This is a genomic window from Azonexus hydrophilus (assembly GCF_001956855.1).
Taxonomy (GTDB): Bacteria; Pseudomonadota; Gammaproteobacteria; order Burkholderiales; family Rhodocyclaceae; genus Azonexus; species Azonexus hydrophilus_A.
Map to the genome: position 1 here is coordinate 561276 of NZ_MTHD01000001.1, position 223646 is coordinate 784921.

Annotated in this window: 220 protein-coding genes, 1 other RNA gene and 3 pseudogenes (2 of these 224 cut by a window edge); 128 read left to right on the forward strand and 96 right to left on the reverse strand. The window is 62.2% G+C overall.

The features are described from left to right. A protein-coding gene (locus BJN45_RS02745) for a response regulator (protein WP_076091801.1) crosses the window boundary here: on the forward strand, positions 1 to 2298 show its 3' portion. 333 nt of this gene lie to the left of the window's left edge; the window shows 2298 of its 2631 coding nt (coding positions 334-2631); its start codon lies off the left edge, out of view; the stop codon is at positions 2296 to 2298. Here BJN45_RS02745 and BJN45_RS02750 read toward each other — a convergent pair. Further along, positions 2295 to 2900, reverse strand: coding sequence for a methyltransferase domain-containing protein (locus tag BJN45_RS02750; protein WP_076091803.1), 606 nt, complete (start codon positions 2898 to 2900; stop codon positions 2295 to 2297). The two genes, BJN45_RS02745 and BJN45_RS02750, sit on opposite strands and share 4 nt — an antisense overlap. Further along, positions 2897 to 3385 carry a thioredoxin family protein gene (locus BJN45_RS02755; RefSeq protein WP_076091805.1) on the reverse strand — a complete coding sequence of 163 codons (489 nt, stop codon included), beginning with the start codon at positions 3383 to 3385 and terminating at the stop codon, positions 2897 to 2899. Before BJN45_RS02755 ends, BJN45_RS02750 begins: the two co-directional genes overlap by 4 nt. On the opposite strand from BJN45_RS02755, the gene hemC reads away from it, so the two are divergent. From hemC to BJN45_RS02780, 5 genes are read left to right on the forward strand one after another with little or no spacing between them, the layout of a single operon-like run. After that, positions 3384 to 4316 (forward strand): hydroxymethylbilane synthase, encoded by a 933-nt coding sequence (gene hemC / locus BJN45_RS02760; protein WP_076091807.1) that lies wholly within the window; start codon positions 3384 to 3386, stop codon positions 4314 to 4316. The two genes, BJN45_RS02755 and hemC, sit on opposite strands and share 2 nt — an antisense overlap. Positions 4317 to 4325: 9 nt before the next feature. Further along, entirely contained in the window at positions 4326 to 5105 is a 780-nt protein-coding gene (locus BJN45_RS02765; RefSeq protein ID WP_076091809.1) for a uroporphyrinogen-III synthase, read from the forward strand. Next, entirely contained in the window at positions 5102 to 6160 is a 1059-nt protein-coding gene (locus BJN45_RS02770) for a uroporphyrinogen-III C-methyltransferase (protein WP_076091811.1), read from the forward strand. The genes BJN45_RS02765 and BJN45_RS02770 overlap by 4 nt, the downstream gene beginning before the upstream one ends. Positions 6161 to 6165: 5 nt before the next feature. Next, positions 6166 to 7347 carry a heme biosynthesis HemY N-terminal domain-containing protein gene (locus tag BJN45_RS02775; protein WP_170873011.1) on the forward strand — a complete coding sequence of 394 codons (1182 nt, stop codon included), beginning with the start codon at positions 6166 to 6168 and terminating at the stop codon, positions 7345 to 7347. Positions 7348 to 7364: 17 nt separating this feature from the next. Continuing rightward, the gene (locus BJN45_RS02780; protein ID WP_076091815.1) at positions 7365 to 7604 is read left to right on the forward strand and encodes a hypothetical protein; all 240 of its coding nucleotides are present in this window, start codon (positions 7365 to 7367) and stop codon (positions 7602 to 7604) included. A 3-nt stretch (positions 7605 to 7607) separates the two neighbouring features. Here the strand turns inward: BJN45_RS02780 and hemF are convergent, their stop codons facing one another. The 10 genes from hemF to BJN45_RS02830 form a co-directional block, all read right to left on the reverse strand. Next, positions 7608 to 8504 carry an oxygen-dependent coproporphyrinogen oxidase gene (gene hemF, locus BJN45_RS02785; RefSeq protein ID WP_076091817.1) on the reverse strand — a complete coding sequence of 299 codons (897 nt, stop codon included), beginning with the start codon at positions 8502 to 8504 and terminating at the stop codon, positions 7608 to 7610. 237 nt (positions 8505 to 8741) lie between these two features. Continuing rightward, positions 8742 to 10019 carry a phosphoribosylamine--glycine ligase gene (gene purD, locus BJN45_RS02790; RefSeq protein WP_076091819.1) on the reverse strand — a complete coding sequence of 426 codons (1278 nt, stop codon included), beginning with the start codon at positions 10017 to 10019 and terminating at the stop codon, positions 8742 to 8744. Positions 10020 to 10031: 12 nt separating this feature from the next. Beyond that, positions 10032 to 11624 (reverse strand): bifunctional phosphoribosylaminoimidazolecarboxamide formyltransferase/IMP cyclohydrolase, encoded by a 1593-nt coding sequence (gene purH, locus BJN45_RS02795; protein WP_076091821.1) that lies wholly within the window; start codon positions 11622 to 11624, stop codon positions 10032 to 10034. 5 nt (positions 11625 to 11629) lie between these two features. Further along, positions 11630 to 11863, reverse strand: a complete 234-nt coding sequence (locus tag BJN45_RS02800) for a Fis family transcriptional regulator (RefSeq protein WP_076091823.1) — start codon at positions 11861 to 11863, stop codon at positions 11630 to 11632. Then, positions 11860 to 12873 carry a tRNA dihydrouridine synthase DusB gene (dusB, locus tag BJN45_RS02805; RefSeq protein ID WP_076091825.1) on the reverse strand — a complete coding sequence of 338 codons (1014 nt, stop codon included), beginning with the start codon at positions 12871 to 12873 and terminating at the stop codon, positions 11860 to 11862. Before dusB ends, BJN45_RS02800 begins: the two co-directional genes overlap by 4 nt. 80 nt (positions 12874 to 12953) lie before the next feature. After that, positions 12954 to 13817, reverse strand: a complete 864-nt coding sequence (locus BJN45_RS02810; RefSeq protein ID WP_076091827.1) for a 1,4-dihydroxy-2-naphthoate polyprenyltransferase — start codon at positions 13815 to 13817, stop codon at positions 12954 to 12956. A 67-nt stretch (positions 13818 to 13884) separates the two neighbouring features. Next, positions 13885 to 15027, reverse strand: a complete 1143-nt coding sequence (locus tag BJN45_RS02815) for an FAD-dependent monooxygenase (RefSeq protein ID WP_076091829.1) — start codon at positions 15025 to 15027, stop codon at positions 13885 to 13887. Further along, positions 15020 to 16327 (reverse strand): aminopeptidase P N-terminal domain-containing protein, encoded by a 1308-nt coding sequence (locus tag BJN45_RS02820; RefSeq protein WP_076091831.1) that lies wholly within the window; start codon positions 16325 to 16327, stop codon positions 15020 to 15022. Before BJN45_RS02820 ends, BJN45_RS02815 begins: the two co-directional genes overlap by 8 nt. Next, on the reverse strand, positions 16324 to 17010 hold the full coding sequence (murU, locus tag BJN45_RS02825; protein WP_205750540.1) for an N-acetylmuramate alpha-1-phosphate uridylyltransferase MurU: 687 nt from the start codon (positions 17008 to 17010) through the stop codon (positions 16324 to 16326). The genes BJN45_RS02820 and murU overlap by 4 nt, the downstream gene beginning before the upstream one ends. A 15-nt stretch (positions 17011 to 17025) precedes the next feature. Further along, positions 17026 to 18039: an aminoglycoside phosphotransferase family protein gene (locus BJN45_RS02830; RefSeq protein ID WP_076091835.1), complete on the reverse strand. Its 1014-nt coding sequence runs from the start codon at positions 18037 to 18039 to the stop codon at positions 17026 to 17028. Between the two features lie 87 nt (positions 18040 to 18126). On the opposite strand from BJN45_RS02830, the gene BJN45_RS02835 reads away from it, so the two are divergent. Genes BJN45_RS02835 through rsmA form a run of 4 tightly spaced genes read left to right on the forward strand, consistent with a single transcriptional unit; the run spans position 18127 to position 23730 of the window. Beyond that, positions 18127 to 20658 (forward strand): LPS-assembly protein LptD, encoded by a 2532-nt coding sequence (locus tag BJN45_RS02835; protein ID WP_076091837.1) that lies wholly within the window; start codon positions 18127 to 18129, stop codon positions 20656 to 20658. 53 nt (positions 20659 to 20711) lie between these two features. Next, positions 20712 to 21962 (forward strand): peptidylprolyl isomerase, encoded by a 1251-nt coding sequence (locus BJN45_RS02840; RefSeq protein ID WP_240494478.1) that lies wholly within the window; start codon positions 20712 to 20714, stop codon positions 21960 to 21962. Next, a complete protein-coding gene (gene pdxA, locus BJN45_RS02845; RefSeq protein WP_076091841.1) occupies positions 21959 to 22963 on the forward strand; it encodes a 4-hydroxythreonine-4-phosphate dehydrogenase PdxA in 1005 nt (334 codons plus the stop codon). Before BJN45_RS02840 ends, pdxA begins: the two co-directional genes overlap by 4 nt. Further along, positions 22960 to 23730, forward strand: a complete 771-nt coding sequence (rsmA, locus tag BJN45_RS02850; RefSeq protein WP_076091843.1) for a 16S rRNA (adenine(1518)-N(6)/adenine(1519)-N(6))-dimethyltransferase RsmA — start codon at positions 22960 to 22962, stop codon at positions 23728 to 23730. Before pdxA ends, rsmA begins: the two co-directional genes overlap by 4 nt. Positions 23731 to 23755: 25 nt before the next feature. Here rsmA and BJN45_RS02855 read toward each other — a convergent pair whose 3' ends face one another. The 11 genes from BJN45_RS02855 to BJN45_RS02905 all read right to left on the reverse strand — a co-directional run bounded on the left by BJN45_RS02855 (position 23756) and on the right by BJN45_RS02905 (position 32991). Continuing rightward, the gene (locus BJN45_RS02855; protein ID WP_076091845.1) at positions 23756 to 24487 is read right to left on the reverse strand and encodes a GGDEF domain-containing protein; all 732 of its coding nucleotides are present in this window, start codon (positions 24485 to 24487) and stop codon (positions 23756 to 23758) included. 9 nt (positions 24488 to 24496) lie between these two features. Further along, a complete protein-coding gene (locus BJN45_RS02860) occupies positions 24497 to 24886 on the reverse strand; it encodes a DUF1987 domain-containing protein (protein ID WP_076091847.1) in 390 nt (129 codons plus the stop codon). Between the two features lie 30 nt (positions 24887 to 24916). Then, positions 24917 to 25486, reverse strand: a complete 570-nt coding sequence (locus BJN45_RS02865) for a SiaB family protein kinase (RefSeq protein WP_076091849.1) — start codon at positions 25484 to 25486, stop codon at positions 24917 to 24919. Then, positions 25483 to 26736, reverse strand: a complete 1254-nt coding sequence (locus BJN45_RS02870) for a SpoIIE family protein phosphatase (RefSeq protein WP_076091851.1) — start codon at positions 26734 to 26736, stop codon at positions 25483 to 25485. The genes BJN45_RS02865 and BJN45_RS02870 overlap by 4 nt, the downstream gene beginning before the upstream one ends. Before the next feature lie 171 nt (positions 26737 to 26907). Further along, on the reverse strand, positions 26908 to 27099 hold the full coding sequence (locus BJN45_RS02875) for a YgaP family membrane protein (protein WP_076091853.1): 192 nt from the start codon (positions 27097 to 27099) through the stop codon (positions 26908 to 26910). 71 nt (positions 27100 to 27170) lie between these two features. Continuing rightward, positions 27171 to 27842 (reverse strand): Crp/Fnr family transcriptional regulator, encoded by a 672-nt coding sequence (locus BJN45_RS02880; protein WP_076091855.1) that lies wholly within the window; start codon positions 27840 to 27842, stop codon positions 27171 to 27173. 4 nt (positions 27843 to 27846) lie between these two features. Next, entirely contained in the window at positions 27847 to 28611 is a 765-nt protein-coding gene (gene xth, locus BJN45_RS02885) for an exodeoxyribonuclease III (RefSeq protein WP_076091857.1), read from the reverse strand. Further along, positions 28608 to 29072: a glutaredoxin family protein gene (locus tag BJN45_RS02890; protein WP_076091859.1), complete on the reverse strand. Its 465-nt coding sequence runs from the start codon at positions 29070 to 29072 to the stop codon at positions 28608 to 28610. The genes xth and BJN45_RS02890 overlap by 4 nt, the downstream gene beginning before the upstream one ends. A 20-nt stretch (positions 29073 to 29092) precedes the next feature. Further along, positions 29093 to 31147, reverse strand: coding sequence for a M3 family metallopeptidase (locus BJN45_RS02895; RefSeq protein WP_170873012.1), 2055 nt, complete (start codon positions 31145 to 31147; stop codon positions 29093 to 29095). 63 nt (positions 31148 to 31210) lie between these two features. After that, positions 31211 to 31987, reverse strand: coding sequence for a DUF2189 domain-containing protein (locus BJN45_RS02900; protein WP_076091861.1), 777 nt, complete (start codon positions 31985 to 31987; stop codon positions 31211 to 31213). A 71-nt stretch (positions 31988 to 32058) separates the two neighbouring features. Then, a complete protein-coding gene (locus BJN45_RS02905; protein WP_076091863.1) occupies positions 32059 to 32991 on the reverse strand; it encodes a phosphoribosylaminoimidazolesuccinocarboxamide synthase in 933 nt (310 codons plus the stop codon). An 86-nt stretch (positions 32992 to 33077) separates the two neighbouring features. Here BJN45_RS02905 and BJN45_RS02910 point away from each other — a divergent pair, with 86 nt between their 5' ends. Beyond that, positions 33078 to 34334, forward strand: coding sequence for an HD-GYP domain-containing protein (locus BJN45_RS02910; RefSeq protein ID WP_076091865.1), 1257 nt, complete (start codon positions 33078 to 33080; stop codon positions 34332 to 34334). 3 nt (positions 34335 to 34337) lie between these two features. On the opposite strand, the gene BJN45_RS02915 is transcribed toward BJN45_RS02910, so the two are convergent. Beyond that, complete coding sequence (locus BJN45_RS02915; protein WP_076091867.1) at positions 34338 to 35651, reverse strand: DUF3422 family protein; 1314 nt, start codon at positions 35649 to 35651, stop codon at positions 34338 to 34340. A 195-nt stretch (positions 35652 to 35846) separates the two neighbouring features. Between BJN45_RS02915 and BJN45_RS02920 the strand changes: the two genes are divergently transcribed. Then, positions 35847 to 36698 carry an SPOR domain-containing protein gene (locus tag BJN45_RS02920; protein WP_139326275.1) on the forward strand — a complete coding sequence of 284 codons (852 nt, stop codon included), beginning with the start codon at positions 35847 to 35849 and terminating at the stop codon, positions 36696 to 36698. Between the two features lies 1 nt (position 36699). After that, a complete protein-coding gene (locus BJN45_RS02925) occupies positions 36700 to 40071 on the forward strand; it encodes a UvrD-helicase domain-containing protein (RefSeq protein WP_076091871.1) in 3372 nt (1123 codons plus the stop codon). Positions 40072 to 40164: 93 nt separating this feature from the next. On the opposite strand, the gene BJN45_RS02930 is transcribed toward BJN45_RS02925, so the two are convergent. From BJN45_RS02930 to BJN45_RS02940, 3 genes are all read right to left on the reverse strand, one after another. Then, positions 40165 to 40542 carry a diacylglycerol kinase gene (locus tag BJN45_RS02930; protein ID WP_076091873.1) on the reverse strand — a complete coding sequence of 126 codons (378 nt, stop codon included), beginning with the start codon at positions 40540 to 40542 and terminating at the stop codon, positions 40165 to 40167. Beyond that, the gene (gene uvrA, locus BJN45_RS02935) at positions 40539 to 43364 is read right to left on the reverse strand and encodes an excinuclease ABC subunit UvrA (RefSeq protein ID WP_076091875.1); all 2826 of its coding nucleotides are present in this window, start codon (positions 43362 to 43364) and stop codon (positions 40539 to 40541) included. The genes BJN45_RS02930 and uvrA overlap by 4 nt, the downstream gene beginning before the upstream one ends. A gap of 84 nt (positions 43365 to 43448) precedes the next feature. Next, the gene (locus tag BJN45_RS02940; protein ID WP_083650746.1) at positions 43449 to 44036 is read right to left on the reverse strand and encodes a L,D-transpeptidase Cds6 family protein; all 588 of its coding nucleotides are present in this window, start codon (positions 44034 to 44036) and stop codon (positions 43449 to 43451) included. Positions 44037 to 44215: 179 nt separating this feature from the next. Between BJN45_RS02940 and BJN45_RS02945 the strand changes: the two genes are divergently transcribed. The 8 genes from BJN45_RS02945 to BJN45_RS02980 all read left to right on the forward strand — a co-directional run bounded on the left by BJN45_RS02945 (position 44216) and on the right by BJN45_RS02980 (position 54215). Next, positions 44216 to 45406 (forward strand): MFS transporter, encoded by a 1191-nt coding sequence (locus tag BJN45_RS02945; protein ID WP_076091879.1) that lies wholly within the window; start codon positions 44216 to 44218, stop codon positions 45404 to 45406. Between the two features lie 12 nt (positions 45407 to 45418). Next, positions 45419 to 45886 carry a single-stranded DNA-binding protein gene (gene ssb / locus BJN45_RS02950; protein WP_076091881.1) on the forward strand — a complete coding sequence of 156 codons (468 nt, stop codon included), beginning with the start codon at positions 45419 to 45421 and terminating at the stop codon, positions 45884 to 45886. Positions 45887 to 46117: 231 nt separating this feature from the next. Then, positions 46118 to 47365 carry a tyrosine-type recombinase/integrase gene (locus tag BJN45_RS17480; RefSeq protein ID WP_170873013.1) on the forward strand — a complete coding sequence of 416 codons (1248 nt, stop codon included), beginning with the start codon at positions 46118 to 46120 and terminating at the stop codon, positions 47363 to 47365. Continuing rightward, positions 47352 to 48914 carry a site-specific integrase gene (locus tag BJN45_RS02960; protein WP_139326276.1) on the forward strand — a complete coding sequence of 521 codons (1563 nt, stop codon included), beginning with the start codon at positions 47352 to 47354 and terminating at the stop codon, positions 48912 to 48914. Before BJN45_RS17480 ends, BJN45_RS02960 begins: the two co-directional genes overlap by 14 nt. Then, on the forward strand, positions 48907 to 51033 hold the full coding sequence (locus BJN45_RS02965; protein ID WP_076091884.1) for a hypothetical protein: 2127 nt from the start codon (positions 48907 to 48909) through the stop codon (positions 51031 to 51033). Before BJN45_RS02960 ends, BJN45_RS02965 begins: the two co-directional genes overlap by 8 nt. Next, the gene (locus BJN45_RS02970) at positions 51026 to 51451 is read left to right on the forward strand and encodes a hypothetical protein (RefSeq protein WP_076091886.1); all 426 of its coding nucleotides are present in this window, start codon (positions 51026 to 51028) and stop codon (positions 51449 to 51451) included. The genes BJN45_RS02965 and BJN45_RS02970 overlap by 8 nt, the downstream gene beginning before the upstream one ends. Before the next feature lie 2 nt (positions 51452 to 51453). After that, positions 51454 to 51939: a hypothetical protein gene (locus BJN45_RS02975; protein ID WP_076091888.1), complete on the forward strand. Its 486-nt coding sequence runs from the start codon at positions 51454 to 51456 to the stop codon at positions 51937 to 51939. Beyond that, entirely contained in the window at positions 51936 to 54215 is a 2280-nt protein-coding gene (locus BJN45_RS02980; protein WP_083650752.1) for an AAA family ATPase, read from the forward strand. Before BJN45_RS02975 ends, BJN45_RS02980 begins: the two co-directional genes overlap by 4 nt. 45 nt (positions 54216 to 54260) lie before the next feature. Here BJN45_RS02980 and BJN45_RS02985 read toward each other — a convergent pair whose 3' ends face one another. Continuing rightward, a complete protein-coding gene (locus tag BJN45_RS02985) occupies positions 54261 to 56288 on the reverse strand; it encodes an AAA family ATPase (protein ID WP_076091889.1) in 2028 nt (675 codons plus the stop codon). Positions 56289 to 57351: 1063 nt separating this feature from the next. Between BJN45_RS02985 and BJN45_RS02990 the strand changes: the two genes are divergently transcribed. Continuing rightward, positions 57352 to 59286: an AAA family ATPase gene (locus BJN45_RS02990; protein WP_076091891.1), complete on the forward strand. Its 1935-nt coding sequence runs from the start codon at positions 57352 to 57354 to the stop codon at positions 59284 to 59286. Positions 59287 to 59517: 231 nt separating this feature from the next. Here BJN45_RS02990 and BJN45_RS03000 read toward each other — a convergent pair whose 3' ends face one another. Further along, positions 59518 to 60726, reverse strand: coding sequence for a type II restriction endonuclease (locus BJN45_RS03000; RefSeq protein ID WP_076092524.1), 1209 nt, complete (start codon positions 60724 to 60726; stop codon positions 59518 to 59520). Positions 60727 to 60957: 231 nt separating this feature from the next. Here BJN45_RS03000 and BJN45_RS03005 point away from each other — a divergent pair, with 231 nt between their 5' ends. Further along, entirely contained in the window at positions 60958 to 62055 is a 1098-nt protein-coding gene (locus tag BJN45_RS03005; protein WP_076091895.1) for a hypothetical protein, read from the forward strand. Here BJN45_RS03005 and BJN45_RS03010 read toward each other — a convergent pair. The 3 genes from BJN45_RS03010 to BJN45_RS18230 form a co-directional block, all read right to left on the reverse strand. Next, a complete protein-coding gene (locus BJN45_RS03010; protein ID WP_076091897.1) occupies positions 62045 to 62494 on the reverse strand; it encodes a very short patch repair endonuclease in 450 nt (149 codons plus the stop codon). The genes BJN45_RS03005 and BJN45_RS03010 overlap by 11 nt on opposite strands. After that, positions 62494 to 63744, reverse strand: a complete 1251-nt coding sequence (gene dcm, locus BJN45_RS03015) for a DNA (cytosine-5-)-methyltransferase (protein ID WP_076091899.1) — start codon at positions 63742 to 63744, stop codon at positions 62494 to 62496. The genes BJN45_RS03010 and dcm overlap by 1 nt, the downstream gene beginning before the upstream one ends. A gap of 218 nt (positions 63745 to 63962) precedes the next feature. Further along, positions 63963 to 64202, reverse strand: a complete 240-nt coding sequence (locus BJN45_RS18230; protein WP_076091901.1) for a helix-turn-helix domain-containing protein — start codon at positions 64200 to 64202, stop codon at positions 63963 to 63965. Between the two features lie 102 nt (positions 64203 to 64304). Here BJN45_RS18230 and BJN45_RS03025 point away from each other — a divergent pair, with 102 nt between their 5' ends. Next, positions 64305 to 64901, forward strand: coding sequence for a YkgJ family cysteine cluster protein (locus BJN45_RS03025; protein ID WP_076091903.1), 597 nt, complete (start codon positions 64305 to 64307; stop codon positions 64899 to 64901). Positions 64902 to 64927: 26 nt separating this feature from the next. On the opposite strand, the gene BJN45_RS03030 is transcribed toward BJN45_RS03025, so the two are convergent. Beyond that, on the reverse strand, positions 64928 to 65797 hold the full coding sequence (locus BJN45_RS03030) for a tetratricopeptide repeat protein (RefSeq protein WP_170873014.1): 870 nt from the start codon (positions 65795 to 65797) through the stop codon (positions 64928 to 64930). Positions 65798 to 66174: 377 nt separating this feature from the next. Here BJN45_RS03030 and BJN45_RS03035 point away from each other — a divergent pair, with 377 nt between their 5' ends. Together BJN45_RS03035 and BJN45_RS03040 are read left to right on the forward strand one after the other, a co-directional pair. Continuing rightward, positions 66175 to 67023 carry an HDOD domain-containing protein gene (locus BJN45_RS03035; protein WP_076091907.1) on the forward strand — a complete coding sequence of 283 codons (849 nt, stop codon included), beginning with the start codon at positions 66175 to 66177 and terminating at the stop codon, positions 67021 to 67023. 167 nt (positions 67024 to 67190) lie between these two features. Next, entirely contained in the window at positions 67191 to 68315 is a 1125-nt protein-coding gene (locus tag BJN45_RS03040) for an ABC transporter substrate-binding protein (RefSeq protein WP_083650823.1), read from the forward strand. A 6-nt stretch (positions 68316 to 68321) separates the two neighbouring features. On the opposite strand, the gene rfaE2 is transcribed toward BJN45_RS03040, so the two are convergent. From rfaE2 to BJN45_RS03055, 3 genes are all read right to left on the reverse strand, one after another. Further along, the gene (rfaE2, locus tag BJN45_RS03045) at positions 68322 to 68810 is read right to left on the reverse strand and encodes a D-glycero-beta-D-manno-heptose 1-phosphate adenylyltransferase (protein ID WP_076091909.1); all 489 of its coding nucleotides are present in this window, start codon (positions 68808 to 68810) and stop codon (positions 68322 to 68324) included. Between the two features lie 40 nt (positions 68811 to 68850). Then, positions 68851 to 71448 carry a chemotaxis protein CheW gene (locus BJN45_RS03050; RefSeq protein WP_076091911.1) on the reverse strand — a complete coding sequence of 866 codons (2598 nt, stop codon included), beginning with the start codon at positions 71446 to 71448 and terminating at the stop codon, positions 68851 to 68853. Between the two features lie 185 nt (positions 71449 to 71633). Further along, entirely contained in the window at positions 71634 to 72542 is a 909-nt protein-coding gene (locus BJN45_RS03055) for a MerR family transcriptional regulator (protein ID WP_076091913.1), read from the reverse strand. 152 nt (positions 72543 to 72694) lie between these two features. On the opposite strand from BJN45_RS03055, the gene folE2 reads away from it, so the two are divergent. The 9 genes from folE2 to BJN45_RS03100 are packed head-to-tail and all read left to right on the forward strand — an operon-like array spanning position 72695 to position 80214. Then, the gene (gene folE2, locus BJN45_RS03060) at positions 72695 to 73495 is read left to right on the forward strand and encodes a GTP cyclohydrolase FolE2 (protein WP_076091915.1); all 801 of its coding nucleotides are present in this window, start codon (positions 72695 to 72697) and stop codon (positions 73493 to 73495) included. Between the two features lie 9 nt (positions 73496 to 73504). Next, a complete protein-coding gene (locus BJN45_RS03065; protein WP_076091917.1) occupies positions 73505 to 74818 on the forward strand; it encodes an NAD(P)/FAD-dependent oxidoreductase in 1314 nt (437 codons plus the stop codon). Positions 74819 to 74822: 4 nt separating this feature from the next. Continuing rightward, a complete protein-coding gene (locus BJN45_RS03070; protein ID WP_076091919.1) occupies positions 74823 to 75584 on the forward strand; it encodes a DUF1365 domain-containing protein in 762 nt (253 codons plus the stop codon). Next, positions 75581 to 76771 (forward strand): SAM-dependent methyltransferase, encoded by a 1191-nt coding sequence (locus BJN45_RS03075; protein ID WP_076091921.1) that lies wholly within the window; start codon positions 75581 to 75583, stop codon positions 76769 to 76771. Before BJN45_RS03070 ends, BJN45_RS03075 begins: the two co-directional genes overlap by 4 nt. After that, entirely contained in the window at positions 76758 to 77261 is a 504-nt protein-coding gene (locus tag BJN45_RS03080) for a chalcone isomerase family protein (RefSeq protein ID WP_076091923.1), read from the forward strand. The genes BJN45_RS03075 and BJN45_RS03080 overlap by 14 nt, the downstream gene beginning before the upstream one ends. A gap of 18 nt (positions 77262 to 77279) precedes the next feature. Continuing rightward, the gene (locus tag BJN45_RS03085; protein WP_076091925.1) at positions 77280 to 78503 is read left to right on the forward strand and encodes an MFS transporter; all 1224 of its coding nucleotides are present in this window, start codon (positions 77280 to 77282) and stop codon (positions 78501 to 78503) included. Beyond that, positions 78500 to 79021 carry a DUF3833 domain-containing protein gene (locus BJN45_RS03090; RefSeq protein WP_076091927.1) on the forward strand — a complete coding sequence of 174 codons (522 nt, stop codon included), beginning with the start codon at positions 78500 to 78502 and terminating at the stop codon, positions 79019 to 79021. The genes BJN45_RS03085 and BJN45_RS03090 overlap by 4 nt, the downstream gene beginning before the upstream one ends. Before the next feature lie 7 nt (positions 79022 to 79028). Continuing rightward, on the forward strand, positions 79029 to 79790 hold the full coding sequence (locus BJN45_RS03095; RefSeq protein WP_076091929.1) for an SDR family NAD(P)-dependent oxidoreductase: 762 nt from the start codon (positions 79029 to 79031) through the stop codon (positions 79788 to 79790). Position 79791: 1 nt separating this feature from the next. Further along, positions 79792 to 80214 (forward strand): nuclear transport factor 2 family protein, encoded by a 423-nt coding sequence (locus BJN45_RS03100; RefSeq protein ID WP_076091931.1) that lies wholly within the window; start codon positions 79792 to 79794, stop codon positions 80212 to 80214. Here BJN45_RS03100 and BJN45_RS03105 read toward each other — a convergent pair whose 3' ends face one another. Then, complete coding sequence (locus BJN45_RS03105; protein ID WP_076091933.1) at positions 80215 to 81075, reverse strand: mechanosensitive ion channel family protein; 861 nt, start codon at positions 81073 to 81075, stop codon at positions 80215 to 80217. Between the two features lie 257 nt (positions 81076 to 81332). On the opposite strand from BJN45_RS03105, the gene ggpS reads away from it, so the two are divergent. Then, positions 81333 to 83570 (forward strand): glucosylglycerol-phosphate synthase, encoded by a 2238-nt coding sequence (ggpS, locus tag BJN45_RS03110; RefSeq protein ID WP_076091935.1) that lies wholly within the window; start codon positions 81333 to 81335, stop codon positions 83568 to 83570. 69 nt (positions 83571 to 83639) lie between these two features. Next, entirely contained in the window at positions 83640 to 84773 is a 1134-nt protein-coding gene (locus tag BJN45_RS03115; RefSeq protein ID WP_076091937.1) for a mechanosensitive ion channel family protein, read from the forward strand. Here BJN45_RS03115 and BJN45_RS03120 read toward each other — a convergent pair. Continuing rightward, positions 84730 to 85962 (reverse strand): MFS transporter, encoded by a 1233-nt coding sequence (locus BJN45_RS03120; protein WP_088179028.1) that lies wholly within the window; start codon positions 85960 to 85962, stop codon positions 84730 to 84732. The genes BJN45_RS03115 and BJN45_RS03120 overlap by 44 nt on opposite strands. 118 nt (positions 85963 to 86080) lie before the next feature. Between BJN45_RS03120 and BJN45_RS03125 the strand changes: the two genes are divergently transcribed. The 3 genes and pseudogenes from BJN45_RS03125 to BJN45_RS03135 form a co-directional block, all read left to right on the forward strand. Beyond that, entirely contained in the window at positions 86081 to 86974 is an 894-nt protein-coding gene (locus BJN45_RS03125) for a TRAP transporter TatT component family protein (protein WP_076091939.1), read from the forward strand. Positions 86975 to 86986: 12 nt separating this feature from the next. Then, the gene (gene dctP / locus BJN45_RS03130) at positions 86987 to 87994 is read left to right on the forward strand and encodes a TRAP transporter substrate-binding protein DctP (RefSeq protein WP_076091941.1); all 1008 of its coding nucleotides are present in this window, start codon (positions 86987 to 86989) and stop codon (positions 87992 to 87994) included. Positions 87995 to 88063: 69 nt separating this feature from the next. Further along, positions 88064 to 89746, forward strand: a pseudogene (locus tag BJN45_RS03135) (TRAP transporter large permease subunit); the annotation flags it as partial. Here the strand turns inward: BJN45_RS03135 and BJN45_RS03140 are convergent. From BJN45_RS03140 to BJN45_RS03165, 6 genes are read right to left on the reverse strand one after another with little or no spacing between them, the layout of a single operon-like run. Continuing rightward, positions 89677 to 91515, reverse strand: coding sequence for a potassium channel family protein (locus tag BJN45_RS03140; RefSeq protein ID WP_240494480.1), 1839 nt, complete (start codon positions 91513 to 91515; stop codon positions 89677 to 89679). The pseudogene BJN45_RS03135 and the gene BJN45_RS03140 sit on opposite strands and share 70 nt — an antisense overlap. Before the next feature lie 13 nt (positions 91516 to 91528). Continuing rightward, positions 91529 to 91912: a DUF6394 family protein gene (locus BJN45_RS03145; RefSeq protein WP_076091945.1), complete on the reverse strand. Its 384-nt coding sequence runs from the start codon at positions 91910 to 91912 to the stop codon at positions 91529 to 91531. A gap of 32 nt (positions 91913 to 91944) precedes the next feature. Continuing rightward, positions 91945 to 92601 carry a BON domain-containing protein gene (locus BJN45_RS03150; protein WP_076091947.1) on the reverse strand — a complete coding sequence of 219 codons (657 nt, stop codon included), beginning with the start codon at positions 92599 to 92601 and terminating at the stop codon, positions 91945 to 91947. 1 nt (position 92602) lies between these two features. Continuing rightward, positions 92603 to 93193 carry a phosphoheptose isomerase gene (locus BJN45_RS03155; protein WP_076091949.1) on the reverse strand — a complete coding sequence of 197 codons (591 nt, stop codon included), beginning with the start codon at positions 93191 to 93193 and terminating at the stop codon, positions 92603 to 92605. Positions 93194 to 93232: 39 nt separating this feature from the next. Then, entirely contained in the window at positions 93233 to 93598 is a 366-nt protein-coding gene (locus BJN45_RS03160; protein WP_076091951.1) for an HIRAN domain-containing protein, read from the reverse strand. Next, positions 93576 to 93938 carry a YraN family protein gene (locus BJN45_RS03165; RefSeq protein WP_076091953.1) on the reverse strand — a complete coding sequence of 121 codons (363 nt, stop codon included), beginning with the start codon at positions 93936 to 93938 and terminating at the stop codon, positions 93576 to 93578. The genes BJN45_RS03160 and BJN45_RS03165 overlap by 23 nt, the downstream gene beginning before the upstream one ends. Before the next feature lie 9 nt (positions 93939 to 93947). Between BJN45_RS03165 and rsmI the strand changes: the two genes are divergently transcribed. Genes rsmI through BJN45_RS03180 form a run of 3 tightly spaced genes read left to right on the forward strand, consistent with a single transcriptional unit; the run spans position 93948 to position 96299 of the window. Continuing rightward, positions 93948 to 94787 (forward strand): 16S rRNA (cytidine(1402)-2'-O)-methyltransferase, encoded by an 840-nt coding sequence (gene rsmI / locus BJN45_RS03170; protein ID WP_076091955.1) that lies wholly within the window; start codon positions 93948 to 93950, stop codon positions 94785 to 94787. Between the two features lie 28 nt (positions 94788 to 94815). Continuing rightward, positions 94816 to 95847: a dihydroorotase gene (pyrC, locus tag BJN45_RS03175; RefSeq protein ID WP_076091957.1), complete on the forward strand. Its 1032-nt coding sequence runs from the start codon at positions 94816 to 94818 to the stop codon at positions 95845 to 95847. An 11-nt stretch (positions 95848 to 95858) separates the two neighbouring features. Then, a complete protein-coding gene (locus tag BJN45_RS03180) occupies positions 95859 to 96299 on the forward strand; it encodes a hypothetical protein (protein ID WP_076091959.1) in 441 nt (146 codons plus the stop codon). 9 nt (positions 96300 to 96308) lie between these two features. On the opposite strand, the gene infA is transcribed toward BJN45_RS03180, so the two are convergent. From infA to leuA, 3 genes are all read right to left on the reverse strand, one after another. Beyond that, positions 96309 to 96572, reverse strand: a complete 264-nt coding sequence (gene infA, locus BJN45_RS03185) for a translation initiation factor IF-1 (protein ID WP_076091961.1) — start codon at positions 96570 to 96572, stop codon at positions 96309 to 96311. A 13-nt stretch (positions 96573 to 96585) separates the two neighbouring features. Then, entirely contained in the window at positions 96586 to 97485 is a 900-nt protein-coding gene (locus BJN45_RS03190) for a transglutaminase-like domain-containing protein (protein ID WP_076091963.1), read from the reverse strand. Between the two features lie 273 nt (positions 97486 to 97758). Continuing rightward, positions 97759 to 99441 (reverse strand): 2-isopropylmalate synthase, encoded by a 1683-nt coding sequence (gene leuA, locus BJN45_RS03195; protein ID WP_076091965.1) that lies wholly within the window; start codon positions 99439 to 99441, stop codon positions 97759 to 97761. A gap of 132 nt (positions 99442 to 99573) precedes the next feature. Between leuA and BJN45_RS03200 the strand changes: the two genes are divergently transcribed. The 4 genes from BJN45_RS03200 to BJN45_RS03215 all read left to right on the forward strand — a co-directional run bounded on the left by BJN45_RS03200 (position 99574) and on the right by BJN45_RS03215 (position 102325). Beyond that, the gene (locus BJN45_RS03200; RefSeq protein ID WP_076092530.1) at positions 99574 to 100044 is read left to right on the forward strand and encodes an Lrp/AsnC family transcriptional regulator; all 471 of its coding nucleotides are present in this window, start codon (positions 99574 to 99576) and stop codon (positions 100042 to 100044) included. 59 nt (positions 100045 to 100103) lie between these two features. Next, entirely contained in the window at positions 100104 to 100769 is a 666-nt protein-coding gene (locus tag BJN45_RS03205) for a thiopurine S-methyltransferase (protein ID WP_076091967.1), read from the forward strand. A 30-nt stretch (positions 100770 to 100799) separates the two neighbouring features. Next, positions 100800 to 101180, forward strand: an RNA gene (gene rnpB, locus BJN45_RS03210) — RNase P RNA component class A. Positions 101181 to 101197: 17 nt separating this feature from the next. After that, the gene (locus BJN45_RS03215) at positions 101198 to 102325 is read left to right on the forward strand and encodes a methyltransferase (RefSeq protein ID WP_170873015.1); all 1128 of its coding nucleotides are present in this window, start codon (positions 101198 to 101200) and stop codon (positions 102323 to 102325) included. A 50-nt stretch (positions 102326 to 102375) separates the two neighbouring features. On the opposite strand, the gene ahpF is transcribed toward BJN45_RS03215, so the two are convergent. Next, positions 102376 to 103929, reverse strand: a complete 1554-nt coding sequence (ahpF, locus tag BJN45_RS03220; RefSeq protein ID WP_076091971.1) for an alkyl hydroperoxide reductase subunit F — start codon at positions 103927 to 103929, stop codon at positions 102376 to 102378. Positions 103930 to 104038: 109 nt separating this feature from the next. Next, positions 104039 to 104602: an alkyl hydroperoxide reductase subunit C gene (gene ahpC / locus BJN45_RS03225; RefSeq protein ID WP_076091973.1), complete on the reverse strand. Its 564-nt coding sequence runs from the start codon at positions 104600 to 104602 to the stop codon at positions 104039 to 104041. A 301-nt stretch (positions 104603 to 104903) separates the two neighbouring features. Between ahpC and BJN45_RS03230 the strand changes: the two genes are divergently transcribed. The 21 genes from BJN45_RS03230 (at position 104904) to BJN45_RS03330 (ending at position 125569) form a co-directional block, all read left to right on the forward strand. Beyond that, a complete protein-coding gene (locus BJN45_RS03230; RefSeq protein ID WP_076091975.1) occupies positions 104904 to 105203 on the forward strand; it encodes an HU family DNA-binding protein in 300 nt (99 codons plus the stop codon). A 30-nt stretch (positions 105204 to 105233) separates the two neighbouring features. Further along, on the forward strand, positions 105234 to 105725 hold the full coding sequence (locus tag BJN45_RS03235) for a hypothetical protein (RefSeq protein WP_139326278.1): 492 nt from the start codon (positions 105234 to 105236) through the stop codon (positions 105723 to 105725). Positions 105726 to 105755: 30 nt separating this feature from the next. Continuing rightward, positions 105756 to 106919, forward strand: a complete 1164-nt coding sequence (locus BJN45_RS03240; protein ID WP_076091979.1) for a UbiH/UbiF family hydroxylase — start codon at positions 105756 to 105758, stop codon at positions 106917 to 106919. Between the two features lie 9 nt (positions 106920 to 106928). Beyond that, positions 106929 to 107660, forward strand: a complete 732-nt coding sequence (locus BJN45_RS03245) for a DsbC family protein (RefSeq protein WP_076091981.1) — start codon at positions 106929 to 106931, stop codon at positions 107658 to 107660. Between the two features lie 325 nt (positions 107661 to 107985). After that, positions 107986 to 108432: a division/cell wall cluster transcriptional repressor MraZ gene (mraZ, locus tag BJN45_RS03250; RefSeq protein WP_076091983.1), complete on the forward strand. Its 447-nt coding sequence runs from the start codon at positions 107986 to 107988 to the stop codon at positions 108430 to 108432. Beyond that, positions 108429 to 109355: a 16S rRNA (cytosine(1402)-N(4))-methyltransferase RsmH gene (gene rsmH / locus BJN45_RS03255; protein WP_076091985.1), complete on the forward strand. Its 927-nt coding sequence runs from the start codon at positions 108429 to 108431 to the stop codon at positions 109353 to 109355. Before mraZ ends, rsmH begins: the two co-directional genes overlap by 4 nt. After that, on the forward strand, positions 109355 to 109627 hold the full coding sequence (gene ftsL, locus BJN45_RS03260) for a cell division protein FtsL (RefSeq protein WP_076091987.1): 273 nt from the start codon (positions 109355 to 109357) through the stop codon (positions 109625 to 109627). The genes rsmH and ftsL overlap by 1 nt, the downstream gene beginning before the upstream one ends. Further along, a complete protein-coding gene (locus tag BJN45_RS03265; protein WP_076091989.1) occupies positions 109627 to 111375 on the forward strand; it encodes a peptidoglycan D,D-transpeptidase FtsI family protein in 1749 nt (582 codons plus the stop codon). Before ftsL ends, BJN45_RS03265 begins: the two co-directional genes overlap by 1 nt. Continuing rightward, positions 111375 to 112847, forward strand: a complete 1473-nt coding sequence (locus BJN45_RS03270) for a UDP-N-acetylmuramoyl-L-alanyl-D-glutamate--2,6-diaminopimelate ligase (RefSeq protein ID WP_076091991.1) — start codon at positions 111375 to 111377, stop codon at positions 112845 to 112847. Before BJN45_RS03265 ends, BJN45_RS03270 begins: the two co-directional genes overlap by 1 nt. Then, positions 112847 to 114205 carry a UDP-N-acetylmuramoyl-tripeptide--D-alanyl-D-alanine ligase gene (locus tag BJN45_RS03275; RefSeq protein ID WP_088179040.1) on the forward strand — a complete coding sequence of 453 codons (1359 nt, stop codon included), beginning with the start codon at positions 112847 to 112849 and terminating at the stop codon, positions 114203 to 114205. The genes BJN45_RS03270 and BJN45_RS03275 overlap by 1 nt, the downstream gene beginning before the upstream one ends. Continuing rightward, positions 114205 to 115308 (forward strand): phospho-N-acetylmuramoyl-pentapeptide-transferase, encoded by a 1104-nt coding sequence (gene mraY / locus BJN45_RS03280; RefSeq protein WP_076091995.1) that lies wholly within the window; start codon positions 114205 to 114207, stop codon positions 115306 to 115308. The genes BJN45_RS03275 and mraY overlap by 1 nt, the downstream gene beginning before the upstream one ends. After that, entirely contained in the window at positions 115309 to 116661 is a 1353-nt protein-coding gene (murD, locus tag BJN45_RS03285; protein WP_076091997.1) for a UDP-N-acetylmuramoyl-L-alanine--D-glutamate ligase, read from the forward strand. Continuing rightward, the gene (gene ftsW, locus BJN45_RS03290) at positions 116658 to 117821 is read left to right on the forward strand and encodes a putative lipid II flippase FtsW (RefSeq protein WP_083650757.1); all 1164 of its coding nucleotides are present in this window, start codon (positions 116658 to 116660) and stop codon (positions 117819 to 117821) included. Before murD ends, ftsW begins: the two co-directional genes overlap by 4 nt. Next, a complete protein-coding gene (gene murG, locus BJN45_RS03295) occupies positions 117818 to 118876 on the forward strand; it encodes an undecaprenyldiphospho-muramoylpentapeptide beta-N-acetylglucosaminyltransferase (protein ID WP_076092001.1) in 1059 nt (352 codons plus the stop codon). Before ftsW ends, murG begins: the two co-directional genes overlap by 4 nt. Further along, positions 118873 to 120264: a UDP-N-acetylmuramate--L-alanine ligase gene (gene murC, locus BJN45_RS03300; protein WP_076092003.1), complete on the forward strand. Its 1392-nt coding sequence runs from the start codon at positions 118873 to 118875 to the stop codon at positions 120262 to 120264. The genes murG and murC overlap by 4 nt, the downstream gene beginning before the upstream one ends. After that, positions 120261 to 121166, forward strand: a complete 906-nt coding sequence (locus BJN45_RS03305) for a D-alanine--D-alanine ligase (RefSeq protein ID WP_076092005.1) — start codon at positions 120261 to 120263, stop codon at positions 121164 to 121166. Before murC ends, BJN45_RS03305 begins: the two co-directional genes overlap by 4 nt. Positions 121167 to 121174: 8 nt before the next feature. Then, positions 121175 to 121915 (forward strand): cell division protein FtsQ/DivIB, encoded by a 741-nt coding sequence (locus tag BJN45_RS03310; protein WP_076092007.1) that lies wholly within the window; start codon positions 121175 to 121177, stop codon positions 121913 to 121915. Positions 121916 to 121919: 4 nt separating this feature from the next. Continuing rightward, positions 121920 to 123149, forward strand: coding sequence for a cell division protein FtsA (gene ftsA, locus BJN45_RS03315; protein ID WP_076092009.1), 1230 nt, complete (start codon positions 121920 to 121922; stop codon positions 123147 to 123149). A 36-nt stretch (positions 123150 to 123185) separates the two neighbouring features. Further along, on the forward strand, positions 123186 to 124367 hold the full coding sequence (gene ftsZ / locus BJN45_RS03320) for a cell division protein FtsZ (protein WP_076092012.1): 1182 nt from the start codon (positions 123186 to 123188) through the stop codon (positions 124365 to 124367). A 91-nt stretch (positions 124368 to 124458) separates the two neighbouring features. Beyond that, a complete protein-coding gene (gene lpxC / locus BJN45_RS03325) occupies positions 124459 to 125373 on the forward strand; it encodes a UDP-3-O-acyl-N-acetylglucosamine deacetylase (protein ID WP_076092014.1) in 915 nt (304 codons plus the stop codon). A gap of 7 nt (positions 125374 to 125380) precedes the next feature. Continuing rightward, on the forward strand, positions 125381 to 125569 hold the full coding sequence (locus BJN45_RS03330) for a hypothetical protein (protein ID WP_076092016.1): 189 nt from the start codon (positions 125381 to 125383) through the stop codon (positions 125567 to 125569). Here BJN45_RS03330 and BJN45_RS03335 read toward each other — a convergent pair. After that, positions 125556 to 125990: a DciA family protein gene (locus tag BJN45_RS03335; protein ID WP_076092018.1), complete on the reverse strand. Its 435-nt coding sequence runs from the start codon at positions 125988 to 125990 to the stop codon at positions 125556 to 125558. The two genes, BJN45_RS03330 and BJN45_RS03335, sit on opposite strands and share 14 nt — an antisense overlap. Before the next feature lie 64 nt (positions 125991 to 126054). On the opposite strand from BJN45_RS03335, the gene BJN45_RS03340 reads away from it, so the two are divergent. The 4 genes and pseudogenes from BJN45_RS03340 to ydiK form a co-directional block, all read left to right on the forward strand. Then, a complete protein-coding gene (locus tag BJN45_RS03340; protein WP_083650758.1) occupies positions 126055 to 126921 on the forward strand; it encodes a M23 family metallopeptidase in 867 nt (288 codons plus the stop codon). Between the two features lie 106 nt (positions 126922 to 127027). After that, on the forward strand, positions 127028 to 129733 hold the full coding sequence (gene secA, locus BJN45_RS03345) for a preprotein translocase subunit SecA (RefSeq protein WP_076092022.1): 2706 nt from the start codon (positions 127028 to 127030) through the stop codon (positions 129731 to 129733). 65 nt (positions 129734 to 129798) lie between these two features. Further along, positions 129799 to 131025 carry a bifunctional glutamate N-acetyltransferase/amino-acid acetyltransferase ArgJ gene (argJ, locus tag BJN45_RS03350; protein ID WP_076092023.1) on the forward strand — a complete coding sequence of 409 codons (1227 nt, stop codon included), beginning with the start codon at positions 129799 to 129801 and terminating at the stop codon, positions 131023 to 131025. Between the two features lie 3 nt (positions 131026 to 131028). After that, positions 131029 to 132060, forward strand: a pseudogene (gene ydiK / locus BJN45_RS03355) (AI-2E family transporter YdiK); the annotation flags it as partial. Between the two features lie 30 nt (positions 132061 to 132090). Here ydiK and BJN45_RS03360 read toward each other — a convergent pair. Both BJN45_RS03360 and apaG read right to left on the reverse strand, forming a co-directional pair. Then, positions 132091 to 132684 carry a class I SAM-dependent methyltransferase gene (locus BJN45_RS03360; protein WP_076092025.1) on the reverse strand — a complete coding sequence of 198 codons (594 nt, stop codon included), beginning with the start codon at positions 132682 to 132684 and terminating at the stop codon, positions 132091 to 132093. Then, positions 132684 to 133067, reverse strand: a complete 384-nt coding sequence (gene apaG / locus BJN45_RS03365) for a Co2+/Mg2+ efflux protein ApaG (RefSeq protein ID WP_076092027.1) — start codon at positions 133065 to 133067, stop codon at positions 132684 to 132686. Before apaG ends, BJN45_RS03360 begins: the two co-directional genes overlap by 1 nt. A gap of 34 nt (positions 133068 to 133101) precedes the next feature. Between apaG and rpe the strand changes: the two genes are divergently transcribed. The 6 genes from rpe (at position 133102) to BJN45_RS03395 (ending at position 139190) form a co-directional block, all read left to right on the forward strand. Further along, positions 133102 to 133803: a ribulose-phosphate 3-epimerase gene (gene rpe / locus BJN45_RS03370; RefSeq protein ID WP_076092029.1), complete on the forward strand. Its 702-nt coding sequence runs from the start codon at positions 133102 to 133104 to the stop codon at positions 133801 to 133803. 240 nt (positions 133804 to 134043) lie between these two features. Further along, entirely contained in the window at positions 134044 to 135519 is a 1476-nt protein-coding gene (trpE, locus tag BJN45_RS03375) for an anthranilate synthase component I (protein WP_076092031.1), read from the forward strand. Positions 135520 to 135529: 10 nt separating this feature from the next. Continuing rightward, complete coding sequence (locus tag BJN45_RS03380; protein ID WP_076092033.1) at positions 135530 to 136102, forward strand: aminodeoxychorismate/anthranilate synthase component II; 573 nt, start codon at positions 135530 to 135532, stop codon at positions 136100 to 136102. After that, positions 136099 to 137127, forward strand: a complete 1029-nt coding sequence (gene trpD / locus BJN45_RS03385; RefSeq protein WP_076092035.1) for an anthranilate phosphoribosyltransferase — start codon at positions 136099 to 136101, stop codon at positions 137125 to 137127. Before BJN45_RS03380 ends, trpD begins: the two co-directional genes overlap by 4 nt. Next, complete coding sequence (gene trpC, locus BJN45_RS03390; RefSeq protein ID WP_076092037.1) at positions 137124 to 137912, forward strand: indole-3-glycerol phosphate synthase TrpC; 789 nt, start codon at positions 137124 to 137126, stop codon at positions 137910 to 137912. Before trpD ends, trpC begins: the two co-directional genes overlap by 4 nt. Positions 137913 to 138083: 171 nt before the next feature. Further along, positions 138084 to 139190, forward strand: a complete 1107-nt coding sequence (locus BJN45_RS03395; protein WP_076092039.1) for a porin — start codon at positions 138084 to 138086, stop codon at positions 139188 to 139190. 140 nt (positions 139191 to 139330) lie between these two features. Here the strand turns inward: BJN45_RS03395 and proB are convergent, their stop codons facing one another. From proB to rplU, 4 genes are all read right to left on the reverse strand, one after another. Beyond that, the gene (proB, locus tag BJN45_RS03400; RefSeq protein ID WP_076092041.1) at positions 139331 to 140449 is read right to left on the reverse strand and encodes a glutamate 5-kinase; all 1119 of its coding nucleotides are present in this window, start codon (positions 140447 to 140449) and stop codon (positions 139331 to 139333) included. After that, on the reverse strand, positions 140449 to 141531 hold the full coding sequence (cgtA, locus tag BJN45_RS03405; RefSeq protein WP_076092043.1) for an Obg family GTPase CgtA: 1083 nt from the start codon (positions 141529 to 141531) through the stop codon (positions 140449 to 140451). The genes proB and cgtA overlap by 1 nt, the downstream gene beginning before the upstream one ends. Before the next feature lie 68 nt (positions 141532 to 141599). Then, positions 141600 to 141863 (reverse strand): 50S ribosomal protein L27, encoded by a 264-nt coding sequence (rpmA, locus tag BJN45_RS03410; RefSeq protein WP_076092045.1) that lies wholly within the window; start codon positions 141861 to 141863, stop codon positions 141600 to 141602. 21 nt (positions 141864 to 141884) lie between these two features. Next, positions 141885 to 142196, reverse strand: coding sequence for a 50S ribosomal protein L21 (gene rplU / locus BJN45_RS03415; RefSeq protein ID WP_076092047.1), 312 nt, complete (start codon positions 142194 to 142196; stop codon positions 141885 to 141887). Between the two features lie 129 nt (positions 142197 to 142325). On the opposite strand from rplU, the gene BJN45_RS03420 reads away from it, so the two are divergent. Further along, positions 142326 to 142670: an FKBP-type peptidyl-prolyl cis-trans isomerase gene (locus BJN45_RS03420; protein ID WP_076092049.1), complete on the forward strand. Its 345-nt coding sequence runs from the start codon at positions 142326 to 142328 to the stop codon at positions 142668 to 142670. Continuing rightward, positions 142667 to 143731 (forward strand): pseudouridine synthase, encoded by a 1065-nt coding sequence (locus BJN45_RS03425; protein WP_083650760.1) that lies wholly within the window; start codon positions 142667 to 142669, stop codon positions 143729 to 143731. The genes BJN45_RS03420 and BJN45_RS03425 overlap by 4 nt, the downstream gene beginning before the upstream one ends. A gap of 92 nt (positions 143732 to 143823) precedes the next feature. Here BJN45_RS03425 and BJN45_RS03430 read toward each other — a convergent pair whose 3' ends face one another. The 6 genes from BJN45_RS03430 to BJN45_RS03455 are packed head-to-tail and all read right to left on the reverse strand — an operon-like array spanning position 143824 to position 149122. After that, positions 143824 to 144246, reverse strand: a complete 423-nt coding sequence (locus tag BJN45_RS03430) for a MaoC family dehydratase (protein ID WP_076092051.1) — start codon at positions 144244 to 144246, stop codon at positions 143824 to 143826. A gap of 53 nt (positions 144247 to 144299) precedes the next feature. After that, the gene (locus BJN45_RS03435) at positions 144300 to 145499 is read right to left on the reverse strand and encodes an ABC transporter permease (protein ID WP_076092053.1); all 1200 of its coding nucleotides are present in this window, start codon (positions 145497 to 145499) and stop codon (positions 144300 to 144302) included. 2 nt (positions 145500 to 145501) lie between these two features. Then, positions 145502 to 146710 carry an ABC transporter permease gene (locus BJN45_RS03440; protein ID WP_076092055.1) on the reverse strand — a complete coding sequence of 403 codons (1209 nt, stop codon included), beginning with the start codon at positions 146708 to 146710 and terminating at the stop codon, positions 145502 to 145504. Continuing rightward, entirely contained in the window at positions 146697 to 147389 is a 693-nt protein-coding gene (locus BJN45_RS03445) for an ABC transporter ATP-binding protein (RefSeq protein WP_076092057.1), read from the reverse strand. The genes BJN45_RS03440 and BJN45_RS03445 overlap by 14 nt, the downstream gene beginning before the upstream one ends. Continuing rightward, on the reverse strand, positions 147390 to 148526 hold the full coding sequence (locus BJN45_RS03450; protein ID WP_076092059.1) for an efflux RND transporter periplasmic adaptor subunit: 1137 nt from the start codon (positions 148524 to 148526) through the stop codon (positions 147390 to 147392). An 8-nt stretch (positions 148527 to 148534) separates the two neighbouring features. Further along, positions 148535 to 149122, reverse strand: coding sequence for a hypothetical protein (locus BJN45_RS03455; protein WP_076092061.1), 588 nt, complete (start codon positions 149120 to 149122; stop codon positions 148535 to 148537). 342 nt (positions 149123 to 149464) lie between these two features. On the opposite strand from BJN45_RS03455, the gene BJN45_RS03460 reads away from it, so the two are divergent. Beyond that, positions 149465 to 149818 (forward strand): RidA family protein, encoded by a 354-nt coding sequence (locus tag BJN45_RS03460; protein ID WP_076092063.1) that lies wholly within the window; start codon positions 149465 to 149467, stop codon positions 149816 to 149818. On the opposite strand, the gene BJN45_RS03465 is transcribed toward BJN45_RS03460, so the two are convergent. Then, positions 149809 to 150099 carry a hypothetical protein gene (locus BJN45_RS03465; RefSeq protein ID WP_076092065.1) on the reverse strand — a complete coding sequence of 97 codons (291 nt, stop codon included), beginning with the start codon at positions 150097 to 150099 and terminating at the stop codon, positions 149809 to 149811. The two genes, BJN45_RS03460 and BJN45_RS03465, sit on opposite strands and share 10 nt — an antisense overlap. A 128-nt stretch (positions 150100 to 150227) precedes the next feature. Between BJN45_RS03465 and BJN45_RS03470 the strand changes: the two genes are divergently transcribed. Next, positions 150228 to 150914, forward strand: coding sequence for a DUF3334 family protein (locus BJN45_RS03470; RefSeq protein ID WP_076092067.1), 687 nt, complete (start codon positions 150228 to 150230; stop codon positions 150912 to 150914). A 9-nt stretch (positions 150915 to 150923) separates the two neighbouring features. Here BJN45_RS03470 and BJN45_RS03475 read toward each other — a convergent pair whose 3' ends face one another. The 8 genes from BJN45_RS03475 to BJN45_RS03510 all read right to left on the reverse strand — a co-directional run bounded on the left by BJN45_RS03475 (position 150924) and on the right by BJN45_RS03510 (position 158766). Then, complete coding sequence (locus BJN45_RS03475) at positions 150924 to 151736, reverse strand: M23 family metallopeptidase (protein WP_076092534.1); 813 nt, start codon at positions 151734 to 151736, stop codon at positions 150924 to 150926. Continuing rightward, on the reverse strand, positions 151733 to 152263 hold the full coding sequence (locus BJN45_RS03480) for a protein disulfide oxidoreductase (protein ID WP_076092069.1): 531 nt from the start codon (positions 152261 to 152263) through the stop codon (positions 151733 to 151735). Before BJN45_RS03480 ends, BJN45_RS03475 begins: the two co-directional genes overlap by 4 nt. Before the next feature lie 4 nt (positions 152264 to 152267). Beyond that, the gene (gene ypfJ, locus BJN45_RS03485) at positions 152268 to 153140 is read right to left on the reverse strand and encodes a KPN_02809 family neutral zinc metallopeptidase (protein WP_076092071.1); all 873 of its coding nucleotides are present in this window, start codon (positions 153138 to 153140) and stop codon (positions 152268 to 152270) included. A 10-nt stretch (positions 153141 to 153150) separates the two neighbouring features. Then, on the reverse strand, positions 153151 to 153963 hold the full coding sequence (gene pyrF / locus BJN45_RS03490; RefSeq protein ID WP_076092073.1) for an orotidine-5'-phosphate decarboxylase: 813 nt from the start codon (positions 153961 to 153963) through the stop codon (positions 153151 to 153153). Further along, positions 153960 to 155129 carry an Eco57I restriction-modification methylase domain-containing protein gene (locus BJN45_RS03495; RefSeq protein WP_076092075.1) on the reverse strand — a complete coding sequence of 390 codons (1170 nt, stop codon included), beginning with the start codon at positions 155127 to 155129 and terminating at the stop codon, positions 153960 to 153962. Before BJN45_RS03495 ends, pyrF begins: the two co-directional genes overlap by 4 nt. A gap of 1 nt (position 155130) precedes the next feature. Then, entirely contained in the window at positions 155131 to 155325 is a 195-nt protein-coding gene (locus tag BJN45_RS03500; RefSeq protein ID WP_076092077.1) for a hypothetical protein, read from the reverse strand. Between the two features lies 1 nt (position 155326). Continuing rightward, positions 155327 to 157126 (reverse strand): glutamine--tRNA ligase/YqeY domain fusion protein, encoded by a 1800-nt coding sequence (locus BJN45_RS03505; protein ID WP_076092079.1) that lies wholly within the window; start codon positions 157124 to 157126, stop codon positions 155327 to 155329. Positions 157127 to 157194: 68 nt separating this feature from the next. Then, positions 157195 to 158766 carry an inorganic phosphate transporter gene (locus tag BJN45_RS03510; RefSeq protein ID WP_076092081.1) on the reverse strand — a complete coding sequence of 524 codons (1572 nt, stop codon included), beginning with the start codon at positions 158764 to 158766 and terminating at the stop codon, positions 157195 to 157197. 180 nt (positions 158767 to 158946) lie between these two features. Here BJN45_RS03510 and crcB point away from each other — a divergent pair, with 180 nt between their 5' ends. Further along, complete coding sequence (crcB, locus tag BJN45_RS03515) at positions 158947 to 159336, forward strand: fluoride efflux transporter CrcB (RefSeq protein ID WP_076092083.1); 390 nt, start codon at positions 158947 to 158949, stop codon at positions 159334 to 159336. Here the strand turns inward: crcB and BJN45_RS03520 are convergent. Together BJN45_RS03520 and BJN45_RS03525 are read right to left on the reverse strand one after the other, a co-directional pair. Beyond that, positions 159333 to 159773, reverse strand: coding sequence for an ankyrin repeat domain-containing protein (locus tag BJN45_RS03520; protein WP_076092085.1), 441 nt, complete (start codon positions 159771 to 159773; stop codon positions 159333 to 159335). The two genes, crcB and BJN45_RS03520, sit on opposite strands and share 4 nt — an antisense overlap. Further along, the gene (locus BJN45_RS03525; protein WP_076092087.1) at positions 159770 to 161398 is read right to left on the reverse strand and encodes a SagB/ThcOx family dehydrogenase; all 1629 of its coding nucleotides are present in this window, start codon (positions 161396 to 161398) and stop codon (positions 159770 to 159772) included. Before BJN45_RS03525 ends, BJN45_RS03520 begins: the two co-directional genes overlap by 4 nt. Positions 161399 to 161526: 128 nt before the next feature. On the opposite strand from BJN45_RS03525, the gene BJN45_RS03530 reads away from it, so the two are divergent. Then, entirely contained in the window at positions 161527 to 162264 is a 738-nt protein-coding gene (locus BJN45_RS03530) for a dinitrogenase iron-molybdenum cofactor biosynthesis protein (protein WP_240494481.1), read from the forward strand. A gap of 18 nt (positions 162265 to 162282) precedes the next feature. Here BJN45_RS03530 and BJN45_RS03535 read toward each other — a convergent pair whose 3' ends face one another. Beyond that, the gene (locus BJN45_RS03535; RefSeq protein WP_076092089.1) at positions 162283 to 162543 is read right to left on the reverse strand and encodes a hypothetical protein; all 261 of its coding nucleotides are present in this window, start codon (positions 162541 to 162543) and stop codon (positions 162283 to 162285) included. Positions 162544 to 162650: 107 nt separating this feature from the next. Here BJN45_RS03535 and BJN45_RS03540 point away from each other — a divergent pair, with 107 nt between their 5' ends. Then, complete coding sequence (locus tag BJN45_RS03540; protein ID WP_076092091.1) at positions 162651 to 163205, forward strand: flavodoxin; 555 nt, start codon at positions 162651 to 162653, stop codon at positions 163203 to 163205. Between the two features lie 7 nt (positions 163206 to 163212). Here the strand turns inward: BJN45_RS03540 and trhA are convergent, their stop codons facing one another. Continuing rightward, entirely contained in the window at positions 163213 to 163830 is a 618-nt protein-coding gene (trhA, locus tag BJN45_RS03545; RefSeq protein WP_076092538.1) for a PAQR family membrane homeostasis protein TrhA, read from the reverse strand. A 147-nt stretch (positions 163831 to 163977) separates the two neighbouring features. After that, on the reverse strand, positions 163978 to 165606 hold the full coding sequence (locus tag BJN45_RS03550) for a methyl-accepting chemotaxis protein (RefSeq protein ID WP_076092093.1): 1629 nt from the start codon (positions 165604 to 165606) through the stop codon (positions 163978 to 163980). A 200-nt stretch (positions 165607 to 165806) separates the two neighbouring features. On the opposite strand from BJN45_RS03550, the gene BJN45_RS03555 reads away from it, so the two are divergent. Together BJN45_RS03555 and hrpA are read left to right on the forward strand one after the other, a co-directional pair. Then, positions 165807 to 166055, forward strand: a complete 249-nt coding sequence (locus tag BJN45_RS03555) for a hypothetical protein (protein WP_076092096.1) — start codon at positions 165807 to 165809, stop codon at positions 166053 to 166055. A 73-nt stretch (positions 166056 to 166128) separates the two neighbouring features. Further along, positions 166129 to 170073, forward strand: coding sequence for an ATP-dependent RNA helicase HrpA (gene hrpA, locus BJN45_RS03560; protein ID WP_088179030.1), 3945 nt, complete (start codon positions 166129 to 166131; stop codon positions 170071 to 170073). A 3-nt stretch (positions 170074 to 170076) separates the two neighbouring features. Here hrpA and BJN45_RS03565 read toward each other — a convergent pair whose 3' ends face one another. Then, a complete protein-coding gene (locus tag BJN45_RS03565) occupies positions 170077 to 170871 on the reverse strand; it encodes a hypothetical protein (RefSeq protein ID WP_076092098.1) in 795 nt (264 codons plus the stop codon). 103 nt (positions 170872 to 170974) lie between these two features. Here BJN45_RS03565 and BJN45_RS03570 point away from each other — a divergent pair, with 103 nt between their 5' ends. Both BJN45_RS03570 and BJN45_RS03575 read left to right on the forward strand, forming a co-directional pair. Beyond that, positions 170975 to 171709 carry an EI24 domain-containing protein gene (locus tag BJN45_RS03570; protein WP_076092100.1) on the forward strand — a complete coding sequence of 245 codons (735 nt, stop codon included), beginning with the start codon at positions 170975 to 170977 and terminating at the stop codon, positions 171707 to 171709. Beyond that, a complete protein-coding gene (locus BJN45_RS03575; RefSeq protein WP_076092102.1) occupies positions 171706 to 172470 on the forward strand; it encodes a competence/damage-inducible protein A in 765 nt (254 codons plus the stop codon). Before BJN45_RS03570 ends, BJN45_RS03575 begins: the two co-directional genes overlap by 4 nt. A gap of 75 nt (positions 172471 to 172545) precedes the next feature. Here the strand turns inward: BJN45_RS03575 and BJN45_RS03580 are convergent, their stop codons facing one another. The 5 genes from BJN45_RS03580 to BJN45_RS03600 all read right to left on the reverse strand — a co-directional run bounded on the left by BJN45_RS03580 (position 172546) and on the right by BJN45_RS03600 (position 176133). After that, positions 172546 to 173112 (reverse strand): phasin family protein, encoded by a 567-nt coding sequence (locus BJN45_RS03580; RefSeq protein ID WP_083650764.1) that lies wholly within the window; start codon positions 173110 to 173112, stop codon positions 172546 to 172548. A 75-nt stretch (positions 173113 to 173187) separates the two neighbouring features. After that, a complete protein-coding gene (locus BJN45_RS03585; protein ID WP_076092106.1) occupies positions 173188 to 173742 on the reverse strand; it encodes a phasin family protein in 555 nt (184 codons plus the stop codon). Between the two features lie 186 nt (positions 173743 to 173928). Continuing rightward, the gene (lptA, locus tag BJN45_RS03590; RefSeq protein WP_076092108.1) at positions 173929 to 174522 is read right to left on the reverse strand and encodes a lipopolysaccharide transport periplasmic protein LptA; all 594 of its coding nucleotides are present in this window, start codon (positions 174520 to 174522) and stop codon (positions 173929 to 173931) included. After that, a complete protein-coding gene (lptC, locus tag BJN45_RS03595; protein ID WP_076092110.1) occupies positions 174519 to 175100 on the reverse strand; it encodes an LPS export ABC transporter periplasmic protein LptC in 582 nt (193 codons plus the stop codon). Before lptC ends, lptA begins: the two co-directional genes overlap by 4 nt. A gap of 34 nt (positions 175101 to 175134) precedes the next feature. Then, on the reverse strand, positions 175135 to 176133 hold the full coding sequence (locus tag BJN45_RS03600) for a KpsF/GutQ family sugar-phosphate isomerase (protein WP_076092112.1): 999 nt from the start codon (positions 176131 to 176133) through the stop codon (positions 175135 to 175137). 53 nt (positions 176134 to 176186) lie between these two features. Between BJN45_RS03600 and BJN45_RS03605 the strand changes: the two genes are divergently transcribed. Further along, the gene (locus tag BJN45_RS03605) at positions 176187 to 178139 is read left to right on the forward strand and encodes a monovalent cation:proton antiporter family protein (protein WP_076092114.1); all 1953 of its coding nucleotides are present in this window, start codon (positions 176187 to 176189) and stop codon (positions 178137 to 178139) included. Here the strand turns inward: BJN45_RS03605 and BJN45_RS03610 are convergent, their stop codons facing one another. From BJN45_RS03610 to BJN45_RS03655, 10 genes are all read right to left on the reverse strand, one after another. Beyond that, the gene (locus BJN45_RS03610) at positions 178140 to 178772 is read right to left on the reverse strand and encodes a prepilin-type N-terminal cleavage/methylation domain-containing protein (protein ID WP_076092116.1); all 633 of its coding nucleotides are present in this window, start codon (positions 178770 to 178772) and stop codon (positions 178140 to 178142) included. Positions 178773 to 178799: 27 nt separating this feature from the next. Next, positions 178800 to 179489, reverse strand: a complete 690-nt coding sequence (locus tag BJN45_RS03615; protein ID WP_076092118.1) for a type II secretion system protein — start codon at positions 179487 to 179489, stop codon at positions 178800 to 178802. Beyond that, a complete protein-coding gene (locus BJN45_RS03620) occupies positions 179470 to 181431 on the reverse strand; it encodes a hypothetical protein (RefSeq protein ID WP_076092120.1) in 1962 nt (653 codons plus the stop codon). Before BJN45_RS03620 ends, BJN45_RS03615 begins: the two co-directional genes overlap by 20 nt. Further along, entirely contained in the window at positions 181428 to 181739 is a 312-nt protein-coding gene (locus tag BJN45_RS03625; protein ID WP_076092122.1) for a hypothetical protein, read from the reverse strand. Before BJN45_RS03625 ends, BJN45_RS03620 begins: the two co-directional genes overlap by 4 nt. Then, entirely contained in the window at positions 181736 to 182197 is a 462-nt protein-coding gene (locus tag BJN45_RS03630) for a hypothetical protein (protein WP_139326279.1), read from the reverse strand. The genes BJN45_RS03625 and BJN45_RS03630 overlap by 4 nt, the downstream gene beginning before the upstream one ends. A 62-nt stretch (positions 182198 to 182259) precedes the next feature. Then, positions 182260 to 183618, reverse strand: a complete 1359-nt coding sequence (locus BJN45_RS03635) for a hypothetical protein (protein ID WP_076092126.1) — start codon at positions 183616 to 183618, stop codon at positions 182260 to 182262. After that, positions 183615 to 184811, reverse strand: coding sequence for a type II secretion system F family protein (locus BJN45_RS03640; protein ID WP_076092128.1), 1197 nt, complete (start codon positions 184809 to 184811; stop codon positions 183615 to 183617). The genes BJN45_RS03635 and BJN45_RS03640 overlap by 4 nt, the downstream gene beginning before the upstream one ends. After that, positions 184808 to 186463 carry a GspE/PulE family protein gene (locus BJN45_RS03645; RefSeq protein ID WP_076092130.1) on the reverse strand — a complete coding sequence of 552 codons (1656 nt, stop codon included), beginning with the start codon at positions 186461 to 186463 and terminating at the stop codon, positions 184808 to 184810. The genes BJN45_RS03640 and BJN45_RS03645 overlap by 4 nt, the downstream gene beginning before the upstream one ends. After that, positions 186460 to 186894: a tetratricopeptide repeat protein gene (locus BJN45_RS03650; RefSeq protein WP_076092132.1), complete on the reverse strand. Its 435-nt coding sequence runs from the start codon at positions 186892 to 186894 to the stop codon at positions 186460 to 186462. Before BJN45_RS03650 ends, BJN45_RS03645 begins: the two co-directional genes overlap by 4 nt. Before the next feature lie 6 nt (positions 186895 to 186900). Next, complete coding sequence (locus BJN45_RS03655) at positions 186901 to 188529, reverse strand: pilus (MSHA type) biogenesis protein MshL (RefSeq protein WP_076092134.1); 1629 nt, start codon at positions 188527 to 188529, stop codon at positions 186901 to 186903. Positions 188530 to 188678: 149 nt separating this feature from the next. On the opposite strand from BJN45_RS03655, the gene BJN45_RS03660 reads away from it, so the two are divergent. The 15 genes and pseudogenes from BJN45_RS03660 to BJN45_RS03730 all read left to right on the forward strand — a co-directional run bounded on the left by BJN45_RS03660 (position 188679) and on the right by BJN45_RS03730 (position 198938). Beyond that, entirely contained in the window at positions 188679 to 189500 is an 822-nt protein-coding gene (locus BJN45_RS03660) for an ABC transporter ATP-binding protein (RefSeq protein WP_076092136.1), read from the forward strand. Continuing rightward, a complete protein-coding gene (mlaE, locus tag BJN45_RS03665; RefSeq protein ID WP_076092138.1) occupies positions 189484 to 190278 on the forward strand; it encodes a lipid asymmetry maintenance ABC transporter permease subunit MlaE in 795 nt (264 codons plus the stop codon). The genes BJN45_RS03660 and mlaE overlap by 17 nt, the downstream gene beginning before the upstream one ends. Then, a complete protein-coding gene (gene mlaD, locus BJN45_RS03670) occupies positions 190275 to 190745 on the forward strand; it encodes an outer membrane lipid asymmetry maintenance protein MlaD (protein ID WP_076092140.1) in 471 nt (156 codons plus the stop codon). The genes mlaE and mlaD overlap by 4 nt, the downstream gene beginning before the upstream one ends. Beyond that, positions 190742 to 191467 (forward strand): MlaA family lipoprotein, encoded by a 726-nt coding sequence (locus tag BJN45_RS03675; RefSeq protein ID WP_076092142.1) that lies wholly within the window; start codon positions 190742 to 190744, stop codon positions 191465 to 191467. Before mlaD ends, BJN45_RS03675 begins: the two co-directional genes overlap by 4 nt. An 18-nt stretch (positions 191468 to 191485) precedes the next feature. Further along, positions 191486 to 192109, forward strand: coding sequence for an MlaC/ttg2D family ABC transporter substrate-binding protein (locus BJN45_RS03680; protein WP_076092542.1), 624 nt, complete (start codon positions 191486 to 191488; stop codon positions 192107 to 192109). Continuing rightward, entirely contained in the window at positions 192106 to 192387 is a 282-nt protein-coding gene (locus BJN45_RS03685; RefSeq protein ID WP_076092144.1) for an STAS domain-containing protein, read from the forward strand. The genes BJN45_RS03680 and BJN45_RS03685 overlap by 4 nt, the downstream gene beginning before the upstream one ends. Positions 192388 to 192396: 9 nt before the next feature. Further along, positions 192397 to 193083 (forward strand): annotated as a pseudogene (locus BJN45_RS03690) (ABC transporter ATP-binding protein); the annotation flags it as partial. 29 nt (positions 193084 to 193112) lie between these two features. Then, positions 193113 to 193865 carry an ABC transporter permease gene (locus BJN45_RS03695; RefSeq protein WP_076092146.1) on the forward strand — a complete coding sequence of 251 codons (753 nt, stop codon included), beginning with the start codon at positions 193113 to 193115 and terminating at the stop codon, positions 193863 to 193865. A gap of 5 nt (positions 193866 to 193870) precedes the next feature. After that, complete coding sequence (locus BJN45_RS03700; RefSeq protein ID WP_076092148.1) at positions 193871 to 194113, forward strand: BolA family protein; 243 nt, start codon at positions 193871 to 193873, stop codon at positions 194111 to 194113. Next, the gene (gene murA / locus BJN45_RS03705; RefSeq protein WP_076092150.1) at positions 194106 to 195359 is read left to right on the forward strand and encodes a UDP-N-acetylglucosamine 1-carboxyvinyltransferase; all 1254 of its coding nucleotides are present in this window, start codon (positions 194106 to 194108) and stop codon (positions 195357 to 195359) included. The genes BJN45_RS03700 and murA overlap by 8 nt, the downstream gene beginning before the upstream one ends. A gap of 205 nt (positions 195360 to 195564) precedes the next feature. After that, positions 195565 to 195771, forward strand: a complete 207-nt coding sequence (locus BJN45_RS03710; RefSeq protein WP_028994432.1) for a cold-shock protein — start codon at positions 195565 to 195567, stop codon at positions 195769 to 195771. A 122-nt stretch (positions 195772 to 195893) separates the two neighbouring features. Then, positions 195894 to 196538: an ATP phosphoribosyltransferase gene (gene hisG / locus BJN45_RS03715; RefSeq protein WP_076092152.1), complete on the forward strand. Its 645-nt coding sequence runs from the start codon at positions 195894 to 195896 to the stop codon at positions 196536 to 196538. Beyond that, on the forward strand, positions 196539 to 197843 hold the full coding sequence (hisD, locus tag BJN45_RS03720) for a histidinol dehydrogenase (protein ID WP_076092154.1): 1305 nt from the start codon (positions 196539 to 196541) through the stop codon (positions 197841 to 197843). Between the two features lie 67 nt (positions 197844 to 197910). Then, on the forward strand, positions 197911 to 198420 hold the full coding sequence (locus BJN45_RS03725) for a chromate transporter (protein WP_240494482.1): 510 nt from the start codon (positions 197911 to 197913) through the stop codon (positions 198418 to 198420). After that, positions 198417 to 198938: a chromate transporter gene (locus BJN45_RS03730; protein ID WP_076092158.1), complete on the forward strand. Its 522-nt coding sequence runs from the start codon at positions 198417 to 198419 to the stop codon at positions 198936 to 198938. The genes BJN45_RS03725 and BJN45_RS03730 overlap by 4 nt, the downstream gene beginning before the upstream one ends. A gap of 9 nt (positions 198939 to 198947) precedes the next feature. Here BJN45_RS03730 and hisC read toward each other — a convergent pair whose 3' ends face one another. Next, positions 198948 to 200033 (reverse strand): histidinol-phosphate transaminase, encoded by a 1086-nt coding sequence (gene hisC / locus BJN45_RS03735; protein WP_076092160.1) that lies wholly within the window; start codon positions 200031 to 200033, stop codon positions 198948 to 198950. A gap of 90 nt (positions 200034 to 200123) precedes the next feature. On the opposite strand from hisC, the gene hisB reads away from it, so the two are divergent. From hisB to tatC, 10 genes are read left to right on the forward strand one after another with little or no spacing between them, the layout of a single operon-like run. Beyond that, positions 200124 to 200711, forward strand: a complete 588-nt coding sequence (hisB, locus tag BJN45_RS03740; RefSeq protein WP_076092162.1) for an imidazoleglycerol-phosphate dehydratase HisB — start codon at positions 200124 to 200126, stop codon at positions 200709 to 200711. Next, positions 200708 to 201340: an imidazole glycerol phosphate synthase subunit HisH gene (hisH, locus tag BJN45_RS03745; RefSeq protein ID WP_276205197.1), complete on the forward strand. Its 633-nt coding sequence runs from the start codon at positions 200708 to 200710 to the stop codon at positions 201338 to 201340. The genes hisB and hisH overlap by 4 nt, the downstream gene beginning before the upstream one ends. A 38-nt stretch (positions 201341 to 201378) precedes the next feature. Beyond that, entirely contained in the window at positions 201379 to 202119 is a 741-nt protein-coding gene (gene hisA, locus BJN45_RS03750) for a 1-(5-phosphoribosyl)-5-[(5-phosphoribosylamino)methylideneamino]imidazole-4-carboxamide isomerase (RefSeq protein ID WP_076092164.1), read from the forward strand. After that, positions 202119 to 202877 carry an imidazole glycerol phosphate synthase subunit HisF gene (gene hisF, locus BJN45_RS03755; RefSeq protein ID WP_076092166.1) on the forward strand — a complete coding sequence of 253 codons (759 nt, stop codon included), beginning with the start codon at positions 202119 to 202121 and terminating at the stop codon, positions 202875 to 202877. The genes hisA and hisF overlap by 1 nt, the downstream gene beginning before the upstream one ends. Next, positions 202877 to 203275, forward strand: a complete 399-nt coding sequence (gene hisI / locus BJN45_RS03760) for a phosphoribosyl-AMP cyclohydrolase (protein ID WP_076092168.1) — start codon at positions 202877 to 202879, stop codon at positions 203273 to 203275. Before hisF ends, hisI begins: the two co-directional genes overlap by 1 nt. Then, positions 203272 to 203601 carry a phosphoribosyl-ATP diphosphatase gene (locus tag BJN45_RS03765; protein ID WP_076092171.1) on the forward strand — a complete coding sequence of 110 codons (330 nt, stop codon included), beginning with the start codon at positions 203272 to 203274 and terminating at the stop codon, positions 203599 to 203601. Before hisI ends, BJN45_RS03765 begins: the two co-directional genes overlap by 4 nt. After that, positions 203598 to 203948, forward strand: coding sequence for a histidine triad nucleotide-binding protein (locus BJN45_RS03770; RefSeq protein ID WP_076092173.1), 351 nt, complete (start codon positions 203598 to 203600; stop codon positions 203946 to 203948). The genes BJN45_RS03765 and BJN45_RS03770 overlap by 4 nt, the downstream gene beginning before the upstream one ends. Positions 203949 to 203960: 12 nt before the next feature. After that, on the forward strand, positions 203961 to 204191 hold the full coding sequence (tatA, locus tag BJN45_RS03775) for a Sec-independent protein translocase subunit TatA (RefSeq protein ID WP_076092175.1): 231 nt from the start codon (positions 203961 to 203963) through the stop codon (positions 204189 to 204191). 44 nt (positions 204192 to 204235) lie between these two features. Next, entirely contained in the window at positions 204236 to 204688 is a 453-nt protein-coding gene (gene tatB / locus BJN45_RS03780) for a Sec-independent protein translocase protein TatB (RefSeq protein WP_076092177.1), read from the forward strand. Then, positions 204685 to 205533, forward strand: coding sequence for a twin-arginine translocase subunit TatC (gene tatC / locus BJN45_RS03785; protein ID WP_076092179.1), 849 nt, complete (start codon positions 204685 to 204687; stop codon positions 205531 to 205533). The genes tatB and tatC overlap by 4 nt, the downstream gene beginning before the upstream one ends. A 7-nt stretch (positions 205534 to 205540) precedes the next feature. Here the strand turns inward: tatC and BJN45_RS03790 are convergent, their stop codons facing one another. Beyond that, positions 205541 to 206341: a class II glutamine amidotransferase gene (locus BJN45_RS03790; RefSeq protein ID WP_076092181.1), complete on the reverse strand. Its 801-nt coding sequence runs from the start codon at positions 206339 to 206341 to the stop codon at positions 205541 to 205543. 5 nt (positions 206342 to 206346) lie between these two features. Continuing rightward, the gene (locus BJN45_RS03795; RefSeq protein WP_076092183.1) at positions 206347 to 207495 is read right to left on the reverse strand and encodes a Do family serine endopeptidase; all 1149 of its coding nucleotides are present in this window, start codon (positions 207493 to 207495) and stop codon (positions 206347 to 206349) included. A gap of 14 nt (positions 207496 to 207509) precedes the next feature. On the opposite strand from BJN45_RS03795, the gene BJN45_RS03800 reads away from it, so the two are divergent. After that, complete coding sequence (locus tag BJN45_RS03800; protein ID WP_076092546.1) at positions 207510 to 208256, forward strand: Nif3-like dinuclear metal center hexameric protein; 747 nt, start codon at positions 207510 to 207512, stop codon at positions 208254 to 208256. Here the strand turns inward: BJN45_RS03800 and BJN45_RS03805 are convergent. Continuing rightward, positions 208231 to 209214 carry a type IV pilus assembly protein FimV gene (locus BJN45_RS03805; RefSeq protein ID WP_139326280.1) on the reverse strand — a complete coding sequence of 328 codons (984 nt, stop codon included), beginning with the start codon at positions 209212 to 209214 and terminating at the stop codon, positions 208231 to 208233. The two genes, BJN45_RS03800 and BJN45_RS03805, sit on opposite strands and share 26 nt — an antisense overlap. On the opposite strand from BJN45_RS03805, the gene BJN45_RS03810 reads away from it, so the two are divergent. The 12 genes from BJN45_RS03810 to BJN45_RS03865 form a co-directional block, all read left to right on the forward strand. Next, a complete protein-coding gene (locus BJN45_RS03810; RefSeq protein ID WP_076092187.1) occupies positions 209213 to 209914 on the forward strand; it encodes a fumarylacetoacetate hydrolase family protein in 702 nt (233 codons plus the stop codon). The genes BJN45_RS03805 and BJN45_RS03810 overlap by 2 nt on opposite strands. A 19-nt stretch (positions 209915 to 209933) precedes the next feature. Next, positions 209934 to 211271 (forward strand): MATE family efflux transporter, encoded by a 1338-nt coding sequence (locus BJN45_RS03815; protein ID WP_076092189.1) that lies wholly within the window; start codon positions 209934 to 209936, stop codon positions 211269 to 211271. 134 nt (positions 211272 to 211405) lie between these two features. Next, complete coding sequence (gene sucC / locus BJN45_RS03820; RefSeq protein ID WP_076092191.1) at positions 211406 to 212566, forward strand: ADP-forming succinate--CoA ligase subunit beta; 1161 nt, start codon at positions 211406 to 211408, stop codon at positions 212564 to 212566. A gap of 10 nt (positions 212567 to 212576) precedes the next feature. Beyond that, positions 212577 to 213470, forward strand: a complete 894-nt coding sequence (gene sucD / locus BJN45_RS03825) for a succinate--CoA ligase subunit alpha (protein WP_076092193.1) — start codon at positions 212577 to 212579, stop codon at positions 213468 to 213470. Between the two features lie 75 nt (positions 213471 to 213545). Then, the gene (locus BJN45_RS03830) at positions 213546 to 214502 is read left to right on the forward strand and encodes an ornithine cyclodeaminase family protein (protein ID WP_076092195.1); all 957 of its coding nucleotides are present in this window, start codon (positions 213546 to 213548) and stop codon (positions 214500 to 214502) included. Between the two features lie 95 nt (positions 214503 to 214597). Then, on the forward strand, positions 214598 to 217117 hold the full coding sequence (locus BJN45_RS03835) for a CHASE2 domain-containing serine/threonine-protein kinase (protein WP_076092197.1): 2520 nt from the start codon (positions 214598 to 214600) through the stop codon (positions 217115 to 217117). Positions 217118 to 217151: 34 nt separating this feature from the next. Then, on the forward strand, positions 217152 to 217964 hold the full coding sequence (locus BJN45_RS03840; RefSeq protein ID WP_076092199.1) for a Stp1/IreP family PP2C-type Ser/Thr phosphatase: 813 nt from the start codon (positions 217152 to 217154) through the stop codon (positions 217962 to 217964). A gap of 15 nt (positions 217965 to 217979) precedes the next feature. Further along, positions 217980 to 218675 (forward strand): FHA domain-containing protein, encoded by a 696-nt coding sequence (locus BJN45_RS03845; RefSeq protein ID WP_076092201.1) that lies wholly within the window; start codon positions 217980 to 217982, stop codon positions 218673 to 218675. Positions 218676 to 218697: 22 nt separating this feature from the next. Further along, complete coding sequence (locus tag BJN45_RS03850) at positions 218698 to 220908, forward strand: CHASE2 domain-containing protein (protein WP_076092203.1); 2211 nt, start codon at positions 218698 to 218700, stop codon at positions 220906 to 220908. A 2-nt stretch (positions 220909 to 220910) separates the two neighbouring features. Then, positions 220911 to 221678, forward strand: a complete 768-nt coding sequence (locus tag BJN45_RS03855) for a 3',5'-cyclic-nucleotide phosphodiesterase (RefSeq protein ID WP_076092205.1) — start codon at positions 220911 to 220913, stop codon at positions 221676 to 221678. A gap of 2 nt (positions 221679 to 221680) precedes the next feature. Next, positions 221681 to 222730: a cyclic nucleotide-binding domain-containing protein gene (locus BJN45_RS03860; protein ID WP_076092207.1), complete on the forward strand. Its 1050-nt coding sequence runs from the start codon at positions 221681 to 221683 to the stop codon at positions 222728 to 222730. Then, positions 222727 to 223646 carry the beginning of a GspE/PulE family protein gene (locus BJN45_RS03865; RefSeq protein WP_076092209.1) on the forward strand. 1408 nt of this gene lie beyond the right edge of the window, so 920 of the gene's 2328 nt are visible here — the first part of the coding sequence; its start codon is at positions 222727 to 222729; the stop codon falls past the right edge of the window. Before BJN45_RS03860 ends, BJN45_RS03865 begins: the two co-directional genes overlap by 4 nt.

Below are 223646 nucleotides of genomic sequence, written 5' to 3' on the forward strand. Positions count from 1 at the left end.
TCAGTGCTGTTCGTGCTGACGCCGGAAGGCGATCACTATATTTCCCATCCGTTCAGCGTTCAGCGTGCGTTGCGCAAGTACAACCTGGCTGATCGTGCCTATTTCCAGCAAGCCGCCAGCACCGGGTTGCCGGTGGTTTCAGATGGCTTTACCGGGGCCGACGGGGTTCCCGCGGTGGCCATCGATATCCCGGTGCTGGATGCATCGGGCAAGGTCATTTTGCACCTTGGCGGGGTTCTCCACCTGACCCGCCTGGCCGATCTGCTGCGTGCCGGGAAAATCGAGCCTTTCGAGCGTGCGGCGCTGTTCGACGGGGCAGGCCAGCGGGTTGCCGATTCGCGACTGGGCGTCATTGCCGGAGATGAAATGGCGGAAGCCTGGTCCCCGGGGGCGACGGCAATGACGCGTGTGGACGCCGATGGCGAACCCTGGCTGCGTTTCGTTGCCCCGCTGCGCCACGGCTGGCATCTCAGCCTGATGCGCAGTGAGGCGGCGTTGAATGCTGCCATCACCCCGCAGGTGCATCGGGTCATGCAACTGGTTTCGCTGATGGTGCTGGTGCCTTGCCTGATCGGGCTGTTGCTGGCTTTCCATTTCAGCCGTCGCTGGCGTCGCGCCGATCAGGCGCTGCTGGCAGCCAAAAATGAACTCGAATTGCGGGTCCAGGAGCGAACCCAGGCGTTGCAACTGTCCGAAGTGCGTTACCGGACGCTGTTCGAATCGACGGCCGAAGCCGTCCTGATTCTCGACGGGCTGACCATCGTCGATTGCAATCCGACGGCAATGCAGATGTTTGGTGCCGAGTCGCAGGAACTACTGCTCGGCAACACGCCGGTGGACTTCTCGCCGACCGTGCAGCCGGATGGCGAGGCTTCGCTGCCGGCCGCCGAACGGCTGATCGCGGCCGCACTGCGCGGCGAACTGCCGCGTTTCGAATGGACGCACCGGCGGATCGACAACCGCCAGCTGTTCATCGCCGAACTGATCATCAGCCGGATCAGGCTGGGCGAGCGGACATTGATCCAGTGCAGCCTGCGCGACGTCACCCAGCACCGGCAGGCCGAGCGCGAACTGGCTGCGTACCGGGAGCACCTTGAGGAGCTGGTCGAGCTGCGCACCGGCGAACTGGCACAAGCCAAGCAGTTTGCCGAAACTGCCAGCGTGGCGAAAAGCGCTTTCCTGGCCAACATGAGCCACGAAATCCGGACGCCGATGAATGCCATTCTCGGCATGGCCCGGCTGGTCCGCAAAGGGGGCTTGAGCGACGAGCAGATCGCGCAGATGGGCAAGCTGGAGACGGCCAGCGCGCATTTGCTGGAAATCATCAATGCGGTGCTCGACCTGTCCAAGATCGAAGCCGGCCGTTTCTCGCTGGAGTCGGTGCCGGTGCAGATCGAAGCGCTGGTGGCCAATGTCCTGTCGATGGTGCATGAACGGGTGCAGGCGAAAGGCCTGGCGCTGCTCAGCGAGGTGCCGCATCTGGCGGGTGCTTTGCTGGGTGATCCGACGCGACTGCAGCAGGCCTTGCTCAACTACGTGACCAACGCGGTGAAGTTCACCGAGCGCGGCGGCATTGTCATCCGTCTCGTCGTCGAGGCGGAGGATGCGCAATCGATGACGCTGCGTTTTGAAGTCGAGGATAGCGGTATCGGCATTCCCGAAGAGGCGTTGCCACGGCTGTTCTCGGCATTCGAGCAGGCGGATGCATCGACGACCCGGCATTACGGCGGCACCGGCCTTGGTCTGGCAATTACCCGCAAACTGGCGCGCCTGATGGGTGGCGATGCCGGCGTGCGCAGTCAGCCGGGCGTTGGCAGCACCTTCTGGTTCACGGTCTGCCTGGACAAGGATGATCAGGCCCCTGTCACCTTGCCGGCTGCCGGTGACAATCCCGGGGAGCGCCTGCGCAGTGATTTTGCCGGGCGCCGGGTGCTGCTGGTCGAAGACGAGCCGATCAACCGGGAGATCGCGGTGATCCTGCTGGAGGATCTCGGGCTGCAGGTCGATCAGGCGGAGGACGGTGAGCAGGCGGTGGCCATGGCGGCGGCGAGCAATTACGACCTGGTCCTGATGGACATGCAGATGCCGCGCATGGACGGTCTGCAGGCGACGCAGCACATCCGCCGCCTGCCGGCGCATGCGCGGACGCCGATCCTGGCGATGACGGCGAACGCCTTCGCCGAGGACAAGGCGCGTTGTCTGGAAGCCGGCATGGACGATTTCATGGCCAAGCCGGTGGTGCCGGAACGCCTCAGCGCAATGTTGCTGCGCCACCTGTCCGGCATTGCCAAAGCTTAGCGCCGGCGCCAGACCTGCCAGCGTTCGCGGCCGGAAAATACCGGAATCGAGTCGTTGACCGCAGTATCCTCAATGCACTCGAACGCCGGTTGCAGCAGCGCCGCGAGTTGTTCGGGCAGGATGCCGAACGGTGGTCCCTTGACCTGGTCGCAGACGAAGAAATAGCCGGCAAGCAGGCCGCCGCCTGGCAGCAGTTCGGCGACGCGGCGGCCCCAGTCGTCCCACAGCTTGCGCGGCAGCGCGCAGAGGAAGGCGCGTTCGTAGATCAGCGCCGGTGGCTGGGCTGGCTCAAAGGTGAAAAAGTCGGCGCAGACGAGGTCGACCGCAGCAGTGCCGAGTACGGCGCGTGCCTTGTCCACAGCGACCGGCGAGAAATCGAGCGCCGTCACCGGCCAGGCGTTTTCAGCCAGGCAGGCCGCCTCCCAGCCGCTGCCGCAGCCCGGGATCAGCGTGGTCAAGGGCGCCGGCTGGCGGGCGACGAAGGCGGCGAAATCGGCCGGCACCCGGCCGGCATCCCAAGGGGTGATGCCCTCGCCGAAGCGCTGGCACCAGAAATCGGGGTGTTCCGGGCGCTGGCTCGGTGGCTTCTGCGTGTCGGTCATGGTTTTTTCAGCGCCTTCGCCGATTGCTCGATGGCATCCTCAAGGTAGCTCTGGTAGAAGTCGGGCAACCTGGCGCCAACGATCGATTCGTGCAGTTTCCGGCCGCCCGGCCCGTAAAAGGCCACGACGGGCACCAGGCGGATTTTTTCGGTGGCGGCAAAACGGGCGTGCGTGGTCGGTCGACCGGAGAAATCAGTCAGCGGCGCCTCGGTGTCCTGACCAATCTCGCGGATCACGACGCGACCGGCGTAGCGCGGATCGGCGGCCAGCGGCTGCAGGTAGTCGCGCTTGATCGTCTGGCAAAAGCTGCAATCGGCCCGACTGAAGATGACGATCAGCGGCGCGCCAGCGCGCGCGGCCTGGCGCGCTTCGGCGTCGAGCTGGCTGGCCCGTGGCAATTCGGCCGCCGCCAGGGAGGCCAGGGGCAGGCATGCTAGAATCAGCCCCCCGAACAGCCCACGCCATGTCTTCCAGGATTGCCTCATGTCCGCTCCATCGAAAATTGTCATTGCCTCCCGCGAATCCCGTCTGGCCATGTGGCAGGCGGTGCATGTCAGAGAACGCTTATCGAGTTTAAATCCCGGGACGGAAGTTGTCATTCTCGGGATGACCACCAAGGGTGACCAGATTCTCGACCGGCCGCTCGCCGAGATTGGCGGCAAGGGCCTGTTCATCAAGGAACTCGAAGTGGCGATGCAGGAAGGCAAGGCGCATCTGGCCGTGCATTCGATGAAGGATGTGCCGATGGTGATGCCGGACGGCTTCGTGCTGGCCGCCATCTCTGCCCGCGAGAATCCGCGCGATGCCTTCGTTTCGAACAACTACGCCAGCCTTGACGAACTGCCGGCAGGCGCCGTCGTCGGCACCTCCAGCCTGCGCCGTGAAGCGATCCTGCGCGCAAAATATCCGCAACTGGTGATCAAGAGCCTGCGCGGCAACCTCGACACGCGGCTGAAGAAGCTCGATGCCGGCGACTACGACGCAATCATCCTCGCCGCCGCCGGCCTGATCCGCCTCGGCATGGAAAACCGCATCAAGGCGGTGTTGACCGCAGAACAGTCACTGCCGGCACCGGGACAGGGCGCGCTCGGCATCGAACTGATCGATGGCGCCGCCGCCATGGCTGATGTTGTTGCCCCGCTCAACGATCCGGAAACCGCCCATTGCGTCAAGGCTGAACGCGCCTTCTCGCGCGCCCTCGGCGGCAGTTGCCAGGTGCCGCTCGGCGGCTATGCGATCATCGACAACGGTCAGTTGTGGTTGCGCGGTTTCGTTGCCAGTGTCGATGGCAGCGAGATGGTGTCCGCCGAATTGCGCGGCAACCCGGCCGATGACGAAGCACTCGGCCGTCAGCTGGCCGACATGCTGCGGGCTCAGGGGGCGGAAGCCATCCTGGCCAGGCTGGCCTGCAAGTAAGGTAGTGTGATGACGACCGGCCCGCTTGCCGGCCGTACCATCGTGGTAACCCGGCCGCGCGCTCAGGCGGCGCCGCTGGCCAAGATGATTGCTGCCGGCGGCGGCAATGCACTGTTGTTCCCCCTGCTCGAAATTGCGCCCGCTGGCGATACGGCAGCGCTGACCAGCGCTGCCGGGCGGCTGGCTGATTATTCGCTGGCGGTATTCGTCAGTCCGAACGCGGTTGCCCATGCCTTGCCGCTGCTGCTTGCCGATCGTCCGTGGCCGGCGCATCTGCAGCCACTGGCGGTCGGTCCGGGAACCGTCAGGGCGCTTGCCGAAGAAGGGGTGCCAAACTGCCTGGCACCTGCCGAGCGCTTTGATTCCGAAGGCCTGCTGGCGCTGCCCGAACTCGTTGCCGAACGGCTTACCGGTCGGCGGGTCGCGATCTTCCGCGGCGATGGCGGGCGCGAACTGCTGGCCGACACCTTGCGGGAACGCGGGGCTATCGTCGACTGCATCACCTGTTACCGGCGCAGCGGCCCGGCTGCCGGTTTCGATCAACTGCTCGATGCCTGGCGTGACGCTCGCCTTGATGCAATCGTCGTTTCCAGCAGCGAAGGCCTGCGTTACCTGGTCGATGGCTTGTCGGCCGAAGGTCGCGACTTTCTCCGGCAAACCCCGCTGTTCGTACCGCACGAACGCATTGCCGGCATCGCCCGGGAACTCGGCCTGAATCGGGTCGAGTTGACGGAAGCCGCCGACAGCGGCCTGATTCAGGGATTACTTGCTTATAATTGGTCAGCATGAACGTCGAACAATCCTCCACCCCTCCCGCTGAACCGGTCACGGCACCTGTTGCCAAGGCCCGGCGCAACAACAAGGGCGGCGCCCTGTGGCTGCTGCCGGTTGCGATCCTGGGCGGCCTCCTGGCCTGGCAGTGGTACGACACACGCCAGCAAATGACCGAATTGCGCCAGGACGTCGCACGACGTCTGGCCGACGCGGCTGTCGTCGCCCGCAATGAGGCCCAGGCCGGCCAGCAGTTGCTGGAGCGCAGCACGGCCTTGGCCGGACGCCTTGACGCCATTGAAGCCACGCTGGCCGAGGGGCGGGATCAGGAAGAAGCCTTGCAGGCGCTCTACCAGGATGTCGCCAAGGGGCGGGAAGAAGCACAGCTGCTCGAAATCGAGCAGGCGATAACGCTTGCCGCGCAGCAGATCCAGCTTGCCGGCAATGTTCCGGTCGCGCTGCTCGCGCTGCGCTCGGCCGACGCCCAGCTGGCACGTCTGGACAAGGCCCGGCATCTGCCGCTGCGCAAGGCGCTGGCGGCCGATATCAGCCACCTCAACGAACTGCCGCTGGCCGACATTCCGGGCATCAGCCTGCGTCTGGAGCAGATCGTCAGCGGCGTCGAAAAGTTTCCGTTCATCGTTCATGGCCGGCCGGTCGAGGAGGCCAGTGCCGCCGTCGAACCGGATGATGCACCGGCGCCCTGGTGGCGACTGGTGTTGTCTGATCTCTGGCAGGAAACGCGGACGCTGATCCGCATCCAGCGCTTCGACCGCGAGGAGCCGGCGCTGCTGGCGCCGGGGCAGGGATTTTTCCTGCGCGAGAACCTTAAATTGCGGCTGCTGAGTGCCCGGTTGGCGCTGTTCGCCCGCGATCAATGGACTTTCCGCAACGAGCTGAGCGTCGCACGCTCCTGGCTCGAACGCTATTTCTCCACCGAGGACCGGGCCGTACAAGCTGCCATCGAACAGCTCAAGGAGTTGTCGGCGGCGGAAATCATCATCGAGCTTCCCGACCTGCGGGCCAGCCAGCAGGCGCTGGTCGGTCTGCGTGAAGGCAGGGAAACGCGGTGAGAGGCTTGTTCTGGATCCTTGCGCTGTTCGCGCTGGCGGCTGCTGTCGCGCTCGGTGCCAGTTTGAACGATGGCTATGCGCTGATCGTGCTGCATCCGTGGCGGCTGGAAATTTCGCTGAATTTCCTGGTGCTTGCTCTGGTGCTGTTGTTCATTGCCTTCCATGTCATCCTGCGTGCCTGGTCGCTGACCATGGGCATGCCGCGGCGTGTCCAGGAATATCGCCGGCGGCGGCAGCGCGAGAAATCGGGCGTGGTGTTCCAGGAGGCTGTGCGTTTCCTGTTCGAAGGCCGTTACGGCCAGGCGCTGAAGCGTGCCGGTGAAGCCTATGCTGCCGGGCGTGCGCCCGGCCTGGCCGCATTGATCGCCGCCCGGGCGGCGCAGCGCCTGGGTGAGCCGTCGCGCCAGCAGGAATGGCTGGAAAAGGCCAAGCAGCAGGATGCCCGCAACGAGCCGGCAACGCTGATGCTGGAAGCGGAGATGCTCAACGAGGAGCGGCGTTTCGCCGAGGCGCTGGCAGCGCTGGCGCGCCTGCAAGGCAAGCTGGGGCGTCATATCGCTGCGCTGCGCATCGAGTTGCGCGCACGCCAGGGTCTGGGTGACTGGGATGGCGTTCTCAAACTGTTGCGCCAACTGGCCAAGCGCGATGCCTTGCCGGCGGAGACGGTGCATACCCTGGCCGTCAAGGCGCATCTGGCCAACATCGTTCGTTGTGCGGATGACAGCACCGCGCTGACCGCCTACCTGCGGACAGTCCCTGCAGCGGAACGCAGTGCCGATGTCGTGCTGGCCGCCAGCCGTGGTCTGGCGCTTGCCGGGGCCGATGGGGAAGCGCAGAAACTGATCGAGGGGATGCTCGATCACGGTGATGATGAGGTGTGGCAGAGCGATCTGGCCGCGATCTACGGGCGCCTGAGCGGTGGCGACCAGATGTCGCGCATCGCCCGCGCCGAGGAATGGTTGCGCCAACGGCCGGATCACGCCGGCTTGCTGCTGGCGCTGGGCCGCATGTGCGCCCGGCAGCGCCTGTGGGGTAAGGCGCAAAGTTATCTGGAGGCTTCGCTATCCGTTGAGGAGACGCAGGCGGGGCACCTTGAACTGGCACGTCTGGGCGATCAGCTCGAACGGGTCGACGACGCCAACCGGCATTACCGCGCTGCGGTCATGCCGGCCAATGACGAAAAATAACCGCAGAGGAGCGGGCTGTGCTGAACATCGACATGCGCAAGATCTACAATTTCTACCCCATCGATCCGGCACCCGCAGCGGGCGCCTTGCCGACCGGGGGCGACATCTACTACGAATGCCTCGACTGTTCGGTCATCGTCAACTCCGTCCCGCATATCAAGGCCGCCTGCGCTTGCGGCAACCTTCAGGGGGGCGGCGGGAAGATGGAAATGAAGGACCCGGAACGCGTCCGGGCCGTCAGGGGCAAGCTGAAGTAAGGCTTACACCCAGTCCTGTGGCTGCAGGAAGACTTCGTAGAGTTCCGCTTCCGGCGTGCCGGCTTCCGGCTGCCAGTCGTAGCGCCATTTGACGATCGGCGGCAGCGACATCAGGATCGATTCGGTGCGCCCGCCGGACTGCAGCCCGAACAGCGTACCGCGGTCCCAGACCAGGTTGAACTCGACGTAGCGGCCCCGGCGATACGCCTGGAAGTCGCGCTCGCGATCGCCGTAAGGCATGTCGCGGCGTTTCGCCAGTACCGGCAGATAGGCTTTGGTAAAGGCGTTGCCGACAGCCTGGGTCAGGCTGAAGCAGCGTTCGAAACCACCCTCGTTGAGGTCGTCGAAGAAGACGCCGCCGACACCGCGCGGTTCGTTGCGGTGCTTGAGGAAGAAATACTCGTCGCACCACTGCTTGTACTTCGGGTAGACATCGTCGCCGAAGGGCGCCAGCGCATCCCGGCAGGTCCGGTGAAAATGCGCCACATCCTCGCGTTGACCGTAATAAGGCGTCATGTCCATGCCGCCGCCAAACCACCAGACGTCCTCTTCACCCTCCTTGGTCGCAACGAAGCAGCGGACGTTCATGTGCGCCGTCGGGCAGTAGGGATTGCGCGGATGCAGCACCAGCGACACCCCCATCGCCTCCCAGGCCCGCCCGGCCAGTTGCGGGCGCACGGCTGTGGCCGAGGCCGGCAGCGATTTGCCAGTGACGTGCGAGAAATTGACCCCGCCACGCTCGAAGAAATCGCCTTCCTCGATCAGCCGCGAAATGCCGCCGCCACCTTCGGGACGTGTCCAGGAATCGGTGCGGAAGGCTTGGCCGTCGAAGGCTTCGAGCTCGGCGACGATACCTGCTTGGAGGGTGGTGAAGAAGGTTTTGAGTTGCTTGGTGTCCATGGGGGCGCTGTCTTTTTTGTGAGTTGGTTGGGCTGTGGTTTTGCTGTTGGGTTCCCCGCGTTACTCGGCACCTCCCAAGGGGCCCGGAAGAACGATCCGGTTTTTGAGGGTTTTCTCGGGTCGACCACAATAGTCGGTTCCATGGCGGGTTTTGGCGCTGCAAGCGCGAAACCCCTGCTCAAGAAAACCAAAGCCGGCGTAACAGAATCCCGTCACGCCGGCTGGCAGAAAACCGGTTCAGCGGCTGATCGCCCGATAACCGATGTCTTTGCGGAACTGCATGCCATCCCAGCCGATCTGTACGGCCGCCTCGTAGGCTGCCTTCTGCGCCAGCTTGACGTTTTCGCCCAGCGCCGTGACGCAGAGCACGCGACCGCCGGCGGTGACGACCTGGCCGTCCTTGTCTGCCGTGCCGGCATGGAAGACATGGGCGTCTTCGCTGAAGCTGTTGCCGGCGGGCAGGCCGTGGATGGCGTCGCCCTTCTTCGGGGTGTCCGGATAGTTGGCGGCGGCCAGCACGACGCCGAGGGCGACGCGGCGGTCCCATTCGGCTTCGACCTGGTCGAGTGTGCCATTGATGCCGTGTTCGAGCAGCTTGACGAAGTCGGACTTCATCCGCATCAGGATCGGCTGGGTTTCCGGGTCGCCCATGCGGCAGTTGAATTCCAGCGTCTTGACGCTGCCGTCCTTGGCGATCATCAGGCCGGCGTAGAGGAAGCCGGTGAAGGGAATGCCGTCAGCGGCCATGCCGCGCACGGTCGGCAGGATGATTTCGCGCATCGCCTTGGCGTGGATTTCCGGCGTGACGCAGGGGGCCGGGGAGTAGGCGCCCATACCGCCGGTGTTCGGGCCGGTATCGCCGTCGCCGATGCGCTTGTGGTCCTGGCTGGAGGCCAGCGCGAGGACGTTCTTGCCGTCGACCATGACGATGAAGCTGGCTTCCTCGCCGTCGAGGAAATCCTCGATGACGACGCGGGCGCCGGCATCGCCCAGCTTGTTGCCGGACAGCATGTCGTCGATGGCGGCGTGCGCTTCATCGAGGCTCATGGCAACGACGACGCCCTTGCCGGCGGCGAGGCCGTCAGCCTTGATGACGATCGGCGCGCCCTGCCTGTCGATGTAGGCGTGCGCCGCGGCAGCGTCGGAGAAAGTCTCGAAGCCGGCGGTCGGGATGTTGTGGCGGGCCATGAAGCGCTTGGCGAAATCCTTGGAGGATTCAAGCTGGGCAGCTTCCCTGGTCGGACCGAAGATCTTCAGGCCACGGTTACGGAAAACATTGACCACGCCAGCCGCCAGCGGCGCCTCGGGGCCGACGACGGTGAGATGAACATTGTTCTGCTCGGCAAAATCCGCCAGCGCTTCCGGGGCGGTGATATTGACGTTTTCCAGTTCATGCTCGCGCGCCGTGCCGGCGTTGCCGGGGGCGACAAAAACCTTCTGCAGGCCCGGCGTTTTTGCCAGGCGCCAGGCCATGGCGTGCTCGCGGCCGCCGGAACCGATGACGAGTAGTTTCATGGTTTTTCCTTGTTAGTGCCTGAAGTGGCGCGCACCCGTAAACACCATCGCGATGCCGTGTTCGTCGGCAGCGGCGATGACTTCCTCGTCGCGCATCGAGCCACCCGGCTGGATGACGGCGGTGGCGCCGGCTTCGGCGAGGACGTCGAGGCCGTCGCGGAACGGGAAGAAGGCATCCGATGCGACGACCGAGCCCTTCAGCGGCAGGCCGGCGTTCTGCGCCTTGATGCTGGCGATCTTGGTCGAATCGACGCGGCTCATCTGGCCGGCGCCGACGCCGAGCGTCATGCCGCCGCCGCAGAAGACGATGGCGTTGGATTTGACGAACTTGGCGACGCGCTCGGCGAAGAGCAGGTCTTCGATCTGTTGGGCGGTCGGCTGCACTTTGGTGACCACCTTCAGGCCGCTGGCTTGGGCGGTGAAGTCGTCAGCCGTCTGCACCAGCAGGCCGCCGCCGACGCGCTTGAGCTCCAGCTTGTTCAGGTCTTTACCGAGCGGCACGACCAGCACGCGCAGATTGGCTTTGGCCGCCAGCGCGGCCTTGGCTTCGGCGGTGAAGGACGGGGCGATCAGCACTTCGACGAAGTGCTTGCGCTGGTTCATGGCTTCAACGACGTCGATGCCGACTTCGCCGTTGAAGGCGATGATGCCGCCGAAGGCCGAGGTCGAATCGGTCTTGAAGGCCTTTTCGTAGGCGCCGAGCAGGCTGCCGTCGATGGCGACACCGCATGGATTGGCGTGCTTGATGATGACGCAGGCCGGGACATCGAAGGCCTTGACGCATTCCCAGGCGGCGTCGGAGTCGGCGATGTTGTTGTACGACAGTTCCTTGCCCTGCAACTGCGTGTAATTGGCGATGCTGCCCGGCAGCGCGGTGGTGTCGCGGTAGAAAGCGGCTTGCTGGTGCGAGTTTTCACCGTAGCGCAGGATTTCGCTGCGGTCGAAGGCCAGTTGCAGCCTGGCCGGGAAGATTGCCGGAACCGGTGCAGCTTCAGCCGGCTTGGCTTCAGCACCTTCGTCGAGGCCGGTCAGCCAGTTGGCGATCATGCTGTCGTAGCGGGCGGTGTGCGTGAACGCCTTCTTCGCCAGGTTGAAGCGGGTGGCGAGTTGCAAGGCGCCAGCGTTGGCTTTCATTTCCGCCAGCAGCGGTGCGTAGTCTTCCGGATCGGTGACGATGGCGACGCCGTTGTAGTTCTTGGCCGACGAGCGGACCATGGCCGGACCGCCGATGTCAATGTTCTCGATGGCGTCCTCCAGGGTCACGCCGGCCTTGGCGATGGTCGCGGCGAACGGGTAGAGGTTCACGCAGACCAGATCGATGGTCGGAATGCCGTGGGCTTCGATGGTGGCCAGGTGTTCCGGCAGGTCGCGACGGGCCAGGATGCCGCCATGAACTTTCGGGTGCAGCGTCTTGACGCGGCCGTCGAGCATTTCCGGGAAACCGGTGTAATCGCCGATCTCGGTGACGGTCAACCCGGCGTCACGCAGCATTTTGGCGGTGCCGCCGGTGGACAGCAGCTTGACGCCCTGGGCCGCCAGGCCCTGGGCGAATTCGAGTACACCCGTCTTGTCGGAGACGGAAATCAGTGCTTGCTTGATGGTCATGGCGATTACAGTAGTTGATGTTCGGTAAGTTTCTTGCGCAGCGTATTGCGGTTGATGCCCAGCATCTCCGCCGCCAGCGTCTGGTTGGTGCCGGCCTTGGCCAGAACCACCTCCAGCATCGGTTTTTCGACGCTCTTCAGGACCATGTCATAAATCGCGGCCGGCTTTTCGCCATCCAGGTCCCGGAAATACTGCTCCAGTGCGTTGATCACGCACCGCCCCAAATCATGTTGGCTCATGCTGCCAACGCCTCCTCTGCGTATTTTAGGTGTCGATGCTCTTCCGCCAGGCGGAGGAAGAAGTCGTTCACTGCCTGCATCTGTTGTTCGATGCTGGGCAGGACGTTCATTTCCTTGCGGAAGGCTGCCGAGCCAACCAATCCCTTGGTGTACCAGGAGATGTGCTTGCGGGCGACCTTGAACCCCGTTTCCGGGCCGTAGAAATCGTAGAGGTCAGCCAGATGCGCCTTGAGTATCTCGTGGATCTCGCTGACTTCGGCCGGCGGCAGGTGCTCGCCGGTCTTCAGATAATGTTCTATTTCGCGGAACAGCCAGGGCCGGCCCTGGGCGGCCCGGCCGATCATGATGCCATCGGCGCCGGTGACGTCGAGCACGTGCTTGGCTTTTTCCGGCGTCGTGATATCGCCGTTGGCGATCACCGGGATCCTGATCAGTGTTTTCACCAGCGCAATGGTGTCGTACTCGGCCTCGCCGGTGTATTGCTGGCAGCGCGTCCGGCCATGGATGGCGACGGCGCGCACGCCGGCGGATTCGGCGATGCGGGCGATGGTCGGTGCGTTCTTGTTGGCGATGTTCCAGCCGGTGCGGAACTTCAGCGTCACCGGGGTGTTCGGGATGGCGCCGACGACGGCGTCGAGAATCTTGCCGACCAGTTCCTCGTCCTGCATCAGCGCCGAACCGGCCATGACGTTGCACACCTTCTTGGCTGGGCAACCCATGTTGATGTCGATGATCTGCGCGCCATTATCCACGTTGTGGCGGGCGGCTTCGGCCATCATCTTCGGGTCGGCACCGGCGATCTGCACCGAGATCGGCGCCACTTCGCCGACGTGGTTGGCGCGGCGCAGCGTCTTGGCGCTGCCGTAGAGCAGCGAGTTCGACGTGACCATTTCGGACACGGCCAGGCCGGCGCCCATCTTCTTGCACAACTGGCGAAACGGACGATCCGTGACGCCGGCCATGGGGGCAACGAACAGGTTGTTGCGGAGCTGAAAACCAACGAATTCCATGGGCGGCCGAGGGGTAAAAGCGGGTGCGGGATAAAGCGGGGAAGCCGCGCATTTTACCCGAGTCGGCGCCTAAAAAATAGTCAAATCGTCAGGCTCAGGGTTAACAGCAGGGCAAACAGCAGTTGTAGGCCGGCTGTGGCGGCGAGCAGCCGGTTGAACGCTGGTCCCGGCGTTTCGCGGTGGAAACGCCGGATCAGCCACAGCGCCAGCGGCAGCGACAGCAGCGGTAGCCAGGTGGTGCCGTCGAGCAGCGGCAGCAGCGCGTAGGGGGTGAGGATTTCGCCGGTGTACAGCCAGCGCGTCGCTGGCCGGCCGAGCCGTACGGCCAGCGTGCGCTTGCCGCTGGCGGCGTCGCCGTCGAGATCGCGGTAGTTGTTGACGGTGATCACCGCCGCCGCGTGCAGGCCGAGCAGCGTGCCGGCGAGCAGCGCCGCCGGTGACAGGCTGAGGGTCTGCAGGTAATGGCTGCCGGCGACGGCAACCAGGCCGAAAAAGACGAGTACGAAAACCTCGCCCAGCGGCCCGTAGGCGATCGGCTTCGGGCCGCTGGTATAGCTCCAGCCGGCGGCCAGCGAGGCCAGGCCGATGGCGATGATCGGCCAGCCGCCATGGGCGACCAGATAGATGCCGCAGACGAAGGCCAGTGCGAAGCTGGTCCACGCACCGGCCTTGACCGTGGCCGGCGTCAGCCAGCCTTCGGCGGTGGCGCGGCGCGGGCCGATGCGCCCGGGCTGGTCGGTGCCGCGCAGGAAATCGCCGACGTCGTTGAACAGGTTGGTGCCGATCTGGATGAAGGCCGCACCGAAGGCCGCCGCCAGCAGCGGCAGCCAGAGCAACTGGCTGCTTTGCTGCCAGGCGATGGCGGTGCCGACGAGCACCGGCGACAGCGAGACGGTCAGTGTTTTCGGGCGACAGGCGAGGAACCAGGCGGTGCTTTTCTTCATGCGGCGGAAACCATGGGCGAATGGCGCGACTTTAGCGTGGGCATCGCGGATTCGCCCTTGGTATGGATCAAGGCCAGGCGCGGGCGCCCCAGATCATCCGTTTGGCGACGAAATGGCGGGCCGGCGGGAAGACGTCGAGGGCGAGCAGGCCGAGGCCGCGGACCAGTTTGAGCGGGCCGCAGTCGTTGGAGAAGGCCTTGACCACCTTGTCGGTGAAGAAGGCGCCGCCGTCGCGGTCGAGTCGGCGGCTGGCGGCGTAGGCGGCCAGATTGCTGCGGTCGACGCCGTCTTTCAGCAGAATTTCCGCCAGTTGCCAGGCGTCGCGCAGGCCGAGGTTGAAGCCTTGGCCGGAGACCGGGTGCAGCGTCTGCGCGGTGTTGCCGATCCACACTTCACGGCCGCGGTGCAGGCTGGTGCGCAGGCGCAAGGCGAGCGGAAAACGGCTGCGTTTGCCGGGCTTCGAGAAACGCATGCTGCGGCCGAACTGGCTGGCCAGTGCGGCGACGAAGGCATCGTCGTCGAGCGCCATCACGGCGTCGGCCTTGGCCGGCGGCAGCGTGAACACGATCGAGTATTCGTCGCCGAGCGGCAGCAAGGCCAGCGGGCCGTCCGGCGTGAACCGTTCCCAGGCGCGCCGGCCGTGTCCCGGTGTTGGCGTGACTTCGCAGATCACTGCGTGCTGGGCGTAGTCGCTGACCGTGACTTCAGGGTCGTCGGCTGGCGTGCCTTCGGCATGCACCAGCAGCTTGCAGCGGATGCGGCGTAGCGTGCCGGCGTGGCGCAGGGCGACGGTGACGCCGTTGTCATCCGGCGTGGTGTCAAGGATTTCGGTTTCGGCGAGCAGCGCGCCGTCGGTGAGCCGGGCGGCCAGTGCGGCGGCGAGGTCGCGGTAGCGGACGACGTAGCCGAGCGCCGGCAAGCGGTAGTCGGCGCGGTCGATCAGCGTCCGGCCGAAGCCTGTCTTTTGCGATACGTGGATGGTTTCGATCGGCGTTGCTGCCCGAGTCGGCCAGCCGTCAATCTGTTCGAGCAGTTCGCGGGCGCCGTGCGACAGCGCCAGCGCGCGCGGGTCGGCTTGCAGCGCCTGTTGCGGTCGACGGTCGATCAGCAGCGATTTCTGGCCACCGGCAGCGAGCGCCAGGTGCAGCGTCATGCCGACCGGGCCGGCGCCGACGATCAGGATGTCGGTCTGTTCAACAGCTTCAGTCATGGCGCATCACTTCCTCGATCTCGGCGACCGTTTTTGGTGCCGTCGTGTAGACATTACAGCCGTCGGTGGTGACGCGCACGTCATCCTCAATGCGGATGCCTATACCGGCCAGTTCGGCCGGTATGTCGGCGCCCGGACGGATGTACAGGCCGGGTTCGACGGTCACGGTCATGCCCGCTTGCAGCGTCGTCCAATCGTTGCCGATCTTGTATTCGCCGGCGTCATGCACGTCCAGCCCGAGCCAGTGGCCGGTGCGGTGCATGTAGAAACGGCGGAAATCGCCTTTTTCGATCAGGGTGTCCACATCGCCCGTCAGCAGCTTGAGGTCGACCAGTCCCTGCGTCAGCACGCGCACGGCGGCGTCGTGTGCTTCCATGAAGTGGCGGCCGGGAGCGGTGGCATTGATGGCGGCAGTCTGCGCGGCCAGGACGATTTCGTAGACATCCTTCTGCGCCGGCGTGAAGCGGCCGCTGACCGGGAAGGTCCGGGTGATGTCGGCGGCGTAGCCTTCGACCTCGCAGCCGGCGTCGATCAGCACCAGCGTGTGGTCGTTCAAGAGCTTGTTGTTGTCGACGTAATGCAGCACGCAGGCGTTGGCGCCACCGGCGACGATCGGCGAGTAGGCGTGACCGTCGGCGCCGCGCTTGCGGAATTCGTAGGACAGTTCGGCTTCCAGCTCGTACTCGGCCATGCCCGGGCGGCAGGCGTGCATGGCACGGGCGTGGCCGGCGCTGGCGATGTCGGCGGCGCGCTGCATGATCGCCAGTTCGGCTTCGTCCTTGCGCAGGCGCATGGCGTCGAGTTCGGCGCGCAGGTCGTGCACCGCGCGTGGCGCCCGCTTGCCGGCGCGGGCCTGGGCGCGGACTTCGTTCAGGGCTTTGGCGATTCGCGTATCCCAGTCGGCGTCATGGCCGATGGCGTGCCACAGCGTGTCGCGGTCGACCAGCAATTCCGGCAATTTCCTGTCGAGCTGTTCGATCGAATACGCCGCATCGAAGCCAAAGGCACTTTTCGCCGCCTTCGGGCCGTAGCGGTAGCCATCCCATATCTCGCGTTCTTCGTGTTTATCGCGGCAGAACAGGATCGATTTCGCTTTCGTGCGACCGTTGCCGCCGACCAGCACGATCACCGCTTCCGGCTCAGGGAAGCCGGACAGGTACCAGAAATAGCTGTCGAAACGGTAGGGATAGTGCGCGTCACGGTTGCGCACGACTTCCGGTGCCGTCGGGATGATGGCGACGCCACTGCCGATGGTCTGCAGCAGGCGCTTGCGGCGGGCGAGAAAGGGGGCGTGGCTCATGCGGTTTTCAGTTCCTGGTCAAGTTCGGCGAGCCTTTGTGGCGTACCCACGTCGACCCAGCGGCCGGTGTAATGTTCCCCGGCCAGTGTGCCGGCGGCAATCGCTGCGTCGAGCAGTGGGCGTAGTTTCATCGGCTGGCCGACCGGAACATGAGCGAACATGGCCGGCGAAAAAACGCCGATACCAGCATAGGTGAATGTTTGCCCACCACTCGCCGGGATGACCCGGTCGCCGGCCAGCGCGAAGTCGCCGGCCGTGTGGTGCGCCGGATTGCTGACCAGCAGCAGGCGGGCGCCAGTGTCAGGGCATTTTTGTTCGTTTTCTGCGGTCGACCGCGAGAATTGGCCAAAATCCACGTCGCAGAAGACATCGCCATTGACGACGAGAAAGGGCGCATCGCCGAGCAGTGGCAAGGCCCGGGCGATGCCGCCGGCGGTTTCCAGCGCACCCGGTGGTTCCGGCGAGTAATTGATTGTGAGTCCCCACTTCGCGCCATCGCCTAGCGCAGCTTCGATGTGCGCGCCGAGGTGGGCGTGGTTGATGACGATCTCGCGGAAGCCGGCGGCCGCCAGCTTTTCCAGGTGCCAGACGATCAGCGGCTTGCCGCCGGCCTGGAGCAAGGGCTTCGGCGTGTGGTCGGTCAGCGGCCGCATGCGTTCGCCGCGGCCGGCGGCGAGGATCATCGCTTTCATCGGCGTTTAGCGGCGGTAGCCGATCTGCTCGGTATTGCCTTCGAGCTTGTCGAGCAGGTTGAGCAGCGGCTTGAGCGGGATGTAGCGACTGGCGGTCTTGCGCGCGTAGTTCATGAAGCGCGGCAGGTCTTCGCTGTATTTGTCCTTGCCGTCGCGGTACTTCAGGCGGCAGAAGATGCCGAGCACCTTGAGGTGGCGCTGCAGGCCCATCAGCTCGTAGTCGCGCCAGAAGTCGCCGAAGTCGGTGCGTACCGGCAGGCCGGCGGCACGGGCCTTTTCCCAGTAGCGGACGACCCAGTCGATTTCCTGTTCCTCTTCCCAGGAGATGAAGGCGTCGCGGAACAGCGAGACGACGTCGTAGGTGATCGGCCCGTAGACCGCGTCCTGGAAGTCGATGATGCCCGGCGTCAACGTTTCGGCGCTTTCGACGACCATCAGGTTGCGCGGCATGAAGTCGCGGTGGACGAAGACCTTGGGCTGGTTCAGCGCCGAGTTGATGAGGAACTTGAAGGTCCGGTCGAGCATCAGCAACTCGTTGGCGTCGAGCTGGACGCCGAGGTGGCGGCCGACGAACCATTCCGGGAAGAGGTCGAGCTCGCGGCGCAGCAGCGTTGCATCGTAGGGCGGCAGCGTGGCGGCGGTCGACGACAGCTGCCATTTGACCAGCACATCGAGCACCGGGCGGATCAGCGTATCGGCCAGCGACAGGTCGGCGTTGAGCGCGTCGAGGTAACCGATGCGGCCGAGGTCGGTGAGTACCAGGAAACCGTTGTCGAGGTCCTGGTCGAGAATGCGCGGTGCGGCCAGGTCAGCCTTGGCCAGTAGCCCGGCGACCTTGATGAAGGGCTTGCAGTCTTCCTTGTCCGGTGGTGCGTCCATCAGGATGCGCGTGCTGCCGTCCGGCCAGGTCAGACGGAAATAGCGGCGGAAGCTGGCGTCGGCGGAAGCTGGCGCCAGGGTGACGGATTGGTTCGGGAAGCGACTGGCAACCCAGTCGGTAACAAGTTGATCGCGCGACATCGAGTAGGGGAAGGTTCGTTGTAAAATGGCACGATTTTAACACCCGGGCACCGGCCTTTCCGGTCCCGTCCCGCCCAGAATGCTCCGATGACAGGTTTCTCCCGACGTCCGATTGCCGCGCTGGTCTGCTGCCTTTTTGCCAGCGCGCAGGTCTCGCACGCAGCGCTGGGTGGTTTGCCAGCGGCCTCGCCGGCCCCTGTTGCCGGCACCGGCGGCGTGCAGTCTGCCGTGGAAAATTTGCCGGGGTTGCGCCTCGAGCGGCGCTTCAATGTACTGGAACGGCAGAAGGCAGCGCGCAAACTGGCATCTGCCGGCACCGTGCTGCCCGTGGTCAGCAGGCCTGATGATGCCTATCCGCTGTTCCTGACTGCCGACAATCTCGAAGGGCAGACCGACGAGCTGGCAGTGGCCGAAGGGAATGTCGAATTGCGCAAATCCGGCATGCTGCTGCAGTCGGATCGCCTGACTTACCGTCCGCTTGACGACGAAGTCGATGCCTTGGGCAATGTCCGTCTTTTCGAGGATGGCGCCGAGATCAAGGCCGAGCATCTGCGCATGAAACTGTCCGAGCAGATTGGTTTCGCCGATCAGGCCAGCTATTCGATCGCCAAGGAAGTCGACAGCAAGCTTTACGTGAAGAACCAGACGGTGGTCACCGTGGCTAGCGTCAATGGCGCAAACAGTGGCGCGCCAATGATGCTCAACGTGGCCAATGTTTATGGTCTGCCGACCGAGCTGCCGGAAAAACGCCAGACGACGGCCAGTGGTGAAGCGGCGCGTATCGATTTCGAGGGCGAGAATCACATGCGCCTGACGGCCAGCACCTTCTCCACGTGCAAGCCGGCGAATCCCGACTGGTACATGCAGGCAGCCCAGATCAATCTGGACTATGACGAGAACTACGGCACCGCTGACAATGCATCGCTGTGGTTCCAGGGCGTGCCACTCTTCTATACGCCCAAGGCCTGGTTTCCGCTCAACAACCAGCGCCGTTCGGGGCTCCTGACGCCTTCGTTCAAACAGTCCTCGAAGACCGGTTTCGATGTGACGATGCCTTACTACTGGAATATCGCGCCCAACTACGACGCGACCTTCCATCCCCGCTACATGAGCAAGCGGGGAGTTCAGCTTGGCCTCGAGACCCGTTACCTGGGAACGTCATATAGCGGTGACTGGCGGACCGAATACATGCCCGATGACAAGGAGGAACGTCGTCGTCGCTATGCTTACGCGATCAAGCATCAGCAGAGTTTCGAGCACGGTTTTTCGGCGGCACTGAACTGGAATGGTGTATCGGACGATCTTTACTGGGAAGACATGTCTTCCCAGTTGTTGCAGACCTCCCAGGTCCAGTTGCCGCGGCAGGCCTCGATCAGCTACGCGCCGAGTCCGTGGTTGCAAACCTCGATGCAGGTATTGCGTTACCAGACGCTGCAGCCGGATCCGGAAAACCCGATCGAGCGCCCCTATTTCCTCGAGCCACAACTGAGTCTTGTCGGTTACCGGCCAAACGTGATGGGGCTTGATCTGAGCGTGATCGGCCAGTATTCCCGCTTCGTCCACGAGGACCGGCAGACGAAGGACCAGGGTGAGCGGCTGGTGTTGTACCCACAGGTCAGCTTGCCGATCATTTCGCCTGCCTTCCAGATCATACCCAAGCTCGGTTTGCACATGAGCAGTTATGCCATCGATCGCTCCCGGCTCTCAGGCGCAGATACGGAGCGTATTTCCCGTGTCTTGCCGACGTTCACGTTCGATTCGACGATGATCTTCGAGCGCGAGAGCGAACTGTTGGGCAACGCCTTTGTGCAGACGCTGGAGCCGCGCCTGTACTACGTCAATATTCCTTACAAGGATCAGAGCCGGATTCCCGTTTTCGATAGCGGCCTGACCGATTTCAATTTTGCCCAGGTGTTTTCCGAGAACCGCTACAGCGGTTATGACCGGATCAATGATGCCCACCAGCTGACGGCTGCCCTGACAACGCGGATTCTCGACGGCACGACGGGGGCCGAGCGCTTCAAGGCAATGCTCGGCCAGCGCTATTATTTTTCCAAACAGCGCGTGGCATTGCCGGGGGAGACTTCGCGCGAGGATAATTTCTCCAACATCATTGCCTCGATCAATGGCCTGGTGGCGCCGAAAACCTATGCCGAGGCGACCTGGGAATACAACAACGAAGAGCGCATCAACGAGCGCTTTTCCACCGGTATCCGTTTCCAGCCGGATTACGGCAAGGTTCTGTCGGCCAGCTATCGCTACACGCGCGATCCGCTGACCAACAAGTCGGTGGTCGACCAGGTCGATTTTGCCGGCCAGTGGCCGATTGCGCCGCAGTGGTACGCTGTCGGCCGCTACAACTATTCGTTGCGCGACAGCAAGATGCTGGAAACCATCGGTGGTCTTGAATACAACGCTGGCTGCTGGGCCGTGCGCGGTGTCGTCCAGCGGCTTGCAGCGACCTCCGGCTCGCCGAATACCAGCTTCTTCCTGCAACTGGAATTGCAGGATTTCACCAGTATCGGTTCCAATCCGCTTGGCCTGCTGCGCCGCAGTATTCCCGGATATGGTAAAACCAACGAATTGCCGACTGACCGCAGCCTGATATCCAACCAATGACCCTCATGCAAAAGACCATTCGTACTCTGCTGTTATCCTTGTGTTGTCTGCTGATGCCAACTGTTTACGCGGCACCGGCGGATGTGGTCGAAGCCGACTACATCGTCGCTGTAGTAGGCGATGGGGTGATCACCCGCAACGAATTGCGGGCACGTCTGGCGGTGGCACTCAAGCAACTGGAAAAACAGGGAACGCCGTTGCCCCCGCAGGATGTCCTGGAGCGCCAGATGCTCGAACGCCTGATCATGGATCAGGCTCAGTTTGCCTACGCCAAGGAAAATGGCCTGCGTATCGATGATCCCCAGCTTGACCAGGCAATCGGTCGCATTGCCGCCAACAACAAGCTGAACGTCGCGCAGTTCCGGGCAACGCTGGAAAAGGATGGTGTGGACTACGCCGAATTCCGCGAGGAAATCCGTGGCGAGATGATCATGGCCCGCCTGCGCGAGCGCGAAGTCGAGAGCCGGCTGGTGGTTTCCGACAGCGAAATCGACAATTACCTGGCCAACCAGGCCGCCAGCGGCGGTGGCGATGAATATCATCTGGCCCACATCCTGTTGCGGGCGCCCGAGTCGGTGACGCCGGAACAACTGCAGAAGCTGCGCCAGCGCGCCGAGCAGGCACTGGCCAAGGCGCGTGCCGGCGATAACTTTGCCGAACTGACGGCAACCTTTTCCGATGCGCCGGATGCCTTGCAGGGCGGTGACCTCGGCTGGCGCCCGCTGGACCGCCTGCCGACGCTCTATGCCGAAGCTGCAGCCAAGCTGCCGGATGGCGGCATCAGCGAGTTGTTGCGCTCGTCGGCCGGTTTTCACATCGTCAAACTGGTCGGCAAGCGCGGTGGCAATGCGCCGGCGTCGGTCATGCAGACCAATGCCCGGCACATCCTGATCCGCGTCAATGAAGTGGTTTCCGAAGCCGAAGCCCGGCATCGTCTGCAAACAGTCCGCGAGCGCATCGTCAACGGCATGGATTTCGCCGAACAGGCGCGGGTGTTCTCGCAGGATGGCTCGGCCGCCAAGGGCGGCGATCTCGGCTGGCTGAATCCCGGCGATACCGTGCCCGATTTCGAGCGCGCGATGGACGCGCTGAAGCCGGGCGAACTCAGCCCGGTCATCCAGTCGCCGTTTGGCATGCACCTGATCCAGGTCATCGAACGCCGCGAGCGCGATGTTTCGGCCGAGCGCCAGCGTTCGGTCGCGCGTCAGGCCATCCGCGAACGCAAGCTCGACGACGCCTACCAGGACTGGCTGCGCCAGCTGCGCGACCGCACCTACGTCGAGAATCGCCTGGAGCAGGAATGAACCGTCCGCTGATCGCCGTCACCAGCGGCGAGCCGGCCGGCATCGGTCCCGAACTCTGCCTGAAGCTGGCCGGCTGGCCGGGTGAAGGGCGGCCGGTCGTGCTCGGCGACCGGCAACTGCTGCAACAACGTGCCGACCAGCTTGGTCTGGACGTCGAACTGCGCGATTTCGTTCCCGGATTTTTGCCAAATCCTGCGGTCGACCGCAATATTCTGGATGTTTTGCCCATTCCGCTGGCCGTGCCCGCGCAAGCCGGCGTACTCGACGCCGCCAACGGTGCCTACGTGCTGGCGCTGCTCGACCGCGCACTGGCCGGTTGCCAGTCCGGCGAATTCGCCGCGATGGCGACGGCGCCGGTGCACAAGGGCGTCATCAACGATGCCGGCGTTGCCTTCACCGGCCACACCGAATATCTCGCCGAAAAAACCGGCACGCCGCTGGTGGTCATGATGCTCGCCGGCGACACCCCGGCCGGCCCGCTGCGCGTAGCGCTGGCGACCACGCACCTGCCGCTGAAGGACGTACCGGCGGCGATCACCGCCGACCTGCTCGAACGCACCTTGCGCATCCTGCACGCCGATCTGCGCAGCAAGTACGGCATCGCCGAACCGCGCATCCTGGTCGCCGGCCTCAACCCGCACGCCGGCGAAGGCGGTTATCTCGGCCGCGAGGAAATCGACATCATCGAACCGGTACTGGCCAGACTGCGCGGTGAAGGCATGCAGCTTTCCGGCCCACATCCGGCCGACACGATGTTCACCCCGCCGGTGCTCGCCGGTGGCGACGCGGTGCTGGCGATGTACCACGATCAGGGCCTGACCGCGCTCAAGTACGCCACCTTCGGCAACGGCATCAATGTCACGCTCGGCCTGCCGGTCATCCGCACTTCGGTCGACCACGGCACCGCGCTGGCGCTCGTCGGCAGCGGCAAGGCCGACGCCGGCAGCCTGTTTGCGGCAGTCACGGAAGCGGCCCGGATGGCTGCAAGGAAAAAAACATGAAGGGACACGTTGCCCGCAAACGCTTCGGCCAGAACTTTCTCGTCGATGGCGGCATCATCGGCGCCATCGTCTCGGCGATCAATCCGGCACGCACCGACACCGTCGTCGAAATCGGCCCCGGCCTCGGCGCGATTACCGTGCCGCTGCTCGAACGCGTTGATCACCTGCACGTCGTCGAAATCGACCGCGACCTGATCGCCCGGCTGAAGAAACAGCATCCGCCGGCACGCATGACCATCCACGAAGGCGACGCACTGGCCTTCGACTTCGCCAGCATCGGCCGCGACCTGCGCCTGGTCGGCAACCTGCCGTACAACATCTCGACGCCGCTGCTGTTCCACCTGGCTGATTACGGCCCGCTGGTGCGCGACATGCATTTCATGCTGCAGAAGGAAGTCGTCGAGCGCATGGTCGCCGAACCCGGCTGCGCCGACTACGGCCGGCTGTCGGTGATGCTGCAGTACCGCTTCTGGCTGGAATGGCTGATCGACGTGCCGCCGGAAAGCTTCGACCCGCCGCCCAAGGTCGAGTCCGCCGTCGTCCGGCTGATTCCCAAGGATCCGGCACTGTTGACCGCAAAAGACCCGGGCAAACTCTCGACCGTCGTCCAGTCAGCCTTCGCCCAGCGGCGCAAGATGCTGCGCAACAATCTCAAGGGCATCCTCGGCGACGCCGGCTTCGCCGCCCTCGACATCGCCCCGACGCTGCGTCCGGAAGACCTGCCGCTGGACGATTACGTGCGGATTGCCAACTATCTGACGAAGTAGTCCGGGCCGGGCGACGTTGGCTCGGCTAAGCCCGAAGCAGTTGGTCGGCGCGGATCACGCGGTTGCGGCCGGATCGCTTGGCCTCGTACATGGCCTCGTCGGCCTCGCTGTAGGCTGTTCCGAAGTCGGCACCGGCCGGCATCCAGCTGACGCCGAAGCTGGCTGTGATGCGACTCGCATCGGGTAGGGCAAAGTCGCGCTCAGCGATGGCTGCGCGCATGTGCTCCGCGATCTGCTGCGCCTGCAAGTAGTTTTGTTGCGGCAGTATCACCGTGAACTCTTCGCCGCCCACCCTGCCAATCTCGCCGGGTGTCTGCAGTGTTCGCTGCAGGCAATCGACTACCCCGCAGATGATGGTGTCCCCGACCGGGTGGCCGAAGCTGTCGTTGACCTGCTTGAAGTGATCGATGTCCAGCACGATCATGGCCATGTCGCTCCGAGCCAGGAAATGCTGGGCACGCTCGATCACCGCTGCGCGGTTCAGCGCACCGGAGAGCGAATCGTGGGTGGCTCTGTATTCCAGTTCATTGGCCAGATCGGCGAGGCGATGGTTGAGCTGGTTCATTTCGAACTCCTGGCGGTCGCTGCGGCGGACCAGCCGGCGGGTTTGCCGCAGCAACTGATCGTAGCAACTGATGAGCTCGCCAAGGGCCGTACGGTACGTGTCGGCCGCGCCGGCTTCGATGTTGTAAACAGCTTGGGCGGCCAGTAGTGCGCAGTTCTCCTGGTCGAACAGATCCGGATTGGGCTGGGACATGAGGGGGGCCTAGGCGGTTTTTACCGGACGGTCGAAAAAGCTGATCTCCGGGAAGTCGACATGCAGTTCCTGGCCGAATTCAAGGATGGTGTCGTCCTCTTCGTAGTGATACCAGTTGAGTATGACCTCGTTGCCGGCATCTACCGCGCTATTGAGTGCCTCGAAAATATTGAACAGCATTTTGGTGCTGGAGCTGTTGAAATAGGCCAGCGAGATGTCCACGTTGATGCGGGTTTTGGTGCAGTTGGCCAGATACTCACGCAGGCGTTTGATGATGTCGCCGTAAAAGGCCGCGGCATTCTCGGGGTAGGACTCGCCACGTATGCTCAGCTGGTGCTGGCCAAAATCGAAATTCACTTCCGGTGAACTCGGTGTGGCGGCGATATACAAGGTTTCCATACATATTTCTCGCTATTGTCGTATCGGTGTTCAGATAGTGGCCTTGAGGTTAAACACCACCGTCTCCGGGTGATCCTGCAAAGGCTGGAAGTCGAATTCCAATGGTTCGCTCGAGTCGCGTGCCATCGTCAGGAAGCCCAGGCCGGCACCCTTGCTGCCCTCGGGCGTCTCGGCGCGCAGTGATTCCCGGCAGGCCTGCTTGATTTCCTCCAGCGTCATGCTGCGCAGTGATTGCAGTCGCTCACGCAGGTCTTCCGCGACTGTGGCATCAATGGGATTCGCACATTGCAGCAGGTATTGCCCTTCCTTCTCGCTGATGCAGACCGAACCGTGCCGCATCTCGTGATTGTCCTGGTCGCCGGGGGTCAGCGAGTCTGCCGAGTAGTGAATGATGTTCTGTGCCATCTCGATGAAGGAAGAGAACAGCTTGCGGCGGGTCGGGCCGTTGACTCCGCTCATTTCCAGCTGCAGCCTGACCGCGTCGGCCATGGCCGCCACGACGTTCTGCGAGAAGTAGCCAACGTAGTAGAAAATCACCCGTTGCTGGCATGCGATTTCGAAGGAAGTGCTGAAGTCTTTCATGATGCGTGGTGTGTTCATTGGGGTTCCTGTACCCGGAAGCAGAAGAAGGTAACGTCGTCGCGGCGGTGGTTCGGACCCTGCCAGTCGCTCATCGCCGCCTGCATGGCGCGGTTGATCTCATGGGCCGGACGGTCGCGGTTGGCCAGGATCAGATCACGGATACGGCGCTTGCCGAAGGCGATGGACTTGGGACCGCCGACCTGGTCAATCAGCCCGTCGGTGGTGACAAACACCAGACTGCCGGTCTGCATCTGCACCACCCGCTGCTGCCAGGTGAAATCCAGGCCGCTGTCGACGTAGCCCACACACTTGCGGTCGCCGTCCACCATCTCCACGCCATCGGCGCCAGGATGCAGCACGAACAGGCTCGATTTGGCGCCGGCGAACAGCAAGCGGCGCGTGCTGGCGTCGTACCAGAAGCAGGCGGCATCCATGCCGTCATCCGACTCGGGCGTTTCGTCCTGTCCGTTCACCTGACCAAGCATCTGCTTGATTCCCCGGTTGACACTGCCCAGCAATAGCGACGGGTCGGTGGGTCCGTGCTGGTCAATCGCCTGGCCCAGACAGCTGGAAGCAATCAGTGTCATGAACGCGCCGGGCACGCCGTGGCCGGTGCAATCGGCGACCGTGCCGAACCAGCCGTCGCTGCGCGCGACGAAATAGTAGAAGTCGCCACCCACCACGTCACGTGGTTCCCACACCAGATCGGCATCCTTCAGCGTGTGCAGCATGGTGTCACGCGAAGTGCGCAGCATGGAACGCTGAATCACGCTCGCGTATTCGATGCTGTGCATGATCTGGCGGTTGCGGGCTGCCTGCATGTCGGCCACCACGCGCATCAATTGCAGGCCGTGACCGATGCCTGCGAAACGCCCACCCTGGGTGATGATGAAGCCATCGCCCAGTGCCTTTTCACCGTATTCAACAGCCTTGAAGGTCAGCGCCTCGATGTCCATGCTGGCTTCAACCACCAGCGGCTCCTTGTCCATGAAGGCGATGGAACTCTTGCGGCTGTAAACCTCCTTGTGGAAGGGCTTGTTCATCTGCGACAGGAAAATGCCGCGGTTGATCAGGCCGATCGGCTTGCCGCTGTCAATCACCGGCAGGCTGGTGAGGTCGCGGTATTTGGCGAATATCTCCATGACCAGTTCATTGCTGTCCTCGGCGGTGACCGAGGGGGCATGAACGCAAAGATCCTCTGCCGTCGGTTGTTGAAAGCGTGGGCGGCAATCGGGCGGGAGGGGGGATGATGTTTCCAAGATGGGCATTCCGGGCGGGGTGATTTGCGTTACCTGACCGGAGTCTACGCAGTTCACATGTCCAATCAGTGACAAGCCGGTGGTTTGCTCACAATCGGATCCCGGTCATTCTGCCCGCAGCCTTACCTCGAAAAAAAAACCCGCCGTAGCGGGTTTCATTATTGAGCGATGGCGCCTGCCTCAGTCCTTCTTCAGCGGACAGGTGCTCAGGCCGATCAGCGGATACAGCGGGCACCAGCCCATCAGGCCGGTGGCCAGGGGAACGATGCCGATCCACGCCCAGACCGGGCCGCCGGTGAGTGCCCAGGCGATCAGGGCGATGCCGGCCACGATGCGAAGGATTTTGTCGATGCCGCCAACATTGCTTTTCATGATGTGTTCTCCGAGAGGTTTGTAGACAGCGCCAATTTAACTGTCTTGTGTGACCGGGTATGTAACTTGGGTCACACAGAAACCAGCTTTTGCAGTCCGTCGCGGTCGATCACCGTTAATTGTTCACGCCCGAGTGCCACCAGACCCTGCGCGGCGAAGCCCTTGAGCAGGCGGCTGACGATTTCGCGGACGCTGCCCAGTTCGTCGGCCAGTTGCTGGTGGGTGACGGCCAGCGTGTCGCTCTGGCGGGCCAGGATCAGCTTGGCCAGGCGCTGGTCGAGGCGGGCGAAGGCGACTTCCTCGACCAGTTGCATCAGTTCGCCGATACGCTCGGCGAACAGGTGAAAGACAAAGTCGCGGAACGGTGCGTGGTCGACCAGCAGTCGCCCGAATTCAGCGACTGGCAGCGCGAGCAGCGTCAGCGGCGCTTCGGCGATGCCGCGCGCGTTGTAGTCGCTGCGGCCGAGCAGGCAGGACGACGAGATGATGCACGAACCGCCCGGGGTGACCCGGTAGAGCATCAGTTCGCGGCCGCTGGCAGCCTGCTTGACGACCTTGATGCTGCCGTCGAGGAGTAGCGGGAAGCCCGAGCAGGGCTGGTTTTCGGAGAAGACGCAGGTGCCTGCCGGCAACCGCATCAGCGATTGTGGCTGCAGCAATCGGTCGAGGCGTTCGTCGGCCACTCCGGCCAGGGCCGGATAGAGAAAAAGCAGTTTGTTGCGGTCGACCGCAGAATTTTGCACTTTTTCAGCTCAGCGTCGCCCACACCGGGGCGTGGTCGGAAGGGCGCTCGCGCTTGCGCGGCGCGCGGTCGACGCCGGCGGCGGTGCATTTTTCGGTGAGCGGCGGCGACAGCAGGATATGGTCGATGCGCAGGCCGAGATTCTTCTGGAAGCCGAGCATGCGGTAATCCCACCACGAGAAGGTTTTTTCCGGCTGCTCGAACAGCCGGAAGCTGTCGCTCAGCCCGAGGTCGAGCAGGCGCTGGAAGGCGGCGCGCTCGGGGGGGGAAACCAGGATGCAGTCCCGCCAGCGCTTGGGGTCGTGCACGTCGCGGTCGTCGGGGGCGATGTTGTAGTCGCCGCACAGCGCCAGTTGCGGGTATTGCTTGAGTTCGCCGTCCAGCCATTCGGCCAGCGCGGCGAGCCAGCGCAGCTTGTAGTCGTACTTGTCGCAGCCGACTTCCTGGCCGTTCGGCATGTAGGCGCAGACGACGCGGACGCCGTCGACGGTGCCGGAGATCAGCCGCTTCTGCTCGTCGGGAAACAGCGGGTTGCCGCAGACGACATCGGCAATCGGCGACTTCGCCAGCAGTGCGACACCGTTGTAGGTCTTCTGCCCGGAGAAGGCGACCTGGTAGCCGGCGGACTCGATCTCGGCGCGCGGGAAGTTGTGGTCCTCGAGCTTCAGTTCCTGCAGGCAGACGACGTCGGGCGCCGCTTCTGCCAGCCAGTCAAGCAGGTGTGGCAGGCGGACCTTCAGCGAGTTGACGTTCCAGGCGGCAATCTTCAAGGCTTGCCTCCCGCCGATTTCGGGTAGCCGGCCAGGTCGAGCAGGTTGTTGTAGGCAGCGGACTGAAAGCCGCGGAAGCGCTGGTTGCCGACCTTGATGGCAGGCACGAAGACTTCGCCGATCAGTTTCTTCAGCTCTTCATGCTCCTCCGCCGTCTGCACCATTTTCTCGGTAAAGGGGATGCCACGGCCGGACAGCAGTTCGCGCGCCTGCTTGCAGGTATCCACGCAATCGGCCGAGGTGTAGAGGATGACCGGGAAGGCCTCGGCAGCCTTTCTCGTCGCAAACGGCAGGCCGTCGTCGGCCTGTGCCTTGCCGCCGGCCTTGGCGACATTGCGTGCCTGACCGGGGGGCGGCGTGTCGGAAACCACGGTGCGGCCGTTGGCGTCGGTCCACCGGTAAGTCTGGGCCTGGACCCCGGCGCAGCACAGCGCCAGGCAAAGGACGAGCAGTCGTTGCATGGTTTTCTCCCTGAGCGAACTTAGGCCGCAATCATACCGCTGTGGCGCAACAATGCATCCGGGCTGGGCTCGCGGCCGCGGAAAGCCTTGAAGTTCTCCAGCGCCGGGCGCTCGCCGCCGCGCGACAGGATTTCCTCGAGGAAACGCTTGCCGACGACCGGGTCGAACGGGTCGCCCGCTTCCTCGAAAGCCGCGTAGCAATCGGCCGACAGTACTTCCGCCCACTTGTAGCTGTAGTAGCCGGCCGCGTAGCCGCCGCCGAAGATGTGCGAGAAGCTGTTCGGGAAACGGTGCCATTCCGGCGGGATCAGTACGGCGACTTCGCGGCGGACTTCGTCGATGACGTCCATCACGGTCGACGTTCCCTTGGGGTCGAATTCATAGTGCAGGCGCATGTCGAAGATCGAGAATTCGATCTGGCGCACGGTCATCATGCCGCTCTGGAAATTCCTCGCCGCCAGCATCTTGTCGTAGAGCACGCGCGGCAGCGTTTCGCCAGTGTCGGCGTGGGCGGTCATTCCCTGCAGGACGTCCCATTCCCAGCAGTAGTTTTCCATGAACTGCGACGGCAGTTCGACCGCATCCCACTCGACGCCGTGGATGCCGGAAACGCCCATTTCCTCGCCGCGCGCCAGCAGGTGATGCAGGCCGTGGCCGGTTTCGTGGAACAGCGTGATCACTTCATCGTGGGTGAAGGTTGCCGGCTTGCCGGCGACCGGGCGGGCGAAATTGCAGTTCAGGTAGGCGATCGGCTTCTGGATGCCGGTAGCGGTGCGTTTGCGCGAACGTGCTTCGTCCATCCAGGCGCCACCGCGCTTGGTCTCGCGCGCGTAGAGGTCCATGTAGAACTGGCCGACCAGTTCGCCGGCCGGCGTTTCGATGCGGTAGAAGCGCACGTCCTCGTGCCACACCGGCGCCTTGTCCTCTTTCACCTTGACGGTGAACAGGCTCTCGATGACCTGGAACAGGCCGGCGATGACCTTCGGCTCGGTGAAGTACTGCTTCACTTCCTGCTCGGAGAAGGCGTAGCGCGCCTGCATCAGCTTTTCGGAGGCGTAGGCGGCGTCCCAGGGCTGGAAGTCGGTGATGCCGAGTTCGTCTTTCGCAAACGCTTTCAGTTCGGCGATGTCTTTTTCGGCGAAGGGCTTGGCTTTCTTTGCCATGTCGCGCAGGAAGTCGAGCACCTGTGCCGGCGTGTCGGCCATCTTGGTGTATAGCGAGACTTCGGCGAAATTGTTGAACCCGAGCATCTGCGCGTCTTCCGCCTTGAGTTCGAGGATGCGCTTGATCAGCGGGCCGTTGTCCCATTCCGGTTTCGAGTAGCCGTTGTCGATTTCGGCGGCGCGCGTTGCGTAGGCGCGGTACATGCGCGCGCGCAGGTCGCGGTTTTCGGCGTATTGCATCAGTGGACCGTAAGACGGTGCGTGCAGCGTGAATTTCCAGCCCTCCACACCGGCTTTTTCAGCGGCTTCACGGGCGGCGTCCTTGGCGTAGTCGGGCAGGCCGGCGAGCAGGCTTTCGTCGCTGACGATCTCGGCGAAGGCGTTGGTCGCGTCGAGGATGTTTTCCGAGAACTTGGCGGAAAGCTGCGACAATTCTTCCATGATCGCCTGGAAGCGCGGTTTCTGGTCTTCCGGCAGTTCGGCACCGCCAAGACGGAAATCGCGGACTTCGTTGTCGACGATCTTCTGCTGTTCTGCGGTCAACGTCGAATATTCGGCACTTTTGCGCAGCGCGCGGTACTTGTCGAACAGCTTCAGGTTCTGGCCGAGTTCGGTGTAGAAGCGCGAGACTTCCGGCAGCATCTCGTTGTACGCCTCGCGCCAGGCCGGCACGTCGTTGACCGAATGCAGATGGCCGACGACACCCCAGGCGCGGCCGAAGCCTTCGAGGCCGGCGGAGAGTGCGCCGGCAAAGTCGGCCCAGGTGGCCGGCGTGCTGTCATCGGTGAGTTTTTCGACCAGCGCGCGGCCGTCGGCCAGCAGTTGCGTGATGGCGGGTTTGACGTGTTCCGGCTGGATCAGGTCGAAGCGGGGCAGGTCGGAGAAATCGAGCAGCGGGTTGTTGGCGGTCATGGTCTTTTCGGGGGCAAGAAAAAGGGGCGGTCGTAGCCGCCCCGGGTTTTGGCGTCAATCCCGCTATTCTACTAGCTCGCGGTAGGCATGCCACGATGCGTGGCCGAGCATGGGCATCAATACCACCAGGCCGAACAGCAGCGTGGCGAAACCGGTCAGCGTCAGCACCACGATCAGCACCGCCCACAAGGCCAGCGGGCCGGGGTTGGCGGCAACGGCACGCAGGCTGCAGGCCATCGCGGTAACCGGGTCGCAATCGCGGTCGAGCATCATCGGTACCGAGACGACGGCGAGGGTGAAGACGAAGGCCGCCAGCACGCTGCCCAGCAGCAGCCAGGTGGTGACGAAGGCCAGATGTTCGCCGCCGAGCAGGATTCCCGTCAGCAGGGCGTTGCTGGCAAAGGCGCCGCCGCCGCTGAGCATGGCAAAGGCAATCGCGGTGAAGCGTTCCCAGAGCAGGGCAGTCAGCGCCAGCAGCAGGCCGAACAGCGCCAGCGACTGGCCGTTGCGGCGAAAGGCGCGCAGCGAATCGATGAACATCAGCTTCTCGCCGTTTTCCCGGGCGCGGCTTAGTTCGTACAGGCCGGCGGCGAGCAGGGGGGCAACGAGGAAGAAGCCGGAAATGGCGAAGGTCAGCAGATGCGGGTGGCTGACCAGGGAAAGCAGGATCAGGTCGCCGCCCAGCGCAAACAGCAGGCCGTAGGCGAGCGATGGCAGGGGGTTGGCCTTGATGTCCTGCCAGCCCGCTTCCAGCCAGCGGCTGGGGGCGCGGGCATCAATCCGGCGGATGGCGACGCTGGCGCCATCCTGTCCGGCGCGAAGCGAGGAAACGGTGTGCATGGCTCGACTCCTTGGTCATAACAGACACACCGCTCAGACCATCTCGCCGGGCTGGGGTTCCCGGCGCTTTGTTACAGTGTCTTGCCGGTCAGCTTCTCGTAGGCCTCGATGTACTTGGCACTGGTCCGGGCAATGACTTCGTCCGGCAGTTTCGGCCCGGGGGCGACCTTGCCCCAGTCGAGTGTTTCCAGGTAATCGCGGACGTACTGCTTGTCGTAGGACGGCGGGTTGCTGCCTTCGGCGTACTGGTCGGCTGGCCAGAAGCGCGAGGAATCAGGCGTCAGCGCCTCGTCGATCAGGTGCAGCGTGCCGGCGGCGTCGATGCCGAACTCGAACTTGGTATCGGCGATGATGATGCCCCGCGTTGCCGCATAGACCGCGGCTTCTTCATAGAGGCGGATGGCCGCGTCGCGGGCTTCGGCACACAGTTGCGCGCCGGTCTTGCCGGTGCCCTTGAGCGCGTCGGCCAACGTAGCGTTGCAGTTGGCAGCGGCCTGCTCGTAGGACACGTTCTCGTCGTGGTCGCCGACTTCGGCCTTGGTCGCCGGCGTGAAGATCGGTTGCGGCAGCTTCTGCGCCATCTTCAGACCGGCCGGCAGGGCGATGCCGCAGATGGCGCCGGTCTGCTGGTAATCCTTCCAGCCGGAACCGATGACGTAGCCACGGACGACGGCCTCGATCGGCAGCGGCTTCAGACGCTTGACGACGACGGCACGACCACGCACCTGCTCGCGCTCGTTGGCGGCGACGACCGACTCCGGGTCAATGCCGGTCAGCTGGTTGGGGACGATGTGGCCGAGCTTGTCGAACCAGAAGTTGGCCACGGCCTGCAGCACTTCGCCCTTGCGCGGAATCGGGTCCGGCAGGATGACGTCGAAGGCGGAGAGGCGGTCGGTGGTGACGATCAGCAGCTTGTCGGCGTCGACGGCGTAGATGTCGCGGACCTTGCCCTTGGACAGGAGCGGCAGGCTGGTGATGGAAGATTCGAAAAGCGGAGCGGTCACGGTCGTGTTCCCGAGAGATCAAAGGCGGGATTATAAGGGAGCGCGCCCGCCAAGGCACCGTGCCGCGTTTGGTGCATAATCGCTGCATGACCACAGGCCCAGCAAACAGCGCCCTGAGCGCGGATCTTCGTTACGTCATCTACGCCCTGTCGGATGCTTTGGACCTCGTCGGCATCGACGATCTGGCCCATGGCAAGCGGGTCGGCATCATGGCGGCCGAATGTGCCCGCTGGCAGGGGCTGGATCCGGAAGAAGTACTCTTCCTGTTCGATTTCGGTTTGCTGCACGATATCGGCGTCTCCTCCACGGTCACCCACGGCCACCTGGTTTCCGAGTTCGATTGGGAAAGCTCGCAACTGCATTGCGAAACCGGCTACCTCTTGCTGCGCGATTTCGCACCGCTGGCCGACATGGCGCTGCCGGTCCGCTTCCATCATACGCATTGGGACGCGCTGCTGGCGCAGGGTGTCGATGCACAGGTGGCGCGCCGGGCCAACCAGATCTACCTGGTCGATCGCGTCGACGCGCTGGCGGCGCCGCATTACGCCGACGGCAGTTTGCTCATGCAGACCGAGCGCATCCGCACTGAAATCGCTGCCCGTGCCGGAACGTATTTCTCGCCGGAACTGGTGACGCTGTTCCTGGAAACCTCGCGCTCCGAATCGTTCTGGTTGAACCTGGAGCCGCGCAGCATCCAGTCCTATCTCAACGACATGCGGGCGCGCGGCCGGACGCAGCGCGTGACGCTGGCCGAGCTGAAGCAACTGGCGACGATCTTTTCCCGTATCGTCGATGCCAAGAGTCCGTTTACTGCCGAACATTCGCTCGGTGTCGCCAGGCTGGCGCGTTTCTTCGGCGAGCGCCTGGGTGTGCCACCGGCGCGTTGTGATCAGCTGGAAATTGCCGGCCTGCTGCACGATATCGGCAAGCTGCGCGTACCCGACGAAATCCTGGACAAGCCGGCGAAGCTCGACGAACGCGAGCGCAAGATGATGAACGCGCACAGTTTCGAGACCTACCAGATCCTGCGGCTGATTCCGGGTTTCGAGGAAATCGCGCTATGGGCGGCCTATCACCATGAACAGCCCGGCGGCGACGGCTATCCCTTCCGTATCGATGGCGGGCGTCTTTGCCTGGAAGCACGCATCCTGCGGGTGGCCGACATTTTCCAGGCGATGGCCCAGGACCGGCCCTATCGTGCCGGTTTGCCGGCCGATGCCGTACGGAGTTTCATGGAAGAGATGCGCAGTCAGGGTCGGGTCGATGGCGAAGTCCTCGCCGTTGCCCTGGCGGATATGCCGGCCGCGATGGCGGCCGCGCGCCCAGGAGTGGCCGCGCACTGAATCTCAGTGGGGCGCGGCTTCTTCGGCGGCCAGTTTCTTGCGCATGCGGCGGGTGCCCCAGGCGACGACGCCGGCGATCACCGGGATCGAAATCGCCGTGATGATGTCAGGATTCAGGTGGTGCAGGTCCTTCGTGCCCTTGGCCAGGTACTGCACCAGTTGCGAGCCGTAATAGGTCAGCACGACGACGGACAGGCCTTCCACCGTTTCCTGCAGGCGCAGTTGCAGCTTGGCGCGGCTGTTCATCTGCGTCAGCAGTTCCTGGTTCTGGCGTTCCAGTTCGATGTCGACACGTGTCCGCAGCAACTGGCTGTTGCGGGCGACGCGGGCTGACAGTTCTTCCTGGCGCCGACTGATCGCTTCGCAGGTATTCATCGCCGGCAGCAGTCGCCGTTGCATGAATTCATGCAGGGTCGGCAGTCCGGAAATGCGGACTTCGCGCAGTTCTTCGATGCGTTGCGTAACCAGCCCGTGGTAGGCGCGGGAAGCGCCGAAACGGAAGGTCGTGCGGGCGACCGAGTTCTCGACATCGGCAGCTAGTGCCGACAGCGAGGCAAGCACGCTGCGTTCGTCTTCCGGATTCCTGGCCTGGCCGATGCGCTCCATCAGTTCGGCCAGCTGTTTTTCGCCGGTGTACAGCTTGCGGCTGACTTCCTTGGCAATCGGCAGGCCGAGCAGGGCCATCATCCGGTAGGTTTCGATCTCGACCAGGCGCTGTACCGTGCGCCCGGCCTGGCGCTGGGTCATGCTGTCGTTGAGCACCAGGAAGCGCGAGAAACCGTTGTCGATCATGAAGTCGGTGAACACCCAGGCGGCGTCGTCGGCGACACGCGCGCCGCCGAGCGTGCGCCCGTTCGGCGCGAGGCCGGCGAGAACCGATTCCGGGCTGATTTCGCTGGTCGGCCGCAGCTCGACGTGGGTGGCGACCATCAGCTTGCCCGGGATGCCACGCAACCATTCCGGATGGACCGCATCGAAGGCGGTGGCGTCCGGGTTCAGCTTCTCGCCGCTGACCAGCGAACGGTAGAAGGTATAGGTCGAGAACTCGGTGTGCAGTTCCCAGCGCATGCGGAAAGCGCCGGTCTCGATCATCAGGTGCGAATCGGAACTGTCGATGGCACTGCAGACGTGTCCCTGGCAAAGCTTGGACAGATTTTCCCGCTCTACTTCGCCGGTGCTCGCGCTGTGCTTGAAGACCAGGTGCGAGACCAGTACCGCTCCGGTCAACGCAGTCGACGGGCGGGCGTGGAATTCGTTGTTCAGGCGCTGGCGGAGCGGATGCTCTTCCAGTTCGGCAAGGGTCAGGCGAGGGTGCATGGTCGTTCTGGATCCATGGATGTTGCGCTGCAGCAGATTGTAGCACCGGCATCAAAGGGCTGTTCGGCCGTATCGTGAAAACCGGAATTCATGCGGAATGAATGCTTTTGTTCGATCTGTTCGCACTGCGGTGCGGGCAAGTCATAGAATACCGGGCGTGCTGCCTGACTCCGGTTGGCCCAACAGGAAACCTTCATGAAAAAATTCTGCGCCGGCCTGGCGCTGCTTGTTTTGCTGCCTTGCTGGGCGCTGGCCCAGGGGCTCGCCATGCCCGACGACGGCGGGGCGCCGCGCCTGGGCGTGGTGCAGGACCCGGGCGGCGATTTCGAGATGGCGCTGCGCTACTTTGCCGGCGAGGGCGTGCCACGCGACAATGCCCGCGGCTTGACGTATTTGCGCCAGGCGGCGGAGGGCGGGCACGCGGAGGCGCAGTTCAATCTCGGCAACTATCACAACATGTTCGCGGCAGACTACGCCGAGGCGGCGCGCTGGTGGCGCATGGCCGGCCAGCAGGATCATCCGGAGGCATTGTTCAACCTGGCCGAAATGCTCGCCGCCGGCCTGGTGCCGGCGCAGGCCGGGGAATCGGCGGCGGATTATTACCGGCAGGCGGCGGCGCTGGGTTTTGCCGCGCCGGCAGAAGCCTCTGCCGCGCCCGTTCCAACCGAGACGGTCACGCCCGCGGCGCCAAAGCCGCCGCCTGTCGCCGACAATGTTTCAACCGCAGTGAAGCCGAAGTCTGCGTGGCTCGATTCCCCGGACGATTCGGCAACGATCCAGATTTTCGCGTCAAGCAGCCTGGCCGAGGCCCGGGCGGTGGCTGGCCGCCATCCCTACAAGCGTCCGCTTGCCCTGCTCGAGTTCGAGCGGGATGGCCGCACCTGGCATGTGCTGCTCTACGGGCAATTCGCGGATGTGGCGGCGGCGCGGCGGGCGATGGTCGAACTGCCGGCTGTCCTGCGCGCCGGCAAGCCCTGGTCGCGACGGATGGGTGATGTCCGGGCGCAGACCCGGATGACGATCCAGCCGCTACCGGAGAAGCGTTGAAATGGCGGAGGTTTTTGCGGTCGACCGCCTGCAGGAAGACAAAACCAGCCGCCAGCGGGCGCTTGATCTTGCTTCCTTCATCGTCGAAGCGCCGGCCGGCGCCGGCAAGACGGAACTGCTGACGCAGCGCACGCTGCGCCTGCTGGCCACCGTCGATCACCCGGAAGAAGTGCTGGCGCTGACGTTCACCAACAAGGCGGCGACCGAGATGCGCGACCGCATCCTCGGCAGCCTCGAAGCGGCGACCGGTCCAGCCGGCGAGCTGCCGGAACACAAGCTGGAAACCCGCAAATGGGCGCTCGCCGTGCTGGCGCGCGATGCCGACAAGGGCTGGGGTCTGCTGGCGCATCCGGGCCGCCTGCGCATCACCACGCTGGATGCGCTGTGCGCCGGCCTGGCCCGGCAGATGCCCTTCCTGTCGCGCTTCGGCGCGCAGCCCGGGGTCACCGACGATGCCGAGGCGCACTACGCGACGGCCGCCCGGCACACGTTGGAAATGGTCGAGTCGGAGACGGCGGACGGCGAGGTCGTCGCCGCGGCGCTGGCCTTCATGGACAACGACGCCGGCCGGCTGGAACGCCTGCTGATCGCCATGCTCGGCCGGCGCGACCAGTGGCTGCAGCATGCCGCGCGGGTCGATGGCGGGGTCTTGCGCGACGAGGTCGAGGCCGGTTTCGCGGCGCTGGTCGAACGCGATCTGGCGCGTGTCGCCGGGCTGCTCGACGCCGGCTGGCAGGCGCGGCTGATGCCGCTGGTCCGCTTTGCTGCGGTCAACGTGCCCGGCAGCTTCGATTTGCTGCTCGATTGGTGCGAACCGCTGCACGGCGACATCGCGGACATGGCGGCGTGGCGGCAACTGGCCCGGCTGCTGCTGACCGGCGAAGGGACTTTCCGCAAGGCGCTGAACAAGAACGTCGGCTTCCCGGCCGGCAAGGAGTTCGCCGAGCAGAAGAAGGCGATGACCGAACTGATCGCCGACCTGGCCAGCATTTCCGGGCTGGAAAGCGCGCTGGGCGAGCTGGCCGGCCTGCCGCCGCCAGCATTGAGCGATGCCGAGTGGTCGACCGTGGAAGACTTCTCGCGCCTGCTGCGGCTGGCCGCCGGGCAATTGTGGCTGGCCTTCCAGGAAGCCGGCGAGGTCGATTTCATCGAAATCGCCGCCCGCGCCGGGCTGGCGCTGGGCGACGATGAAGCGCCGACCGACCTGGCGCAGGCGCTCGATTACCGTATCCGTCACCTGCTGGTCGACGAATTCCAGGACACCAGCCCGAGCCAGGTGGCGCTGCTGCAGAAGCTGATGCGCGGGTGGATGCCGGACGACGGGCGGACGCTGTTCGTCGTCGGCGATCCGATGCAGTCGATCTACCGTTTTCGCAAGGCCGACGTCGGTCTGTTCCTGAATGTGCGCGAGCGCGGCATCGGCGACCTGCGCCTCGAACACCTGCGCCTGTATCGCAACAACCGTTCGCATCCGGGCATCGTCGACTGGGTGAATACGGCCTTCCCGGCGATCTTCCCGGCGCGCGACGAACCGGCTGCCGGCGCCGTGCGCTACGCCGAATCGGCGGCAACCAAGCCGCCGGTCGCCGACAGCGGCGTCAGCGTGCATCCGGTCATCGTCCGTGACGGCAGCGACGGCGCCGCCGACGAAGCGCGCATCGCGCTCGACCTGATCCGCAACGCCCGGCGCACCGACCCGGAAGGCCGCATCGCCGTGCTGGTGCGCGCGCGCAAGCATCTTGACGCGCTGGTCGGCGAGATCCGCCGGCATGCGCCCGACCTGCGTTTCCAGGCGGTCGAAATCGAAGGCCTGGCCGAGCGCCAGCATGTGCAGGACCTGCTGACGCTGTTTCGGGCCTTGCACCACCGCGCCGACCGCGTCTACTGGCTGGCGCTGCTGCGCGCGCCGTGGTGCGGCCTGTGCCTGGCCGATCTGCACGCGCTGGCAGCCGGCGACAAACAGCGCACCATCTGGCAACTGATGCACGACGAAAGCCGGCTGGCCGCGTTGAGCGCCGACGGCCGTCAGCGCCTGCTGCATGTGCGCGGCATTCTCGAACTCGCCTTCGCCGAGCGCGACCGCCAGCCGCCGCGGCGCTGGCTCGAAGGCATCTGGCTGATGCTCGGCGGCCCGCGCTGTCTCGAAGCGCCGAGCGCACTGGCCGATGTCGACGCCTTTTTTGCCCTGGTTGATGCGTTGACCGCAAGTCGCCGCCTTGATCCCGACACGCTCGCCGCCCAGGCCGCCGAACTCTACGCCCCGGCCGACCCGCTCGGCGACGCGGTGCAGATGATGACCATCCACAAGGCCAAGGGGCTGGAATTCGAGACGGTCATCGTGCCCGGCCTGCAACGCGACACCGGCGGCAACGACAGCGCGCTGCTGCTGTGGGACGAAGTGATCGGCGACGACGGCCGCGAGCGTCTGCTGGTTGCGCCGATGCGCGCCAAGGGCGACCAGGCCGACGAACCGAGCGTCTACGACTACCTGCGTCGCCTGGAAAACGCCCGCGCCGGCCACGAAACCGAGCGCCTGCTCTACGTCGCCGCCACCCGGGCGATCCGCCGGCTGCACCTGGTCGGCCTCGCCGAAGCCAGCGACAAAAGCGACGACTGCCTGAAACAGCCGCCATCCGGCAGCTTTCTGAAACTGCTGTGGCCCGCCGTCGCCCAGCCGGTATTCGCTGCGGCGCTGGCCAACGACGTCGCCGCGCCGGCCGATCTTCCGGCCATCGACCCCGCCACCTTCATCCCGCCGCTGGTCCGCCTCGCCGAACTGCGCGTGCCGGCGCCGCTGGATGCGCCGCCGCCCGGCCTGCGCACGGCCGGCAACCGGCCGGAGGATCTGGACGAAAACGAGGCAGCAAGCGCCGCCTCGCTGGAAGCCTCGATCGGCACACTGGTCCATCGCTGCCTGGAACTGATCGTCCGCCAGGGCTTGCCTGCCTGGCCGGCGCACCGGCTGGACAGCCTGACGCCCGGCTGGCGGCGCTGGCTGCAGGCGCAGGGCCACGACGAAACCCAGGCCGCGCAAGGCGCCAGCGAAGCCCTGGCTGCGCTGCGCACGACGCTCGACTCCACCACCGGCCGCTGGCTGCTCGCCGACCACGAATCCGGCGCCGCCGAGCAAGCCTGGAGCAGCCGCGACGGCGATGTTGCGGTCAACCACGTGATCGACCGGATTTTCATCGCCGAAGGTGTCCGCTGGATCATCGACTACAAGACCGTGCGCGTACCGCCGGAAGAACTACCCGCCCGCGCCGAAGGCTTCCGCCTGCAGCTTGAACGCTATGCCGGGTTGTTTGCCGGCGATCCGTTGCCGCTCAGGCTGGCGGTGTGGTTTCCGTTGCAGGGAAGGCTGGTCGAACTTTGATTAAGGGTAGAAAGCACCCCGAAGCTGACGGCTAGCGATTCTCAGCGGCCGCGTAAAAGATAAGGCCGGCTAGCACCACGAGCCTGACTGGTGTTACCCCGCAGGCCACAACACACAAGCCCAGACCGCTGCTGCGTTGACCAGCGACAGCAGCACTGCCGCGCTGCCCATGTCCTTGGCGCGCTTGGCGAGTTCGTGCTTCTCCGGCGAGGCCTTGTCGACGACGGCCTCGACGGCAGAGTTGAGGATTTCGACGATCAGCACGAGCAGGATGCTGCCGACCATCAGTGCGCGGTCGACACCGGTTTCGCCGAGAAATAGCGCCAGCGGGATGGCGACGACGGCGAGCATGACTTCCTCGCGGAAGGCGGCTTCGTTCGTCCATGCGGCACCGAGGCCGTCGCGGGAGTAGCCGAGGGCGTTCCACAGGCGGCGTAGCCCTTTCTTGCCCTTGAATTCTGCGGCGCTCATGCCTTTTTCTCCAGCAGTGGTTTCAGGAAACGTCCGGTATGGCTGGTCTTGCATTTGGCGACCTGTTCCGGCGTGCCGGCGACGAGGATGCGGCCGCCGCCGTCGCCGCCTTCGGGGCCAAGGTCGACCAGCCAGTCTGCCGTCTTGATGACGTCGAGGTTGTGTTCGATGACGACGATGGTGTTGCCGTGGTCGGCCAGGCGGTGCAGGACTTTCAGCAATAGTTCGATGTCGGCGAAGTGCAGGCCGGTGGTCGGTTCGTCGAGGATGTACAGCGTCCGGCCGGTGTCGCGCTTGGACAGTTCGAGGGCCAGCTTGACCCGCTGCGCCTCGCCGCCGGATAGCGTGGTTGCCGCCTGGCCGAGGGTGATGTAGCTGAGGCCGACGTCGACCAGTGTCTGCAATTTGCGCGCGACGACCGGGACCGGATCGAAGAATTCGCGTGCCTGCTCGACGGTCATGCCGAGCACGTCGTGGATGGTCTTGCCCTTGTATTGCACTTCCAGCGTTTCTCGGTTGTAGCGCTTGCCGTGGCAGACGTCGCACGGGACGTAGATGTCGGGCAGGAAGTGCATTTCGACCTTGATCATGCCGTCGCCCTGGCAGGCTTCGCAGCGTCCGCCCTTGACGTTGAAGCTGAAGCGGCCGGGGCCGTAGCCGCGCACCCGCGATTCCGGCACCTGCGAGAACAGTTCGCGGATCGGTGTCAGCAGGCCGGTGTAGGTGGCCGGGTTGGAGCGCGGCGTGCGGCCGATTGGCGACTGGTCGACGTTGATCACCTTGTCGAACAGGTCGAGGCCGATGATTTCCTTGTGCGGCGCGGGTTCGGTGGTTGAGCCGTAGAGGTGTCGGGCAGCGGCGGCGTACAGCGTGTCGTTGATCAGCGTCGATTTGCCCGAGCCGGAGACGCCGGTGATGCAGGTGAATAGCCCGCCGGGGATTTCCAGCGTGACGTCGCGCAGGTTGTGGCCGTAGGCGTCGACGACTTTCAGCTGCTTGTCCGGATTCTGCGGTCGACGCGTTTTTGGCACCGAAATCTCGCGCAGGCCAGACAGGTAGGCGCCAGTCAGTGAGGCCGGGTTGGCGGCGACCGCGGCCGGCGTGCCTTCGGCGACGACGTAGCCGCCATGGACGCCGGCGCCGGGGCCGATGTCGACGACGTAGTCGGCGCTGCGGATGGCGTCCTCGTCGTGCTCGACGACGAGCACGGTGTTGCCCATGTCGCGCAGGTTGCGCAGGGTCTGCAGCAGGCGGTCGTTGTCGCGCTGGTGCAGGCCGATCGACGGTTCATCGAGCACGTACATGACGCCGGTCAGGCCGGAGCCGATCTGCGAGGCCAGGCGGATGCGCTGCGCCTCGCCGCCGGACAGCGTTTCGGCCGAGCGTTCAAGGCACAGGTAGTCGAGGCCGACGTCGATCAGGAAGCTCAGCCGGGCGGTGATTTCCTTGAGGATCTTGTCGGCGATCTGCGCCTTGTGGCCGGGCAGTTGCAGGCAGTTGAAGTAGTTGCGCGCCTCGCCCAGCGGCAGGCGGCTGATCTCGTGCAGCGTCTTGCTGCCGACGCGCACGTGTCGGGCCTCGACGCGCAGGCGGGTGCCGTTGCAGGTCGGGCAGGTCGAGTTGCTGATGTACTTCGACAATTCCTCGCGCACGGCGTTGGAATCGCTGGCCCGGTAACGCCGTTCGAGGTTGGGGATGATGCCCTCGAAGCTGTGGCTGCGGTCGAAGCGCGTGCCCTTCTCGTTGGCGTAGCGGAAGTTGATGGCGGTATTGCCGGAGCCGTAGAGGATGATCTGGCGGACGTCGTCGGAAAGTTGCTCGAACGGCGTGTCGACCGTGAAATTGTAGTGTTCGGCCAGCGATTCGATGATCTGGAAATAGAACTGGTTCTTCTTGTCCCAGCCGCGGATGGCGCCGGCGGCCAGCGACAGCTGCGGCGCGGTGACGACGCGCTTCGGGTCGAAGAACTGGATGACGCCGAGGCCGTCGCACTTCGGGCAGGCGCCCATCGGGTTGTTGAACGAGAACAGGCGCGGTTCCAGTTCCTGCAGCGCGTAGGAGCAGACCGGGCAGGCGAACTTGGCGGAGAACATGTGCTCGACGTTGCCGTCCATCTCGAGCGCGATGGCTCGGCCTTCGGCGTGGCGCAGCGCCGTTTCGAAGGATTCGGCGAGGCGCTGGCGCATGTCGTCGCGCACCTTCAGGCGGTCGACGACGACATCGACGTTGTGCTTCTGCGATTTGGCCAGCTTGGGCACGGCGTCGATTTCATAGACCGTGCCGTCGACGCGCACGCGGGCGAAGCCCTGGGCGCGCAGTTCGGCGAACAGGTCCAGCTGCTCGCCTTTACGGTTGGCAACGACCGGCGCCAGGATCATCAGCTTGGTCTCGGCCGGCAGCGCCAGCACGTGATCGACCATCTGCGACACCGTCTGTGCTTCCAGCGGCTTGTCGTGGTCCGGGCAGTAGGGCGTGCCGGCGCGGGCGTAGAGCAGGCGTAAATAATCGTGGATTTCGGTGACGGTGCCGACGGTCGAGCGCGGGTTGTGGCTGGTCGCCTTCTGCTCGATGGAAATGGCCGGGCTCAAACCCTCGATCAGATCGACGTCGGGCTTCTCCATCAACTGCAGGAACTGCCGGGCGTAGGCCGACAGCGACTCGACATAGCGCCGCTGGCCTTCGGCGTAGAGCGTGTCGAAAGCTAGCGAGGATTTGCCGGAGCCGGACAGGCCGGTGATCACGATCAGTTGATCGCGCGGCAGGTCGAGGTTGATGTTCTTGAGATTATGGGTGCGGGCGCCGCGGATGCGGAGTGTTTCCATCGCCGTTCTGCCTGGGGTTGGGAGAAAGCGGAGACTATACGCAAAAGCGGCGCAGCTTGCACGATAAGCTGTATGAATGTACAGCTATTTGCGTCGATTTGGCGTGAAGGTTTCCTGTTCGATCAGCCAGCGGCCATCCGTCCTGCGCAACTGCAGTTGCTTGATGCCTTCGTCGTTGAGGGCCTTCGAGCGGTAGCGCTGTGCGAACGTGAGCCAGGCGCGGTCGCTACCTTCCAGGCGTATTTCCGGCTGGCCGAGTTGCAATTCGATCTCGCCGGCGCGGCTGATGATGCGCTGGCGGGCGGCCCGCCATTGTTCGGGGCTGGCGGCCTGGCCCTTGAAATCCGGGTGGTAGTGCTGCAGGTAGGCGGCAATGTCGCGTTCGGCCCAGGCATTACGCCAGCCATCGAGGAATTCCCGCAAGCTGCGCTCGGCTTGCGGGGCCAGTGCTGCCTGTGCAGCGCTGGGTGCCGGCATCGGCATCGGCGCGCTCGGGGCGGGCGGTGGCGCGATTGCGACGGGCGGGGCGGGGGGCGCTTCCTGCTCCATCGGTGGCGGCTCAGGTGCATCGAATACCTCGGACATCGTGTGACTGCAACCCGTGCCACCCATCGCCAGGGCAACGAGACCGGCGGTAAGGCCTTGCCTCACCTTGTTTGCATGCTGGACCATGTACGCTCCTTGTCGGATTTTTTCTGAACCGGAAATGACGCAAAGATATCGGCAACTATAACCGAAGGTGGCGGCGCCGGGTTCGCGCTGCGGACGCGGCAGCCAGGCAAACCTGCTAATATCGTCCCCCTCGCTGCAACGCAACAACTCCTATAAAAATGTCTGTCCCCTCCGACCGCATGAGCCCCGAAGAACGCCGTGTCGGCGTTTCCCTGGCGTCCATCTTCGCCTTGCGCATGCTCGGCCTGTTCCTGATCCTGCCGGTGTTCTCCGTGCACGCGGCAACCATTCCCGGCGGCGACAACCTGCTGCTGGTCGGGCTGGCGCTTGGCGCCTACGGCCTGACCCAGGCGCTGTTCCAGATTCCCTACGGCATCGCTTCCGATATCGTCGGGCGCAAGCCGGTGATCGTCGCTGGCCTGCTGATTTTTGCCGTTGGCAGCTTTGTTGCTGCGTGGGCGCCGGACATGCAATGGATGATCGTCGGCCGTGTGCTGCAGGGCATGGGCGCGATTTCGGCGGCGGTGACGGCGCTGGCCGCCGACCTGACGCGCGAGGAACACCGGACCAAGGTGATGGCGATGATCGGTTCGTCGATCGGTCTCGTTTTTGCGCTGTCGCTGGTCGGCGCGCCCTTGCTTTACGGCTGGGTCGGCATGGCCGGCCTGTTCTCGCTGACCGGAGTCCTGGCGCTGGCGGCGATCGCCTTGCTGCTGAAGGCTGTGCCGGCCGTGCCCAAGCCGCAGGGGCACGACAAGCTGCCGTTGCGGGCGGTGCTGGCCAATCGCGACCTGCTCAAGCTCAACCTCGGCATCGGCACGCTGCACATGATCCAGATGGCGATGTTCGTCGTTCTGCCGCATGCGCTGCTCAACCGGGGCGGACTGGCGGCGGCCGAACACTGGAAGGTTTACCTGCCGGCGGTGCTGGTCTCGTTTGCCATCATGGTGCCGGCGATCATCGCGGCCGAGAAGAAGGACAAGATGCGGCCGATTTTTCTTGCGGCGATCGGGTTGACCGCAATCGTCCAGGTCGGTCTGTTCCTGTTCAGCGACGGCTTGTGGACGCTGGGACTGTGGTTGCTGTTGTTCTTCGTTGCCTTCAATATCCTCGAAGCGACGCTGCCTTCGCTGGTTTCGCGCACCGCGCCGCCGGCCGCCAAGGGCGCGGCGCTGGGTGTGTACAACACGACGCAGGCGATCGGCCTGTTCATCGGGGGCGCAGTCGGCGGCTACATTGCGCAACATTTCGGCGATAATGCGGTGTTTTCCGCCTGCACCGTCCTCGCCCTGATCTGGCTGGTCGTTGCCGGCTCGATGAATTTCCCGCAGCGGCGCCCGGCGCCGGTGCCTGCGGATCAAGATATCTAGGAGATAAGTACGATGGCATCGGTCAACAAGGCAATCATCGTCGGTAATCTGGGCAAGGACCCGGAAGTCCGCTACACCGCCAGCGGCGAGGCAATGTGCAACATCACCGTGGCCACCAGCGAAAGCTGGAAGGACAAGGCAACCGGCGAAAAGAAGGAACTGACCGAATGGCACCGCATTTCGTTCTTCGGCAAGCTGGCTGAAATCTGCGGTCAGTACCTGAAGAAGGGTTCGCAGGTTTATGTCGAGGGCAGCATCCGCACCCGCAAATGGACTGACAAGGACGGTCAGGAGCGCTACACCACCGAGATTCGTGGTGACGAAATGAAGATGCTCGGCTCGCGCCAGGGCATGGGCTCGCCGGCTTCTTCCGGTGGTGGCGGTGGCGGCTATGACGAGCCGACCGATTACGCGCCGGCGCCGCCGAAGAATCGTCCGAAACCCTCCTTCGACGATCTGGGCGACGACATCCCGTTCTAGGTCCGAGTTAAATTTAAAGGTAAAAAATAGAGTCAGACTTTTGTCTGCAAAGCCCCGTGAAAGCGGGGCTTTTCTTTTTTGAAGCTAAAATTTTTGGTAAAAAATAAATTCCTTGTGTTACGGTGTGGTGGTATATAAAAAAAGTAACATTAAGGTATGCATTCATCTCCTCGAATTTCACAATTTTCTGACGGTGAGCGCTTCCCATACCTAGAGGATCAGGATGGGCTTATGAGTCTATGGCCGACGCTGTTTACGATTGCTGAGTCAAGGAAAACCAAAGAAGCGAACACGATTCGCAATGAGTTGGCTGCAATTTCTCATCTTCGTATTTGGGAATGCTTACACAAGCGAAACCTGCTTGATGAGATTGCTAATCAACAGTTTCCCACTGAAGGTGACATCTTAAGTCTGAGGGATCACTGCTATTCCGATGCTCGTGACCTAAAAAGCTACATGGACAGGGTCAAGTCGATGCCTAGCAACGCGATTGCGCTTATTGCGCCGATCCAAATGATTTCGTTGCAGACAGTTGAACAAAGCCATGCGTATAACCGCATCACGACCGTTGGGAAGTTTTTGTACTTCTGTGCATTGGCAATTTTTCGCGGGCGCCCAAATGTTGGAGAACTTAACGCGCGTGCCAAAGCAATGCGTGAAGCCGTGCTAGCGCAACGGCCAAAAGGAAAAACTAACAGATCTGGATTGGCAGTACATCCATTCCCACAACACTTCGATGAGTTCATGGCAGTCGTTGCTGAAGGTTCGCCTGATAACCCGTTCAAATCGGAAAAAATACGTCACCGAAATTTTACGATGCTCAGAATACTCTTTGAGACGGGAATGAGGTCTGGGGAGTTGCTGTCTCTGTATGTTGGTGACGTGACCTATGATGACCACGGTGATCCGATCGTTCGGATCGTCGATAGACGTGATGATCCAAATGATCCACGCATAAATCCGCCTCAGGTAAAAACCTTGGAGCGAGAATTGCCAATTAGCCATGAGCTATACGAAAAACTTCAGCACTACATCTCTGCTGTGCGGTTTTACACGCCCAATGCAAGGACTCACCCATTGCTGTTCGTCAATCATAGGGGTGGGGAGTATCAGGGTTCTCCAATGACTGACAAGAATTTTCAGCTTGAGGTGAAACGAGTTGTTGCTGTTCGTCCCGATCGATTCAAAGACATACGCCGACATGGATTTCGTCACAATTTCAATGTTCACCTCACTGATAAGTTGGATATTTATTCAGCACAGGGAAAACCCCTCTCCGATAAGGAAAGGCTTGATATCCGGAAGACTCTGAACGGCCACAAAGGTGATGGCTCCGGGGATGTCTACGAAAGAAATGCGACTCGTGCCAAGGCAATGAAGGCGATGTCGGGGTTCCAGGGTAAGCAGGCTGCTGTGCTGAAAGAGGCCCTGACACAAGCGAAACAAGGAAAGGGGATAGTGGACGATGACGACATTTAAACTGGAGGGAGATTTAAATGCCAAATCGGTGCTGCGAAAATCAACAGCGGGTTACGAGTTTGATGAAACTAGTGATGAATGGAGGCTTGATGGGTCTATTCAGTTAAAGCTCAGTATCTTGTCGGAATTAGGGCTTGGGCAAAAGGCGTCCGCTGGGTTCCGAAAAACACTGTCTCGTTATGCGCAGGAACTATCCTCCTGCCATTGCCAAAATATCTATTATCGAATTCTGCACTTCTTCAGGACTACAGGCGTCAAAGAATTTTCTGCGGAAGCCTTATCCAGCTATCGCGCAAGTTTGGATGACGAGCACATTTGGTACTTGGGCGTTATAAGAGGTTTTCTGGACAGTTGGAGCGAGTATGGATTTCCAGGTGTTTCAAGGAAAACAATCAATTATCTCGACGGGCTGACAATAAAAGGAAACGTTAAGGGTGTTGCCGTACTGACTAGTTGCCCATACTCCGGCCCCTACACTTCGCAAGAGCACCTCTCGCTATTGTGTGGCTTGGCGAATGCCTATGAATCAAGAGAGTTGTCCCAGGAGGGTTACAGTTTCCTGTTGGCTGTGAGCATGACCGGAAGACGGCCTGTGCAGATCCGTCATCTGAAATTGTGCGATCTTGGCTTTACGGACAATGACGGTTCGCGCTCCTGTTACTTGGATATTCCAAGGGCCAAGCAGCGGGGGCAGAGTGTTTTCCGAAAAGAGTTTAAGCGCATCACGATTTGCAAGGATCTCTATGATGCGCTGAACGACCAACGAAACGATGTCATTTCTTGGGTGAGGCGCACTTTCGAAAGCCAAAATGCTGACGTGGAGTCATTGCTTCCTCTTTTTCCTGAACATAGTCGACTAGGGGAATGCGCCCTCACCGAGATATCGTCCTATCTAAACACAGATTACCTGCACAAAACTTCGGCTTCTGTGCGTAGCCTGAGGATAAAACTCAATTCCGTAGTAAATGCACATAGCGAGCGTACGGGAGGGCCTTTGATCATCGGGTTCACTCGCTTGCGCAGAACCTTTGCGTCGAACTTGGCGGCTGAAGGATTTGGGCCGTTGGTTTTAGCTGAAGCGCTTGATCATAGCGATACGCAACAGGTTCCTGTGTATGCACGACCGGAAAATGAAACGGCGAAGGTGGTGGACGAGGTAATGGCTCGGGTCTTGGCACCTCTGGCCATGGCCTTTGCCGGCAAATTGCTGGACTCTGAAAGAGACGCGGTGAGAGGGGGTGATCCTCACAGCAGAGTAAAGCTGAAAACTGAGATTGGCATTGGAAATTGTGGAAGTTTTCGGTTTTGTGCGGACGGTTGGAAAGGTTGTTACCTGTGCAAGAGCTTTCAGCCATGGCTCGACGGGCCTCATCAGAGTGCGTTGGATGAGTTGCTCAAGGAGAGGCAGATACAGAAAGACGCCAAGGTATCCCAAGTGATTATCGGTGCGTCGGACAGAGTTCTGTTGGCGATAACCCAGGTTATTCAAATGTGCGCAGCCAGGAAGGCTGAGTTGCAAGTGATTGAGGGGGTGAACTGTTATGAGTAATGTCGTCACCTTTATTCCAGCCACTGCTGATGATCCTGAGCGGAACCTCGCCGATTTCGTGGCTTACTGTCGAGATACGCTTGCGCTTTATGAAGATCAAGGGGGATTCGCTGTCGATCAATGGATATACACCGATAGCAATGGTAAAAAACATGCGATGCGGTTCGCGCAATATTCCGCGAAAACTGACACATACAATTACGTTCCCTTTTCCGAGCCTTATCTAAGCTTTGCCAAAGGTTACGTTAGGTTTCACCAAGAGCAGCAGCAGAAGACCTCAATCGGAAATAAGACATCTGTACTTGCGACAATCTACGATGCATTGCGAGAACTTAGTCGCCCACTCGATATTCTCGACCTTGATGGGGTTGTGGTTGAAAGAAGCGCTGAGCTGATCCGTGAGCGTAACTCGGAGGCGAGGTGTTATCACATCGGGAATGAGCTGGAAATACTCTGTAATTTCTTGCGCGACAAATGCATTTGTCCTTCTTTGCCGGTTTGGAAAAATCCGTACTCTCGTCAGCCCTACAGGGCGCAAGGTACCAGCAAAGACGATAGGGAATGGCAGGAGGAGCGCTGCCCAAGCATTCATCAAATGCTCGCATTGGCGGACATTTTCCGCTTGGCAGCGGAAGAAAAAGATCTTTATTGGTCTTCGGTCATCGTGCTGCTAATGTTTGCGCCGGGTCGTGGTAGCGAACCCAGTTCTCTTATGATTGATAGCTTGATCGAAGAGGATGGGCGACTTAAGGTACTTTGGTACGCCAAAAAGAAGGCGGAATGGACAAAAAAAATTGTTCCGATTCAGATGGAACCTGTGGTGCGTGAAGCGTTTGCACGGCTTACCAAAATAGGAGAACCTGCAAGGGAAGCAGCTAAGTTCGCGTTCGAGAATTCGGGTAAGTTTTTACGCCATCCAGATTGTATTACGCCACCCGATTTCGATGAGGATGGCCCTCTAGATGTGCTGGAATTTACCTGCGCAATGAATTTTAATGAAGTTACTATTAATAAACTTAAGCTCCGTGAAGACGAGGGAAAAAGTCTTTCCGACAATGGCGCTTGGTCCAAGATTAATGCGGATGCGACCAAGTGGATTACACATTTGCGTGCCTCGGGGCCGGTGACTTACCGGAAACTGGCTGAGCACACCTTGGCTAAGTACCGCACTATCAGTTGGCCGAACATACCTAAAACAAATCGACCTGTTAGCGATTCATTATTGCTTGTGCTCGATAGGCAGTTTTATACCGACCGTTTGCCGGTTAGATTTAGTTGGGTGATTCCTAACATCAACGCATTGAATGACGAACTTGGCGGCAGAGATTTCAAGGAATCCAAAGATGGAAGCTGGGTTCGGAAGACGTCAATTTTTGAGCGGTTTGGCAAGCTGGACGAGGATGGCAAGACCCCAATTGAGCTTACCAGCCATCAGCTGAGGGTCTGGCTGTCAACTTGGGCTGAGCGTGGCGGCATGAGCGAGTGGCAAATCGCACAATGGGCCGGTAGGGCTCGAATCGATGACAATAAAGCCTATGACCTCAGAACGAGGGAGGAAAAGCACGAAGCTGCAAAGGCTGTTCTTCGGTTTAATAAGGCACCAACTGCCATCGAAGCCGTTCGGCTAAATTTACCTGTGACCTATGAGTCCTTAGGCGTTGATCGTCCTGGTGTCGCCCACGCCACACTATATGGATACTGTGTCAAGGATTGGGCAATGGCCCCCTGCATGAAAGGGGGGGGCGAAGCCTGCCCCGGCTGCGATGATCACAAATGTATTAAGGGGCTCGATGATAAGCTCGAAAATCTTGAGTCTCTAGAAGCTGGAATGACTAGAGAGCTATCTCGCGCAGCGCAGGAATTGGATGTTAAGACTTTCGGTGCAAATAATTGGTACCGCTTTCTAGGATTCCGTTTAGCAAAAATCAGAACCATAATCTCGCGATTAAAGGACTCGGATACACCGGTTGGAGCAATTATAGGGGTTCCTCCAGAGCTAGACCCCAGCCCACTTCAGCGCGCAAGGTCAACGGTGATTCAGGGGGCTTCAGTGGCAGATCAACAATCCGTTCTAACCGCGTCGACAAAAAAATTCTTGGGATGGAGTCGCAATGCCTAAGAAGATAGTCACGAAAGAAAGCATAGACCAGTTGCTGGCCATTTTGAACAACTGGCAAGGCGATCTTACTTGGGAGCTCTACTGCGAATGCGTCACCAGCAAGCTCGGCCTCGAAAGGGTAGTCACCAAGCAAACCTTTCTTCGTTACGAGATCATAAAGAAGGCGTTCGCCGATCGTAAAGCGTTTCTGCGTGAGGCAAAGTCTTCGACAGAATCAAGCGATCATACTATTGCTTCGTATCAAACACAGGTCAAAAATCTCGCTGAGCAGGTTAGGCGCTTATCGGAAGAAAACCGCGCTTACAAAGAAAAATTTGTACGCTGGCTAAGTGTTATTTATCAGAATGCCCCCTCGTTCGATCTGTCCAAATTGGATATTCCACTAACGGCGAAGCATAAGCACAGCCGGGAAATGTAGTGATGGCCGGCAAGAAAAAAAAGCAGTTGCGGAATGAAAACTACGATGGCTTAAGTGGCGCACAGATCGGCCAGAAAAAGCTCGAAGAATTTGAAGCCTGGGTGGCTGAGATTGAACACGCAGAATCGATGGCTCACTGGAAAGGCAAATTCGCAGGTACGGCAAGCAGGGAAAAGATTGCTATCGAAGGACTCGGTTGGAAAAACAAAAACCCTTTTCATCAAAATGATCGGCTCAAAAAGGCCATGAGTCTGGTTGAGAAAAAGTGGTTTGGTGGGCCAAATTCGCGCAGAGTCGAAAGCGTCAATGCGGCGCTTGATCGTTCTCAGAAGGATGTCCAAGGCACATCAGCCGATGCCAATCGCTTGGCAAGCAAGGTCAGCGAATTAGAGGCCGAAGTTAGGATGTTGAGAAAGATTGTGCGTTCTTTTGAAGAACAGAGTCACCTTGTTGCCATGGGTTTGCCGGGATTCATGCTGCCAAAATGAACGGCAATGCAACGTTGATGGCAAGGATCTACCACGTCGGTACTCAGGTGCAGGTAGGCAAGCGAATTCGTAAAGGCGGCCGTTACGCATTGGTTTCGACCATCAATCGAGATGGTTCTATACGTCCTTCCCCTTCTCCTTTGCCACTGGTCGTAAGATTTCCCGAGTCTGACATGGGGCTTGTTGCACCAGGGACGGTTTGGCTGGTGGATGGGCCGGAAGTCATTAGCAGCTATGTGCATGCCGGTGACCGGCGTTATGAACGAACTATCGAGGCCACGACGGCGACATTCGTTAAACCGACAGGCCAGACCTTGGCTCGCTGGTTACAACAAAACGTTACGGGTATCGGCGATGTCCTCTCGAATAGGCTGGTCAGGAATAAACATCTTGCGAAGTGGGTTGAGGCAGAGGATCGAGAATCGCTGCTGGGCATTCAGGGTATGTCTGATACGACAGTGGATGCGCTCTTGCAGAGCTGGCCGTCAACTGAGTTGTTTAAGGTGATTACGTTTCTTGACGAGCACTCGATCCCTCTTGGTATCGCTAAGTCGATCATAAACGCGTTGAATGAGGAAGCGCTCCCTCTACTCCAGGAGAATCCATTCATGCTGCTTGGACAAGGAGTGCCTTTTAAGAAGGTGGCCGAATTCGCCACGAAAATGGGCTTCAACATCAACGATCCGCAGTACGTAGGTGGCATTGCGGCACATGTGGCCTTTGTGCATTCGGAGGAAACTGGCTCTACGGTGATTGACTCAGCAACATTGCACCGGAATGCAGAGCTTCTGATGCAACGCTCGGTGCCTGATGGCCTCGGTGATACAGCGGTAAATCAGGGCCTTATGGTCAAGTGTGGTGAAGCTGCCTATCAAGTTTACGGATGTGCCTTGATGGAGCATGAAGTGGCGGATTTTATGCTCAAAGCATTGTTACGGGCGCCGGGGGAAGGTGCTGCTCAGGCAGCGTGGTGGGAAACCCAAATTGACCGCAGGAGCGTTGAGAGAGCACTGCAACGATACGAAGCTCACTTCCTCAACTTTCAACTTCTACCAGAGCAACGGGAAGCCGTTATTGGTTCGGTGCTGGCCCCGGTATGTGGCATTAGTGGTGGCGCCGGTACCGGGAAAACCACCATTCTTCGGGCCGTCTTGGGATGTTATCAGCAGCTAGCGTCGGAACTCCCTTCGTATCAAGTGGCGGTAGCTGGTCGGGCTGCACAGAGAATGGCCGAAAGTACCGGCAAACCTGCGCAGACGATCGCTAAGTTCATTGCAGAACACATGGGCGACGGAAAGCCTGAGCTGCCAGATCATTTGTTGCTGATCATTGATGAAGCGTCAATGTTGGATCTGCTGAGCATGTACAGGCTTGTTCGCTTCTTGCCACATGCAGCAAGAATTATCTTTGTCGGTGATTCTATGCAGATTCTTCCGGTAGGAAAGGGCTTAATCTTCCATGCGATCCAAGATTCAGGGGTGCCGTTCTTTGAACTGAAACAGGTCATGCGGCAAGATGAGCAAAGCGGTATTCACCGCTTAGCAACCGACCTGAGAAATGGGATTGTTACGCTTCCTCCGGCAGCGGCAACTCGCTTGTTGGACTGCGCTGATTGCTCATTGGATGAATCAACCGATCCGAATCGCTTGGCCGAGTTGTGGCGGGAGGCGGGAGGGATCGGTGCCGTGATGATTTTGTGTCCAGTTAAGTCGGGTCCGCTCGGGGTCGATAACATTAATGTCATATTGCAACGTACTGTTGGACTTGAGCGGCCGCAGTTGTATTACCAAGATTCCGAACGGAGGCGTCAGCCGTGGGTCACAAATGACGGCTTGCGGTTGTTATTGGGTGACCCGGTGCTGGTTACCCAGAATAATTATGACGTTGACGCAGACGTTCGAAACGGAGACTTGGGCATTCTGGAGAACATCACAGACCCCCTGACGGATTCTGAATTCTTCGGAGTGCTAAGGATGGGCGACGGCAGAGCAATTGAAGTAAACCTCGACTTGCTTGGCAAGTTGAGTCTCGGCTACGCCGTAACTGTGCATAAGAGTCAAGGTAGCCAGTGGCCAACGTGTTTCATAACCCTTCCGAGAAACGCATCAAGAATGATTGACCAGTCCCTACTGTATACCGCCGTTACACGGGCGCAGAAGCGCGCTCTGCTATTTGGTGATCCTCGGCTAATTGAAATTGGGATAGCTAGAGGGCCTGCGAGCCTTGAGCGGCTGACAACTTTAGCAAAGCGGATTCAGTACATGGCAAGCCTTTGAGGCCATAACGTGACAACTCACGGCATGAGCGGCGACTAATGCTGTTTAGCCTGCGAATGGCCGTGTATCCCTTGTGACTTGCGTAAACAGGCGACCATTGATCACCCCAAACAATGCCTCGAACTGCGCTAGGCTCTGTTCTGACAAGATATTCTCTGGCTCCGATGCCATCTTCTTGAGGAGCAAGCGAGTGGGCCGGGTCTTGTGGAATGGAATGCCAATTTCGCCCAAAGCAATATCAATGCGCTTTGCAATTCGTGGAATATTTGCGTTAAGTGTCAGGGTTTTGCCCTTCAGTTCTGCCTTGTAGCTTTCGCGCACCAAAGCCTCATAAGCAGCAGGATCAAACAGGTCTTCGATGTCCGCCTCGTTCGGTTGAGACGAGAACGCCTCTGCCACGAAGACGACGTTCTGGTCCCGAATTAGTTTCGCCTTCAAAAGCTCATCTTTGGTGGCCTTTGAATCGCGCTCTGAGTCGAGAAGCACCAGTACGTTAAGTGACTCTGATGTCAGCAATGCAACCATATATGAAACTTTTTGAGCTCCACCTGCGGGCGTCATCGTTAGGTCGGCCCTGAGTGCAGTCCTTCCTTTTTCTGAAAGGTAAGCACTCACAGCGCTCAATATCCAGAAATCTGTAACGCCCTCGATTACGAGATTGTTTGGCCCAATAAAAAGGCTCTGTGCGAGATCGTAGCCAAGTGCTGCTTGAAGTGGGAACAGCGTTCTCGCGTCGCCAGTCGGATCGTTGGTAACGGTTGTGCCAGTTTCTTCAGCGATGTTGACGGTACGTACCGAGTCTAGCGCGTGGGTCGGCACCATGAATGGCGAGTGTGTCGAGTAGAGAATCTGGTTGGTGTAATCGTTCTCAAAGTGATGAAGTAGATCCGTTTGGGACTTCGCGTGTAGATATAAGCCGGGTTCATCTAACAGGATGACTGCGTTCTCTGCATGCCCACCATCGGTATCGGCAGAGAAAGTGATGTAGAAAGCAAAGAACCACTGGAATCCGCGACTTCTATCGTTGAGATTGACCTCGACGTCGTAAGTGCTGGTTGGATCAGAGATGATCGTGTCCAAATGGTGAGCATCAAGATTGAAGCGAATCTTAAGTGCTCTATCCTTCCACAACCGTTTTATTTCTGATGTAACTACTGCGCTGGCTCGGTTCGCTAGTTGATTGCGGGTCTCGTGTTCGTTCTGACCGAGCAACGTCTGGAGTTCGTCTGGTTTAAGCCCGGCTACCTTGCAGAGTTTTTCAAAGTTTTTGTCCCACTCGTTCCGCTGGTTCTGAGATTTCCGCTGAATGTAAGCAGCAATATCTTGATGACCACTGAGTTCTGGATATTCATCTACATAAATAAACTTGGGGATGGCACCTAAAGCCCAGATCCGTGCATTTTTCTGGGCTTCCTTGTCGCCTGAAATGCTTTCAGCTAACTCCTCAAGTTCCGAGAAAATCTCTTCCTGTTTCTCTGTTAACTCAGCATCTGCTCCGGCAAGGGCTGTCCGCAGGGCCTTAGCGGCCGGAGTGAACTGAGTTGCCCATGTGTCGCGTACCTTTGAGGCAGATGCGGCCGCTTCGAAAGCATCGGCTGCGGCATCTAGTACAGCAGGAGTCTCGTGCTTCTGGGCTAAGGCGCGAACCGATGCCGCGACCTTCTTAACGGAGGTCTTGATTTCTCCATCCTCGAACGAAATCGGCTTCAGCTCAGGGAAGCCAACGGTTCTGGTTTCTCCCTGATAGCTCCGACTAACGGTTACTTTCGATACATCGGTTGCACGCGGAAGAATTTCGAGTAGATTTTCTTTGTCGTCGTCGTCCAGCACCCATGTCGTCGAAACAACAGGAGTGCCATCCGTACACTCTTCGAGACGCCTGTGCCGAGGGAAATCCTTGATTGGTTTCAGCGGCTCAAAGCCATCAATCGGGTTCAGGCTATGGAGAGCTCGCAATAGGTTTGACTTGCCGCTTTCGTTTCTGCCCAAGAGCGCAGTAATTCGAGATACGGAAATTTCTCCACTGTCATTGATGGAGCGATAGTTTTGTACTTGAAATGACTCTAGCCTCATGGCTTCCCCATGTCCCAAAATTTAGCGATTAGTAATGCTATATGATTTGTAGGTGAACGAGTGCCGCAGTTGGTGCATCGAAGGCGCTTCAATAGATTTAACAACCGATTTTTGCTGTGAACTCAACCTAGCCCGGCTCGGCGAAGCCGAACGAGCCAGGAGGCAAGCGAGAGTAGCGGAGCGCGGCAGGTGCGATTGGTTTAAAGTACGTGTTTTCCGGTGCTTGGCACTAAACCAATATGAAACCAGCCCATGGCAATCAAGAAATCCGAACTTTATTCATCCCTCTGTGTCTAGTAAAGCCGGGCCGATTCAGTGCAAGAGTTCTCTGATTGGAGAGGCACCATTTCTTTGGCCTGAGTTGCTTAAAGTATCTTGCCTCCTCCCACCTGTTTTGGTCGGCATCCTTGTGTTGCTAAAGTCCGCCTGATCAGAGGTGGCGGCGTCGTAATAATGCCCAAAGCGCTATTCCGAACCTGGATGTGTGTGCAAGAAGTCTTGACGTGTGATCTTTTGGCTTCCAAAATTCATTCAAGCGGACTGACAGCCGATTGTCCTTGAGGCATCGTGCCGGCAGTTACGGCGAGAGGGTGAGCCTTTTCGTGAGAAGAAGCAGCACCGCAAGGATGCCCAAAGCAGCTGCTCACCGCCATTCGTGGTCCCACCCGGAGTGGGAGAAGAGTACCTTGTGACGTAACGCCAAGAGGCCCCTTGTTTGGGGCCTCTTCTTTTGCTGCGAGCAAAATACTCCTGAGCCTCACAAATCGATAGGCCAGAGACGTTCCGTCAGACTCCTCTGTAGTTGCGAATACTAATTTGTACGTTGATCGGCGTGACGAGATTCCGAATGGTTTAGGAGCTGCTACCGACAAAATGTATGCGGTTCATGTCCAACTGGTCGCCAAGTTAAACCAGCAGTTTGGCTCGCCAATGTGGCGCCTCAATCGGGGCCTGCCCGTAACCTGAGCTTCGAGGCAGAACTCATGCGGCGACTTGTCGAGGAAGGCATTGTTCATGATGTATGATTACGTGTTTAATTCGGCAAGGCTTAGGGTTCCCGAACATGATCGCCGGAATATTCCTCAGATACATCAAGACCTATCGCGGCTACAACTACATCCCACTCGTCAGCGATGACAGGTTCTGCGGACTTGTCGGGAACAACGGGATAGGCAAGAGTTCCATTCTCGAAGCCCTAGATGCCCTGTTCAACGACAAGCAACTGAACCTGAACATCGTCACCAAGCGGAGCGGATTCTCCGAGACCAATCCGCATGTGGTTCCGGTGTTCCTCGTGCGTCGGGAAGACTTTTCCGGAAACCTTGCCGCACTGGCGGATACCCTGAATACGTTGGCGATGGGCATCGCCGAATCCGATGTTCCTATAGGGAGTCCCAAAAACCAAATCCGCAAGTTCATCCAGCACCGGACCATGCTGGCAGCGGCTTTCTCGATGGATGAGTATTATCTCCTCCCTCTCGGAATCGACCGGAACCATGTGGTCGCACTGAGCCTGTTCAATTGCAGGAAATTGGTGGAGCTTCGACTCGGAGCGGAAACGGAAGCGTCGGTAACAGCCCTCGATGAGTCTCAACTGAGGGAATTCACGCCGCTGCTCGATAAGATCAAGTCATCGACCGACTACATCTATATCCCCAAAGAAATCGACTCGGATGCCTTCACCAAGCTTGAAACGAAGGAAATTCAGTCGCTGATGGGGGAGAGCCTGAACCAGATCATCGAGAATCTGGTTTCCGGAGATGTGGTGCGAAACATCAACACCAGCCTGAACAGCTTCCTTGACAATCTTTCGACCGAACTTGTCGACTACTCCTACCGGACACGGACCGACCGGCAGCAGAACCTGAAAAAGCAGGATGTTTACAACCTCATCGTCCAAGCGTTCTTTAACATCCGCATGCTGCACAAGCAGCAATCCGGTGGCGCATGGCTTGAAATCAACTCCCTGAGTTCGGGAGAAAAGCAGAAGGCGATCATTGATGTCGCCCACAGCCTGATCAAGAACCATCGCACGAGCGGCGAAAACCTCATCCTCGCCGTTGATGAGCCCGAATCTTCTTTGCATATGTCGGCTTGCTTCGACCAGTTCGCGGCTCTGTACGAAATCAGTCGGTCCTGCCGCCAGTTGCTGTTCGCTACGCACTGGTACGGGTTCTTTCCGACCATCGAATCCGGCAGCGCAGCGGTCATCACCAATACAGGCGATGAACATGTCGTCGACCTAATCAATCTCGCCAACCACAGGGAGCAGGTCAGGCAATTGGCCAGGGGAACCAAGGGGACGCTGCCCTACGACGTCAGGCTCAAGAGCATCAACGACTTCGTCCAGTCCATCATAACGAGCGCCATCGCCAGTGAACCCTACAACTGGCTCATCTGCGAGGGCAGTTCCGAAAAGGTGTACCTGTCCGCCTATCTGAAGGACCTGATTGACGAAAAGCGTCTCCGTATCATTCCGGTGGGCGGAGCGAAGGAAGTGAAGCGTCTCTACCAGCATCTCTCGGTTTCCTACGAGGAATTCAAGGAGGAGGTGAAGGGGAAAATCTATCTCCTCTCCGACACCGATGCCGAGCTGGTCCAGTACGAAGTCAGGAGTTTCGACAACCTGCTTTGTCGCCGGATGGTGACCGATAAGGCGACAAGGTCCGTTTCGCTGGTCAATATCACTTCGAATCCGGTTTCGCCGAAGACCGAAATCGAGGATGTCCTCAACGGAAAGCTCTTCTACGACACCCTGAGGACGTTCCTTCCCGACAATCCGGGTCTCGAATTCCTGAACGATTATGAAGATGCGACCGAGGAGCCTACCTTCTTCGCACTCGACCTGAGGGATAGCGAGCGGACGGCGATCGAGCAGTTCTTCGATACGGGGAACAACAAGTTCATCTTCTCCGAAATATACATTTCAGGACTCACGCCTGAACATGTGGTTCCGGGCTGGATTACAACGATAAGGGGGTGGCTTGTCGAGCCGTAGCCCGGATCAGGGGCTATCGCGTAAAACCCAGCAACTCGAAGTAATCATTACGGAATGACGGAACGTCTTCATTCCGTGACTCCATCTCAGTCGCTTCCAGGGGTAGGGAAGGCGAGAAATCCAATACGTTCCCAAGTCCCTTGGCCCTGGTCAAGGCAGCATCCTTGTCCGATGCTTCGACGCATGCGATGGGCTTTCCCCCTTGGGAGACGAGAAACGACCTGATTCCGTTCATTGCCTTCCTTTTACGAGACCGATGAACTCGGTCAGATTCATTAGCCAGCCACGCTGCGCCGGAGTGTATGAAGAGTGTAGCGCCGTGGGAAGGACGAGCGACAGCTTCTTGTCCCTCATCTCGTCGGTCTGAGCCGTGGAGATGCTGGGTTCCATGGTCAGGAGGTGCTTCTCTTCTACCCTGTCTGCCTCCACCAGAACCTGACGCCAACGATCCTTGCACGTCGATTTGACGCCGAGCATGGTCAGCCGCTCAGGAGGGAAAGCCGGATTCCGGTATTCATCGATGCTCGGGAAGATGAAGTCGGGCTTGGATTTGTTCTCCGTAACCTTGGTGCGGTCGTACCTGACGCCGAGCTTGAGGAAGACTTCTTCGAGATGGTTCTCGAACGCGCTCCCGACGCGGCTCTTTCTGCGATTCTGGACGGAAAGCGAGAAAGCGAGGAATCCATCCACGTCATGAGCGAAGCCCTCGACCAGACGGTCTCCGACGATGTGGCGTTCGAGGGTGCGGAAAAGAACTTCCTCCCTGTCCATCCATGCAAGAAGCACGGCATCCGGATCGTCGCGCGGGTCCAGGTCATCGATGGTGCTGCGGGCGAAGTCCGAGAAGATTCTCGTCGAAGGGAATCGCTTGCCGAACCTGTCGAGCATGATGTCGAGGAAGTTTGGCGCTTCCTCTTCCTGTGCGACCCCGATTTCATCAAGGATGAGCCGTGAGGCGAATTCGAGTTTGACCTGGTCGGATTCGGTTTCCGCCTTCACCGAGAAGCCCGGATGCACGAGGTCAGAGAATCCGAAAAGCCACCTGACCTGATTGGCGACCGTCGATTCCGCCTCGGCAACGACGACGAGAACGGAACCGTCCTGACGCCTGCCGATGAGCAGCAAATCACCTTCGGCGGCGCAATTGGAGACTTCTGTCGTCGGGAAGTATAGGCGATGCTCGGAGCGCGTCGGATGGGCTTCCCTAGCGTCGTACCACGTCAGGAAGCCCTCCGAAATAACGGGTTCGTCGTCATGGTCCGTCAGGTAGATGAACTTCGCATCAAACTTCTGCTTTCCCACCGCCTGTCCGAAGAGCTTCTTCAAGCCATCGACACCGTTGAATTCGTGCTGATGCGATCTGACGAGGTCGGCTTCGACCGCGCTCAGCGTCTTCAACGCTACGCCGGAGAAGAACTCGGAGAGATAGCCGCTTTTCATGTTCTTTTGCAGTCCGTACTGATCTGTTACCCTCATGAAATAGTACAACAAGGGCTGTGACATGCCCACAGGACAAGACAAAGCAGATATGCCAAGACCGACGATAGCCGATAGGGCAATCACCAACACCAACATCAACGGCAAGCCCCTGCTGAGGGATTTGGTCTCGTTCCCCGGGGGTATCGCTGCGGCGCTGGTTTCCGCCCGGGGCGACTGCGGGAAAATCTGAGCATGGAAACACCGTGGGGGGAACTGGAAGGTCTCGACCTTTCCGATAAGAAGCTTGCTGAAAGGATACTGACAGCGGACAAGCATCAGTTGGTCGAAGGCATGATTGTCGAATGCCTTTACGACCAGATACTCGATAGCCTGCCTGAGCATGTCCCCGATGTGATTGCTCTTGATGTCGAGACCGTAATTGCCCAAGCCACGAAGTGGAGCGACAGGAAGATCGCGGTCGTTTGGGCAAGAGATAAGAAGGATGGACTGGGGCGCTATCTCGCCGCTCTCGAAAAGCGTTTCCGTGTTTTTCTCGTGGAGTACGAGAAAGGCAAGGGATTCTTCGGAACGGCAATCAGGGACGGGAAACGCTCGGGGAGCGTGATGTCCATCGAAGACCTCCTCAAACCTGTTGCGGCTGTCGCCTACAAGCCTTTTGCGGTATCGGAAGCGGTCAGGGATGAAGAGAGGCAGCGCGAAGCCATCTACGGCTTCCTCTTTTCACATCATGGGGGAAAACTGGCTTCGAATGTGCTCCTGCCACGGATACTCATCAATTGTGGTGTGCAGCCTTGGTTCAGGTTCGTCTGGAACCTCGACAAGATATTCATCATCGACGGGAAACCCTGGCTTTTCGAGGTCAAGCACAAGTTCCCATATCGCGATCAGCAGTCCCCCGTCCTGAAGTTCGGACTCAACGACGGTGAGGTCGCGATATTCCGTCTTCTGTCTGAGTGCGGAATCGGATGTATCTTCTCAATCATGGTCAAGCCGAAATGGTCCAAGGATGTAGGCTCGCTTTATATGCTGACGGACCTCAAAGCCCGGAAGAACACCGCAGTCATCGGGAAGGTGCTGGATTCCGTCACCATCGAGAAGCTCGATGGACAGGCATCGGGCGTCAGCGGTTCGGATACTACGATCACAGGGGCTGCGGGTGGGCAATTGAAGTTCAAGCGGATTCCCGTTGCCGATTTCGGGATGTTCGGGCGGTTTTCCGATGAACCATCCTCAATTGCGGAGAGGATGGTCTCGGAGATACGTGGCACGAAGGCGGCAAGGGCTACCGATGATGGTCTTGCATCCCTGCGTATGCTTGCTAACCCCTGATATCAAGGGTCTTTCCGACTCCCTTGAGCCAGGATTGCAACTCATCGGCGACAGACAAAAGTCCGGATTCCTTCTTTCCCCTCGTCGAGCATTCCCAGATGACGGCAACTCGCCATCCTGAAGAGAGCAGGGCTTCGATGGACTTCGCGTCGTTCTGTCTATTGCGGTCTATTTTCGTTTTCCAGAACTCAGGGCGAGTCGAAGGCAACCTGAAAAGGTGGCAGTCGTGCCCATGCCAGAAACAGCCATGGACAAAGACAACCGCACGGAATCGGGGAAACACAATGTCGGGCTTCCCCGGCAGCTCCTTCGCGTGCAGACGGTAGCGGAAGCCCCGTCTGAACATTTCCTTCCTGACGGCAATCTCGGGGCGCGTGTTCTTGCCCTTGATCCCCGTCATCATTCTGCTCCTGATGTCGGGGGAGACAATATCTGCCATCAGGCTGCGAAGAGTCGAGCCTGCGGGGTTTCCTCTTCCTGTTGGACGAGAGCCATGATGTGGGGTTTCATGATTCGCGCGACTTCCGTAATGATGGGGACTGCGACCGCATTGCCAAATTGGCGATAAGCCTGGGTGTCGGAGACGGGAATCTTCCAGTCTTCCGGAAAGCCCATCAGGCGAGCACACTCCCGTGGAGTCAGACGACGCGGATTCTTGCCTGCGCCCCGGTCGATGAGGATTTCCGAACCATCCTTGTAATACCGAGCCGACAGGGTGCGGGAAATCATGTTCTTGTTGACCAGACCGAACCCGAAACCGTTGCCTGCCGCCTTGTGCTTGGCAGCGTAGTTCTGCAGGTACGCCCAGAGCTTGTCCGTCAGGACGTACTTCGGGGGAACCTTTGCCTTTTCCCCGATCGTGAACACGCCATCGGCAACCTCGGTTCCGTTCTCGGGGTGCAGAATGCTTTCCAGTTTCGGGCCTTCCTCCGGAATCCGCAGTGCATCGAAGGAAAATCCCGTGTCTTCACGGAACCCTACGATGATGATCCGTTCGCGATGCTGGGGAACGAAGTGCTTGGCATCGATGACCCGGGCTTCGACCTTGTATCCAAGCTCGTTGCGGAGTGTCTCCATGATCACGCGGAAGGTGTTGCCCTTGTCATGGGACACAAGATTCTTCACGTTTTCGAGCAGGAAAGCCTTCGGACGCTTTGCTGCGATGATTCGAGCCACATCAAAGAACAGGGTGCCTTGAGTGGTGCATTCGAAGCCATGAGGACGACCGAGGGCATTCTTCTTGGAGACGCCAGCGATCGAGAACGGCTGGCAAGGAAATCCTGCGAGCAGCACGTCATGGTCGGGGACTTCGTGCTCGTCTATCTTCGTGATGTCGCCATTGATTTCATGGTCGTCACCGAAGTTCGCGGCATAGGTCTTTTGGGACCAAGTATTCCATTCGGAGGTGAATACGCATTTTCCGCCGTGCTGCTGGAAGCCCATTCTGATGCCGCCGATGCCTGCGAATAGGTCGATAAAGGTAAAGTCATGGCATCCGGACGCGTTCTTCGGTTCCTTCGTGACGATTTCACGAAGGGCAAGGGCAACGACGGAGGAAGGCTGTATCTTGCCCGATTTCCAGCGCGAGACGGTCTTGGCGTCCACGTCCAGCAGGGCGGCAACTTCTTTCTGCGTCTTGTGTTTTAGAGCCTCTTCCAGCAGCGCAACTGCTTCCATCGGGTCACCCATCTTATCCTCCGTTATCGTCGCTGGGAAAAACAGCGGACATTTTGCCCGTTACAACTCCCGCTGGCAACAATTTCAGGGAGAAAGTTCTTCGACGGATGGGAGTTTCGTCTCGGGGTTCTGGACCATATATCCGGTATCAGGAACCTCACGAAACCCAAGCCTATCTTCCAGCCACAGCGGGGCTTCTAAAGGGAATCGAAACGTTTTGCATGCATTGGCTAGCACCCTGTAAGGTCAAGTGCAGAGATTATTTGACACGGATCTTCCCCAATTAGGCGAGATAAGACCAGAAATTCCACGACATCCAGTCGTCGTTCACAAGTTTCAATTTTTGCTACGAAAGATTGCGGTTTCCCAAGTTTCCCAGCTAGTGCGGCTTGGGTGATGCCCCTTTTTTTCCGAGCGCAAATGAGTTGTCCAATCAAGGTTCGGTATGTTTCGGAATAGATGCTCTTCATTGCAACCGGCGCCTGAATAGTGGTGACGGCTTGAAGAAATAATCCGGTAACGGGATAATCCCAAAATAGGATATTTTCCGTTGCTTACTTTGAAAGCACTTGATGGCTCATGATGTTGATGGCAGGGCGGCACTGGAGGCGAAAGTAGCTGCTTTGATAGATGAAAAACCTTGGATGCGTGCCGACTTACTGGAGCGTCAAATTGCTCTCATTGCCAATGAGAACAGTAGTTATAAAGCGAAAAGTGCAAAACTCATCGGTGTTGCCGACCAATTTGTTGAGGCCGTGGCACCATATGCTGCATGTCGTCGTGGATGTGATCAGTGTTGCCATATGTCTACGCCAATTTTTCAGCACGAAGCTCAGAGATTGGCCGCTGCCTCAGGGAGAAAAATCTCGGTAGTGCCGTATCGACCGCATAAGGAGGTGCTTGATAAAGGGCTCAAATTTTACGGAAGTCCATGCCCATTTTTGGACCAAGGTCAGTGCTCTGTATATGAGGTCCGACCGATGATCTGTAGGGTTCATCATTCACTTAACTCCAATTCCTCAGAGTGCGATACATCGGTGCCGCTTCAACAAAAAACTGGGGTTGGTATGTATAACCCAGACTTCCTTGAGCTCCCCTATATGGAGCTCACAGTGAGGCGGAATCCAGCAGAGCCGTGGGGGTATCTCCAAGAGTTTTTTCCTCTGTAATACGAGTGCTTATCGTTTTGGCTGCGTCAGCGCGAGGACTTGAACAACTTATACAGGCCATAAACAATAGCTCCGCCAATCAGCAATGGGATGGTCACGGCGTTGATAGCCATTACTACGCCAAGCAAGGCAGTTCCGATGGCACCCCATAGCCACAATGCAATAGGCGCAACAATGACTTCAGTAGCTGTGATGGAATTGTCTCTCGGCGGCACGTACTCAGGTTCATCCCACTTTCGCAAAATCTCAGTACACTCTTGGCACTGGAAAGACCCCATCCCGGTTTTCCGCCCCACTGCATACCATTGCTTTGCTTTTAGTAGTTCTTCGGGCGTGCAATCGGGGGAGTGCTTGTCTGAGCAATAGATATTGCCAAGCGTGAAGTATTCGCCTGCTTTGATGTAATACTTTTCGATGTCTTCCAGTTCTTTCTGGGTGCAATCTCGTGCTCGCCGTCCATCAAGAAGCAAATCTGCCAATTTCTTGGCTGACAAACTGTAATCAAGTTCAGCGGATCGTCGATACCACTTCTTTGCTTCTTCGATGTCGTGTTCCACCAGCTTCACCCCGTCTCTTCGGGATTCCCCGCAGTGCTCATAAGCCTCACCCAGCAAGAACATTCCGGGGGCAGAGCCGCTTTCCGCCCATGCGACCAAATGAGAGAGCGCTTTTGCATGGTCGACTGGTAAAGAGTCGCCGTTCAAATACCGCTCAAAAAGCTCACGATTTACATCCTGATAGCCACCTTCAAGTAGCCGGAACAAAATTTTATTGGATAGGTCTGGGTCCTTGGCTTTGAGAGATATTGCTGCTGCGTAGCAGCCTTCAAGCCGCCCCTTTTCGCCTGTGGCAATGGCATTTTCCACATGACCAAAAAAATCGTATCGCTCTGCCATAACCTGCTCCCCTGCTTTCGCTTTCAATTTTCTATATGGTATCCCAGTGTCAAATATGAAGCTCTCTGGCCCGGCTGCTTTTGGCATTTAGTCTTAGGCATCGATCCTGTTGCGGTCGCCCCTTTGAGCGATAAGGCTCTGCTGAGGTATGCAAAGAGCTGGAAAAAGGTAAAAATAGAAGCCTGAAAAGCATGTGTTAGGTTGCTATTTTTACTTTTAAGATGGCATTGGTAAGAAAACGAAGTCTAAGTGAGTGGTGTGTATTGTGTATTGCGTTGAAAATAAACAAGTATTTGTGTTTCCTGTCTTCCACTCACTCATGCGTACGCAGATTAACTTCTTATTACCGTTCTGATCAGTCCGCGAGGTAAGCAAGCATGAGCAATGCCGTCACCTTCAAGGTTCTCGAGGATATCGCCAAGGATTTGTCCGGCGACGAGATCACCTTTCCGACCTTTCTCGACATCACCTTCCAGGTGCGGACGGCACTGAAGGATCCGAATCTCAACGTCGACCAGCTGGCCAAGCTGGTCGGCGCCGAGCCGCTGATGAGTACCAAGATCATCCGCATGGCCAATTCGGTGGCGCTCAATCCGTCCGGTCGCGAGATCGCCGATGTCAAGAATGGCATCATCCGCGTCGGCATGGAGGCGGTGCGGACGGTGTCCTTTGCCGTGGCCATGGAGCAGTTGCTCAAGTCGAAGCAGATGCAGCCGTTCGAGGGTATTTCCAGACGCCTGTGGGAGCACACGGCGCACGTTGCCGCGCTGGCCCGCGTCCTGGCCCGCAAGATCGCCCGGATCAACGGTGACGAGGCGATGTTCACAGGGCTGGTGCACGATATCGGCGTGTTCTACCTGATGTCGCGCGCCGCGGGGTTCCCCGAGCTGGTTGCCGACAAGGCTGAACTGCATGCGCTGCTGGTCGGCTGGCACGACAATATCGGCCATGCGCTGCTGTCGGCACTGGGTTCGCCGGAATCGGTGCTGCTTGCCGTGCAGGAGCATGAGACCGACCGCGAGATCAAGGAAATCAAGACGCTGTCGGACGTCCTCTACGTGGCCAACAAGATTGCCAACCGGACGGCCAGCTGGCGTGATCCGGAATTCGATGGCGCTGTCGATACCTCGATGCTCGACAGCCTGTTCGATGCTGAAACCCTGGCCGGGATCGTCGACGAATCGGAAGAGGAAGTGGCTTCGCTGAAGACGGCGCTCGGCGGCTGACGGGGGGCGCTGGCGGCTTCGCGCCGCGCAACGGCGGATTCCATAGGTGATTTCCGTAATTGGCTGATGACGGCTGGCATGGATAATTGACCTGTCATTTATCCATCCGGCCGTTTTTTGCGGTCGACCGCCTGAAAAGCGGGAAAACCACAATTCACGAAAATCCCATGGCTGCTTTTTCCCGCACCGTGCGCAGCATTGCCGCGCTGTTTTTCCTGTTCTCCGGTCAGCAGGTTCTTGCCGCCCGGGATCTGCTGGTCGTCCAGGTCGCGCCGCTGAGCGGGCCGCAAGGCGTCACCGGCCGCGCCATCGGCGCCGGTGCCCGGCTCTACTTCGATCACATCAACGCCAGCGGCGGCGTCAACGGCACACCGATCCGTTTCGTCAGCCGCGACGACGGCCAGAATCCGGAAACCACCGTCCGTCTCGTCCGCGAAAGCCTGGAGCGCGAGGCGCCGGTGGCCTTTGTCGGCAGCGTCGGTACCAACAACGTCGAAGCACTGGTTCGCGACGGCAGCCTGGCGCGCAGCGGCACCCCGCTGGTCGGCGCCGTCTCCGGCGCCAGTTCGGTGACCGGCAAGCCGTCGATCTTCATCGTCAAGGCCGGCTACCGTGCCGAGATCGGGCGTCTCTTCCAGCAACTCGGCCAGATCGGACAGAAGCGCGTCGGCCTGGTTTTCCAGAAGGATGCGCTGGGCGACGACGTGCTCGCCGGTGCCGATGCCGAGGCCGGCAAGTGGGGCATCGAGCTGGTTGCCCGTGCTGGTTACGAGCGTAATTCGACCAAGGTCGAGGCTGCCGTCGAGGCAATGCTGAAGGCCAACCCGGCGTCGATCTTCCTCGGCGCGACGACGCTGGCGGCGGTTGAGTTCGTTCGCCAGTACCGGGAGCGCGGCGGTTTTGCAACGATCTACGGTCTCTCGATCATCGATTCACAGGTCTTGCTCGACAAGCTGGGGCCAGACGTTGCCCGTGGTTTTGCCTTCTCGGTGGTCGTTCCGCCGGAGAGCAAGGCGGTGTTGCCGCTGGTTCGCGAGTACGCAAAGCTGAAGGCGCAGGGCAGGCATCCCGACCTCGGCGCCCGTTCGATGGAGGGCTTCATAGCCGCCAAGGCGCTGGTCACCGCGTTGCGCAAGGGTGCTGCCAGTGGTCCCGAAGCCGGCAAGGCGGTGGCTGCCATCCGCAAGCTCGACCTGGGCGGCTACAGCCTCGATTTCTCGGCGGCCGATCGCACCGGTTCGACCTACGTCGATTTCGCGATGCTTGGTCGCGGCGGCCAGATCGTCCAGTAGGCCGGACTACAGCCGGCGGATCTTTTCCAGCAGTGCCGTCGTTGATTTGTGGTGGATGAACGGGATCGAGTGCACCGTCCCGCCCCAGCCGCGCACTTCGGCGCAGCCGACGATCTTGTCCACCGGCCAGTCGCCGCCCTTGACCAGCACTTCCGGGCGGCAGTCGAGGATGCGCTGCAAGGGTGTGTCCTCGTCGAACCAGGTCACCAGTGCCACGCACTCCAGTGCCGCCATGACTGCCAGGCGGTCGGCCAGCGCATTGACCGGGCGATCGTCGCCTTTGCCCAGACGCTTCACCGAGGCGTCGCTGTTCAGCGCCACCACCAGGCTCGTGCCGAGTGCGGCTGCCTGCGCCAGATAGGTCACGTGGCCGCGGTGCAGGATGTCGAAACAGCCGTTGGTGAAGACCAGCGGCCGCGCCAGTGCGGCGGTTCTTGCGGTCAACTGGTCGGGCGGGCAGATTTTGGCTTCGAATGCGGGGGCGAGGTAGTTCATGGTCGGTCGGTCGTGGTGTACGGCCGGCATTGTAGCGCGCTCAATGCATCGGCAAGACCAGTCGCGGCGTGCTCTCCTCGGCCGGGCAGCGGCAGCCGATGCGCTTGCACAGCCGGTCGACACCCAGGATGGAGAGCATGCTGTGCCGGTCGCCGGCCCGGCGCATGCCTTCGACGACGCCGATGGTCAGGGCGTCGCCAGCCGCCGCCATGTGGCTGACCGGCTGGATTTCCTCGCGGGCCACTTCGGGAATTTCGCCCAGTTCATCGACCAGCAGTCCCAGGCAGGTCTTGCCATGCGTACGGACGACGACGATCTGCCGTGCCCGTTCCGGCATCGCGGCGCCCGGCGTCAGGATGCGTTCAAGGTGAAGCACAGAAATCAGGTTGCCGCGGTACATCTTGACGCCGGCGATCAGGTCGCTCTTGCCGCCGAAGACCGGTGTCAGGTCGTCGGTATCGATGGCTTCGATGACATCGCCTGCGGGAATGCCCAGCCATTGCCGGCCGATGTAGAAGGTCGCGATTTCCAGCACGTCGTTGCCGGTGCCGACCCGACGGGCTCGCCCCTGGACGGAGGCTTTGGCCTTCTTCTGTCCGTCTTCCCCGACGCCGGCGATGCTGCCCAGCGGGAAGGCCGATAGCGACAGAATGTCGTCGACCTGGCCATCGCTGGTCTTGTACTCCCGGTAGCCGGCGGATTGGGCGGTACCCAGTGCGTAGTAGCTGCCGTCCAGCGCAACGATGTCGGAATTGCGGCCGCCCCGGCCGAGCTTGCGCTGCATTTCACCGAGGGGAAAGGTGCTGTTTGCCGGATAGCGCACATCGGTGCTGGCCAGGACCTTGCCGTCGCGGTGCACGAACAGTGCAAAGGCGCCGTCAGCCGGGTCGCCGGCAGCATCGCGCGGCAGCGCGTCGTGCAGCATGGCCGAAAATTGCGGTTGGCCGTCAAAGACGATGCCGATGCCACCGACGACCTTGCTGCCGTCCGGAGCACGTACGGCGGCACTGTAGATATAGGTCGGCTGGTTGTCATACAGCGGGCTCGGCACGAATTGCGAAAATACATAGCCCTGCGATGAGCCGATGGCCAGGCAGCGGCCGACCCACTCTTCGCTCAGGCGGGTGCCGCGCAAGCCGTCGCTGTCCGGATTGGAGACGGCGATCACCTGGCCCTGGGCGTTGAACAGGATCAGGTTGCTGTAAACGGTGTACAGGCCGTTGATGTAACGCAGTATCTCGCCACAGCGTACGGCATCTTCCGGGGATACCGGGGCGTGCGCCAGGACGCGCCGAAAGGTGGCATTGAGCGCCCACCAGCGGCAGTCGTTGGCACGTTCATACAGGTTGCGGTCCATGACGTCGATGGCAAAGGCTGCCCGCGAGATGCCATTTTCCAGCAAGGCGGCAACGACGGTTTCGTGCAGATTGCCGATCGACTGCTCGAAAATCGCCTGGGTTTTGCGCCCGGTATTGGAAATCTCCCACAGTAGGGTCTTGGCAAACGCCGCATTGCCCTGGCTGCTGGCTTCGACCTGGCGAACCGAGCCGTTCCATACCGAGCGATTGAGGTCTTCCTGGATGCCTTCGGCTTGCTCCGGAATCATCCGCAGTTCGTCCGAAAACAGCGTCGGGTGATGGGTTACGGCATCCAGTGCCTGGCGGTTGATATGCTGCAACAGGCGGGTTTCGTTGCGTTCGAAGGCGAATTCCAGCGGCGCCAGTGCCAGCCCGAGCCAGCCCGGACCGGGGTAGCCCTGGTAGGCATGGGCGGCGCAGGTAAAGGCCAGGTATTCGCGGCCGGCGAGCCGGATGACCTCGCCGCCGGCCGTCAGCAGTTGCCGGTCCAGCCGGGTGCCGACCGGTAACTGGATGACGGAAGCGCTGGCGACGACCAGCCCGCTCGCATCCAGTGTTGCCAGCAGCGTGAAGTCACCGTCATTGAGCAGGTTGGCGAAGATGCCCTGCATTTCGTCTTCCAGGCGGAAGACCAATGCCAGCACACCAAGACAGCGACCTTCGGCATTTTCAACACGGTAGGCGTAGAGCAGGTGTTTGCCGGGGGGCAGGAAATCCGCCGGGCCAAAGTACTCGACGTAGCAGGCCGAGGTCGAACAGGCTTCGTCGATCAGCGGGTGCCTGCTGGCGCTCGCCGGATGTTCGGTGAGGCGGGCGCGGATGCTGCCGTCGGCGGCAAACAGGACGATGTCCGAATAGACCGTGTATTTGTCGACATATTCGCGAAAACGCGCCTGCAGGGCGTCTGCCGGGGCGTCGCTGGCGAGCAGGAATTCGCGGATGTCGTCGTCGGCGGAGAGGAAACCGATGTCGGCGGTGCGCTCGAACAGGTTGCGCACGAGTATGTCGATACTGGTCTGGGCCTTGGCCCGCAGGTCGGCGACGGCCTTGTGCCGGGTTTCCCGGCCGAGGTGGTTGAGCAGGTCGCCGGTCAGTTGCTGGAAGGCTTCGCGGGTACCGGCCATTTCGGTCGCGGCACCGGTCAACTGGCCGAGCAGGCCGAGGGTGTCCCAGGTGACCTGCAGTTTGCCAAGCACTTCACGGTAATCCTCGACGCCTTGCATGTGGCGGATGATGCCGTTCAGCGTTTCATCGATTTCGATGCCCTTGTAGATCGTCATTGTTTGCCTCCGGTTTCTCGATTTTCGAGCGGTCTGCGCCGTTTTTGTTGAACGGGCTATGGAAGCAATAAATGCGCCGAAATGACGAAACCATGCTGGCAGCGGGTTTTCGCGAAATGCCTGCGTGGCTTGTCGGTTTCTTGACGTATCAAAACCGACAAGCCGGCGACGCGTGCAGCGGCAGCTTACGGGTGCTGGCGATGCCAGTCGGCCAGCGTGCTCACGGCGTCGTCCAGCGTGTGCAGCAGTTCGACACCGGCCATCGCCGGGGTGCGCTGGACGCCGGCGCCGCCGGCCCATAGCGCCATGCTGGCCGGCAACAGCCCGCGCAACTGTTGCAGCAGACCAGGAATCGGACGGGCCGGGAAGGCGACGGAAAACGACAGCGCGACGATGTCGGCCTGGTGAGCAGCGGCGGCACGGGCGATTTCGAGCAGCGGCATCTGCGTGCCGAGTGGGATGCATTCGGCACCTTCGAGGGCAAACAGGGCTTCGACCATCAGCAGGCCGAGCACATGCTGCTCTTCGGGAACGCTGGTCAGGATGATGCGCGGCCGGCGCTTGCCGCCGGGGAGTGCGGCGATGCTCTGGCGCAGCACGCGTTTGGTCAGTTCGGTGAACAGGTGTTCCTCGAAGACTTCAATGTTGCCGCTTTCCCAGGCCTGGCCGACGCGCCAGGTGATCGGTGCGACCGTGTCCTGGACAAAACGCTGCAGGCCCTGGCGGGCGATACGTTGCTGCATGGCCTGGGTGTAGCCGCCGGCGTCGTGCTGGCGAATCAGGTCGAGCAGTTCCTCCAGTTCGCTGGCGTCGTTCGCCGGCGGCAGAACTTCCGCGAGCCGGTTCCGTCTCGGCGCCAGCGCATTGAGTTCCTCGAGCGGTGCCGCAATCAGCTTGCCGGGGCGATGTCCCTGATCCATCAGGCGTTTGATCAGGCGCAGGCGATCGACCTGGTCGGCGCTGTAGACCCGTTCGCCGCAGGCATCGCGTTCCGGCAGGGGGAAGCCGTAGCGGCGTTCCCAGACCCGCAGTACGTCCTTGGACAGGCCGGTATCGCGTTCGACGGCAGCAATGTTGAAATTGGCAGTATTCATTATTTGTCCTGAACAAAAGCTAGACAAAGCGTTGACAAGTGGATCGTTGGTCGCTATCTTACGAACAAGTGCTTTGTTTGTCCAGGACAAATAAGCTAGTTGTCTAGCCTTGGTTATGCATCACCCCTCACCCTGACCTGACGGAGAAAAACATGAACGCCCCTGAAAAGATTTTCCTGCCCGATGTCCAGTCGACCGCAGATCATCGCCTGCTGGCGATCCACAACGTCGGCGTCAAGGGGTTGCGCTACCCGATGCAGTTGCAGGCGGCCGATGGCGAAACGATCTCCACCGTGGCCACGCTGGCAATGAGCGTCGGCTTGCCGGCCGACGTCAAGGGCACGCACATGTCGCGCTTTGTTGAACTGCTCGAAGCCCGGCGCGGTGTGCTGAGCCAGGACGGCCTGTTCCGCATGCTTGAGGAAATGCTGCTGCGTCTCGACGCTTTCAGCGGCCGCATCGAAATGGCATTTCCCTACTTCATCCGCAAGGCCGCGCCGGTGTCCGGTGTCGAAAGCCTGCTTGACTACGATGCAGTGCTGATCATCGACAAGCAGGAAGGGCGCTATCCGACGCTGACCATGCGCGTGACCGCACCGGTGACCAGCCTGTGTCCGTGCTCGAAGAAGATTTCCGATTACGGTGCGCACAACCAGCGTTCGCACATCACGCTCGAAGCCACGCTGCGCTCGTTGATGAGCATCGAAGAACTGGTGCGCATCGCCGAGGAAGAGGCTTCCTGTGAGGTCTTCGGCCTGCTCAAGCGGCCGGACGAAAAGTGGGTGACCGAGCGCGCTTACGACAATCCGAAATTCGTCGAGGATCTGGTGCGCGATATCGCCCTGCGCCTGATGAAGGAAACGCGGATCAAGCACTGGAAGGTGGCTTCGGAAAATTTCGAGTCGATCCACAACCATTCCGCCTACGCCGAACTCTACGGCAGCAACGCCTGAGGCCGGATCATGGACAGGATGGAGCGCAAGCGCATCGCCGTCGTCGGTGCCGGTATTTCCGGGTTGGCCAGTGCCTGGCTGCTGAGCCGTCGCCATGACGTGACGCTGTTCGAGGCCGGGGCTTACCTCGGTGGCCACACGAATACGGTCGACGTCACGCTGGAGGGAAAAACGCATCCGGTCGATACCGGTTTCCTGGTCTTCAACGAAAAGACCTATCCCAACCTGATCGCGATGTTTGCGCTGCTCGGCGTCGAATCGGTCGAAACCGAAATGTCCTTCGCCGTCAGCCTGCAGGATCCGGACCTCGAATGGGCTGGCAGCAATCTGGCCACCGTCTTCGGCCAGAAGCGCAACCTGTTGCGGCCGACGTTCTGGAAGATGCTGTCCGACATCCTGCGCTTCAACCGCGAGAGCAGCGAATGGTTGCTGACGAATCCGGAGCAGGACCGTTCGCTGCGCGATTTTCTTGAAGCGGGCGCTTACTCCACGGCTTTTGCCGACTGGTACCTGCTGCCGATGGCGGCCGCCATCTGGTCGTGTCCGACCGGCCAGATGCGCGACATGCCGCTCGCCACCTTCATCCGCTTCTGCCAGAACCACGGCCTGCTGCAGGTCTTCGACCGGCCGGCATGGCGCACCGTCAAGGGCGGCGGGCGCGAGTACGTGCGCAAGCTGGCCGGGCAACTCGACGACATCCGTCTGGCCTGTCCGGTGACTGCCGTCACCCATGAAGGCAGTGGCCTGCGCGTCACGCATGCGCAGGGCAGCGAATATTTCGACCAGGTCGTGATGGCCTGTCACAGCGATCAGTCGCTGGCCATCCTCGGCCATGCCGCCAGCGATGCGCAGCGCGAAGTGCTGGCGGCGATCCGCTACCAGCCCAACCGCGCCGTGCTGCACACCGATCCGGCGCTGCTGCCGCGCCAGCAGAAGCTGTGGTCGGCGTGGAACTACTTTGCCGGCGAAGGCGACCCCGGCGAGCAGCCGGTCGGCGTCTCCTACCTGATCAACAAGTTGCAGCCGCTGCCTTTTACGACGCCGGTCGTCGTCACGCTGAATCCGGCCCGCGAACCTGATCCGGCCACCGTGCTCGCCGAATTCGATTACGCCCACCCGGTGTTCGACGCCGCAGCGATTGCCGCCCAGCAGCGTCTGGCCGATGTCCAGGGCGAGAACGGCATCTGGCTGGCCGGCGCCTGGGGCAGCTACGGTTTCCACGAGGACGGCCTGAAATCGGCGCTGCGGGTCGCCAACGGACTCGGTGTCCAGGCGCCGTGGCAGGGCGTGGCCGAACTGCTGCGCGAAACGGAAACGGCGTGAGCAAATGAGCGCCCGCCCGCAACTCTTCCTCGGCCATGTCATGCACCGGCGCCTGCGGCCGGCGGTGAATGCCTTCGTCTATCCGGTGTTCTACGTGCAATTGCCGGTGCGCGACCTAGCGGCCGGAAATTGCGGCATTTTTGCGGTCGACCGCAAAAATCTGCTGAGTTTTCGCACGGCCGACCACGGTCCGCGCGACGGCAGCCCGCTGTTGCCGTGGATCACCGGCATCCTGCGCGAGCATGGCCTGCCCGACGACGGCGAGATCATGCTGCAGACCTTCCCGCGCGTGCTTGGCTACGTCTTCAATCCGGTCAGCTTCTGGTTCTGCCATGACCGGGCGGGCGCGCTGATCGCCGTGCTGGCCGAGGTCAACAACACCTTTGGTGGCCATCACAGCTACCTGCTGCACGATGGCGGCCGGGCCCTGCCGGAAGGGGGCGAGATCCACGCCGGCAAGGCTTTTCACGTGTCACCGTTCTGCACCGTCGACGGCGCGTATCGCTTCCGTTTCCGCCAGGCTCACGCCGTGCACTTGGCGCGCATCGACTACGACGATGCACAGGGTGAGTTGTTGCTCACTTCCATTTCCGGAAAGGCGCAGGCGTGGACCGCAGGAAACCTGCTGCGCGCCTTCCTGCGCATGCCTTTACTCACGCTGGGCGTGATCGCCCGCATTCACTGGCAGGCCCTGCGGCTCTGGATGAAGGGCGTGCCCTTCATCGGCGCCCGCCCGCCGCAGGTTCTACAGGAGACGACAAAATGACCCAGGCAATGACCCTGCGCGGTGGCACGACGCTGGCCCGCGACACCCGAACCGTCTTCGGCATGCTCGAAGGCTTGCACGATGGCCTGCTGGAAATCCGTCTGCCCGATGGCGACTGCGCCCTGTTCGGCAACGGCGAGCACGGCGTCACGCTGCAGGTGCACGACGAGGCGATGTTCGGCCGGGTGCTGGCGCGTGGCGACATCGGGCTGGCTGAAGCCTACCTCGACGGCCAGTGGGATGCGCCGGACGTGACGGCGCTGCTGCTCCTGCTGGCGCGCAATCGTCCGGCGCTGAAGCAGGCGGTGTATGGCTCCTGGGCCAACCTGGTCGCTGCCCGCATCCGCCACTGGCTGAACCGCAACAGTCGTGCCGGCAGCAAGCGCAACATCATGGCCCACTACGATCTGGGCAACGATTTCTATCGCCTGTGGCTGGATCGCTCGATGAGCTATTCGTCGGCGCTGTACCGGAGCGGTGAAGATGACAGCCTGGAGACAGCGCAGCAGGCCAAGTACCGGCGCATCCTCGACCGCCTGCAGGCGGCGCCCGGCCAGCAGGTGCTGGAAATCGGCTGCGGCTGGGGTGGCTTCGCCCGGATGGCTGCTGCCGACGGCCTGGCGCTGACCGGCCTGACGTTGTCGCCGGCACAGCTGGCGTGGGCGCAAAACAGTGCGCCGGCGGCCGATTTGCGCCTGCAGGACTACCGCGACCTGAACGAAAGCTTCGACCATGTGGTGTCGATCGAGATGTTCGAGGCCGTCGGCGAGCGCTGGTGGCCGACCTATTTCGCCAGCGTGGCGAAAGCCCTGCGCCCGGGCGGCAAAGCGGTGATCCAGAGCATCACCATCGCCGACGACCTGTTCGCCGATTACCGCAAGGGTACCGATTTCATCCAGCAGTACATTTTCCCGGGCGGCATGCTGCCGTCGCGCCAGGCTTTCCGGGTGGCGGCGCAAAAAGCCGGGCTGGCCGTCACCGACGAATTCGCCTTCGGTCACGATTACGCGCGCACGCTGGCCGAATGGCGCGCCGCCTTCGAGCGCAACTGGCCGCAGATCGCCGGGCAGGGCTTCGACGATAGCTTCCGTCGCTTGTGGCGTCTCTATCTCTGTTATTGCGAGGCCGGTTTCCTGGCCGGCAATATCGATGTCGTCCAGTTCGAGCTGGCGCATGCACCGGCGTAGCCTGCTGCTGGCGCTGCTCGGCTGGCCGTTGCTGGCCCGTGCCGGCAGCGCGCCGCCGTTATACGGACTGCGCCGCCGCGGTTCCGGCAGTTTCCGCCGCTTTGGCTTCCTGGTTTACGAAGCCACGTTGTGGTCCGGCGATGAATCGACAAAGCAGCCGGGGCCGCCGCTGGCGCTGCGCCTCGATTACCGGCGCAGCATCAGCGGACGCGACATCGCCGAGGCCAGCGTCCGGGAAATGACCCGCTTCGTTGCCGATGCCGCCCGGCTCGACGCCTGGGGCGATCAGATGGCGCGGATCTTCCCGGATGTGCGCGATGGCGATCACCTGCTCGGCGTGTGGCGTCCGGACGGTGCGTATTTCTATCAGGGCGACCGGCTGATCGGCAGCATCCGCGATGCCGAATTCGCCCGGGCCTTCTTCGCCATCTGGCTCGATCCGCGCAGCAGCGCGCCCGGCCTGCGCGCAGCCTTGCTCGAGGCGGTCTGAGGCGCCGGGCGCCCCGCCATGAAACCGACGCCAACCTTCGCTTACGGCCTGCTTGGCCTGCCGCTGGCATTTGCCGCGCTGCCGATCTACGTGCATGTGCCGAACTACTATGCGCTGGTCACCGGCATGGATCTGGCGCTGCTCGGGTTCATCCTGCTCGGCGCCCGGCTGGCCGATGCCGGCATCGATCCGTGGCTGGGCTGGCTGGCCGACCGCGTGCCGCGCCGGCCGATGCTGGCAGTGGCGCTGCTGCCCTTCGTGCTGGGTTTCGTCATGCTGCTCAATCCGCCGGCCGGCCCGGCGGCACCGTGGTTGCTCGCGTCCTTGCTGCTGACCTACCTCGGCTTCTCCGCAGCGACCGTGGCGTATCAGGCCTGGGGCGCCGATGTCGGCGGCGATTCTGCCTTGCGTACCCGGCTGACTGCGTCCCGCGAAGGCTTCGGCCTGCTCGGCGTGGTCCTCGCCGCCGCGTTGCCGACGGTGCTTGCCGGCAACCTGCAGGACGGCATTGCCCGTCTTTCCTGGCTGCTGCCGCCAATCGTGCTGCTTGCCGCCGTTGTCGCATTTTCGCGGGTTGGGGCCGGTCGACCGCAAGTGGTCGAGGTGCTGGCCTTGCGCCCGGCCATGCGCGGGGTGCTGGGTGATCCGGCGTTTCGCCGCCTGCTACTGGTGTTCATGTGCAACGGCATCGCTTCGGCCTTGCCGGCGACGCTGTTCCTGTTCTTTGTTGCCGATGTGCTGCAGCGCGAAGCGGCCAGCGGCGCCTTGCTGGCGATCTATTTCCTCGCCGGGGCGGCGTCCCTGCCGCTGTGGCTGAAGCTGGCGACACGCCTGGGGCGGCCGCTGGCCTGGCTGGCGGCGATGGGGTTGGCGATGCTGGCCTTCGCCGGCGCCGGTCTGCTCGGGCCGGATCAACTGGTGGCGTTCGCGCTGATCTGCGTCGCCTCCGGGCTGGCGCTCGGCGCCGACCTGGCGCTGCCGGCGGCAATCGCCGCCGATCTGGGCGAGCGACGCGGACAGGTCGGTGCCTGTTTCGGCGTCTGGAATCTTGTCGCCAAACTGAATCTGGCGCTGGCGGCCGGGCTGGCCTTGCCGCTGATCGGCCTGTTCGGCTACGTGCCGGGCAGCGGTGCCGGCCTGCCGGCGCTGGTCTTCGCCTACGCCCTGTTACCGCTGGCCTTCAAGGCCATCGCCGCCGCGCTGCTGTGGCGCTGGCGGCATTCACTGGAGATCGAATCATGAAACTGCTGGCTGTCGCTGCGTTGTCGCTGGGTCTGGGGGCGTGTGCCGCGCCGGGTGTCGAACAATACCGGGCGGAACAGCCGGTGTTGAAACTGGAACAGTATCTTTCCGGTCAACTCGACGCCTGGGGCATTTTTCAGGGGCGCTCGGGCGAGGTGAAGAAGCGCTTTCACGTCCGCATCGACGCCCGTTGGCAGGACGGCACCGGCGTTCTCGACGAGCATTTCACCTGGTCCGACGGAACGACTTCGCGGCGCGTGTGGACGCTGGTGCGTCAGCCCGACGGGCGTTATCTCGGCACTGCCGACGATGTGATCGGCGAGGCGATCGGCGAAGTTGCCGGCAACGCCTTGCGCTGGCGCTATGTGCTGGCGTTGCCGGTGGATGGCAAGGTATACAACGTCGATTTCGACGACTGGATGTTCCTGATGGACGACAAGGTCATGCTCAACCGCTCCTACATGTCGAAATGGGGTGTCAATCTCGGCGAGGTCACGCTGACCTTCGTCAAGCGCTGAGACGGCGATGGCGCTGAATCCGAAAATCACCGACTGGCAGGGCCGGCGCGTCTGGCTGGTCGGAGCCTCGGCGGGCATCGGGGCGGCGCTGGCGCAGGCGCTGGCCGCTCGCGGCGCCCGTCTTGTCCTTTCGGCGCGCAGTGCCGACAAGCTGGCGGAACTGGGCTTGCCCGGGGCGCTGCTGCTGCCGTGCGATGCCACCGACAGCACCAGCCTGGGCGAGGCACTGGCCGCCCAGGTCGGTCACTGGGGCGGGCCCGACCTGGTCATCTACCTGGCCGGCGACTATGTGCCGATGAGCGCTGACGATTTTTCCATCGCGGTGGCCGAGCGGCTTTTTGCGGTCAACTTCCTTGGCGCGGCAAAAATGACCGGTGTCGTGCTGCCCGCCTTGCGTGCCGGCGGCGGCATCGCCTTCGTTGCCAGCGTCGCCGGTTATCGCGGTCTGCCGAAGGCGCTGGCCTACGGGCCGGGCAAGGCGGCGCTGATCCATTTTGCCGAATGCCTGCACCTCGATCTGGCGCCGCGCGGCATCGGCGTCTGGGTGATCAATCCCGGCTTCGTCGCCACCCGGCTGACCGCCCGCAACGATTTTGCCATGCCGGCGCTGATGACCGCAGAAGCGGCGGCGTCGGCCACGCTTGATGGCCTGGCCAGCGGCCGCTTCGAGATTCATTACCCGAAACGCTTCACCCGCGTGCTGAAGTTCCTTTCCCTGCTGCCCGACAGCTGGTATTTCCCGCTCGTCCGGCGCTTTACCGGAGGCTGACATGAAACATGCTGCCCTGATCGATTTTTACCAGACGCTGACGCCAGAATCGGTCGCCCGCTTCGCCGAGTTCTATAGTGCCGACGCCTGGTTCAAGGACCCGTTCAACGATGTGCGCGGCCTGCCGGCCATCGAGCGCATCTTTCGCCACATGTTCACGCAGGTTGGCGAGCCGCGTTTCGTCGTCACCGAAACGGTTGCCGACGATGGCGGCGCGGTGCTGGTCTGGGAGTTCTGCTATCGGGTCAGTCTGTGGGGGCGGGGCGAAACCCAGGTCATGCGCGGCGTCTCGCACCTGAGGTTCGATGCCGCCGGCAAGGTCTGTCAGCACCGCGATTACTGGGACACCGGCGAGGAGCTGTACATGAAGCTGCCGGTGCTGGGCGGCTTGTGGCGCGGCTTGCGGCGGCTGCTGGCGGCCTGATCAGGGCGCCGTCAGCGCGGCTTCGGCGGTGACGATCTTGACGTGCGGGAACGGAATCTCGATGCCCCGACGCTCGAACGCGGTTTTGGCCCGGCGCAGGTATTCGCGGCGCACGCCCCACTGTTCGCCGGGGGCGACGCGGAAGCGGCCGCGGATGACCACCGACGATGCCGCCCACTGGTCGACGCCGGCAATTTCCAGCGCGTCGAGGATTTTCGGGCCGAAGTTTTCGTCACGGCGCAGTTCGTCGCCAACCTCTTGCATCACCGCCACCACTTCATCGACATCCGCGCCATAGGCCACGCCCAGGTCGATGACGGCGCAGGCGTGGCCCAGGCTCATGTTGGTGACCACGGTGATCTGGCCGTTGGGCACGTAATGGACATTGCCGGCGTAGTCGCGCAGGCGCAGGTAACGCAAGGTCAGTTCCTCGACGGCACCGGTCTTGCCGCCGGCCTCGATGACGTCGCCGAGGCGGATCTGGTTTTCCAGCAGCAGGAAGAAGCCGGTGAAGTAATCCTTGACCAGGCTCTGCGCGCCAAAGCCGACGGCGATGCCGGCAACACCGGCGGCTCCGAGCAGCGGCGCCACTGAAATGCCGACTTCACCGAGGATCAGCAGCACGGTGACCACCGACAGCACGACGGTCAGCGCGTAACGCAGCACGCGCGACAGCGTGCGCACCCGCTGGGCGCCTTCCAGGCTTTCCTGGCGGCTGGCGATCAATTCGCGGAAGCGCGGGGTGATGCGCTGGATCAGGTGCTGCAGGAAAAGTGCGAGGCTGATGATGACGACGATGCGCAGCGGTGTGGCGAACTGGCTGGCCAGCATCTGCAGGGATTCCGGGTCGGCTGGGAACATGATTTTCTCTCGGGTGCCATCGGCTTCAGATGCGGCCGATTTATTTGGTTTTAAATCGAATTTGCTTGTTAAAAACTCGTGTTTTTATAAATCATATTTGAAATCAACATATTGGATTGTTACAATGCTTGACGCGGCGAAAATTTAACATTGTTTTTCAATGTAATTTGTTCGTGTTGTGCTGATCCGGCACGGCGGTTTTGGTTATTTGATGTCCTGTGGTTTCGCCGCTCCGGGGGGCGTCCGGGAGTGACACGATGTTATTGGCAACAGATCTCGACGGGACTTTTCTCGGTGGTTCGGCAGAGCAGCGCCAGGCCCTCTATCAACTGATTTCCGGCAGCCAGGACATCCAGCTGGTGTTCGTCACCGGGCGCGGGCTGGAGGCGGTGATGCCGCTGCTGTCCGACCCGATGGTGCCGACGCCCGACTACATCATTTGCGATGTTGGCGGGACGGTTGTCGAGGGCGGCTCGTTGCAGCCGGTGCAGCCCCTGCAGGCCGGAATCGATTTGCGCTGGCCGGGCGAGCGCACGGTTGCCGATGCGATGGCGCAATTTCCCGAGCTGGAGCGCCAGGAAGTTCCGCAGCAGCGACGCTGTTCCTACTTCTGCCACCAGGATGCAGTGACGCCCGAGTTGATCGAGGTGGCTCGCGCGCTCGATTGCGAGGTCATGTACTCGGCCAGCCGTTATCTCGATCTGCTGCCGGCCGGGGTGAACAAGGGCAGCACGCTGAAGGCGCTGGTCGAACATCTGGGCGTGCCGCACGCGCAGGTGCTGGTGGCAGGCGACACGTTGAACGACCTGGCGATGTACGAAGCCGGTTTTCAGGGCGTCTGTGTCGGCGAATCCGAGCCGGCGCTGCTGGCGGCGACACAGGCGCTGCCCAATGCATTCCACGCGAGCGATCCCGGTTGCGGTGGCATCCTGCAGGCGATCGTCCATTATTCCCTGTTGCGGCCGGGCTATCTCGACGCGGCAACGGTCAGCGCCGAGCGCGGCCGGGCCGAACTGGTGATGGTCTATCATCGCCTGCCCTACGAGGAACACCGGATCAACGGGCGCATCGTGCAACGGCGGCCGAAATCGCCGAACGGCATCATCCCGACGCTGCTTTCGTTTTTTGCCGCCGGTCAGCGCGGTTCCTGGGTTGCCTGGAGCATCCACGACGAGGCGCTCGACCCGCCTTTCGAAGTGCACACCACGGTCGATGCCAAGGCCTATCCCGGCCTGCTCGCCGCCCGCGTCGCCTTGTCCAAGGAGGAGGTCGACGTCTTCTACAAGCGTTTTTCCAAGGAAGCCTTCTGGCCGACGCTGCATACCTTCTGGGAGCGGGCGGTGTTCCGCGAGGAAGACTGGGCGGTATTTGTTGCGGTCAACCGCAAGTTTGCCGAAAGAACCGCCGCCGAGGCTGCCGAAGGGGCGACCGTCTGGCTGCACGACTACAACCTGTGGATGGTACCGGCGGCGCTGCGCGAGTTGCGCCCGGACCTGAAGATCGCCTTCTTCCACCACACCTATTTCCCGTCGGCCGACGCCTTCAACGTCCTGCCCTGGCGCCGCGAAATTGTCGGCAGTCTGCTGCAATGCGACTACATCGGTTTCCATATTCCCCGTCAGGCGGAGAATTTCGTCGATGTCGCCGCCGGCGTCGCCTCGCTGCAGATACTCGAACGCCGGGCCTGCGCGCCGCGCTACCTGACTTACGGTTGTGCTGTCGGCCTGGAGACGATGACCACGCGGATCGAGGTGCATGGCCGGCAGATCGGTCTCGGCGCGCATCCGGTCGGGCTCGATCTCGGCCGCATCCGGCAGTCGCTGCAGCATGCAAAAACGCCGGGGCGGCGGGCGGCGATCCGTAACGAGTTCGCCGGCAAGCGTCTGGTGCTGTCGGTCGAACGGCTCGACTACACCAAGGGCACGCTGGAAAAGATCCGTGCTTTCGGTGATCTGCTCGAACGCTATCCGCAGATGCGCGGCAAGGTATCGCTGGTCGTCGTCTGCGTCCCGGCGGCCAAGGAAATGACCATCTACGACGAACTACAGGTGCAGATCGAACAGGCTGTCGGCCGGGTCAACGGCCAGTACGCTGAAGTCGGCTGGTCGCCGATCCGTTTCTTTTTCCGGCCGCTGCCCTTCGAGGAAGTGGTCGCCTGGTACGCGGAAGCCGACGTGATGTGGATCACGCCGCTGCGCGACGGGCTCAATCTGGTGTGCAAGGAATACGTGGCGACGCAGGGCCAGACCGACGGGCGCGGCGTGCTGGTGCTGTCGGAATTTGCCGGCGCGGCTGCCGAACTGCACGGCGCGCTGCTGACCAATCCGCACGATCCGGCCGACCTGCGCGAGCGCCTGCGCCAGGCCATCGAGATGGACCCGGTCGAACGCGATTCGCGCCTGCGCGGCCTGAACGAAATCGTCTGTCACAACGATATCGAGTGCTGGGGGCGGGAGTTTCTCGATGCTGTAGCCGCAGTGGGGGCTTCATCCTGAGGTTCGGTCCGCGGGCTGTCATCTGCTGCGACTAGAATGCAGCATTGTTCGTAATGAGGTTTGCCATCCATGCAGCAACTTGAGTCCTGGCTGAGCCGCCTGACCGGCGGTGATGCCACGCTGACGCTGGTGCTCCAGGTTTTTGTCGTGGTTACGGTGGTTGTCGTCGGCAACTTCCTGTTGCGCCGCCTGCTCGATCGCCTGGCCGCCCGGACTGCGCAAACGGCCAATCCCTGGGATACGGCGCTGGTACAGGCCGCGCGCCGGCCATTGCCATTGCTGGCCTGGATTGTCGGTCTGGCATTCGCCGCACGCATCGTGCAGAGCGAAGCTGACGCGCCCTTGTTCGAAGCCATCAGCCCGGTCCGGACGATCGGCGTCATTGGCTGCCTGACCTGGTTCCTGGTTCGGGTCATCGGCAATATGCAGGAGGCCTTGTTGCAGCGCCAGATTACCCGTGGCGAGACGGTGGACCGGACGACGGTCGACGCCATCGGCAAGCTGCTGCGGGTGTCGGTACTGATCACTGCCGTACTGGTCGGCCTGCAGAGCCTGGGTTTCTCGATTTCCGGCGTGCTTGCCTTCGGCGGTATCGGCGGCATTGCTGTCGGCTTTGCGGCCAAGGATCTGCTCGCCAACTTCTTTGGTGGGCTGATGGTTTACCTCGATCGCCCGTTTGCCGTGGGTGAATGGATACGCTCGCCGGAGAAGGAGATCGAAGGTACGGTCGAGGAAATCGGCTGGCGTCTGACGCGCATCCGGACCTTCGACAAGCGGCCGTTGTATGTGCCGAACGCAGTATTCACCCAGATCACCGTCGAGAATCCGTCGCGCATGAGCCATCGCCGGATCAAGGAGCATGTTGGCGTGCGCTACGGCGACATGGCTGTGGTAGCCGCCATCGTTACTGATATCAAGGCGATGTTGCGGGGGCACCCGGACATCGAGCAGTCGCAGACGATGATCGTCAATGTCGATGCATTCGGCGCATCGTCGGTCGATATCCTGATCTACACCTTCACCCGGACCACGGTCTGGGTGGAGTACCACGAGATCAAGCAGGATGTGCTGCTGAAGATCGCCGGGATTGTTACCGCCCACGGTGCCGAAATTGCCCTCCCGACGCGGACCGTACACCTGGCAGCGGGGGAGATGGAGCCTAGCGCGCCTCCGGCGCTACTTCCGGCTCCAGCATTTCGATAACCCCCGGTGTGGTCCGTACCATCGGCGTCATCGGCGTCTGATGTTCGATGTCGGCCGGTGCTCTGGCTGACAGCCACCAGGCGGTGCCGGCAAGCAGGCACTGGGTGCCGATGAACCAGGCCGGCAGCGCCGCCGGGCCGAAATGGTGCATCAGCGTGCCGGCCAGTACCGGACCGATGCTGGCGCCGATGCCGTGCAACAGCAGCAGGCTGCCACAGCCGGCGATGATCTCGCGCTTGTCCAGCCGGTCCATCATCCGGGCGACAGCCAGCGGATACATGGCAAAGGCGAAGCCACCGTAGGCGAAAACTGCCAGCAGCACCAGGTTCAGTCCGTGTCCGGCGGCCAGCAGCAGTCCACCGGCAAAGGTTGCGGCGATCAGCGCGATGACGCTGATCACGTGACCGCGATCAAGGCGGTTGGTGACGACGCCGATCGGCCACTGGAAAGCCGCGCCACCAATGATGGCAACGGTCATGAACCAGGCGACACCGGTGTTGCCGAGGCCACTGGTATCGGCCCAGACCGGCGCCAGTCCCCAGAATGCGCCCTGGGCGAAACCGGAGAGCAGGGCCGCGGCGCAGGCTACCGGTGCACGCTGGTAGAGCGTGCGCAGGCCGATGCCATGCACTTCCTCGACTACCGGCTGGGCCAGACGCGTTGCCGCCACCGGCATCACCGCGGCGCAGATCGACAGCGCCGCCAGTGCGAACAGCACGTGTCCGGCCGGGTCGCTCCAGTGCAGCAGTTGCTGGGCCAGCGCCAGCGAACCGAGATTGACCGCCATGTAGGTGGCGAAGATGCGGCTGCGCTGCGCCGGTGCCGCATGGCTGTTGAGCCAGCTTTCGATGGTCGTGTACAGCCCGACCATGCCCATGCCGGTGATCAGGCGCAGCAGGCCCCAGACCCAGGGATTGGCGAGCAGTTCGTGCAGCAGTGCGGCGCAGGCGATGGCGGCGGTGAAGAAGGCGAAGGCGCGCACGTGGCCGACGCGGCGGATCATCATCGGCCCGAGATAGGTGCCGGCGAGGAAGCCGACGAAGTACATGGCGCCGATGGTGCCCAGCGTCTGGCTGTCGAAACCTTCGATGCCGCCGCGCACGGCGAGCAGCGTGCCAAGCAGGCCGCTGCCGAGCAGCAGCAGGGCGACACCGAGGAGCAGGGCGGTGAGGGGGAGAATCTGGGTCATCGCGGCTGGAGGTGAGGCAAGGCCTTCATTGTGCCCCGGATTGGCGACAAACTCGCGGATGGGTACGCATTGTTACAGTGGTAACGGCGCCGTAACATCGCCCGGCTATGCTGCCGCGATGATCCGCCCCGCCCGCCTGATTTCGACCTTGCTATGCCTGCTGACGGCGCTCGCGCTGGCCGGCTGTTCGCCGCGGGCACTGGTCGTCAGCAGTCTGGCCGATGAATTGGCCGGACAGGGGCAGGGCGCGGAAACCGATCCCGAGCTGGCGCGCGATGCCGCGCCCTTCTACCTGAAGCTGTCCGAAGCCGTGCTTGCGCAACAGCCCGGACACGCCGCGCTGGCCGAGAGTGTGGCGGCGCGGATGACCGAATACAGCTACGCCTTCGTCGCCTTCGAGGCCGACCGCATCGAAGCCAGTGACGCCCGCGCTGCCGAACGTCTGCGCCAGCGCGCCGCCGGTCTCTACCAGCGGGCGCGCAAGCATGCGGTCAACGCGCTGGAACGGCGAAATCCCGGTTTCATGCAGGCGCTGGCCGATCCGGCGGCGACGCCGGTGTTGCCCAAGGCCGACGCCGGGCTCGCCTACTGGGCCGCAGCAGCGTGGGGCAGCTGGATCGCGCTGGCCAAGGACAATCCCGAAACCGTCGCCGACCTGCCGCTGGTCGTCCGGCTTGCTGCCGTTGCCGAGGTCGCCGACCCGGATTGGAGCGACGGCGCCCTGACCAGCCTGCGCGCGACGCTGGAGGCAGCGCGCCCCGGTGGCGACAAGGCGCAGGCCGGGCGCTGGTTCGATGCGGCGATTGCCCGTGCGGGCGGTCAAAGTGCCGGCGCCTACGTCGCCAAGGCGGAAAGCATCGCCTTGCCGGCCGGCGATCGCAGCGCTTTTGAAAACCTGCTGCGCCAGGCCTTGGCCGTAAAAGAGGCGAGCGGCAGCCCGCGCACCCTGCAAAACGAAGTCATGCGCCGCCGTGCGGCCTGGCTGCTCGAACAGGCGCCCGACCTGTTCTGATCCGGAAAATCCATGAAGAAAATGCTCACCGCCCTGTGCCTCGGCAGCCTGCTGGCACTGGCCGCCCCGTTTGTTGCCGCGCAGGAGAAACAGTTGCGCATCGGCACGCTGGCGCCGAAGAACTCGCTCTACCACCGCCAGTTGATGGCGCTGGGTGAAGCCTGGCGCACGGCGCAGGGTGGCGGCAAGTACCTGATCTATCCGGACGGCAGCCAGGGCGGCGAGACCGACATGGTCCGGCGGATGCGCATCGGCCAGTTGCAGGGCGGCTTGCTGTCGGTCGTCGGCCTGCGCGAGATCGAGCCGTCGATTGCTGCCTTGCAGACGATGCCGCTGATGTTCCGCAGCTGGGAGGAGGTCGATTACGTGCGCGAGAAACTGCGGCCGGCGATGGAGCAGAAATTCCTCGACAAGGGGTTCATCGTGCTCGCCTGGGGCGATGCCGGCTGGGTGCGTTTCTTCTCGAAAAAGGCCGCACTGCGTCCGGATGACTACAAGACGATGAAGTTCTTTGCCTGGGGCGGCGAGTCCGAGCAGCAGGAAATCATGAAGCGCCTGGGCTATACGCCGGTGCCGCTGGAAACCGCCGACATCCTGCCGGCGATCCAGACCGGCATGATCGATGCCGTGCCGTCCACGCCGTATTTCGTGCTGGCGACGCAGATCTACAACACGGCACCGAACATGCTCAATCTCAACTGGGCACCGATTGTCGGCGCGCTGATCGTCACCAAAAAGGCCTGGGACGAGATGTCGCCGGCGGCCCGCGAGCAGGTTCGCGTGGCGGGCGCCAGGGCCGGCGGCGAAATCCGCGCGCAGGCCCGGCGGGAAGTCGACGAGGCGGTGGCAGCAATGCAGAAGCGCGGTCTTGCGGTCAACACGCCGAATGGCGAACAAATGAAGGAATGGAACGCGCTGGCCGAGCGCCTTTACCCGCAGATTCGCGGCACGCTGGTGCCGGCGGCGACTTTCGACGAGGTGGTCGGGCATCTGAAGGATTACCGTGCCGGCAAGCGCTAGGCGATGATTTCCGTGCTGCGTCGCCTGGCGTCGTTCGACGCCGTGCTCGCCGGGGCCGCGCTGGCGCTGATGCTGGTGTTGCCGCTGATCGAGATCGTGCTGCGGCCGCTGTTCGGCGTCGGCATCGCCAACGCGCCGGTTTTCGTCCAGCACGCCGGGCTGGTGCTGGCCATGTTCGGTGCGCTGGTTGCCGAGCGCGGCGGTCATCTGACTTCGCTTGGTGCCGGCTTTGCCGGTGCGCGCGATGCCCGCGTCCGGCAGGCCGCACGCTGGTACGCCCTGATCGCTTCGGCGCTGCTGTGCGGCATGCTGGCACAGGCCAGCTGGACCTTTGTCACCGCCGAAATGGAAGTGCCGCGCGCCATCGCCTACGCGGTGCCTGGCTGGTGGTTCATGCTGGCGATGCCGTTTGGCTTCCTGCTGCTTGGTGCCAGGCTCGCCAGGCGAGTGGAGTGCGCACCGCTGCTGCGCTGGCTCGCCGCGCTGCTGTTGCCGGTGCTGGGTTGGTGGTTTGCCGGGCATTTCGACGGCCAGACGCTGGCGCTGTGGCCGTTCGCCATCGGCCTGCTGCTCCTGCTGCTGTGCGGCGCACCGGTGTTCGCCGTGCTCGGCGGGCTGGGGCTGGCGCTGTTCTGGAGCGAAGGCCAGCCGCTCGCCGCAGTGCCGCTCAGCCATTACCAGATCACCGTCAATCCGTCGTTGCCGGCGCTGCCGTTGTTCACGCTGGCCGGCCTGGTGTTTGCCCGGACTGGCGCCGCCGCCCGGTTGGGTACCTTGTTCACCGCGCTGTTCGGCGGTGGTGTGGCCGGTACGGCGATTGCCGCGGCCGTGCTCTGCTCCTGCTTCACCGCGCTGACCGGCGGCAGCGGCGTGACCATCCTGGCGCTCGGCGGCCTGCTGCTGCCGCTGTTGATGAAGGCGGGCTTTCCGGAACGCCGGGGTATCGGTCTGGTGACCAGCGCCAGCGCGCTGGGCGTGCTGCTGGCACCGTCGGTGCCCTTGATCATGTACGCGATCATCGCCCGTGTGCCGATCAACACGATGTTCCTCGCCGGCGTGCTACCGGCGCTGGTGATGGTTTTCTTCCTGCTGGTTGTCGGCGGTTTCCTGCGCCGCGGCAATGTTGCGGTCGACCATGCCGAAACGGCAAAAAGCCGCCCCGATTTCGCCGCCGCGCGCCGCGCCGCCTGGGCGGCCAAATGGGAAATCCTGGCGCCGGTGGTCGCCGTCGGTTCGCTGGTCGGCGGTTTCGCGACGCCGACCGAAAGCGCGGCGCTGACTGCTGCCTACGCGCTGCTGACGCAATCGCTGCTGCATCGCGAGATTGACGGGCGCGGGGTGATGCGCGCACTGGTTGAATGCGCGCAGGTGATCGGCGGCATCATGCTGATTCTCGGCATGGCGCTCGGCCTGACCAATTACCTGGTCGACGCCGGCATCCCGGATCAGGGCATCGACTGGGTGCAGTCGGTCTTGCCGAACAAATGGACCTTCCTGATCGCGCTCAACCTCTTCCTGCTGCTGGCCGGCGCGCTAATGGAAATCTACGCTGCCATCGTCGTGCTGGTGCCGTTGTTGCTGCCGATCGCGCTCGCCTACGGCATCGATCCGGTGCATTTCGGCATCATCTTCCTGGCCAACCTCGAACTCGCCTACCTGACGCCGCCGTCGGGCATGAACCTCTACTTTTCCTCGGCGATGTTCGGCAAATCGCTGCGCGAGGTGGCGGTATCGGTGCTGCCGGCAGCGCTGGCGATTTTCCTCGGTGTGCTGACCATCTCGCTGTTGCCTTTCCTGGCCACCTGGCTACCTTCCGTGGCCGGTCTCTGAGGCGCCCGCCAGGCTTCGATTTTCTCCCACAGCCAACTACCCGAATGAGTCTTGCCGTCGAGTACGTAGTCGATCTCGTTGGCGTTCTGCAGCGTCAGCTTGAGCCGGGCGAGGGTAGGCAGCGAGCTGGCGAACAGCAGCTGGTCGCCAGCAGCCAGCTCGAAATCGCCCTGAGGCAGCAGGTGGATGCGGTCGCTGCGTTCGACCAGCAGCGGGATGGCCGGCAACTGGCGGTTGCGGTCGCTGTCGTCACGGAGGATTTCGGCCAGGCTGAAGGCCCGGCCGCGCATCAGTGACAGGCGGGCGGCCGGTGCTTCCAGGACATTCAGGCGGATGCTCCAGACCGTTGGTGTCAGGCCATCGCACAGGGTTTGCAGGCGTTCGACCAGGGCGTGGCACCAGGCTTCGTCGCGCGCCCCCAGTTCGTCAAGGAAGCGGGCGAGCAGCGGTGTGGTCAGGATGGCGATGCATTCGTGGGCGACGATGTGGCTCGGCACCATCGCAAATTCCGGCCCGTAGGCCTTGAACAGTGCGCTGTTGGCAGCATGGTTCTGGCGCGTGACGACGAACAGGTCGGGTTTCAGTTCGGTGGCGGTGACGGCGATCGACAGGTTGTTCACGTCGTTGTCGCTGCCGGCGATGATGCCGGTAGCGTCGGCGATGCCGGCGGCGATCAGCGTTTTTGCTTCGGTGCCGTCGCCAACGATGTGGTCGCCGCCGCTGGGGGCCGTCGGGTCGACGATGCTCAGGTGGATGCCGGCGCGTTGCAGCCGGTCGGCCACGGCCTGGCCGAAGCGGCCGTAGCCGCAGAGTATCCAGTGGCCGCGTGGCGGTCGGTGCGGCGACGGAATCGGCGAATCGGGCAGGCTGGTCAGCAGTTCGATCAGGCGGAAGCGTTCAGGCGCGGCGACGGCCAGCGCCAGGTGATCGGCGAAGCGCTCGAAGGGATTGATGATGTGGTCGGTATTGAACGAAGCCATGTTGGCGGTGACCGACTGGCTGCGGGCACGGGCGATGATCGGCAGTTTCGGCGCGAGCAGATGGACGGCGATGGCGATGGCCAGGTTGGCCTGCTCGTCGTTGGTGACCGCCAGCACGCCGCGGCATTTCGGGTGCTGCAGCCCGGCCAGCAGCAGGTTGTCGGGCAGGCTGGCGTCGGCGGCCAGGGCCGGGGTGTCGGTCTTGAAGTCGAGCAGGTCGAGTTCCTCGACACGCAATTCATCCTTCTCCAGCACGACGAAAGCCTGGCCGAGGCGGTCGAAGTTGCGGCAGATCAGGCTGCCGGTTTCGCCGCAGCCGCAGACGAGATAGAAGGGTTCCTTGAGTCGGCGCACGCGGCGGACGAAGCGGCTGGTGGTCAGCGTATTCTGGAAGCCTTTGTCCTGGAGCAGGCCGATCAGCGTGATCACCGAATACGACCAGCCAACCACCGACAGGTAGATGCAGACGATGACCCACATGCGCTGGGCGTCGGAAAAGGCGTTGGGGATTTCGCCGAAGCCGATGGTCGTTGCTGTGTAGCTGATGAAGTAGAAGGCGTGGAAGAATGATAGCGGCGGCGCCGGATTGCCGTCGCCGTCGATGCCGGGGACCAGCGTCAGGCCGAAGACCGAGATCGCATAGATGACGATCAGCGCGATGATCGGCGCACGCATGCGCCGCAGGACCAGGAAGAAGGTGTTGTTGACCACCGTCGGCTCCGCGTCAGCGGCGCAGCATCACGGTTTCGACGATCAGGATGATGACCGACACGACATTGGCGAACAGCGCGCCGCCGGATAGCGAGACGACGCTGGAGGTGACCGAGGCGGTCATGCCTTCGCCGGTGACATGGACGGCAATGGCCCAGGTCACGGCAGCGGCGATCAGCTGCAGGTCGGCGACCAGGCTGGTGGCCAGATGGATGGCGCCGATCTGGGTGCGGTCGCCGAACTTCAGCGCGGTGGCGATCAGGCTGACGACCAGTGCCGCTGCCAGTTCATAGATGTGATGCAGTTCCGGACGGTCGATGTCGCCGAGGAAAAAGCCGAAGTTGAGGGTCGCCGCCAGGACGATGAAGAAACCGAAAACGACTTTCTCAAGATTCATTTTTTCCCCTGTGCTGCGGTCGACCGCAGAAATCAGCGTTTTTCCACCGGTGCCGTCTGTGGCGGTGTCTTGCGTGCGCCGAGTGCTTGCGAATCAAGGCGGCGGGTGTCTTCCTCGGGCAACACTTCCAGGATGTTGACCACCTTGATCACGCCGGCCGTGGTTCGTGCCACGGCGATTGCGACCTTGGCCTCACGCTCGTTGACGATACCCATCAGGTGCGTGATGCCGCGTTCGGTCACTACCTTGATGTGATTGGCCGAAATCTGGTTGCTGTCCACCAGGCGTGCCTTGACCTTGGAATCGATGAACGAATCGTTGCTGCGGCTGGCCAGTGGCGAAACCGGGCCGATGCCCAGTTCGTTGTAGATTTCGCGGACGCCTTCGATCTTGCGCGCGCCGGCCTCGATGGCTGCCTTGGCGTCTTCGTTCGGCACTTCGCCGGTGAGCAGCAGGCGGCGGTTGTAGGAGGTGAAATTGACCCGCGACTGGGCCTTGTACTGTTCCGGGATGGTGCCCTTGGCCCGCCATTCGGTGGTTTCGTCGTCGGTTTGCGTACCGGTCGAGCGCCGGTCGTGGATGCTCATCGCACCAACGGCGGCGCCGGCAACGACGGCCGGGAAGCAGCCCTGCAGCGCCGGGACGGCCAGCGCCAGGACAAGAAGGGAAAGGCTCAGTCTGGTTTTCATGTCATTCGACTCCAAGTAGCAGTGCATCGATGCCATCGCACAGGCAGTGGATGATCAGCAGGTGGGTTTCCTGGATACGCGCGGTGCGGTCGGCGGGAACGCAGAGATGGATGTCGTCATCGCGCAAAAGTTCGCCGATTTCGCCACCGCCCTTGCCGGTCAGTGCGATGACGTGCATGTCGTGTTCGTGCGCCGCCCGGATCGCCTCGATGACGTTGCCGGAATTGCCCGAGGTGGAAATCGCCAGCAGCACGTCGCCGGCGTGGCCGAGCGCGCGCACCTGGCGGGAGAAAATATGGGCGAAACCGTAGTCGTTGCCGACCGCGGTCAGGATCGAGGAATCGGTGGCCAGTGAAATGGCCGCCAGTTCCTGGCGTTCGGCCTCGAAGCGGCCGACCAGTTCGGCGGCGAAGTGTTGCGCGTCGGCAGCCGAGCCGCCATTGCCGCAGGCGAGTATCTTGCCGCCGTTGAGCAGGCAGCCGGTCATTGTTTCGATGGCGGCGGCGATCGGCGCCGACATCGCATCGACGGCGTTCAGTTTGGTCTGGGCGCTGTCCTCGAAATGCTTGGCGACGCGGGCAATCAAATCCATGAAGCGGTTTCTTTCTGGTGGACGGTTCATGATTCTACATCACAGCTCGAGATAGACCTCGACCACCACCCGACGCCACGGGTCGGGATGCTCGGTCAGTTGCGCGACGCGGGCGCGCAGCCGGTCGCCGCGATCCATCGCCTCGGCCAGCACGCGGTTCTGCGCCCGCGGCAGATAGCCAAGCTGATGTTCCTGCCAGTCGACGCGGATCGCCAGCCGGTCGTGGCGGTTGTCCGGCTCGCGCCGCAGCGTCAGCTCGTCGCCGACGCGGATCTGTGGCCAGAAGGTGCCGAGCGCGTAGTACTGGCTGCCGGCCAGCGGCGATGCCTGGATCAGCAGACGGATCGACTGGGCGTCGGCACCGCCGAGCCACAGCAGCAGGCTAAGCGTCCACAGAAAACGCATGGCGCAGCCATTCGATGCGGCCGTCGTCGATCAGCAGGCAGTCGAAACGGCACTCGCAATCGCCGCGCCGGGCCAGGTAATGGCGGGCGGCGAGGATGATCCGGCGCTGCTTGTGCACGGTGATGCTGGCGCCAGCGCCGCCGTAATCGGTGCGGCTGCGCTGGCGTACCTCGACGAAAACCAGCGTCCGGCCATCGCGCATGATCAGGTCGATTTCGCCGCCGCGGACGCGAAAGTTGCGGTCGACCAGCCGCAAGCCCTGATTTTCCAGATAGGCAGCTGCCCGCGTTTCGGCTTCGCGACCGCGCGCCACGGTGGTATCGTTGGTTTTTGCCTGCATGGCCGAATTATGACAAACGAATTGAAAGCGGCATTGTACGTCGTGCCGACGCCGCTCGGGAACCTCGGCGACCTGACCCGGCGGGCCGAGGAAATCCTCGTTGCCGTGCCCTGGATCGCCGCCGAGGACACCCGTCACAGCGGGCCGCTGCTCAAGCAGCTCGGCGCCCGTGCCCGGACGCTGCCGGCGCACCAGCACAACGAACACGAAGCTGCTGCCCGCATCGTCGACAAACTGCAGGCTGGCGAGGCCGTTGCACTGATTTCCGACGCCGGCACGCCCGGCATCTCCGACCCCGGTGCGCGCATCGTCGCTGCCGTCCGCGCTGCCGGCTGCCCGGTCGTGCCGCTACCCGGTCCATGCGCCGCAACGACGGCGCTGTCGGCCGCCGGCCTGAACGACGAGCATTTCCTGTTTTACGGTTTCCTGCCGTCCAAATCCGGCCAGCGCAAACAGGCGCTCGAAGGCCTCCGCGGTCATCCGTACGCGCTGGTTTTCTACGAAGCGCCGCATCGCGTGCTGGAAACAGTCGAGGACATGGCCGCCGTCTTCGGCGAACGCACGCTGGTCGTCGCCCGCGAACTGACCAAGCTGTTCGAAAATGTCGATTCGCTGCCGTTGACCGCAGCACTCGACTGGTTCAAGGAAGACGCCAACCGCCAGCGCGGCGAATTCGTCCTGATCGTCTCCGGCGCCGCGGCCGACGCCGCCAGCGGCGATGGCGAACGCGTGCTCAAGCTGCTGCTCGACGAAGGCCTCGGCACCAAACAGGCGGCCAAGCTGGCGGCAGCGATCAGCGGCGAGGCGAAAAATGCGCTGTACGAGCGCGCTTTGGCGCTGAAAAGTTAAAATTGCAGAAATTACCCAGAGAGACACCATGCAACTGACCATCACCCGCCCCGACGACTGGCACCTCCACCTGCGCGACGGCGAGGCGCTTGCCGCCGTGCTGCCGCATACCGCCCGCCAGTTCGGCCGGGCCATCGTCATGCCCAACCTCAAGCCGCCGGTGACGACGGTCGAGCAGGCTGCGGCCTACCGTGAGCGCATCCTCGCCGCGTTGCCGTCTGGCATGGCTTTCGAGCCGCTGATGACGCTGTATCTGACCGACAACATGCCGGCTAGCGAGATCGCCAGGGCGGCGGCCTCCGGCTTCGTCAAGGCGGTCAAGCTCTACCCGGCCGGCGCGACGACCAATTCCGATGCCGGCCTGACCGACATCCGCAAGGCCGATGCAACGCTCGCCGAGATGGAGCGCGTCGGTCTGCCGCTGCTGGTGCATGGCGAAGTCACCGATCCTGCGGTCGACCTGTTCGATCGCGAAAAAGTCTTCATCGATACCGTGCTGCTGCCGCTGACGCAGCGCTTTCCGAAGTTGAAGGTGGTGATGGAGCACATCACGACCAAGGATGCGGCCGAGTTCGTCGTGTCGTCCGCCGCCAATGTCGCGGCGACGATCACCGCCCATCATCTGCTGTACAACCGCAACGCGATCTTCCAGGGTGGCGTGCGCCCGCACTGGTACTGTCTGCCGGTGTTGAAGCGCGAGACGCACCGCGAGGCGCTGGTGGCGGCGGCGATTTCCGGCAATCCGAAATTTTTCCTCGGCACCGATTCGGCGCCGCATGCGAAGGGCGCGAAAGAGGCGGCCTGCGGCTGTGCCGGCTGCTACACGGCTTATGCGGCAATCGAGCTGTACGCCGAGGCGTTCGAGAATGCCGGCGCGCTCGACCAGCTGGAGGCTTTTGCCAGCTTCAACGGCCCGGATTGGTACGGCCTGCCGCGCAATACCGACAAAATCACGCTGGCGAAAGAGGCGTGGACGGTGCCGGCAAGCTATCCTTACGTCAGTACCGATGACATCGTGCCGCTGCGTGCGGGCGAGTCGCTGACCTGGAAGATGCTCTGAGGAAACCAACCATGCGCCTGCGTGCCCTGCTGACCGCCCTGTTTGCCGTCCCGCTGCTTGCTGCCTGCGTGGATGATCGTGCGTCGTGGCAGATCGACGATACCCGGGAGCACACGCTGTCGCTGATTCGCGAACAGCCGCTGGTCTGGGACAAGAAGGTGAATCTCTACGTGGTCGTCTCACGCATGCCGGCCTGCACCCGTCGCCATTCGCTGGGGGCGGGCACGGAGAACACGCGGGTGGAGATCTGGCAGGTGCCGTCCGGTGCCTTCATCGTCAAGGCCGGCCGGCGCATGTACGCAACCGAGTCGCAGACCTGCGAGGCCTGGGCTCGGCTGGACGAAGAGCCGGAAGGTGGCTTGGGAGAGTTGCGCGGCGTTTTCCGGACGCGCAACGGCGAGCTCACGTTTGTCGCCGAAAAGCCCGATCAGGCTGGTGGCGACGACGAGTGAGCCGGTCGCTCAGTGACGGCGACGGGGCGGGGGCGGGGTGCCGCCGCCACGCGTTTCCAGGTGGCGGAAGGTGATCCGGCCCTTGGTCAGGTCGTAGGGTGACAGCTCCAGGCTGACCTTGTCGCCGAGCAGGATACGGATGTGGTGCTTCTTCATCTTGCCGGCAGTGTAGGCGATCATCTTGTGACCGTTTTCCAGCAGTACGCGATAACGTCCATCGGGCAGGACGTCTTCGACGACGCCCATCATTTCAAGTAGTTCTTCTTTGGCCAAGTGTTGTGCTCCTTCAGTGATTGGTTTGACTGGTTTGCAGCCGGTCGACCGCAGCATCGGTCGAGATGGCTTCCGGACGGCGGCGCGGCATTTCCCACGGGCGTCCGTTTTCGGTGATGGCGCTGATCGAGATCAGCGGGGGCGGCGAGCTGACGCTGCCGAAAATCGTGGCGTAGGACACGTCGGCGGCGTCGCGGCCGGTGCCGATGCGGACGAAGCCCATCGGAATTGCGGTGCCTGACGGGTCGAAGATGTACCAGCGGTTGTCGAGAAAAACCTCGACGTAGGCGTGGAAATCGGTCGGGCCGAGGGCCGGGTCGGCACCGTAGTCGATGCCGGTGGTGAACCGTGCCGGAATGCTCAGCGCACGGCAGAGGGCGATCATCAGGTGGGCGAAGTCGCGACAGACGCCGACGCGGTCAACAATGGTGTCGACGGCTGATGTCGTCGAGCTGGTAGTAGCCGAGCGGAAGGCAACGTGGCGATTGACCCAGTTGCAGATGGCTTCGACCCGGCGGTAACCCTTGGGCAGCTGGCCGAATTCGGTCATCGCCAGCGTCGCCAGGCGATCCGACTGGCAATAGCGGCTGGGGTAAATGTAGGTCAGGGTCGATAGCGGCAGGCGGTCGATCGGGGTTTCCGGAATTTCGTCGGGATTGCCGATGTACTGGTCAATGTCGAGAACGGCCCGGTAGCCAACGTGCAGCGGGCCGGTGGTGACATTGAGGCGCATGAAGCGCGCGCAGGTCTGCGGCTCGGTCTGGATCGCCGGAACAATCTGCGGATTGATCTGCAGGTTCTCGCTGACGATGCGTTGACTGGCGGTTTGAGCGGCGTGGATGTTGAAGACGAAATCGGCGCCGGGGAAGTTCAGTGCGTAGTTGAGGTCGATCGCAAACTGTATGCGAACCATGCAATTCCATATTGTGCAGCGCGCTGTGCAGCCTTGTCGGGCGCTCAGACGGGCGGTGGGACGGCGCTTTGCTACGGGGAAATGAACGGTTCGGCTTGCCGGAAGATCGCGTGGCGAGAACGGCAGGGGGACAGCATTTGCGCGGCAGAACGGTGACGATGAAGCATCAAGGCTTCAATGGAGGCTGCATCTTACGCCGCCATCCCTCGTCTGGCAAGAAAAAATGCCGGAAATTCAGGCTCTTGCCACGTTTGATGGCAAGAGCCCGGCGGCTCAGGCCACAACCGCCAGGGTGCCGATGCCGAGCCGGTTGATGCCGCTGATCAGGGCCTTGATCGAGGCGGTGACGATGTTGCCGTCGATGCCGGCGCCGTAGCATTCGCCGCGGCCGCTGGCGGCCATTTCGATGAAGGCGCAGGCGCGGGCGTTGCCGTCCTCGCCCATCGGCACCATCGAGCGCTCCTCGTAGCTGCGCACCTGGGCCTGGATGCCGGCGCTGGCCAGGGCGTGCATGGCGGCGTTGATCGGACCGTTGCCTTCGCCACTGAGCACGTGCGTGGTGCCGCCGATGTCGACGGTGAGGCGGATGCCCTGCTGCGTGCCGTGCTCGAACAGATGGTGCTCGCGGTAGCGGATGCTGTCGCCGGCGTCGAGGTAGGTCCGGGCGAAGAGTTGCCAGATGTCGTTGGCGCTCACTTCGCCACCATGCGTGTCGGTGTGCTTCTGGACGACGCCGGAGAACTCGACCTGGAGGCGGCGCGGCATGACCACGCCGTGTTCGGTTTCCATCAGGTAGGCGATGCCGCCCTTGCCCGACTGGCTGTTGACGCGGATCACCGAGTCGTAGGAACGGCCGACGTCGGCCGGGTCGATCGGGAGGTAGGGCACTGACCAAGTCTCATCCGCCTTTTGAGCGGCAAACCCCTTCTTGATGGCGTCCTGGTGGGAGCCGGAGAAGGCCGTGAAAACGAGATCCCCGACGTACGGGTGGCGCGGATGGATCGGGAGCTGGGTGCAGTGTTCGAAAGTGCGGGCGACGGCATTGATGTCTGAGAAGTCGAGCTGCGGGTCGACGCCCTGGGTGTGCATGTTGAGCGCGAGGGTGACGAGATCGACGTTGCCAGTGCGCTCGCCGTTGCCGAAAAGGCAGCCCTCGACGCGGTCGGCACCGGCCATCAAGCCGAGTTCGGCGGCGGCGACGGCGGTGCCGCGGTCATTGTGCGGGTGGAGGCTGATGATGACGCTGTCGCGGCGTTCGAGGTTGCGGTGCATCCACTCGATCTGGTCGGCGTAGATGTTGGGCGTGGCGATCTCGACCGTGGTCGGGAGATTGAGGATGACCTTATTGTCCGGCGTCGCGCCCCAGGCGGCGGTGACCGCGTCGCAGACTTCCTTGGCGAAGTCGAGTTCGGTGGCGGTAAAGAGTTCCGGGCTGTATTCGAGCGTGATCTTCGTTTCCGGCATCTGCGCGGCGAGCGTTTTGATCAATTTGACGGCGTCGACCGCCATATTCACCACTTCGGCCTTGCTCATGCCGAAGACGAAGTCGCGGAAGGTCGGGCAGGTCGCGTTGTAGACGTGCACGATGGCCTGTTTCGCGCCTTTCAATGATTCGAAAGTGCGGCGGATGAGGTGCTCGCGCGCCTGGGTAAGGACTTCGATGGTGACGTCGTCGGGAATGTGCTTTTCCTCGATGACCCGGCGGACGAAGCCGAACTCGGTTTCCGACGCCGACGGGAAGGCGATTTCGATCTGCTTGAAGCCGATCTGGCAGAGCGTCTTGAACATCTGCATCTTCTTGTCGGCGTTCATCGGCTCGAACAAGGCCTGGTTGCCGTCGCGCAGGTCGGTGCTCATCCACATCGGCGCCTGCGTGATGACGCGGCTCGGCCACTGGCGGTCGGTGAGCCCGACCGGCGGGAAGGCGGTGTACTTGGACGATTTCTGCTGCGACATGGGGTTGCTCCGGAAAACTGTTGCGATGGCGAAATATTAAGCAAAAGCGCCCGGCAGGTGCTTGCGTTTTGTGGCATGATTTGCAATCAATTTGGCAGAAAATTGCGTGGATTCGAAATCATGAGCAACTCGTTGACGATAGATCGTTACGACCGGCAAATTCTCGCCGTCCTGCAGCAGGATGGGCGGATCAGCAACCAGGAGCTGGCCGACCGCATCGGCCTGTCGCCGTCGCCCTGTCTGCGCCGGGTGCGTACGCTCGAAGAGGCCGGGCTGATCGCCGGCTACCGCGCCCTGCTCGATGCAAAGAAGCTCGGCCTGACGCTGATGGCGCTGATCGGCATCTCGATGGACCAGCACACGCCGGAGCGCTTCGCCAATCTGGAGGCGACCATCTCGGACATTCCCGAAGTGCTCGAATGCCTGCTGATCACCGGCCAGCAGTCGGATTACCAACTGAAGGTCGTGGTTCGCGACATGGATGCCTACCAGGATCTGCTGCTCAACAAGATCACGCGTATCCAGGGCGTCACCGGCGTGCACACCAGTTTTGTGCTGCGCAAGGTGGTCGACCGCACCGCGCTGCCGCTCGACTTCGCCTGATCCGGTCCGGGCGGCTGGTGAAACGGTGTTAGGCTCGGGGTTTCCCGCCAAGGACCCGCATGAGCAGCCCCGATAACGAACTCTGGCAGCAATCCTGGCGCGACGGCCGGATGGCCTTTCACCAGGCGGAAGTCAATCCGCTGCTCGCGCATTACTGGTCCAGCCTCGGCTTGCCGCCAGGGGGGACGGTCTTCGTGCCACTGTGCGGGCGCAGCCTCGATCTGGTCTGGCTGGCCGAACAAGGGCACCAGGTGGTCGGCTGCGAACTGAGCCCGGTCGCCGTCCGCGATTTCTTTCGCCAGCAGCGTCTGACGCCGACGCAGACAACGCTCGGGCCGCTGACGCTGTGGCAGCACGGCGCGATTCGTATCTACTGTGGCGATTTCTTTGCGCTGATGCCGGAACATCTCGGCACCATCGCCGCCGTCTATGACCGCGCCGCGCTGACCGCGCTACCGGAAAGCGCGCGCGCCGGCTATGTCGAACACCTGCGCCAGCTGACGCCGGAAAATTGCCCGGTTTTCCTGTTGACCGCAGAAGACCCGGAAGAGGGCGAAACCGACGATCGTTTCCCGGAAATTTCCAGCGAAATCACCCAGCTGTACAGTGCCCGCTTCGCCATCGACCTGGCACATTCGGAGCGCCGCCTGGAAACCCGGCGCGAGGCCGACGGCAATCCACCGCAATGCATAGAATTGCGTCTTTATCGCTTGCTGCCGTATTGAACGCTCCGCGGCGCGTATAATCCGCCCCGGAAAGTCGGCCAGGCAATCGCTGGACACGCAAGTGTCGGGAGGAAAGTCCGGGCTCCATTGGGCAGGATGCCAGCTAACGGCTGGGTGCTATAAGTCGCAAGACGAAGGCAACGGAAAGTGCAACAGAGAACAGACCGCCGATGGCGTCGCAAGACGCACAGGTAAGGGTGAAACGGCGAGGTAAGAGCTCACCGCGTCCACGGTAACGGCGGACGGCACGGCAAACCCCATCCGGAGCAAGACCAAATAGGGAAGCTGAGGCGTGGCCCGCGCTGCTTCCGGGTAGGTTGCTTGAGCCTGTCGGTGACGGCAGGCCTAGAGGAATGATTGCCGAACCTCGCAAGAGGGGAACAGAACCCGGCTTATCGGCCGGCTTTCCACCACTTACAATGCTGTCCATGAACCCCCTTATCGAATGGCCGGAGAACGGCCAGACCCGCCGTGCGCGCTGGCGCTCCGAAGCCGGCCTGGCGGCGCCGCAAACCCTGGAAGTCGTCGACGACAGCCTGTCCGCCGACGCCGCCTTCGCGGCGCTGACTGACGGTCACGCGCTGCTCTGGCGCGGCGACTGGATGAACGCCCGGCAACTGATGCAGGCATTGACTCGTCGCGTCGATCGGCATATCACCGCGACATCGGACAACACTTCATCGCCGGTCCTGGCCTTTGCCCGTCATCGCGAGCGTCAGGGGCGGCGTGCCGCCTTGCTCGCCCGCCTGCTGGTGCCGCTCGGTCCTGACTACAAGCTGCCGCTGCGCCGCGCCCAGGATGTCCGCCCGGCCTGTCGCGAAGCCTGGGGCAAGCCTGACGGCAGCAACAGCGTCGTCGCGCTGCGCGAACTGCTGGCGGTGATCAGCGCCCATGAATGGCGCAAGAAAGGCGTGCCGGTGGCGGCGGCCGGTGGGCGCATCCATCCGCATTACGGCGTCTTCTCGCCGGTGCGCGGTGAATACGTCGACCTGGTCGCGCAAGCGCCGCTGCAGGCGGGCTGCGATCTGGCCTTCGACATCGGCACTGGTTCCGGCGTCATCGCCGCGGTGCTGGCCCGCCGCGGTTTGCATGTCGTGGCGACCGACCTGGCGCCGCGGGCGCTGGCCTGCGCCACCGAAAACATCGAAAAACTCGGGTTGACCGCAGAAGTGCAAATCATCGAGGCCGACCTGTTTCCGGACGGCCGCGCACCGCTGGTTGTCTGCAATCCACCCTGGTTGCCGGCACAACCGAGTTCGCCGGTCGAATACGCGGTCTACGACCCCGATTCGCGCATGCTGCGCGGCTTCCTCGACGGCCTGGCGGCACACCTGGCGCCGGGCGGTGAGGGCTGGCTGATCATTTCCGATCTCGCCGAACACCTCGGTCTGCGCAGTCGCGCCGAGTTGCTGCAATGGGTCGAAAATGCCGGCCTGCGCGTCGTTGGTCGCATCGACACCCGGCCGACGCACGCCAAGGCGCAGGATCGCAGCGATCCGCTGCACGCCGCGCGCGCCGCCGAAGTGACGTCGGTGTGGCGGCTCGCTGCCAAATGAAAAAGCGGCCGACTTTTACGGTCGACCGCTGAATTTGAGCAAAAACCGGATCAGCTGCGGATCAGGTGATCGAATGCGCTGAGCGAAGCCGTCGCGCCGGCGCCCATGGCGATGATGATCTGCTTGTACGGCACCGTCGTGCAGTCGCCGGCGGCAAAGACGCCGGGCAGCGAGGTGTGGCCCTTGGCGTCGATGACGATCTCGCCGAACTTCGACAGCTCGACCGTGCCCTTGAGCCAGTCGGTGTTCGGCAGCAGGCCGATCTGGACGAAGATGCCTTCGAGTTCGACGCGCTTTTCTTCGCCGCTGACGCGATCCTTGTACACCAGCCCGTTGACCTTCTGGCCGTCGCCGGTGACTTCGGTCGTCTGCGCCGACTTGATCACGGTGACGTTGGCCAGGCTGTAGAGCTTCTTCTGCAATACCGCGTCAGCGCGCAGGGCATCGCCGAATTCGAGCAGCGTCACATGACCGACGATGCCGGCCAGGTCGATCGCCGCTTCAACGCCGGAGTTGCCGCCGCCGATCACCGCCACGCGCTTGCCCTTGAACAGCGGGCCGTCGCAGTGCGGGCAGAAGCAGACACCCTTGGCCTTGTATTCCTTTTCACCAGGCACATTCATCTCGCGCCAGCGGGCGCCGGTAGCCAGAATCACCGACTTCGACTTCAGCGAAGCGCCGTTTTCCAGCTGGACTTCAAGCAGGCCGCCTTCCTCGGCAGCCGGGATCAGCTTGGCGGCGCGCTGCAGGTTCATCACGTCGACCTCGTAGGCCTTGACGTGCTGTTCCAGTGCGGCGACCAGCTTCGGTCCTTCGGTTTCCTTGACCGAGATGAAGTTCTCGATGCCCAGCGTATCCATCACCTGACCGCCGAAACGCTCGGCCAGCACGCCGGTGCGGATGCCCTTGCGCGCCGCGTAGATGGCAGCCGCGGCACCAGCCGGGCCACCGCCGACGACGAGCACGTCGAAGGCGGCCTTGGCAGCCAGTTCCTCGGCCGCACGGGCGGCGGCGCCGGTGTCGACCTTGGCCAGGATTTCTTCGATCAGCATGCGTCCGGCGCCGAATTCCTCACCGTTCAGGTAGGTCGTCGGTACGGCCATGATCTGCCGTTCATTGACCCGATCCTGGAACATCGCGCCATCGGTCATCGTGCTGGTCACGTTCGGGTTGAGCACGGCCATCAGGTTCAGCGCCTGCACGACATCCGGGCAGTTGTGGCAGGACAGCGAGATGAAGGTCTCGAAATTGAAATTGCCTTCGAGCCCCTTGATCTGGTCGATCACCGCCTGCTCGACCTTGGGCGGATGGCCGCCGGTCTGCAGCAGTGCCAGCACCAGCGAGGTGAATTCGTGGCCCATCGGCAGGCCGGCGAAACGGATGCGCGGCGCTTCGCCGGGGATGCCGATGGCGAAGGACGGGCACAGTTCGCTGCCATTGTCTTCGCGCAGACTAACCTTGGTCGAGCAGTCGAGAATGTCGTTGAGCAGGGAACGCATTTCCTCGCCCTTGGCGCTGTCGTCCAGCGTCGCGACCAGTTCGATCGGGCGTTGCAGGCGTTCGAGATAGGCCTTCAACTGGCCCTTGATGGCGGCGTCGAGCATGATGTTCTCCCTGTATTGTTTTTTGGAATGCACTGGAAAGCTGCGGTCGACCGCAGCTTTGCGGTGAAATCCGTACCGCACCCGAAGGCGCGGCAGGTTTTCGTGGAACTTAGATCTTGCCGACCAGGTCCAGGGACGGAGCCAGGGTCTTCTCGCCTTCCTTCCACTTGGCCGGGCAGACTTCGTTCGGGTGCGAAGCGACGTACTGGGCAGCCTTCAGCTTGCGCAGGGTCTCGGCGATGTCACGGGCGATGGCGTTGTCGTGGACTTCCAGCGTCTTGATCGTGCCGCTCGGGTCGATGATGAAGGTGCCACGCAGGGCCAGGCCGGCTTCCGGAATATGCACGCCAAAAGCGTTGGTCAGCTGGTGCGTCGGGTCGCCAACCAGCGGGAACTTGGCCTTGCCGACTGCCGGCGAGGTTTCGTGCCAGACTTTGTGGGAGAAATGGGTGTCGGTCGTGACGATGTAAACTTCGGCACCGGCCTTCTGGAATTCGGCGTAGTTCTCGGCGGCGTCTTCAACTTCGGTCGGGCAGTTGAAGGTGAAGGCAGCCGGCATGAAGATGATGACGGACCACTTGCCCTGCAGGTTGGCTTCGGTCACTTCGACGAACTTGCCGTTATGGAAAGCCTGGGCCTTGAACGGTTGCACTTGGGTATTGATGAGGGACATTCGAGGTATCTCCTGTACGGGTTGATGAATTTGTTTGGAACGAAGCAATGTTAGGACTGAGTTATTCATTGATCCAATTGATTGCTTAAATAGCATACATAGCCCTCGGCTATTTTTGTCAATTACCGGCATGGTGTTTCCGGTTTTCCGGCTACGTGTCTGGAATGCAAAAAATCACGCCGAATGCCAGCATAAGGGGCTGTCCGGGCAACACTTATTCAAAAAGGTGTGCTACTTTTATCCCGCTGCCGTTCCAACGGCCAGTTTTCTTAACTTGAATGGGTAACTAGGAGGCACTTAGATGAATAAATCCGAGCTGGTCGAAGTTGCTGCACAAGAAGCTGGTATTACCAAGGCCGCCGCAGACAAAGCGCTGTCGGCCATCATCGGCGCGGTCGTCAAGACCGTGGCCAAGGGCGAGTCGGTAACGCTCGTTGGTTTCGGTACTTTCAAGTCCGCACAGCGTGCGGCGCGTACCGGCAAGAATCCGAAGACGGGTGCTACGTTGAAGATTCCGGCCACGACCGTGCCGAAGTTCACGGCGGGTACTGCCTTCAAGGCGGCTGTTGCGCCCAAGAAAAGCGCTGCCAAGAAAAAATAATCGTGGTTTCACCCAATGCGGGGGCCGTCATTGACGGGCTCCGCTTTTTACTTTGCAATGAATAATCCGAACAGCGAAATCCAGATCGAAGACACGCCGGCTGAAACTCAGTCGCCTGAAACCCCGTCGCCTGAAATTCAGGTGGCAGAAGTCCCGCAGCCGGAATTCCAGCCGCTCGACATGCGTCGCCGTCTGCGCGAGCTGCTCTCGGTTCCCGAGCGGGATCGCAGTGATGAAGTATGGGACGAGATCATCGAGCTGGAAATCCAGCTTGCGCCCGGCAACCGTATCGCCGGCAATGAACCCTCGGCAAATCAGCCGCGCCATAACCAGCCGCGCAACAACCAGTCGCGGCATAATCAGCCGCGTCACGGCAAGCCGGGCGGCGGAGCCCCCGTTGCTGACAGTGGTGGTGCGGATGCTGGCGCCCAGCAGAAAAAACATCGTCCGCGGACCAAGAACAACCGCCGCCCACGTCCGGGCGGCAAGCCTGGTGGTGGTTCAGGCGGCGAGCCGGTTTGACCGGCGCGAAACTCTCAGGCCGGTTCCGGCATGCAGCATTTTGATCTGATCATTGTGGGAGGCGGGCTGGCGGGTGCCAGTCTGGCCGTTGCCCTGCGCGACAGTCGCTTGCGTATTGCGCTCGTCGAGGCGCGGCCGCCGCAGCGCGCGGACGGCTGGGATGCCAGGATCTACGCAGTCAGCCCGGCCAATGTTGCCTATCTGGAATCCATCGGAGTCTGGAAACACCTGGATGGCACCCGGGTGGCGCCGATCCGGGCCATGCGCGTGTTTGGCGATGCCGGCGGACAGCTGGAATTTTCCGCTTTCCAGACTGGCGTGCCCGACCTTGGCTGCATTCTCGAATCCTCGCTGATGGCTTGCGAGCTCTGGGAAAATCTCAAGCGTCAGGCCAATCTTCAGCTTTTTGTGCCGCAGCAGCCGGCCGGGCTGGAGTTCCGCAACGAAGTGGCTGTTTTGCGACTGGCGGACGGGCAGGTTTTGTCTGCGCCCTTGCTGGTCGGCGCCGACGGGCGTGATTCCTGGGTGCGCGAGTCGGCCGGTTTGTCGGCGGTCAATCGCCATTATCGAGAAAAAGGTGTCGTCGCCAATTTCGCCGTCGAAAAGCCACATCAGAATGTGGCCTGGCAGTGGTTTCGCGACGACGGCGTGCTGGCCTGGTTGCCTTTGCCGGGGAACCGTATCTCCATCGTCTGGTCTACCCCGGATGAAGCTGCCGATGCGCTGTGCGCGATGTCTCCCGAAGCCCTTGCCGAAACTGTTGCTCAGGCCGGGGGCGGGGTGCTTGGCAAGTTGTCGCTGATCACGCCGCCACTGGCCTTTCCGTTGCGGCTGATGCGTGTTCCCGAAATTGTCGCGCCGCGTCTTGCGCTGGTGGGGGACGCCGGGCACGGTATCCATCCCCTGTCGGGGCACGGGATCAATCTGGGGTTTCAGGATGCGCAGGAACTGGCTGGGCGTCTGCTTGCGGCGAAGCCCTGGGAGGATATCGGCCAGCTGCGTTTCCTGCAGTCCTATCAGCGAGCCCGGCGCGAGGAAATCCATTTGCTGCAGACAACGACCGATACGCTGCGTCGCCTGTTTGCTGATCGTTCCCCGCTGTTGCGCCCGCTGCGCAATGCCGGGCTGGATCTGACCAATCGTTTGCCCGTCGCCAAGAGCTTTTTGGTGCGTTATGCCCTTGGGGCCATCTAGGAGAATTGAATGTTCGTCAAAAACCTGTCCGCCTTGCTGCTGTCCTTGCTGGCCATCGGCTGTTCGGCCAATGAGGCAGAAATCCAGAAGGCGATCGAGGCCAAGCTTGGCGTCAAGGTCGAGAGCGTCACCAAGGCCGGCTATTTCGGGTTGTATGAGGTCTATGCCGACGGGCACATCTTCTATACCGACGACAAGGTCAGTGCGATGCTGATCGGCGGCGACATGATTCGCGCCCAGCAGGCAGTCAACCTGATCGATCTGAAGAACAACCGCAATATTACCGACGAACGCCTGCGCAAGTTGACCGCGATCAAATTCAGCGACCTGCCGCTGGAGCGGGCGATCAAGCAGGTTCGTGGCGACGGCAAGCGCGTGCTGGCAACATTCGAGGATCCGAACTGCGGCTATTGCAAGCGTCTGGCCAAGGATCTGGCGAAGCTCGAAAATGTTACGGTCTACACTTTCCTGTACCCGATTTTGTCCGAAGATTCACTGAAGAAGTCGCGTCAGATCTGGTGCTCCGCAGATCGCCTGAAGGCCTGGAATGACTGGATCATCGATGGCAAGACACCGGGCGGTCGCGACAATTGCGATACGACGGCGATTACGCGCAACCAGGAATTCGGGCGCAAGCTCAATATCACGGGAACGCCAACCATCGTCTTTGCCGATGGTGAGCGCGTCCCTGGTGCCTTGCCGCTCAATGCGCTGGAGCAGAAACTGAACCAGCAGAAGTAATCCCGGTACAAACGGCCCTGGTGGGCCGTTTGAGCAACGGCATGCTTTTCGTCTCGCGGGACGACAAGCATGCCGTTTTCTTTTTCCCACAAATGTCCACGCGGAGCATGTCATCCGGGTCTGGGTGCTGTGCGTAAAAACTCCTGATGTTTCACTTTAACTAGTGTTTTCCTTGTATTGATTTTTAAGGGTTTTTTGTTGCCTTTGATGTCTGCAAAAAGCCCTGTAAGTCATTGTTGTGTAAGAAAAATTCCCAATTTCTCTATTGACGCGCCATGGTTGTTGCTCTAAAGTGGGTAAACGTGTTGAAAAGTGGGTAAACGGGATGTTCGAGGGGGCTGCGGCGCTCAATCTGGATGCGAAAGGACGGCTTGCCATACCGGCAAGGCATCGTGACGTCCTGCTCGCCGCCGGTGAGGGATCGCTGGTGCTGACCGCGCATCCGCATCGTTGCCTGCTGCTGTACCCGGCGCCGGCCTGGCAGCCGATCCGCGACCAGATACTGAAAGCGTCCAGCCTTGATCCGCGGGCGGCTGCGATCAAGCGCGTGATGGTTGGTAATGCCCGCACCGAAGCCCCGGATTCGGCTGGTCGTCTGTTGATTGCGCCCGAGCTGCGTACTTACGCGAAGTTCGAGAAAACGGTTTACCTAGTCGGCATGGGGAGCCATTTCGAAATCTGGAGCGAGGCGGGCTGGCAGCAGCAGAACGACCTGGCAGCCGAGGCGCTTACGGGCGATCTGCCGGCCGGACTCGGGGATCTCGTGCTGTGAGCCCCGGCGGCGCCCATGTCACGGTGCTGCTCGAAGAGGCGGTGGATTCCCTGGCGATCAAGAACGACGGTGTTTACATGGACGCGACCTTCGGTCGCGGTGGGCACAGTCGTCGCATTCTTTCCTCGCTGGGTGAAAACGGTCGTCTGGTTGCGGTCGACCGCGATCCGCAGGCAATTCTTGCTGGCGAGGCTATTGGCGACAGTCGCTTCCGGCTGGTGCATCGGGCTTTTGGTGAGTTGTCGGAGGCTGCTGCCGAGGCGGGTATTTCTGCCGTGGACGGGATTTTGTTTGATGTAGGGGTGTCGTCGCCGCAAATCGACGACGGGGAGCGCGGCTTCAGCTTTCGCCATGACGCGCCGCTCGACATGCGGATGGACACGACGCAGGGCGAGACGGCGGCCGAATGGCTGGCGCGGGCCGAAATAAGGGATATCACGGAGGTCATCAAAAATTATGGCGAAGAACGGTTTGCTTTCCAGATTGCAAAGAAGGTTGTGGCTGCTCGGGTCGAACAACCAATTGTCACAACAGCTCAGTTCGCGGCCCTCGTTCGCGAGACCGTGCGCACCCGTGAGCCAGGGCAGGACCCGGCGACGCGCAGCTTTCAAGCTCTACGGATTCATATCAATCAAGAGCTCCGCCAGCTGGAGGTAGCACTGCCGCAGGCGCTGGACTTGCTCAAGCCCGGTGGCCGGCTGGTGGTCATTTCCTTTCATTCGCTCGAAGACCGCATCGTGAAAAACTTCATGCGCGCGCAGTCGACCGCAGATTCCTTGCCCAAGGGACTGCCGTTGCGCGCCGATCAATTGCCCAAACCGAAGCTGCGTTTGATCGGCAAGGCGCTGCGCCCGTCGACCGACGAGGTCGCGGCGAATCCGCGGGCGCGCAGCGCGGTGATGCGGGTAGCCGAGAAGCTCTGATGTTCCGGCTCAATCTTTTTCTCCTGTTGCTCATCGTGCTTTGTGCCCTGGCGGTGGTCACTTCGCAGCATCGCGGGCGCAAGCTGTTCCAGGCACTCGAAGCCGAGCAGGAGAAGGTGCGCCAGCTTGACGTCGAGTACGGTCAGTTGCAGATCGAGATGTCGACCTGGGCGACCCATCCGCGCGTCGAGAAGATTGCCCGTGAACGTCTGCGCATGGTTGTGCCGGCGCCGCAGGCGGTGGTGCCGGTCAATCTGCAGGAGGCTCGCTGATGGTTGTGCGTCGTCGCCCGCAGCGCGGTCATCGCTACACCGAGAGCCCGATCCTGCAACTGGCCCTGCAGGGCTGGCGTTCGCGCATGGTCGGGCTGCTGCTGATGGCGGCTTTCCTCGCCTTGCTGATGCGCGCTTTCTATCTGCAGGTGATCAACAACGATTTCCTGCAGGAAAAGGGCGATTCACGTTACCTGCGCGATATCGAAATTTCCGCCTCACGCGGCAAGGTGACGGACCGCCATGGCGACATGCTGGCGGTGTCGACGCCAATGCGTTCGATCTGGGCAATTCCGGCCGATGCGCGGACGATGAGCGGCGAACAGAAGCGCCTGCTGGCTGAACTGGTCGAGTTGAAGCCGCGCGAACTGGATGCCCGGCTGGCTTCCGAGAAGACCTTTGTTTTCGTCAAGCGTCAGGTGCCGCCGCAGACCGCCGAGCAGATTGCCGCCTTGAAGCTGCCTGGCATCCATCAGGAAAAGGAATATCGCCGTTACTATCCGGCGGGTGACATGACCGCCCATCTGGTTGGGTTTACCGGCGTCGATGACAAGGGGCTGGAGGGGGTCGAACTGGCCTTCCAGCAATCCCTTCTGGGTCGTCCGGGTGCCCGGACGGTGATTCGCGACCGGCGCGGCAACATCATCGAGGATGTCGGTGCAACCCGGCCGCCGCGTGATGGCAACGATGTCACGCTGGCCATCGACTCTAAGATCCAGTACCTCGCCTACAGCCACTTGAAGGCGACGGTCGGCGAGCACAAGGCCAAGGGTGGCGGTATTGTCGTTCTTGATACGCGTACCGGAGAAATCCTGGCCCTGGCCAACTGGCCGACCTACAACCCGAACAACCGGGCCAAGCTGTCCGGCGAGCAACTGCGCAACCGTGCCGTCACCGATACCTTCGAGCCTGGTTCGACATTGAAGCCATTCACCGTTGCGCTCGGCCTGGAGAAGGGCAAGTACCGTTACGATTCGATTGTTGATTGCGCGCCAGGACGTATCACGATTGGCCGTTCGGTAATTACCGATGCGCATTCCAGCGGCGAGTTGACGGTGGCTCAGGTCATCCAGAAGTCCTCGAATGTAGGCACCACAAAAATTGCCCTGAGCATGCCGGCTGAGTGGATGTGGGAAATGTTCGATGATCTCGGTTTCGGCAAGGCGCCGCAGCTCGGTTTTCCCGGCGAGGTCGGTGGGCGCTTGCGGCCCTGGAAGAACTGGCGCCCGATCGAACAGGCGACGATGTCCTACGGTCATGGCATTTCCGTCAGCCTGATCCAGCTGGCACGTGCGTATACCGTCTTTGCCCGTGATGGCGATCTGGTGCCGGCATCGCTGTTGCGCGTCGATCAGCCGGTGGTGCATGGCACGCCGGTTTTTTCCGCACAGACCGCCCGCGAAATGCGCGCCATGCTGGAAATGGTCGTCGGTCCCGGTGGTACGGCGCCGAAGGCGGCCGTGCCCGGCTATCGCGTTGGCGGCAAGACCGGCACCGCGCACAAGCTGGAGGGCGGTGCCTATGCCAACAAGTACATCGCTTCTTTCGTCGGTATCGCACCGATTTCGAATCCCCGCCTGGTGGTCGCCGTGATGATCGACGAGCCGGGCGGCAACCAGTATTACGGCGGACAGATCGCCGGGCCGGTGTTCGCCGGTGTCATGGGTGGCGCATTGCGGACGCTTGGCATCGCGCCGGACGCGCCGCTACAGGTGGCCGCGGTCAATGATGGAAAGGGGCGGATGTGATGACGCCGCGTGAAATTCTCGATCGTCTGGAAAGCCTTGGCGTCGAAGCCTCGGGGATTGCCGACGACAGTCGCCAGCTGGTTGCCGGCGATATCTTTCTGGCCTATCCCGGCGACCTCGCCGATGGTCGACAGTACATCGGCGACGCGCTGGCGCGTGGAGCGAAGGCGGTGGTCTGGCAGCCGGGCGGTGATTTTGTCTGGAATCCGGCGTGGACCGTGGCAAATTTCCCCGCCGAGCAGTTGCGTTCGCTGGCCGGTCCGCTGGCACACGCGATCTACGGCCATCCGAGCGAAGGCATGTCGCTGATTGCGATTACCGGGACCAACGGCAAGACCACGGTCAGCCAGTGTCTGGGTCGCGTCTACCCGCGTCCGTGCGCGATCATCGGTACGCTTGGCGTCGGCTTTCCCGATGCGCTGACGACAACCGGGTTCACGACGCCGGAAGCGACGACGCTGATGCGCTGTCTGGCCGGGTTCCGCGAGCACAAGGCGGCAGCCTGCGCACTGGAAGCGAGTTCGATCGGCATCGAGGAAGGGCGGATGAACGGTCTGCGCGTCGATGTTGCAGTGTTCACCAACCTGACTCGTGATCACCTAGACTATCACGGCAGCATGGAAGCTTATGCGGCAGCCAAGGAAAAACTCTTCCTGTGGCCCCGCCTGCGGACGGCGGTGATCAACCTCGATGATGAATTCGGTCTGCGCCTGATGCGCGAAACGACGGCGATGCGGGTGATCGGCTATTCGCTGGCAGCGCCGCGTCGCGATTTTCCCGCGCTGGTGCGGGCGGAAAAGCTGACGGACACGCCATTCGGGCAGCGTTTCGAGATCGTCATGCCGAATGGTCGGGCGATGGTCGATACGGCGCTGGTTGGCCGCTACAACGTTTCGAATTTGCTGGCCTGTGCGGCCGTGCTGCACGATGCCGGCGTGATGCCCGCGGAAATCGCTCGCCGCCTGTCGGAACTGACGCCACCGCCGGGGCGGATGGAACGGCTTGGTGGCATCGGCGAACCGCTGGTCGTCGTCGACTATGCCCATACGCCTGATGCATTGCGCAATGCGCTGGCCGCGCTGAAGCCGGTGGCCGATTCGCGTGGCGGCAAGCTGGTTGCGGTTTTCGGTTGCGGCGGCGACCGGGACAAGGGCAAGCGCTCGCAGATGGGCAGCATCGCCGAGGCCGCTGCCGATCGCGTCATGGTGACCAGCGACAACCCGCGCAGCGAGTCGCCGCAGGCAATCATCGAAGCGATCCTGGAAGGCATGCTGCATGCCGAGGTCGAGATTGACCGGGCACAGGCAATCCGCCGCGCGATCCATGAAGCGGCGGATGCCGACGTTGTCCTGCTGGCTGGCAAGGGGCACGAAAACTATCAGGAGGTTGCCGGTGAGCGGCTGCCATTTTCCGATATCGACGCGGCCCGGGATGCCTTGCTCCTGCGTAGCGAAACCAGGGAGCACGCATGATGAACTGGCTGCTTTCCCGCGTTGCTGAAGTAACTGGCGGTCAACTGGTCGGCCAGGACCTGTCGCTGCATGGCGTGACGACCGATACCCGCGCCGTCGCCGCCGGGCAACTGTTCATCGCTCTGCGTGGCGAACGCTTCGATGCCCATGATTTCCTCGATGCGGCTGTGGCTGCCGGTGCCGGGGCGCTGCTGGTCGCCGATGCGGCACGCATTCCGGCCGGCGCGCCCGCTGTTGTCGTCGACGATACGCGCCTGGCGCTCGGTCGTCTGGCAGCAGCGTGGCGGGCTGAGTTCGACCTGCCGGTGATCGCCGTGACCGGTTCCAACGGCAAGACGACGACCAAGGAAATGATCGCCGCGATCCTCAAGGCGGCCTTCGGTGACGCAGTGCTGGCGACGCGCGGCAATCTCAACAACGACATCGGCTTGCCGCTGACGCTGCTGGCGCTGGATGCCAGTCACCGCGCGGCGGTCATCGAGATGGGCATGAACCATCCGGGCGAAATCGACTATCTGACGCATATCGGTGCACCGACAGTGGCGCTGGTGACCAATGCCCAGCGTGCCCACCTTGAAGGGATGGGCGATCTTGACGAGGTGGCGCGGGAAAAGGGATCGATCTTCAATGGCTTGTCCGCCGGCGGCATTGCCGTGATCAATGAAGACGACAGCTACGCCGGGTTCTGGTGCGGCATGGTCGGCAACCGTACGGTACGCAGTTTCGGCATCGACCGGCCGGCCGATGTGCATGGCGTGGTACGTCAGCATGGCCTGGAAATCACGATGGAACTGACGGCCGCAGAAGGCCAGGCAGCGTTCACGCTGGGCATTCCCGGGCGCCACAACGCCCGCAACGCCATGGCCGCCGCCGCTGCATGCCTTGCAGCAGGTATTCCGCTGGCCGCCGTGGGCGAAGGCCTGGGGCGTTTCGCCGGCGTCAAGGGGCGCCTGCAGCGACGTGCCGGCAGGAACGGTGCCGAGATCCTCGACGATACCTACAACGCCAATCCGGATTCGGTCCGTGCCGGCATCGACGTGCTTGCCGCAACCATCGGCCGCAAGGTGCTGGTGCTTGGTGACATGGGCGAGATCGGCGAGGCCAGCGGCCAGTATCACGACGAGATTGGCGGCTATGCCAAGAGTCAGGGTGTCGACCGGCTGTTTGCGCTCGGCGATGCCGTGCAGCAGGCGGTACGCAACTTCGGCGAAGGCGCCCGTCACTTCTGCAACATCGACAAGCTGATTGTTGCGGTCGACAAGGAATTGGGCCCAGAAACCACCGTGCTGGTGAAGGGTTCGCGCTTCATGAAAATGGAAAGAGTGGCCGATGCCCTCGCTTCCGGGGAGAAAAACTGATGCTGCTCGCATTGGCCCAATGGCTTGCCCAGGACATTCGCTTCTTCAATGTCTTCAATTACATCACGCTGCGTACGGTACTCGCGGCAATGACCGCGCTGCTGATTTCCTTTGCCGCCGGACCGGCCGTCATCCGCTGGCTGGCGGCCAAGAAGATCGGTCAGGCGGTGCGTACCGACGGTCCGCAGACACACCTGGTGAAATCCGGGACGCCGACCATGGGCGGCGTGCTGATCCTGATCGCCATCGGCATCACGACGCTGTTGTGGGGTGACCTGAGCAACAAGTACGTGTGGACCGTACTCGTCGTCACGCTCGGCTTCGGCATCATCGGCTGGTATGACGACTGGAAGAAGGTCGTCTATCGCGATCCGAACGGGCTGGCCAGTCGCTGGAAGTTCTTCTGGCAGTCGGTTCTTGGTGCGGGTGCAGCATTGTTTTTGGCCTTTTCGGCGACGTCGACCGCACAAACCGAACTGATCGTGCCTTTCTTCAAGAGCGTCGCCTATCCGCTGGGCATCGTCGGCTTCATCACACTGACCTACTTCGTCATCGTCGGTACCAGCAATGCGGTCAACCTGACCGACGGTCTCGACGGCCTGGCGATCATGCCGACGGTGATGATCGCCTCAGCCTTCGCCATCTTCGCCTACGTCGCCGGTAACGCCGTCTATGCCAAGTACCTGCTGGTGCCGTACGTGCCCGGTGCCGGCGAATTGTGCATCCTGCTCGGCGCCATCGCCGGGGCCGGGCTCGGCTTCCTGTGGTTCAACGCCTATCCGGCCGAGGTCTTCATGGGCGACGTCGGCGCGCTGTCGCTCGGCGCCGCACTCGGTACCGTCGCCGTCATCGTCCGCCAGGAAATCGTGCTGCTGATCATGGGCGGCGTCTTCGTCGTCGAGACGCTGTCGGTGATGCTGCAGGTGTCATGGTTCAAATACACCAAGAAGAAATATGGCGAGGGCCGGCGAATATTGCGCATGGCACCGCTGCACCATCATTTCGAACAGACGGGCTGGAAGGAGACGCAGGTTGTCGTCCGCTTCTGGATCATCACCATCATGCTGGTCCTGATCGGGCTGGCGAGCTTGAAGCTGCGGTAAATGGAACTTCGGGGCAAACGCGTTCTGGTGATCGGGCTCGGTGAGTCCGGACTGGCGATGGCCAAGTGGCTGCATCGCCAGGGCGCGTTCGTCCGTGTCGCCGATTCGCGCGACAATCCGCCGAATGTTGAAGCACTGCAAGCTGTGGCGCCCGGCGCCGAACTGCTGGCCGGGGCGTTTGCCGAAGCGACATTCGCCGGCATGGACATCGTTGCCCTGTCGCCGGGTGTGCCGAAGGCGACGCCGGCGATTGCCAACTGTGGCCTGCCGCTGATCTCGGAAATCGAACTGTTTGCCGCCGGTGTGCGCGAACAGGTGCCGGCTTCGCAGATCATCGCCATCACCGGCAGCAACGGCAAGACGACAACCACCGCGCTGACCGCCCATCTGCTCAACGGCGCCAATGTGCCGGCAATTGCCTGCGGCAACATCTCACCGTCGGCGCTCGATGCATTGATGGATGCGCAGGATGCCGGCACGCTGCCCGCCGTCTGGGTGCTTGAGCTGTCGAGCTTCCAGCTGGAAACCACGCATCATCTGAATGCCGCCGCCGCGACCGTACTCAATGTCTCTGAAGATCACCTGGATCGTTACGATGGCAGTCTGGCCAATTACGCCGCGGCCAAGTCGCGCGTCTTCCAGGGCAAGGGCACGCTGATCCTCAATCGCGACGACGACTGGTCGATGGCCAATGGCCGCTGCGGCCGCAAGATGATCACTTTCGGCCTCGCTGCAGCGCCGCGCGGGACCGATTATGGTTATGCCGATGGTGCAATCTGGCGCGGCAAGGAAATGATTGTCGCGGTAGACGAGCTGCAGCTGGCCGGTTTGCACAATGCCGCCAATGCGATGGCGGCGTTGGCACTGTGCGATGCCATCGGTGTCGCCGCTGCCCGCCTGGTCGCCCCGCTGAAAACCTTCCGCGGCCTGCCGCACCGGGTCGAGCAGGTGGCCGAGATCAATGGTGTCGTTTATGTCGACGACTCCAAGGGTACCAACGTCGGCGCGACGCTGGCAGCGATCGAGGGCATGGGCCGCCAGGTTGCCATCGTCCTTGGCGGCGACGGCAAGGGCCAGGATTTCTCGCCGCTGAAGCCGGCGCTGGCAAAGCACGGCCGCGCAGTGGCGCTGATTGGCCGCGATGCAGCGGCAATTGGCATGGCCATTGAGGGCTGCGGCGTGCCGACCGCCATCGTCGGCGACATGGATGCCGCCGTCCGCTGGCTGGCCGCCCGCGCCGAGCCGGGCGACTGCGTGCTGCTGTCGCCGGCCTGCGCCAGCCTCGACATGTACCGCAACTACGCCCACCGCGCGCAGACCTTCATCGATGCCGTCAAGGAGCTTCAGCCATGATGCTCTCCGCACTCGATTCGCCGCGCCAGCAGTTGGCCGAGATCGACCACGCCTTGCTGTGGTCGGCGCTGTTGCTGCTGCTCGGCGGTCTGGTGATGGTCTATTCGGCATCGATTGCCATTGCCGAGGCCGGTCGGTTCACCAATCACCAGCCGGGTTACTACCTGATCCGTCACAGTATTTTCCTGTGCATCGGGCTGGTTGCCGGTGCCGTCGCCTTCCAGCTGCCGTTGACCGCCTGGCAGAAATACGCGCCCCTTTTGTTCATGGTCGGCGTCGTGCTGCTGGCGATCGTGCTCATCCCCGGCATCGGCCGCGACGTCAATGGCGCCCGCCGCTGGCTGCCCCTGGGGTTTGCCAATCTGCAGCCATCCGAACTGATGAAGTTGTTCGCGGTGCTTTACGCCGCCGACTACACGATCCGCAAGATCAACGTCATGCATGATCTGAAACAGGCTTTCCTGCCGATGTTCGGCGCGATGGCGCTGGTCGGCATCCTGTTGCTCAAGGAGCCGGACTTCGGTGCTTTCGTCGTCATCATCTCGATCGCCATGGGCATTCTTTTTCTCGGCGGCTTGAAGGCGCGGATGTTCGCGCTGCTGATCGTCGGCCTGCTGATCGCCTTTGCCGTGATGATCATCGTATCGCCCTACCGGCGCGACCGCATTTTCGGCTTCATGGACCCGTGGGCGGACGCCTTTGGTCGCGGCTATCAGTTGTCGCACTCGCTGATCGCATTTGGTCGCGGCGAGCTGTTCGGTGTCGGTCTCGGTGCCAGCGTCGAAAAACTGTTTTACCTGCCGGAGGCGCATACCGACTTCCTGCTCGCCGTGATCGGCGAGGAACTGGGCTTCGTCGGTGTGTTGACCGTGATTGCACTGTTTGCCGTCCTGGTCCAGCGCGCCTTCGCCATCGGTCGTCAGTGCGTGCAACTTGATCGTCTGTATCCGGCGCTGGTCGCCATGGGTATCGGCATCTGGATGGGCGTGCAGTCCTTCATCAACATGGGCGTCAATGTCGGCCTGTTGCCGACCAAGGGCCTGACCCTGCCGCTGATGAGCTTCGGCGGCTCGGGCATCCTCGCCAACTGCGTGGCACTGGCGATTCTCCTGCGAGTGGACTGGGAAAATCGCCAATTGATGCGTGGAGGGAAGTTATGAGTAAAACCATCATGATCATGGCCGGCGGCACCGGCGGCCACATCTTCCCGGCGCTGGCCGTCGCCCACAAGATGCGCGATGCCGGCTGGCGGGTCGTCTGGCTGGGTAATCCGGAAGGTATGGAAGCGCGGTTGGTGCCGCAGCACGGGTTCGAAATGGTCTGGGTGAAGTTCTCGGCCCTGCGTGGCAAGGGGCTGTTGCGCAAATTGCTGTTGCCGGTCAATCTGCTGCGCGGTTTCTGGCAGGGCTGGCAGGCCATCCGTCAGGTGCAGCCCGATGTTGTCTTGGGCATGGGCGGCTACATCACTTTCCCGGGGGGCATGATGGCCGCGCTGACCGGTGTGCCATTGGTGCTGCACGAACAGAATTCGGTGGCCGGATTGGCCAACAGGGTGCTGGCCGGTGTCGCCGACCGGATTGCCACCGGCTTTCCGGATGTGCTGAAGAAAGCGGTCTGGCTAGGTAATCCGGTACGTCCGGAAATCACTGCCGCGGCAGCGCCGGCCGAGCGTTTTGCCGAACGCAGCGGTGCGTTGCGGGTGCTTGTCATTGGCGGCAGCCTGGGTGCCCAGGCCCTGAACGAGATGGTGCCCAAGGGCATGGCCCTGTTGTCGGCAGAGAATCAGCCGCAGATTGTCCACCAGGCAGGCGAGAAGCATATTGACGCGCTGAAGGCTGCGTATGCGGCAGTTGGCGTGCAGGCGCACTGTGTTCCGTTCATCGAGGACATGGCCGGCGCCTACGCTTGGGCCGATCTGGTCATCTGTCGCGCCGGCGCGTTGACTGTGGCCGAACTGGCGGCAGTCGGCGTTGCCAGCATCCTGGTGCCGTTCCCGCATGCGGTGGACGACCACCAGACGGCGAATGCGCGTTTCCTGGTCAACGTCGGCGGTGCCTTCCTGCTGCCACAAACCGAACTGACGCCGGACGCTATTGCGCTGATCCGCAATTATTCGCGCGGTCAACTGCTGGAAATGGCCGAAAAGGCCCGCAGTCTGGCCAAGCCGGATGCCACGCTGGACGTGGTCAATCTCTGCACAGAAGTCGCCAAATGAAACACAAGGTCAAACACATCCACTTCGTCGGTGTCGGCGGTTCGGGCATGAGCGGTATCGCTGAAGTGCTCGCTCACCTCGACTACACGGTCAGTGGTTCGGACATCGCGGCCAGCGCGACGACCCGTCGTCTCGAGGGCGAGGGCGTGCGCGTCACCATTGGCCACGCCGACGAAAACATCGCCGGAGCCGACGCAGTGGTGGTTTCGACGGCGGTCAAGGAAGACAATCCGGAAGTGATTGCGGCACGTGCCAAACACATCCCGGTCGTGCCGCGCGCCCAGATGCTGGCCGAACTGATGCGCCTGAAGCGCGGCATCGCCATCGCCGGCACCCACGGCAAGACGACGACGACCAGCCTGGTCACCAGCATCCTGGCCGAAGGCGGCATCGATCCGACCTTCGTCATCGGCGGCCGCCTGAATGCCGCCGGCGCCAACGCGCGGTTGGGCAGCGGCGACTTCCTGGTAGCCGAGGCGGACGAGTCGGACGCATCTTTCCTGTTCCTGTCGCCGGTGATTTCGGTGGTCACCAACATCGACGCCGACCACATGGAAACCTACGGCCACGATTTCGAGCGGCTTAAGGGCGCCTTCGTTGATTTCCTCAACCGCCTGCCGTTCTACGGCGTCGCCGTGCTCTGCGGCGACGACGCCAACGTGCGCGCGATCATGCCGCAAGTGAGCAAGCAGATCGTCACCTACGGTTTCAATCCGGAATGCAATTTCTTCGCCGAGAACGTTGTTGCCGATGGCGGCCAGATGCGCTTCACCTGTGTTCGCGTCAATGGCACGACCTCCCGTCTCGAGATCACGCTGAATACGCCGGGCATGCACAACGTGCTCAATGCGCTGGCAGCGATTGCCGTCGCCACCGAAGTCGGTGTCGCCGATACGGCCATCGTCAAGGCGCTGGCCGAGTTCAAGGGCGTTGGCCGCCGTTTCCAGCGCTACGGCGAAGTCGCGCTGGCGGCCGGTGGCAGCTTCACGCTGGTCGACGACTACGGCCATCACCCGGTGGAAATGGCAGCGACGCTGGCGGCGGCCCGCGGCGCCTTCCCCGGTCGGCGCCTGCTGCTGGCCTTCCAGCCGCACCGTTACACGCGCACCCGCGACTGCTTCGAGGACTTCGTCAAGGTGTTGTCCACGGTCGACGCGCTTTGTCTGGCGGAAATCTACGCCGCCGGCGAGGCGCCGATCGTCGCTGCCGACGGCCGCTCGCTGGCACGGGCGCTGCGTGTTGGCGGCAAGGTCGAGCCGGTCTTTGTTGAAGATATCGCGGCGATGCCGCAAACGATCATGGATGTCGCCCGCGATGGCGACGTGGTGTTGACGATGGGCGCCGGTTCGATCGGTGCGGTGCCCGGCAAACTGGTGGAAGGCAAATGAGCGGTTTCGGCAAGGTCGCAGTCCTCTTCGGCGGAACCTCCGCCGAGCGCGAGGTTTCCCTGAACAGTGGTGCGCGCGTGCTGGCCGCATTGCTCGGCCAGGGTGTTGACGCCCACGCCTTCGATCCGGCCGAGCAGCCGCTCGACGCGCTGAAGGGCTACGACCGTGCTTTCATTGCGCTGCACGGCCGGCACGGTGAAGACGGCACGATCCAGGGGGCGCTTGAGGTCATGCACATTCCCTATACCGGTTCCGGCGTGCTCGCCTCGGCGCTGGCGATGGACAAGTTCCGGACCAAGCTGATGTGGCAGGCGACCGGTCTGCCGATACCGGAATACGCATTGCTCACCGCCGATTCGGATTTCGCCGACGTCGAGGACGAGCTGGGTCTGCCGCTGTTCGTCAAGCCGGCGCGCGAAGGCTCGTCGATCGGCGTGACCAAGGTCAAGACGCCGGGCGCGCTGAAAGCCGCCTATGAAGAAGCCGCCCGCCACGATCCACTGGTGATCGCCGAAAAAGGCGTGATGGGCGGTGAATACACGGTCGGCATTGTTGGCGACCAGGTGCTGCCGATCATCAAGATCGTGCCGGCAACCGAGTGGTACGACTACGAAGCCAAGTACAACCGCGACGATACCCAATACCTGTGCCCCTGCGGATTGCCGGAAGCGAAGGAAATGCAGATCCGGGCGCAGGCCCTGGAAGCATTCCGCATGCTTGGCGGCCGTGGCTGGGGGCGGGTCGATTTTCTGATGGACGAGGACGGCAATCACTATTTCCTGGAAGTGAACACTGCCCCGGGCATGACCGATCACTCGCTGGTGCCGATGGGCGCACGCGTAGCCGGCATGGACTACCCGGCGCTGGTGCGGCGCGTCCTCGAACTGGCGGCCAACGACTGAGACGATGAATGTGGCACAAACCCCAACTGCTCAACGCGCTGGCGGACCTGCTGATGCTGGTTGCCGCCGCTGCCCTGCTGGCCGCTGGTGCGGTCTGGCTGGTGCGCGTGCCGTCGTTGCCGGTGCAGCAGGTGGTGTTCGTCGAGCCGCTGGCGCATACCCGGCGCGGCGAGGTCGAGCAGGTGTTGCCGTCGGCCTTGCGCGGGAATTTCTTCAGCCTGGATCTGGAGGCGGTGCGTCTGGCGCTCGAGCAATTGCCCTGGGTGCGCAAGGTGAAGGTGCGGCGCGTCTGGCCGGCGCGTCTGGAAATCGCGGTCGAGGAACATCGGCCGGTCGCGCGTTGGGGCGAGGGTTACGCGGAGATGGTCAACAGTCATGGCGAGGTTTTTGCCGCCCTGCTGCCGGAAGCCGAAATGGCGCAGTTGCCTTTGCTGGCTGGGCCGAGCGGGACGGCGCGGGAAGTGCTGGAGCGGCATGTCGAATTTACCGAAGCGTTTGCTGCCGTGGGCGAGCGGCCGGTGCAGGTTTCGCTGTCGCCGCGACTGGCCTGGCAACTGAAACTGGACAACGGGATGCGCGTGGAAATCGGGCGCGAGCATCCAAAGTCGCCGGTTGTCGATCGGCTGCAACGTTTCGTGGATGTGTATCCGTCGATGGTGGCGAATTTGCCGGTGCGACCGGCGGTAGTGGATTTGAGATATCCGAATGGTTTCGCGATGAAGGTCGCGGGCGAGGGGAAGGGAAAGTAAGACTATGAGCAGGGACAACAAGGAACTGATCGTTGGCCTGGACATCGGCACATCGAAGATCGTCGCGCTGGTGGCGGATCTCGACAACGAAGGCCGGATGAGCGTCATCGGCATGGGCTCGCAGGATTCGCGCGGCCTGAAGAAGGGCGTCGTGGTCAATATCGAGGAGACGGTGCACACGATCAGCCGCGTCATCCAGGAAGTTGAACTGATGGCCGACTGCAAGGTGAGCAACGTCTATACCGGGATTGCCGGCAGCCATATCAAGAGCTTCAACTCGAACGGCATGGTCGCGATCAAGGACAAGGAAGTGACTTCCGCCGACGTCGACCGCGTCATTGAAACGGCACGGGCAATGCCGATTCCGGCCGAGCAGGAAATCCTGCACATCCTCACCCAGGAGTTCGTCATCGACGGCCAGGACGGTATCCGCGAGCCGATCGGCATGAGCGGCATGCGCCTGGAAGTGAAGACGCACATCGTCACCGGTGCCGTCTCTGCCGCGCAGAACATCGTCAAGTGCGTGCGCCGCTGCGGCCTGGAAGTGAACGACCTGGTGCTGCAGCCGCTGGCCTCGAGCTATGCGGTGCTGTCCGAGGACGAGAAGGATCTCGGTGTCTGCCTGATCGACATCGGTGGCGGTACCACCGACATCGCCGTGTGGACGCAGGGGGCGATCCGTCATACCTCGGTGATTCCGATTGCCGGCGATCAGATCACCAACGACATCGCGATGGCGTTGCGCACGCCGACGCGCGAAGCCGAAGACATCAAGTGCAAGTCGGGCTGCGCCTTGTCACAACTGGCCGACGTTGCCGAAAATCTTGATGTTGCCGGGGTCGACGACCGGCCGAGCCGGAAATTGAGCCGGCGCGCGCTGGCCGACGTGATCCAGCCGCGGGTCGAGGAACTCTATGAGTTGATCCAGCACGAACTGCGCCGCGCCGGCTTCGAGGAAGTCCTGTCGTCAGGCATCGTCCTGACCGGCGGTGCCAGCGTCATGCCGGGCATGGTCGAGCTGGGTGAGGAAATCTTCCACATGCCGGTTCGTCTCGGCAATCCGAAGTACGAAGGCAGCCTGTCCGACGTTGTCCAGAACCCGCGCTTCTCGACCGCCTACGGGCTGTTGCTGGAAGCCCAGGCACAACGCAAGCGGGGGCAGAAAATTCAGGAGAAGCAGGGCATCAAGGATGTCTTCTCCAGCATGAAGCAATGGTTTTCCAAGAATTTTTGATTTGTTTTTAACGGTTTTTTCAGAGGAGAGGTCGTCATGTTTGAAATCATCGAGAAGGAAGAAGAACTCGGTACCATCATCAAGGTATTCGGGGTCGGGGGTGCCGGCGGCAATGCCATCGAGCACATGATTCGCGAAGGTGTGAATGGCGTCGAGTTCATCGCCGCCAATACCGATGCGCAGGCGCTGGCGCGCAATGCCGCGTCGAGCAAGCTGTCGCTCGGCAAGACCGGGCTGGGTGCCGGGGCCAAGCCGGAAGCCGGCAAGATGGCCGCCGATGCTCACCGTGACGAGATCCGTGCCGCGCTGGAAGGTTCGCACATGGCCTTCATCACCGCCGGCATGGGTGGTGGTACGGGTACTGGTGCAGCGCCGGTGGTCGCCGAGATCGCCCGCGAAATGGGCATCCTGACCGTCGGCGTGGTGACCAAGCCGTTCAGCTTCGAAGGCGGCAAGCGCATGAAATCGGCCGAAGCCGGCATTGCCGAGTTCTCCAAGCATGTCGATTCGCTGATCGTCATCCTCAATGACAAGCTGATGGAAGTCATGGGCGACGACGCCGATGTCGACGACTGCTTCAAGGCGGCCGACGACGTGCTGAAGAACGCGGTCGGCGGCATCGCCGAAATCATTACCTACCCGGGCCTGGTCAACGTCGACTTCGAAGACGTGCGCACGGTCATGGGCGAGATGGGGCGCGCGATGATGGGCTCCGCCGCCGCTGCCGGCGTCGACCGGGCGCGCATCGCTGCCGAGCAGGCAGTCGCCTCGCCTCTGCTCGAGGGCGTGAACCTGTCCGGCGCGCGCGGCGTGCTGGTCAACATCACCGCCGCCAAGGGCAACCTGAAGATGAAGGAAGTCAACGAAGTGATGAACACCGTCAAGGCGTTTGCTGCCGACGACGCGCACATCATCTTCGGTGCCGTGTACGACGAACTGATGGGCGATGCGCTGCGCGTCACCGTTGTCGCCACCGGCCTCGGCCAGGCGGCTGCCCGTCGTCAGACCTTCGAAGTGATCAATACCCCGATGGTCGAGGCAGTTGCTACCGGAACCCACGATGCCGTGGCATTCTCCAGCGGCCCGTCGATCGACTACAACCAGATTGCCGATGTGCCGGCCGTCGTGCGCAAGCGCAACGTTACCGTCGAGGCGCTGGCCAACAGCGGGGTCGATCGTTACGACATTCCGGCCTTCCTGAGAAAACAGGCGGACTGATACGTAAGAAAAAATCTCTCTGAAAAAGGGTGGCGGCGCATTGTGTTAAAATGCGCCGCCTTCCCCAATCATTCAACAACTTAAAATAAAAATGCTCAAGCAACGCACGCTGAAGACCGTGATCAATGCCTCAGGCGTCGGTCTGCACGGTGGCGTCAAGGTCAACCTGACCTTGCGGCCGGCCGCACCGGATACCGGTATCGTCTTCCGTCGCGTGGATTTGCCAGAGCCTGTCGACATTCCCGCGCAGGCGGTATTGATCGGCGACACCCGCATGTGCTCCTGTCTGGAGCGTGACGGGGTCAAGGTTGGCACCATCGAACACCTGATGTCCGCCCTCTGTGGCCTGGGCATCGACAACGCCTGGATCGATCTCGACGCACCGGAAGTCCCCATTCTCGACGGTTCCGCTGCGCCTTTCGTCTTCCTGATCCAGTCGGCCGGCATCGAAGAACAGAATGCCGCCAAGAAATTCATCCGCGTTACCCGCCCGATCGAGGTCACGGATGGCGACAAGTGGGCCCGTTTCGAGCCCTACGAAGGCTATCGCCTCAGCTTCTCCATCGTTTTCAATCACCCGGCCATCGACAAGTCGGCGCAGCGCGCGGAAATCGACTTTGCCGAGCAGTCCTACGTTCGCGAAGTATCGCGGGCGCGCACCTTCGGGTTCATGCAGGAAGTCGAATACCTGCGTGAAAACGGGCTGGCGCTGGGTGGTGGCCTGGAGAACGCGATCGTCCTCGACGAATTCCGTGTTCTCAATCAGGATGGATTGCGCTACGGCGACGAGTTCGTCAAGCACAAGATCCTTGATGCTGTTGGCGATCTCTACCTGCTTGGTCATCCGTTGCTTGCCGCCTATTCGTCGCACAAGGGCGGGCATGCGCTGAACAACCAGTTGGCCCGTGCGCTGCTCCTGCAGCAGGATGCGTGGGAGCTGGTCAGTTTTGCCGAGTCGGCCAGCGCCCCGCAGGGCGTGACCCGCTGGCTGGCTCAGGCCGCCTGATCCGGCCATGTGGCTGCTGCGCCTGCTTGCAGCCATTCTCGTCATCGCGATTGGCGTTGGCCTGCTGCTCTACGTTTTTACCGGGCGGCGGGAATATCTGTCCTTCAGCTGGCGTCTTTTCCGTTACGGCATCGTTTTCGCACTGCTGGTCTTTGCGCTGATGTTCATCGAGCGTCTGGCCATCATTCCGATCTAGCGGCGCGCCGCAACAATGTGTCCAGCGCAGCGCGCAGTGGGCCTTTTGGCAGTTTGTCCACGGTCGACCGCAACATTCCCGCTGCTTTGTCCGAAATCGGCTTGATCGTGGAACTCATTGATCGGGAAGGAATTTGTCGAGGTTGTACTTTTACCTCGATCTCGTTACACTCGACCCCCTCACAAGATAACTCGTCACAAAGTCGCCGGTTCATCTGGCGGAGTTTCGCGGCGACCGCGCCATTGTCGGCGTGGATAACGATTTTTCCCGACTTGTAGTTGGCGACATGCGCCGCATGGCGTAATGCACCGGGAGCAACTGCCTCGAAACGGTTGGTCAGCTTCATCAGAAGTCGCGCGTGGGCCATTACCCGGCCGGCAGCGGCATCGGCGTCGAGGTATTGCTCTGGCGCTTTGTACATAGGAGGATCCGTGCAGATTATTGTTGTTTCACGCCATCTCAAATCGGCGCGCACGATTACCATTATGCCTCGCCACGTCCTCGGGGCGGTGGCCGTTTTTTTCGCCCTGGTGTTCCTGACCTCAGCCTTTTTCTCGATGATGTCGCTGCATTTTCGGCTGCCTATCGTGGAAAACATCCTGCTCTCCATCCAGCAGCAGGAAACCCGAAAGACGCGCGACTACATCACCAACAACCTGAATCTGATGGCCTCGCGTCTGGGCGAATTGCAGGGGCGCCTGTTGCAACTGGACTCGCTGGGCGACCGGGTTTCCAATCTGGCGGGTATCAAGCAGAAGCCCGCTGAAGGTGAAGCCAAGCCGGGGCAGGGCGGTCCCTACATTCCCGCGCCGATGTCGGCAACCGAGTTGCAGCAGGAGATCGAGCGCTTGGCCGCCGCCGTTGACCGTCGGGCCGATGATCTCGCCTTCATGGAATTCAAGCTGCTGGAGAAACGCGTCGAGGAGCGTCTGATGCCAACGACGCTGCCGGTCAAGAATGCCGTCTTCGGTTCCGGATTCGGTTATCGCAACGACCCATTTGCCGGTCTGCGCTCCCGCCACGATGGCCTGGATTTCTCGGCACCGACCGGCACGCCGGTGGTTGCGGCGGCCGACGGCGTTGTGCTGACGGCTTCCTGGCATCCGGAGTTCGGCAACATGATTGACATCGATCACGGCGATGGTTTGCAGTCGCGCTATGCGCACCTTTCCCAACTGGATGTCGCCGAGTCGAAAATCGTCCGGCGCGGCGAGAAAATCGGTGCGGTCGGCAGCACCGGCAGGTCCACCGGGCCGCATCTGCACTTCGAGGTGCGCATGTTTGGCGTGCCGCAAAATCCGGCGGCCTTCCTCAAGCGGGGCGAGGACTTCGCCGGTCTGCAACGGCGCTGATATTCGCTGTCGTCCAGTGCGGAGGCTGCGCCTCCGCCACGTGGACCGGGCGTGCTAGAATCCCGGCTCCTTTGCTCTCGTCTGCGCAAAACCTTATTCCATCGCGATGATATCCGGCCTACTCAAAAAGATTTTCGGCAGCCGCAACGATCGGCTGATCAAGCAGTATTCCCTGACCGTCAAGCGCATCAATGCGCTGGAGCCGCAAATCGCGGCACTTTCCGACGAGCAGCTCAAGGCCAGGACCGAGGAATTCAGGCAGCGCCACGCTGATGGCCAAACCCTCGACGATCTTCTGCCCGAGGCTTTCGCCGTCGTTCGCGAGGCGAGCAAGCGGGTGCTCGGCATGCGTCACTTCGACGTCCAGCTGATCGGTGGCATGGTGCTGCACTACGGCAAGATTGCCGAAATGCGTACCGGTGAAGGCAAGACGCTGGTCGCCACGCTGCCCTCCTACCTGAACGCGATTTCCGGCAAGGGCGTGCATGTCATCACGGTCAACGACTACCTGGCCCGCCGCGACGCGGAATGGATGGGGCGTCTGCATCGCTTCCTCGGGCTCACCGTCGGCATCAATCTGTCGCAGATGGATCACGAGGCCAAGCAGGCCGCCTATGCTGCCGATATCACCTACGGCACGAACAACGAATTCGGTTTCGACTATCTGCGCGACAACATGGTCTATGCGGCCAACCAGCGGGTCCAGCGCAACCTGAATTACGCGATTGTCGATGAAGTGGATTCGATCCTGATCGACGAGGCGCGCACACCGCTGATCATTTCCGGTCAGGCCGACGATCACACCGACCTCTACCTGCGCATGAAGGACGTCGTGCCGCAACTGACGCGGGCGATGGAGGAAAAGGGCGAGGGCGACTACTGGGTCGACGAGAAGGGGCATCAGGTTCATCTGGCCGAATCCGGTTATGAACGCGCCGAAACCTTGCTCGCCGAAGCCGGACTGCTGGCCGAAGGCAGCAGCCTCTACGACGCTGCCAACATCACGCTGATGCATCACCTGAACGCCGCGCTGCGGGCGTTGACGCTGTTCAACAAGGATCAGCATTACGTCGTGCAGAACGGCGAGATCATCATCGTTGACGAATTCACCGGTCGCCTGATGGCCGGTCGCCGCTGGTCGGACGGCCTGCACCAGGCTGTCGAGGCCAAGGAAGGCGTGCAGATCCAGGCCGAGAACCAGACGCTGGCTTCGATCACCTTCCAGAATTATTTCCGCATGTACGGCAAGTTGTCCGGCATGACCGGTACGGCCGACACCGAAGCCTACGAGTTCCAGCAGATCTACGGCCTGGAAACCGTGGTCATCCCGACCAACCGGCCAATGACCCGCAAGGACATGAACGACCTGGTCTACAAGACCATGGACGAAAAGAACGCCGCCATCGTCGCCGACATCCGCGATTGCGCCAAGCGCAATCAGCCGGTACTGGTCGGCACGACCTCGATCGAATCGTCGGAGTTGCTGTCGGCGCTGCTCGACAAGGAAAAACTGCCGCACCAGGTGCTCAACGCCAAGCAGCATGCCCGTGAGGCGGAAATCGTCACCCAGGCCGGTCGCCCGGGGATGATCACGATTGCCACCAACATGGCCGGTCGCGGTACCGACATCGTGCTTGGCGGCAACATCGAGAAGCTGCTCGACGCCGTGCGTGACGATGAAACCCTGCCGCAGGCCGAGCGCGACGCCAAGGTCGTCGCGATGAAGGCCGACTGGCAGCAGGTGCACGAGCAGGTGCTGGCCGCTGGCGGTCTGCACATCATCGGTTCCGAGCGCCACGAATCCCGCCGGATCGACAACCAGTTGCGCGGCCGTGCCGGGCGTCAGGGTGATGCCGGCTCCTCGCGCTTCTATCTGTGCCTCGATGATCCGCTGCTGCGCATCTTCGCCGGCGAGCGCCTGCGCGCCATCATGGACAAGCTGAAGATGCCGGAAGGCGAGGCGATCGAGCATCCGCTCGTCACCCGCTCGCTGGAATCGGCGCAGCGCAAGGTCGAAGCCCGCAACTTCGATATCCGCAAGCAGTTGCTCGAGTACGACGACGTCTCGAACGACCAGCGCAAGGTCATCTATCAGCAGCGCAACGAGTTGCTGGAAACTGACGACATCTCCGAAACAATCACGGCCATGCGCCACGGCGTCATTACCGACACCTTCCGCCTCTATGTGCCGCAGGATTCGGTCGAGGAGCAGTGGGACATGGAAGGCCTGGAACGGGCGCTGGCTGCCGATCTGCAGATTGCCGCACCGGTCGCCCAGTGGTTCAAGGATGAGCCGACGCTGGCTGACGAGGAAATTCTGGCGCGCATCATCCAGGGCGCCGACGAGGCCTACCAGGCCAAGGTCGATCTGGTCGGCAACGAGACCTTCCACCAGTTCGAACGCAACGTCATGCTGCAGAGCCTGGATACGCACTGGCGCGAGCACCTGTCGGCGCTCGATCACCTGCGCCAGGGGATTCACCTGCGCGGCTATGCGCAGAAGAACCCGAAGCAGGAATACAAGCGCGAGGCGTTCGAACTTTTCGAAACCCTGCTCGACCAGGTGCGTCGCGACGTTACCCGCGTTGTCTTCACCGTGCAGATCCGTTCGCCGGAAGACGTCGAGGAAACCGTGCCGCATGCCGATGTCAGCAACGTCAAGTACCAGCATGCCGGTTACGACGAGGCGCTCGCGGACGAAAACGACGATCCGCAGCAACCGGCGCACAACGGGCCGAAGGTCGGGCGCAACGATCCCTGCCCCTGCGGCTCCGGCAAGAAATACAAACACTGTCACGGCAAGCTTTCCTGATTTCTCGATAACCCCTCGATCCAAGGCACCCTGCGCGGTGCCTTGATGCTGTTGGAGCCTCATCCATGCCTGTCAATTACGCTACCCCGACTGCCGATCAACTGTTTCCGGTCGCCGGTGTCCGCCTTGGTGTCGCCGAGGCCGAAATCCGCAAGAAGAACCGTCGCGACCTGACGCTGGTCGCGCTCGATGCAGGCTGCACCGTCGCCGGCGTGTTTACCCAGAACCGCTTCTGCGCCGCACCGGTGCAGTTGTGCCGCAAGCATCTCGCGTCCGGCCAGGAAATCCGCGCGCTGGTCATCAACACCGGCATCGCCAACGCCGGTACCGGCGAGCCCGGTCGTCAGGCAGCGCAGCAGACCTGCGTCGCCGTCGGCGAACTGCTTGGTGTTGCACCGGAACAGGTGTTGCCGTTCTCGACCGGCGTGATTCTGGAATTGTTGCCGGTCGACCGCATCAAGGCCGGCCTGCCGGCGGTCTTTGCCGATCTGAAGGCGGACAACTGGCACGCTGCCGCGCACGGCATCATGACCACCGATACCGTCGCCAAGGCTGCATCGCGCGTTGTTGCGGTCAACGGCAAAAAAATCACGATTTCCGGTGTCTCCAAGGGTGCCGGCATGATCAAGCCGAACATGGCGACGATGCTTGGTTTCCTCGCCACCGACGCCGGCATCGCCCAGCCGCTGCTCGACAAACTGGTCAAGGAAGCCGCTGACGCGTCGTTCAACTGCATTACCGTCGATGGCGATACCTCGACCAACGATTCCTTCGTGATGATCGCCTCAGGCCAGTCGGGCGCCAGCTTCGCCGCTGACACCGACGCCGGCTGGGCGGAAGTGAAGGCGGCGATCATCGCCGTTTCGGTCGAGCTGGCGCAGGCCATCGTCCGCGACGGCGAGGGTGCGACCAAGTTCATCACCGTCGCCGTGCAGGGCGGCAAGTCGATCGAGGAGTGCCGCCAGGTCGGCTACGCCATCGGTCATTCGCCGCTGGTCAAAACCGCCTTCTTCGCTTCCGACCCCAACCTCGGCCGCATCCTCGCTGCCGTTGGTTATGCCGGCATCAGCGATCTCGACGTCGATGGCGTCAAGGTGTGGCTGGATGATGTGCTGGTTGCCGAAAACGGCGGCCGTGCCGCGTCGTACAAGGAAGAAGACGGCGCCCGCGTGATGGCGCAGGCCGAGATCACCGTGCGTGTCGACCTCGGTCGCGGCGCTGCCGCAGCGAATGTCTATACCTGCGATTTCTCGTACGATTACGTCAAGATCAACGCCGACTACCGGTCGTAAGCGATGCGCGACATCCACCGCGACCTGACCCGGAACACCCTGGCGATCTTCTTCATCGTCGGTCTGGCGGGGCTGTCGCTGTGGGTGCTGCGGCCCTTCATGGCGGCGGGCGTGTGGGCGGCGATGATCGTCGTCGCCACCTGGCCGCTCTTCCTGTCGCTGGAGGCCCGTCTCGGTGGCCGGCGTCTGCCGGCGATCGCGCTGATGACGCTGGGCATGCTCCTGTTGCTGGTGTTGCCGTTGTGGCTGGCAATCGACACCATTTCCGGCAACGCCGACGCGTTGACCGCAGCAGCCGATTACCTCATTGCCAACGGGTTGCCGCCGCTGCCGGCGTGGATCAGTGGCTTGCCGCTGATCGGCGGCACACTGGCGGGTCTGTGGGCGCAACTGGCGGCTGGCGGTACCGATGGCATCATCGCCCAGGTCACGCCTTATGCGGCCGATACCGGGAAGTGGGTGCTTGCTCAGGTCGGCGGCCTTGGCGGCATGCTGGTGCAGTTCCTGTTGATCGTCACCATCGCCGCCATCATGTATTCCGGTGGCGAGCCGGCGGCGCGTCTGATGCGCCGCTTCGGCCGCCGGTTGGCCGGTATCCGTGGCGAGAATTCAGTCATCCTGGCCGGCCAGGCGATTCGCGGTGTGGCCTTGGGAGTTGGCGTCACCGCGTTGGTGCAGACGGTGCTTGGCGGCCTCGGCCTGGTCGTCGCCGGCGTGCCCTTTGCCGCGCTGCTGTCGGCTGTGATGCTGATGCTGTGCATCGCCCAGATCGGTCCGGTGCTGGTGTTGCTGCCAGCTGCCGGCTGGCTGTTCTGGATGGGCGATACCGGCTGGGCGATTTTCCTCGTCGTCTGGAGTGTCATCGTCGGCAGCCTCGACAACTTCCTGCGGCCGATGCTCATTCGCCGCGGCGCCGATCTGCCGCTGCTGCTGATCTTTGCCGGCGTCATCGGCGGCATGCTCGGCTTCGGTCTGGTCGGCATCTTCGTCGGGCCGGTGGTGCTGGCCATTACCTGGACGCTGCTGCAGGCCTGGATCGCCGATGCACTCGGCGACGACATCGACTCAGCGCCGGCTCAGCCGGATGTGCCGGAACCAGCCGCCGGCGAGAGCCGCCCGGTCGTCGACCAGATGCAAGCCGGGAGTGTCATCGAGCAGGTCCTCGAAAACCACGTCGAGCCGGGTGGCGATACGCCGCACCAGCGGATTGAGCAGACGCCGTAACGGCGCCCGCTGATCGCGGCGCAGGAACTTGTCGAGAATCAGCGCCTGACCGCCGGGCTTCAGTACGCGGGCGATTTCCATCAGGCACAGCGCCGGTTGCGGCACGACGGCCAGGATCAGGTGGGCGACGACGCCGTCGAAACTGGCATCGGCAAAAGGCAGGCGATGCACGTCACCCTGCAGCGGAACGAAATCCAGATGGCCGGCGCGCGGCAGGGCCCGGCGCAGCATGGCACCGGTCAGATCGATGCCGACGTAGTGATGCTGCCCCGGCAGGTGCGGCAGATCCAGTCCGGTGCCGACGCCGGCGAGCATGATGCGCCCCGGTTTGTCGGGAAGCTGCAGCAGGCTGTGCCGGCGAATGCCGCGGGTGGCGCGGTCGACCGCAAGATCGTAGAACGGCGCGATCAGGCGGTAGCTCTGCTTCAGTCCCATCAGTGCAGCGAGCGCGGAATGGCCAGAACGAACTCCGGGATTTCGGCCGAAAAGTGCGTGCCATCCTCGGCGACCATCTGGTAGGCGCCTTTCATTGTTCCGACCGGTGTCGTCAGCGACGAGCCGCTGGTGTATTCGAAACGTTCGCCCGGCTGCAACAGGGGTTGCTGGCCAACGACGCCGAGACCGCGGACTTCCTGCACGGTGTTGTGCGCATCGGTGATGATCCAGTGGCGGGAAACCAGTTGCGCCGCCACGCTGCCGACGTTGCGGATGCTGATCGTGTAGGCGAAGACGTAGCGGTTTTCGTCCGGGTCGGACTGTTCGGGGATGAATTGCGGGGTCGGGATGATTTCGATCTGGTACTTGTCGGGGTCGGTCATGGGATAATTTCGTCTCTTTTTTCAGGGATACATCATGTCAGCCAGGGATTTCGTCATTGCGCCGAGCATTCTGTCCGCCAATTTCGCCAAGCTGGGCGAAGAAGTGGCCAACGTCATCGCCGCCGGCGCCGACTGGATTCACTTCGACGTCATGGACAACCATTATGTTCCCAACCTGACCATCGGGCCACTGGTCTGCGAAGCGATCCGGCCCTGCACCGACGCCCCGATCGACGTGCATCTGATGGTCAAGCCGGTTGACCGCATTGTCCCGGACTTTGCCAAGGCCGGTGCCAACATCATCACCTTTCACCCGGAAGCTTCAGAACATGTCGACCGGACCCTGTCGCTGATTCGCGATGCCGGCTGCCAGGCTGGTCTCGTCTTCAATCCCGGAACCCCGCTCGACTATCTCGATTACGTCATGGACAAGATCGACGTGGTGCTGCTGATGAGCGTCAATCCCGGTTTTGGCGGACAGAAGTTCATTCCTGGCACACTGGCCAAGGCGCGTGCCGCCCGAGCCAGGCTTGACGCCTACGCGCAGGAAACCGGCCGGCGCATCCGCCTGGAGATCGATGGTGGGGTCAACACCGCCAACATCGCCGAAATCGCCCGCGCCGGCGTCGATGCCTTCGTTGCCGGTTCGGCCGTCTACGGTGCCGGCAAGGACAGCGATGCCCATCGCTACGATTCGATCATCGGCGCCCTGCGCGGTGAACTGGCGAAAGTCTGAGGCCGCTCCGGGTGGACAGCGACAAAGCGCATGCGCTAGACTGCGCTTCGTCTGCCGCGTCTGTCACCTTGTTCGGCTGACCCCTTCTTCAGACCTCCTGACCAAATGACTGCATTGCATAACTGGAACATCGAGCCGCGTTGGCGCCCCTGGCGTCCGTAACCACTCGTCCGTCTGGCGCCATCTGCTGGCGCACCCAGTTTGCAGCATCCCTGTCATTCGTCACACCCGAGGCTTCCCATGACTGAAACCGAATTCAACGCGCTCGCGGCGCAAGGCTACAACCGTATTCCCGTCACGCTGGAAACGTTTGCCGATCTCGATACGCCGCTGTCAATCTACCTCAAACTGGCCAACGGGCCGTTCACCTACCTGCTCGAATCGGTGCAGGGCGGCGAACGCTTCGGCCGCTATTCCATCATTGGCCTGGCCGCACCGACGCGCATCGTCGTCAGTGGCCACGAAGTGCTAGTACTGACCGGCAACCGCATCGCCGAACGCGAGCACGACGCCAATCCGCTCGATTTTATCGACAGCTACATGAAGCGCTTCCGGGCGCCCGAGGCGGCCGGCCTGCCGCGTTTCCTCGGTGGTCTGGTCGGTTGCTTCGGCTATGACACGATCCGCTACATCGAGACGAAGCTGACGCGCACCCAGCGCCCGGACGAAATTGGCACGCCTGACATCCAGTTGCTGCTGTCCGAGGAAATCGCCGTCGTCGACAACCTGTCCGGCAAGCTGACGCTGATCGTCTATGCCGAACCCGGTTTTCCCGGCGCCTATCAAAAGGCACGTGCCCGCCTCAAGGAATTGCTGGGCAAGCTGCGCCTGCCGGTGAGCATTCCGACGGAGGCGCCGGCGCGTTCGGAACCGGCGGTTTCGGTGTTCGGCGAAGCGGCATTCAAGCAGGCGGTGAAAAAAGCCAAGGACTACATCACCGAGGGCGATGTCATGCAGGTCGTGCTGTCGCAGCGGATGACCAAGCCCTTCCACGCCAGCCCGCTGTCCCTGTACCGGACGCTGCGCAGCCTGAATCCGTCGCCCTACATGTTCTATTTTGATTTCGAGGACTATCAGGTTGTCGGCGCCTCGCCGGAAATCCTGGTGCGTCTCGAAGGTGACCGCGTCACCGTCCGCCCGATCGCCGGCACGCGCAAGCGTGGCGCCTCGCCGGAAGAGGATGCGGCGCTGGCCGAGGAACTGCTGGCCGACGAAAAGGAAAGGGCCGAGCACACCCAGTTGCTTGATCTCGGTCGCAACGACTGCGGCCGGGTGGCGAAGATCGGCAGCGTCAAGCTCACCGAGAACATGCTGATCGAGCGCTATTCGCACGTGATGCACATTGTTTCCAATGTCGAAGGCCGGCTGGAAAAGGGGCTTGATGCGGTCGACGTGCTGAAAGCAACATTTCCTGCCGGTACCGTCTCCGGTGCGCCCAAGGTGCGGGCGATGGAAATCATCGACGAACTGGAGCCGGTCAAGCGCGGCATCTACGCCGGTTCGGTCGGCTACCTCGGCTTCAACGGCGACATGGACCTGGCCATCGCCATCCGTACCGCCGTGCTCAAGGCTGGCAAGCTGTACGTGCAGGCCGGTGCGGGCATCGTCGCCGATTCCAATCCCGAATCCGAATGGCAGGAAACGCTGAACAAGGCGCGTGCCGTGCTGCGTGCCGCCGAGCTGGCCGAGCAGGGCCTGGATACCCGGATCGACTGAGGAAGACGCCATGTTATTGATGATCGACAACTACGACAGCTTCACTTACAACCTGGTCCAGTATTTCGGTGAGCTTGGCCAGGATGTGAAAGTCTTCCGCAACGACGCCATCACGCTGGCCGAGATTGCCCGCCTGAAGCCTGATTATCTGGTGATTTCCCCGGGGCCGTGCGCACCGGCGCAGGCCGGCGTGTCGCTGGCGGCGATCAAGGAGTTTTCCGGCAAGATTCCGTTGCTCGGCGTCTGCCTCGGCCACCAGTCCATCGGCGAAGCCTTCGGCGGGCGCATCGTGCACGCCAAGACCCTGATGCACGGCAAGGTTTCTCCGGTCCACCACAAAAACGAGGGTGTTTTCCGTAACCTGCCGAATCCGCTGACCTGTACCCGCTACCATTCGCTGGCCATCGAGCGGGCAACGCTGCCAGATTGCCTGGACATCACTGCCTGGACCGAGGACGGCGAGATCATGGGGGTGCGCCACAAGACGCTGGCCGTCGAAGGCGTCCAGTTCCACCCGGAATCGATCCTGACTGAGCGTGGTCACGACCTGTTGAAGAATTTCCTCGAGGAGCACCAGCAATGACCCCGCAAGCCGCCCTCCAGCGTGTCATCGAGCATCGCGAAATCTTCCACGACGAAATGGTTTCGCTGATGCGCCAGATCATGAGCGGCGAAGTCTCGCCGGTGATGATCGCCGCCATCGTCACTGGCCTGCGCGTCAAGAAGGAAAGCATCGGCGAGATAGCCGCCGCCGCCAGCGTCATGCGCGAGCTGGCGACGCCGGTCAAGGTGCCCTACGACCGTCACTTCGTTGATATCGTCGGCACCGGCGGCGATGCCGCGCACAGCTTCAATATTTCCACCACCTCGATCTTTGTTGCCGCCGCTGCCGGCGCCAAGGTGGCCAAGCACGGCGGGCGCAGCGTGTCATCGAGTTCGGGTAGTGCCGATGTGCTCGAAGCGCTCGGCGCCAACATCAACCTGTCGCCGGAAAAGGTCGCCGCCTGCATCGAGCAATGCGGCATCGGCTTCATGTTCGCGCCCAACCACCACAGCGCGATGAAGCACGTCGCACCAGTGCGCCGCGAAATGGGTGTGCGCACCCTGTTCAATATCCTCGGTCCGCTGACCAACCCGGCCGCCGCGCCGAACACGCTGATGGGCGTTTTTCACCCTGACCTGGTCGGCATCCAGGTGCGCGTCATGCAGCGCCTCGGTGCAGAGCGCGTGCTGGTCGTGCACGGCAAGGACAATCTCGACGAAATCTCGCTCGGCGCTGCGACCCTGGTCGGCGAGCTGAAAGATGGTCAGGTCCGTGAATACGAAGTGCATCCGGAGGATTTCGGCCTGCAGATGATGTCGCTGCGCAATTTGCGCGTCGACGGCGCCGAGGAATCGAAGGCAGTGATGCTCTCCGCGCTCGACAACCAGCCGGGCGCCGCCCGCGAGATCGTCTGTCTGAATGCCGGCGCCTCGCTCTACGTGGCCAACGTGGCCGACAGCATCGGCGACGGTATTGCCAAGGCGCGCGAAGCGATCGCTAGCGGCGCAGCACGGGCGAAACTGGCGCAGTTCGTCGAATGCACGAAGCGTTTGGGGGCGGCATGAGCGACATCCTCAACAAGATCATCGCCACCAAGCGCGAAGAAATCGCCGCCGCCCTCGTCGGTCGGCCGCTGGCTGTCGTCGAGGCTGATGCCGCCGCACAACCGGCGGCGCGTGACTTTGTCGGCGCCATCCGGCAGAAGATCGCTTGCGGTCAACCGGCGGTCATTGCCGAAATCAAGAAGGCCAGCCCGTCCAAGGGCGTCATCCGGGAAGACTTTCGCCCGGCCGACATCGCCCGCAGCTACGCCGAGCATGGCGCCGCCTGCCTGTCGGTGCTGACCGATCGCCAGTATTTCCAGGGCGCCCCGGAATATCTGCAGGCTGCCCGTGCTGCCTGCAACTTGCCGGTGCTGCGCAAGGACTTCATCGTCGATCGTTACCAGGTTGCCGAAGCCCGCGCGATGGGCGCCGACGCCATCCTGCTGATTGCCGCTGCGCTGACGCTGGCGGAGATGCAGGAACTGGAACGCCAGGCCATGGAATATGGGATGGCCGTGCTGGTCGAAGTACACAACGGCGAGGAGCTGACCGCCGCGCTGCAGTTGCAAACCCCGCTGCTGGGGATCAACAACCGCAACCTGCGCACCTTCGACGTGACGTTGGACACGACGCTGGGCCTCCTCGAGCGCATTCCGGCCGGGCGTGTCGTCATCACCGAGAGCGGCATCCTCAAGTCCGAAGACGTTACATTGATGCGCGGCCACGATGTTCATGCCTTTCTCGTCGGCGAAGCATTCATGCGCGCAAACGAGCCGGGTGAAGAGTTGGCAAGGCTTTTCGCCTGATCGCTGTTGCATGGATGCAACAAAGCTTCACATTGTGTAGACCTGTCCGGGATTAAGCCTTGCCCTGTGCGGATCGCCCTTGCACAATGCCCTTCAACTTCTCGATCCGAGAGGTAAAGCTTAACCGGCCCGAAAGGCTGGTTAAAAACTAACCACTAAGGAGATTTTCTGATGCAAAAGAAGATTATTGCCCTGGCCATCGCTGGTCTGGCTTCTACCGCAGCTTTCGCACAAACCAACGTTACCGTTTACGGCATCGTTGACATGGGTTACATCAATGCCAAGGCCAACAACGCTGGCACCAGCAAGCAGTCCTTCTCCGGCATCCAGTCTGGCAACCAGATGGGTTCGCGCGTCGGTTTCCGTGGCACGGAAGATCTGGGCAACGGCCTGAAGGCTCTGTTCACCCTGGAATACGGCCTGAACGCTGATGTCGGCGCTGGCAGCTGGACCGGTACCGCACGTCAGTCCTTCCTCGGCCTGACCGGTAACTTCGGTACCGCCGTTGCTGGTCGTCTGCAGAACCCGGGCTACAACTTCGCTTCCAAGTACGACGTTCTGGGTGCTGCTGTTTGGTCGCCGGTTGGTCAGCTGTCTGACAATGCTGGTCTGTCGATCTCCGCCCGTGACGGCCTGGGTCGTCTGGACAACGCCGTTGCCTACATCTCGCCGAGCTTCTCGGGTCTGACCATCATCGCCGCTCACGCTTTCGGCGAACAAGTCAAGAACAACCCGATTCGTGGTGCTGACACCGACCCGCAAGCTGTCTGGGCTCTGGCTGCTGAATACACCCTGGGTGACCTGAATGTTGGCGCTGTTTACCACAAGCTGAACGACATCGGTGGTACCGACTCCGCTCAAGCTGAGCACGATCGTGCTGAATACGCTCTCGGCGCTTCCTACGACTTCAAGGTTGTCAAGCTGTCTGCCCTGTATCAGCGCGCTTCCGATGACAACGTCGGCAACGTTCGCAGCGACGACGACTCCACCAAGCTGTGGCAAGTTGGCGTTGGCGTGCCGGTCGGCGCCAAGGGTATGGTCGAAGTTGCTTACGGTCGTTACAAGAACGATCGTGACAACGGCCGTGCCGACCTGGATGCAAAGGCATGGGGTGTTAACTACGAGCACAGCCTGTCGCCGCGTACCGTTGCTTACGTCGGTTACGGTCGTCTGAACAACGGTTCGAACACCGCCTTCACCAACCTGAACACCGGTGCTCTGACCTCCAACGGCAAGAACGCTGCTCAATTCGGTCTTGGCATGCGTCACTCCTTCTAATCTAGCCTCGCTAGTTTAGAAAGCCTGAAACGGTCACTCTTCGGAGTGGCCGTTTTCTATTGGGGGGGCTTGATGGCTTCCCTCAGGAAAGGGCAATAAAAAACCACGCTGATGCGTGGTTTTTTTTTGCCGGATTTGTTTCAGCCCAGTATCAGGTTGTCCCGATGGATCATTTCCGGCTCCTCGATGTAACCGAGGATGCCTTCGATATCGGTGGTCGCCCTGCGGGCGATCAGGCGGGCTTCGCCGCTGCCGTAGTTGCACAGGCCGCGGGCGATTTCATGGCCGTCCGGGGTCATGCAGGCGACGGCGGCGCCGCGTTCGAACTCGCCTTCAATGGCGGTGACGCCGATGGGCAGCAGGCTTTTTCCCGATTTCAGGGCGTTGACCGCACCATTGTCGAGGATCAGGCGGCCGGCCAGTTGCAGGTGATCGGCCAGCCATTGCTTGCGCGCTGCCAGCGCCGGGGTTTGCGAGACGAGCAGCGTGCCGATGGCTTCACCGCCAGCCAGGCGCAGGATGGGGTCGGCTTCGTGGCCGCTGGCGATGACGGTGTCGGCGCCACTGCGGGCGGCGCGTTTGGCGGCGATGATCTTGGTGATCATGCCGCCGGTGCCGACGCGGCTACCGGCGCCACCAGCCATGGCTTCAAGTGCGGGATCGCCGGCCGTGGCCTGGTGGATCAGCGTGGCGGTCGGGTCCTTGCGCGGGTCGGCGGTGTATAGGCCTTGCTGGTCGGTCAGGATGATCAGGGCGTCGGCTTCGATCAGATTGGCGACCAGAGCGCCGAGGGTGTCGTTGTCGCCGAACTTGATCTCGTCGGTGATTACCGTGTCGTTTTCGTTGATGATCGGAACGACGCCAAGGGCGAGCAGCGTATTGAGCGTCGAGCGGGCGTTCAGGTAGCGCTTGCGGTCGGCCAGATCGTCGTGGGTCAGCAGGATCTGCGCGGTGTGCAGGCCGTGCTTGCTGAACGCGGCTTCATAGACTTCGACCAGCCCGGCCTGGCCGACGGCGGCGGCGGCCTGTTTTTCGTGCACGTTCTTCGGTCGGCGACCCCAGCCCAGGCGCTGGACGCCGCAGGCGACGGCGCCGGAAGAGACGAGGATGATTTCCCGGTTCTGTGCGCGCAACAGGGCGATCTGGCGGGCCCAGCCGGCGATGGCTGCCAGATCCAGGCCGTTGCCGTTGTTGGTGACGAGTGCCGAGCCGACCTTGACGACGAGGCGCTTGGCGGTGGCGAGGCGGGTTCGGCTCATTATTCCTCGGTGGGGCTGGCGTTGTCCGTGGCGTCTTCGTCGTCGCTGATTTCCGGGCGGGCCATCTGCTCCAGGGCTTCGTGGATCGCGTAGATCAGCGGCTTGGTGCCTTCGCCGGTGATGGCGGTGATCGGGAAGACCGGGCCGTCGTACTTGGTCGCCTTCTTGTAGGCCTTGAGGAAGTCCTTGATGGCTTTTTCGCGGTCTTCTTCCGGGATCAGGTCGAGCTTGTTGAGGACCAGCCAGCGCGGCTTGTCGGCCAGTGCAGGGTCGTGCTTGATCAGTTCGCCGACGATGGCCTTGGCGTCCTTGACCGGATTGGAGTCCGGGTCGATCGGTGCGATGTCGACGAGGTGCAGCAGGATGCGCGTGCGCTGCAGGTGCTTGAGGAAACGGATGCCGAGGCCGGCGCCGTCGGCGGCGCCCTCGATCAGGCCCGGGACGTCGGCCATGACGAAGCTCTTCTCGGCATCGACGCGGACCACGCCGAGATTCGGGTGCAGCGTCGTGAAAGGATAATCGGCGACCTTCGGCCGGGCGGCCGAGATGGCGCGGATCAGCGTGCTCTTGCCGGCATTGGGCAGGCCGAGCAGGCCGACGTCGGCGAGTACGCGCAGTTCCAGCGTCAGTTCGAATTCTTCGCCCTGGTCGCCCTTGGTGCACTGGCGTGGTGCGCGATTGGTCGACGACTTGAAATGGGTGTTGCCGAGGCCGCCCTTGCCGCCCCTGGCCAGCAGCACTTTTTTATCGTGCACGTCGAGGTCGGCGAGGATTTCGCCGGTGTTGAGGTCGCTGATGACGGTGCCGACCGGCATGCGCAGGATGATGTCGTCACCACCCTTGCCGTAGCAGTCGGCGCTGCCGCCGTTCTCGCCGCGCTGGCCGAGGAATTTGCGGGTGTAGCGATAGTCGACCAGGGTGTTGATGTTGCGGTCGGCAACCACATAGACGCTGCCGCCCTTGCCGCCGTCGCCACCGTTGGGGCCGCCCATCGGGATGTATTTCTCGCGGCGGAAAGTGGCGATGCCGTTGCCGCCGTCGCCGGCTTTAACGTAGATCTTTGCTTCGTCGATGAACTTCATTTTTTCCGCCTCTTGAAACTAAAAAGCCCCATCCAGCGGACAGGGCTTTGCGATTCCGCTGTGCTGAATTATTCAGCAGCCGGAACGATGGTGACCGTGCGGCGCTTCTTCTCGCCCTTGATGGCGAACTGGATGGTGCCATCCTTCAGCGCGAACAGGGTGTGATCCTTGCCCATGCCGACGTTTTCGCCAGCGTGGAATTCGGTGCCGCGCTGACGAACGATGATGTTGCCAGCCAGGACGAATTGACCACCGTAGCGCTTGACGCCGAGTCGTTGTGCCTGTGAGTCGCGGCCGTTACGCGAACTGCCGCCTGCTTTTTTGTGTGCCATTTGTTAGCTCCTTGTCTGAACTCAGGCAGCGATCGTGTCGATGCGCAGTTCGGTGTAGTTCTGACGATGGCCCTGACGCTTCTGGTAGTGCTTGCGACGGCGCATCTTGAAGATCCGGACCTTGTCGTGGCGGCCGTGGGAAACCACGGTGCACTTGACGGTGGCGCCAGCAAGGAAGGGGGCGCCGATCTTTACCGACTCGCCTTCGCCTACCATGAGGATCTGGTCAAGGGTAACTTCTGCGCCAACGTCTGCCGGTATCTGTTCTACTTTGAGTTTTTGGCCAGCGGAAACGCGATACTGCTTGCCGCCGGTTTTTATGACCGCATACATGGGTTGGACTCCGAAAATAAATCTAAAGGGTACTACGAAGAACCGCGCATTATACGCAAAAGATTATGAAAGTCAAAGCCTTGTCAAGGCCTTGTGCTAGAATTGCCGCCTTTCGCAAAGGAGCTTCTCATGGCTGAAATTACCACGGCCTCCGGCCTGATCTACGAAGACACCGTCGAGGGTAGCGGCGTCGAAGCCACCGCTGGCGCGTTCGTCACCGTGCATTACACCGGCTGGCTGACCAATGGCAGCAAGTTCGATTCGAGCAAGGATCGCAACGATCCCTTCCAGTTTCCGCTCGGCCAGCGTCACGTGATTTCCGGCTGGGACGAAGGCGTCCAGGGCATGAAGGTCGGCGGTACCCGCAAGCTGACCATTCCGCCGCAACTCGGCTACGGTGCCCGTGGCGCCGGCGGCGTCATCCCGCCGAACGCGACCCTGGTCTTCGAGGTCGAACTGCTCGACGTGCAATGACCCAGTCCGACGATCCCTGGGCTAAATGGCGCCAGCCGACCGACGCTGCTGCGGTCGACGCCGAAAAACCGGCAAAAACCGAAAAGCTGAAAGCGGCGCCGGTCGAACCCGTCGCGAGTGTTCCGAAGGCTGAAGCGTTGCCGGTGGAAAGCAAACCGGCTGGTACGCTGGGCGTCAAGGCTGGTCTGCGTTCGGACGCGCCGGGCAAGCGCACACCCTTGCGCGGTGGTTCGCCGGTACGCAAGCCGATGGCTGCTGCGGCGCCGGTTGAACGTCCGGCTGCCCGGCCGGTGAAAAAAGCGGCGGCGCCCGTCGTCCGCTCCGGTCCGCCACCCGAAGGGACGCGTCTGTCGAAGGTGATGTCGGAGCGTGGCATGTGTTCGCGCCGCGAGGCCGACATGTGGATCGAGCGCGGCTGGGTTTTCGTCAATGGCGAGCAGGTCTGCGAGCTGGGTTCGCGCATCGATCCGGCGGCCGAGATCACGATTTCGACCGAAGCCAAGAAGGATCAGGCCAAGGCGGTTACCATCCTGCTGCACAAACCGGTCGGTTACGTTTCCGGCCAGCCGGAGCCGGGTTGCATCCCGGCGGTGACGCTGATCACCGCTGAAACCCAGTTGCCACATTCGGGCGGTCCCGAGTTCAAGCCGTGGATGCTCCGCGGCCTGGCCCCGGCCGGCCGGCTGGACATCGATTCGACCGGTCTGCTGGTGCTGACCAGCGATGGCCGGGTGGCCAAGCGCCTGATCGGCGAGGACAGCGAGGCGGAGAAGGAATACCTGGTGCGCGTCTCCGGCGAGATGATCAAGGGTGGTCTGGAACTGCTGCGGCACGGGCTGGAACTCGACGGCAAGCCGTTGAAACAGGCCTGGGTCAAGCAACTAAACGAAGATCAGCTGCACTTCATCCTGAAGGAAGGCAAGAAGCGCCAGATCCGTCGCATGTGCGAACTGGTCGGTTTGCAGGTGGTTGGCCTGAAGCGTGTGCGCATCGGACGTATCCGCCTGGGCGACCTGCCGATGGGACAGTGGCGTTTCCTGCGCGCCGACGAGGCGTTCTGAGCTTTTTGACCGATTGCTGCGGTCGACCGCAATAAAAGGCAAAAAACGCCGGCCGGGTTACCCGGCCGGCGTTTTTCATGTGGCAGCAGAAATCAGGCAGCCGGGCGGACCGGCGGCATCATCTGGCATTCGCCTTCGATCACGGTCTTGCCGGCGACCGTGCACACGGTGTCGAGCACGACGCGATTCTTGGCCGTATTGACTTCACGGACGGTGACGGTGGCGGTGACGGTGTCACCCGGCTTGACCGGCGCCTTGAACTTCAGCGTCTGCGACAGGTAGATGGTGCCGGGTCCGGGCAGCTTGTTGGCCAGTGTTGCCGAGATGAAGCCGGCCGACAGCATGCCGTGCGCGATGCGCGTGCCGAACATCGTGCCCTTGCAGTATTCCTCGTCGAGGTGGGCCGGGTTGACGTCGGTCGAGATGCCGGCGAACAGGATGATGTCGGCTTCGGTGACGGTCTTGGACGTGCTGGCGGACATGCCGGGTTCGAGTTGGTCGATGTAGTAGGACATTGTTGCTGGGCTCCTGTTGTTGCTTGTTGATCTGGAAGCAGAACTGTAGCACGTCATTCTGACCGCAATGCTTCAACCGGATCGAGACCGGCGGCGCGCCGGGCGGGCAGCACGCCGGCGGCCAGGCCGATGGCGATGGCGACGCCTTCGGCGAGCAGCACGAAACTGATCGGCGTATGCACCGGCAGCGCCGGCACCAGCAGGTGGATCAGTTGCGCCAGGCCGAAACCGAGCAGCAGCCCGAGTGCGCCGCCGATTGCCGAGAGGGCGATGGCTTCGCCGAGGAACAGCCCGAGGATGGTGCGCCGGCGGGCGCCGAGGGCGACCAGCAGGCCGATTTCGCTGGTCCGTTCGGTGACGGCGATGGTCATGATGGTGACGATGCCGACACCGCCGACCAGCAACGAGATGCCGCCGAGCGCGCCGACGGCCATGGTCAGCACGTTGAGGATGTTGGACAGCGTTTTCAGCATCTCTTCCTGGGTGACGATGGTGAAGTCCTCGCGCCCATGACGTTCGATCAGGTGGCGCCGGATCTGGCTGGCGACTGCTGCCGACGGTGCGCCTTCGGCAACGGCAACGTTGATTTCGTCCACGCCTTCGCGGTTGAACAGTTCCTGGGCGCGGGCAGCGGGAATGAAGGCGGTATCGTCGAGGTCGATGCCGAGGAACTGGCCCTTGGCTTCCATGATGCCGATCACGCGGAACTGCAGGCCGCCGATGCGGATGCGCTGGCCGAGGGCGTTGTCCGGGCCGAACAGTTCGTCCTTCAGTTTGGCGCCGAGGACGACGAAGGCGCGGGCGCTGCCGGCATCGTCGTCGGGCAGGTACTGGCCGCTTCTTGCGGTCAACCGGAAAACCGTTGCCGAATCGGCGTTGACCCCGGAAATCAATGTCCGCCGGGTACGGCCGTTGCCCTGGACTTCGGCATTGCCGCGAACGTTCGGGGTGACGGCGACGACATTCGGCAGCCGGCCGAGCGCCTGCGCATCCTCCAGCGTCAGCGGGCGGGCGCTCGATGGCAGGCCGGACGGCGCGCCGCCGGTCTTCGTCTTGCCCGGGGCGATGGTGACGACGTTGGTGCCGAATTGGGTGAATTCGCCCAGCACGTAGCGGTGTATGCCTTCGCCGATCGACGTGAGCAGGATCACCGAGGCAATGCCGACGGCGATGCCGAGCAGCGTCAGGAAGCTGCGCAGCCGCTGCGCGGTGACGGCGCGGGCGGCCAGGCGGATGGCGTCGCGGATGTCCATGCTCAGTGCTTCATCAGCGCCTGCACCGGATCGAGCCGGGCGGCGCGCCGCGCCGGCAGGAAGCCGAACAGCAGGCCGGTGCCGATGGCGGTGGACAGGCCGGCGATCACCGCCCAGTCAGGCGGATAGGCGGGAAAGACCGGGAAGGCCTGACGCAAGGCAAAGGCGCCAAGCTGGCCGAGCAGGTAGCCGAGCAGCGCACCGACCGCCGACAGCATCGCCGCTTCGGCCAGGAAAGCCAGGCGGATGGTCCGGGCCGGTGCGCCGAGGGCCTTGAGCAGTCCGATTTCGCCGGTGCGCTGGGTGACGGCGACGAGCATCACGTTCATCACCAGGATGCCGGCCACCGCCAGGCTGATCGCGGCAATGCCGGCGACGGCCAGCGTCAGCGCGCCGAGCAGCTTGTCGAAAGTGGCGAGCACGGCATCCTGGGTGATTGCCGTCACATCTTCCTCGCCGCGATGGCGCTGGGTCAGGATCGCCAGCGTCTGGTCGCGTGCCTGCGGGATCGCGTCGCGGCTACGCGCTTCGACCAGCACGCGGAACAAGGTGTTGCTGTTGAACATCGACTGGGCCAGCGCCACCGGGACGATGACCAGTTCGTCGGTGTCCATGCCCAGCCCCTGGCCGGTTGATTTGAGGACGCCGACGATGCGCACGCGCCGGTCGCCGATACGTACCCGCTGGCCGACTGCCGGCGTGCTGCCGAACAGTTCGGCGCGAACAGTGGCGCCGATCACGGCGACCGCCGAGCCATTGTTCCAGTCCTCCTCGGGCAGGGCTTCACCTTGGGCCATGGCGAAGTCGCGGATGGCGAAATACTCGCGCGTGGTGCCGGCGACCATGACTTCGCGCAGCCGGCCGCCGAAGTTGATTTCCGACGTGCCGACGGCGAGCGGTGCGACGCGCTGCACGGCCGGCGCGCGGCGGAGGGCGCCGGCATCGTCGATGGTCAGGTCGCGCGGCGTGCTGGTGATCGCCGTCGCCGGATTGAAGCCGCCGGTGCCGGTACGCCCGGGCAGGACGATGACCAGGTTGCTGCCCAGCGCCGAGAACTGGCCGACGACGTAGCGCCGGGCACCGTCGCCCAGTGCCGTCAGCAGCACCACGGCGGCGACGCCGATGGCCATCGCCAGCACCGACAGCGCCGTGCGTACCGGGTAGCCGGTGGCGGCATCGCGGGCAAAACGCAGGATGTCAGGCAGGCGCATGCGCGGCGCTGTCGTGCTTGAGGCGCCCGTCTTCCATCACCAGCTGGCGGCGCGCGCGCTCGCCCATCTGCGGATCATGGGTCACGACCACCAGCGTGACGCCGCTGGCGTTCAGGGCTTCGAGCAGATTGACCACTTCCTCGCCGGTGTGGCGGTCGAGGTTGCCGGTCGGTTCGTCGGCGAGGATCAGCGCCGGTTGCATGATCGTCGCGCGGGCGATGGCGACGCGCTGGCGCTGGCCACCGGAGAGCTGGTCGGGCTTGTGGTCGGCGCGGTTGTCCAGGGCGAAATTCTTCAACGCCTCGGCCACCCGGCGGTCGCGCTCGCTGCGCGGGATGCCGGCCAGCATCATCGGCAGCGCGATGTTTTCGGCGGCAGTCAGGCGCGGCACCAGGTGAAAGCTCTGGAAGACGAAGCCGATACGCGTACTGCGCACCTGCGCCTGCTCATCGGCGCTCAGTGTCGTCACGTCGCGCTCTTCCAGCCGGTAGCTGCCGGCATCGGGGCGGTCGAGCAGGCCGAGCAGGTTGAGCAACGTCGATTTGCCCGAGCCGGATGGCCCCATCACTGCGACGTATTCACCGGCGGCGATGCTCAGGTTCAGGTCGGCCAGCGCATGCACGGTGGTGTCGCCCAGCAGGAAGCGACGTTCGATGCCGGACAGTTCGATCAGTGCCATTCAGCGGGCCGCTTGCTCTTCCACTGCGGCGGCACCGGCGACGACGCCGGTACGTTCGAGCGAGGTGACGATGCGTTCGCCGGCCTGCAGGCCTTCGCTGATCTCGGTGTACTCCCAGTTGGCGAGCCCGGCCTTGATGCTGCGTTCGACCAGCTTGCCGTCTTCCAGCAGCAGCACCTTGCCGCCTTCGAGGATCGCTGCGGTCGGAATGCGCAGCACCTTTTCCCGCGTGGCCAGGACGATTTCGACATCGGCGCTGTAGCCGACCAGCAAACCGGCAGCGTCGGCGGGCTGGGCAAAGTCCACTTCGATGTCCACGGTGCGTGCCTGCTTTTCCACCGCCGAGACATAAGGGGCGACGCGCCGGACGGTGCCGGGCAGCGTCTTGCCGGGCAGCGCGTCGAGCGTGATGCGCACGGTCTGGCCGACGCTGATCTTCGGCGCATCGACCTCGTCCATCGGCGCCTTGACGTAGAGGCAGGAATCGTCGAACAGGTCGATGGCCGGCGGCGTCTGCACGCCCGGTGGCGAGGGCGTCGAATATTCGCCCAGTTCGCCGACGATCTTCGCCACCGTGCCGGCGAACGGCGCGTAGAGCGCGACTCGGCCCTGGTCGACGCGGGTCGATTTGAGTCGTGCTTCGGCCTGGGCGATGTCGGCCTGTGCGGTGGCGCAGGCGGCCCGGCGGACTTCGGCGTCGGTGCGGGCGGTTTCCTCGCGGCTGGGCGAGACGAAGCCGCGAACCCGCAGTTCGGCCTGCCTTTTTGCCTCTTTTTCGGCGTTGACCGCAGCAATGCACACTTCCTCGCTGCGCTTGGCGGCCAGCGTAACCTGAGCGGAAGCCAGTGCCGAACTGGCCTGCTGGTCGTCATTCCACAACTTGAGCAGCAACTGGCCCTTTTCAACCTTGTCGCCTTCCTTGACGCCCAGGTATTCGATGCGACCGCCAATGATCGTCGACAGCTTGGTACGCTGGCAGGCTTCGATGGTACCGGCGCGGGTGTTGGCCAGCGTCGCTTCGACGCTGCCGCTGCCGACGGTCTCGACAAAGACGGCGACCGGTTTCGGGCGGCTGATCCAGAATGCCGCAGCGGCCAGGATGACGATGACGAGCAGGGCAATGACGATGCGACGCATGCGGTTTCCTATCTGAAGCCGGGCAGCCAGCCGGATTGTTCGTGGCCCCACACCGGTTCGAGCGTGCCCTGGTAGAGCGCTTCGATCACCGGCGGTTCCTGCCAGGGTTCGTTCATGAAGGTCAGGCCGACTTCTTCGACAGTCTTGCCCGACCAGTAATAATCGGCCACTTCGTCCAGCGCCTCGAGCGACAGGCTGTGCGGCAGGCGCAGGTAATCAAGCCAGCTGGCATCGTGGAAGGAACACAGGTAAGCGCCCTTGGTCCGGGAGCACGAGAGATTCTTGCCGAAGACCCGATCCGGGTGCTTGTGGCGGAAGGTCATCGCATCGGTGCGGGTGGCGAACTGCAGCAGCGCATGCAGGCGGCTGGGGAAATGGTTATAGCGCCGTTGCCTGAAGTACTCGAGATGGTATTCGGCGAAATAGTTCTGGACCGACAGCAGCTGGTCGCCGGCGCTCGGTGCGCCGCCCTGCGGCGCCGCCAGCGTGGCGCCGAAGGGGCTGCCCTTGAGGATGTCCCAGCCCGGCAGGTCGGCGCCTGCGTCGAGCCAGCAGAACAGCTCCAGCGTTGCAGTGTCCTTGATCAGGTTGTCCATGATCTCGTTGGCGTGGTGCGAATCCTGCCATTCTCCCTGATTGCCCGGGTTTGACCAAACGCTGTGTAGGGTAATTCGCTGGAGAAAATAACAGGCTGGCTTTTTTATTTCATGGTGGTAAGCTGAAGCTGTGTCGGGTGTGCAGCAAGCCCGACATGCAGTGGCAGTGAATGCTGCGTTGCAGGAGATTCTATGGCAGTTGTCAAAGGAAGTTTTTCTTGAGATTACCGTGTAGTACTCCACCTACGGCGTAAAGCCGATCACCCCGGCCTGGTGTGCCAGGGTTGCAGCAAACGAAGCCCATGCCTCAACCGCATGGGCTTCACGTTTTCGGGAACGCAAATGTCGATTCAACGTCACGGCACCACTCGCCGTTATTCCGACGCCGTGGTGCACAACGGCACCGTCTATCTTGTCGAAGTTTCCGCACTGGCCGATGCCGGCGTTGCCGACCAGACGGCGGACATGCTGGCCAGCGTCGAGTGCCTGCTGGCGCAGGTTGGCAGTGACAAGCGCCAGTTGCTGATGGCCACCATCTACCTGGCCGACATGGCCGACTACGATGCCATGAACGCCGTCTGGGATGCCTGGGTGCCGGAAGGTTTTGCGCCGTCCCGTGCCTGCGTCCAGGCCAGGCTGGCGAAACCGGAATATCGCGTCGAAATCGCGTTGACCGCAGCAATCATTCAGGACTGAACTTCGGCGTTGCAGTCGCAGCCGCTGCCGGCAGAAATCCAGCGGGCGCAGAGCCAGCCGAGCAAGCTGTCGGAGCCGGGGGCCAGCAGCAGGCCGCAGTGGTAGCGCTGCGCGTCCGCCGACCAGGTCAGCGCCGGGCACGGGCCGCGTCGCTGCAGGAAGCGCAGCCGGCCGAGCGGACAGGTTTCGAGGGCACAGCAGACCCCACAACCGTTGCAGGGCTGGCCTTCGGCGGGCTTGGCCGGCGCCTCGTGATGCAGTTCCAGGATGATTTCGCGCATGGCTCATGATGCGGCATCGGCGGGAATGCCGGCAAGTATCGTATATGCGTTGATCGGCAATGCGTTTTCAGGTGAAAGACTGTGCTATATATGCGGTTATTGTCAATTCGCCGAGACTTTGCCGGATCATGAACGAAAAAGATAAACCTGTCGTCTTCGGAACCGAAGACATCCTGATGAGCCTGTGCAATTCGGTGACCGATGTCCTGAATGTCGCCACGCAAAGCCAGATCCGCTATTCCGGGATGGTCCAGCGCATCACCAAGACCTGCCTGAAGCCGGATATCGGCTGTTTCGTACTGTTCGACGGCGGCTTTTCCGGCCTGGTCGTCATCAACTTTTCCGCCTCGGCGGCAATGGAACTCTACGAGACCTACCTGCTGAGCATGGGCATGGCCAAGGACGAACTGGCCACTTCGCATACGGCCGATGAGGTCAGCAATGTCATGGGCGAACTGATGAACCAGATCGTCGGCAACTTCACCAGCAAGGTCGGGCGCGAATTGCAGACGCACATCACGCAGAACCAGCCGAAGATGCTGGTGCTCAACAAGCAGGTCATGCTCAGCGTCGATACCAACCTCGACAAGCCGGAAGCGCGCCGCGTCACTTTCTACACCAGCCGCAACAACATCTTCTATCTTGAGCTGGCGATCGATCGCACCGAGTTCATCAAGCTCTTCGATTTCGATGCCCAGGAAGTCACCGACCCGGACGAACTGATCGCCCAGGCCGCTTCCGCTGCGGCGAAGCCTGCTGTCGTCCAGTCATCGGCCAACGACCACGACGACCTGCTCAACTCGCTCGGGATGTAGGCGCCGCCCTCAGGGGCGGGCGAGAAACAGTTCGGGATCGACCGGTGTGTCGTTGAGGATGACCGTCCAGTGCAGATGCGGGCCGGTTGACCGGCCGGTGGCGCCGACGGCGCCGATGCGCTCGCCCTGACGGACCTTCTGGCCGTTGCGCACAGCGATGCGCGACAGATGCATGTAGATGCTGATCAGCCCCTGGCCATGGTCGATGAAAATGCTGTTGCCGTTGAAGAAATAATCGCCGGTGTCGATCACCGTGCCATCGGCTGGTGCCCGTACCGGGGCGCCGGTCGGTGCAGCGAAATCCAGGCCGTTATGCGGGTTGCGTGGCAGGCCGTTGAAGAAACGGCGCAGGCCGAAGCGTGACGACAGCCGGCCATCGGCCGGGCGGGCGAAAGTGGTGTCCGGGTTGGCGGTGGAAAAGCGGCGTTTCAGTTCGGCGGTATGTGCTTGTTCGCGTTCGATCCGGGCCATGTCTTCAGGCGACGGTTCGACCTTGCGTTTTTCCTTGATCGTCAGGCGCTGTTCCGGGTACTTTTTCGTGCCGACCGGGACGCTGATCGTTGTTGCGGTCGACGTGCCGGAAACACGAATTTCCAGTGGTACCGGCAGCGCATCGAGCGGAATGCCGAGCAGCGCAAACCAGCGGCCGCGCTCGCCAACGACAGCCAGCGGCTGCTTGTCCCAATATGCTTGCGGTTTCGCGCCGGCGGCCGGGCCGAGGTCGATGACGGCGACACCACCCGGCACCGGCGCATGTGCGGGCAGGGCGAAGGCCTGGGCTGCCAGCAGCAGGGCAGCGATCAGTACGCTCAGTTGTTTCATGTCCGCGCCGCCCACCACAGGCGCAGGCGCAGCCCGATTTCGCTGGTATAGCCGACCGAGACGAAGCGGATCTCACCGTCCGGGGCGATGATGACGAAGCCCGGCACGCCGGGAATGCCGTACTGTTTCATGATGGCGCCGGGCGGGTCGGCCAGCGTCGGCCAGTGGTAGCCGCGCTCCTGCATCAGTTTGCCGACGTCGGCGGCCGGCCCGGACTGGATGGCGATGCTGGTGACCGGCCAGTCGGCGGCGATGTCGCTGACGCTGCCGGCAGTCGTTTTGCAGACCGGGCACCATTCGGCCCAGAAATAAAGCAGTACCGGCTGGCCGGGGTGGCTGGCGCGCCAGGTGGCCAGGTCTAATTGGCTGCCATCGAGGCGTTGACCGGAGAATTCCGGGGCCGGACCGCGCGTCGTATCGCGCAACTGCCACATCTGGAAAGCGATGAAGACGGCGATGAAAATGCTGATTTCGACGGCCCAGCGGCGCCAGCGCGGTGGCTTGGGAACTGCGGTGTTTTCGCTCATCGGCCTACAGCTGTTTCGTCTTGAAGGTGTTGCACTGGTTGAAGTCACCGCTGTCGAAACCACGCCGGAACCAGCGCATGCGCTGCGCCGAACTGCCGTGGGTGAAGCTTTCCGGGACGATGCGGCCCTGCGACTGCTGTTGCAGACGGTCGTCGCCGATGGCCGAAGCGGCGGTCAGCGCGGCTTCGAGGTCGCCCGGTTCGAGCACGCTCTTCATCGTGTCGGTACGTTTACCCCAGACGCCGGCCAGACAATCGGCCTGCAGTTCCATGCGCACCGACAGCGCATTGCCCTCGGTTTCGCCGACCCGCTGTTTCGCCTGCTGTACCTGATCGGCGATGCCCAGCAGGTGCTGGACGTGATGGCCGACTTCGTGGGCGACGACGTAGGCCTGGGCGAATTCGCCCGGGGCCTTGAACTGATCTTTCAGTTCGCGGAAGAACGTCAGGTCGATGTACACCTTCTGGTCGCCCGGGCAGTAGAACGGGCCCATCGCCGACTGGCCGGTGCCGCAGGCGGTCGGTGTCGAGCCGGAGAAAAGGACCAGCTTCGGTTCCTGGTATTCCTTGCCCATTTCGCGGAAGGCCTGGTTCCAGGTGTCTTCGGTCGAGGCGAGGACACGCGAGACGAAGATCGCCGTCGGGTCGTCGGCTGGCGGCCGGCTGGCCGGGGCCTGCTGCTCGATCGCCGGCATGCCGCCGCCGGCGAGCATGCTGAGCACGGTCATCGGATTGATGCCGAGGAAGTAGCTGGCGATCAGCGCAATGGCGATGGTGCCCAGGCCCATCTTGCCGCCGCCGAGACGTAGTCCGCCACCGCCGGAACGGCCGCGGCGATCCTCGATGTTGTCGCTTTCGCGGTGGTCGTCCATGCGCATTGCGGTGTCCTCAGCGGTAACGGTTGATCGCGTCGCGGGTTTCCAGTGCGGCGCAGCGGGCGGCTTCGCCGTAGTTCTCGTCTTTGCCGGCGTAAAGGATGGCGCGCGAGGAGTTGATCATCAGGCCGGTGGTTTTTGCTGTTTTTCCGGCGTTGACCGTAGCTTCGATATCACCGCCCTGGGCGCCAATGCCCGGCACCAGCAACGGCATGTCGCCGGTGATCTCGCGTACCCGGGCGATTTCGGCCGGGAAGGTGGCGCCGACGACGAGACCGATCTGGCCGGTCGTGTTCCACTTTTCGGCGGCCAGACGGGCGACGCGCTCGTAGAGCTTTTCGCCGCCGACGTCGAGGAACTGCAGGTCCGAACCGCCGGCGTTCGATGTCCGGCAGAGCAGGATCACGCCCTTGTCGGGGAAGGCCAGGTAGGGCTCGACGGAATCGCGGCCCATGTAGGGGTTGACCGTGACGGCGTCGGCGCGGAAGCGCTCGAAGGCCTCGACTGCATACTGTTCCGCAGTTGAGCCGATGTCGCCGCGCTTGGCGTCGAGGATCACCGGAATGCCCGGGTGCTTTTCGTGGATGTGGGCGATCAGCGCTTCCAGTTGATCTTCGGCACGGCGGGCGGCGAAGTAGGCGATCTGCGGCTTGAACGAGCAGGCAAGGTCGGCGGTGGCGTCGACGATGGCCGTGCAGAATTCGAAGATCGCGTCATCGCGACCCTTGAGGTGCGCCGGGAATTTCGCCGGGTCGGGATCGAGGCCGACGCAGAGCAGCGAGTTGTTCTTCTGCCAGGCGGCGGCGAGTTGTTCGGTAAAGGTCATGGGGCTTCCTTCGGCAGATAGCGGGAAAACTTGTCGGGCAGCAGGCAGGTCTGCAGGCTGCGCTGGGTGAAGATGAAACGGCCGTCGCAGACGAAGCCGAGTTGCTGCCAGTCGACTTCGTGGTTGAGCATCATCGTGCATTCGATCAGGTCGCGCCGGCGCATCCGGCGGTTCTTCGGGAACAGTGCCAGGATGGCGCCGTCGAAGTTCGGGCAATCGTGCAGGAAGAACGGGTCGCGCTTGCGCGTGCGGCCATTGACGTAGATGCGCGGGTCGTCGTTGATCGGGAAATGGCGGCCCCAGTGCCACCAGTTGCTTTCGTCGAACTTGCGCACGCGGCGGGCGAGCAGGCGTGCCTTGTGCGGCAGCAGGTGGGCGTGCTCGATGCCGTAGATCATCCGCCGTGTTTCGCCGGTGTCGGCGGTTTTCGAGCAGACAAAATCAAGATTGCCGTCGGCGTGGCGGAACACCGGGTCGGCCCCGGAAACGCCGCCGACGCGCACCTCGAACAGGTCAGACAGGCGGACAGCGTGGTTTTCACGCAGGAACATCAGTTGACCGTCGACTTCGGTGAAGATCCGGCCGTCGTCCATGCACCGGTCGAAACGGCCCTTCTCGAAGCGGAAGATGCAGCAGTTCGGCGTCGCCCCGGAGAACACGCGAACGTCGCCGGTTTCGAAGAAATGCGTGATGCTGCCCTGGGTGAACAGCCAGGCGTTGAGTTTGCGTGCCGAGGTCAGCTTGATGAACTCGCGCGGTACGATGAAGATCAGCTCGCCGCCCGGTTCGAGGTGGCGGATGCACTTTTCGATGAAGAACAGGAACAGGTTGCTGCGCCGGTCGAACAGCGGCGATTTCAGCTTTTTCCGGGTGTCGACCGCAATATCCTGGTAACGCACGTAGGGCGGGTTGCCGACGATGCTGGCAAAGCGCTCGCTGTCCGGCAGGTCGAAGAAATCCATGACGCGGGCGCCGGCCGGTGCGACGCGGTGATCGATCTCGATGCCGGTGACGTCGGCCCCACGCCCAGCCAGCGCGGTGTAGAAGGCGCCATCGCCAGCCGATGGTTCAAGCACGCGGCCGCTGTTGCAGCACAGGCTGAGCATGAAGTCGACCACGCTGGGCGGCGTGAAGACCTGTCCGAGGCGTTCGACGTCGAGCGGCATGTCAGTCTGTTTCGGCTGGCCGGACTGCCGCCTGCTCACGCGCCTTCTTTTCCCAGTAGCGCTCGTTCTTGCTCTCGTCCACGAAGCGGTAGCGGCCGGCGAGCTCGCAGCCTTTCATGCCGGGGTTGCACGGCAGGTTGTTGATCTTCGTGCAGCGATCATTGACTTCGTGCGGACAACCCCAGCTACCGGCCATATCAGTTGCCCTTGCCCCACGAATCCTTCAACGTCACCGTCCGGTTGAATACCGGTGCGCCGGGTTGCGAGTCGACGCGGTCGGCGACGAAGTAGCCGTGGCGTTCGAACTGGAAGCGTTCCTCGGCCCGGGCTTCCTTCAGGCTCGGTTCGAGCTGGGCGGTAATGCTGCGGCTGGCATCCGGATTCAGGTCGTCGAGGAAATTGCGTTCGATGTCCGGGGCATCGCCTTCACGACGGGCGCCAGGTGCCGGGACCTTGAACAGGCGGTCGTAAAGGCGGACTTCGGCCGGGTAGGCGTGCGCCACCGAGACCCAGTGCAGGTTGCCCTTGACCTTGACGCTGTCGGCGCCGGGGGTGCCGGACTTGGTTTCGGGCAGGTAATTGCAGTGCACCGCGATCACCTTGCCGTTTTCATCCTTGTCGCAGCCGGTGCATTCGACGACGTAACCGTAGCGCAGGCGCGCCATGTTGCCCGGGAACAGGCGGCGGAAACCCTTTTGCGGCACTTCCTGGAAATCTTCGCCTTCGATCCACAGCTCACGCGAGAAGGGCATCGTGCGCTGGCCGAGTTCCTCGTGCAGCGGATGGTTCGGGGCGTGACACTCTTCGACCTGGCCTTCCGGATAGTTGTCGATGATCAGCTTGAGCGGATCGAGCACGGCGACGCGACGCTGGTCGGATTCGTTCATCACTTCGCGCATCGCGTCTTCAAACAACACGTAATCGATCAGCGAGTCGTTTTTGGAAACACCGATGCGTTCGGCGAACAGGCGGAAACCTTCGGCTGAGTAGCCGCGCCGGCGGGCGCCGACCAGCGTCGGCATGCGCGGGTCGTCCCAGCCATCGACGTGCTTTTCGTCGACCAGCTGGATCAGCTTGCGCTTGGACAGCACGACGTAGGTCAGGTTGAGGCGCGAGAATTCTATCTGTTGCGGCAGCGGGCGCTGCAGCAGGCCACCTTCGGCGAGGCGTTCGAGCAGCCAGTCGTAGAACGGGCGCTGATCTTCGAATTCGAGCGTGCAGATCGAATGGGTGATGCATTCGAGCGCATCCTCGATCGGGTGCGCGAAGGTGTACATCGGGTAGACGCAATACTTGTCGCCGGTGTTGTGATGGGTGGCGTGGCGGATGCGGTAGATCGCCGGATCGCGCAGGTTGATGTTGGCCGCCGCCATGTCGATCTTCGCCCGCAGGATGTGCGTGCCGTCGGCAAATTCACCGGCCTGCATGCGCTTGAACAGGTCCATGTTCTCGGCTACCGAGCGGGTACGGAACGGCGAGTCCTTGCCGGGCTGGGTCAGCGTGCCGCGACTGGCGCGCATTTCCTCGGCGGACTGGCTATCGACGTAGGCGTAGCCGGCGGAAATCAGGTATTCGGCGCATGCCAGCATCCAGTCGAAGTAGTTGGACGCGTAGTAGAGATTGCTTTCGCCTTGCTGCTGCCAGTCGCAACCCAGCCATTTGACGGCGTCGATGATGGCGTTGACGTACTCCTGGTCTTCCTTCTCCGGGTTGGTGTCGTCAAAACGCAAGTGGCAACGGCCAGCATAGGTTTCGGCCAGGCCGAAGTTGAGCAGGATCGACTTGGCATGGCCGAAATGCAGGTAGCCGTTCGGCTCGGGCGGGAAGCGGGTACGGATCTTTGCCGGGTCGAGCGGGGCGGCAGCGTGGTCGGCGGCAGTGCCGGGCTGGCCGCACCAGCGGCGCTGCGCGTGCTTGCCGGCAGCCAGGTCGGCTTCGACGATGTTCTTGATGAAATTGGCGGCGGGCGCGACAGGCGCGGAATGTTCTTTTGACATGGGGTGCTGTTCGGGGGGCAATGTGGTCAAGCCACAAAGCCCCGATTTTACCAGCCGCCAGCCCCGATTCAGGCGTGTACGATGCCGAAAATCATGAAGTAGAGCATTGCCGCCATCAGCGCCGAGGCTGGTACGGTGATGATCCAGGCTGCGGCAATCCGGAATGCGGCTGAGCGTTTGACCAGTTCGTGGCGATAGACCTTGCGCATCTGCTTGCGTTCGTACTTCGACAGGTCCGCCTGGGCGGTGCGCGCCTTCAACTGGTCGAGCATTTCCTGCTTTTCCTGGAAGCTGGCCTTGGCGAAGCGATTGAGGAAGGTTTCGACAACCTCCTTGTCGGCACCCAGGTGGTGTTCCTTGATCTCGTCGATCATCTGCGAGTAACTGCTCTTGATGAACTCGCGCAGGAAGCCGACACCGAAGACACCGCCGAGTGCGATGTGCGTGGAGCTGACCGGCAGGCCCATCTGCGAAGCGATGATGACGGTCAGTGCTGCCGACATGGCGATGCAGAAGGCACGCATCTGGTCGAGCTCGGTAATTTCGCTGCCGACGGTACGGATCAGTTTCGGACCGTACAGCGCCAGGCCAATGGCAATACCCAGGGCACCGACCAGCATGATCCACAGCGGGATGCCGGCGTTGCCGGAAACCTGGCCGTGGGCCACGGTATCGGCGATGGCGGCCAGCGGACCGATGGCATTGGCCACGTCGTTGGCGCCATGGGCAAAACTGAGCAGGGCGGCAGCAAAGATCAGTGGCACGGTGAACAGCGAATTGATGCTGGCCTTGCAATTGGTCAGGCGTTCGGCCCGGCCCTTGACCGAAATCCCCATCAGGAACCAGGTGAGCAAGCCGATACCGGCACCGATGGCGCTGGCAGTCCAGAAATCGACTTCCCATATCTTGTTCAACCCCTTCAAGATCAGGTAGGTGCTGAAGGCAAAGGCCATCAGGCCGATCAGGATGGGCACGGTTTTTTGTGCCGCTTCCACCATGTCCGTCTTGTAGGTGATCGAGCGCTTGATCCAGTACAGGAAGGCAGCGGCGACGGCACCGCCGAGCACCGGCGAAATGACCCAGCTGGCAGCAATGCTGCCCATCGTGGACCAGTTGGCCGCACCCATGCCGCCGGCAGCAACGCCGGCGCCGAGGACGGCGCCGACGATGGAATGGGTGGTCGATACCGGTGCGCCGACCGCGGTGGCAAAGTTCAGCCACAGGGCGCCGGCCAGCAGCGCGGCGGTCATTACCCAGATGAAACGGTTGCTGTCGGCGATCGCTCCCGGATTGATGATGCCGCCACGGATGGTCGATACCACGTCGCCACCGGCGATCAGCGCGCCCATGACTTCGAAGATGGCGGCGATGACGATGGCGCCGGTCATCGTGATCGCCCGCGAACCGACCGCCGGGCCGACATTGTTGGCCACGTCGTTGGCACCGATGTTCATCGCCATGTAGCCGCCGATCATTGCCGCGACGACCAGCATGATGCCCTGTGTGCCGGTGACGCCGATACCGAGGGCGGTGTAGATCATGATGCAGACAACGAAGAGCAGGCCGATGCCGAGGCGGGAGAATTCCCGCCGGCTTCGTTTGGTTGCTTTTTCGATATCGTTGAAGTTTTTCAGCTCCATGCTTTCTCCCTGGCCCGAACAAGGGCGCGTCCTGCGGTTGCTGGCGCCGATTTTTGCGGTCGACGGCGCTCCAGATTGCAAAAGGCGTTATTGTGACACTGAAGTTTCGGTTTTGTTATGGCTCTTCTCTCGGTCGTTGATTCAACGAGTCGCGTTAGAATCCCCTGCAAAGGAGAATGCATGAACGCGATCGGATTTGCCGCTGTAGGATTGGGCGCCGCACTGGGGGCTTGGGCGCGCTGGCTGCTCGGGCTGGCACTCAACCCGCTGTTCCTTGCCTTGCCGCTGGGAACGCTGGCGGCCAACGTGATCGGTGGCTATCTGGTCGGCGTCGCGGTTGGCGTTTTTCACCTCAATTCCGGTTTGCCGATTGCGCTGAAACTGTTCGTCATCACCGGTTTTCTCGGCGGTCTGACGACTTTTTCCACTTTTTCCGCCGAAGTGATCGAGCGCATGCTGGCGGGCCAGCCGGCGCTGGCGATTGGCATGGCTTCCATCCACCTGGCTGGTTCGCTGACCGCCACCTGGCTTGGGCTGATGACTGTCGGCGCGACCCGGATCTGGTCCTAGGCGGCTTTCTTCAGCAGTTTCAGGCAGGCCATCGACGCGGCCAGGTCGAGGGCGCTGAAGTCGTCGAAATTCTTTAGCGCCGGGTTGGCGCCGTTGTTCAGCAGCAACTGCACGAGATCAGGTTTGCTGTTCGACGCCACATACATCAGCGCGGTGGCGCCGTTGCCGTTCTGGTTGTCGATGGCGATGCCGGCGTCGATCAGGCGCTGGATGATTGCCTGGCTGCCGCTGTAGCAGGCCAGCCACAGTGCGTTGCAGCCGTCGGCGTTGAGCACGGCCAGATCGGCGCCGAGCGTCAGCAACTCCTCGACGATGTCCAGCCGTCCTTCCTTGCAGGCGCGCATCAGCGGCGTGAAGCGGCCGTCCGGCCCGGTGGCCGACAGTTGGTCGTGGGGAAAGGCGTGTTGATCGAGGAAGGCGGCGAGATCGGGCGTCATGTTCGTTCCTGAGTGCGTTGCGGGTAGGGCGGTGAGGTTTCGATGCGGGCGTCGGTGACCGGTGTGCCAACAGTGAAGTGATAGACGCTTTGCCAGCGCGTGTCGGTGAGGCCGCAGGCGGCATGGACCGGATCGTCGAAGAAGCAGCCGATGCCGGTACCGCGTACGCCGGCGGCTTCCGCTTCGAGGTACAGCACCTGGCCGATCAGCCCGGCTTCGCGCAGCAATTCGCGGTAGCCGTAACCGTCGCCGGTGGCGGCCTCGAACTCGCCGAGCATGCCGAGCGAGAAGGCGCTGGTCGACGCGATGTCCTGGTGACAGGACAGGCTGCGGGCGAGGCGCTGCATTTCCTGCAGGCCGAGTTCGGCGAGCTGGATCAGGCCGAGCTGTGGCGGCGCGTCGTCCACCCGACGCAATTGGTCGAAGTGGGTGCGCATAGTTGCCGTTAGTTCATCGTTCGCAGCCGGCGTGCGTGGCAGCAGGTAGAGGCCGGGCGACAGGCCGTCGACACGCAGCACGAACAACAGCAGATGGATGCGCGGCGAGGCTTCCTGGGCGGCGAACGGGACTTTCGGGCGCGGCAGTACGGCGTCGAGCATCCGGTAGAAAGCGGCCTTGGACAGGCTGCATTTCGGGTCGAAGCGCTGGCCGCTGCGCCGTTGCCGGATCAGTTGCGCGGCGCCGGCGGTGGTCGGGTGCGGGTCAAGTGGCGGCAGCGCTGGAAATTCGGGTTTTTCTGCGGTCGACCGCAAGAATCGGCTGAAAACCGCCGCCTGGTCGACCACCGGCCAGCGGTAACCGGGCGACGGGTCGATCCGGCTCGGCTGGCCATGCCAGGTAAGGCCAGCCAGGCGTTGGCGCAATTGCTCGAGCGATGGCACCGCGCCCAGGCCAGGGGCGTGGATGGCCAGCAGGATTTCCGCTTCCTCGTTCTCGGTGAAGGCATAACGCGATGGCGGGAAATCGTCGGGACGATCGAGGCCGAGCAGGTGGCCGAGGTCGTCGCCGGCGATCGCCAGCGGCCGCACTTCCCAGCCGAGCAGTGCGGCGGCGCAGGCGAGGGCGCCGACGCCATGGCCGACATCGAGCTGGCAGTAGCGGAAGGCGCGTTCGCCGTACTTCCACGCCTCGCGCCACATGACGCTGCTCAGCGCCACCGCCAGCCAGGGGCTGTCGCCGGTCGGCGCAGTCAGTGCCCGGCCTTCGAGCGCATGTTGTTCGGGGTCGTAGTGATGCACGCCGTCGGCCACGCCGGGCAGGCCGCCGGTCAATAGCCAGGCTTCGACCGGGTGCAGGTTGCCCGACGAGGGATTGCAGCGCAGCGCCCAGCGACTCGGGCCCCAGCTTTTCCATGCGGAAATGGCAAACGACAGTTCAAACAGCGCGCCCAGGCTGGCGAGATCCGGGGCGACGGCATTTTCCGGCTTTTCCGGCAGTTGACCGTAACAACGATCGAAGCGGTCGGCGCTCAGCGGCAGTTCGCACACCGGTGCGCCGGGGTAATGGCGGAAGGCGGCCGGCTGGGCATCCCAGTCGAGCTGGCCGGGGCCTTCGGCAAAGGCCTCGAAACGGTGCTTGGTGCGGGCGTGATAGGCGCGCAGGGGATTTTGTGGGGTATCCGACACGATGCTGGTTTTTTCCTTGGTTGATTGCCTTTAGCAAGGCGCATGCCCATTTGAAATCATGGGCTTGCCTGCGTTGGCACCATCTCTGCAAGAAGGTTCAAACCCCAACCTGATCAACAGAGGAGAACATGATGGAAACAACCACGCCTCCGATTACCCGCGAAGCAGCGCTGCGTGTCGCGCTGGCCGCCCGGGCGATGCCTTCGGTGACGCTGCGCAGCCTGCTCGAATTGCTGCAACGCCGGCTCGGTGACGAGATCGACGAGGAAACCCTGCGCCAGGTTACCGTGACCATGCTCAAGACCGGCTTCGCCAGCGTCGATGGCGAAGAGGACGGCGAGGATATCGGCATCGGTCTGGAAGCCATGAAGCTGGCGGTGCGCATCCTGTGGGGCGAGACCCAGGGCGACGATTCGCTGCCGCGGATCGAGTCTTACGCGGCGGGCGAAATGCCTGGTTCGGTGCGTATCGCCATCGCCTCCGACAAGGGCGACACGCTGTCCGGTCATTTCGGCTCCTGCCTGCGTTTCCTGGTCTACCAGGTGTCGCCGGACGAAGTCCGCCTGATCGACATCCGCGACACCATGGACGCCGAGTTCGCCGAGGACAGGAATCTGTGGCGCGCCCAGTTGATCGGCGATTGTCAGGTCTGCTACGTTGTGTCGATCGGCGGGCCGGCCGCGGCCAAGGTGATCCGCGCCGACATCTACCCGATCAAGGTGCCCGATGGCGGGCCGGCGCTCGACATCATCCGGCCGTTCCAGGTGGCCATGCGCGAATCGCCGCCGCCGTGGCTGCTGAAGATCCTCGGCGTAGCGGCCGAGAAGCGCCTGAAAAACTACAGTGCTGCGGTCGACGACGAATAAATGGCAAAAACCGCTGGCTCAGCCGGCCACCTTTTCCATCTGCCGCGGATAGAGGCCAACCTGGGTCATCAGGTTGCCCTCGCTGCAATTCCACCAGACCGCGACCCACGCCGCGCCGTCCTCGTCGATGCGCTCGACGTCACAGGTCGAGCCGATCATGTCCATGAACAGATCGAGATCGTCCTCGTCGAGATCCGGATCGGGCGTGATGGCGAGAATGCGGACGCGGTCGCCGGCGGCGACGGTGTGGCCCTTGCAGTCGAGGGTGGTGGCGGGCATGGCTGGCTCCGGTGGGGTGGGCGGCTTGTCGCAAAGTCGACGCCGGCAGGGACTTTTACTGGGGGCGTGCAATGGGCGTGCCACCCGGGGTTTTTCAAGGAGCGAACATGAACAGGATAGGCATGTTTTTCGGCACCGAGACCGGCACGACCAGGCTGGTGGCCAAGAAAATGCAGAAAATGCTGGGCGACGAACTGTGCGACAAGCCGGTCAACGTCAACCGCATCACGCCGGCCGACATGCTGGCCTACGACGCGCTGATTCTCGGCACGCCGAGTTACGGCATAGGCGAGATTCCCGGCAATGGTGTTTCCGGCTGCTTCGAGCCGAACTGGGCCGAGTTTTTCGCGCAGATGCCGGAGAGCCCCGATTTTTCCGGCAAGCGCATCGCCTTCTTCGGCCTCGGCACCCAGGAGCGCTACGCCGACCGCTTCTGCAGTTCGTTGCTGCCGCTGGTGGACAAGTTCAAGGGCTGGGGCGCCGAAGTGGTCGGTGACTGGCCGGCTGACGGTTACACCTTCGAGCAGTCGGCAGCGCTGGTCAATGGGCGTTTCCTCGGCCTGATCATCGACCAGCGCACGCAGGGCATGCACACCGACGAACGGATGGACGCCTGGCTGGCGCAGGTGCTGCCGCTACTCCGGGAAAAGCTGAGCGACTGAGCGCCGCTCAGACGACGTAAAGCAGGATGGCGATGAAGTGCATCAGGCTGCCGGCGATGACGAACAGGTGCCAGATGCCGTGCCAGTGGCGGAAGCGGTCGTCGAAAGCGAAGAAGACGATGCCGACGGTGTAGCAGATGCCGCCGCCGGCCAGCCACAGGAAGCCGGCGAGGCCGAGGCTGGCCAGCAGCGGCTCGATCGCCACGAGCACGATCCAGCCCATCAGCGCGTAAATCACCAGCGACAGCACGCGGGCTTCCGAACGCGGCTTGATTTCCTGCAGCATGCCGATGACGGCCAGCGTCCACACGATGCCGAACAGCCACCAGCCCCAGGGACCGCGCAGGCTGACCAGGCAGAACGGGGTGTAGCTGCCGGCAATCAGCAGGTAGATGGACAGGTGATCGAGCTTGCGCAGCACGCGTTTCACCCGGCCGCGCAGGCTGTGATAAAGCGTCGAGATGCTGTACAGCAAGACCAGCGTGACGCCGTACACGGCGACGCCGACGATCTTCAGGGCATCACCCGCAATCGCCGCCGCGACGATCAGCCAGGTCGCGCCGCCCAGTGCGAGCAGCGCGCCGAACAGGTGGCTCCAGGCGTTGAACCGTTCTCCGTAGTACAAGCGTGGCCTCCCGTGCGCGCTGTTGACGCTGCGTGAGACAGCGCCAACCTGCAGGCGTTCGGTCAGTATCAAATTAAGGCCGTGGTTGCAGGAAAATCGGTGATTGTTTCCTTCGTGTTGTCGCCAATGATCTTTTCGGGCTGCCCGTCAGACCTTGAAGCGTGCAGTTTCTGCGCTCAGGTTGCGGGCGGTGTCGAGCAGCGACTGGGCGGCCAGCGCGGTGGTGCGCATGCTGACGCCAGTGTCTTCGACCTGATTGGCGATGCGTTCGACCTGTTGTGCCAGCGAGGTGCTGGCCTCGCTCTGCTCACGGGTCGAGGCGGCGACGTCGCGGACCAGGCCCTGGGCTGCGCGCGAACCTTCGGCAATGCGGTGCAGCAGTTCTGTTGTTTCGCCGGCAGTTGCCCTGGCCTGCTCCGCTTCCGGCAGGGCGGCGTCCATGACCTTGGCCGCATTCAATGTTTCGCCCTGGATGCGGTCGACGACGCCGGAGATTTCCAGCGTTGCCTTTTCGGTGCGCTCGGCGAGCACCCGCACCTCATCGGCGACGACGGCAAAGCCGCGGCCTTGTTCGCCGGCCCGGGCGGCCTCGATCGCAGCGTTCAGCGCAAGCAGATTGGTCTGGCCAGCGATATCCTTGATCACCGAGGCGATGCGGGCGACTTCCTGGGTATTGGTCGACAGTGTGCGGACCTTTTCCGCGGCCTGACCGACGGTTTCGGCCATCGTCGCGATGTTGTCTGCAACGGTTTCGACGCTGCGCTCGCCCTGGTTGGCGAGCTCGGCGGCGCTGCTGGCGTGTTCCTCGGTTTCGCTGGCGTTGCTGGAGACGTGGGTGATCGAGACGGTCAGTTCTTCCATCGCCGCAGCCATGGTCTGCGTTGCGTCGGTCTGGGCGGCTGCCGCGTCGGCGACGCGGGCCGAGGTGTCGGAAATTTCCTGGGCCGCTGATGCTACCTGCGTGGCGTTCTGCGAGATGTTGGCCATCATCCGGCGCAGGGATTCGACCAGCAGGTTGAGCTCGCCGAGCAGGCTGCCCGGGCGGGTGTGTTCGATCGAGACGGTCAGGTCGCCGGCCGCGACCTTGCTCATCGTCGCCACCGCCAGCGCCGGTTCGCCGCCGATCTGGGCGAGCAGCGAGCGCGCCACCCACCAGGTGATGCCACCGACGAAGAGGAGGATCAGGCCGATGACGATGCCGGCGTTGCGCAATTGCTGGTAGAACAGCGCATCAATGTCATCAATGTACAGCCCGGTGCCGATTACCCAGTCCCACGGGGCGAAATGCTCGACGCGTTGCAGCTTGGGAACCAGGGCCTCGCTGCCCGGCTTGGCGGTGTGCGTTTCGGTGAAACCGGTTTTGTCGAGGGCGGTCTTGACCAGGTCGCGGACGGTGTAGTTGCCCTGCTTGTCCTGGCGGTCCCAGTGGCTTTTGCCGACGTATTCCGGGCGGATCGGGTGCATCACGCCGATGCCCTTGCTGTCGTACACGTAGAAATACTCGGGGCCGAGGTAGCGCATGCCGCGCAGTGCGTCGTTGGCCAGTTGCTGCGCCTGCTCGCGATTGAGTTCGCCCTTGCCTTCCTTTTCCTGGAAGGCCTTGATCGTACTGACGGCAATGTCGACGGCGGCGTTCAGTGTCGCCTTGCGGTCTTCCAGCAGTTGCGCACGCAGATGCAGGACCTGGAACGTGCCGAGCAGGATCAGGCCCAGCAGCGCGACCAGCACTGACAGGGTCAGGCGACCCTTCATGCTGGTGAAATTGAAAACACCCATGATTTTGCCTCCGAAGAATTTTTGCAGTTTTCGACAGCTTTGTTTTTTACGCCCAGCATATGACAGGGATTTTGCCTTGTCCATGGCTACTCACAGGCTGTTGATCAAATCGGCAGCGGTGCGCTGGCGCTTGCAACGAAACTGAAACATCCGGGTAAGAGAATGCGCGGGTTCATATCAACCCAGCTCTGGAGAAAACCATGCGTCACGTGTTTGTTGCATCCGCCCTTGTTCTTGCCCTTTCGGCCTGCGCCAGCCAGTCCACGCCCCCGGCCAAGCCGGCTGCCGCACCAGCCCCGGCCGCTGCTGCCAAGGCACCGCAATGCTGGAACGGCGACGCCAGCGCCTTCCAGGATGTCGGTACCAAGGCGACGATCTCCGGCGTTGCCGTCAGCTGCAAGGCAACCAGCGATGGCAAGAGCGCGCAGTGGATGGGCGCCGGCCACTGAGCCTTTGCGATTCCTTGCCTGAACGCCGCCTGCGGGCGGCGTTTGTTTTGGCAGGCGAATATAATTCGCCCCCATGTCCTCTTCATCCAGCAAGCCTTCGTCGCGCGACGACATCTCCCGCACCACCCTGACTGCCGACGCCCGTCGCCTGCGCGTCCTGCAGCGCGAATTGCCACGGTCGACCGGCGAAAAACGACAAAAACTGCAAGCCGATCTGGAAAAGCTGCTGGCACAGTCGCAGACGGCTGTTGCCGCACGGCGCGGCAAGCTGCCAAAGCCGGAGTTCCAGCCTGATCTGCCGGTCAACGAAAGGCGTACCGATATCGCCGAGCTGATCGCCAAAAATCAGGTGGTGATCGTCTGTGGCGAGACCGGTTCGGGCAAGACGACGCAGTTGCCGAAGATCTGCCTCGATCTCGGCATCGGCGCCCGTGGCCTGATCGGCCACACGCAGCCGCGCCGGCTGGCGGCGCGGTCGGTGGCGACGCGGCTGGCGCAGGAATTGAAGACCCAGGTCGGCGCAGGTGTCGGCGTCAAAATCCGCTTCCACGACAAGTCGACCGCAGAAAGCTGGGTCAAGCTGATGACCGACGGCATCCTGCTCGCCGAGTCGCAGTCCGATCCGTATTTGAACGCCTACGAGGCGATCATCATTGACGAGGCGCACGAGCGCAGCCTGAACATCGATTTCCTGCTCGGCTACCTGAAGCAGTTGCTGCCGAAGCGGCCGGACCTGAAGGTCATCATCACTTCGGCGACCATCGACGCCGAGCGCTTCTCGCAGCATTTCAACGGCGCGCCGGTGATCGAGGTATCCGGCCGGCTGTACCCGGTCGAGGTGCGTCATCGCCCGGTCGAGGACATCGACAAGAAGGACGACGAGCGCGATCTCTACGACGCGATTGTCGATGCCGCCGACGAGCTGGCGCGGCTCGGCCCCGGCGACATCCTCGTCTTCCTGCCCGGCGAGCGGGAAATTCGCGAGGCGGCGGAAGCCTTGCGCAAGCATGCGCTGGCTAGGCCTGGTTTATCCACCACGCACGCGCCGGAAATCCTGCCTTTGTTCTCGCGCCTGTCGGCCGGCGATCAGGACCGCATCTTCAAGCCGTCGGGCGGCCGGCGGCGCATCGTGCTGGCGACCAACGTTGCCGAAACCTCGCTGACTGTGCCCGGCATCCGCTATGTCATCGACACCGGGCTGGCGCGGGTCAAGCGTTACTCGTACCGCAACAAGGTCGAACAGTTGCAGGTCGAGAAGATTTCGCAGGCGGCGGCGCGCCAACGGGCCGGCCGTTGCGGTCGCGTTGCAGCCGGCGTCTGCATCCGTCTCTACGACGAGGCCGATTTCAACGCCCGGCCGCCGTTTACCGATCCGGAAATCCTGCGCTCGTCGCTGGCCGGCGTCATCCTGCGCATGAAGTCGCTGCGCCTGACCGATGTCGAGAGCTTCCCCTTCATCGAACCGCCGCCGGCCAAGGCGATCAGCGACGGTTACGCGCTGCTGCAGGAACTCGGAGCGCTTGACGACGACAATAAATTGACCAAGGTCGGCGAGGCGCTGGCCAAACTGCCGCTCGACCCGCGCATCGGCCGCATGCTGGTTGCCGCGCGCGATCTCGGTTGTCTGAGCGAAGTGCTGATCATCGCCGCCGGACTGGCGACGCAGGACCCGCGCGAGCGGCCGCAGGAACGCCAGCAGGCGGCGGACGAGAAGCACAAGGCGTTCGCCGACGAGAAGTCCGAGTTCCTCAGCTGGGTCAAGCTGTGGAATTGGTTCAAATCTGCGGTCGACCACAAGAAATCGAACAAATCGCTGGTCGATACCTGCCACGCGCATTTCCTCTCCTACCTGCGCCTGCGCGAATGGCGCGAGGTGCATGGGCAGTTGCACGCGATGGTCACCGAACTCGGCTGGAAGGAAAACGAGATTCCCGGCACCTACGACGCCATCCACATGGCGCTGTTGTCCGGGCTGCTCGGCAACATCGGCTGCAAGTCCGACGAATCCGGCTATTACCTTGGCGCGCGCGGCATCCGCTACCTGATCCACCCGTCGTCGCCGCTGACCAAGAAGGCCGGCAAGTGGATCATGGCCGCCGAGATCACCGAGACGACGCGCTTGTTCGGTCGCTGTGTCGCCCGGATTGAAGCGGACTGGATCGAGAAAGTGGGCGCTCACTTGATCAAGCGCCAGTACTTCGATCCGCACTGGGAAAAGAAGGCCATGCAGGTGGCCGGCTGGGAACGGACAACCCTCTACGGGATCGTCATCAATCCCAAGCGGCGCATTCACTATGGTCCGCTGGCGCCATCCGAAGCGCGCGAGATCTTCATCCGCCAGGGCCTGGTCGGCGAGGAAATCGAGGAGTCGTTCGCCAAACGCTGGCCTTTTTTCCAGCACAACCAGAAGCAGATCCGCGACATCGAGAAGATCGAGCACAAGCAGCGGCGGCAGGACGTGCTGGTCGACGACGAGCTGATCTTCGCCTTCTACGACCACATCATTCCGGCAGACATTCACAACGGCGCCACTTTCGACCACTGGCGCAAAGGCGCCGAGCAGGAAAACCCCAAGCTGCTGTTCCTCGCCAAGGACGACCTGATGCGCCATTCGGCGGCCGGCGTGACAACGGAAGCCTTCCCGCACCAGATCAAGGCCGGCGGCGTGGAGTATGCGCTCACTTATCACTTCGAGCCGGGTTCGCCGCGTGATGGCGTGACGCTGACCTTGCCGCTGGCGCAACTCAACCAGATTCCGGTGCTGCGCATGGAATGGCTGGTGCCCGGGCTGATCAAGGAAAAGCTGGTGCAGTTGATCAAGACGCTACCGCAGAAAATCCGCGCCAAGCTGGTGCCGGTGCCGGAATTCGTCGAGGAATTCCTGGCTGCCGTGGCCGGCAACGACCGCAAGCTCAATCAGGGGATCATTCAGCCGCTGATTGACTACATCCTCGAAGCCCGCGGCCTGAACGCGCGCGGCTGGGCGGTGACGCCCGACGCCTTCCGCCCCGACGCGCTGCCGCCGCATTTCTCGATGAATTACAAGCTGATCGACGAGCATGGTCGGCAACTGGACATGAACCGCAGCCTGGTCGCGCTGCGCGGCGAGTGGGGCCGCGAAGCCAAGGAAGAGTTTGCTGAACTGCATGAAACGCCGTCCGAATACACCAAACTGACTGACTGGACTTTCGGCGAATTGCCCGAACTGATGGAGGTGCCGGTCGGCAAGCAAACGGTGATCGGTTACCCGGCCCTGATCGACGACGGCGAGACGGTCAGCCTGAAGGTCTTCGATTCCGCCGAAGAAGCCGCCGACGCGCACCGCAAGGGATTGTCGCGGCTGTTCATGCTGCAGTTCAGGGAGCAGGTGAAGTATTTCGACAAGAACGTCCCCGGCCTGACCCAGATGGCGATGCAATACATGACGCTGGGCAGCAGCGACGACCTGAGGCGCCAGATCGTCGAACTGACGTTCGAGCGTGCGTGCCTGACCGAGCCGCTGCCGACCACGCCGGAGGCCTTCAAGGCCCGCTGTGCCGAGGCCAAGGCGCGGCTCGGGCTGATCATGCAGGAAGTCTGCCGGATGGTTGGTACGGTGCTGACCGAATGGCAGGCGGTGGTCAAGAAACTGCCGGCGTTCAAGGCTCATACGGCGGCGGTCGCCGACATCGAGGCGCAGTTGAAGCGGCTGATCGGCAAGAACTTCGTTGTCGACACGCCGTTCGAGCGTCTGCAGCACTACCCGCGCTACCTGAAGGCGGTCGGTGTGCGGCTCGACAAGCTGAAGGCCAATCCTGCCCGCGATGCGGGGGCGATGGCCGAGTACGGGCCGCTGTGGACCAACTACGAACGGCGCGCGATTCAGCTGGCCAAACTTGGCACGGTCGACCCGCAAATCGAGCAATTCCGCTGGTTGCTGGAAGAGCTCCGCGTCGGCCTGTACGCGCAGGAGTTGCGCACGCCGGTGCCGGTGTCGGTGAAACGCTTGCAGAAGCAGTGGGAGGGAATGGCGCGCTGAATCTCAGGCCTGGACGCTGATGTTGCCTGCGATTGCCACGCTCGCTGTGGTCAGCGTCGGCGTGATCCCGGCAGCGGCGCCGAGCCCGCTGTAGAGGCTGCTGCCGCCATTGAGCGCGGTGTCGACCTGGTGCAGCGCGTTTTCCGCCTGCCTGACTTCGTCCTCTTCCCGCTGGCGGGCGTCGCGCATCTTCGCCTTGACCAGTTCGAGCAAGGCCTTCAGTTGCTTGGCCACCTCCTGCAGCTTGTCCCGAAGTGATTTGGCGTTGCCGGTGCTGTTCCGGGCCGGCGTGTTTGCCTGGGCCGGCTGTGTTTTATCCTGGCTGTCGCCGTCCTGCGACTGCTCGGCATCGCCGTTGTCGGTATTTGTCGCGGTGTCCGTTGCTGTTGTCGATGCAGCCGCAGCACTGGCGCTGTCGCCTGCCGTCTCGGCCGTCGTGCCGCCGCTCTGTTGAACCTGTACCGAGGTGCCGGTGCCGCCGCTGTCGCCGCCAGCCGCCTTGGCCAGGCTGGCAAGTTCCTTGGCGATGGCGCCGATCTGGCGAAGAATGGCCTTGGCTTGTTCCGGCGGCAGGCCAATCAACATCGCCCGCAACTGCTTGATCCGTTCCTTCAATTGTTCGATCCGGGATTCGGCGCGGGCCTTGGCGGCTTCCTTCGGGCTGGGCATGGCGCGCAGGCGCTGCAGGCCTTCCTGCATGTTCTGCCATTGTTTTTCCTGACGTTTTTCCCAGGCTTCACGAGCGCTCGTCGATGGCTGGGGCGTCGTCTTGCCGGTGGTCAATGGGGTCAGATTCATCAGGCTGCGCCTTGCTGGGTTTGTCGGGGCATACTCTGTTCTACGGCGGCGCCGGCAAAAACTTTAAAATGCCGCTTGCCTCCGTTTTTCGAAGGGTAATGTCGTGGATCTTGTCGTTCTGGCCCTGGGCCGCTCGCTGGCCAACCTGCGCGTCGGCCGGGTGTGGTTGTATCTGTTGTTGCCGGCCCTGGCCTCCTTGCTGCTGAGCATGGTTCTGGGTTTTTCCGCGCTCGGCTGGCTGGTCGGGCAACTGCTCGAATTTCCGCCGATGACGCTACTTGTTGCCTGGGGGCTGGTCTGGCTGGCCAATCTGTTGGCCTGGCTCGGTGGCTGGATGGCGCTGTTTGCGCTGGCTTACCTGTTCGCGCTACTGATCGCCGCCATCGTCATCATGCCGCTGATGCTCAAGCACCTGGCCGAAACCGAATATCGCGATCTGGCAGCGATGGGCAAGGACAGTTTTGTCGCTGCTGCGGTCAACAGCGTGCTGGCGTCAATTCTGTTCGTCGTTGCCTGGCTGGTGACGATTCCGTTGTGGCTGATCCCCGGCATGTCGTTGTTCATCCCGATGCTGCTGATGGCCTGGCTCAATCGCCGGACCTTCGCTTACGATGCGCTGTCGATGCACGCGACCGAGGCGGAATGGGACAGCCTGCGCCGGCAGCACAAGATGCCGCTGTTCATGCTGGGCCTGGTCATGGCGCTGCTTGCTCATGTGCCGGTGCTCGGCCTGCTGGTGCCGGCGCTGGCCGCGCTGGCATTCGTTCATTACGGGCTGGAAGCCCTGCGTCGCTCGCGTGGCGACGCAATCGTCAGCATTCAGGGAGAAAGACTATGAATCGTACCTTTGGCGCCGTCATCATCGGCGATGAAATCCTGTCCGGCAAGCGCCAGGACAAGCACTTCGCCAGGATCGCCGAAATGCTCGGTGCGCGCGGGCTGCAATTGTCCTGGGTCGAATACCTGGGCGACGACCGCGAGCGCCTGAGCGCAACCTTCAAGCGCACGATGGCCAGCGGCGATGTCGTCTTCTCCTGCGGCGGCATCGGCAACACGCCAGACGACCATACCCGGCAGGCGGTGGCAGCGGCGCTGGGGGTCGATCTCGTGCTGCACCCGGAAGGTTTCGAGGAGCTGAAGGTGCGCTTCGCCGACGAGGAAATCACCGACAAGCGCAAACTGCTGGTGACCTTTCCGCGTGGCGTGAACATCGTGCCCAATCCGTTCAACCGCATTCCGGGGTTCACGACCAACGATCACTACTTCGTTCCGGGCTTCCCGCAGATGGCGCACCCGATGATCGAATGGGCACTCGATACCTTTTACCGGGACGAGTTCAAGCTGCTCGGCGACAAGGTCGAAAAAGCCTTCCTGCTGACCGGGCCGAATGCCTACGAGAGCGCATTGCTCGATCTGATGGAGCGCATCGTCGCCGATTACCCGACGCTGCGCCTGTTCTCGCTGCCGTCGCTGGTCGGCAAGGAGCGCAAGCATCTCGAACTGGGCGTCGAGGGCCCGCCGGCCCTGGTTGACCGGGCCCTGGAGGAAATCCGGATCGAGGTCGAGAAGCGCGGCATCAGCTGGGTCTGGCGCCCCTGAGGTCATTATTGCGGTCGACGTGAAAAAGCCCGCGATTTTGCTCGCGGGCTTTTGCTGGCCGGTAACGGCCGTGAATTACTTGGCGGCGGACTTGCGGGCGGCGGCGGTAGCGCTGCTCTTGGCCGGTGCGGTGGCCTTGGTGGCGACCTGCATGTTGGCTTCGGCGATGTCCGACAGCTGCTTGGCCATCGAGGTCATCTGGTCGAAGGCCTTGGTCGAGGCGCCGAGCATGGACTGCATCGTGGCGGCGAAGACGTCGCCACCGACCGGTGCCGAGGCCTTGGCCTTTTCGACGGCGGACGCAGCCGTCTTGGAGAAGCTGCTGTACTGGGCTTCCATGACCGAAGTGACTTCCTTCTGCATTTCGGAAACCAGGTCATAGACGCTGCGCGAGTAGTCCATCAGCTTTTCGACATTCGGCTGGGCCAGTTCGCTGTTGACCTTGGCGACGGCATTGGCATCCTTGGCCGCCAGCAGTTGCTGGGTATTGGCAACCGTCGCGTTGAAGAATTCGCGGGATGCTGCCATGTTCAGGGCGGTCAGGCGCTCCAGGCCATTGAAGGCGGTGCGCATCAGGGCGGTCATGACTTCAGCGTTGGCTTTTTGTGCGGCGGTCAGTTGCTCGAGGTTCGGGTTGCTCATCATTATCTCCAGTGTGTTTTGGTTGGTACGGATGAAACAAGGCCTCCGCCGGAGCGGAGGCCCGAATGCAACTGATTACTTCTTCTTGGAAGCGGCAGCGGTGGCGCCGACGGCCTTGACGGTCGCGTTGGTGGCGGCTGCAACGTTGGCTTCGGCAATCTCGGCAACCTGCTTGGCAGCCTTGTTCATGTTGTCGAAAGCGGAGTTGGCAGCAGCAATGGCGCTCTTGACGGCGGCAACGGCAACATCGGAGCCGGCCGGGGCCGACTTGGCAGCCTGGTCGAGCAGACCGGCAACGGTCTTCTGGAAGTCGCCGAACTGGGCTTCGACCATCTTCGACAGTTCTTCCTGGGTCTGGGCGGAGATTTCATAGACGCTGCGCGAGTAGGCAACAGCCTTCTCGACATTCGGCTGGGCCAGCGAAGCCTGGATCGACATGGCTTCCTGCACGTCCTTGGCACCCATCAGGGCCTTGGCGCCGGAAACGGAATCTTCCATCAGCGAACGGGCGGTGTTCAGATTCAATGCGGCGATGCGCTCGGCGGAAGCCAGGGCGGTGTTGGCCAGGGACAGCAGGGAATCGACGGTTGCCTTGTTGGCGGCAGCGAATTGCTCGGGGGTCTTGAACATGGTATCTCCTAATTGAAAAGGTCGTGCTGAACAGTGTTTACCGTAGCAGTGCTTACCCGTTCAGGCGATGTTGCACCGCACCATGCCCCTGATTATAGATAAGCTTGTCAGGTTGTCAACAATTTCCTTGTGCGGTGCACAATCCGGAGAAAGTCTTTTGAATCAGCGTTGTGTCGCGGGTTTTGGCTAGTCCAGCGGGTTGATTGTGCTGGATCCGCGCAATTCCAGGCGTTCGCCCCGTCCTTCCGGACGGGCTGCCTCACTGCCCTTGGTACGCGGCTGGATGATGGCCCTGGCGCGCGCGGGAGCTGCCTTCGGGTCCCGTGTTTCGCCGGCGCTGGCGAGGAACTTCTCGCTGACGGCGTCGTACCAGATGTAGTCACCTTTGACCTCGTCCTCGCCGCTACGAACCCGGGCGCGGTGAAACAGTTCGGCAACCTCGCTGTTGCTGTTGTATTCGATGCGCTCGGCTTCGCCTTCGACGTAATCTTCCCGCCCCTCGCGTTTCTGGCGAAAGGTCGCCTTGCTGCCGGGGGCGGCGAAAGCCGTGCCTTTCTGGAAGCCGTACTGGTCTTCGCTGATGATGATGCGCTCGGCCTTGAGAATCAGCGTTCCCTTGGTAATGACAACATCGCCTTCAAGTATCTGGATCTTTTTGGCATCGTCGATCGAGATGCGGCTGGCTTCAAGCAGCATCGGCTTGTCGCGGTCGGCCTTTTCGGCAATGGCTGGCTGGCTGGCGATAATGGCAAGGGCGAGCGTGGCTATGCGGATGATCATGGTTTGACTCTTGAGGCGACATACTGACCGCGAACCTGCGACAGCAGTTCGAAGGTCGATGCGTTGTTGTCGATGCGGGCGCCGACCCCGGTGACCCATGAGGCGCCCTGGCTGATTTCAACCGGCTGGTCGGTTTGTGCCGTACCGGCATCGGGCAGCACATTTAGTGTTGGAGTCCTGGCAACGAGTGCCGGCGCCTGTTCCGTTGCTGCCCGGGTGATTTCCACCTGGTCCGTCAGGATCACGTTTTCGCCCTGCGCGGTGATTTTTGCCTGGCCGGCGATCAAGGTGACCGGCGGAGCATCCTGGCGGTAGGTAATCAGTCGTGGTGCGCGGATTTCCGAACTGTCGTCGTCCGGGAAGTGCTGCAGGTGAGGCGCATTGAGCCGGTATTTCAATTGTCCCTTGTCATCCAGCCGGCGAATTTCAAAATTCTCGGCAATCGCATCGGGTTCGTGTGTCAGTGCGCGGTCCGGGCGTGCTTCATCGGGCGTCAGGGCGGCCTGCAGCCAGAAGGTGAGCGCGGCGATGATGCCGAGCAGCACGATGGGGAAGATTTGTGCTGACCAGTTTTTCATCGGTGAGCGAGATCGGGGGCGAAGGCGGCAGCCATCAGATGACTTTCGCGGTGAACAGGTCGTGCATGTTGAGTGCGCCGATCAACTGACCATCTTCGGCGCAGACCAGCAGACCGTTGATGCGCAGCCGTTCCATCATTTCGACTGCTTCAACGGCCAGTTGATCCGGGCCGATGGTGCGTGGGGCCGGGTGCATGACGTCGGCGATGACGCCTTGCTGCAGGTCGACCCGGCGTTCAAAGGCGCGACGCAGGTCGCCGTCGGTGAAGATGCCGATGGCGCAGCCGGCCGGATTGGTGATGGCGACCAGGCCGAGTCCGCCGCGGGACATGGCGACGATGGCATCGGTGATCGGCGTTGCCGGCGCTACGGCCGGGACTTGGGTGGCGGGGCGCATGACGTCGCGGACGTGGGTGAGCAGACGTCGGCCCAGCGAGCCGCCAGGATGTGAGCGGGCAAAATCTTCCGGACCAAAACCGCGGGCGTCGAGGAGGGCGACGGCCAGTGCGTCGCCGAGTGCCAGCGCGGCAGTGGTGCTGGCGGTCGGCGCCAGATTGTGCGGGCACGCTTCCTGGGCGACGCCGGCATCGAGATGGACATCGGCTTCGCGCGCCATGGTCGAGTCGGCGAAGCCGGTCATCGCTATCAGCCGGGCGCCCTGCCGCTTGACTGCCGGGACGATGCGCAACAGTTCTTCGGATTCGCCCGAATTGGACAGTGCCAGCAGGATGTCGTGGCGGGTGATCATGCCAAGATCGCCGTGGCTGGCCTCGGCCGGGTGTACGAAATAGGCCGGGGTGCCTGTACTGGCCATGGTGGCTGCGATCTTCCGGGCGACATGGCCGGATTTGCCCATGCCGCTGACGATCAGGCGCCCCTGACTGTTGAGGATCAGCTCGACCGCAGCCGCAAACTCCCCGTTTATTCGCGTTTTCAGGGCGTCGACCGCAGCAGCCTCGATGGCGAGCGTCTGACGACCCAGCGCCAGAGCGCGTTCCGGCGAAAAACGGGCAGGAGGCTGATTTGGGTTCATGGGCTGGCAGAGGTTATGATGGCCGCAGTATACCCGACTTCAAGTGGCCCGCTTTGAGCGCACTCTCCCTCGTCCTCGTCCTGCTCGGGGCCTCGGTTCTCGCCGTGGTCCTCTTTCGTCGTTTCAATCTGCCGCCGGTGCTTGGCTACCTGGCGGTTGGCAGCATCATCGGGCCGCATGCGCTGAACCTGATGTCGGACATTCACCGGGTGGAATATCTGGCCGAGTTCGGCGTCGTTTTCCTGATGTTCTCGATTGGCCTGGAATTTTCGCTGCCGAAACTGCATGCGATGAAGCGCATCGTGTTTGGCCTTGGCTTGCTGCAGGTGGTGCTGACCCTCCTGCTGGTGATGGTACTGGTCATCGCGCTTGGCATTGGCTGGCAACTGGGGATTGCCCTCGGCGCTGTTTTTGCGATGTCGTCGACCGCTGTGTTGACCAAGTTGCTGGCAGAACGAATGGAACTGGATTCGGCGCACGGCCGGCAGGTCATCGGTGTGTTGCTGTTTCAGGATCTGGCCGTGGTGCCGCTGCTTGTCCTCCTGCCATCCCTGACCCAGCCGCCGGAGGAACTGGCGGTATTGATGGGGATCGCCATGCTCAAGGCAGTTGCCGTGTTGGCCTTGATTCTGGTCTTCGGACAGAAGCTGATGCGCAAGTGGTTCCATTTCGTGGCCCGCGCCAAGTCGGCGGAAGTGTTCGTGCTCAATGTGCTGCTGATCACGCTCGGCCTGGCGACGATCACCGAGCATGCGGGCCTGTCGCTGGCGCTGGGGGCCTTTGTCGCCGGCATGCTGATTTCGGAAACCGAGTTCCGCATGCAGGTGGAGGAGGACATCAAGCCTTTCCGCGATGTATTGATGGGTCTGTTCTTCGTGACCATCGGGGTGAAGCTCGATCTGCAGATTCTCGTTGGCCTGTGGTGGCAGGTCATGCTGGTGCTGACATCGCTGCTGGTATTCAAGGCGTTGATCGTTGGTGTGCTGTCGTGGAAGCTGGGTGCAACGCCGGGCAATTCGATCCGTTCGGCCTTGTGGCTTTGTGCTGGCGGCGAGTTCGGTTTCGTGCTGCTCGGGGTCATTGTCAATATGCCGAAGGAAGTCGAGCAGGTTGCGTTGACGGCGCTGGTGCTGTCGATGCTGATCGCACCTTTCATCGTCCAGTACAGCGAACGGCTGGTCATGCGCTTCGTCGCCAGCGAATGGCTGATGCGTTCGATGCAGGTGACGCAGATCGCCGCCCAGTCGATGACCTCGGAAAAGCACGCAATCCTCTGCGGCTTTGGCAGAAACGGCCAGTATCTGGCGCGCTTTCTCGCGCAGGAGGGTATCCACAGCATAGCGCTCGATCTTGACCCCGACCGCGTGCGCGAGGCTGCCGGCGGCGGCGAGAGCGTGGTGTTCGGCGACGCGGGGCGCAAGGAAGCGCTGATGGCTGCCGGGCTGATGCGGGCCAGCGTGGTCATCGTGACCATGAGCGACACGCCGCTGGCCGAAAAGGTGTTGCACCATGTTCAGGAAATGCGGCCGGACCTGCCGGTCGTCGTGCGGACATCCGACGAGAAGGACATGGGGCGTCTGGCCAAGGCCGGTGCTGCGGAAGTCGTGCCGGAAACGCTGGAAGCCAGCCTGATGCTGGCTTCGCATGCGCTGGTGCTGGTCGGTGTGCCGATCAACAGGGTGCTGAAGCGGATTCGGCAGACCCGTTCGCAGCGCTATCGTCTGTTGCGGGGGTTTTATCGGGGCATGTCCGACCGTGACGAGGATGAAGGCAGCCAGCCGCGTCTGCATTCCATCTGGTTGACGCCAGGGGCGGCGGCGATCGGCCAGTCGCTGGGCGAGCTCGGTCTTGAGTTGCTTGGCTGCGAAGTCAGCGCCATCCGTCGGCGAGGCATCCGTGCGCTCGAACCCGCACCGGAAACCCGGCTTGATGAAGGTGATGTCGTGGTTGTCCTCGGCACGCCGGGGGCGGTGGCGGCGGCCGAGGAACGTTTGCTCAAGCGCTAGTCAGATAGCCTTGCACAGGGTGTAGCTCGTGCTGCCGTCATCGACGTAGGCGGCGATGGCCGTGCTGAAATCGGGCGTGTTGACCGCGCTCTGGCCGAAGCCAAGGATGCTGCCCTTGCCGGGATTGCCATCATCTTGCTGGGCGTCGATCGCGTTGGCGATCTTTGCCGGCAGGTTGGTGGTACACGCGACCAGTCCGGTGACCAGCGTTTTGGTACCATCGCTGAGATTGGTCTGGATCCCAGTCCGGCCGCCGACGGCATTGAACGGCTGATCGAAAGAGCTGGCATCACCGCCGATCAAACCGGAACGACGCAGGTGGTTCCACAGTATTTTGGGTTCTGCACTTGCCTCGGACGCATTGAAGTTGCCCTCGATGCTGCCGTCGCCATCCCCGTCTGTCGCGTCAGACCAGCGCGCCTTGGCGCCGTTGTCGTCGCCAGGCAGTGCCTTGTAGCGATCCTGATAACCGAGCACGGCGACGGCGACACCGTCGAGTTCCTTCTCGATGCTGCGGATCTTGCCCTGGGTGATCATTTCCTGCCCTTTCAGGATACCGCCCAATAGCAGGCCGATGACGACCAGCACGATGGCGATTTCGATCAGGGTGAAACCTTGTTGTCCTTGCTGCATGGTGTGCTCCTCGGGTGGTTGAAAAAATCAGGGCAGGCGGCCAGCGGCCAGCATTCTTGCGTTGAGGATGGCCGGGATGATCCAGGTCACCAGGTCGTCGTAATGGTCGTCGGCCAGGCGATTGACGTAGATCAGGTCGGCATCGGCGTTTTCGTTTTCGTCGGGATGGCCGGCGGGGGTTGGTTGCCCGTTGCGGCGATAGCCGCCCGATCCGTTGCGACCGTGGCTGACGATGACGGCGGGGAGCTTGTCCGCCAGCTTGTTGCCAGCGCTGGCTGCAGGGCGGATGTTGGCGTTGCCCTCGCTGTCGAGCATGAAGCCGGCTCGGGCGTCGGCCGCCGGCGACGTGGTGAATTCCCTGCGTGCGTAATAGCTCAGGCGCTGCCCCCAGGGATCGGTCTCGGCCAGGCCGAGGCTGCGCCAGGGCAGGACGCCGTGTTCCAGCGGGCAGCTTTCGTTGCCGGCATCGGCCAGGTCGCTGCCCAGCGCCGGCTCTGCCGGGCAGGGGAGTCGGCCGTGGCTGATGGCAAAACCGTAGAGGGCTTCCAGGCTCAGTTCCAGTTGTCGCCGCGCGCGCTGTTCTTCGGCCAGCTGTCGTTGTCCGGAGAGATTGCCGAGCATGCTGCCGGCAAGCAGACCGAAGACAATCAGCACGACGCTCAGTTCGAGCAGCGAAAAGCCGGTTTGCCGGGGGCGATCAGAATGCGATCCGGTCATTGCCCTGGGCCCTGGATAGCGGAATGTCGAACCATGGAACGGGATTGAGTGCATCGCCATTGCGTGACGGGTCGGCGTTGCGGCCTTCGAGGTAGTCCTGGATGGAAGCGCCCGGTCGCGCTTGCTTGTCCCGGCGGGAGCCGCCTGCGATGACGATCAGGGACAGTTGTTTTCGGCCGGCGGCCTGCAGTGTTGCCTGGGTCGGCTCGGCCGGTGATGACGTCTGGTAGAAAATGCTGTCCGCCCACTGATTGGTATTCCACCAACTGCCTTCTTCGTGCAGGAAGCGGCAGTGGATTGATGCCCAGACCATGGGCCAGGCCGCTGCTTCGCCGCCGTGGGTCACGCTCGATTGCTCGCGCAGACCTGCGCTGAGCTGGACGCTTGCCTGTTCCGCCGCCGCCAGGGCGGCGAGTGCCTTGCTGTGGTTGGCTGTCGTCGGCTTGTCCTGCCAGATGTTGATCGCGTCGCGGGCCCCGTCTTTGGCGCTGATTGTCAGCAAGCTTGTCGTCGCGACATCCTGCTGTTCCCGGGCGGTCCCGGCGACAGCTTCGGCATGGGTGGAGATCAGCCCGGCCAGCGTAGCGGCTTGCTGAGCCCACCGGCTGATTTCGCGTGCTGGTCCGACCAGCGACTGCTGCAGGGGGCGAGGCTCGGCCGTGTCCAGGCTGGTGAAGTATTCGCCGGCCTGGCGCAAACGCTCGGTTGCTGCGCGCAACGCTGCTCTGGCTGTCTCTTCGGGCGGAGGCTTGCCCTGGGTTGCGGCCTGCCATGAAAGCGCATCCAGCCCGTAGTGCAAAAGTGCCTCGTCAAGGTGGTCGACCGCAATAATTGCTGCGGCAAGACCCGCACGGATGCTGCTGCCCTCGCTGCGGGCGATCCGGTCGTTGGCCGCTGCGCTGGAAATTATGCTTTCCAGCCCCGTCAGTGGTGTTTTTGTATCGTCGGCCAAGGTTTTCAGCGCCTCGCCGACCTGCGCCAGGCTGGTCAGCAGGTTCGCTGTCTGCACGCTTGCTTCGGCAAGCTGCGCCAGGGCCGATAGTTGAGTGGCTGCATCTGGTGCCGAGGCAAGTGCTTCCTGCCCGGTCGCCAGCGCACTTGCAGCGATATCGAGCATCCGCGTCGCACCCTCGCCTGGCTGGCTCAGGGGCAGGCGGCCGAAGCGGGCGGCGGCCCTGCCTTGCCGCGCCGCCGCCGAAAATGGGGCCGGCCACGGATAGTGGCCGGCCTGCCGGGCGTGGGCCGACAGGCAGCGGCGTACGCTATTGACCGCTCGTTGCTCGACGGCGGCCATCAGTTCCTCCCGGCTGATGGCCAGCATCCGGTCATTTCCGTTCTTGTCAGGGCTGATGTAGTCAAATGTGCTGGTCCCGGACAGTTCGCCTTCGAGGTAATCGCTCGGGTTGTTCGATGGTCGATGCTGTCCGGCTTGGGGCGTGCGTCCGGCTATGAGCAGCGCAGCGATTTCGCCATTGCCGTCCAGTGCCAGGCCGGTGGGCGTATCGCTGTTGATTGGCATTGCACTGTTGTCGTCACGCAGATTGGGCGCGATGACATACCAGAGCGTGTTGTTCCCGTCGTCGCGGGGTTCCGGCATGTCCAGCGTGACCCAGGGGAGGCGGCCGATGGGGCTTGGGCACTGGTTGCGCGTGAGCATGTCGGCTTTGCCATCGCCGGGTATGTTGGCCAAGCCGGGACTGTCGGTGAGCAGGTCCGGGCAGGGCAGGCTGCCTGGGCGGTTGTCGTCGTTGGCGGCGCGGGCAATCAGGATGTCGCGGGCCATGGATAGCGTGACGTGGACGTCGGCTTCCGTTGTTCTCGCATTGCTGAAGCGACTGGCATGCGTGGTCTGCAGGTAGGCTGCGATGCCAAGCTGGCCGAGCAGCAGCAGCGCGAACAGCCCAGCACCATGCTGCCGTTGACGTGTGGCTGGCGGATTCATGGCCACCCCTCGCTGTGATGGCGATGCAGGCTGCCGGGCGGCAATAATGGTTGCAGCAGGCTGTCGCCGACGATCTGCGCAGGGGGTGTGGCATCGCTGGCCTGACCGTCTACCCAGTAAATGCGGCGGCCGTGCTCGCTGCGCATGACACCATCCAGACGCCCGGGGGGAGTCGTTGCCTCGCCATGCGCCTTTTCCTGCTCAAGCAAGCGGCGTTCGTCAGGGCTGAAGAACAGCCGGCCTGGCGTTTGCGCCTGGCAGGATGCGCTGAGCAGCAGGCATAGCATGAGCAAGGGCCGGCGGTTCACGGTGACTCGTTCATGTGTAGATACAACAGGGCGAGCTGGCAGTCCGCTTTCAGTCCGCCGATATCCCTGCTGATCCGGCAACTGCGCAGGTGGTGCTGGATTTCCGATTGGTCGTGCCAGCTGCTCAGTATTTCAAGCAGGGTTTCCTCGTGGAGCAGCGGTGTCTGCAGGCGAATCAGGCGTTCCCGCCACGGACCATTCCCGTTGGGGCGTGGCGGCATTTCGCTGATCCGTGCTTCCTGGGGGAGCAGGGGTGGGATTACGGCAACCTGGGTGTCTGGTGCTGTTTTTTTCAGTTGTTTCAACACAACAAGCGCTCGCGAGAGGTCGTCGGCGTTACGGCGCAGCGCCTCGAGTTCGTTGCTGGCGCGTAGTCTCGCGAGCCGCAATTGTTGATGCCCGGCTTCTGCTTGTACGGCTTTTTCCCAGCTCCAGGCGCTGAGCAGCGCGCTGCCCAACAGGGTGCCAAGGCATGCCGCGAGAGGGAAACGCCAGTCAGGATGGAGGTTGCGTAGTTGTCTCATCGGTGAGCGCTTGGGTCGAGTTGAAGCTGGAACTTGAAGCCTGGCTCCGCCGCGCTTGGCGCAAGAGAGCGTGACAGGGTGGTCGAGAAAGTCTTCCCGAGTTGCGCCTGGAAGTGCTGGAAGGTGGTTTGGGCGGTCGTGCTGTCCACCTCGGTGACGCGGCCGCCGAGGTGGATGTGGTGCGTTGTCGTGGTCAACGGCAGCGCCGTGTCGGTTTGCCAATGCAGCTCGTCAAGCGCAATGTTCGGTGAGGCATCCATGACCTGGCTCAGGGCATGCAGTGTTGTGGCGAAGGCGCCACGGTGAAGTGACAGGGCTCGCTGGTCGCTGGCCAGTTGCAGTAGTTGGCCGGACGTCAGACCGCTTGGCGCAAGTGTCGAATTGATCTGCTGGATTTCGGCATCGATGCTTTCGTGCAGTTGTTTTTCCTCGCGGCTGGCCTGGTGCTGCACCCGGCTGTGGAGTTCCCGCTCCATCGTCAGCGCCAGGCCGAGAGATGCAGCCAGCGCCGTGCTGCGCCATAACCAGCGGATGGCTTGCTGGCGGCGCGCCGGTTGCAGGTGTTCAGGTGCTGCGAACTGCGCCCGCGGCCAGCGGCGGTCGGAAACCGAGACGAACAGGCTGGCGCTGTTGCTCTCCGGACTGGTGATGCGCAGTGCAATGTTGGGCAAGACTGTCTGTTCCAGCCACTCCGCATCGCCGATGAGGCAAAGCGCTGGCGTTGGCGTCGATCCGCGCTGGCGGGCGGTTTGTTCCAGGAATCGACGATGTTCTTCGGCGATACCGAAAGGTGTGTCGGCGGTGATCAGCCGGGAAAAGCAGAGCTGTCCATGCCGGAGCAGGCTGAACCGCAATGCGCGGTTGTGGCGGGAAATCGCCAGAAAAAATTCGTCTGCCGGCATGGCCTGGCGCAATAGCTGCGGCAAAAGCTGGGGCAGGCTGTAGATGCCTGCAAGGGCGGCCCCGGCGCTGCTCAATCGGCTGGTCCAGCTGGCTAGCGTGGGTGTGTTGGCCAGTGCCATGAACAGGACTGGAGTCTCTCCGTTCTGCTGTTTCCCCGCCGGGGCCGTGCAGCGCCACGGGGTGTCGGGAAACAGGCGCTTGCTGCGGGCTTGCAACAGCTGTTTGCGTTCGTTTCTAGGCAGGCCTGGGTGGGTGTCGAAGACCAGGTTTTCTGCTTCCTGGTTCACCAGCAAAAGAAAGCGTTTTTTGCGGTCGACCGCAAGAAATTGCGAAAAATCAGCGACGCCTTCCGGGGTGTCTGCGAAGGTCCCGGTTTTTTCCAGGCACGCTCCTTGTTTCTGCCAGGCCGTGAGCTCGTTGCCTTCAAGATAAAGTCGGCACGGGCGAGTCATGGTGATACTTGCCCGATGATGCCGTAGATCGGTTGCATCGTTGCCAGCATGATCCAGCCGAGCAGGATGCCGATGCACAGGGTCAGGGCGGGTTCGAGCAAGGTCTGCAGGATGGCGATGCTTTCCCGGGCTTCACGCTCGTAGCGCTGGGCGATATTGTTCAGCGCCTTGTCCAGGCCGCCGGTCTTTTCTCCGATTTGCAGCATGCGGACCAGAAGCGGCGGAAAGATGTCATGCTTGGCGAAGGCCTCGGCCAGACTGCTGCCTTGTTCGACGGCATGGCGGATGCGCTGCAGGGCTTGCCCAAACACCCTGTTGGAACAGCTTTTCTGCACCGCCTCGAGCGCTTCCAGCAGCGGAATGCCGGTGCTGTAGAGTAGCGCCAGCAGGTCAGCCAGGCGGGCGACGGCAAGTCTGCGGCTGACCCGCCCGGTCAGCGGGGCATTCAGCGCGAGTCGGTCCAGCCGCAAGCGCAGTGCCGGCCGGTAGCTGAGTGCTCCGGCACCGAGCAGCAACAGCAGTGGTGGTGTGCCGATGACGTACGGCCAGTATCCGGTCAGGAAGTCGGAAACGACGAACAGCAGACGGGTATGCAGCGGCAAGGGCAGGCCGCTTTCTCCCAGGAAGCTGCGGATTTGCGGTACGAGAAAGATCATCAGGAAGGCGCTTGCCGCCATTACCAGTCCGCCAGCCACGGCCGGATAGAGCAGCAACTGGCGGGTGCCGGCGGCCAGCGCTTCGCTTTGGCGCAAGTTGTTGCCGAGACGGTGCAGGATGTCCGGCAAACGGCCGCTGAGTTCGCCGGCCCGGATGATGCCGACAAGCGCGGGTTCGGTGTCGCCAACTTCGCTCTGCAAGGCTGCCGACAGGGATTTCCCGCCGATGACGGCGGCGGCCAGGCGCGTGCTCAGTTGGCGCAGATTCCTGCTGTCGCTGCCCTGAGCCAGATCCTGCAGGGCGTCGATCAGCGGGATGCCGGCGTTGAGCAGATGTTCGACATGAAAGCAGAAATCGATCAGGTCGCGGCGTGCAGGCTTGCCGCTTGCCGCGGAGCGCAGACGGCGGGCGCTCAGCAAGTCGAGTCCCTGCTGCTGCAGTTGCTGCGCCAGGACTTCCCGGTCTGGCACCTGCATCTTCCCGGTAACGATTTGCTGTTGGGCGTCGAGCGCCTTGAAACTGAACAGGATGCTCATGTCCAGTCGCTCAGGTCGACGATCCGGGCGACATCCTCAAGCGTCGTTTTGCCCGCTCGCGCCAGCAGCAGGCCGCTTTCGGCCAGCGTCCGGAAACCTTGCTGTCTGGCATGCGCAAGCAGTTTCTGCTGGGACTCGGCATCGGCCAGCAGCAGATCGAGCGTCTTGTCGACATGCAGGATTTCCAGCAGGGCCAGGCGTCCGCTGTAGCCTTGCTGCTTGCAATGCACGCAACCGCGGGCGGCGGGGGCGTGATCGCTGTCGAGCAGAGCGGCTTCCTTCGGGCTGGCCGGTCGCGTCGTGCGGCAATGTGGGCAGAGGCGGCGCACCAGGCGCTGGGCGACGATGCCGGTCAGGTTGCCGTGCAGCATGCGCTTGTCGATACCGAGTTCCTGCAGACGAGCCAGCGCGGAAATGGCATTGCCGGCGTGCAGGGTGGCGAAAACCTGGTGCCCGGTCAGGGCTGCGCGCAGCGCCATGGCGGCGGTTTCGCCATCACGGATTTCGCCGATCAGGATGATGTCCGGGTCCTGGCGCAGCATGGAGCGGACACCGCTGGCGAAATCCATCTTGACGCTGTCCGACAGGGATGTCTGGCGTAGCAGCGGCAACGGGTATTCCACCGGGTCCTCCAGCGTCATGATGTGCACGCCCGGGTTGTTGAGGCGGTTGAGCAGCGAATACAGCGTCGTTGTCTTGCCGCTGCCGGTAGGGCCGGTTACCAGCAGCAGCCCTTCCGGGCGCGCCACCATGCGTTCGAGCAACTGCTGTTGCGGTTCGTCGAGACCCAACGCTTCCAGCGGGACGATGCCCTTTTGCCGGTCGAGGATGCGCAGGACGATGTTTTCACCGTGGATGGTGGGCTGGCTGGCGACGCGGAAATCGATGTGGCGAGCGGCAATGTGTTGGCTGAGATGGCCGTCCTGGGGACTGCGCGTCTCGGCGATGTTCATGCCGGCGAGGATCTTGAGGCGGCTGGACAGGGCTGCCCAGGTTGATTTGTGCAGGACGCGTACGGTTTCGAGTACGCCGTCGATGCGATAGCGGATGCGCAGGCTGGCACTTTCCGGTTCGAAATGGATGTCGGAGGCCTGGCGGCGAACGGCGTCGGCAAGCAGGGCATCGATCAGTCGAACCGCCGGGGAGTCGCCACCGAGAGCCGTAACGGGGCCTTTGCCTTCGAATTCATCGAGAATGCCGTCGATGGCCAGGGCGTAGCCGTAATGAAGGTCGATGGCGTGTTCGATTTCGCCGTGGCCGGCGAGCAGGATATCCGGCTCCACGCCTGCCGGCGAGTAATGGCGGATGCTGTCGATGGCGTGCTGGTCATGCGGTGTCGCCATGGCGAGTTGCCAGTATTTCCGGTCGGCAGAAATCGTGACCGGAAGCAGTCGAAAGCGGCGCGCGGTATCGGCGGGAATCAGCCGGATCGCTTCGGGCGTGACCTCGTGGCGTTCTGGATCGAAACGTCCGAGACCGAGTTGCTGAGCGAGGATGTCGTTGATCCTCGGTTCGGCGGCAAAGCCCAGCGTGTGCAGCAGTGTGCCAATCGGTTGCCTGGTTTTCTGCTGTTCGACGAGTGCGATGCGCAATTGGTCGTCGTCGATCAGCCCGGCATCCAGCAGGTGTTGGCCCAAGGGTTTGTGCTTCATGGCTGCGTTGCCTCGATCTGCCGCAGCCGTTTGAGTACGGCCGCCCGCTGGAAGCGATGCTGGCGGCTTTCACTCGCCTGCAGCGCGGCCCGGTAATGATGGATCGCTGTCGGCAACTGCTCCAGATGGTCAAGAGCAATGGCCAGATTGTGGTGCAGGTCGGGATGGCCGGAGTGTTTCTCCAGGGCTGTCTGGTAGGCCAGCCTTGCCTCCGGCCAGCGCTGCTGGCGGGCGAGCAGGTTGCCGAGGCGGAAATGAAGTGTTGCCTGGGCCGGATGCTCCGCCGTCAGCAGTCGCAAATGGCTTTCCTGTTCCTGCGCACTGTAGTCGGTGAGATGTTCGGCCTGATGGCGTATGAATAGTTCGGCGGCGCTTCCCGCACCTGCAAGATCGGAGAGGCTCAGCAGCATCATGAGGATGAGGGGTTTCATCGGTAGTCAATGCTCCGGCAGGGGATGATTTTGAAATGGCCGGGCATGCCTGGGCGGGCGGAAAAACTCGCTGTCGGGAAGGCTTGGCGCCAGGTCTGCGTAATCACCCGCCAGGCTTGCTTCACGGATGACGACAGGGCGCAGGAAAATGACCAGTTCGGTTTTCTGGGCCCGGTTGTTCCGGTTGTTGAACACTTCTCCCGCGACCGGTAACTCCCCGAGTACGGGAACGCGGCTGGTCTGGTAGTCGACGCGGTCTTCCATCAGCCCGCCCAGTACGGCGATCTGGCCGTTGGCTACGCGCATCACCGATTCGATTTCCCTGGTGCGTATCATCGGCACCAGGTTTTCAATACCGTTCTTGCGCAGGTCGGGATTGGGGTCGGGGACTTCGCGGCCGATGCTGGTGATGGTCGGACGGATGTTGAGAACGACCGAGTCGTCGGCTGATATCTGCGGCGTGACGCCCATCACCAGGCCGACCGATACCGTTTGCGGTGTCGTCGTATAGGTGATGGTCGTGCCGACATTGGCGGTGGTCGTGGTGTCGGCCTTGACATTGAAATAGACGTAGTTTTCAACCACCTTGAGCAAGGCAGTCTGGTTGTTGAGTACCGAGAGCCGCGGGCTGGACAGCACCCGACTGGTGCCAAAACTGTCGAGAAGACTGATCAGCGCGCGTGGATTGTCGTCGCGGTTGTAGCGGAGGTTGATGCTGCCTTTGAGGGTATTGCCGGCGAGTTCGAACAGGCCGCCGCGAACCATCGCACTCCAGTCGATTCCCTGCTCGTGCCCTTCCCGCAATGCGACCTCGACGATGGTTGCTTCGATCAGCACCTGGCGCCTGATGGCAATGCCTACGCGATCGATGAAGGCCTGTATCCGCTGGTGCTGGGTGCGGGTTGCGAATGCCGAGACCAATCCTGCTTCAGGGTTGATGATGAGTTGGCCCGGTGCATCGGATTTGCCTTGCGCGACCTTGCTGTTTCCTTCTGTTGCGGGCTCCAGGGAGGGTTTGTTGCGGTCGACCAGCAAAATGAGCAAATTCTTCTCGAGGCTTTCCCAGAAGCGATGCTGGGTCGTGTTGTCGATACGGGTGCTGGAGAGGCTGCCACCACCAGCGTTGTTGCCGCTTGCCGGGCCGATCTGCATGCTGTTGGAGACGGTGCCCGATATGCTGCGGCTCAGATTGACGTAATCAACCGGGTAGTGCCTCAGGTAGGGTTCATCGGGCAGGATCAGCAGGCTTTTGCCGGAGAATTCGAAGCGTAGTGGCGCCTGTCGGGCAATTCGCTCAAGCAGTGTCGTAAGCGGTTGCCTGACGGCGTTCAGGGTGACCACGCCATCAATCCCGGGGGCAATGTCGATATCGATCTCTGCGTCGCGAGCCAAGGCGAAAAGCAGGTCGCGAACGGGGATGCGGTTGACGGTTACGCTGTATTTTTCTGGAGGTTTCAAGGCCGGAAGGAGGGCTTCAGGCGTCTCTCCTGTTTCCTCCACGATGGCAGGGATCTCTGCTGGATGCAGGTCAGGCGTTCTTTGCAAATGACCGTGCGGAGTCTCCCTGGGGCCTGGAGTGCTGCAGGCAACGAGGGCAATGGCCAGAATAATGAATGACACCATCGGGCGGGGCATGTCTTTCCGGGCAGAGGAAGGATTGCTTTATGCTAAATGCATTTAATCTATTTGTCATTTGTTTTCTTGGGTTTGCTATTCCCCCATCCGTCGAAATGGAGATATCCAGTTCTGATAGAATGCCGGCAATCTTTTAGAGGAAGCGTGCGTTGTCAGACGACATCCTGGTCGATATCCAAGACCTTCACTTCAACTATGACGGCCGACCCGTGCTGCAGGGAATCAACATGAAGATTCCGCGCGGCAAGGTGGTGGCCATCATGGGTGGCTCTGGCTGTGGCAAGACGACTTTGCTGCGCTGTATCGGTGGGCAATTGCATCCTACCGGCGGGAGCGTGCGCCTGGAAAAACACCAGGTTTGCCAGATGTCCGAGGCCGAGTTGTACCGCTTGCGGCGGCGCATGGGCATGCTTTTCCAGTTCGGTGCGTTATTTACCGATCTGACGGTTTTCGAGAACGTGGCTTTCCCGTTGCGCGAGCACACCAATCTTTCGGAAGAAATGATCCGTGACCTGGTGCTGATGAAACTCGAGGCTGTCGGTTTGCGCGGTGCCCATGCCTTGATGCCCGGCTCGCTGTCCGGTGGCATGGCCAGGCGTGTGGCGCTGGCCCGGGCGATTGCGCTGGATCCGATGTTGATCATGTACGACGAGCCATTTACCGGCCTGGACCCGATTGCCCTTGGGGTGATCGGCCGCCTGATCCGGTCGCTGAATGATGCCTTGGGGGCGACCTCGATCATGGTGACGCACGATATTCAGGAGTCCCTGCTGATCGTCGACTACATTTACTTCCTCAACGGCGGCCAGGTTGTTGCCGAGGGTACGCCAGACGAAATACGCGCTTCGCGCGACCCCTTTGTGCATCAATTTGTCCACGCCGAGCCCGATGGGCCGGTGCATTTCGATTACCCGGCCCCGTCGGTGGGGCAGGATTTCATGCCGGGAGGCGCGCATGTCGGGGCCGCTTGATCTGGTACGCAGTCTGGGGCATGCCACGGTCGACCGTATCTGGCGACTGGGTTTCGCGACACGTTTCTTTTTTGCCATCCTGCTTCATTCGGGAACGGCTTTCCGGCGCCTGCCTCTGACCTTGCGCGAGATCTACTTCAGCGGTGTGCTGTCGTTGATGATCATTCTGGTTTCCGGACTGTTCGTTGGTCTGGTGCTCGGCTTGCAGGGGTACGAAACCTTGCAGCGCTACGGTTCGACCGAGGCGCTGGGGATACTGGTTGCCCTGTCGCTGGTTCGGGAACTCGGGCCGGTGGTGGCAGGCTTGCTGTTTGCATCGCGCGCCGGTTCGTCGATTACTGCGGAAATCGGCTTGATGAAGGCGACCGAACAACTGAAAGCCATGGACATGATGGCGGTCAATCCGATCGCCCGTGTCGTTGCACCCCGCTTCTGGGGTGGTGTGATCTCGATGCCCTTGCTGGCTGCGATGTTCTCGGCGATGGGCGTGTTTGGCGGCTGGTTGGTCGGCGTCGTCCTCATCGGAGTCGATGATGGCGCCTTCTGGTCACAGATGCAGTCGAGTGTTGATTTTCGCTATGACATCCTGAATGGCATCATCAAAAGTGTTGTTTTTGGTTTTGCGGTCTCGTTGATCGCTGTTTTCGAAGGTTATGACTCCGTGCCGACGGCAGAGGGGGTGTCGCGGGCAATCACTCGTACTGTGGTTACCTCGGCGATGACCATATTGGCGCTGGATTTCATTCTCACTTCGTTCATGTTCCGGGGTAATTCATGAACCGTACCGTTCTCGATCTGTGGGTCGGCTTTTTTGTTGCTTTGGGTCTGGCAGCAGTGTTGTTTTTAGCGCTCAAGGTGGGAAATCTTTCCTCGGCGCACCTGTCTGAAACCTATGTGCTGCAAGCCAAGTTTGATAACATCGGCGGCCTCAAGGTACGTGGCCCGGTCAGAAGTGCGGGCGTGCTGGTGGGGCGGATTTCGGACATACGTTTTGATCCGGAGAGCTACCAGGCGCAGGTGACGATGAATATCGACGGACGCTATCGTTTCCCGCGCGATACCTTTGCCTCCATTTATACGGCGGGCTTGCTGGGTGAGCAGTACATCGGTTTTGATGTTGGTGGCGACGAGAAGATGTTGCAGCCGGGCGATTCGGTGAAAATGACCCAGTCGGCGGTAGTCTTGGAAAAACTGATTAGCCAATTCCTCTTCAACAAGGCGGCTGAAGGACAGGATAGCAAATGACAGTAATGGCAGGATTTTCGATTCGGCGACTGGTTGGCCTGCTGGCCTTCGGGGGGGCTTTGGCGGTTGCCGGCACAGGGCTGGTCAATGCTCAGGAGAGCCAGCGCGACCCTTTTGAGGGCTTCAATCGTGCCATGTTCTCGACCAACGAAGTGCTGGACAAGTATGCTGCACGTCCCGTTGCCCAAGCCTATGATGCAGCAGTTCCGTTGCCGGTCAAGGCCAGTGTCGGTAATTTTTTCGGCAATGTCGGTGAAGTCTGGGTCGGCGCCAATAATGCCATGCAAGGCAAGGTTGGTGATGCAGGTACGGGTGTCGCGCGCTTGCTGATCAATTCGACAGTCGGCATCTTCGGCTTGTTCGACGTTGCCAGTGAGATGGGCCTGGAACGTTACAACGAGGATTTTGGCCAGACGCTGGCTGTCTGGGGTGTCAATGACGGCCCCTACCTCTTCTTCCCGGTGATCGGCCCGCGAACCACTCGCGATACCGCGGGCTGGGCTGTGGATACGTGGGTTGATCCCGTTTCGTTTGTCAGTCCAGGTAGCGTGCGAGTGGGTACTTCAGTGCTGCGTTTTGTCGATATCCGCGCAGGTTTGTTGCCGGCTGACAAAATTGTCGAGGAGGCTTCGCTGGACAAGTACGCATATATTCGGGACGCTTATCTGCAGCGTCGGCGCAATCTGATTCACGATGGCCGTCCGCCGCGTGAAGATTACTGAATCTGACGGGTTTCAATGATGAATCGATTTTTTGCCGCTCTCCTTGTATGTCTGGTTTCTGTTTCGGCGATGGCCGCCGAGGCGCCGGATGCCATGGTCAAGCGTGTATCGGAAGAGGTGCTGGATATCGTCCGTCAGGACAAGGATATCCGGAATGGCGATACGCAGAAGATTGTTGCTCTCGTTGATGCCAAGGTCCTGCCGAATTTCAATTTCCAGCGCATGACCTCGCTCGCTGTCGGGCGTGACTGGCGGGGGGCGAATCCCGCACAAAAAAACCGTCTTGCCGAAGAGTTCAAGATGCTCCTCGTGCGCACCTACTCCAACGCACTGACCAGTTATAGCAACCAGCGTATCGTTTTCAAGCCGTTCCGGATGAAGGATGGTGAAACTGATGTCCTGGTCCGTTCCGAAGTCATTCAGCCAGGCAGTCAGCCGGTGCAGATTGATTACTGGCTGGAACTGGCTGATGGTAAGTGGAAAGTGTATGACGTCGTTGTCGCTGGCATCAGCCTGGTGACGAATTACCGCGAGCAGTTTTCACGTGAAGTGCGCGACGGCGGCATTGACGGGCTGATCGCGAGCCTGGCGGCCAAGAACAAGTCGCTTGAGGCAACTGCCTCCAAGGCCGCCCGGAAATGATCGAACGCTCGGCCGATCGGCTGAATGTCAGTGGCGCGATGGTGATGGATAATGCGCGGGTATTGCTGGGCGAGGGCTGCGCGCAAATGACGAAAGGTGACGTGGTGTTTGACCTTTCTGCGGTTGCCGAGGCAGATTCGTCGGCGGTCGCGGTCATGCTGGGCTGGTTGCGTCACGCTGTGCGGATTGGCGCCAAGGTAAGTTTTTCCGGTGTGCCAGCCGGTGTTCTGTCGCTTGCCGAGCTTTACGGCATTACCGCGCTGCTGCCCCAGGCCTGATTGGCCCTCATGGTTCCTGCTGTATCCATCGTCGACGTCGTCAAGTCTTTCGGTTCGCTGAAGGCGCTGGCCGGTGTCTCGCTCGAAATTGCGCAAGGTGAATTTTTCGGTTTGCTCGGCCCGAATGGTGCCGGCAAGACGACGCTGATCTCTTGTCTGGCTGGTTTGTCACGTCAGGATTCAGGGCAGATCAAGGTGCTTGGGCATGATGTCGTGCGTGATTTTCGTGCCGCCCGGCGACTCCTCGGCGTCGTGCCGCAGGAGTTGGTGTTTGATCCCTTTTTCAGTGTCCGCGAAGCCTTGCGCATTCAGTCCGGCTATTTCGGCATTCGCCGGAATGATGACTGGATTGACGAAATCCTGGACCATCTGGATCTGAGTACCAAGGCCGATGCCAATATGCGCAGCCTGTCCGGCGGCATGAAGCGGCGGGTCCTGGTGGCCCAGGCGCTGGTGCACAAACCGCCGGTCATCGTTCTCGACGAGCCCACGGCTGGGGTTGATGTCGAGTTGCGTCAGGGTTTGTGGCAGTTCGTCCGTCGGCTTAACAGCGAGGGGCATGCGATCATCCTGACCACGCATTATCTGGAAGAGGCCGAAGCCCTGTGCGGCCGGATTGCCCTGATGAAGCAGGGGCAGGTGATTGCGCTGGACAGTACGGCCAACCTGATGGCGGCGCATCCCGGTGCGTCGCTGGAAGAGGTTTTCATGCGGACGATGCGTCAATGATCGGTTTCTGGACGCTTTTCTACAAGGAAGTGCTGCGTTTCTGGAAGGTTGCCTTCCAGACCGTCGCGGCGCCGGTGCTGACGGCGATGCTCTACCTGATGATCTTCGGGCATGTGCTTGAGGATCATGTCCGGGTGCATGGTGTCGGTTACACCAGTTTCCTGATTCCCGGGCTGGTGATGATGCAGGTATTGCAGAATGCCTTCGCCAATTCCTCGTCCAGCCTGATCCAGGCCAAGGTTACCGGTTCCATCGTATTCGTGCTGTTGCCGCCCTTGCCTTACAGTGTCTTTTTCATTGCCTATGTGCTGGCGGCGCTGGTACGGGGCTTGATGGTAGGCGTCGGGGTGTTGCTGGCCACCGTGTGGTTTGTCGAACTGCAGGTCGTGGCACCGTGGTGGATACTTGCCTTTGCTGTATTCGGTGGCGCATGGTTCGGGGTGCTGGGGGTGATTGCCGGTATCTGGGTGGAGAAGTTCGACCAGTTGGCGGCTTTCCAGAATTTCCTGATCATGCCCTTGACCATGCTCTCTGGCGTCTTCTATTCGATTTACACATTGCCAACGTTCTGGCAGCAGTTGTCCCATTACAATCCCGTTTTTTACATGATCGACGGCTTCCGCTACGGCTTTTTCGGCGTTTCGGACGTGGCGCCGGAGCGTAGTCTGGCGGTGGTCGCTGTCTGCCTGGCGGTGACCAGTCTGTTAACGCTGGCCTTGCTCAAGCGCGGCTGGAAACTGAGAAACTGATACGCATGCATCCCGAACTGATCAAGCAACTCATCCTCGCCGGCATGGCCTGCGACCACCTTGAACTGGATGGCGATGGCCAGCATTTCGAGGCTCTTGTCGTCAGCGCCGAGTTTGTCGGCAAGAATCGTGTCCAGCGCCAGCAGCGCGTGTACCAGACGCTCAAGGAAAAGTTGGCGACTGGCGAACTGCATGCCTTGTCATTCAAGACACTGACCCCTGAAGAATGGAGCGCCCAGCGTGGATAAATTGTTGATTCAGGGCGGTAGCGTCCTTTCCGGCGAAGTTGCCATGTCGGGCGCCAAGAATGCCGCCTTGCCGATCTTGTGCGCATCCTTGCTGTCGGCCGATCCGCTTGAGCTGGTCAATGTGCCGCAACTGAACGACATCTCGACGATGCTCCGCCTGCTTGGCGATATGGGTGTCGGCGTTGCCAATGATGGTGCCGACGGGCTGACGCTTGACGGCCGCGGTCTGAACAATCCGGTGGCCTCCTACGAGATGGTCAAGACCATGCGCGCTTCGATCCTCGTGCTTGGCCCGCTGGTTGCGCGCTGTGGCGAGGCTCGCGTGTCGCTGCCGGGCGGCTGCGCGATTGGTGCCCGGCCGGTCGATCAGCACATAAAGGGCCTGCAGGCCATGGGGGCGGAGGTTACCGTCGAACAGGGCTATGTGCACGCCAAGGCCAGTCGGCTGAAGGGCGCGCGCATCTGCACCGACATGGTGACCGTGACCGGGACCGAGAACCTGATGATGGCGGCCTGCCTGGCAGAAGGCGAGACGATCATCGAGAACGCCGCGCGCGAGCCGGAAGTCGTCGATCTGGCCAACTGCCTGATTTCGATGGGGGCACGGATATCCGGTGCCGGCACCGACATCATCCGCATCCAGGGAGTGGAGAAGCTGCATGGTGCGCGCCATTCGATCATGCCGGATCGCATCGAAACGGGGACTTACCTGTGTGCGGCGGCTGTCACCGGTGGCAATGTCCGCTTGACCAGGACCTCGGCTGCCTACCTGGATTCCGTCGTGGACAAGTTGATGGATGCCGGTTGTGACGTGGTCGTCGAGCGCGATGCGATCCGTCTTTCCGCGCCGCCGCGGCTGAAGGCCGTGAGCCTGCGCACGGCACCCTATCCGGCGTTTCCGACCGACATGCAGGCGCAGTTCATGGCCATCAATTGCGTTGCCGACGGTGTGGCGACGATCCGCGAGACCATTTTCGAAAATCGGTTCATGCACGTCAGCGAACTGATGCGTCTCGGTGCCAACATCCAGATCGAAGGCAACAACGCGATTGTCCGCGGCGCTGACAAGCTGGAAGGTGCGACGGTGATGGCGACTGATCTGCGTGCTTCGGCTTCGTTGATCATCGCTGGGCTCGTCGCGCGCGGTGAAACGCTGATCGACCGGATTTATCACCTTGACCGTGGCTACGAGCGGATCGAGGAAAAGCTGGCGAGCCTCGGTGCAAGCGTACGGCGGGTTCGTTGATGCTGTTGCTTGATGGACGAATTTAATGTTTTTTTGCGGTCGACCGCAAAAAATCTTAAAAAAAGCTTTGCTTATTTCCCTTATGCCCCCATACTCAAGGTTCGGGATTTCCAGGCAGTGTGTTGTTCCTGCACCGTAATCGGTTTGTCAGCTCCTCGGTCTTGGTTCTCGTTCTTATTAATATTTTTTCCAAGGAAGCTATAAAATGGCAACTGGTACCGTCAAGTGGTTCAACGACTCCAAAGGTTTTGGTTTCATCTCCCCGTCTGAAGGTGGTGAAGACCTCTTCGCTCACTTCTCTGCAATTCAAGGCAATGGTTTCAAGACCCTGGCCGAGAACCAGAAGGTGACGTTCGACGTCGTCAATGGCCCGAAGGGCAAGCAGGCTGCCAACATCCGCCCGGCTGAATAAGCTACCGGATACGCCTGTATCGAAAAGCCCGGCTTGCCGGGCTTTTTGCTTTTTGGCCGCAGCTTTCGGCGGCCTTGCCGCTTTGCGGTAAAATCGCATTTTTCCCCCACGAGACTTCGCCCGTGACCGGTATCACCATTGCCCTTTCGAAGGGCCGCATCTTCGACGAGACCCTGCCCTTGCTGGCTGCTGCCGGCATTGTGCCGACCGAGAATCCGGAAACCTCCCGGAAGCTGATCATCGAGACCAATCAGCCCGATGTGCGCGTCGTCATCGTTCGCGCCACCGATGTGCCGACCTATGTCCAGTACGGTGCAGCCGACATCGGCGTCGCCGGCAAGGATGTGCTGATCGAGCATGGCGGCGAAGGGCTGTATGCGCCGCTGGATCTGAAGATCGCCAAGTGCCGGATGATGGTCGCCATCCCGGAAGGCTTCGATTACCAGAACGCCGTGCGCCAGGGCAATCGCCTCAAGGTGGCGTCGAAGTACATCAAGACCGCGCGCGAGCATTTCGCCGCCAAAGGCGTTCATGTGGACCTGATCAAGCTCTACGGCTCGATGGAGCTGGCGCCGCTGGCCGGTCTGGCCGACGCCATCGTCGATCTGGTGTCCACCGGCGGTACGTTGAAGGCCAACAAGCTGGTTGCTTGCGAGCACATCATGGACATTTCCTCGCGCCTGGTCGTCAATCAGGCGGCGCTGAAGGTCAAGCGCGAGACCCTGCAACCGATCATCGACGCCTTTGCCCGGGCGGTGGAGAAGTAAATGGCTGTTGCGATCAAGCGCCTGTCTACGGTCGACGCCGATTTTTCGGCAAAAATGAATGCGCTGCTCGCCTTCGAGGCGGCGGCGGATGAAGGTATCGAGCGCACCGTCGCCGGCATCCTGGCCGACGTCAAGACGCGCGGTGATGCTGCCGTGATCGAATACACCAATCGTTTCGACCGCCTGGCGGCCGCTTCGATGGCCGATCTGGAACTGACCCGGGTGGAAATGCAGGCCGCGCTCGACGCGCTGCCGGCCGACCGTCGCGCCGCGCTTGAAGCGGCTGCGCACCGGGTGCGCGTCTATCACGAGAAGCAGCGTCTTGAAGGTTGGTCCTATACCGAAGCCGACGGCACCATGCTCGGCCAGATGATCACGCCGCTCGACCGCGTCGGCCTCTACGTGCCCGGTGGCAAGGCGGCCTATCCGTCGTCGGTGCTGATGAACGCGATTCCGGCCAAGGTGGCCGGCGTCAAGGAACTGATCATGGTCGTGCCGACGCCGGACGGTGAAAAGAACCAGCTGGTGCTGGCAGCGGCCTGTCTGGCCGGCGTCGACCGGGTGTTCACGCTCGGTGGCGCGCAGGCGGTCGGGGCATTGGCCTACGGTACGCAGACCGTGCCGCAGGTGGACAAGATCGTCGGTCCGGGCAATGCTTACGTGGCTACGGCCAAGCGGCGGGTGTTCGGCATCGTCGGCATCGACATGGTGGCCGGGCCGTCGGAAATCCTGGTGGTGTCGGATGGTTCCGGCAATCCGGACTGGGTGGCGATGGACCTCTTCTCGCAGGCCGAGCACGACGAGCTGGCGCAATCGATCCTGATCTGTACCGATGCGGCTTTCCTCGAGCGGGTGCAGGCGAGCATCGAGAAGTTGCTGCCGACGATGCCGCGCCAGGAAACCATCCGCACCTCGCTGACCAATCGCGGTGCCTTCATCCTGGTTCGCGACATGGACGAGGCGGTGGCGATCGCCAACCGCGTCGCGCCGGAGCATCTCGAACTGGCGCTGGCCGATCCCGATCCCTGGGTCGACAAGATCCACCACGCTGGCGCCATCTTCATCGGTCACTACACCTCGGAATCGCTCGGCGACTATTGCGCCGGGCCGAACCACGTGCTGCCGACGTCCGGCTCGGCGCGTTTTTCGTCGCCGCTCGGTGTCTATGATTTCCAGAAGCGCACCAGTCTGATCAAGGTGTCGAAAGCCGGAGCGCAGACGCTGGGGCGTATCGCGTCTACGCTGGCGCACGGCGAAGGACTGCCGGCGCATGCGAAGTCGGCGGAATTCCGGCTGGAAGACTGAGCCATTTCTGCGGTCGACCGTGATAAATCCTGAAAATCCCCCGCGCCCGGATCTCCGGGCGCTTTTTTTGGGCTTTTCATCGGTTGGCCTGTCCGGTTTTGGCGGTGTACTGCCTTTTGCCCGACGCATGCTGGTCGAGCAGCGGCGCTGGATGACCGCCGAGGAATTCAACGCCCAGTTGGGGCTGTGCCAGTTTCTGCCGGGGCCGAATGTGGTCAATCTGGCGGTGGTCGTCGGCAAGCGCTATCAGGGTCTGGCCGGCGCCATTGTCGCTCCGGTTGGTCTGCTGGCCGGGCCGATCGCCATCGTGTTGCTGCTGGCGCTGCTCTATGACGCGTACGGCAATCTGCCGGTGGCCCAGTCGATGCTGAAGGGCGTCGCCGCCGTCGGCGCCGGCTTGCTGTTCGCGATGGCCTGGCGCATGGGCACGGCCATTCGCGACAAGGCGGCCTTTCTGCCCTTTGTCGTGCTGGTCGTCGCCGGCATCGCCTGGCTGCGCTGGCCGATGCTGTGGGTCATGCTCGGCGGGCTGGCGCTGTCGGGCGGGCTGGCGTACTGGCGGCTGGGGCGGCGATGAGCCTGATGTTCGAGCTGTTCCGCGAGTTTGCGATCCTGTCCTTCGTTGCCTTCGGCGGGGCAACGGCGCTGCTGCCGGAAATGCACCGGGTGGTTGTCGAACAGCACCAGTGGCTCGACGACACGACCTTCACCCATCTTTACGCCATCGCGCAGGCGGCACCCGGGCCGAATGTGCTGGTGGTGACGCTGATCGGCTGGAAAGTTGCCGGCCTGGGCGGGGCGCTGGCGGCGACGCTGGCGATGTGTCTGCCGATGAGCGTGTTGATCTACCTGCTGATCGATCGTTGGGAGAGTTTTGCCGGCAAGCGCTGGCAGAAGGCGATCAGTCTCGGCGTGGCGCCGCTGGCCGTTGGTCTGGTTTTCTCCGGCGCGACGCTGATCGCCCAGTCAGCCGGCTTGGGGCTCGCCGCCTGGGGCTTGCTGGTGGCGACCGTGGTCGCCAGCCTGAAGACGAAACTGCACCCGCTGTGGTTCATCGGCGCGGGTGCGTTGCTCGGGCTGCTCGGCCTGGTCTGAGTTCGGCGTTCAGCCGAGGATGTCGCGCAGGCCGTCGGTCAGTGCCTGACAGTCGGCGTCGCTGCCGATGGTGATGCGCAGGAACTGGTCGATGCGCGGCAGCTTGAAGTGCCGGACGATGATGCTGCGCTCGCGCAGCGCCCTGGCCAGTTCCGCTGCATCACGCTGGGGATGGCGGGCGAAGATGAAATTGGCGGCTGATGGCAGTACCTCGAAGCCGAGCGCGGCGAGATCTGCGCTCAACTGCGTGCGCGTGGCGATGACGGCCTGGCAGCAGGTCTGGAAGTGGGTTTCGTCCTCGATTGCGGCGACGGCACCGACGATCGCCAGGCGATCCAGCGGGTAGGAGTTGAAACTGTTCTTGACCCGCTCCAGCGCTTCGATCAAAGCCGGGTGCCCGACCGCATAGCCCACCCGCAGGCCGGCCAGCGAGCGCGATTTCGACAGCGTGTGGATGACCAGCAGGTTGTCGTACTTCTGCGTCAGCGGGATTGCCGTATCGCCACCGAAATCGACGTAGGCTTCGTCGACGACGACGACACAATCCGGATTGGCGCGCACGATCTGCTCGACGGCATCGAGCGCCATTAGTCGGCCGGTCGGTGCATTCGGGTTGGGGAAGATGATGCCGCCGATTTTTCCGTTTTTGCCCGGTTGACCGCAATAATCCGCAGGATCGATCGAGAAGTCGGCGGCGAGCGGAATGGTGATGCTGTCCACGCCGTACAGCCCGCAATAGACCGGATAGAAACTGTAGGTGATGTCCGGAAACAGGATCGGCGCATCGTGCTTCAACAGGGCCATGAAGACATGCGCCAGCACTTCGTCCGAACCGTTGCCGACGAAGACTTCGGCCGCCGTGACGGCGTAGCGGCGGGCAACGGCGTTCTTCAGCAGGTCGGCATTGGGGTCCGGGTAGAGGCGCAGGCGGGCACCGTCATCGCCGAGCTCGGCCTGGATTGCCGCGACGACGGCGGGCGACGGCGGGAAGGGGTGTTCGTTGGTGTTCAGCTTGATCAGGTTGGCGATCTTGGGCTGCTCGCCCGGAACATACGGTGTGAGGTCGCGGACGACCTGGCTCCAGAAACGGCTCATGGGGTTTTCACGGAAGGCGTAAAAGATGGACGAAATGGTATCATGCCCCTCCGTTTCAACGTTTTGCAGCCCTCTGCTCGAAGACAAGTCATGCGGCAAGCCGAAGTCACCCGTAACACCCTGGAGACGCAGATTACCGTGCGTCTGAATCTCGACGGCACCGGTCAGGGCAAGTTCGCCACCGGTGTTCCCTTCCTCGACCACATGCTCGACCAGATCGCCCGGCACGGGCTGATCGACCTCGACATCGACGCCCGGGGGGACCTGCATATCGACGCGCATCACACCGTCGAGGATATCGGCATCACGCTCGGCCAGGCGCTGGCCAAGGCCTGGGGCGACAAGAAGGGCCTGACCCGTTACGGCCACAGCTACGTGCCGCTTGACGAGGCCTTGTCGCGGGTCGTCATCGACCTGTCCGGCCGGCCCGGGCTCGAGCTCAATTGCGATTTCACGCGGGCGGTGATCGGCCAGTTCGACGTCGACCTGGTGTCCGAGTTCTTCCACGGCCTGGTCAATCACGCCGGCATGACGCTGCACATCGACAACCTGCGCGGCAAGAATGCCCACCACCAGGCCGAAACCATCTTCAAGGCCTTCGGCCGGGCACTGCGCATGGCGGTCACGCCGGATCCGCGCATGGCTGGCTGCATGCCGTCGACGAAGGGTTCGCTGTGACCATCGCCGTCATCGACTATGGCATGGGCAATCTGCGCTCGGTGTCGAAGGCGCTGGAGCATGTTGCCGGCGGCACGCCGGTGGTCGTCACCGCCGATCCGGCCGTCGTTGCAGCCGCCGAGCGTGTCGTATTTCCCGGTCAGGGCGCGATGCCCGACTGCATGCGCGAACTCGATGCCCGCGGCTTGCGCGCAGTCGTGCTGCAGGCGGCGCAGGACAAGCCTTTCCTCGGTATCTGTGTCGGTGAGCAAATGCTGTTCGAACGCAGCGAGGAAGGCGATGTTGCCGGCCTGGGGGTTTTTCCAGGCGAGGTGAAGCGTTTTCCCGACGAACGGATGGTCGACCGCAACGGCCTGCGCCTGAAGGTGCCGCACATGGGCTGGAACGAAGTCCGGCAGGCACCGCACGCGCTGTGGGCCGGCATCGCCGACAACTCGCGTTTCTATTTTGTGCACAGCTACTGCGTGCAGACCATCGATCCGGCGCTGACTGTCGGCACGACCGACTACGGCGTGCCCTTTACCTGTGCGGTGGGCCGGGATAATATCTTTGCCGTTCAGTTCCATCCCGAGAAAAGCGCCCGCGACGGCCTGCAGCTTTTGAAGAATTTTGTCGAGTGGCGCCCCTGATTCGCGTCTGCCGAATTTTTACTCTCCGTTGATTCCCCATGCTGATCATCCCCGCAATCGACCTGAAGGACGGACAATGTGTCCGCCTCAAACAAGGCCTGATGGAACAGGCCACCATTTTCTCCGACAGCCCGGCCGAACAGGCTCGGCACTGGCTTGACCAGGGCGCCCGGCGCCTGCATCTGGTTGACCTGAACGGAGCCTTCGCCGGCAAGCCGAAGAACGCTGCGGCGATCAAGGCGATCCTGGCGGAAGTCGGCGACGACATCCCGGTCCAGCTCGGTGGCGGCATTCGCGATCTCGACACCATCGAAGCCTGCCTCGACGGTGGTTTGTCCTACGTCATCATCGGCACTGCCGCGGTCAAGAACCCCGGCTTCCTGCACGACGCCTGCGTCGCTTTCCCCGGCCACATCATCGTCGGGCTCGACGCCAAGGACGGCAAGGTGGCGACCGACGGCTGGTCGAAACTGACCGGTCACGATGTCGTCGATCTGGGCAAGAAATACGAGGATTACGGCGTCGAATCGATCATCTACACCGACATCGGCCGCGACGGCATGCTCTCCGGTCTGAACATCGAAGCTACCGTGCGCCTGGCGCAGGCGCTGACGATTCCGGTGATCGCCTCCGGCGGCCTGTCCAACCTCGACGACATCCGCGCGCTGTGCGCCGTTGAAGGCGAGGGCGTCGTCGGTACCATCGCCGGCCGGGCGGTCTATGACGGCTCGCTCGATTTCGCCGCCGCCCAGAAGCTGGCCGACGAGTTGGGCGCCTGATGCTCGCCAAGCGCATCATTCCCTGTCTCGACGTCACCGCTGGCCGGGTTGTCAAGGGCACCAATTTCGTTGGTCTGCGCGATGCCGGTGATCCGATCGAGATCGCCCGCCGCTACAACGAGCAGGGCGCCGACGAAGTCACCTTTCTCGACATCACGGCATCCAGTGATCAGCGCGACATCATCCTGCACATCGTCGAAGCCTGCGCCGAGCAGGTCTTCATTCCGCTGACCGTTGGTGGCGGCGTGCGCAAGGTCGAGGACGTGCGCCGTCTGCTCAATGCCGGCGCCGACAAGGTGTCGATGAATACCGCCGCAGTGCAGAATCCGGATCTGGTCTTCGATGCTTCAAGCAAGGTCGGTTCGCAGTGTATCGTCGTCGCCATCGACGCCAAGCAGACGGCACCCGGCCAGTGGCATGTGTTCACCCATGGCGGCCGTAACGACACCGGGATTTCTGCGGTCGACTGGGCAAAAAAGGTGGAAATGCTCGGTGCCGGTGAAATCCTGCTGACCAGCATGGACCGCGACGGCACCAAGAACGGCTTCGATCTGGCGCTGACCCGCGCCGTCTCCGACGCGGTGAAGATTCCGGTGATCGCTTCCGGCGGTGTCGGCAACCTGCAGCATCTGGCCGACGGGGTCAGCGAAGGCCGCGCCGATGCGGTGCTGGCAGCGTCAATCTTTCACTTCGGTGAATACACCGTGCGCCAGGCCAAGGAATACATGGCTGCGCGCGGCATCGAGGTGCGCCTGTAATGGCCGACCTCGACAACGCCTTGCCCTGGCTGGAAGCCCTGAAATGGGACGCCGACGGCATGATTCCGGCGATTGCCCAGGATCAGGAAGGGCGGATCGTCATGTTCGCCTTCATGAACCGGGAGTCGCTGCAAGAAACGGTGAACTGCGGCAACGCGGTATACTGGTCCCGATCGCGCCGGCGTTTGTGGCGCAAGGGTGAGGAATCGGGCTTCTTCCAGAAGGTGAAGTCCATCCGTACCGATTGCGACGGTGATGTCCTGTTGCTGAGCGTTGAACAGGTTGGCGGCATTGCCTGTCATACCGGACGTGAAAGCTGTTTTTTCAATGAATTGAGTGGGGATCGCTGGATTGCCGTCGATCCGGTTTTGAAAGATCCGAAGGAAATATACAAATGAGTACGCATGACATTCTGCATCGTCTCTCCGAAACCCTGGCGTCGCGTCGCAATGCCGATCCGGAAAAGTCCTACACGGCCAAGCTGTTCTCCGAAGGTCCGGATTCCATCCTGAAGAAGATCGGCGAGGAATGCGCCGAACTGATCATGGCCGGCAAGGACGGCAAGCGGCTGAACATCGTCTGGGAATCGACCGACGTCATCTATCACGTACTCGTGCTGCTGGCTTTTTATGGTTTGTCGATCGAGGATGTGTCGCAGGAAATGCGCCGTCGTGAAGGCATTTCCGGTATTGACGAGAAGGCTGCGCGGAGCGCCGGCAAGTGAGCGACTGCCTGTTCTGCAAGATCGTCGCCGGAACGATTCCGTCGCAGAAGGTCTATGAGGACGAGTTGATCCTGGCGTTCAAGGACATTCATCCGGCCCGCCCGGTACATGTTCTGGTGGTGCCGAAAAAGCACATTACCTCGCTTGCTTCAGCGACGGCCGAGGATGCCGAGGTACTTGGCCGGATGCTTGTCAAGGCCAACGAAATTGCAGTAGAACAGGGCAGCCCGGGTGGCTTCCGGGTAATCATCAACACTGGCGAGATCGGGCAGCAGGAAGTGCCCCATCTGCACATGCACATCGTGGGCGGACCCGATCCGGTCGGCCCCATGCTCAAGCGAATTTAAGGAGATATCACCATGGGTACATTTTCCATCTGGCACTGGCTGATCGTCCTGGTCATCGTCATGCTCGTGTTCGGCACCAAGAAACTGCGCAATGTCGGTCAGGATCTGGGCGGCGCCGTCAAAGGCTTCAAGGACGGCATGAAGGAAGCCAACGCCGACAAACCGGCCGATGCGGCGCAGCCGACCCAGCAGGTCGGTGGCCAGACCATCGACGTCGAGGTCCAGGAAAAGACCAAGTCCTGACCGCTTGAGCCGGCGTCACGCCGGCTCGCCTACGGCTAACATACATGTTCGATATCGGCTTTTCCGAATTGATGGTGATCGGCGTTGTTGCGCTGCTGGTCATCGGTCCCGAACGCCTGCCCAAGGTGGCGCGGGCGCTCGGCCATCTGCTCGGGCGCGCGCAGCGTTATGTCAACGACGTCAAGTCGGACATCAATCGCGAAATGCAACTCGACGAACTGAAGAAGTTGCAGGCCCAGGTCAGTGAATCGGCCCGCTCGCTCGAGGATACGGTGCGCAAGGAGTACGACACGGTACGCACCGGTTTTGAAAGTCCTGTCCAGTCGGCGGTCGCCGAGCTGGAAGCGACGGCCCGGGCAGCCGGCAATGAGGTGGACAAGCTGGCGGCCAGTGTGGCCGAACCGCAGGTCCAGGCCCCGGCCGTCACGCCGGAAATCGCGCCACCTGCCCCGGCTCCGGCCGTGGCGGACAGCATCAAGAGTACGAACGCCGCATGAGCGACGCCCCGCAGGAAGAATCCTTCGTTTCCCATCTGGTCGAATTGCGCGACCGGGTATTGCGCAGCCTGATCGCGATTGCCGTGGTCATGGGCGCGCTGGCGCTTTACCCCGGCCCGGGCGCAATCTACGATATTCTCGCCGCACCGCTGACCAGTGCCTTGCCCGAGGGGACGAAGATGGTCGCCATCGGCGTCGTCACGCCGTTCATGGTGCCATTGAAGGTCACCGCGATGGTCGCTTTCGTGCTGGCCCTGCCGTTCATCCTTTTTCAGGCCTGGGGCTTCGTCGCCCCCGGTCTTTACGCGCATGAACGTCGCCTGGGCATTCCGCTGATCATTTCCAGCACGATCCTGTTCCTGCTTGGCATGGCTTTCTGCTATTTCTTCGTGTTCGGTCAGGTCTTTCACTTCATCAACAGTTTCGCCCCGAAAAGCATCACGCCGGCGCCGGATATCGAAGCCTACCTGTCCTTCGTGATGAGCATGTTCCTGGCGTTTGGCCTGTCCTTCGAGGTACCGGTGGCCCTGGTCGTGATGGTCAAGCTGGGGGTGGTCAAGGTCGAGAAGCTCAAGGAGTGGCGCTCTTATTTTGTCGTCGGCGCCTTCGTCGTCGCTGCCGTGGTGACCCCGCCGGACGTGGTGTCCCAGCTGGCGCTGGCGATCCCGATGTGCCTGCTGTACGAACTGGGTATCCTGGCGGCAAGTCTGGTTTCGAAAGGCACCACGCGGGCCGAGGCGGATGCCGCTGCTGCGGTCGACACCGGTCTGGCGGAAAAAACCGACGCCGAACTGGATGCCGAACTGGACAAGGCCGAAGCCGAGTTCCGCAAGCTGGAACGCTAACGATAAGTCAGTTGCGCGGTGGCCCAGGCCGGGTTACGCGCTGAGCCTCGACATTGCCTTCGGCGAAGCGCCACAGCGTTCCCGGCGGCATCGTCGTCCATGCTTCATTGTCGGTCAGCGGCAAGGTGGCGATGACCGCCACGCGGTCGTGCGCCGTGGTGACTTCGCTGAAATCGACGGTAATGTCCTGGTCGTTCAGGTGTGCCTTGGCAAACGGGGCCTGGCGTACGATATAGCTCAGTCGCGTCGAGGCGTGTACGAGCAGGCAGTCGCCATTCGACAGCAGGAAGTTGAATTCACCGTGGGCGGCGATGCCCAGCGTCAGTTCGTGCAGCGCATCGAACAGTGCGGCATCATCCGGCATGTGATCGCCAAAGCGCTGGCGGAAGGACTGCAGCAGCCAGCAGAAGGCACGTTCGCTGTCGGTATTGCCGACTGGCACGAAACTGCCGTCGAGCGCCGGGGTAAAGTCGAGCAGATTGCCGTTATGGGCAAATATCCAGTAACGGCCCCACAGTTCGCGCATGAACGGATGCGTGTTTTCCAGTTTGATCGACCCCTGGGTCGCTTTGCGGATATGCGCGATGACGTTCTTCGAGCGGATCGGGTAATGGCTGACCAGTTCGGCCACCGGTGAGCTGGCCGAGGGTTGCGGATCGAGAAAGAGGCGGGTGCCACGCCCTTCGAAAAAGGCGATGCCCCAGCCGTCGGCATGGACATCGGTTGCGCCGCCCCGCGCCTGGAAGCCGGAGAAGGAAAAGCAGATGTCGGTCGGCACATTGCAGTTCATGCCGAGGAGCTGGCACATCGGGCTTATTCCTCGGCGCGCAGCGGCGGCCGTTTGCCGATGCGGACCTGCAGTTCGAGAATGCTGCGGTCGCGACGCAGGCGGAAGCCGGCCCGGTCTTCCGGTTTCAGGTCGGCGATCAGGTCGAGCATGACCTGCGGATCGGTGACCGCCTTGCCGTTGACCGACAGCAGCACGTCACCCGGGCGGATGCCGGCCTTGTCGGCCGGGCTGCCGCGCACGACACCGGCGATCAGCGCGCCGTCGGTATCCGGCAGGCTGAATGATTCGGCCAGTTCCGGCGTGATTTCCTGGGCTTCGACACCGATCCAGCCGCGCGTGACCGAACCGTTTTCGATGATCTGTTCCATGATGCTGCGGGCGCTGGAGACGGGAATGGCGAAACCGATGCCGTGGTTGCCGCCGGTGCGCGAGTAGATTGCGGTATTGATGCCGACCAGGTTGCCCTGGGCATCGACCAGCGCGCCACCCGAGTTGCCGGGGTTGATCGCGGCGTCGGTCTGGATGAAGTTCTCGAAGGTGTTGATGCCGAGGTGCGAGCGGCCGAGTGCCGAGACGATGCCCATGGTGACCGTCTGGCCGACGCCGAAGGGATTGCCGATGGCGAGCACGACATCGCCGACGCTCAGGTTGTCCATCTGGCCGAAGGTGATTGCCGGCAGCCCGCTGGCTTCGATGTGCAGTACGGCCAGATCCGATTCGGGGTCGGAGCCGACGATGCGGGCCTTGTAGGTCTTGCCGTCATTGAGCGAGACCTGGATGTCGTCGGCCGCGTCGATGACATGGAAATTGGTCAGGATGTAGCCGTTCTGGCTGACGACGACGCCAGAGCCCAGTCCGGAGTTGCGCTGGTTCTGTCCTTCCGGGCGCTCACCGAAGAAGTGCCGGAAGATCGGATCGTCGAACAGCGGGTGACGTTGCTGGCGGACCTGCTGCGTCGTGTAGATATGGACCACGGCAGGCAGCGCCGCGCGTGCCGCATCGCGATAGGAGCCGGCGCTGCGGGCCTCGCCGCCGGCGCTGGAGGAGGCTTCCTGCAACGCGATGATGCGTTGCCCTTGCGGCAGCCATTCAGGCTTCAGGGTCGAAACCGTGAAGACGATGGCCAACGCAATGGTGACCGTTTGTGCAAAAATCAGCCACAACCTGTGCATGAGTATCCGTGATGATGAAACTTGAAGAATTGACGCAGTATCTGGATGAGTTGCTGCAAGCTGCGAAGTTCCGGGATTATTGCCCAAACGGTCTGCAAGTGGAAGGACATGGCGAGGTGCGGCGGATCGTCGCCGGCGTCACGGCCAGCCAGAAATTGCTCGATCTTGCGGTCGACCGCGGTGCCCAGGCAATTCTCGTGCACCACGGGTTTTTCTGGAAGGGCGAGGATGGCCGGGTCACCGGCATCCGGCGCAAGCGCCTGGCGACCTTGCTGCGCAATGACATCAGTCTGCTTGCCTACCACCTGCCGCTTGATGCCCATGCCGAACTGGGCAACAACGCGCGTCTGGCTGCCTTGTGTGGCTGGTTGCCCGACGGGCGCTTCGGCGAGCAGGACATCGGCTGGTTCGGCCATCTTCCGGATGCCGCGCCACTGGGCCAGATTGCCGGAAATCTGGGACGTGTCCTGGGACGTGAACCGCTGGTCATTGGTGAGGCGCAACAATCGGTCAAGCGTATCGCCTGGTGTTCCGGCGGGGCGCAAGGCTACTTCGAGCAGGCGATTGCGCTGGGGGTCGATCTCTATGTGTCCGGAGAGATTTCCGAGCAGACGGTGCATCTGGCCGAAGAAAGCGGTGTCGCCTACATTGCAGCTGGGCATCATGCCACCGAGCGCTACGGCGTGCAGGCGCTGGCCGGGCATCTGGCCGGGCGCTTCGGGCTCGATTGCGAATTCATCGATCTCGATAACCCGGTCTGAATCGACTCAGCCACTGTAATGCCAAGGCAGTGAGCACGCCGCCCAGCAGGGTGCCGAAAATCAGCTCAAGCCATTTCCGCCAGGCGGGTTCTCCCTGCTCGGGAGGCAGCGGACCGGCGGCAGGTGGGTTTTGCAGGGCAATGGCCAATTGCAGTTCCTGCTCCAGGGTGCGCGCTTCGACACCGAGTGCCAGTGCGCTGTCCAGACTTTGCAGGCTCTCGTTCAGGCGGGCCAGGCTGGTTTCCATGCGCAGCATGCGTTCCTCGGTTTCGTCACTGACTGCTTTGGGCAGCGTGTAGTCGAGGAGCATCGGCGATGAGCCGAGTACCAGCCGGTCGCTTTGTGTTCTGACTGGCGCCTGAGTGAGCTTCGCCGGAGCCGGAAGGGCTTTCGGTTGGGCGTTTTCGACGGGGTTGCGAGGCTTGCTTGCCAATTCTCTGGGTGGCGCCGGGGGCTGTTTTGGCGGCGGGGCAATTTCCGCCGGGCGTGGTGCGGGCTCGGCCAGTTCGATGCGACTGTCCGGTGGCAAAGGCATCACGATGTAATCGCGCTGCAGTTCGACCCCGCAGCCTGCTCGCAGGCGCAGCGTCGCCAGTGGTTCGTTCAACGCTGTTCCGGCCGCGATGCGCAAGTGCCAGCTGCCGCGATGTTTTTCCAGTGTCAGGCGGGCGCGGGTGATCACCGGCAGGTCGGCATTCCTGACGTTTTCGAGGCTGAAGCAGATGGCCTCCAGATTTTCCCCGGGCGTGGCGATGATGCCGACTTCGGCCTGTAACGGCTCGCCGATTCGCGATAGCACGGCCAGTTCTCCCAAGCCGGCAGCAGTGCCGGAGAGTGGGGGGAGAAGCAGGCAGAGGGCGAGCAGCGGGCTGGGCTTCATCAGGCGAAACGGGCTAACATGACAGGATGCGATGCCTAAAGTATTGCATATTTGTCGATTTATGACCGGGTCATTCATGCACTACATCATTCCGCCTCAAGCTCAACCGGTGTTGCCGGTGAGCAATACCGACGCCGTTTTTCCGGTGCGTCGCATTTTCTGCGTCGGCCGCAATTACGCCGATCACGCCCGCGAAATGGGGGCGACGGCGCAGGCCGATGGCCTGGAGCCGCCGTTCTTCTTCACCAAACCCGGTGATGCGCTGGTTGGCGGCGAAGGCGAACTGGCTGTCGCTTATCCGCCGCTGACGTCAAACCTGCATCACGAGGTGGAAATGGTGGTGGCGCTCGCCAGCGGTGGGGCAAATGTTGCGGTCGACGATGCGCTTGGGCTGGTTTTTGGCTATGGCGTCGGGCTCGATCTGACGCGTCGCGACCTGCAGGCGAAGGCCAAGGAAAAGGGGCATCCGTGGGACATGGGCAAGGGTTTCGACCAGTCGGCGGTCTGTAGTCCGCTGGCGCCGGTGGCGCAGGTCGGCCATCCTTCAACTGGCCGGATCTGGCTGCAGGTCAATGGCACGCTGCGTCAGGACGGCAATCTTGAACAGATGGGCTGGAAGGTTGCCGACATCATTGCCAACCTGTCGACGATGGTCCGGCTGGCGGCCGGCGATCTGATCTATACCGGCACGCCGGCCGGCGTTGGCCCTTTGCTGCGCGGTGAAGTGCTGGTCGCCGGGGTCGATGGCCTGCCCGGATTGCAGGCGCGCATCGTCTGAGCTTTTTCGGTCCAATGCCATGTTGACCGCAATGCGCGGCCTGATCGGCCATGCCTTTCCGATCCTGATCGCCCAGTTGGCCTCCATCGGCATGATGGTGGTCGATACCGCGGTGCTCGGGCATGTCAGCCCGGTGGACCTGGCGGCGGTGGCGATTGGCGGCGGCATCCATGTCTCGGTGGTGTTCGGGCTGGTCGGTGTGGTCCAGGCGGTGGCACCGGTGGTGGCGCACCTGCATGGCGCGAAGCGCGATGATGAAGTGGCCGGCGTCCTGCAGCAGGGATTCTGGCTGGCCTTGCTGCTGGCGATCCCCGGTATCCTGTTTCTGACCCATCCAGGCTTCGTGCTCGATCCTTTTGCCATGGATGCTGCGGTCGACGCCAAAGTCCGGCAATATCTCGCGCTGCTTGCCTGGAGCCTGCCGGCGGCGCTGCTGTATCGCACCTTCTACGCTTTCTGCAATGCGCTGGGACGGCCGCGGGTGCTGATGGGTATCGGCCTGGCGGGCTTGTGCATTCACGCGCTGCTGGCCTGGGGGCTGGCGCAGCAGGGATGGCTGGGCGAGCCGCTGGGCGTTGTCGGTTGTGCGCTGTCGAATATCCTGATCGGCTGGCTGGCCTGCGCAACCGCCGCGCTGTGGCTGCATTTCGGCTCGCTCGGGCGACGCTACCGGCCGTTTTCCAACTGGCAGGGGCCGCGCCCGGCAAGCTGGCGCGAACTGCTGCGTCTTGGCTTGCCGATGGGTTTCTCCAATCTGGTTGAAATCACCGCCTTCACGCTGGTCAGCCTGTTCATCGCCTCGCTCGGCGCGACGGTGGTGGCCGGGCATCGCATCGTCGCCAACCTGTCGGCGCTGACCTACATGTTGCCACTGTCGCTGGGAATCGCGACGATGGCTGCGGTCGGGCAGGCCCTCGGCGCGCGCGACTGGCCTCTGGCCAGATGCACGGTGCGGGCCGGGCTGGTCATGGCTGCGCTCAGTTCGTTGCTGCTCGGCATCCTGCTGTGGCTGGCGGCCGTGCCGCTGGTGGCCGGCTATACCGACGATCCGGCAGTGCGTGCCGTGGCGCTGGGCTTGATCGCCTATGTCGCGATCTATCAGTTCTTTGATGCGCTGCAGACGATTGCCGGTCATGCGCTGCGTGCCTACCGGGTGACTTTTTTGCCGATGCTGGTGCAGACATTCTGCTTCTGGGGCATCGGTCTGGGGCTTGGTGCCTGGCTGTGTTACCGCTCGCAGCCGGCGCTCGGCGTCGCAGGTTTCTGGCTGGCGGCAGTGATCAGCCTGGTGGCGGCGGCGGGCTTGTTGCTGCCCTTGCTCTACAAGGTCATGCGGTTGACCGAAAGTCGTTCGTAATTATGAATTTTGGCCTGCAATAATTCGTTGCGGCTGTGGTAAGATTTTTGGCTCGAAGAAGTATAACCGGGCGGGGCTGGGGGACTGTTGGCGCCGCTCAAAGCTCGCAACTCAACTCAACGCAAGGAAAGCGCATGAAAATTCACGAATATCAGGGCAAGCAACTCCTGAAGAAATTCGGCGTTACGGTTCCGCGCGGGATTCACTGCACGACCGTCGAAGACGCAGTCAAGGCAGCTGAAACCCTGGGCGGCAAGGTCTGGGTCGTCAAGGCGCAGATTCACGCCGGTGGCCGTGGCAAGGGCGGCGGCGTCAAGGTCGCTACCTCCCTCGAAAAAGTGCGCGAATACGCGGGCCAGATTCTCGGCATGCAGCTGATCACGCACCAGACCGGTCCGGAAGGCCAGAAGGTCCGTCACCTGCTGATCGAAGAAGGCGCTGACATCCAGCACGAATATTACGTCGCTGCGCTGACCGATCGCGCTACCCAGTCGGTGGCCATCATGGCTTCCTACGAAGGCGGCATGGACATCGAGGAAGTTGCCCACAATACCCCGGAAAAGATCGTCAAGGTCTTCGTCAATCCGCTGGTTGGTCTGACCGACGAGCAGGGCCTGGAACTGGCCAAGGGCATGGGCATGCTGGAAAGCTCCATTCCGCAGTGTATCGACACGCTGAAGAAGCTCTACACCTGCTACATGGAAACGGATGCTTCGCTGGCCGAAATCAATCCGCTGATCCACGAAGGCGACGGCACCGTCAAGGCAATTGACGCCAAGTTCAACTTCGACTCGAACGCGCTGTACCGTCAGCCGGAAATCGTCGCCATGCGCGATCTGGACGAAGAAGATGCCGACGAAATCGAAGCTTCCAAGTTCGATCTGGCCTACATCTCGCTCGACGGCAACATCGGCTGCCTGGTGAATGGTGCCGGCCTGGCCATGGCCACGATGGACACGATCAAGCTGTTCGGCGCCGAGCCGGCCAACTTCCTCGACGTCGGCGGCGGTGCCACGACCGAGAAGGTCACCGAAGCCTTCAAGATCATGCTCAAGAACACCCAGGTCAAGGGCATTCTGGTCAACATCTTCGGCGGCATCATGAAGTGCGACACCATCGCTACCGGCGTCGTTGCCGCAGCCAAGGAAGTCAATCTGTCGGTGCCGTTGGTCGTCCGCATGAAGGGTACCAACGAAGACATGGGCAAGCAGATCCTCAAGGATTCCGGTCTGCCCATCATCTCTGCCGATTCCATGGCCGAAGCCGCCACCAAGATCGTTGCTGCGGTCAAGTAAGGAGCATTGAATGTCTATTCTGATCAACAAGAACACCAAGATCATCACCCAGGGCATTACCGGCAAGACCGGTCAGTTCCATACGGAAAAGTGCCAGGAATACGCAAACGGCAAGGAATGCTTTGTCGCGGGTGTGAATCCGAAGAAGGCCGGCGAGTCGATCTTCAACATCCCGATCTACGCTTCGGTCAAGGAAGCTGCCGCTGAAACCGGCGCTACCGTTTCCGTCATCTACGTGCCGCCCCCGGGCGCTGCTGCGGCGATCTGGGAAGCTGTCGAAGCCGACCTCGATCTGGCCATCTGCATCACCGAAGGCATTCCTGTTCGCGACATGCTGATGCTGCGCAACAAGATGAAGGAAAAGGAAGCCAAGGGCGGCAAGAAGACCCTGCTGCTCGGCCCGAACTGCCCTGGCCTGATCACCCCGGACGAAGTGAAGATCGGCATCATGCCGGGTCACATCCACCGCAAGGGTCGCATCGGCGTCGTTTCCCGTTCCGGTACGCTGACCTACGAAGCCGTCGGTCAGCTGACCGAAATCGGTCTCGGCCAGTCTTCCGCAGTCGGTATCGGTGGTGATCCGATCAATGGTCTGAAGCACATCGACGTCATGAAGATGTTCAACGACGATCCGGATACCGACGCCGTCATCATGATCGGCGAAATCGGCGGTCCGGACGAAGCTGAAGCCGCGATGTGGTGCAAGGAAAACATGAAGAAGCCGATCGTCGGTTTCATCGCTGGTGTCACCGCTCCGGCTGGCAAGCGCATGGGTCACGCTGGTGCGTTGATCTCCGGCGGTGCCGACACTGCTGATGCCAAGCTGGAAATCATGGAAGCCTGTGGTTTCACCGTGACCAAGAACCCGTCGGAAATGGCCAAGCTGTTGAAGGCCTTGCTGTAAACTCCGAGCTTTGCTCGACAAAGAAGGCGGGCCTTGTGTCCGCCTTTTTTACGTCCGCTTTGTGGAGGTTGGATCATGGCTGTATTCCTTACGGAAAGTGACGTCAGGCAGGTGTTGACCGCAGAAATGGCGTTGGCCGGCGTCGAATCGGCACACCGCGACCTGGCGCTCGGCCAGGCGCTGGATACGCCGCGCCAGCGCAGCCGCCTGCCGCAAACCGTGCTGCACATCCTGCAGGGCGCGCTGCCGGCGCAGGGCGTCATTGGCTACAAGGCTTACACCAGCAACCGTTCCGGCAACCGCTTCCTGGTCAATCTGTTCGATGCGGCCAGCGGTCGATTGAAAGCAGTGATCGAAGCCAACTATCTCGGCATGATGCGCACCGGCGCCGCCAGCGGTGTGGCAGCACGCTGGCTGGCCCGTCCGGACTCAACGGTGGCCGGCGTCTTCGGCAGCGGCTGGCAGGCCGAAGGCCATGTCCGGGCGATCTGCGCGGCAATGCCGATCGAACTGGTCAAGGTTTTCGGGCGCAACCCGGAAAAGCTGGCGGGCTTTTGTGCCCGTTTGAGCGAGTTGACCGGACGAAGGGTGGTGGCTGCGAGCAATGCCGAGGATGTCGTGCGTGATGCCGATCTGGTCGGTACGGTGACCAGTGCCGCATCGCCGCTGTTCGATGCTGACTGGTTGAAGCCAGGCGTACATGTCAATGCCGCCGGTTCCAACGCGCTGATTCGTCAGGAGTTGTCGGAAGGGGCGATCCGCCGTTGCGACGTGATTGCCGTCGATGCCGTGGCGACGGCGCTGGCCGAAGCCGGTGACCTGCTGCCCTTGCTGGAGAAGGGGCGGTTGCAGGTGCGGCAACTGGTCGAGCTTGGCGAAATCATCATTGGCCGTCATCCGGGACGCATCAATGCCGAACAGATAACGCTGTTCGAGTCGCAGGGGCTGGCCATCCAGGATCTGGCGGTGGGCTTGCGTGTGCTCGAGGCGGCGCTGGCGCGAGGCCTGGGGCAGGAAATTCCGCTGCAATGAGGGTTTGACCGGGCAGTCTGTCCGGTCAACAATACGCCGGCATGACGGTCTCAGGGGAGGCTGCTGGCGGGAAGCGGCATTCGATGGGGGAGGGTATGGCGAAAGCGGCATTCTGGAAGAAGGACTGGTTCCTCGGCCTGCTGGTGACCGTCGCGATGTTGCTGGCCGGGGCATCAGACCTGCTGCAGAGCATGGAGCGCAAGGCTTACGATCTCGGTGTCCAGGCCGCGAGCCGTAGCCCATCGGACAAGGTGGCGGTAATTGCCATCGATGATCGAAGTATCGCCAATATCGGCCGCTGGCCCTGGTCGCGCGAGTTGCATGCGCGCATGAACGACCTGCTTGGCGCTGCCGGGGCCAAAGTTGTCGGCAACACCATATTCTTTTCCGAGCCGCAGCTTGATCCCGGCTACGTCTACATCACCCGGTTGATCGACATCGTCAATCAGTCGATCATCGATGGCGGTGAGCCGCTGCCGGTAATCGGCGAACTGACCGACGTGCTGGGGGCTGCAGAACAGGCGCTCAATACCGACCGGAAGCTGGCTGGCAGCTTTGCGCAGACGAACAATGTGGCGCTGCCGATCCTGTTTGAACTGGGCGAGGCGCATGGCCGACCGGACAAGGCGCTGCCCGATTTCGTCACGGCCGGGCGCCTGACCCGCGTGCAGCCCGGCGAGGGCTTTGCCTTGCCGGCCCGGCAGGTCCAGGTGCCGGTGGACATCCTCGGTACCCGGGCGGTTGCGCTCGGTCATCTGAATGCCAGCCAGGATGTCGATGGTGGTGTGCGCAGCGAGCCCCTGGTCGTCCAGTATTTCGATGCCTATTACCCGTCGCTGTCGTTGATCCTGGCTGCCCGCAGTCTCAATCTCGGGCCGGCTGACATCCAGGTCCGGCTGGGCGAGGAAGTGAAACTCGGCAGCCTGCGCATCGTCACCGATCCGGCGACCCGGATGAATACCTTTTTCTACCGTGATGTGGACGGGCGGGCGCCTTTCCAGGTGGATTCGTTCTATGACGTGCTCAGCGGCCGGATTCCAGCCGCCAAGTATGCGGGCAAGATCGTGCTCATCGGGGCGACTGCTGCCGGTATCGGTACCGCGCAGGTGACGCCGGTGTCGCCAGCCATGTCGCCGGTCGAGTCGCTGGCGCATGCGGTATCCAGCATCCTGCAGGAAGATTTTTTCGTGACACCCGTCTGGTCCCCCTGGGTCAGTCTTGGCGTCCTGCTGCTGGTCGGCATCTATCTGGCGCTGATCCTGCCGCAACTGGGCGCCGGCATGGGCGCCGTGTGTACATTGGTGTTGCTGGCTTCGTTGCTGGCCGCGCACTTCGGCCTGATGCTTCGCCTCGGTATCTGGGTGCCGTTGATGGGGGCGCTCAGCCTGTTGCTGGTCGGCCATCTGTTGCTGACGACCCGGCGTTTTCTCGGCACCGAGCGTGGCAAGGAGCGCTCCGAACAGGAGTCGGCCGAGTCCAACCGCATGCTGGCGCTGGCTTTCCAGGGCCAGGGGCAACTCGACATGGCCTTCGACAAATTCCGCAAGTGTCCGATGGACCAGGGGCTGATGGAGAATTTTTACAATCTTGGCCTGGATTACGAGCGTAAGCGACAGTTCAACAAGGCCGAGGCGGTATTCCGTCACATGGCCGAGCACGATCTCGGTTTCCGCGATCTGCCGCAGCGTATCGCCCGGGCCAAACAGATGTCGGAAACCGTGATGCTGGCGGGGGCGCGCGGTCAGACTGCTGCCGGCACGCTGATCCTCGGTGATGCGCAGGTGGAGCAGCCGATGCTCGGTCGCTACAGGATCGAAAAGGAACTGGGCAAGGGCGCGATGGGGGTGGTTTACCAGGGGCGCGATCCGAAGATCAATCGGGTCGTTGCAATCAAGACGATGGCTTTGGCACAAACCTTCGAAGCCGATGAACTGGACGAGGTCAAGCAGCGGTTTTTCCGCGAAGCGGAGACCGCCGGCCGCCTCAATCATCCGAATATCGTCACCATCTACGATGCCGGCGAGGAGCAGGATCTGGCGTATATCGCGATGGAGTTCCTCAAGGGGCGCGACCTCCTGCCCTGGTGCAAACCCGGCAAGCTGATGCCCCTGCCGCTGGTCGTGTCGATCGTGGCGCGGGTGGCCGATGCGCTCGACTACGCCCATGCACAGAATGTCGTGCATCGTGACATCAAGCCGGCCAACATCATGTTCGAGCCGGACAGCGACCAGGTCAAGGTCACCGATTTCGGCATTGCGCGCCTTACCGATTCGTCGCGGACGAGAACCGGCATGGTCCTGGGGACGCCATCCTACATGTCGCCGGAGCAGCTTGCCGGCAAGAAGATCGATGGTCGCTCCGACCTGTTCTCGCTCGGCGTGACGCTGTATCAGCTATGTTGCGGTCAACTGCCATTTGCCGGCGATTCCCTGGCGCAATTGATGTTCCGGATTGCCAACGAGCCGCCGGCTGATATCCGTGGGTATGCACCGGATCTGCCGGCGGCGATGGTGACTGTCATCGAGCGGGCGCTGGACAAGGATGCGGACCGGCGCTTTCAACGCGGCAGCGAGATGGCCGAGGCGTTGCGCGGTTGCCTGAGGGTGGTGGCATGACGGCCACCGCTGAAAAATACTGGAGAGGGATTGAATGAATCTGCTTGATGCGCTGGATGTGGCGGTGTGTAGCGATCCGGGGGTGATCCGTTCGCACAACGAGGATGCCGTGTTCGCCGATGCCGGCCTGGGGATTGCCATACTGGCCGACGGCATGGGCGGCTATAACGCCGGTGAAGTCGCCAGCGGGATGGCAACGACCCTGTTGTCGACCAGCTTTTCCCGCTTGCTGACGGGCCCAGGTGCCGATGAAGAGGTGCTGGCGCATCCCGAGCAACTGATCAACGACGAAATATGCGGTACCAATGCGGCCATTTTCAATGCCTCGCAAAGCCAGCCCCAATATTCCGGCATGGGTACGACACTGGTTTTTGCGTGGTTTCTCGACAACCGCTTGTATCTGGCCCACGTCGGTGATTCGCGGGTCTATCGCTTGCGAGCGGAGGATCTCAGACAACTGACCAAGGATCATTCCCTCTTACAGGAACAGATTGATAGTGGCATGATTAGCTTGGAAGAAGCGCGCTTCTCGGCAAACAAGAATCTGGTCACCAGGGCACTCGGAATAGAACCGGAAGTGGATGTCGAGATTGGCGTGCATGATGTGCTTCCCGGGGATCTGCTGCTGCTGTGTTCGGACGGCCTGAACGACATGCTCGTCGATGACGAGATTGCCGAGGTGTTGCTTGACCATGACCGGGATCTGGCGCTGGCGGCAACGCAACTGGTTGAACGGGCAAACGAGAATGGTGGGCGGGACAACGTGTCGGTCATCCTGGTCCGGGTTCGGGGTGATTATGCAGCGCCCAGCGGTTGGTGGCAGAAGCTGCTGGCCAAGTTGAAGTGAGTTGAGGAAGACAAGATGGCGAAACTGATTCTTTCCATGGATGGTCTGGTGCTCAAGGAAATCGTGCTGGACAAGGAGCGTCTGACGATCGGGCGCAAGCCGCACAACGACATCCAGATCGATAATCTGGCGATTTCCGGCGAGCATGCAGTCGTTGTCACCATTCTGGCAGATTCCTTCCTTGAGGATCTCAACAGCACCAATGGCACGCTGGTAAACGGTCAGCCGGTGAAGAAACACTTCCTGCGCAACAACGATGTCATCGAGCTCGGCAAGTACAAGCTGAAATACATGTCCGACCAGCAGGTCACGGCAACGGCCGGGGAAACAGAGCAGTCAGCCGTCGTTCGTGCTGCACCTGCCAAGCAGGCGGCGGAACTGCAACTGGAGCCTACCGATATCGGCGTGCGCTCCAATGTCGGCGTCAGTTCGCGGCCGACCGCGGTGCCGCCGGCGGCGATCCAGTTGCTCAACGGCCCCAATGCCGGCAAGGAACTGGCGCTGCAGAAAACCCTGACAACCCTCGGCAAGCCGGGAACGCAGGTTGCCGTGATTGCGCGGCGACCGCATGGTTACTTCATCACCCATGTCGAAGGAGGGACCTTTCCGGTGGTCAACGGTCGGCAACTCGACGCCCAGGCGCATGCGCTGGGCGATCACGATGTGATCGAGATTGCCGGGATCAAGATGGAGTTCTTCCTGAAGGCTTGAGCCTTCAGGAAGCAGCCCGGTGATGAGGAAGCATTTTCCGCGCATCGTGCTTGGTCTGCTCTGTCTGTTCATCCTGCTCGGCCATGCCAGCTGGAACTGGCGGATTCCGTTTATTTCGGTGCTGGAAGACTATCTCTACGATGCCCGTGTCCGGGTTTCCATGCCCGGGACCGTGGATGACCGCATCGTTATCGTCGATATCGACGAGAAGAGCCTGGCTGGCATCGGGCGCTGGCCCTGGGGGCGCAATGTCATTGCCGAACTGGTGCGCAAGCTGACGGATGACTACCAGGTCGCCGTCATCGGCTTCGACGTGGTTTTCGCCGAGCCGGACGACAGTTCCGGCCTCAAGGTGCTGGACCGGATAGCCAGCGAGGCGCTGCAGGGGGACGCGGCATTCCAGCGTGCGTTGAACGGATTGCGGCCGACGCTGGATTACGACCGTCAACTGGCGGATACGCTGCGGGGGCGGCCAGTCGTTCTTGGCTACCATTTTTCCCACGAGCATCACGCAAGACACGCTGGCCTGTTACCGGAACCGGTGTTTCCCGCTGGCAGTTTCGCCGGGCGCAATGAATCTTTCCTTTCCTGGCAGGGTTTTGGTGCCAATCTCCCGGAATTGCAGCTGGCGGCAGGCAGCGCCGGGCACTTCAATCCGCTGGTCGATCCGGATGGCAGCTCGCGCCGGGTGCCGCTGGTGGTCAAATATCAGGATGCGTACTACGAAGCACTGTCGTTGGCGGTTGTTCGCCGCCTGCTCGGAAACAGCCAGCTCAGCCTGGGTTTTCCCGACGACGGGGCGGAGATCGAATGGGTTGATGTTCATTCGGATGGCGGAGTGCTGCGCATTCCGGTGGATGACGAGGCTGGTGCCCTGGTGCCCTATCGGGGACCGGCGAAGAGCTTTCCCTATATTTCTGCGGTCGACGTCCTGAACGGGGCAATTTCCCCTGAGACCCTGGCCGGTCGCATCGTCCTTGTCGGCGCCAGCGCGCCGGGGCTGATGGATCTGCGCACGACACCGGTAGGCGGCGTCTATCCGGGGGTCGAGGTGCATGCCAACCTGATTGGCGGCATGCTGTCGGATACGATCAAGGCCCGGCCGGGCTACCTGATGGCACTTGAGCTCGTCGGCATGCTACTGGTCGGGATACTGCTGGTCCTGCTGCTGCCGCTGCTGTCGCCGTTCCGGGCGAGCTTGCTGGCTCTGGCGGCACTGGCGCTGACAAGCGGCTTCAATTATGCCCTGTGGTATGGCGCCGGACTGGTCCTGCCACTGGCGCCAACATTGCTGCTGATCCTCGTGCTCTATGCACTGAACATGTCCTGGGGCTTTTTTGTCGAAACCCATGCGAAACGCCAGTTCGCCGACCTGTTCGGCCAGTATGTGCCGCCGGAGCTGGTCGACGAGATGGCGAAGGACCCGGAAAGCTACAGCATGGAAGGGCGCAACGAGGAGCTGACCATTCTCTTCTCCGACATCCGCAGTTTTACCGCCTTGTCCGAGGGCATGAACCCACGCGAGCTGACCCAGTTGATGAACGAATACCTGGGGGCGATGACGGCTCTGGTCCGTGCCAATCGCGGCACGCTCGACAAGTACATCGGCGATGCCATCATGGCCTTCTGGGGCGCGCCGGTGGCGGATCCGGAAAACGCCCGGCACGCCTTGTCGACCGCATTGGCCATGCAGCGGGTGGTCCGCGAACTGGCGGAGCCGTTCCGGGCGCGCGGCTGGCCGGAACTGCACATCGGCATCGGTCTCAATACCGGCGTGGTGACCGTCGGCGACATGGGCTCGCCGGTACGCAAGGCTTATACGGTGATGGGTGATGCGGTCAATCTGGCCTCGCGGCTGGAGAGCATCACCAAGATATATGGTGTCGATATCGTTGTGGGTGAGGCGACACGCAACAAGCTCGACGATTTTTCCTTCCGCGAACTGGACCGTGTCCGGGTCAAGGGGAAAGAGGTCCCGGTAGCCATCTACGAGCCGTTGGGACTGACGGCCGAGGTGCCGCCCGAGGCGCTTGAGGCGCTACGTGAGTGGCAGCATTTCCTGCGCCTGTACCGGGCTCAGAACTGGGAGCAGGCCGAGTTGCAGTTGTTCAACCTGCAGCGTCAGGCTCCCGATCGTCGCCTGTATGCCCTTTACCAGGAACGGGTTGCCACGCTGCGCAGCCAGCCGCCGGCGAGCGACTGGGACGGTGTCACGGCTTTCCAGAGCAAATGACCATGAAACTTCGCGTACTCGGGTGCAGCGGCGGGATCGGCGGACGCAACCAGCGGACGACATCGCTGCTGATCGATCACGACATCCTGATCGATGCCGGCACTGGTGTTGGTGACCTGTCGATTGCCGAACTGGCGGTCATTGATCATGTCTTCCTGACCCATACCCACCTCGATCACATCACTTCGCTGCCGCTGATGATCGACACCGTGGCCGACCGGCGCAGCCAGCCACTGACTGTCTACGGCACCGATTCGGTCCTGACAATCCTGCGCAATCACATTTTCAACTGGGCGATCTGGCCGGATTTTTCCGAAGTGCCGAGCCCGGAAAAGCCCTTCCTGCGTTATCAGTCGCTGCCCGTTGGTCAGTCGATCGAACTCGGGGGGCGAACGATCACTCCCCTGCCGGTTGATCACACGGTACCGGCAGTCGGTTACCGTATCGATTCCGGGCGCGGCAGCCTCGTCTTCTCGGGCGATACCGGGCCCTGCGATGCCTTCTGGCGTGCGGTGAATCGCATCGGCAACCTGCGCACGCTGATCATCGAATGTGCCTTCTCCAACCGAGAGCGGGAACTGGCCCGGGTGTCGCGCCATCTCTGTCCGGATCTGCTGGCCAGTGAACTGCTCAAGCTGGAACGCGAATGTGACATCTACATCACCCATCTCAAGCCGGGGCAGGTCGAACTGACGATGGAGGAAATCGCCCTCTGTCTCGCCGATTTCTCGCCGCGCATGCTGCAGAACAACCAGATTTTCGAGTTTTGATCATGAATCCATCCATTGAGCAATTGCAGCGCCTTGAACCCATACGCGGCCTTTCGCCGCGTCGGCTGGAGGAGCTGGCCGCGCTCAGCAACTGCCGGACATTCCCGCTTGGCAGCGACCCGCTGGCCAGCATGCAGCGGGGGGAGCAGTTCGTCTACCTGCTCGCCGGCGAACTGCGGCTGTCCCTGCCCGACGGCAGCAAGCAGGTACTGGTTGGTGGCTGCGATGCAGCGCACTGGCCGATCGGTTACAAGTCCGCGCCGCCGCTTGCCGGCAAGGCCATCACCGAAGTGCTGATGCTGGGGCTGGATTTTGACCTGCTCGACATCATGATGACCTGGGACGAGCTGGCGGCTGTCGCCGATACCTCCGTCCAGTCATCGGAGGCTCCGCCGTGGAGCATGATGAGCGGGGCATTCAGTGCCACGGCGCTGACTTCCACGGCCTTTTCCCGGCTGCCGCCGGCGCATATCCACGAATTGTTCCAGCGCTTTCAGCGTATTCCAGTGCGCAGTGGCGACTGTGTCGTTCGTGAAGGTGATCCCGGGGATTTCTACTACCTCATTGAAAGTGGACGCTGCGTAATCAGCAAACAGGTCGGTGGTGTGCGCATGGATGTCGCCGAGCTCAAACCAGGCAACGCCTTTGGTGAGGAGGCGCTGGTTTCCGATTCGGCGCGTGGTGCGACGGTCACGATGAAAACCGACGGTGCGCTGTTGCGCCTGGCCAAGCCGGATTTCATCGAGTTGCTGCAGGCGCCGTTGCTCCGGCCCATCCAGCGGGCTGCGGCGGATGCACGCGTGGCCGCCGGCCGGGCGCGCTGGCTGGATGTCCGCTATCCCGCAGAATTTGTCGAGGATGGCCTGCCCGGTGCCCTGAATGTGCCCTTGAACGAAATTCGTGCTGCTTTTCCGCTGATTGATCGCAGTCTGGAATACATCGTCTATTGTCAGAGTGGCCGGCGCAGCTCGGCCGCTGCCTTCCTGCTGGCCCAGAACGGGATCGATGCACAGTGGCTGCAGGGCGGGCTTGGCCGGGGAGACAGCGCGTGAGCAATGTCGCCAGCCGCCTGGTATTTCTGAAAAACCTGCAGAAACTGACCAACCGGATTCATGCAACCAGCAATATCGACGAAATCATGTTGTCGCTGTCGCAGGAAATCTGCAATCTGTTCGCTGCCGATCGCCTGACCCTGTACGTCGTTGCCGAAGATGGACAGCACATCGTCTCGAAGGTGAAGACCGGGCTCAACTCGTTTCGCGACATCCGCTTGCCGATCTCCGCGCAGAGCATTGCCGGCCACGTTGCCGTCCATCGCCAGACCCTGAATATCGCCGATGTCTACGATGAAGCGGCATTGCGTGGTTGTGGTTCGGAAATTCACTTCCTGAACGAGGTCGACCGCAGGACAGGCTACCGCTCCAAACAGATGCTGGTGGTGCCCATCGTTACCGAAGCCGGTGAATTGCTTGGCGTGCTGCAACTGATCAACCACAAGGGGGACCAGCCTTTTTCGGCTACTGCCGAGGAGGGCGCGGAAGAACTGGCGCAGACGCTGGCCGTGGCTTTCCAGCAGCGGCGCAATCCGCCTTTCGTCGCCCTGACCCGCTACGATCATCTGGTCGGTGACGGCATCCTGGCCGCGCCCGAACTCGACCTGGCAAGACAATCCGCAAGGCGCAAGGGCGTGACGCTGGAGGAGGTGCTGGTCAAGGATTTCAAGCTGACACCGGCAATGATCGGGCAGTCGCTGGCGCGGTTTTTCGGTGTGCCCTACGAGCCCTTCCGGCCGGACCGCATCAAGCCGATCGACCTGCTGCGCAACATCAAGCGCGAATACGTCGATGAAAGCCACTGGCTGCCGCTGGAAGATACCCCCGAGGGCGTGCTGGTGATGACGCCCGATCCCGAGAAACTGCGGACATCGCGTGTTGTCGAGAACATCTTTCCCAAACGCACCGTGCTGTA

Bases quoted from the DNA above. Each gene is read 5' to 3' on its own strand.
- BJN45_RS02750 (WP_076091803.1), bottom strand. From the start codon at position 2,900: ATGACCGACACGCAGAAGCCACCGAGCCAGCGCCCGGAACACCCCGAT.
- hemC (WP_076091807.1), top strand. From the start codon at position 3,384: ATGTCCGCTCCATCGAAAATTGTCATTGCCTCCCGCGAATCCCGTCTG.
- BJN45_RS02755 (WP_076091805.1), bottom strand. From the start codon at position 3,385: ATGAGGCAATCCTGGAAGACATGGCGTGGGCTGTTCGGGGGGCTGATT.
- BJN45_RS02765 (WP_076091809.1), top strand. From the start codon at position 4,326: ATGACGACCGGCCCGCTTGCCGGCCGTACCATCGTGGTAACCCGGCCG.
- BJN45_RS02770 (WP_076091811.1), top strand. From the start codon at position 5,102: ATGAACGTCGAACAATCCTCCACCCCTCCCGCTGAACCGGTCACGGCA.
- hemF (WP_076091817.1), bottom strand. From the start codon at position 8,504: ATGGACACCAAGCAACTCAAAACCTTCTTCACCACCCTCCAAGCAGGT.
- purD (WP_076091819.1), bottom strand. From the start codon at position 10,019: ATGAAACTACTCGTCATCGGTTCCGGCGGCCGCGAGCACGCCATGGCC.
- purH (WP_076091821.1), bottom strand. From the start codon at position 11,624: ATGACCATCAAGCAAGCACTGATTTCCGTCTCCGACAAGACGGGTGTA.
- BJN45_RS02800 (WP_076091823.1), bottom strand. From the start codon at position 11,863: ATGAGCCAACATGATTTGGGGCGGTGCGTGATCAACGCACTGGAGCAG.
- dusB (WP_076091825.1), bottom strand. From the start codon at position 12,873: ATGGAATTCGTTGGTTTTCAGCTCCGCAACAACCTGTTCGTTGCCCCC.
- BJN45_RS02810 (WP_076091827.1), bottom strand. From the start codon at position 13,817: ATGAAGAAAAGCACCGCCTGGTTCCTCGCCTGTCGCCCGAAAACACTG.
- BJN45_RS02815 (WP_076091829.1), bottom strand. From the start codon at position 15,027: ATGACTGAAGCTGTTGAACAGACCGACATCCTGATCGTCGGCGCCGGC.
- BJN45_RS02820 (WP_076091831.1), bottom strand. From the start codon at position 16,327: ATGAGCCACGCCCCCTTTCTCGCCCGCCGCAAGCGCCTGCTGCAGACC.
- murU (WP_205750540.1), bottom strand. From the start codon at position 17,010: ATGATCCTCGCCGCCGGCCGCGGCGAACGCATGCGGCCGCTGACCGAC.
- BJN45_RS02830 (WP_076091835.1), bottom strand. From the start codon at position 18,039: ATGTCGCGCGATCAACTTGTTACCGACTGGGTTGCCAGTCGCTTCCCG.
- BJN45_RS02835 (WP_076091837.1), top strand. From the start codon at position 18,127: ATGACAGGTTTCTCCCGACGTCCGATTGCCGCGCTGGTCTGCTGCCTT.
- BJN45_RS02840 (WP_240494478.1), top strand. From the start codon at position 20,712: ATGCCAACTGTTTACGCGGCACCGGCGGATGTGGTCGAAGCCGACTAC.
- pdxA (WP_076091841.1), top strand. From the start codon at position 21,959: ATGAACCGTCCGCTGATCGCCGTCACCAGCGGCGAGCCGGCCGGCATC.
- rsmA (WP_076091843.1), top strand. From the start codon at position 22,960: ATGAAGGGACACGTTGCCCGCAAACGCTTCGGCCAGAACTTTCTCGTC.
- BJN45_RS02855 (WP_076091845.1), bottom strand. From the start codon at position 24,487: ATGTCCCAGCCCAATCCGGATCTGTTCGACCAGGAGAACTGCGCACTA.
- BJN45_RS02860 (WP_076091847.1), bottom strand. From the start codon at position 24,886: ATGGAAACCTTGTATATCGCCGCCACACCGAGTTCACCGGAAGTGAAT.
- BJN45_RS02865 (WP_076091849.1), bottom strand. From the start codon at position 25,486: ATGAACACACCACGCATCATGAAAGACTTCAGCACTTCCTTCGAAATC.
- BJN45_RS02870 (WP_076091851.1), bottom strand. From the start codon at position 26,736: ATGCCCATCTTGGAAACATCATCCCCCCTCCCGCCCGATTGCCGCCCA.
- BJN45_RS02875 (WP_076091853.1), bottom strand. From the start codon at position 27,099: ATGAAAAGCAATGTTGGCGGCATCGACAAAATCCTTCGCATCGTGGCC.
- BJN45_RS02890 (WP_076091859.1), bottom strand. From the start codon at position 29,072: ATGCAACGACTGCTCGTCCTTTGCCTGGCGCTGTGCTGCGCCGGGGTC.
- BJN45_RS02895 (WP_170873012.1), bottom strand. From the start codon at position 31,147: ATGACCGCCAACAACCCGCTGCTCGATTTCTCCGACCTGCCCCGCTTC.
- BJN45_RS02900 (WP_076091861.1), bottom strand. From the start codon at position 31,987: ATGCACACCGTTTCCTCGCTTCGCGCCGGACAGGATGGCGCCAGCGTC.
- BJN45_RS02910 (WP_076091865.1), top strand. From the start codon at position 33,078: ATGACCACAGGCCCAGCAAACAGCGCCCTGAGCGCGGATCTTCGTTAC.
- BJN45_RS02915 (WP_076091867.1), bottom strand. From the start codon at position 35,651: ATGCACCCTCGCCTGACCCTTGCCGAACTGGAAGAGCATCCGCTCCGC.
- BJN45_RS02920 (WP_139326275.1), top strand. From the start codon at position 35,847: ATGAAAAAATTCTGCGCCGGCCTGGCGCTGCTTGTTTTGCTGCCTTGC.
- BJN45_RS02925 (WP_076091871.1), top strand. From the start codon at position 36,700: ATGGCGGAGGTTTTTGCGGTCGACCGCCTGCAGGAAGACAAAACCAGC.
- BJN45_RS02930 (WP_076091873.1), bottom strand. From the start codon at position 40,542: ATGAGCGCCGCAGAATTCAAGGGCAAGAAAGGGCTACGCCGCCTGTGG.
- uvrA (WP_076091875.1), bottom strand. From the start codon at position 43,364: ATGGAAACACTCCGCATCCGCGGCGCCCGCACCCATAATCTCAAGAAC.
- BJN45_RS02940 (WP_083650746.1), bottom strand. From the start codon at position 44,036: ATGGTCCAGCATGCAAACAAGGTGAGGCAAGGCCTTACCGCCGGTCTC.
- BJN45_RS02945 (WP_076091879.1), top strand. From the start codon at position 44,216: ATGAGCCCCGAAGAACGCCGTGTCGGCGTTTCCCTGGCGTCCATCTTC.
- ssb (WP_076091881.1), top strand. From the start codon at position 45,419: ATGGCATCGGTCAACAAGGCAATCATCGTCGGTAATCTGGGCAAGGAC.
- BJN45_RS17480 (WP_170873013.1), top strand. From the start codon at position 46,118: ATGAGTCTATGGCCGACGCTGTTTACGATTGCTGAGTCAAGGAAAACC.
- BJN45_RS02960 (WP_139326276.1), top strand. From the start codon at position 47,352: ATGACGACATTTAAACTGGAGGGAGATTTAAATGCCAAATCGGTGCTG.
- BJN45_RS02965 (WP_076091884.1), top strand. From the start codon at position 48,907: ATGAGTAATGTCGTCACCTTTATTCCAGCCACTGCTGATGATCCTGAG.
- BJN45_RS02970 (WP_076091886.1), top strand. From the start codon at position 51,026: ATGCCTAAGAAGATAGTCACGAAAGAAAGCATAGACCAGTTGCTGGCC.
- BJN45_RS02975 (WP_076091888.1), top strand. From the start codon at position 51,454: ATGGCCGGCAAGAAAAAAAAGCAGTTGCGGAATGAAAACTACGATGGC.
- BJN45_RS02980 (WP_083650752.1), top strand. From the start codon at position 51,936: ATGAACGGCAATGCAACGTTGATGGCAAGGATCTACCACGTCGGTACT.
- BJN45_RS02985 (WP_076091889.1), bottom strand. From the start codon at position 56,288: ATGAGGCTAGAGTCATTTCAAGTACAAAACTATCGCTCCATCAATGAC.
- BJN45_RS02990 (WP_076091891.1), top strand. From the start codon at position 57,352: ATGATCGCCGGAATATTCCTCAGATACATCAAGACCTATCGCGGCTAC.
- BJN45_RS03000 (WP_076092524.1), bottom strand. From the start codon at position 60,726: ATGAAAAGCGGCTATCTCTCCGAGTTCTTCTCCGGCGTAGCGTTGAAG.
- BJN45_RS03005 (WP_076091895.1), top strand. From the start codon at position 60,958: ATGGAAACACCGTGGGGGGAACTGGAAGGTCTCGACCTTTCCGATAAG.
- BJN45_RS03010 (WP_076091897.1), bottom strand. From the start codon at position 62,494: ATGGCAGATATTGTCTCCCCCGACATCAGGAGCAGAATGATGACGGGG.
- dcm (WP_076091899.1), bottom strand. From the start codon at position 63,744: ATGGGTGACCCGATGGAAGCAGTTGCGCTGCTGGAAGAGGCTCTAAAA.
- BJN45_RS18230 (WP_076091901.1), bottom strand. From the start codon at position 64,202: ATGAAGAGCATCTATTCCGAAACATACCGAACCTTGATTGGACAACTC.
- BJN45_RS03025 (WP_076091903.1), top strand. From the start codon at position 64,305: ATGGCTCATGATGTTGATGGCAGGGCGGCACTGGAGGCGAAAGTAGCT.
- BJN45_RS03030 (WP_170873014.1), bottom strand. From the start codon at position 65,797: ATGGCAGAGCGATACGATTTTTTTGGTCATGTGGAAAATGCCATTGCC.
- BJN45_RS03035 (WP_076091907.1), top strand. From the start codon at position 66,175: ATGAGCAATGCCGTCACCTTCAAGGTTCTCGAGGATATCGCCAAGGAT.
- BJN45_RS03040 (WP_083650823.1), top strand. From the start codon at position 67,191: ATGGCTGCTTTTTCCCGCACCGTGCGCAGCATTGCCGCGCTGTTTTTC.
- rfaE2 (WP_076091909.1), bottom strand. From the start codon at position 68,810: ATGAACTACCTCGCCCCCGCATTCGAAGCCAAAATCTGCCCGCCCGAC.
- BJN45_RS03050 (WP_076091911.1), bottom strand. From the start codon at position 71,448: ATGACGATCTACAAGGGCATCGAAATCGATGAAACGCTGAACGGCATC.
- BJN45_RS03055 (WP_076091913.1), bottom strand. From the start codon at position 72,542: ATGAATACTGCCAATTTCAACATTGCTGCCGTCGAACGCGATACCGGC.
- folE2 (WP_076091915.1), top strand. From the start codon at position 72,695: ATGAACGCCCCTGAAAAGATTTTCCTGCCCGATGTCCAGTCGACCGCA.
- BJN45_RS03065 (WP_076091917.1), top strand. From the start codon at position 73,505: ATGGACAGGATGGAGCGCAAGCGCATCGCCGTCGTCGGTGCCGGTATT.
- BJN45_RS03070 (WP_076091919.1), top strand. From the start codon at position 74,823: ATGAGCGCCCGCCCGCAACTCTTCCTCGGCCATGTCATGCACCGGCGC.
- BJN45_RS03075 (WP_076091921.1), top strand. From the start codon at position 75,581: ATGACCCAGGCAATGACCCTGCGCGGTGGCACGACGCTGGCCCGCGAC.
- BJN45_RS03080 (WP_076091923.1), top strand. From the start codon at position 76,758: ATGCACCGGCGTAGCCTGCTGCTGGCGCTGCTCGGCTGGCCGTTGCTG.
- BJN45_RS03085 (WP_076091925.1), top strand. From the start codon at position 77,280: ATGAAACCGACGCCAACCTTCGCTTACGGCCTGCTTGGCCTGCCGCTG.
- BJN45_RS03090 (WP_076091927.1), top strand. From the start codon at position 78,500: ATGAAACTGCTGGCTGTCGCTGCGTTGTCGCTGGGTCTGGGGGCGTGT.
- BJN45_RS03095 (WP_076091929.1), top strand. From the start codon at position 79,029: ATGGCGCTGAATCCGAAAATCACCGACTGGCAGGGCCGGCGCGTCTGG.
- BJN45_RS03100 (WP_076091931.1), top strand. From the start codon at position 79,792: ATGAAACATGCTGCCCTGATCGATTTTTACCAGACGCTGACGCCAGAA.
- BJN45_RS03105 (WP_076091933.1), bottom strand. From the start codon at position 81,075: ATGTTCCCAGCCGACCCGGAATCCCTGCAGATGCTGGCCAGCCAGTTC.
- ggpS (WP_076091935.1), top strand. From the start codon at position 81,333: ATGTTATTGGCAACAGATCTCGACGGGACTTTTCTCGGTGGTTCGGCA.
- BJN45_RS03115 (WP_076091937.1), top strand. From the start codon at position 83,640: ATGCAGCAACTTGAGTCCTGGCTGAGCCGCCTGACCGGCGGTGATGCC.
- BJN45_RS03120 (WP_088179028.1), bottom strand. From the start codon at position 85,962: ATGACCCAGATTCTCCCCCTCACCGCCCTGCTCCTCGGTGTCGCCCTG.
- BJN45_RS03125 (WP_076091939.1), top strand. From the start codon at position 86,081: ATGATCCGCCCCGCCCGCCTGATTTCGACCTTGCTATGCCTGCTGACG.
- dctP (WP_076091941.1), top strand. From the start codon at position 86,987: ATGAAGAAAATGCTCACCGCCCTGTGCCTCGGCAGCCTGCTGGCACTG.
- BJN45_RS03145 (WP_076091945.1), bottom strand. From the start codon at position 91,912: ATGAATCTTGAGAAAGTCGTTTTCGGTTTCTTCATCGTCCTGGCGGCG.
- BJN45_RS03150 (WP_076091947.1), bottom strand. From the start codon at position 92,601: ATGAAAACCAGACTGAGCCTTTCCCTTCTTGTCCTGGCGCTGGCCGTC.
- BJN45_RS03155 (WP_076091949.1), bottom strand. From the start codon at position 93,193: ATGGATTTGATTGCCCGCGTCGCCAAGCATTTCGAGGACAGCGCCCAG.
- BJN45_RS03160 (WP_076091951.1), bottom strand. From the start codon at position 93,598: ATGCGTTTTCTGTGGACGCTTAGCCTGCTGCTGTGGCTCGGCGGTGCC.
- BJN45_RS03165 (WP_076091953.1), bottom strand. From the start codon at position 93,938: ATGCAGGCAAAAACCAACGATACCACCGTGGCGCGCGGTCGCGAAGCC.
- rsmI (WP_076091955.1), top strand. From the start codon at position 93,948: ATGACAAACGAATTGAAAGCGGCATTGTACGTCGTGCCGACGCCGCTC.
- pyrC (WP_076091957.1), top strand. From the start codon at position 94,816: ATGCAACTGACCATCACCCGCCCCGACGACTGGCACCTCCACCTGCGC.
- BJN45_RS03180 (WP_076091959.1), top strand. From the start codon at position 95,859: ATGCGCCTGCGTGCCCTGCTGACCGCCCTGTTTGCCGTCCCGCTGCTT.
- BJN45_RS03190 (WP_076091963.1), bottom strand. From the start codon at position 97,485: ATGGTTCGCATACAGTTTGCGATCGACCTCAACTACGCACTGAACTTC.
- leuA (WP_076091965.1), bottom strand. From the start codon at position 99,441: ATGTCGCAGCAGAAATCGTCCAAGTACACCGCCTTCCCGCCGGTCGGG.
- BJN45_RS03205 (WP_076091967.1), top strand. From the start codon at position 100,104: ATGAGCAGCCCCGATAACGAACTCTGGCAGCAATCCTGGCGCGACGGC.
- BJN45_RS03215 (WP_170873015.1), top strand. From the start codon at position 101,198: ATGAACCCCCTTATCGAATGGCCGGAGAACGGCCAGACCCGCCGTGCG.
- ahpF (WP_076091971.1), bottom strand. From the start codon at position 103,929: ATGCTCGACGCCGCCATCAAGGGCCAGTTGAAGGCCTATCTCGAACGC.
- ahpC (WP_076091973.1), bottom strand. From the start codon at position 104,602: ATGTCCCTCATCAATACCCAAGTGCAACCGTTCAAGGCCCAGGCTTTC.
- BJN45_RS03230 (WP_076091975.1), top strand. From the start codon at position 104,904: ATGAATAAATCCGAGCTGGTCGAAGTTGCTGCACAAGAAGCTGGTATT.
- BJN45_RS03240 (WP_076091979.1), top strand. From the start codon at position 105,756: ATGCAGCATTTTGATCTGATCATTGTGGGAGGCGGGCTGGCGGGTGCC.
- BJN45_RS03245 (WP_076091981.1), top strand. From the start codon at position 106,929: ATGTTCGTCAAAAACCTGTCCGCCTTGCTGCTGTCCTTGCTGGCCATC.
- mraZ (WP_076091983.1), top strand. From the start codon at position 107,986: ATGTTCGAGGGGGCTGCGGCGCTCAATCTGGATGCGAAAGGACGGCTT.
- ftsL (WP_076091987.1), top strand. From the start codon at position 109,355: ATGTTCCGGCTCAATCTTTTTCTCCTGTTGCTCATCGTGCTTTGTGCC.
- BJN45_RS03265 (WP_076091989.1), top strand. From the start codon at position 109,627: ATGGTTGTGCGTCGTCGCCCGCAGCGCGGTCATCGCTACACCGAGAGC.
- BJN45_RS03270 (WP_076091991.1), top strand. From the start codon at position 111,375: ATGACGCCGCGTGAAATTCTCGATCGTCTGGAAAGCCTTGGCGTCGAA.
- BJN45_RS03275 (WP_088179040.1), top strand. From the start codon at position 112,847: ATGAACTGGCTGCTTTCCCGCGTTGCTGAAGTAACTGGCGGTCAACTG.
- mraY (WP_076091995.1), top strand. From the start codon at position 114,205: ATGCTGCTCGCATTGGCCCAATGGCTTGCCCAGGACATTCGCTTCTTC.
- murD (WP_076091997.1), top strand. From the start codon at position 115,309: ATGGAACTTCGGGGCAAACGCGTTCTGGTGATCGGGCTCGGTGAGTCC.
- ftsW (WP_083650757.1), top strand. From the start codon at position 116,658: ATGATGCTCTCCGCACTCGATTCGCCGCGCCAGCAGTTGGCCGAGATC.
- murG (WP_076092001.1), top strand. From the start codon at position 117,818: ATGAGTAAAACCATCATGATCATGGCCGGCGGCACCGGCGGCCACATC.
- murC (WP_076092003.1), top strand. From the start codon at position 118,873: ATGAAACACAAGGTCAAACACATCCACTTCGTCGGTGTCGGCGGTTCG.
- BJN45_RS03305 (WP_076092005.1), top strand. From the start codon at position 120,261: ATGAGCGGTTTCGGCAAGGTCGCAGTCCTCTTCGGCGGAACCTCCGCC.
- BJN45_RS03310 (WP_076092007.1), top strand. From the start codon at position 121,175: ATGTGGCACAAACCCCAACTGCTCAACGCGCTGGCGGACCTGCTGATG.
- ftsA (WP_076092009.1), top strand. From the start codon at position 121,920: ATGAGCAGGGACAACAAGGAACTGATCGTTGGCCTGGACATCGGCACA.
- ftsZ (WP_076092012.1), top strand. From the start codon at position 123,186: ATGTTTGAAATCATCGAGAAGGAAGAAGAACTCGGTACCATCATCAAG.
- lpxC (WP_076092014.1), top strand. From the start codon at position 124,459: ATGCTCAAGCAACGCACGCTGAAGACCGTGATCAATGCCTCAGGCGTC.
- BJN45_RS03330 (WP_076092016.1), top strand. From the start codon at position 125,381: ATGTGGCTGCTGCGCCTGCTTGCAGCCATTCTCGTCATCGCGATTGGC.
- BJN45_RS03335 (WP_076092018.1), bottom strand. From the start codon at position 125,990: ATGTACAAAGCGCCAGAGCAATACCTCGACGCCGATGCCGCTGCCGGC.
- BJN45_RS03340 (WP_083650758.1), top strand. From the start codon at position 126,055: ATGCCTCGCCACGTCCTCGGGGCGGTGGCCGTTTTTTTCGCCCTGGTG.
- secA (WP_076092022.1), top strand. From the start codon at position 127,028: ATGATATCCGGCCTACTCAAAAAGATTTTCGGCAGCCGCAACGATCGG.
- argJ (WP_076092023.1), top strand. From the start codon at position 129,799: ATGCCTGTCAATTACGCTACCCCGACTGCCGATCAACTGTTTCCGGTC.
- BJN45_RS03360 (WP_076092025.1), bottom strand. From the start codon at position 132,684: ATGGGACTGAAGCAGAGCTACCGCCTGATCGCGCCGTTCTACGATCTT.
- apaG (WP_076092027.1), bottom strand. From the start codon at position 133,067: ATGACCGACCCCGACAAGTACCAGATCGAAATCATCCCGACCCCGCAA.
- rpe (WP_076092029.1), top strand. From the start codon at position 133,102: ATGTCAGCCAGGGATTTCGTCATTGCGCCGAGCATTCTGTCCGCCAAT.
- trpE (WP_076092031.1), top strand. From the start codon at position 134,044: ATGACTGAAACCGAATTCAACGCGCTCGCGGCGCAAGGCTACAACCGT.
- BJN45_RS03380 (WP_076092033.1), top strand. From the start codon at position 135,530: ATGTTATTGATGATCGACAACTACGACAGCTTCACTTACAACCTGGTC.
- trpD (WP_076092035.1), top strand. From the start codon at position 136,099: ATGACCCCGCAAGCCGCCCTCCAGCGTGTCATCGAGCATCGCGAAATC.
- trpC (WP_076092037.1), top strand. From the start codon at position 137,124: ATGAGCGACATCCTCAACAAGATCATCGCCACCAAGCGCGAAGAAATC.
- BJN45_RS03395 (WP_076092039.1), top strand. From the start codon at position 138,084: ATGCAAAAGAAGATTATTGCCCTGGCCATCGCTGGTCTGGCTTCTACC.
- proB (WP_076092041.1), bottom strand. From the start codon at position 140,449: ATGAGCCGAACCCGCCTCGCCACCGCCAAGCGCCTCGTCGTCAAGGTC.
- cgtA (WP_076092043.1), bottom strand. From the start codon at position 141,531: ATGAAGTTCATCGACGAAGCAAAGATCTACGTTAAAGCCGGCGACGGC.
- rpmA (WP_076092045.1), bottom strand. From the start codon at position 141,863: ATGGCACACAAAAAAGCAGGCGGCAGTTCGCGTAACGGCCGCGACTCA.
- rplU (WP_076092047.1), bottom strand. From the start codon at position 142,196: ATGTATGCGGTCATAAAAACCGGCGGCAAGCAGTATCGCGTTTCCGCT.
- BJN45_RS03420 (WP_076092049.1), top strand. From the start codon at position 142,326: ATGGCTGAAATTACCACGGCCTCCGGCCTGATCTACGAAGACACCGTC.
- BJN45_RS03425 (WP_083650760.1), top strand. From the start codon at position 142,667: ATGACCCAGTCCGACGATCCCTGGGCTAAATGGCGCCAGCCGACCGAC.
- BJN45_RS03430 (WP_076092051.1), bottom strand. From the start codon at position 144,246: ATGTCCTACTACATCGACCAACTCGAACCCGGCATGTCCGCCAGCACG.
- BJN45_RS03435 (WP_076092053.1), bottom strand. From the start codon at position 145,499: ATGGACATCCGCGACGCCATCCGCCTGGCCGCCCGCGCCGTCACCGCG.
- BJN45_RS03440 (WP_076092055.1), bottom strand. From the start codon at position 146,710: ATGCGCCTGCCTGACATCCTGCGTTTTGCCCGCGATGCCGCCACCGGC.
- BJN45_RS03445 (WP_076092057.1), bottom strand. From the start codon at position 147,389: ATGGCACTGATCGAACTGTCCGGCATCGAACGTCGCTTCCTGCTGGGC.
- BJN45_RS03450 (WP_076092059.1), bottom strand. From the start codon at position 148,526: ATGCGTCGCATCGTCATTGCCCTGCTCGTCATCGTCATCCTGGCCGCT.
- BJN45_RS03455 (WP_076092061.1), bottom strand. From the start codon at position 149,122: ATGGACAACCTGATCAAGGACACTGCAACGCTGGAGCTGTTCTGCTGG.
- BJN45_RS03460 (WP_076092063.1), top strand. From the start codon at position 149,465: ATGTCGATTCAACGTCACGGCACCACTCGCCGTTATTCCGACGCCGTG.
- BJN45_RS03465 (WP_076092065.1), bottom strand. From the start codon at position 150,099: ATGCGCGAAATCATCCTGGAACTGCATCACGAGGCGCCGGCCAAGCCC.
- BJN45_RS03470 (WP_076092067.1), top strand. From the start codon at position 150,228: ATGAACGAAAAAGATAAACCTGTCGTCTTCGGAACCGAAGACATCCTG.
- BJN45_RS03475 (WP_076092534.1), bottom strand. From the start codon at position 151,736: ATGAAACAACTGAGCGTACTGATCGCTGCCCTGCTGCTGGCAGCCCAG.
- BJN45_RS03480 (WP_076092069.1), bottom strand. From the start codon at position 152,263: ATGAGCGAAAACACCGCAGTTCCCAAGCCACCGCGCTGGCGCCGCTGG.
- ypfJ (WP_076092071.1), bottom strand. From the start codon at position 153,140: ATGCGCATGGACGACCACCGCGAAAGCGACAACATCGAGGATCGCCGC.
- pyrF (WP_076092073.1), bottom strand. From the start codon at position 153,963: ATGACCTTTACCGAACAACTCGCCGCCGCCTGGCAGAAGAACAACTCG.
- BJN45_RS03495 (WP_076092075.1), bottom strand. From the start codon at position 155,129: ATGCCGCTCGACGTCGAACGCCTCGGACAGGTCTTCACGCCGCCCAGC.
- BJN45_RS03500 (WP_076092077.1), bottom strand. From the start codon at position 155,325: ATGGCCGGTAGCTGGGGTTGTCCGCACGAAGTCAATGATCGCTGCACG.
- BJN45_RS03505 (WP_076092079.1), bottom strand. From the start codon at position 157,126: ATGTCAAAAGAACATTCCGCGCCTGTCGCGCCCGCCGCCAATTTCATC.
- BJN45_RS03510 (WP_076092081.1), bottom strand. From the start codon at position 158,766: ATGGAGCTGAAAAACTTCAACGATATCGAAAAAGCAACCAAACGAAGC.
- crcB (WP_076092083.1), top strand. From the start codon at position 158,947: ATGAACGCGATCGGATTTGCCGCTGTAGGATTGGGCGCCGCACTGGGG.
- BJN45_RS03520 (WP_076092085.1), bottom strand. From the start codon at position 159,773: ATGACGCCCGATCTCGCCGCCTTCCTCGATCAACACGCCTTTCCCCAC.
- BJN45_RS03530 (WP_240494481.1), top strand. From the start codon at position 161,527: ATGATGGAAACAACCACGCCTCCGATTACCCGCGAAGCAGCGCTGCGT.
- BJN45_RS03535 (WP_076092089.1), bottom strand. From the start codon at position 162,543: ATGCCCGCCACCACCCTCGACTGCAAGGGCCACACCGTCGCCGCCGGC.
- BJN45_RS03540 (WP_076092091.1), top strand. From the start codon at position 162,651: ATGAACAGGATAGGCATGTTTTTCGGCACCGAGACCGGCACGACCAGG.
- BJN45_RS03550 (WP_076092093.1), bottom strand. From the start codon at position 165,606: ATGGGTGTTTTCAATTTCACCAGCATGAAGGGTCGCCTGACCCTGTCA.
- BJN45_RS03555 (WP_076092096.1), top strand. From the start codon at position 165,807: ATGCGTCACGTGTTTGTTGCATCCGCCCTTGTTCTTGCCCTTTCGGCC.
- hrpA (WP_088179030.1), top strand. From the start codon at position 166,129: ATGTCCTCTTCATCCAGCAAGCCTTCGTCGCGCGACGACATCTCCCGC.
- BJN45_RS03565 (WP_076092098.1), bottom strand. From the start codon at position 170,871: ATGAATCTGACCCCATTGACCACCGGCAAGACGACGCCCCAGCCATCG.
- BJN45_RS03575 (WP_076092102.1), top strand. From the start codon at position 171,706: ATGAATCGTACCTTTGGCGCCGTCATCATCGGCGATGAAATCCTGTCC.
- BJN45_RS03580 (WP_083650764.1), bottom strand. From the start codon at position 173,112: ATGAGCAACCCGAACCTCGAGCAACTGACCGCCGCACAAAAAGCCAAC.
- BJN45_RS03585 (WP_076092106.1), bottom strand. From the start codon at position 173,742: ATGTTCAAGACCCCCGAGCAATTCGCTGCCGCCAACAAGGCAACCGTC.
- lptA (WP_076092108.1), bottom strand. From the start codon at position 174,522: ATGATCATCCGCATAGCCACGCTCGCCCTTGCCATTATCGCCAGCCAG.
- lptC (WP_076092110.1), bottom strand. From the start codon at position 175,100: ATGAAAAACTGGTCAGCACAAATCTTCCCCATCGTGCTGCTCGGCATC.
- BJN45_RS03600 (WP_076092112.1), bottom strand. From the start codon at position 176,133: ATGAACCCAAATCAGCCTCCTGCCCGTTTTTCGCCGGAACGCGCTCTG.
- BJN45_RS03610 (WP_076092116.1), bottom strand. From the start codon at position 178,772: ATGCAGCAAGGACAACAAGGTTTCACCCTGATCGAAATCGCCATCGTG.
- BJN45_RS03615 (WP_076092118.1), bottom strand. From the start codon at position 179,489: ATGACCGGATCGCATTCTGATCGCCCCCGGCAAACCGGCTTTTCGCTG.
- BJN45_RS03620 (WP_076092120.1), bottom strand. From the start codon at position 181,431: ATGAATCCGCCAGCCACACGTCAACGGCAGCATGGTGCTGGGCTGTTC.
- BJN45_RS03635 (WP_076092126.1), bottom strand. From the start codon at position 183,618: ATGACTCGCCCGTGCCGACTTTATCTTGAAGGCAACGAGCTCACGGCC.
- BJN45_RS03640 (WP_076092128.1), bottom strand. From the start codon at position 184,811: ATGAGCATCCTGTTCAGTTTCAAGGCGCTCGACGCCCAACAGCAAATC.
- BJN45_RS03645 (WP_076092130.1), bottom strand. From the start codon at position 186,463: ATGAAGCACAAACCCTTGGGCCAACACCTGCTGGATGCCGGGCTGATC.
- BJN45_RS03650 (WP_076092132.1), bottom strand. From the start codon at position 186,894: ATGAAACCCCTCATCCTCATGATGCTGCTGAGCCTCTCCGATCTTGCA.
- BJN45_RS03655 (WP_076092134.1), bottom strand. From the start codon at position 188,529: ATGCCCCGCCCGATGGTGTCATTCATTATTCTGGCCATTGCCCTCGTT.
- mlaE (WP_076092138.1), top strand. From the start codon at position 189,484: ATGTCGGGGCCGCTTGATCTGGTACGCAGTCTGGGGCATGCCACGGTC.
- mlaD (WP_076092140.1), top strand. From the start codon at position 190,275: ATGAACCGTACCGTTCTCGATCTGTGGGTCGGCTTTTTTGTTGCTTTG.
- BJN45_RS03675 (WP_076092142.1), top strand. From the start codon at position 190,742: ATGACAGTAATGGCAGGATTTTCGATTCGGCGACTGGTTGGCCTGCTG.
- BJN45_RS03680 (WP_076092542.1), top strand. From the start codon at position 191,486: ATGAATCGATTTTTTGCCGCTCTCCTTGTATGTCTGGTTTCTGTTTCG.
- BJN45_RS03685 (WP_076092144.1), top strand. From the start codon at position 192,106: ATGATCGAACGCTCGGCCGATCGGCTGAATGTCAGTGGCGCGATGGTG.
- BJN45_RS03695 (WP_076092146.1), top strand. From the start codon at position 193,113: ATGATCGGTTTCTGGACGCTTTTCTACAAGGAAGTGCTGCGTTTCTGG.
- BJN45_RS03700 (WP_076092148.1), top strand. From the start codon at position 193,871: ATGCATCCCGAACTGATCAAGCAACTCATCCTCGCCGGCATGGCCTGC.
- BJN45_RS03710 (WP_028994432.1), top strand. From the start codon at position 195,565: ATGGCAACTGGTACCGTCAAGTGGTTCAACGACTCCAAAGGTTTTGGT.
- hisD (WP_076092154.1), top strand. From the start codon at position 196,539: ATGGCTGTTGCGATCAAGCGCCTGTCTACGGTCGACGCCGATTTTTCG.
- BJN45_RS03730 (WP_076092158.1), top strand. From the start codon at position 198,417: ATGAGCCTGATGTTCGAGCTGTTCCGCGAGTTTGCGATCCTGTCCTTC.
- hisC (WP_076092160.1), bottom strand. From the start codon at position 200,033: ATGAGCCGTTTCTGGAGCCAGGTCGTCCGCGACCTCACACCGTATGTT.
- hisB (WP_076092162.1), top strand. From the start codon at position 200,124: ATGCGGCAAGCCGAAGTCACCCGTAACACCCTGGAGACGCAGATTACC.
- hisA (WP_076092164.1), top strand. From the start codon at position 201,379: ATGCTGATCATCCCCGCAATCGACCTGAAGGACGGACAATGTGTCCGC.
- hisF (WP_076092166.1), top strand. From the start codon at position 202,119: ATGCTCGCCAAGCGCATCATTCCCTGTCTCGACGTCACCGCTGGCCGG.
- hisI (WP_076092168.1), top strand. From the start codon at position 202,877: ATGGCCGACCTCGACAACGCCTTGCCCTGGCTGGAAGCCCTGAAATGG.
- BJN45_RS03765 (WP_076092171.1), top strand. From the start codon at position 203,272: ATGAGTACGCATGACATTCTGCATCGTCTCTCCGAAACCCTGGCGTCG.
- tatA (WP_076092175.1), top strand. From the start codon at position 203,961: ATGGGTACATTTTCCATCTGGCACTGGCTGATCGTCCTGGTCATCGTC.
- tatB (WP_076092177.1), top strand. From the start codon at position 204,236: ATGTTCGATATCGGCTTTTCCGAATTGATGGTGATCGGCGTTGTTGCG.
- tatC (WP_076092179.1), top strand. From the start codon at position 204,685: ATGAGCGACGCCCCGCAGGAAGAATCCTTCGTTTCCCATCTGGTCGAA.
- BJN45_RS03790 (WP_076092181.1), bottom strand. From the start codon at position 206,341: ATGTGCCAGCTCCTCGGCATGAACTGCAATGTGCCGACCGACATCTGC.
- BJN45_RS03795 (WP_076092183.1), bottom strand. From the start codon at position 207,495: ATGCACAGGTTGTGGCTGATTTTTGCACAAACGGTCACCATTGCGTTG.
- BJN45_RS03800 (WP_076092546.1), top strand. From the start codon at position 207,510: ATGAAACTTGAAGAATTGACGCAGTATCTGGATGAGTTGCTGCAAGCT.
- BJN45_RS03810 (WP_076092187.1), top strand. From the start codon at position 209,213: ATGCACTACATCATTCCGCCTCAAGCTCAACCGGTGTTGCCGGTGAGC.
- BJN45_RS03805 (WP_139326280.1), bottom strand. From the start codon at position 209,214: ATGAATGACCCGGTCATAAATCGACAAATATGCAATACTTTAGGCATC.
- BJN45_RS03815 (WP_076092189.1), top strand. From the start codon at position 209,934: ATGTTGACCGCAATGCGCGGCCTGATCGGCCATGCCTTTCCGATCCTG.
- sucC (WP_076092191.1), top strand. From the start codon at position 211,406: ATGAAAATTCACGAATATCAGGGCAAGCAACTCCTGAAGAAATTCGGC.
- sucD (WP_076092193.1), top strand. From the start codon at position 212,577: ATGTCTATTCTGATCAACAAGAACACCAAGATCATCACCCAGGGCATT.
- BJN45_RS03830 (WP_076092195.1), top strand. From the start codon at position 213,546: ATGGCTGTATTCCTTACGGAAAGTGACGTCAGGCAGGTGTTGACCGCA.
- BJN45_RS03835 (WP_076092197.1), top strand. From the start codon at position 214,598: ATGGCGAAAGCGGCATTCTGGAAGAAGGACTGGTTCCTCGGCCTGCTG.
- BJN45_RS03840 (WP_076092199.1), top strand. From the start codon at position 217,152: ATGAATCTGCTTGATGCGCTGGATGTGGCGGTGTGTAGCGATCCGGGG.
- BJN45_RS03845 (WP_076092201.1), top strand. From the start codon at position 217,980: ATGGCGAAACTGATTCTTTCCATGGATGGTCTGGTGCTCAAGGAAATC.
- BJN45_RS03850 (WP_076092203.1), top strand. From the start codon at position 218,698: ATGAGGAAGCATTTTCCGCGCATCGTGCTTGGTCTGCTCTGTCTGTTC.
- BJN45_RS03855 (WP_076092205.1), top strand. From the start codon at position 220,911: ATGAAACTTCGCGTACTCGGGTGCAGCGGCGGGATCGGCGGACGCAAC.
- BJN45_RS03860 (WP_076092207.1), top strand. From the start codon at position 221,681: ATGAATCCATCCATTGAGCAATTGCAGCGCCTTGAACCCATACGCGGC.